Origin of the sequence: Rheinheimera sp. MM224, assembly GCF_947090785.1 — a bacterium.
Classification (GTDB): Bacteria; Pseudomonadota; Gammaproteobacteria; order Enterobacterales; family Alteromonadaceae; genus Pararheinheimera.
Genome location: NZ_OX352320.1, coordinates 4327255 through 4557940 on the forward strand (window position 1 = coordinate 4327255; position 230686 = coordinate 4557940).

The following is a 230686-nucleotide window of genomic DNA, read 5'->3' on the forward strand; positions in this document are numbered from 1 at the left end:
GTGCCTTTACGGGTATTACCTACCCGTAATGAAGAAGATGAAGCCGAAAAAGTGGTGGCCGAAATCATTTCGCACCGCTTTATTAACCGCACTCAGTATAAAGAGTATGCGCTGCTGTATCGCGGCAACCATCAGGCACGGGTATTTGAAAAAGCGTTGATCACCAACAGAATTCCCTACAAAGTGTCAGGTGGCACTTCGTTTTTTTCCCGTGCTGAAATTAAAGACATCATGGCGTATTTACGGTTACTGGTGAATCAGGACGATGACAATGCGTTTTTGCGTATTATCAACACGCCAAAACGTGAAATAGGCGCTGCTACGCTGGAAAGAGTGGGCAGCTTGGCCAACGAAAAACATATCAGCTTATTTGCCGCCTGTTTTGAACCTGAACTGGCAGAACGTTTGCCGGCACGTGGTCTGCAGGCGGTACAGAACTTTGCCAACTGGATTAATCATGTCGCGGACAACGCACTACGAGCTGATCCGAAGGAAGCAGTAAAAGATCTGATCCGGCAAAGCCAGTACGAAGCCTGGTTATTTGAAAGCAGCGCCAGCCCAAAAGCGGCTGAAATGGCACTGAAGAATATCAATGAGCTGTATCGCTGGATCAGTGAAATGCTCGAAGGCAAAGACGATGAGGAGCCACTAAGTTTAAACGAAGTGGTCACTAAACTGACCTTGCGGGACATGATGGAGCGTCAGGAGCAGGAAGATGATGCCGATCAGGTGCAACTGCTGACTTTACACGCCTCTAAAGGTTTGGAATTTCCTTACGTCTTTATGGTCGGCATGGAAGAAGGTTTGTTGCCGCATCAAAGCAGCATAGATGAAGACAATGTAGAGGAAGAGCGCCGTTTGGCTTATGTAGGTATTACCAGAGCACAACGTGAGTTAATTTTTACTTATGCCCGCGAGCGTCGTCAGTATGGTGAAATCATCAAACCTGAACCAAGCCGGTTTTTATACGAATTGCCTGCTGATGATTTGGAATGGAGCAAAGCTGCACCAGTCAAAACTGAACAGCAACGACAGGAAACAGGCCTGGCGCATATTGACCGATTACGCCAGCTGTTGAAAAAGCCCTGATTGGGTTTCGCTCACCGGGCTGCTATCGGCAAAATAGCAGCATCCCAGCTGAGTCAGGTAAGTACGGCTTTCGTCATTTTCAGCCACAGCAGCGACCAGACGGTATTTGTGGGTTTGCGCCAGACTCAACAGTACTTGCAGCAGCTGTTTACGCTGATCACTGCGCTGTAAACTGCGGCTAAAGGCTGTGTCTAACACAACAAAATCAAATGGATACTGTACCAGTAAACCCAAAGCAGCCACTTCGGCAGCAAACTGATCCAACCACAATCGAATACCAAGCCGCTTTAACTGATGTAAATTTGCCAGTTGAGTGGTGGTTAAACGCAACAAATCCGCTTCGTTAAACCCAATACACAACTGATGTAAAGGCAAGACCGAATGGCGTAATACATTACAGAGCTTATCAAACAGTAAGGTATTATTCAGATGGCCGCTGCTTAATGTAATGCTGAATATTTCCGTGCCGGCATTTTTCTGACAAAGCTGCCTCACCAGTTCAAGTTCAATATCCGGCATTAAACCAGCCTGAGTCGCCTGACGACTTAACTCAGCTTTTTGTTCCGCATCACCCCGCTGCCAGTTCAATAGCACCTGATAACCCAGTACTTGTGCATCAGCTTGTAATAAAGGCCTGAAGGCAGGCGCAAACTGCTGTTGATCAACAGCTTGTTGCAACGCTTGTTCTTGCCCAAGCTCCTGCAGCATTTGCTGGCGCATGGAGTCATTAAAAATCACAAAGCGGTTACGGCCAAAAGACTTGGCCTGATACATAGCTGCATCAGCGTCACGTAATAATTCATCGGCGTTTTGATATTCAGGTTGATAACAGGCAATACCTAAACTGGCGCCTGAACATACCTGCTGGCCCTCAAGCATCATCGGCTGACGCAGAGATTCAATCAAACGCTCCGCTACTTCTTCAGCATCTAAGTCGCTTTGAATTTGCCCCAATAAAATGACAAACTCATCGCCACCTAAACGAGCCACTAAATCATGTTCACGCACTGTTTGTTGTAAACGTTGGCTGACTTCGATTAAAAACAAATCACCAATATGATGGCCTAAGGTGTCATTAATCAGTTTAAAACGGTCTAAATCGATAAATAACAAGGCAAAACGTGGGTTGGCCTCGCGATTCCGATAGGAAAAACGCTGGCGCAATTGCATTAAAAACATCTGACGATTTGCAAGGCCAGTTAAGGCATCATGATTGGCTTCGTGAAACAGTTTTTCTTCGGCTTTTTTCCGCTCTTCCACCTGTAAACGCAAAAACAAATTAGTTTGACGTAATTCGCGGGTACGCTCAAAAATACGTTTTTCCAGCTCTTCATGCTGCTGTTTTTGTTGCTCTGTCGACAGTTTGCGGGAGATAGCTACAGCTATATGCTGCGACACAAAACGTAATAGATTCAGCTCTTGTTCGCTGTAGCTGTAGGTGTTGTCATAACACTGCAGCGCAATCACACCCAGTACCTGTTCACCCACTAACAAAGGCGCACCTAACCAACTGGTAGACATCGCATGATGGCCAAGACTGGATTGCACCCTGTCTACCACTCCAGTTTTAATTAAATCCAGTAACTGTGTCTGGCTGATTAATTTAGCTTCGCCAGAGCGGATCACATACTCAGTTAAGCCACTTTGCAACGCGCGTTCTCTGGGCGTTGGCGTGTACTGATCCAGATAGAATGGAAAATGTAAGCGGTCAGCCGCTTCATTTAATAACGCAATGTAGCAGTTATCTGCTTTCATCAATTCAGACAAAATCTGGTGCACTTCATGATAAAAACTCATCATGTCAGTGCTTTTAGCTGTCATCTCAGAAATTTTATACAAAGCAGACTGCAGCTGTTCGGCATTAGTTCGCTCGCGGATTTCTTTTTCCAGCGACTGATTGGTATTGCGTAACTGCTGAGTACGCTCACGTACGGTTTGCTCCAGCAATTCACGACTTTTCACTCTGTCTATAGCTGTGACCGTATGAATGGCTATATTGCTAATCAGCGCTAAATCATGCTGATTGTAATGGCACTCCGGGTCATAACTTTGAATAGCCATCACCCCAATAATTTTTTCACCACGGCATAAAGGCACACCTAACCAATACTGACAGGCTGTGCCCTGAGCCGTAATATCGCCTGTTTCAACTAGTCGCCGGTAGCCATCCTGATCACACAGCAGCGCTTGTTTAGTGCGGGCCACATAACCCGTCAGACCGGAAGCAAAAGCGTCGGAAGGCGCATCTAATAAAACTTGTTGGTCTTTTTCGTCTGCGAAATATTCCAGCGAAAACTGCTGGTCCTGATCACAAAGCACCACATAAAAATTATCGGCTTTGAGCTGCTGGTTTAATAAACGGTGAATTGCAGGATAAAACTCGCGCATGTCTTTGATGCCAGAAGCTAATTCTGACAATTTGAGTAAAGCACCTTGAATGATATATGCCTGTTTATAGCCTGCGGCCAGCTTACGCAAACGGCGCAACTGACTAACCACAAGGTGATGGGCTCTATCCAGAGTTGTTATATCCTTCAACTTTCTCTCTTATTCTTATCTAAGGCAAGGCAACCATAACTGGCTGATGTTTAAGCACCTCTATTATGCACAAAGCTTAACCAGATGGAAGGCAAAATGAGCTGGCTGGTCAGATCTTCTTATAAGCAATTGAGCTATAAAGATAACAATTAGACCTAAAAAGCATTAGAAACAAAAAACGCTGCCACAGCAGCGTTTTTGCTAACAGAAGGTTTACACGCCTTCAGTCATAAACTTGATAGCGGCTTCAATTTCATCATCAGAACAATCGCCACAAGTACCACGAGGAGGCATAGAACGGATACCTTCAATAGCGTGTTTCTTCAATACATCCAGACCCTGCGCTAAACGAGGTTTCCAGGCTGCATCACCTTTTTTAGGCGCATCTAAAGCACCAGTACCGTGACATGCAAAACAAGCGCCCTGATACACTTGCTCGCCAGTGCGTGGACCTTTAGGACCAGTATCAGCTGCGGCCTGTGCACCAGCCAGATAGACCTGACCTACGGGTTCAAGACGTTTTTTAATTGCTTCGTTGTCTGCTTCCTGTGCAGCAACGTTGGCTATTGCAGCAGTTGTCATCAGCACTAAGGCAAAAGTGAGTTTTTTCATCTGGATAATCCTGTCAATAAGCCATACAAAAGTTAAGGTATTATAACGCCCGGATGCTTCATAGTGGAAGCCCCTGTATTTGTTGGCTTTTAACTTAGCCCATAATCCAGACTAAGTTGGGTAAAATTTGTAGTCCAAATAGCCTTATAACTGATCAATCTGAAAGACATTTTTTTCAGTTAAAAAAAATTGAAATCAGGACTGTGCAAAGAAAATCTTTGTGGTAGTCTGTTTCCCCGCTTTGATTGTCTTACGCTGTCGCCTTTTTTGACAGGAAACCAAAGTGAGATAATTTTCCACAAAATGGAATGATAAGAAAAACAACAAGGGAACCCATAGCATTACCCTTCTTTTTCTTTTAAATACAGCAACTTAACCACTTAGCACCGGACTCTTCACCGAGATTTTCTGGCTGTTCCCTATTGTATATCCACAAAGTTATCCACAGCTTTTTCGTATAAAAAAGTATCACTGCCACAGAGCAACAACGTAGCTACAGCTGGCTGAAACAGCCCTGTTGTGGCATGCTTAAGCAAAACATTTAGGGATCCTTATCATGGTTGTTATACCGGACAATCCTCTTATTCTGGTCGACGGTTCTTCTTATTTATTTCGTGCTTATCATTCGCCACCACACCTGACCAATTCCAAAGGGGAAGCGACCGGCGCTATTTATGGTGTGGTCAACATGCTGAAAAGTTTGTTACGCCAATACAAGCCCAGCCAGATGGTTGTGGTATTTGACGCCAAAGGCCCTACTTTCCGTAATGAAATGTACAGCGAATATAAAGCGCATCGTCCGCCAATGCCGGATGATTTACGTAGCCAGATAGCACCTTTACACCAAATCATTGAGGCTATGGGTTTACCGCTGATCTGTATCAGTGGCGTTGAAGCAGACGATGTCATCGGTACTTTGGCAGTGCAGGCCAGCCAACAAGGCCGTCATGTGTTGATATCCACAGGTGACAAAGATATGGCACAGTTGGTTGATCAACATGTCACCTTAATTAACACCATGACGGATACCATTCTGGACCCTGCGGGAGTTGCAGAAAAGTTTGGTGTAGGGCCAGAGCTGATTGTCGACTATTTAGCCTTGATGGGCGATAAAGCCGACAACATACCGGGTTTGCCAGGTGTAGGTGAAAAAACTGCCATGGCTTTGCTGCAAGGTATTGGTTCGATAGAGAAGCTATACCAGCAGTTGGATCAGATAGCAGCGTTGAACTTCCGTGGCAGCAAAACCATAGCAGCCAAAATGGAAGAATTTAAAGATCAGCTGACTTTGTCTTATCAACTCGCCACCATCAAAACCGATGTCGAATTGTCGCTTAAGCCAGACAGTCTGGATATCAAAACACCGGATCAGACTAAACTGGCCGAGCTGTTTGCAGCTTGTGAATTCAGACGCTGGTTAAGTGAAGTTTTAGCAGGCAAAGATACTGCAACAGCAGTAGCGACAGAAGCGGCAAAAACTAATGAGGAGCACACAGCGGAAATCCCTGCCAGCGGCATTGATACCAGCAGCTACCCATGCATTTTAACCGAAGCTGATTTTCTGCAGCTGTTAAAACGATTGCCAGAAGTGGAACTGGTGGCTTTTGATACCGAAACCACCAGTCTGGATTATATGCAGGCCGATGTGGTGGGTATTTCTCTGGCTTTAGCAGCCGGTGACGCTTGTTATATCCCACTGGCACATGACTATGTCGGCGCACCTGAACAGCTGAATCGTGACTGGGTGTTAGCTCAGTTGAAGGACTGGCTGGAAGATGAAAGCAAAGCCAAAGTAGGACAGAACCTGAAGTACGATCAAAGTGTACTGGCGCGCCATGGTATAACGCTGCGCGGTATTCGCTTTGACACCATGCTCGAGTCTTACATTGTAAATAGCGTTGCCTCCCGCCACGATATGGACTCCTTGTCACTGAAGTACCTTGGCCATAAAACCATAGGCTTTGAAGACATCGCAGGCAAAGGTGCTAAACAAATCACCTTTAACCAAATTGCGCTAGAACAAGCTTCGCCTTATGCAGCAGAAGATGCTGATGTGACTTTGCGGTTACACCAAACCTTATGGCCGATGCTTGCGCAACATTCAGGCTTGCAGAAAGTATTCCGTGATATCGAAATGCCATTGGTGCCAATTTTGTCCAAAATGGAACGCACTGGGGTAAAAATTGATGGCAAGCTGCTGGCGCAACAAAGTCTGGATTTAGCTAAACGTATAGGCGAGATAGAGCAGGAAGCTTATCAGATGGCGGGTAAAGAATTTAACCTGTCATCTCCTAAGCAGTTGCAGGAAATCTTATTTGAACAGATGGGTTTACCTGTACTGAAAAAAACACCCACAGGCACACCGTCCACAGCGGAAGAAGTATTAGCCGAGTTAGCGCTTGATTATGAGTTTCCAAAACTTATTACGGAACACCGGGGTTTAAGTAAGCTTAAATCTACCTACACCGACAAACTGCCTTTATCGGTTAATCCGGTAACAGGCCGGGTGCATACGTCCTATCACCAGGCGGTTGCCGCCACAGGCCGCTTAAGCTCCACTGAGCCTAACCTGCAAAATATTCCGATCCGCAGTGAAGAAGGTCGCCGTATTCGTCAGGCTTTTATTGCTGAAGCGGGTAAAACCATACTGGCAATCGACTATTCACAAATTGAACTACGCATCATGGCGCACTTATCACGTGACCCTGCTCTGCTCAAAGCTTTTGCTCAAGGCAAAGATATCCATAGAGCTACAGCAGCTGAAGTCTTTGGTGTAGAGCTGGACCAGGTCAGTTCAGAACAACGTCGCCGCGCTAAAGCGGTGAACTTCGGCCTTATTTATGGCATGTCCGCTTTTGGTTTGGCGCGCCAGTTAGGCATCAGTCGAGGGGAAGCACAGCAGTACGTTGATCTGTACTTCGAACGTTTCCCGGGCGTATTGGATTATATGGAGCGCACACGCACTCAGGCGCACGAGCAAGGTTATGTTGAAACTCTGTTTGGTCGTCGTTTGTACCTACCTGAAATTAATGCCAAAAACATGGCCCGGAAAAAAGGTGCTGAACGTGCGGCCATCAATGCTCCTATGCAGGGCACTGCAGCCGACATTATTAAAATGGCCATGATTAAAGTATCAGCCTGGCAGGACAAACAGCCTGAGGGTGTAGTTGCAATGATTATGCAGGTACACGATGAACTGGTGTTTGAATTGAAAACTGAAGAGCTGGAACGGGTAAGCCGGGAACTGGTCGAAATCATGCAATCAGCGGCGTCACTGGACGTGCCATTGCTGGCAGAAGCTGGCTTTGGTCCAAACTGGGATCAGGCCCATTAAAAAAATGGAAAAAGGCTGAACTTAGTAAAAAACCTTCAGTCTTACTAAGTGTGTAAATGCCCATTCCTGGTAGTTTGATTTTTCGCCCCAACTTGTTTGGGGCTTTTTTATCGAGAGCTTTCACTTTCGTCCCTCATCGCTTCGCTCCGATGCGAAACATCGATGAATCGGATCCCCCGCGATTTCGACCAGATCTGTATAATTTATAGACGAAAAATGTAATTCAAACTGGTAATTAAGCTACATTTTTTCAGATTAATGAACGTTTTACTAAATATTTGTAGTTTAATTACAGCTCTTCACTTGCATTTTTAATCAACACTTGTAGAATCAATTTCGTAGGGTACAGAGGTAAGATGTTCTATCTTTCAGCACTAATCAGCTTAATCGCTTATTTAGTGGCCAGAAAGAAAGGCTTATTTAGCCGCCCCACTGCTTGCAGTGGGGCGTTTTTTTTGTCTGTCGATCAGAAAATCTGAAATAAAACTAGATTTTTTAGAGCAAATACTTCAAACATTCATAATTCTATGTATAATAGCTGTGTCTTGTTAATCCAAGACACCCTGTTGATTTGAAATTATTGAATAGCTTCTCCCCGTTTGCTATGACCGGCCTCCTCAAAAAGGGCCGGTTTTCTTTTTTCTGACCAAGCAAAAATGTTCAACATTACCCAATTCCAGCTGACTAGCTAGGGTGCTGCTTATTGTGCGCGCTGATTTTTATGAAAAAAATGATTGAGGCCTAAGAGAGCCAGAAATAGTACGAATAAAAAAAGCAGAGACCATGCTCTGCTTTTCTCAATTTTAGATTTGGTAAAAACTTATTCTTGTTCTGCGCTGTACCATTGGTCCAGTTTTTGTTCTAACTCAGACAAACCCAATTTAGTCAGCGAGCTAAATACCTGAACTGTGACATCACCCATAAAAGCCATAGAAGCTTCGGTCACTTCCAACAGCACTTTTTTACGTGGTCCAGGACTTAATTTATCGGCTTTGGTCAGCAGCAATAAGACCTGCAAATCACTTTGCACTGCCCAATGGATTAAATCCTGATCCAAATCTTTTAGCGGATGACGAATATCCATTAAAATCACTATGCCTTTTAAGCTTTCGCGTTTCATCAGATATTCACTCAGGGCTTTTTGCCATTTTTCTTTGACGGCTAAAGGCACTTTGGCAAATCCATAGCCAGGTAAATCGATCAGGCGCTGATTCTCAGCTAAAGCAAAAGTATTAATTAACTGAGTACGACCTGGTGTTTTACTGGTACGGGCTAAACCATTTTGCCGCGTCAGCGTATTTAATGCACTGGACTTGCCGGCGTTAGAACGACCAGCAAAGGCAACTTCGATACCTGTATCTGCGGGCAGAGCCTTAATATCAGGGGCACTGGTCAGAAAAGTTGCTTTCTGATAATTGATGATCGCTTTGTACACTGTCAGCTCCGGCTGTAAATTTGGCTATAGTGTAACGGATCCTGAAGATCCACAGAAGCTTTACTGTGATTTATGGGATTCTATCTGTGCAAGATTCGTGTAAAATAGACATAAAATATAGGGTTATTCAACTTGGTTGCCAGATTACTGGCGGTTCAACGCGGACAGAGACGGAAAAAAAATGAAAAAATTCGCACTTCCACTCACGCTCTTTTTAGGGTTAATCAGTTCAGTTTATGCAGCCGATGGGGATGCAGAAGCTGGTAAAGCTAAATCCGTGACTTGTGCTGCCTGCCATGGCATGGACGGGAATAGCCCAACAGATTTATATCCGAAAATTGCTGGTCAACATGCTGGTTATATTTTTAAGCAATTAAAAGAGTTTCAATTAGGTAGCAAAACCGGTGGTAAAGAAGGCCGTAACAATGCTGTGATGGCAGGTATGGTTGCTGCTTTATCCGAACAGGATATGAAAGACCTGGCTGCTTATTACTCCAGCCAAACCATGAAAGAAGGCAGCACGCCGGAAGATGTGGTAGCTAAAGGTGAAAAGTTATTCCGTGGCGGAGATCTGGAGCGTGGAATAGCCGCTTGTATCGCTTGTCACGGCCCACGTGGTGTAGGTCACAGCCTGGCTGGTTTTCCTAAAATTTCATTCCAGCACGCGGCTTATATTAAAACTCAGCTGGAGTCTTTCCGTAATGGTTCACGCGCCAACGACATGAATGGCATGATGCGTGACGTTGCGAAGAAGCTGACGGATGAAGATATCGAGATACTGTCTAAGTACGTTGGCGGTTTACACTAACAGCTGTTTTTTACTCTGCATAAAACCAGGCGTCATGCCTGGTTTTTTTATCTGCGCTTGATGCTCCCCGACAATCAACCTACTGACTTAGATCCTATTTGTGAGATATATCTCACAGCATTGTAAGACATGACTCACACCATTAAAAAGTCACGAAACAACAACCTAACCAATTGATTTATAATCACATTACAAAAAAGTTCAATTTTTTTGTATTTTTTTTATACCGTTGTATTGCCATTCTGAAAAATCGGAGTAGATTTAAGTCCGTTACATTTAGTAACGTTAAAAAACACGGAAAGCAGGCACGGAAAGCAGCAGTGCATCGGTACGTTTTTTCAGCATCAAGATGATGACAATGTGTATTTTACACAGCGCAAGGAAGGACCATTAAGTATCAGGACGATCGCGAATAATTATTCTCATAGGGAATTTGCGTAAAAATATAGGGAATTTGTGCAGACAGGGTGTTGAACTCCCGTCAGGACGACTTAAAGCAGATTATGTGTCGCACTAGACACCTTATATAGAGGGCGGTAACATCTTACACCGCCCTTTTTATTTATCCTCACCATGAATTCAATTTGTCCTTTGTGCCAGCATTCACAAATCCAGCCTTTTTGCAGCGATAAAAGACGTGCATATTTTCAATGCCAGCAGTGTTTTTTAGTCTTTGCTGATCGCACTAGCTTGTTGACAGCCGAGCAGGAAAAAGCGCAATACGATTTGCATCAGAACCAATTGGATGACCCTGGCTACCGTCAGTTTTTATCCCGTCTGGCTTTGCCTCTGCTGAGCATCCTCACGCCTGAACAAAATACCGGATTAGATTTTGGCTGTGGTCCTGGGCCTTTATTGGCTCAAATGCTCAGTGAAGCGGGGAAACAGATGCAGGTTTGGGACCCTTTTTATGCGCCAGGACCAGAAGCTCTGCAGCAAAAGTATCATTTTGTCAGTTGCACTGAAGCCATAGAACATTTTATCAACCCTGCGAAAGAATGGGGTTTATGGTTAGAGTTACTGTTGCCGGAAGCTGTATTGGCCTTGATGACCAAACGTTACACAGACCAAAGTAGCTTCAGCAATTGGCATTATAAAAATGACCCCACCCATATCAGTTTTTTCCATCAGCGTACTTTTGAATACCTGGCACAACGTGATCAATTGGAGCTTGAATTCCCTGCCGACGATGTAGTGTTATTTAAAAAGCGAAATACCTAGGTTTTCTGGCATAAACTGGTTAAAATACGCGCCCTTTTTCGTAGGTAACAAATATGACCCGGATTAAAAAAACTCGCACCTCAGGCCCACTTGGTACCAGGCACAGACCGGCTGAAGAAGCTCGTCAGGATCGCACACGCGCGCCTGAAACCAAAAAGAAAGGTGCAGGCTTAAAATCCGGTAGTCGCCATTCTCCTTCAGCTGAAGACAAACAAAAGCAATCAGGCAAAGGCTCGAAAGACCCACGCCATGGCAGTAAAAAGCCTATTGCTTTAGTAGTGACAGAAGCAGAACAAAAGCTGATGGCTCAGCCAAAGCAGTTCAAGCCAGTGGTACAACTGAGCAAAGCCAAAGAGCCTGAAATGCCGCCAGAACAGGAATTAGCGCTGCTCGAAAACGATGAGAAGTTGCTGGAATTGCTGGATCTCGTCGATAAAGGCGAAATCCTGACAGGTAAAGACGCGAAGTACTTTAATGCCAAAACTGCACGTCATGCGGAGCTTGTTGCCCTGTTAGGTTTAGACCAGGATGACGAAGAGGAAGATCAGGATCCGTTAGCCAAATTAGAGCGTACTGATTGGCGTAAAGAGTTTTTAGGCGAATAGGGGATAAAGTTTGACCTTCAACTGGATACTGGCCACCTTAGCTGCTGTTTTGATTATCGCTGGCCTGAGTTTTTACCTCGGCCGATTGTTGTGGTTAATTCAACAACAAAAGTTAAAGCAGCAACAGGTCGTTGACGCCAAAAACGCCGACCTGACGCAAAGCATAGTATTAATTGCCAAAGCCATGCGTGAAGAGCAATGTGAGTTGTCTGAGGGTGCATTAAGGATTTGGGTATTGCTGGACCATCTGCAGATCCCCAATAAACCTAATGCAGTACAGACCTACCCTGGCTTGTTTAAAATGTATGACGTAGTCAAAGATATGCCGACTCATCAGGCACGTAAAGAGCGTGATAAGAAAGAGATCCGCCATCTGGATCACTTGCGCGAACAAGCAGAAATTGATTTAAAAACCGAAATCATTGCCGACGTACATAAGCTACTGGAGTTTTTCCAGAACCCAAAATAGAAATAGAAAAGGCAGCTTGCGCTGCCTTTCTTATTTTGGGGCTATTGTTATTGTTTGTACACAACCCCGGCTTTCATCACAAAACTGACTTTCCCCATCAGTTGAATATCCTGCAGCGGATCACCTGGTACTGCTACTAAATCGGCAATCTTGCCTGTTGTCACAGAACCCAACTCCTGGTCCACTTTTAACAAGCGAGCGGAAGTAATAGTGGCAGACTGGATAGCTTCCAATGCCGGCATACCAGCTTCGGTCATAAAAACAAATTCACGCCAGTTATCGCCATGGGCTCCTACACCAGAGTCTGTGCCAAAGGCTATTTTGACGCCCTCTTTGTAAGCGTTGGCAAAAGTTTGCTGAATTTTAGGGCCTATAGCCAAGGCCTTAGGACGAACCAGCTCTGGGAAAAAACCCGGCATAGCTGCTTTTTCTGCAGCCCACTTGCCCGCGCTGATAGTTGGCACATAATAAGTACCATGTTTTTTCATTAGCTTCATTGTGGCTTTATCCATTAAAGTGCCGTGTTCTATCGAATCCACGCCCGCTTCAATAGCTCTGTCCATGCCCTCTTTACCATGAGCATGTACAGCCACTGTCATGCCATAATCTTTGGCTGTATCTACAATAGCTTTTAGCTCTTCGCTGTTAAATTGCGGATTTGAGCCACTTTTAGCCACACTCAGTACGCCACCAGTGGCGGTGATTTTAATCAGGTCCGCACCTTCTTTATAACGTTGCCGCACGGCTTTACGTGCTTCTTCGGGGCCATTGATTACACCATCTTTTGGTCCAGGGTCAGCCATTAACGCATAAGCAACGCCGTTAGTTGGGTCGGCATGACCGCCTGTAGTGGCAATAGATTTACCAGCCGTATAAATACGAGGGCCTTTGACATAACCAGCTGTTATGGCTTTACGCAACGCTGTGCTGGTGTGATGGATATCCCCCAGTTCCCGCACTGTGGTAAAACCTGCCATCAGGGTTTTCTCTGCAAAAGTAGCTCCACGTAAAGCCACATCGGCTTCATTCAGGAAAAAGTCTTCAGTGTAAGTACCTGGGCTCATCTGAGTGGAGAAATGGGTATGCATATCCATCAGGCCTGGCATCAGCGTATGATTTTTTAAATCTATAACCTGATCACCATTAGCCGGAGTTTTATAACCAGACTCCACGGCGATAATTTTGTCTTGTTCAACAACCACTGTGTATTCACTTAATACTTTGTCGCTATCAGCAGTAATCAATTTTCCGGCATGAATTAAGGTCGCGCTCTGGGCTGTTCCGGCTAGCAGTACAGCGCTGGTGATAAGGCTTAGTTGCAGTTTCATTCTATCTCCTGTTGGATGAACACAGCTTTTTCCAGCTGATTGGTATCGACTATGAAACAGGAACCGCAAAGCGGCAAGGGCAGAAAAAAATGAATGCGATACAGAGCCTTAGATCCGGGACCAATGGTTAGTCCAGCGTACCAAGCTCAAAATGTACTCCGGCGGAAGAAATTTGCAGCCTGTTTTTGCCATCCACTTGAACAGGAAAAGCTAAATCAACCAGCTGATAATAAACCGCTCTGCTGAATTTAGCTGTTAAGCCACGCCATAGCTGCAGATAAGGTAACAACTGACCATCAGGTTGAGCCTGTAAAAACAGCGGATATTCAGTATCAATTAATACCTGTTCACTTAAATTAGTGGTCGCAATAAGAACAGGTCCAGCATCACTTCGTTGTTGTTCTATAGCCACAATGACAAAAGCGGCATCTTCAACCTGAATGCGGACTTTTTCAACTGGAGTCAGTAGAAAATACTCCTGTTGCTGTCGGGTCAGTACTGAAGCAAAAAGTTGAACCAACTGTGGTCGCTGGATTTTTGAATCCAGATAATACCAATCACCATGTCGATCGATACGAATGGGGATATCACCGCAAAAGGCTGGATCCCAAAGTTCAACGGGGGCTAAATGAGGCTGCTGTAAAGACAGCTGCAGTTGTTTTAAATCCATGATGGCGCAACTAATAAGCGGGAGACTTGCAGAGCATAACAACAGAATGCTGTGAGGGGAAATTGAGTGACTAACGAAGCTCGAAGCCAAAGTTGGGTTTAGGTTTAAGTTTAAGGGGAAATTGGGGTGACTAACGAAGCTCGAAGCCAGAGTGGGTTTTTTATAGAGGAATTGGGGTGACTGATGGGGCTCGAACCCACGACAACCGGAATCACAATCCGGGACTCTACCAACTGAGCTACAGTCACCACAAGCGGCGCGGATTCTAGCGAAATTCTGCGCTGAAGCAAAGTTATTTTTTACAAAACTAAGCCAGAAGCCGCATTTGGCTTGGGTCAGGGCACTGGTTATGCTAGGGTATGGCCGTCAGATTAGCTGACATTCATCAGACCAGTGGCTCGAAAATGGAGATAGATATGCAACAATTCCTGGATTTTTTGGAAAAAAATCAGCAATTGATTTTAAGTTATAGCGTCAAAGTACTGGTCGCTTTAGTTATTTTATACCTGGGTCGCTGGTTATCGAAAAGCCTGACCCGTATGCTGGAAAAAGCCTTAATCCACCGTAAGGTCGACAGGGCCGTGGTGTCTTTTTTAAGTGGCATCATTCAGGCCGCTATTATGGTGGCGACTATTCTGATTGCCTTGTCACAAGTGGGTATTCAGACCGCGTCTTTTATCGCTATTTTAGGTGCAGCAGGTTTAGCTATAGCCTTAGCCTTGCAAGGTTCTTTATCCAATTTTGCATCCGGCGTGCTGATTATTTTATTCCGTCCTTTCCGTGCAGGTGACTTTGTAGACGCAGCAGGGGTTTCTGGTGTTGTAGAAAAAATTGAAATCTTCCAGACGGTGATGAAAAGCCCTGATAACAAACGCATTATTGTGCCGAACTCGCAAATTACCGGCTCTGCCATCATTAATTATTCTGCCGAAAAAACCCGCAGAGTGGATTTAACAGTAGGGATCAGTTACGAATCTGATCTGAAAAAAGCCAAACAATTGTTGGAACAAATACTCAAAGCTGACAGTCGTATCCTGGCAGAACCCACCCCTGTCATAGCTGTTGGCGCTTTAGCCGACAGTTCAGTCAATATTTTAATACGTCCATGGGTAAATGCGGCCGACTACTGGCCTGTGTACTGGGACACTCTGGAAAAAATCAAACTGACCTTTGATGAGAACCAGATTGTGATCCCCTTTCCACAAATGGACCTGCACTTCAAAAAGGAAAAGTAAGGTATGAAAAAAACTCTCTGCTCCCTGTCAGCTCTGGGCAGTCTGTTGGTTTTAAGCGGCCTTTTGACAGTACAGGCCGAAGAAAGTACGTCTAATGAGACCAAACCGGGCTGGAGCACATCCGCTGAATTAGGCGCTATTACCACCTCAGGCAACACTAAAGGTACGTCTATTACCGGTAAAATAGACTCAAAACAAGAGCTGGAACAGTGGTCAAACGACTACACATTCAGTGCTTTTTTTAAGCGCGACGAAACCGAAGCAGACGATGGCCAAACCATAGTAGAAACCTCAGCCGAAAAATATGCCGCCTCGGCCAAAGGCGGTTATAAATTGAATAAAGACACAGCCCGGTTGTTTGTCTTTGGCTCTCATGTCGATGACCGTTTTGGTGCTTACACCGAATACACCACTATCGCTGTAGGTTACGGCGATGAGCTGTTTAAAACCGATACCATGTCGCTGGAAGGTGAAATAGGTCCGGGTTATTACAGAGGCAAAACGGATTTAGAAGAAACCGAAAATGGCATGATCATACGTAGTGCTGCGACTTATCGCTGGCAGATCAGTGAGTCAGCCCGCTTTAAACAAACCGTCAGTCTGGAATACGGTGAAGACAATAAACGTTCTATCGCCGAATCGTCTTTAACCGCCAAGATTAATGGCCGGATGCAAATGAAAGCTGCATTCTTAGTGCAGAACGACTCGAAAGTACCGGTAGGTAAAAAGAAAACCGATACACAAACGTCCTTAACTTTTGTCTATTCGTTTTAATAATCTTTTTTCATGTCAAGTCGGGGCAGGGGTTACTCTGCTCTTTACTTTGGCTTCAGGTCCGAAGGGTATAGCTAGTAACTTAAACTGCTATAACCCAACCCCTGCTGCTTTTGCAGTTTAATTTGCACTGGAATACGTTCTTTTAACGCTTCCACATGGCTGATAATGCCGATCATCTTGCCGCTGGCATTCAGTTGATCCAAGGCAGCCAATGCTGTTTCCAAAGTGTCCGGGTCTAAGGTGCCAAAGCCTTCATCCAGAAATAAGGATTCAATGCGGGTTTTGTGGCTGACTAAATCCGACAGGGCTAAAGCCAAAGCCAGACTGACTAAAAAACTCTCCCCGCCTGACAAAGTTTTTGTATCCCTTGTGGTATCAGCCTGCCAGCTGTCCAGTACCTGTAGTTCCAGTTCAGCATCGGCTTTACGTGCCAACTCATAACGGCTGTGCAGTTTATCCAACTGCTGATTGGCCAGTCCCACCAGCTGTAATAAAGTTAAGCCCTGCGCAAAACGACGGAATTTAGCACCATCGGCTGAGCCTATTAAGCTGTTGAATTTATGCCATTGCTGCACTAGCTGTTGCTGTTGCTCAATCTGACTGTATAACTCTTGCTGTTGCTGTTGATGTTGCTGATCGCTTTGCAATTGCTGCCGGCATTGACCGGCCTGCTCCAGCGCACCAAATAACTGCTGCTCAAGCTCCGTGCTTTGCAACTGTAATTGCTCCAGACTTTGCTCTGTCAGTTGCTGTTTTTCCAAGGCCTCAATCTGCTGTTGGGCTTGCTCCAACTGGCTTTGACAACGAATTTTTTCGCTCGCAAGCTTGTCTTTTAACTCTGTCAATTGCTGCACTTGTTGTTCGGTCAGTAACATAGCTAAAAAGCTGGTTTCGCTACCAAACTGCTGCTGTTCCAGCTGTTTTTGCCACTCTTGCTGCACTGCGGTTAATTTCAATTGCAACTGCTGTAACTGCGCATCGCTTTGTTGCTGCTGTCCGGTTTTTTGCTGCAGTTCATTGCTTAAGACCGTGAGCTGTTGCAACACATGCTCTAGTTCTTGCTCTGGCGCCGCACTCTGACTGGCCGATAGGTGCGCTAAACCTGCCTGTTGTAGCTTATCTAACCAGCTTTGGTACTGCACATCGGCCTGGTGCTGCTGCATCAGCGCTTTATCCAACTGCTGGCTCTGTCGTTGCAACTCCTGTTGCCACTGCTGCCATTGCTGTGCCTGCTGCGCCCAAAGCTGCCAAGCCTGCTGCTGCTCTGCCGCTGTGGGTAAAACAAAACCAAAAGGCTGAAGCTCTTGTTGCCACTGCTGTTCCAATTGCTGCAAGTGCAACTGATTTTGTTGCAGAGCGTCGCCTAGCTGCTGCTGTTGCTGTTGTTGCACAGACAGTTGCTGTTGCAGCAGTTGCTGCTGATGGGCCAGTTCATGCTGCTGTTGTTGCCAGAGCTGGCGCTGTAGCAGTTGCTGCTCCAGGTGTAGTTGTTGCTCCAGCTCCAATTGAGTCTGCTGCTGAAATTGCTGCAATAAAGCTTTTTTTAAGCTGGCCTGTTGCAGTTGTTGCTGCTCCGCTGTTGGCAGATTTTGCAGTAACTCAGTCCATTGTTCGTTTTGCTGCTTTATGTCTGCAGCCAACTGCTCTAACTGATAGTGCTGCGCCTTTTGCTGCTCTTCCAGTTGTAGTTGTTTCTCACGCAAGGCTTTGCCCTGCTCTTCAACCTTCTTCAGTTCTGCCGTTAAAGCCGCTAATTCTGTTTCAGTCTGGCTTAAATCCAATGCCTGATAACTAGTGATAGCAGGATGTGTGGTGCTGCCACAAAGCGGACATTCGTCGCCTGGTTGCAGTTTAGCTCTGTGGCTGCTGAGCTCTGCAATCAGCCGCTCCTGCAACACCAGCTTTTGTTTATCCGACACTCTGTCGCTATACAACCTAAACTGCTCACGCAGACCAGCCACCTGATACTGCAGCTGCTGGCTGTCATTTTGTTTTTGTTGCAGTTCCAGCTGTTCTTTTTGCTGTTGCTGCTGTTTTTGTTGTAAACCCGCGGCAACCCTCAGTAATAACGGGTACGTCTGCAACTGAGTTTTGTAATGCAGTACTTGCTGTTGCAATTGTGGCAGTTCAATGGAGAAAGCTGGAGTGGTCTGTTGCAATTGAAGATCCAGTCGCTGTAATTCAGCGCTTACCTGCTGCAACTGCTGCTGTAAAGCTGGAGTCTGATTATTCGCAACTTGCGCCTGCAGATTTTTTTGCTGCTCTAAGCCCTGCTGACGTTGCTGCAATAAAGGTTTCCAACCTGCGACTGCTGCCGCGAGGTTTGCACCATGAGGTTGTTGTGCCAGTTGGGCTGTTAAGGTCTGACCCTGTTGTTGCAGCTGCTGAACTTGTTGCTGCACCTGCTGTTGTATTTGCAGAGCTAAGCCTTGACCTTGCTGCAATTGCAGCTGCTGCTGATTTTTTAAATCATGCAACTGGCGGGACTGCAGTTGTTGCTGTTCTTGTGTTTCTGTCACAGCCGAGCGTTGCTGCTGCAGCTCTTTGTACAAAGGTAACACCACTGCGGCTTTTTGATAACTTTGCAATTTGACCAACGCACTTTGTTGCATGGCCTGTTCTTGCTCAAATTGCTGCTGCTTCAGCTTTGCTTGTTGCAGTTGCACCGCTGCCTGCTGTTGCTGCTGACGCCAGGCTAATAAAGGCGCTTGTTGCTGCTGTTTTATTTTCAGTTGCTGCTGTTGTTGTTCTAACTCCGCTAGTTGCTGTTGCAACAACTGTCGTTGCTCTAAGTCCAGCAACACCACACCTGAGGCTTTGGCCTGCAATAATTCCAATGCCGTTTTATGCTGGCGGTTTTGTTCAAATACCTGCATCGAAATCTGACCGTAAATCTCAGTGCCGGTCAGCTCTTCCAATAGTTCAGCCCGTTCATTGGCCGGAGCATTTAAAAAGGCGGCAAAACCACCCTGAGCCAACAGCATCGACTTGGTAAAGCGGCCAAAATCCAGGCCGGTAATTTGTTCGGTCAGTTTCAGCTTTTCATTGCTTTTATCTGTCAGTATTTCGCCATCGGCTTTGGCCAGTTCTACTTTGGCGGCCTGCAAGTTGCCATCCGCTGCACCACGGGAACGACGCTGACTCCAGAAGGCGCGGTAACGTTGGTCGCGCACCTGAAACTCTACTTCAGCCAGACATTCGCTGGTATGACGGGTCATCAGCTCGTTGCTGCTTTGCGACAAGAGTTTTAAGCGCGGCGTCTGGTGATACAAAGCCAGACAAATAGCATCGAGAATAGTGCTTTTACCTGCGCCAGTCGGGCCTGTTATAGCAAACAGATTACTTTGATCAAAAGGTGGCTGAGTGAAATCAATTTTCCACTCGCCTTTCAGTGAATTTAAGTTTTGCAGCCGTACCGATAAAATCTTCATGGCAACACCTGCCGCTCTGGCTGCTGATCCGTTTGCTCTAACTGTGCCACTACCTGTTGCAGCATCAGCTGAAACTCTGCTTTTTCGCTGTCTGTTAACTCTTCTGCCGCCAGTCTGCGCTCCAGTACCAGATCCGGTGTCATTTCATGCAAAGACTCTTGTTGTTCCGCTGTTAAGGAACCCACTGCAACTTGTCTGGCACGACGTAGTTTCAACAGATCCACAGGGAGGCCATCCAATTGCTGTTGCACCTGGCTTTGTAAATCACTCAGATAGCCATCACTGCCGGTCAACACCAGCTCCAGCCAGAGTTTTTGTTCTGGTTTAAGCTCTGCCAGAGGTTGCTGCAATAAGGAATGAAGTTCAGGTAAGGTGCATTTCAGGCTGAGCAGCGGCTGAAAACAAGGGATAGGCAACAACTCAATCGCACCTTCAGCAGTGGTGAAATCCAGCAACACCATGGATTTTTGCTGTTTTGCTTCATCAAAACTTAATGGGATAGGTGAGCCGCTGTAACGAATATGTTTTTTGCCAGCCACCAATTGCGGTTGATGAATATGGCCCAGGGCTATGTAATCAAATTCTGGAAAAGCGCTGGCAGGAAAAGCCTCCAACGAACCAATATAAATCTCCCGCACCGACTCACTGCTACTGGCACCTACTGTGGTTAAATGCCCTGTAGCTAACAAAGGCAGTTCCTGTCCAAGTTGTGCTTTGAGCGCTTGAGCTTTGGCAAAACACTGCTGATAACAGTCTGCTATGGCTTGTTGTAACTGCTGTTGTTTATCACTGGCCTGCTGGCCACTCTGGCTTTGTAATACATCGCGGGAACGTAAAAAAGGTAGGGCAGCCAAAATGGCGCCGGGCTCACCTTGCTTATTCTTCAGCACGATAAGATGAGATTCTGCAGCGCCCAACCAGCCTGGTACCACTTGGGTATGTAAACAGGCCAGTAACTCTTTGCCTTCCTGCAGCACAGCCACCGAATCGTGATTGCCACCCAGCATCACCAACTGACAGCCTGTCGATTGCAAATCAACAATCAATTGATGATACAGCTCGCGGGCATAACTGGCAGGAGTGGCGGTATCAAAAATATCTCCGGCCACTATCAAGACATCGACCTGATGCAATTCAATTTGTTGCTTCAGCCAGCCAAACAAAGCCCTGTGCTCGTCTGCTCTGCTTTTGCCAATAAAATGCTGGCCTAAATGCCAGTCGGAGCTATGAAGAATACGCATAAAAACTTAGAGACGCCGCGGTATGCCGGAATAAACTCAGCATACCACAGGCACTTATATTACTCAGCCAGCATCAAATAACAGCACTGCATCCAACACTGTTTCGCTGACTTCGCGGTAAAACTCCTGATCGATGTTTTCCACTGTATCCGTTGGCTGGTGGTAATCGGCGTGATCCGGCACACCAAAATAGACAAAAGGCACAGCTCTTTTGTGGAACTCTCTGTGATCTGAACTGAAGGTCCAGTCCTGATGCGTACCAACCCGCCATGCGGGTCTGTCATAACCTAATAATAAGCGCACTGAACTTTGTTGCTGCAGTTGCTGCAATGGCTTTTCCAGCTGTGGGTAATGATAAGAACCCACAGCAATTAACTGCTTATTGGTGTCGTGACTCAGCATATCCATATTGATGTTCAGCTTGATTTGCTCTGGTTTTAGCAGCTCTTGCTCAAACAACATACGGGCGCCCCACATGCCGGTTTCTTCGTTGTCCAAAGCGGCAAACAGCAGAGTATGGCGAGGTGGATGTTGTTTAAAATAACGCGCCATTGCCAGTAAAGCCGCGACACCTGAGGCATTATCGTCAGCACCAAAATAAATTTTGCCTTGATGTAAACCCAAATGATCGTAATGGGCTGTCAGCACCAGCAAGGGTAAGCTGGGATCAGAGCCTTCAATCCGGCCCAGCACATTAGCAGCGCCCTTCATCAGTTGGGCTTTGCCTGTAGTCGGTTGATACGACTGCAAATAGCCTTCTGTGCCAGCAGCAACCAAACCTATTTGAGTGAACTCTGCCTCCAGCCATTGCTGAGTTTTTGCTCCGCCAGCTTGCCCTGTGCCACGACCCGACAACTCGTTGGATGCTAAATAACTTAAATCAGCCATTTGTTGTACAAAGTCCAGCCGCTGCGGCATCTGAGCCACCACAGGTTGAGGCTGAGCCAACAGGCGTTTTTGCTCCATGTGGTTTAGTTGCTCTAACAGATAAGGATGGAAAGCATAACCAAGGCCTGCAACCACAAATAACAGCCAAAGCCAGAGCGGAATACGAAATAACTTCATAACAATCCTGAACGTCAAAAAATCAATGCAGCAGACTAGCGCAAACTGAATCAGCTCACCAGTCAAAGGCTTTGAAAGATCTGATATTTACTGTCGCTCCAGACTGAGCTTGAGTGGTAAAATGGCTTTCTTTTTACCTTAATTACGAGAATCTTATGCCACAAAGCCGTAATGCTTCGTTTTGGTGGGCCATTGCCAGTGTATTGGTTGCTATGGTGGTGATCCAATCCGGTGCATCTTTAGCTAAAACCTTGTTTCCTGTGATTGGGCCAGAAGGCACTACTGCATTGCGGGTTGGTTTTGCGGCTTTGATCTTGTCTTTAGTCTTTCAGCCATGGAAAAACTGGCCAGCTAAACAAGATCAAAAAGCGCTTTGGCTTTATGGCGTCAGTCTGGGTGGCATGAACCTAATGTTTTATCTGGCGATTGAACGAATCCCTTTGGGTATAGCAGTGGCGCTGGAATTCACGGGGCCTTTAGCTGTGGCGCTGTTATCGTCCAAACGTAAACTGGATTTACTTTGGGTCGCTTTGGCTATGGCGGGTATAGCCCTGTTGTTGCCATGGCAAACCGAAGCCAGCGCTTTAGATCCCTTGGGTGTGGCTTTAGCTTTAGGGGCTGGCGCTTGTTGGGCTGGTTATATTATCTTTGGCCAAAAGACCGGCGGCGCCTTGCATGGCGGAACAGCTGTGGCTTTAGGTATGGCGGTGGCTGCTTTGTTTTTGTTTCCTATAGGTTTAGTTTCCGCCGGTACCACGCTTTTTAGCTGGAGCGTATTGCCTTTTGCTTTTGCAGTCGCGTTGTTATCCAGTGCTATTCCGTACAGCCTGGAGATGGTGGCGTTAAAACGTTTGCCGGCTCAGAGTTTCAGCATATTAATGAGCTTAGAACCCGCTATCGCTGCTTTGGCTGGCTTAATTATTCTGGCCGAACAATTAAGTCTTTTACAGTGGCTGGCTATTTTTTCAGTGATAGCAGCATCCCTGGGCAGCAGCCTGACTGCAGGGAAAAAACCTGTAACAGAACTGGTTTCATAAAAAATAGCTTCATAAAATAGCATTGTGATTCCAACAGATCCTGTTCTATGCTGAATTTCAGATGTAGTGCAGGATATGATGTAGATGCAAAAATCGCTGTTTATTCTTTTGTTTGGATTAATGCTGGCTTTTCCTTGTGCGGCAGTGCAAAAATTTATTTGGCTAACGGACAGCAGCATCCATCAAAACCCCAAACAATACCGTCAGGCTCTGGATGTGAATGGCTTAACGTTAAAGCTATTGATGCAAGGAGTTACTGCTTTTCAGGCAGACCCAGTCCAGACTACAACAGATAGGGCTATGGCGATGCTAAAAACAGAAGCATCAGCCTGCGCTGGCAATAGAATAAAAAACACTGAACGTTTAACCTTCAGCTACGCTACAGCTATTCCTCACACTGTATTTCCGGGATTAAGGCTGTACAGTAAAACATCTTCTAAAACAACGCAGTATTTGCAACAACAACTGAATGGTCAGCAAAAAATCAGTCTACAAAAGTTGCTTAAAGGTGACAATGAACTGCATTTTGCTGTGGGTGGTGGCCGCTCTTATGGTGACCAACTGGATACCTTGTTTAAACAACCCCAATGGCAACATAAGTTTTGGCAACGCCGCTCTATCGATATGTCTGCAGGCCTGATTGATATGCTGGTACAAGACAGAGTCGACTTACTGATCGAATACCCTAACGTCATGCAACACTATCTGGCGCAATACAGTCAGAGCACTGAGCTGACAAGTTTTAGCATAGAAGAGGCTGAACCTTATATGCTGGGCTACATCCTTTGCGCTAAAACACAGGAAGGCCAGCAGCTTACACAATTTTTTCAGCAGCGCCTGAAGCAGGTCTCGCAACAAAGAAGTTATCTGGATGCGCATTTAGGTTGGGTTGATACTGCGGACAGAGTTCAACTAACCCAACTCTATAATCAGGTATTTGGCACCTCGTTCTGACCTTTGTGGAGTGGTATGCGTTTACTGGCCTTTTTGTTACTGATCTCTGGCTTTGCATCGGCCAATGGCGCTATACAGCTTCATGGCATTGAAGAATTCCCTAAAGCAGAGCAACAAAAGCTCAAGCTCTGGTTGGAGCAAAGCTTTAATGCTGCTAATCAGGTGCTGGGCCCTTATCCATTGCTAACTCAAGTCTATTTATCGCAACGCACAGCATCAGAACCTGTGCCCTGGGCTTACACCCAACGTATGGACAAGCAGCAGGTATTTTTTCAGGTCGACAGCAGTTTTGATTTGACTGAATTTCAGCACGACTGGACCGCCGCCCACGAATTTAGTCATCTGGCGTTGCCCTTATTGGACAGAGAAGACTTATGGTTTGCCGAAGGTTTTGCCAGTTATATGCAATATCAGGTGTTGCAACAACAGCAACAATTAACGGGAAGTCCGGTGTCATGGTATCAGCAAAAATTACAGCAGGTCGCACCTTTACTGCAGGCTTCAGAGCTAGCGTTGGTGGCACAGTTAAAACTCTGGCTACAACAAAGACGTTATAAAGCAGCCTATTGGGGCAGCACATTGTTTTTTATTGAGGCCAACCAGAGGCTGCAACAACAAAACACCAGCCTGCCCGAGCTGATACAGCGTTACCAGCGGCAGAATCGCCTACAAGATGAAAACCTGCAGCAATTAATAAGCTCGTTGGATGCACTTCTGAATAGCCCGGTATTCGGCCCTTTACTGCAGAAATACCAGCAACAACCTGCTAAGCAGTTATGGCGCCAACATCCGGCTTATTTTGATCAGATCAAAAGCACTGCAAGCTAAAAACCAGTGCGTTTGACATAGCTCAGCTTTTTTTCATTTTTTCGCTCTTTATTGTGTTTTTCCCCCTTTCAGGCATTGTGAAAGCCCGTGATCCTCAGTTAATTTAGAGACTTGAGTTTTACATTACTATTTATGCAGGTTTTATCGATATGCAGCCAGTTGAGGAACATAGACCAGAATTAACTTTGGCAGCAGATTTAACAGAACAACAAAAATTGCAAACACGCCAGCAGTGTTTTTATGGCTGTGTGTTCTGCGGCAGTCCGGTATTTCGCTACTATGTTCAACCCGCAACTCAGCCTGATGATCAGCCCGATAGCCTATCTGCTGTGCTGATTTGCCCCTTGCATGCCAAACAATTGCGCAGCGCTTTACTCAGCCGCAACACCTTAGTGGAACGTATCAGTCAGCCTTTTAACCAACAACGTATCAATAAACCTGGTTTTAGCTTTGATCCGAACCGCAGAGTACAAGTGTCTGTTGGCATGAATACTGTGTATGCCGATTTTGCCCCAGGCGATAGTGAGCAGCACTGTATATGGGTCAATGGGCAGGAATTTTTTACGCTGCACTCTGAATCTGGCTGGTTATGTTTTTCCTTTATGATGTCCGATGCAACAGGGCAAACGCTTATCAAAGTAGAGAAAGGCGAGCTGCAACAAAGCCCTGAACAGTGGGAATACAGCTATGAAGTTAATACCCTGAAAATCAGAGACCAGCAACGCCGCTTGCAGTTTACCGCTCAGCTCTGTAATGACAGAGTCTTGCTGACCAAAGGGCATTTTGTTGATCAGTTTGGTGACGGTTTTGTCGTCGAAGGCAACAGGGTCATTGCGATGCTGGATGGCCAGAAAGGTGGCCAGTATATGCATCGTATTGAACCCGGCCGTTACAAAGGCGGTTGGGCTTTGTTTAATAAAATTCGCCATCCCGATTTAGTCATGCCAGGAAATTTTGCTTTTGTTTGTGCGGCAAAACGTAAGTATCAAGGTTCAGAACGCTGAGGTGCTTTGGCGTACATGTTGTCTGATGTAAATATACCGACACAAAAACGCCCGGAAACAGCGATGCCTGAACAAGCCAAAATGACAAACTTAGCTTACACTGGCAAAAGATCCTCTGAGGAATAAGGCGTTTAGCGCCAGCCTTATAGCGTAGTCAAATGGAGAGATGTGATGCAGCAGACGATTAAATTAGCCCTGCCCCTTTTAGTTACTCTGGTCACCCTGGTGTCATGTGGTGGTGGCGGAGGCAGTAGTACAGGGAACACAGGTGGCTCAGGCGGAACAGGAGGCGGAACTCCAACAGCACCAGTCTGGACAGCAGGCCAGTTCAGCAACGAATCTCAATTCAAAAACTTTTGCGTAGCGCCCCGTTCAGGCGCAGATCCATACAATGGTGGCGTATATCCGGATAAAGCCGGAACGGCTATGCATGAGAAAATGTGGTTAAGGTCATGGAACAACAGAACTTATCTTTGGTATAGCGAAGTTGCCGATCTGGATCCGACCAGTTACAGCATTTCCGCTTATTTTAATCTGCTAAAAACAACAGCGGTCACTGATTCAGGCGCTGCTAAAGATCAATTTCATTTCACTGAAAATACGGCTGAATACCAACAACAATCTCAATCCGGTGTCAGTTCTGGTTACGGCATAAAATGGTCTGTTGTATCAACCAGCGCACCACGCTCTTTCACAGTGGCTTATACCGAACCCAATTCACCTGCGGCCTTAGCAGGAGTCAAAAGAGGTGACTTTTTACTTGAAGTTGATGGTATAGATTTTGTGAATGACGGCAGCAGCGCCGGAGTCAATACGTTAAATGCGGGCCTGTTCCCTGCCAATGCCGGAGAAACACATAGTTTTAAATTCCGTACTGTTGAAAATACCGACGTCAGCTATCAGCTCAGATCGGCGGATGTAGCTTCCAGCCCTGTGCAGAATGCGAAAGTGATTAACACAGACTCGGGTCCGGTAGGTTATGTTCAGTTTAATAGTTATATAGTGCCAGCTCAGCAGCAACTGATTGATGCAGTTGAATTGTTCCGGGATGCAGCCATCTCAGAACTGGTGGTGGATTTACGTTACAACGGTGGTGGTTTATTAGCCTTAGCAGGACAACTAGGTTATATGGTGGCAGGCCCGGATATTATTCAAGGCCGGTATTTTGAGCGCTTACAATTTAATGATAAATACCCCAATACCAACCCCATTACCGGTGACAGTTTAAGCCCAACGCCTTTTTATAGCCGTGAAATCAACTACGAAACAGGGACTTTAACTAACACTACTTTACCCAGTTTAAATTTAAGCCGGATCTATGTGTTAACTACAGACAATACCTGCTCCGCCAGCGAAGCTTTTATGAATGGTTTGCGGGGAATAGATGTAGAAGTGATCCAGATAGGCGGCAAAACCTGTGGTAAACCTTATGGTTTTTATCCGCAAGATAACTGTGGCACCACCTACTTCAGCATTCAGTTCAGTGGTATTAACTTCAAAGGGTTTGGCGACTACGCTGATGGTTTTAATCCAACCAACAGCCCTGTTTTTGCTGCAGATGTAAAAGGCTGTCCGGTTTCGGATGATTTCACTAAAGCCTTGGGTGATCCGGCAGAAGATATGTTAGAGGCTGCTTTGTATTATGTGGATAATAACAGCTGCCTGACTTTACCAGGATCAGGAGTGGATAAAGCTTTGGGGGCGAGGTCCGGCATTGCTGCTGGTGTATCAGGCTCCATTACAACAGACGGCTTAGCAGTTAAAGATCCGTCTGATAGGACATTAACCAACAGTATTCGTCAACCCATCAGGGACCAACAATAGTGAGTAACAGGTTGTTTTTAAAATATGCCACTTTAGGCAGCATATTGCTGATTGTCAGTGCTTGTCAGCAGGTTCAGGCGGTCGCAGAACCTGCTGTGCTGACACAAACGTCACCAGAAGTGAAGCTGGAGCTACAGCAACAAATCCAAAAAGCCGTAGGCGGACCTTTGGTGAAACTGGCTGACAATGTCTATTTGTTTGAAAGCCAGATCTGGGTCGAATCCGTAGTGCTAAAAGATGACAAAGGCCGTCCTTTAGATGGCCGTCATATGGACTTAGCCAACCTGTTTATCCTGCAAATTGAGCAGGGGCAATGTCAGTTAAAACACAATAAATCAGGACAGGTTTTTGCGCTGACCAAAGCAAAATGTATGGCTGAAAAACAACGTTTTCCAGAGAAATAGCTGTGAGACTCCGGTCATACCAGACCGGAGTCAGCTGATTCTTGCATCACCAGAGACAAAGCCGGCACTGCATAAAAAGCGGATAACTCCCGTACTGTGCGGTAACTCACTTTTTTACCTGTTTCCGCTCTTTTAATAGTCGCCAGCGATACTCGTAACGAACGTTGCTGGCAGGCATTAAACAAATCTTCCTGACTCAGAAAACGTTGTTGCCGGAGTGATTTAAGTAACTCAACTTTTAATACCAGAGCTTCTTGCATAAGGCGTTCACTCCATGAATTGGAAAAGAGAATGGCAACAACAAAACCAGTCTTGAGTCTAGATGGTTTTGTTTTCAAAAAAGAGACAAAATTATGAACCCGGTACTATTTTTAGTCCAGTTCAAAATTTACAAATGATTAACCAGAGACCAACGTGATACTAAATTGATACCGGCATTTCATTGCGGAAACCAGGTGCATACCCAAAATAACTACAGAAAAAGTATAGTTAATAGAGTGAACATAAAAAACAGGCCTGAAATTCAGGCCTGTGCAAAAGGATAAAAACTTAGTTAGAGATACTGATAAACGGATCCCAAGTAAAGTAACCAATAATAGCGCCGGTGCTGTTATTAACCAGTTTAAAACTCAGGGTGTATTGAATTTTCTGACCTGGTTCAATCACAGTGCCCTGTGTGGCGTAGGCATTGTTGTGGAACAGCTGCAAAGTGCCATTGACCGGATCTGAACCACTCGGCAGATACACACTGGTATGCATATTAAAGTAACTCAAAGCCGTAATGCTGGCGGATGGGTTAAAACTACCGTTGTACAAAAACGCTGTGTAATCTGTGTCACCATCAAAAGTACTGACGGTCCAGCGCACTGTATCTCCTGAGTTGGCTTTAACATCCAGTTCAGAACCACCCTGATTACTGGCGATATAGCTGTTTTGAGTAATCATTGAGACAAACACATCAGAACCGCCCCATGCGCCCAAATTAGTTGGGCTGCTGACAGAACCAGGTTGCATAGAACCATCACCCAAACGTTCAGCCAGTTCAGCGGCGTTAACTGCGACCAGAATATTGATAAGAGCCATGATTATTCCTTTTTCATAGTGAAATAAATAATAAAGTGAGTTGCTGTTGGTCCCCTAAATTTCGGCCTCAATGGCTGATATTTTTGGGTACAAAGAGCTTACTCACTCTATAAAAAAGGTCAGTCTCAGAGCCGCATCAGTTTGGTATCAGTGGCTGGTGCCAGTGCTTATTAAAAGCGGTATACTCGGCCATTATTTGCTTCAAAAGAAAATAGCTTATGTGGCCTGTCTCTTGTTTTAAAACTTATGATATTCGTGGCACTGTGCCAGAACAGCTTAATGAAGAATTAGCCTGGCGCATCGGCAGAGCCTTATGCCAGGTGTTATCAGCTAAAACTGTAGTCATAGGTCATGATATCCGGCTGTCCAGCCCGGCGTTAAGCGCAGCCTTGGCCAAAGGTTTAACTGAAGGTGGTGCCAACGTCATTGATATAGGCCTTTGCGGCACTGAACAAGTGTATTTTTCAGTCTTTAATCTCAATGCAGATGCTGGTATTTGTATCACTGCCAGCCATAATCCAGCCAATTACAATGGTATGAAACTGGTGGGTAAAGATGCAGAGCCCCTCAATGCGCAAGACGAACTGCAGCAGATTAAACACTTGGTGGCCAGTGCTGACTTTGCCAACTCAGGCAGTTCACACGGAACTCACCAGTATCAGCAAACATTGCCCGCTTATCTTCAGCACCTGTTGACTTACATTCAGGTCAGCCGGCTAAAACCATTAAAAGTAGTGATGAATGCAGGCCACGGTGGTGCAGGTCTGGTAGTCAATGCTTTGGCACCGCTGTTACCATTACAGATTATCCCGTTGCAGTTTGAACCTGATGGCACTTTTCCAACCGGAGTACCAAATCCTTTATTAGTGGAAAATCGTGCTGTGACCAGCCAGGCTGTGCTTGAGCATCAAGCCGATTTTGGTGTGGCATGGGATGGTGACTTTGACCGCTGTTTTTTCTTTGACGAACAGGGTCAGTTTATCGACGGTTATTATGTTGTCAGTTTATTAGCTCAGGCATTACTCAATGCTAATCCGCAACAAAAAATAGTGCATGACCCACGTTTATATTGGGCGACGCAGCAAAGTGTCGCTCAAAGTGGTGGCACAGCAATACTGAGTCAAACCGGTCATGTTTATATGAAAGAAAAAATGCGCGCTGAAAATGCACTCTATGGCGGAGAGATCAGTGCGCACCACTATTTCCGCGATTTCGCCTACTGCGACAACGGCACTATTCCCTGGTTGCTGGTTGCGCAGCTGCTCTCGCAACAATCAGTACCGCTCTCGTCCATGGTCAAACAACTACAACAGCAATTTCCGTGCAGTGATGAAATCAATTTTAAAGTTAAAGATGCGAGTGCTGTAATGCAGCATATTCAGCAGCATTATCAGGCAGAATTGCTGACGATAAACCTGCTGGATGGTCTGGATTTGATTTTTAAAGACTGGCGTTTGAGTTTACGCAGTTCCAACACTGAACCCCTGCTGCGCCTGAATATTGAAACCAGAGCTGACCGTGCTTTGCTTCAGCAAAAAATCAGTGAAGTATCGGCTCTGATCACAACATTTGACCAAAAATAGGGGGGAACTCCCCCCTCGCTTTAACTTGCTGCAGGTTGTTCCAGCAGCTTTTTGAGGTTATCCAGACCTTGTTGCAGATCTTTACCTATCAGCCCTTCCATATCCATTACCAGCAATAACAGGTTCATCGGATAAGGCATGTCGCCCTGAAAACCCCAGGTGACTTTGGTTCCGGTGGCAGCGCTTTGTTCAAGCAGCAGATAAGCCGGCGATACCGAAGCAAAAGGCTTTAGAAAACGCAGCTCATAATCAATACGTTCACCGGGTTTGATAGCTTTGATTTCCTGTTCGCCTGAACCCACATCATCTTTTTCGCTGTGCCATGCCGACACAAAACCTACAGTGCCATCTTCACCTTGGTAGGTTTTTTTCACATTCGGATCCAAAGCCATCCAGACGCTGAAGTTATCCTGATTTTTTAACAGCACCAGATAACTGAACACCTGATCTTTGGGTTTATTGATACTGACGCTGCGTTCCACCTGATAAGACGAAGGCAACACCAAAGCGGCCAGCAACAACACAGCCACTGCCAGTAAAAAACCAATCAGTATTATTTTTATAAGCTTCATCGGGACTCTCTTCTGGTTGTAAACGCAAAAATCTGCGTTACATCCAGTGTAGCCCGAAAATTTTGATTTAGAAAAGAGTGACTTAAGCTATGCTATTTTTCAGGCTGGCTTTCTTAGCCTCAATTGAAACAGCTGCATCGCAATTTCATCGGCCTGCTGCTGCTCAGCTTTTTGCTGCTTTTGCTGAGCTGTAAATTCACGGTTATGGATCACAGCTTCTATGCCTTTGCTGTACGCCACTTGTTTCTGACACACCAGTTGTTGCTGTTGCAGCTCAGACAAAGCTGCCCCCACTTTCTCCTGTTGCTGTTGTTGCATGTCCTGCAGCACAGTTTTCATCGACGCCAGATTTTGTAAACCCAAAGCCGATTTCATCTGATAGCTACGTTCCATACCAGAAATATGTTCGGTCAGTAGCTGCAAACGCCGTTCTTCATTGGCCGCCTGCTGATTCAATTGCTGCTGGCGTTGTCCCATTTGTTTTAAATTGGCTTGCTGTTGTTCCAGATATTTTTTCAACATAGGCTTAACTCAACAATTTAGTTAAATCGGCTTGGGATTGCTGAAAATCAGAGCTTTGTTGTAAGCCCTGACATAAAAAATGTTCGATGGCCGGATAGAGGTGCACCGCTCTGTCGAGCTCCTGATCTTTGCCCATCTGGTAAGCACCTAAAGGGATTAATTCCTGCACCTGCAAATACCGTGAATACAGTCGTTTCAGGGCATAAGCATGTTTTAGCTGCTGATCTGGCACTATTTGTGGCATTACCCTGCTGATCGAAGCACCTATATCAATAGCCGGATAATGACCCCGTTCGGCCAAAGTCCGGCTTAATACCACGTGGCCATCCAAAATAGCGCGCGCAGCGTCCGCTATTGGGTCCTGCTGGTCATCGCCCTCAGCCAACACGGTATAAATGGCGGTCATACTGCCTTTGCTATCGGCACTGTTGCCTGCTTTTTCAACCAGTTGCGTCAGCTTGCTAAAGACCGAAGGCGGATAACCTTTAGTCGCCGGAGGTTCACCGACAGACAAAGCAATTTCGCGCTGCGCCTGGGCATAACGGGTCAATGAATCCACCAGCAGCAACACGTTAAAACCTAAATCACGATAGTAAGCGGCCAGTCTGTGACTCAGTTCTGCCGCTTTTAACCGCAGCAAAGGCGACTGGTCGGCCGGGGCTGCAATGACTATGGCCTTTTTTAAGCCTTCAGGGCCCAGACTGTGTTCGATAAAATCTTTCACTTCCCAGCCGCGTTCGCCAATTAAACCAACGATCACTACATCAGCCTGGGTATAGCGGGTCATCATGCCCAGTAGCTTACTTTTACCCACGCCTGAGCCTGCAAATAACCCCATACGTTGACCCTGACCTACAGTAAACAGCGAGTTAATAGCACGGATGCCCACATCCAGAGGAGCGCTAACACCTTTCTTTTGTAATGGGTTCACCGCAGGCAAAGCCGCACTGATACGATCACCGGTTTTAATTGGCGCTTTGCCATCGAGCGGGCACATTAAACCGTCCAGTACCCGGCCTAGTAACTCAGTAGAAACTAATAATTGATTGGCGGTTGCGACAGTTCGGACACGAGCACCGGCTCTTAACCCATCCACTGCAGTTAGTGGCATTAAAAACGCCTGATCGGTATCAAAACCTACCACTTCAGCGTCAAACCAATGGCCATCCTCACTTTCAATCTGACAACGCTGACCTAAAGTAAAACTGTGACCAGCGGCAGATAAAATCATGCCGTTGACGCGCAACAAACGGCCGTAACTATGTACCCAGTCCGGTGGCTGGATTTGTGCTCTGGCCAGACTCAGGCTATCACTAAATGACTTACGCATCTTCGCCCAACAACTGCCGACGCACAGGCAACATGGCTTGCTCTAAACGTTGCTGAAAATCCAGCTGATGCAATTGCTGACGACCATTAAACTGCACCCGGCCTGAGGGCAAGGCGGCATCAAACTGCAATGGAATTTGCTGAATATGGCGGATGCCATTAAAAAGCGGAGCGTCGGCCTGGGACAACTGAATAGACACCAGAGGATCTGTAGCGCCCAGTTGCGGCAACAACTGGTCAATAGCCAGCTGTAACAACGAAGGTTGCAATACCAGCTCAGTCTGAAGCACAGTACTGGCCAGCTGCTGCACCAGCAATAACAGCTCCTGCCCTAATTGCTGCTCTTTATGCTGCAACTGCTGGTTAAATTGTTCGGTTAAAAAATCCAAAGCACGTTGCTGTTTTTGCGCCAGTTCATTTTGCTGCTTTTCTAGCTCTTTTTGCCAGAACTGCTCTAATTGCTGCTGACCTTCGGCAACACCACGTTGATAAGCCTCTTGTTCAGTCGCGGCAACACCGGCCTGAAAACCTTGTTGATAAAACTGCTCACTCAATTGCTGCACTGTGGCATTACCATCTTTGCGCTGCAAAGCGGGAAAGCGAAATTGTTGGTCCTGCTGCAACACGGCGCTCATATCAACCTACCGTCTCTTCAGGATAGAGGCGATACTCCAGTCGTCCTGCCGCCATCATTTGTTTGACTATGGTCATAATCTCAGCTCGGGCAGCTTCCACTTTGCGCACTGGCTGAGGTTTCATCGTCTCAATTTGTTGACGGTAAACCTGCGCCAAACGTTTTGGCAACACAGCCAGGATACTTTCGGTCAGTGCCACATCGGCGCCTTTGAGTGCAGTGACCCAAAGTTCGTCCGGAATATCCGTTAGCAGTTGATTCAATACATCTTCGCTTTGGCGGCTTAAGCTGTAGAAGTCATACATCTTGTCTTCAATGGCATCGGCCATAGTGATGTCGTGCTTTTTCAGCAGCTCCATCACTTCAGATTTATTGCCACTGTATCTGTTCATAATGTCAGCTACTTGCTGCACGCCGTTAATACGGGCGCCCACTTGTTCGCCGACATACTCAATACAACGTTCCAGCGTGTAACGTAAATCTTCAATCACGTGCTCGCTGACTTCCCGCATATTGGCGATACGGAACAAAATATCGTCGTGTTTTTGCGCCGGAAATAAACTCAGAATAGTGCTGGCTTGCTCCGCAGGTAAAAAAGCCAGAATAAGCGCCTGCATCTGGATATGTTCCTGCTCCATAAAACGCACCAGCAGCTCAGCGGGCACCCATTCCAGACGACGTACATCATCGGCTAAAGCGCCACCGTAAATATCATCCAGCATGCCACGGGCCAATTTACGGCCAACGGCTTTATCCAAAGCCCGCTCCAGATAAACACGCGAAGCGCCGCTGACACCACTTTCTGTGCGGTACTGATCAAAAAAGTCAGTCAAAATAGTGGCCACATCGTCCTGAGTCACATTGGCAATTTTGGCCATACGTTCCGACAAAGCCCGCACTTCATTACGGCCTAACTTCTTGATAATACAGGCTGCGTTTTCTTCACCCATACTCAGCAGCAGGATAGCGGCTCTGTCCAGATCAGAAATCTGTTTGCTTTGCTCAGCTCTTAACGGATTCAATGCTGACTCCTCGTTCTATCCAGTATTTAATGACTGCGGTCACCCGGTCAGACTCACGGTTGGCCAGCAATTGCAGGTGGTTGATTTGCTGCGCAAATTCAGAGCCCACTTCGGGTAAATGAATATTGTGTTGTGGCCCGCTGGATAGTGAATTGGTTAATGCAGGGTCTGCCTGAGCATCCAAGACTGCTGGCCCTGTCGCCAGATCCGCATTTTGCATCTGAGTCGGATTCTGAGCACCAGTCATGCCCTGAAACCCAGCAGCATTGTGTTGTTCTTTGTTTTTACGGCTGACCAAATGATTGACCAGAGGGCGAACACCAAAAATCACCAATGCCAAACCAATAATGGCGCCGATCAGGTAACGTAAATACTCTTTCATTTCCGGCATTTGCCACCAGGCCATGCCTTCCATTTGAGTTGCTGCGTCGCCAGGCACAAAACCAAAACTGGTGATATTAAACTGATCACCCCGTTCGGCCTGATGGCCTGTCGCAGTTTTAATCATTTCACCTAACTGAGCTAAACGCTCTGGAGTCCAGGGTGTTGCACCTGCAGCGGCTTCATTCACCAGCACAGACACACTTTGACTGCGCACCCGGCCTATTTCATAGCGGGTATGGGTAATGGCTTTGCCTGTATCGAATTCACGGCGCATTTCATTACGTTGTGAGGTACGTTCATTGTTGTCAGGTTGTGCTGCCGCTGCACCTGGCTGTGCAGGCACAGGCGGTTGATTGGCTAAAGAGCCAGGAATACCCATAGCCAGTTGATCCAACATCGAGTCCGTTTTGCTGTTTTCACTTTTCAGCACGCCTTCTTTATCCAGCGCTTCACGGGTTTCTTCCACCACGTTAAAGTCGACATCAGCAGAAACCTGAATACGGTAATTGCCGTCTCCTAAAATAGGCAGCAACATAATAGAGGCCCGCTCTTCGACAGAACGTTCCACTTTTTCAATAAAGGCGAGTTTTTTGTCGGTTTCTTTACCAACCGGAGTTTCATCAAACAGATCGCCGCTGACTAACTTACCGCGCTGATCCACGACAGAAATATTGCGGCTATCCAGGCCAGGAATACTGCCAGCAACCAGGCTGACAATAGCTTCTACTTGTTCAGGTTTCAGGTTATAACCAGGAGCTAAATCTACCATCACAGAAGCTGCAGATTTTTCTTCCTGCCGGCCAACAAACAAATTACGTTTAGGAATAGCTAAATGCACTCTGGCATTACGCACTCCATCCATAGTAATGATGGTTCGGGCCAGTTCACCTTCTAAAGCGTGCTGGTATTGCATCGACTCCATAAACTGACTGGTGCCCATGGTGACTTTGTCCTGCATAGCAGACAAACCTTCAGGCATTGCAGCCTTAATACCACGAGCCGCCAGCGTAATACGGGCATCGGCTAAACGTTCCTGCGGCACCATAATATTGCCGCTGTCGGTATCGATACGAAATGGAAATTGCTCTTTATCCAGAATTTCCACTATACCGGCTTTGTCGTAATGCTCCTGATTGCCATACAAAGGCACAAAGTTTTTTGCCGAAGTCCAGAGGATCACCACTATAGTGGCCGCTACTAAAGTCGCCAGCAAAGCAATGGACGCCAGGCTCTTATCGCCATTAGGTAACCAGTTCATTTTGCTGGATAAGTTAATCACTCTTTCCCGCAGTCTGTTGTCTGAAGCCGCCACAGGCAGAGCTTTTGCCAATTCAGTTTTCATTAAAAGCCCGCCTTACAGAGACATACGCATGATGTCATCAACACCATTCATCACTTTGTTGCGGATTTGCAGCAACATCGAAAAACTCAAATCTGCTTTTTGGCTGGCGACCATAGCGCCCACCACATCATCGCTGCGACCTGCGTCTACGGCGGCCATCATGTCTGACGACAGATTTTGCTGAGCATTGATAGAGCGCAAAGCAGAGGCAAAATCGCCCGACATCGAACTGTCGTTGTTGGCTGGCATCACTTGCTCATTGCTGGCAATTTGTTGCAACTGGCTAAACTGGCTGAGTAACACATCTTGAGTATTTAACGGAGAAATCATAGCTAATCCTTCCTGCTGCTTAAGCTATTGCATCAATATCGACACCATGCTCACGCATAGCGGCCAGTTTGTAACGTAAGGCTCTGGTGCTTACGCCCAAAGCCTCTGCAGCCCGGGTTCTGTGACCATTAAATTGGTTCAGCACACCCAGGATGTAATCAAATTCGGCATTCTTTTTGTTGAGTTTCAGATGGTTAATGCTGGCTGATTCAGGGGCAGTCACTGCTGGCAGAGGTAAATTCAGATCAATCGCCTGCACTTCAATGCCTCGGGCCATCACCAAAGCACGCTGCACCACGTTTTCTAGTTCCCGCACATTGCCGGGCCAGCTGTACTGGCAAAGCGCCGCTTTAGCTTCTTTGCTCAGTACATATTTGCCATCGGCATACTTCTGCACAAAAAACTCAGCCAGCGGAATTATGTCGTCTTTGCGTTCCCTCAGAGCAGGCCAGCTCAGTGGCAATACATCCAGGCGATAAAATAAGTCCTGACGGAACAAGCCCTGATCAACCAACTGACGTAAATCTTTGTTACTGGCTGCAATCACACGCACATCCAGTTTAATTTTGCTGTTGCTGCCTAAACGCTCCAGCTCGCGTTCCTGCAATACCCGCAGTAATTTGGCCTGCAGCGGAAGTGGCAGCTCTGAAATTTCATCCAGCAGTAAAGTGCCACCATTGGCCGATTCAAACTTACCAATTTGCTGGCTGACCGCACCGGTAAAAGCGCCTTTGTTGTAACCAAACAACATGGCTTCGAGCATATTGTCTGGAATCGCAGCACAGTTCACCGCCACATAGGTCTGGTCACGGCGTGCTGATACATTGTGAATGTAACGGGCTAAACGCTCTTTACCTGTGCCTGACTCACCATGTAACAGCACTGTGGCATCGGTTTGCGCTGCGCGATTAGCCAGTTGCAATACCTGACGACTACCCAACGACACAGCCACTAAGTCTTTTAAACCACGGCTGATCGAAGAGGCATTGCGGATGGTGTTTTGCAGTTGCTGCTGGTTAAAAGGCTTCAGCAGATAATCAATAGCGCCATAATTCAGACTTTCAGCGGCCACTGCGTGTTGATCTTTTTCGACCAGCACTATGATTTGACAGGAAGGGTGCTGTTTTTTCAGCAGAACCATCAAATCTCTTGTGCGCATCTCGGTCAGTTCAGCAGCCATCACCACTATGTCCGGTTGGTGCAAAGAGCAAGAGTTCAGCACGGCATTCAGATTGGCGGCGTGGTTTAACTGAAAACCTTCAGCTTTGACACAAAGCATCAGGTCCTGTCCTGGCTGGCATTGTTCAATCCAAAGTAAATGTTTCATGTTCATGGTTTCACTCTTGTCTTTCAGCTTTGAGTACGGATCAAACGGACCAGTACTCTCCTGTTGTGCGATTGTGTTTTGCTGCCAGCAGCCGGATATCTGTTGCCATGAGCACGGATTTCCAGTTTGTTTTTGCTAACGCCAAATTCAATTAAATGTGACGCGACTTCATCAGCGCGTTCTTCGGACATTACTCTGTTGGCGATGCTGGTACCCATGTCGTCGGTATATCCGTCTATCAATACTTTTTTTACCGCTTTATCTTGCTTGATATAAAGCGCCAGAGTTTTCAGGAAAGCAGCATCATCGGCTGAAGGCTGGCGTTCATTCACCGGATAAAACAACTGGAATTCGCGGGCCTGGGCCCAGGACAAAGGCAATAAAGCGTCAATACAGCTTTGGAATTGTGCGAGGGCTGAAGCGGATTTGATATTAGGAACTGTCAGGGTGATTTCCTGATCGGGCATATCCAGCATCAGTTGTAGCCAATAGCCTTGCTGTAATTGCTGCATTACAACGGGCACCTGCTCAATAAAGCGGGCTACTTTGGCATTAATAAAAGTGGGGGAAAATTGCACAGCAGGGGCGACTTGCTCTGGCTGCCAGCCAGCAGTGACGACATGGCCTTGCACATCCTGTAATTCCAGATGAGCCGCATGCATGGTCAGTTGCATTTCAATAGCACGGGCTGGCTCTTTGCTAAAAGCCAGAGTACCCATAGCGCCCAAATCCTGCGCCATCCGGCACTGAAACTGATCACCACTGATACGCCACTGTGATTGATCCATAGCAGGCATGTACTGCGGGGCAGTAGCTACAGCCGATGTTAGCCAAAGACCTAACAAAGAAATAATCACAGGTTCATCCTTTTAAACCGCATAACCGCAATCGACAAAAACGCCAACCACAAACAGTATTAAAAGGCAAAAAAAGCAGACAGGTATACAGCCAAATCCTGGACGGATCTGTGTTGTATCCACCTGAACAGGCGAAACCAAGGTCTGACCAAAACTGATCAACCTTCAGGTTCACCTTTTGGGTGACCGCTTGCTAATGCAACCCCGCTATCATAGATCCTTGCGGATCCTTAGACCGGAGGCTTTGCGTCCTGACCTTTAAGCCAGTTTGCCTTTTAATTTCTAAGCTTGTTAGAAAAATGAGGTTCAGAACAAAAATGAACTCTCACTTAATACTCTACAATAAACAAAAAAAACTGGCTGCAAGCTTTATTTTTATGATCTTCAATCGTTTAGTCAAAAAATATACACTGACTTGCTGCAGATGTTCATTTCAAAATGAACTAAAAAAACATTTACAGTTCAATAACATAGATATGTTAACCATAGTACATGACCTTTTGGTGACAAAATCAGACCTTAGTCTGAATTCAGGCTGAATTGCGTTCAGCAACTGATTTTCAGCGACGAACGGATCAACACCAGATCCTTTTTTGTGGTTATTTGGTCGCCTTTTAACCCAAAGTTCCTAATACATTGACCCGAATTTGCTCTGGAATTTCGTTATAAGACAACACAACCAGAGATCCCTGAGTAAAGGTACGGGCATAACGCGCTAATAATGGCCTTAGTTGTGGTAAAACTACCAATACCGGCTGATAGCCCTGTCGCTGCATTTGTTCTTTCACCTGAGGCATAGCACGCTGGAACTGACTCAATAAATTCGGTGCAACAGGAAAACTATCCAAAGCTACTTTACCGGCCTGCATCGCCTGATTTAATGCACTTTGTAAAGTTTGCTCCAGCTTTTCATCCAGGCTATAAGCCGCTAATTCTTCGCGCTCTCCCAGCACTTGTTTCACCAATACCCGTTGCAAAGCACAGCGCACATCGCTGGTCAGTAAGATTGGATCTTTGGTCACCTCGGCACTGTCGACCAAGGCTGTGGCTATAGTCACCACATCCCCTAAACTGACCTGCTCTTTCAGTAACAAGCGATAGACTTTTAACTGCAGATTAGGGGTCAGTGCTTTTTCCAAACTCTCAGCCAGAGTCGGCGCTACAACAGACAGGCGTTTATTAAATTGCTTAATATCTTCAAACAAAAACAAATCGGCCAGATTTTCTTTAATCACTTTGCCGACATGAGTGGCGATAACTGTGGCTGCGTCCACCACTGAATACCCTAAGTTTAAAGCTTTGGCTTTTTGCTCTGGTTCAATCCAGACCGCTTCTAAGCCATAAGCAGGATCGACTGTCAGCTCACCATCCATCTGACCGTAAATATCACCAGTGTTCAGTGCCAGCAGCTTTTGTGGCTGCAATTTACCCGACACCAGCGGCACTCCGGCCAGCTTGATGCGGTACTCCTGCGGATTCTGCTTTAAGCTGTCACGTACCCGCACTTCAGGCAGTAAAAATCCGGACTGTTCAGACAAGGTTTTGCGCACCCCTCTTAAGGTTTGTAGCAAAGTTTCGCCTTGCTCTTTATCGGCCAGATACACCAGACGGAAGCCCAGTTCCACCGAAATACGGTCGATAAAAGGCAAATCATCCCAGACTAAAGCAGCGGGTTCCTGACTAATTTTTTCAGTCAGCGCTTCCACTTCGGTATAGCTGCGACCATCAGCTTTTTGCTGCAAACGCCAGGCGGCAAAATACAAAGGAGCGGCGAAAATTAGGAAGGCGGCGGTTGGCATACCAGGCACTAAACCCAGTACTGTCATAATCAAGGCGGCAGTTAGCAGAACCCGGGGAGAAGCCAGCAACTGACGGCCCACTTCGTCCGACATTTCACCTTCGTCATTCATCCGGGTAACAATAATAGCAGCGGCAACAGACATCAGTAGTGAAGGTACCTGAGCCACTAAACCATCACCTATGGTCAATAAGGCAAAACGCTGGAAAGACTCACCTAAACCCAGACCATGCATAAAGACACCTATGGCCACACCACCCAACAGGTTAATCACTAGTATGACTAAACCCGCTATCGCATCACCACGGACAAACTTAGAAGCACCATCCATAGAACCATAAAAGTCGGCTTCTTTGGCTATGGTTTGACGGCGTTCTTTGGCTTGCTCTGGCGCTATTAAACCGGCATTTAAATCAGCGTCTATCGCCATTTGTTTACCCGGCATTGCATCGAGGGTAAAACGGGCTGCGACTTCAGAAATACGTTCACCACCTTTGGTGATTACAACAAAGTTGATGATCATCAAAATGATAAAGACCACCATACCTACTACATAGTTACCGCCTATCACCACTTCACCAAAAGACTGGATCACATTACCAGCCACATGAGTGCCCTCATGGCCGTGCAATAACACCACCCGGGTAGACGCCACGTTCAGCGTCAGACGCATTAAGGTCGCCACCAGCAAAACGGTCGGAAATACAGAGAAATCCAGCGGTTTTTGGCTGGACACAGCCACCAGCAGTACGATGATCGACAACACTATATTAAAAGTGAATAACGCATCCAGCAGCCAGGCCGGTAAAGGCAACACCACCATGGCCAGAATGGCCAGCAATAACACAGGAATTGCGGTGTAAGGTTGAGTTAAAGAACGCCAGTTCACAATGTACTTCCTCGCTCATTGGCCTGTTTCTGCAGGCTGGACGGAATAAAAATATCGGGAATAGGAGCAGGTTTTTGACCCCGCCCCTGTTTATAAGCTTTCAGTTGCATTACATAAGTCAGTACATAAGCCACAGCTGTGTAGAGGCCTTTAGGTACTTCCTGATCAACACGGGTAGAGAAATAAATAGCCCGGGCCAACGGAGGTAATTCAATCACTTCCAGCTGATGAGTCGCTGCCAGTTCACGAATACGCAGCGCCATCTGATCGACCCCTTTGGCCACCACATAAGGGGCTTTGGCTTTTTGCTCTGAGTACTTCAACGCCACAGCGTAATGAGTCGGGTTGGTAATAATCACATCGGCCGTTGGTACTCTGTCTTCAATACGTCTGTTGGCAATCTGGTACTGGATCTGCCGGATGCGGCCTTTAATTTCCGGATTACCATCTGTTGATTTGCGTTCGTCTTTCACTTCCTGCTTGGTCATTTTCAGCTTGCTGGCTACTTTAAATTGCTGAAAAGGCACGTCGATAGCAGCCACTATTAACAGCACCAGCGCCAGCATCATCAGGCTGAAGGACAATACTTCCAGCCCGTCTTTAGCCGCTGTAGCTAAATCCATCCGCTGTAAAAATAATAAACGGGTCGCCAGATGACTCATCAGGCCCCATAAGCAAAAACCCAATAACAACACTTTTAAAATTGACTTGGCCAGCTCGACCAGACTGTCACTGCCAAACATCCGGCCTAAACCGGCAATAGGATCCATATTGCTGAATTTGGGCCCCAGTAATTTACCGGAAAAAACAGCACCGCCGGGCAGCATGCCCGCTACCCAACTGGCAATAAACAAAGTCAATAAAAATGGCATACTGGCGCCAAGCATCGCCAACAATGCATCAGCCAAAGCCCCCGTCATTAAATCACCTTGTTTTAACGAGTCTTTATCCAGTTGCCAGCTGCTTTGCACTAACTGATAAAACAGCTGCATAAACATGTCGGCAAACCACAATAAAGACGCACTGCCGAGCAACAGCAATAACGCAGTATTGAGCTCTTTTGAGCGGGCAACCTGACCTTCTTCGCGCGACTTTCTAAGCCGCTGCTCTGTGGGTTGTTCGGTTTTGTTTTGACCGGTATTTTCTGACATAACGGCTTAGCCCCTCAGCTCATCACCAGTTGCATCACGCCCAGCACATGCTCAGCGACAACAGAAAAGTGATTGCCCATCTGGCTTAAGGTGAGAAATACACAGACAAACCCCAACAGCAGCGTCATTGGAAAGCCTAAAGAAAACACGTTCATACTTGGAGCGGAGCGGCTGGCGATACCAAAAGTTAAGTTCACCAGCAGCATGGCAATAATGGCAGGCAAGGCCACTAACAAAGCAGCACCAAACATCCAGCCAAATAAATTCACCAGCAGCATGAGATCCAGCTGATACAAACTGGCGCCTACTGGCCACAAACTAAAACTGTCGACCATAATTTGCAGGCTGATCAGATGGCCGTTTAAGGCAAAAAATAGCAAGGCTGTCATGACCCAAAATAACTGACTCAACACCGACACAGCATCACCGCTGGCAGGGTCATTCATCATGGCCGCAGATAAACCCATCTGCATTGAAATCATCAAACCCACTAAGGCCAATATTTCAAATAACATCCGTACTGCACCGGCCATAATGACAGCAAAAATCACCTGCTCCAGTGTCACTACTGCACCTTCCAGTGAAAACGGATCTATGGCTTTCACCTCTATAGAAGGTGCCAGCAAAAAGCTTAAAAACAGCGCCAGAATAATGCGGGCTCTTGGCACCACAGCCGGGTTATCAAACACAGGTAAAGCCCAGAAAAATGCGGCTAACCTGACAAAAGGCCACCATAAGGTGCCAAACCACACCATCAGCTGATCTGTTGTCAGGCTTAATAACGAGCTCATTCAGCTGTTCATCCCAACATAGCCGGGATCATCTGGCTTAAATTGGCAAACCAGTCGAGTAACTTCTGGATCAGCCAATGTCCGGCGAACACCACCATCAACAGCGTCAGCAACATACGGGGCAAAAAGGTCAGAGTTTGCTCCTGAATAGAGGTTGCCGCCTGAAACACAGCCACCAAAATACCCAGCACCAGACCAGGTACTATCAGCACCAGTAAAATTTCGATAATAGTAAAAATGGCGTCGCTAATCAGCTGTGTCGCCATACCCGGATTCATGGAGCGGCTCCGAAGGTTGCAGCCAGGGTACCGGCGACCATAGACCAGCCATCAGCCAACACAAAAATCATCAACTTAAAGGGCAAGCTGATAATCAGCGGAGACAACATCATCATACCCATAGACATCAGCACGCTGGCGACCACCAGATCGATGATTAAAAACGGAATAAACAACATAAAGCCAATTTGAAAAGCTGTGGTCAGCTCGCTCAGCACAAAAGCCGGTAACAACACATCAAAGGTTAAATCTGCCGCTGATTTGGTGATAGGCTCGTTGGCAATTTTTAATACCTGATGCAGTTCGTTTTCGCGGATTTGCGCCAGCATAAATTGCCGTACCGGCTGTTCAGCCCGTGCTATTGCCTGTTCCAGTGTCATGCTTTGCGCCTGATAAGGCTTAAAGGCATTCTGGTAAATATCCTGCCAGACAGGTTTCATAATCAGCAGGCTGAGCATCAATGCTATGCCTATCAGTATCCGGTTGGGTGGGCTTTGGGCCAAACCCAGCGCCTGACGCAAAATCGCCAGCACTATAATAATGCGGGTAAAAGAGGTCATCATCAGCACTATGCCGGGGATCAGACTCAATATCGTCATTAACAGCAAAATTTGCAGTTTGACGCTGTAATCCTGCCCTGTTGCACTGTCGGTAACAGACAACAACGTCAGATCCTGAGCTGATAACCCCAGTGGCAACAGCAGTGCGGCGAGAACCAGTAAGACCTTAGGCATGACGGGTTGGGCTATTTTGAGTGGACACAAACTTCAGGCCGTATTTACCATTCACCATCACCACTTCGGCTTTCGCAAATAATACGCCGTTCACTTTTACATCCAAAGGTTCGCCAATAGGCTTATCCAATGGCAATACATCACCGGCTTCAGCGCCACTTAGCTCACCTAATGTGACTTCTGTGCTGGACACTTCTAAAGTCACAGTCAGAGGTACATCACGGAACATATCCATACCCATAGCGCCAAGCGGTTTATCGGTTTTGTCTTCACCAAATAACTCGCCCATATCCAACATAGTGATGTCATCCATCATGCTGTCTGTATTGCTTTGCACTTCGCTCATCATCATTTCTCCTGTTTTTGAGTCACTTGGAACATTAAAACCTGGCCCTCTTCGGCCACAGTGCCGTGAAACAGCACCTGTTTACCCAATTGAAATCGCATAGAACTAAAGAGCTCAATGGCCAATAGTTCTCCCTGTAACCAGTCTTGCAACTGCTTGACCGTGACTTGCTTACGCGCCATTTCGACAGTGCAGCGCACCGGAACCTGCTGCCAGTCCAAAGACAAAGGGCCACCCAGAGGATCAACTGCGCTGAATAGTTCATCGCTTTCCTGCAATAACAGCTCAATCGGCAGCCATAAGAACCAGCTAACGGCTTCTTTCTCCAGAATCAAACGCACTTTCAGCGGCAAATAACTAAAAGCATCCAACTGCAGCTTTTGCTTATACAAATGCGCTGTCAGCGGTAAATGCTGGTTAAACAGCAGTTGCATCAGGGCCTGTGCCTGCTTTTGTAATAAACGACAACAAATGCGGTTTTCAGAGCTGCTGAATTCCACTTTTTCCTGAATTTGTGTTTTGTCGGTCAGTTGTCCACCCAGACATAAATCGGCCATGTTATGCACGGCCTGATGGTCAATCGACATATAACAAAGCCGGTCTTTATCCAGAGGTAATGCAGCGTCCAGCAATAAAATACCTGGCTCTGACAACCAGTTATCCAAACCCACACCACTGCATAAATTGAGGTCCAGATCAAAAACCACATCGGTTAGCATCCGACCCAATTCGGCCTGCAAAGCTTTACTCAAATCAGCCAGACGGCTTTTGCACCTTTGGCTGGCCGCTTCAAAACTACGTTGCTGTCGGGTTAAGGCATAGGGCGTCGCGGCCATTGCCAAATCCCCGCTTAACAACTTCTGTTGTGTATCTGTAAGAATCATCCGCTACCCTAAATTCTGCTGCTGGTTGACTTCAACCAGTCGAAAGTTATCCTGCTTCAATACAAAAGCCCGTCGTCTGAGTTTGCGTAATAACTTCAGCCGCACTGAATTGTCTTTGCCTTGCCACTCCAGACCTAAAAACTCCAGCTTGTCGTTAATGGTTTTGCGATAACAGACTTTGGCTTTGACTCTGGTCTGTTTGTCATACAACACCCAAAACTGATCCGGCACATTGTCTTTCAGTGGAGCCAGCACTCCGGCGCCGCCCATGCTCATGTCTTTCACTACGGCGCTGCCAATGTCGCTGCCAAACCAGCCCAGACCTTTTAATTTCACGGCTATGCCCTTGGTCTGGGTTTGCAGAGACTGCTGTGGGTCATAAAAATACCAACGATAATAATTGCGGCCTGGTTGTTGGCGTAAATACGGCATATCAATCCTGATAACTGCTGCGTAACACAGGCTGATTCTGACGTGCAGCATCAGAGGCCTTATTCAGCTCGTTTTGTTTGTTGTCGCTGGAGAACATGTCTTTTAACTGCTGCTCAGCTTTGCTCGTTAGGATCAGAATCTCGATACGGCGGTTTTCACTGGCACCTGGCTGGGCTCTGTTAAGCAACATAGTTTCTGCAAAAGCACTGACCTGAGCCACACGCTGCACTGGCATACCACCAGCTGCTAATACCTGCCGCGCTTGTAAGGCCCTGTCACCGGATAATTCCCAGTTACTGTATTGGCTGCTATTAAAGGCGGTACCATCGGTATGACCCGAAATTAATAGCCTGTTGTGGATACGCGAAAACACCGGCGCCAGCTTTAATAACAAGTCTTCAAAATACGGCGTCATTTCCACCTGACCACGCTGAAACATCTGGCGGTTTTCACTGTCGCGGATAATAACGCGCAAGCCTGCCGGCATAGCTTCAATCACCAGATTGGCTTCGGCTTGATTTACCTCTGCAAAATTCTGAAAGGCCTGAGCCAACAAGCTTAGATCCGGTGGCGAGTCGTATTGGCCACTGATCAGTGAATTGAGTTTTTCGCCCACCCCAGCTGAAGGTTCTTTTTTACCTTCAGGTATTTGTAAATGTGCCGACATACCAGCGACAAAACTTTGCTGAGGTTCATGCACAGAAACAGCCATCTCGATAGGCGAAGGTGTGCCGCCTAAATCCACCGGATATGGGCTGTTCATCGCATCAAAAGGATGGCTATTGCCGCCTAAAATCGACTGAGTGCGCATATAAGACGCCACTTTCGTGCGCTCTTTGACTGTAGAGACTTCTAAAATCCACAACACCATAAAAAACGCCATCATCGCCAGCGTAAAGTCAGCAAAAGCGACTTTCCAGGCGCCGTTGCTTTTACGACTTGCTTTGGCGCGGCTGACGCGCCTGATGATTACAGGAACTGAATCGTTCATCAGGCCGCCTTGTTATTGATCCAGTCTTCCATTTCTGTGAAAGACGGTTTCAAATCTTCAGTGATAAGCTTTCTGCCAGAATCTGTGGCAACCACAGCCACATGACCTTTGGCATGAGCTACCAGCACAGCACGCACACATTCAAAAACGCCTATTTGTTTTTTAACGTAGGCTTCCATCGCCGAACTTAAAGGTTCAAACAGGCAATAACAGGCAAAAATACCGATAAAAGTACCGACCAGAGCGGCGGCCACGTGGTAACCAATTTCACTTAAAGGGCCGTCCAGATGCTGCATGGTGATAATAATGCCGCCCACTGCGGCCAAAATACCAAAACCAGGCATGGCTTCGGCTATACCGTGCAAAGCAGTAGAGGGTTTCAGCTTTTGCTGCTCTATCGTCTGAATTTCCTGCTCCAGCAGAGCGTCTAAATCATAAGCGCTGATTTTGCCCATACTGAGTAAACGTACGTTATCGCAAACAAAGACCAGCAATTCAGGGTTTTCCAGCACTGCAGGGTAAGAAATAAAAATAGAGCTGGTTTGCGGGTTTTCGACATGATCTTCCAGTTCCCGAAAACCTTTGCTACGAATGGTCTCCAGCAACTGGTACATCAGCATCAGCAATTCTTTGTACAGCTGACTTTGATCCTGCTGTTTTACAAACTGCGCCTTGATCTGGCCCAGCATTTCTTTCAGCACGTAACTGCTGTTACCTATGATCAACGCGCCAACACCAGCACCTAAAATAATAACAAACTCAGCAGGTTGCCACAGCATAGCGACATTACCACCAGCCATCATAAAGCCACCTACTACAGCAGCCAGCACAACCAGAAAACCTATTAGTCTTTGCATTGTATTTGTTCCGTCCTTTTACCACTGAGCCAGTTTTTTATTCAGTAAATCAATAGCATGCTTATGTAACTGGCAGACTCTGGATTCAGTCAGCTCCAGCACCAGCGCAATTTCCTTCATATTCAGCTCATGGCTGTAATACAGATGCAGCAGCAATCTGCAGCGCTCCGGCAACGACGCCATGACTTTTTTTAACGATAGTTTCAGCTCAAGACCCGACAGACTGGTTTCACCTAACTGTTCGTGTTGTTGCTGCTCTAATAACTGATCCAGACTTTCCATCGACTCGGCCTGAGTCAGGTACATCAACTCAGATAACTGAGCTGCATCAATATTCAGATGTTTACCTAATTCATCATGGCTCGGCACCCTGCCTAAAGTTTTGGTTAACTCCCGGCCTGCATCCCTAAACTGGTGTGCTTGCTGACGCAGTTGGCGCGGCCGCCAATCGGCACGGCGAAACTCATCGAGCATGGCGCCACGAATACGTTTAAAGGCGTAGGCCTCAAAAAACTCGTCCGGCGCTCTGCCATAACGTCGCAAAGCCGACAACAACCCAAGCAAACCTATTTGTTGTAAATCGTCTGAATCCACCACTGAACCCAATAACGAGCGCAGATGGCCGGCAGCTCTTTTCACCAGAAAGCTGTAGTGGCTCAGCAGGCTGTTTTCATTGCTGACAGCCGCAGAGGATGAATGCGATGTTTCAGTATCTGACCAGAGATTTTCTGCCAGCATGGTGATACCTACTGAATAAAAATGTTAGTGATCAGCACGTTATCCAGCTGATCTTCGAACTTGTTGTCTGCAAGAGTCTGGTTAAAACGGCCAAGCAACAGCTTTTGCACTTCTTCAATTTGTTGCATCGCCAGCTTCACTTCCAGGTGACTGCTTTTGGCAAAATGCTCCACCATAGCGTTGCGTAATAAAGGCGTCGCTTCTTTTAATGCGGCGACTGTGTCTGGTTTATGAGTCACTAACGTCAGCTCAAGCACCAAATACCGCGAATTTGGGTCACTGTTAACGCTCATCACGAACTTTTCCATCGGGAAAAATAGCGGTTTTACACTGATTTCCTGCACAGCAGTTTTGTTCTGATCCGCTTGCCACCAATAAAAGCCCGCGGTGCCCAAAGCCCCAACCAATAAAACTCCAAGTAACACCACCATCTTATTCATTGGCTCTTTTTCCTTTTGTCCGTTTTATACCAGTTGATTTACTAAATTCAGTCTGTTGCTTTGGCTTGATTCAGTTGCTGTCATTTCAGCTTCTGAATGGAAATTTGAATCGGTCTGCTGTGCATGTTGTTGCCCAAATTTTTGCTGCTGTTGCTGCGATGAACTCTCTGAACCCATGCGCAGTTCAATCTGCACATCTGCACCTAGTTTTTGCTGCAAACTGGCTCTTAGTTGCTCAAGCCCCTGTCCCATAGCCTCACGCAACTGCGCATTGCTGCTGTGCATCTGTACCGTCAGGCGGTCACCATCCAACTGCACTGACAACTCAATGCTGCCCAAAGAAGGTGGGTCGAGCCGGATCATGGCCTTGTTAACGTTTAAACCCAGCTGCAGATCCACTTTGTCAGACAGCATCTGCACCAAACGCTGCCCCCAATGCTGGCTTTGCGCCGGTAATGGGTCGGCTTGCCAGACAGGCAAAGCAGACACTGCCGCGCCAGGAGCTGAAGCGACAGCACCAGTTGGGGCTAGCATCTCCGTCATTGCCGTGGCCTGATACAAAGCAGAGGTTTTATTGTGGTTTGTATTCAACAGGCTGTTTTGGCTGAGATTAAATACCCCGGCACTGACTGCTGTATGTTGGGTGTTCTGTTGTGATGGCTTCAGTGCAGACCAAAGATCCTGTGATTCGGTCAGAGCCTGTGGTAATGCGGCCTGAACTGCAGCATCAGAGGCCGCCTGTTGCGACACTATCAAAGGTACAGAAAGAGCCGAAGACTGCTGTGGTTGGAGAAGTCCGGCCGCTGGTAAAGGGCTCTGGCCGGAAACAGCACCAGCAGATGAAGATAAAGCCGATAAAGAAAGCGGAAGCCATTCTGCTGATGATTCTGTTTGTGCACTTATCAACTCGTCACTGTGCAAAGGCAAGGCTGGCAGCTTGGTAAACACAGACTCAGATCCAACCAATAAAGAGAGCGAGGCCATAGTTTGTACTGAGCTTTCGTTCAGGCTTTGGTTCAGACTTTGGCTCAGGCTTTGCACTTGCCCCTGATCAATCAGCTCTGCTGCCATACCATCAGATAACTGCTGCATGTCGTTATCCAACTGACTCAGTGCGGTTTCCATACCTGCCAACAAAGCTGCTAAATCCTCTGAATAAGACTGCTGCTGACCTTCAGAATAATCCGTCAGCGCAGACTGGCCTCCGATGCCGCCCTGAGGCAATACAACCGGAGTTAACAAAGCAAATACCGGCATTGTCATCAGCTTTTCATCTCCATCAGTGCTTCAGTCGTCAGTTGGTAAGCCACCACAGCAGTTTTATTGTCCTGAAAACGTTGCATCTTTTGCTCTAACATCTGCTGCTGACGTTTAGCCAGTTGCAGCAGAGCCTGATAACGTTGTTTAACCAGCTGTAATTCAACTTTTAACTCGTGATGTTCCGCACCTTGTTTGATCTGTTGCACCAAAGTGCTGATTTGACGATCGCAGTCCTGTACCTGCAGCCACTTACCCGCAACCATAGCTTGTTGCATCTGCAACAACAGTTGTTGGATCTGCATCAGGGCAGGGTTGGACTTCGCTACATACACAGACATCAGGTTCACCAATTTACGAATCACCAACTGATTCAGCAAAAAGCACGCCACAAAATATCTATATGATTTATAAGGAATTAATAAGAATTCAATCAAGAGGGAGGAAGTAAAACTTCCGCAGGGCGGAACCGGATTAAAAAATAGTTCCTCTTTAAAAACAAAATTGGGGTCAGAATAAAATTAATTGTCTGGCAACTAATTTTACTCTGACCCCAATGTGATTAAGCCTTATTCAGTAAACCTTGCCAGCCTTCTTGCAGATTGGTCATGACTTCCCGTACATGCTCAAGCTCAGCGACATTGTTTTTCATACTGGCGCGCAAAATACTGTGGCCACAGTGCTGATATAAATTGTGCATATTGGCTGCCACTTCGCCGCCTTTATCCTGATCCAATGAGGCATCCAGACCACCGAGGATTTTTAATAACTTCTCTACACCAGCGGCTTTTTTATCAAATCTTTTGGCCTGAATATGACCTTCAACCCGGGCCAGCTCATCCAAAAAGCCATCAAATAACATCAGTACCAGACTATGTATATCAGCCCCTGAGGCTTTTACATTAACGCTGGTATTCTGGTAGGCCTGATAGCCCTGAGCAAAATCTAACATAAGCTAACCTCTTAAAACTGCGACATTGAGCTTTCCAGCTGCGCCATAGTCACCTGCATTTGAGTGAACTGAGACAAATAGCGTTTGTACACCTGATCCATGGAATAATCATGCCGCTTTTGTTTTTCAGTCACCATATCCAGACTGGCTTGTAAAGTTTGTTGTTTATCTTTCATCAGGCCTGATCGCTTAGTAAAAGGCTCTAACGAGGCTTGTAAACCGCTGAATAACCCTGAATTACCTACCAACATATCTTCAACTTTGGTTGGGCTCTCCGACAAGGCTTTTTCCAGCTTTTTACTATCGACTGATAAAACGCCATTCCGGTCAAACTCAATGCCAACGCTACTTAAAGTGCTGCCTTCATAAAGTTTTTGAAAAGACTGACGCATCTGGCTGCTGATGCTACGCGCCATAGTGTCTGAGTTTAAACTGGAGTCTGAACTGATTTGTTTGACCAGAGCATTGTAACCGTCGACAAACTTTTTCAGTTTTTCTTCCACGGCTTTTGGATCTTGTTCCACTTTAATTTGTACCGGCTGATCGGTGCCCAACTGAGCTTTTTTCAGATCAATAGTGACGCCTGCTATCACATCTTCCAGTTTATTGCTGGCCGAAGTCACAGTAATAGCATTTTGAGCGCCCACTTTTACTATCGCATCCTGTGCTGCTTTTAGCTGGGTAGCACCAGCAACGGCAGCACCGATATCAGCGCCGGAGGTATCAGCACCAGGCACAAAATTCATGCTGATGGCATTGGCCGCACCTGATTCTTTGCTGGTCAATACCAGATAAGACTGAGCGCCACTGCGCACTACAGTGGCTTGCACACCGCTGTTGTCTTCTGATTTGTTAATCGCATTTGCAAGGTCAGTTAAGCCGGAGCCGGGATTTAAGCTGGATAAATCGACGGAAAAAGACTCGCCTGCCACTGTCAATTGAAACTGGCCGTTAGCTGGTAACGTATCAGTGCTGTTAAAGGCCATCGACATCTGATGACTTTGGGCTATCTGCTGCACAAAAATTTCATAATCGCCTGCAACAGCATCACCGCCCACTGACACACCTAACACTGAATCCAGATTAGTTGTGGCCGTGTTGGATAATAATTCTTTGTCTTTGGTAAAGCTTTTTAGCAGGTCCTGCATACTGCTCAGCGATGTTTCCAGCTTTTTGTAAGAAGAAAGCAAAGTGGAGAACCGGTTCTGCTGCGCTTTTAACACGTTATCTTTGCCAGAGCGCTCAATTTGAGTGTACTGCTGAGCCAGATAGGCGGGATCTATACTGGAGAATGCCATAACGCTTTCCTGCTAAATTCAATTCGGGAAAAACCCCACTAAGCCGAAACTGAGTGGGGCGCGGTTAGAGCTATCCTTAGCTCCGGGCTCGATTAACGTAACAGCTGGCTTACCATCTGAGTGGTACTGTTGGCTGTGCTCAGTACAGAAATACCTGAGTTCAGTAACAGTTGCTGTTTAGTCATGTTAGAAGTTTCTTTTGCGAAATCAGCATCCATCAGCTGGTCACGGGCAGTGCCAGTGTTTTCAGTCATGTTAGACAAGTTGTTGATGGTGTGATCCAGACGGTTCATGCTGGCACCCAGCTTAGAACGGGCAGCACCAACGTTAGTCAGTAAACCATCTAATGTAGTGATAGCAGCAGAAGAAGTTGCCTGGTCAGTTAAAGCGCCTGGAGTACCAACAGCAGTAGTTAAAGCAGTCAGTTCTGCAGTAATGTCTACAGCTAAAGTTTCTGCAGTTGATGCGCCGATCTGGAACGTAACAGCAGCAGAGAACTTGCCACCAGCACCTAACAGGTTAGTACCTGAACCGAAAGAGGTGTTGCCCAGAATGTTAGTTAATTCAGCAGCCAGAGCAGTGTATTCACCACCTAATGCAGTGTATTCAGTTGCAGAGTTAGTACCGTTGGCGCCCTGAGTCGCCAATTCTTTCATACGAAAGACAATGTTGGTCATCTCATCAAAAGCGCCTTCAGCTGTTTGCAGCATAGAGTTGGCGTTGTTGGCGTTGCTAATGGCAGTTTCCTGCCCCACTAACTGTGCACTCAGACGGCTGGCAATTTGTAAACCAGCAGCATCGTCTTTTGCTGAGTTGATACGGAAACCTGTACCTAAACGTTCTAAAGCTACAGACAAACCATCGTTAGTACGGTTTAACTGGTTACGGATTGTGGTTGCAGCTGCGTTTGATTGAATTGATAAAGCCATTTGAGTTTGCTCCTATGCATGTTGCTCAAAACTATAAAGCGACGCCTCAAAGCAGGAACTGAAATTTTTTTAAAATAATTTTCAAACGGCTCAGAAAAAAACGGCGCTGAACCGTCACCAGTGCAGCGCCAAACTACAGGAAAGACTCTTGATATCAATCAGATAATGCGAATTCAACTAAACTACGGGTCACATTACCTTGCGCCATAATGGCAGATAAAGACGAAGCTGCACCTTGCTGCATTTGTACTTTCAGCTCCTGACTCACAGCAGAAACCTGCTGCTCACTTTGCTGACTGTCTGCCATACGCAATGCGTTCAATTTGGCCACCAGCACCTGACGTTCAGACTGCACTTGCCGTATCATTTGCTGCAGCTTTTGCTGCACCTGATTCAGTTCTGCCTGATAGGCCTGCTGATTTTCCATCTGCTGCGCTTGTTGTGCCAGTACACTCAGCTGCCCTTCAGGCTTTTGTAACCGCAACTGCACCGGATTGCCGGCAGCTATACGGATACCTTCGCCGTGCATTTGCCAGGGTTGACTCAATACATGACTCTGACCTGCTGCGGCGCTAAAAACCAGTGCAGCACCTTGCTGTTTTACATCAATCTGATGTTTGGCGAACTCTTGTTGCATCATCGTAAGAGCCGCATCGGCCGACTGCCCTGCCGGGAAACTCAATTGAATTTTTTTCCCATCGGACAAGCCAATAGTCACTAACTCAGGTTGCTTACGTGGGCTTAATAAATCAATTTTACTGTTCAGTTGCCATTGGCTTGGACCAGCGGGCTGACTGCTTAACTGTAAAGCTGGGGTCAGAGCAGTATTTTTATGCTTTAACTGGGTTTCCAGCTGCTGCAATTGCTGGCTGATTTGCTGTTTCTGCCCAGCAGATTGCGGCAGCTCCAGTTGCTTTTTAAGTTGCTCAAGCTGCTGATACAACTGGCGGATTTGTTGTTCGGCCTGCTGATTTTTTGCTAACTGGCGTGACACATCAGCGCTGACACTCCAGCGGCTTAGGGTCTCCAGCTGTTGTTGCAAGGATCCATTGCGACTGGTACCAGCTTTTGTCGGTTCTGATTCGACAGCCTGACTTTTAGCAGCTTTGCTCGCTGAATTCAGCGATGCAGTGCTACTGGTCAGTTGTTTCAGGCTATCGATTAGCATGGTTCAAATTCCAACTTAAATTTTATTAAACAAGCTCAGCTGTGACACTGAACTGTACACTTTTAAGGTAGATTCATAAGACGCCAACGCATTGTTCATCTCAATATAAGCGGAAGGGTAATGCACAGCTGTTAAGTCATCCCGCAGGTTTTCAGTAAACAAAGCGATGTCGGTATTGGTAAATTCCAGCGACTCGAGTGAACTGACAATGCCACCTATTTTAGTGATAGCAGCTGTGGTATCGCCCAGTACAGTGCTCAGCTTGTCCAGCATAGCCCGCGACTCATTTCCAGCGCCACCAGTAGGAGGAGTCTGCATCAAAGCCACATAATCCTGTAAATCATTCAGGAAAGTCGCACCTGGTGCTAAATCGCTGCCGACTATGTTGGCATCAACCAGGGTATTGGATGACACCGCAACTTTACGCACCAAGGCATCGCCCTGATAAATGTATTGGCCAGTGGCATCTTTCACAAAAGGCTGCTGATCAATTTCACTACCCGCAAAAAGATAGTTGCCATCGCCGTCTTTGGCATTTAATAAATCTGCGATACCCGGCATTAAAACCGCCAGTTCGTTGGCCATGGCTTTAAGCTCGTCTTCACCATAAGACGCATCTGCTGCGGCTGTGACTAAAGACTGAACGGACAACAGTAAGTTATTAATGCTGCTTAACTGAGTTTCCTGCTGACTTAAGGTATAAGTCACCAGTTCCATATTTTTACCGTATTGCTCCAGCGAGGTCAGCTCAGAATCCAGCCGTAACACCAATACGCTGCCCAGCGGGTCGTCCGAAGGTTTGGTGATACGCTGATTGGTTGCCATCTGCACCGACAGCTGGCTGTATTTCTGACTGCTGGTCTGAATGTTCCGTATCGCTGTGTCATGGTACTGGCTGCTGCTTATACGCATTTTATTATCCTCAGAACATCATCATCAGGGTGTCAAACATTTGCCCGGCTGTACTAATAACCTTGGCATTGGCGTCATACAACTGCTGGTAATACAGTAAATTGGCCGCTTCTTCATCACGATTAACACCACTGATACTTTCACGAGAGGCCACTGCTTTATCATTCAGTACTTGTGAGGTTTTGACACTGGCCTGCACCTGTTTACTCTGAATAGCCAGCTTACCGATCAGGCCGTCATAACCTGTAGCTACACCTTTCATCGAGTCGATGACATTCACCAGATTGCTGTTATCACCTTTACCACCAGCCGGGATCCAGCCCCCCATGCCATCATCAACCCGGCCACGGAAAGCAAGCTCGTCCTGCGTCAAATCCGGATTCAGCAAAATAGAACCTAATGGATCAGCCGGATTAAAAGTGAATAACGGCTGACCCACGTTGCCATTTAAATCAAAACCTTCTGCCAGCGCATCATTGACCCGAGTGGCAATATTGGTGACTAAGTTATTTAATTCAGTGCGGGCCGGGTCCAGTACTTCAGATTTAACCCGCAACAAGCCACCCAAACTACCCCCGGCCGACCCTGAAATCGAAAACTGCTGAGTATTAAAAGTTGAGGTCACTTCAGTGCCAGCCACAGACAAAACAGCTGCCTTGCCAGACATCACCAGCGGTGCACCATTTAATGCGGAAATAGTCATGCTGCCATTATCTTCCTGCATGACTTCAACCTGCATATAAGCAGATAATCTGTTAATCGCCTGTTCGCGTGTATCCAACAAAGTGGACGCATCCCGACCCAAAGCCACTTCTTTGCTGATACTCTGATTTAAATCCGCCAATTCCTGCAGCACTGAATTGACGTTTTCAGTCACAGCGTCCAGTTCGAATTCAAGTTTACGCACCTGACCTGTTAAAGCACCGTCCAGTTGCTGCAGATCCTGCACCATCGCATTAGCAGAAGAAATCACCTGCTGACGATAAGCCGGTGATTCAGGTGCAGATAAAGCGGCGTTAAAAGCTGCGTTCAAATCAGCCACAGCATCATTCAGGTTTAATGAATCAGTACCTAATACTTCTTCCAGATAACCCAGATAATCCTGATAACTTTCGTAATAATTTAAGTCGGACTGAGTCCGCCAGATATCAGCATTCAGAAAGTTATCCACCACTCGTTCAAACTTGGTGACTTTCACTCCGTTCAGCTGACCATCATTGGTTTGCAGTACCACAGTCTGGCGGCTATAACCTTTTACCGCAGCGTTTGATACGTTCTGGCTGACGGCATGTAATCCGGCATTGGCGGCGTTAAGTCCTGAGACTCCATTCGATAACATACTCATTCAGTAGGCTCACTCTGACGTACTGGTACCTGGAGCGGTTGAGTTAAAGCCGCGGCACCATAATCCTGATACATAGACTCAGCGACAGCTTTGGCCTCTGGCTTAAATTTATTTTCAGAATTTTCCGTTGCAGGCGAAAATTGCTGCACTATGTGCTCAGCCAAACCGGTTTTGCTGTTGCTGGCCATAGACTGAGCCATCTGACTGTCGTACATATCACGGAACATCACTTGCTGATCGCTGCTGAACATGCCTTCATCGCCGGTCAGCGCATCGCTGGCAGAACGCATATTTTTCAGCACCATTTGCAAAAATAAGGTCTCAAACTGTTCTGCTACCTGCTGCAAAGACTCGCTCTCCGACTGGTTTTTACTGATCTGTTGGCTAAATTGGGGGTCAAAGGCCAGGTTCTGGCTCATCGCATCTATTTTCATCATCAGATCACCACCACATCTGCATCCAGAGCACCGGCTTTATCCAGCGCTAATAAAATAGACATCAGCTCTGTGGGAGTTGCTCCAAGGCTGTTCACTGCCTGAACTATAGTGTCGAGCGAGGTGCCTTCAGGCCACACCATCATATTGGCGTTTTGTTGAGTGACATCAACACTGCTATTTTGCAACGGCAGGGTTTCGCCCTGACTAAATGGCAAAGGCTGACTTGCCCCTTCCTGCTCACTGATGGTGATAGTTAAACTGCCATGACTGACTGCCGCACGTTTCACCCGTACTTCGTCGCTAATCACCACAGTACCTGTTCTGCTATTGAACACCACACGTGGCCGCTGCGAACCTTCTTCTACTGTTAAGTCCTGCAACATCGCCATAAAAGTGGTGCGGTTGTCGGCATCCCGTGGGGCGCTGATCACTAATTTTGACCAGTTTTCTGCCCGCGCTACTTTAGGACCAAACATCTCGTTAACTGCAGTCACCACGTTGCGGGCTGTTTTGTAATTTGGTTTTTTCAGGTTCAGCACTAAGTCGCCGTCCTGCTGCAGGTTTTCGATACTGCGCTCAATAATAGCACCGCCAGGAATAATGCCGGCTGTAGGAACGTTGACTGTCACCGAAGAGCCGTTTAAGCCTTCAGCTTTAATGCCACCCACTACTAAGTTACCTTGCGCCAGCGCATAAACTTTGCCATCCACACCCCGTAAAGGCGTTAACATCAAACTGCCGCCATGCAAACTCTTGGCATCGCCCAAAGACATAATAGTCACATCTATGGCCTGGCCCGGGCTAGCCATAGGTGGCAAGGTGGCCTGCACTGCCACAGCAGCGACGTTTTTAGATTTAGGTAAAGAAGCTTCATCCAGCTGCACACCAAATTGCTTCAACATATTGTTCAGCGACTGAGCCGCAAATTTGATCTGGGCTTTGTCACCAGAGCCGGGTAAACCTACCACTAGACCGTAACCGACCAGTTGGTTGTCCCGCACGCCCTGAATATCAACAATATCCAATAATGGGCGTGTGGCTGCCTGAGTCTGTTGACTCAGCAGCACCAAAATTACAGGGAGGATCAAACAAAACAAACGCATAAAGTCACCCGTTAAAATAAATTCAGGTAAGAAGAAAACAGCTTGGTGATCCAGCCAGGTTCAGCCGCATCGGCCATACTGCCTTTACCGGCATAGGTAATACGCGCATCAGCAATACGCTGTGAAGAAATACGGTTGGTGACGTCAATATCATCTGGCCTGACTATGCCTTGCAGACGAATATACTCATCACCCTGATTCAGTTTGATCCACTTCTCGCCACGAATGGTTAAAGAGCCGTTTGGTAATACTTCGGTGACCCGTACAGTGATAGCGCCACGCAAAAAATTCTGCTGACTGGCACTGCTTTCGCCTTCGTAATTCTGACCATTACGCAGTTGCATGGCTAAATCCGATACGTTGGCATTACCAAGTAAAGGCACACCCATATTAATATCAGTGCTGCGATCAATAGCGCTATCGGCACTTTTACTGGACTGAGTCCGCTCGTTCAGCTCCACCGTCAGAATGTCACCTACTCTGTAGGCTCTTTTGTCTTCAAATAAAGTGAACATATAAGAGTCAGCATACAAGCTGCCTTCACTGGCAGGTTCTGCCTGCTGGCTGACCATAGGATTTGCAGCGCCACGTTCCCAATCGGCATCATCCGCCAGAGGACTGTCAGGTTTAGAGCTGCAGGCCGTCAGGCTGAACAACACAAACACCAGGAGAAAACGTAGCATAGTCAATTCCTTACATGCTTTGGCTGATGAAGTTCAGCATATCGTCAGCCGCAGTCACCACTTTGGCGTTCATTTCATAAGCCCGCTGTACTGCAATCATATTGACCATTTCATCTACGACGCTGACGTTAGAACCTTCCAGCGTGTATTGCTGCAACTTACCCAGAGCTTCTTCACCTGGTATACCTTCAACCGCTTCACCTGAAGCGGCAGTGGCGCGATACAAATTACCGCCCAGCACTTCCAGGCCTGCCGGATTAACAAAGTTGGCCGTTAAAATCTGCCCCAGATCCACTAACTCGTCCTGACCCGCAACTTTTGCCGTGATAGTGCCGTCTGTACCTATAGTGACCTTGGTCGCATCAGGTGGGATCACTATGTTTTGCGCTAGTGGCAAACCATTACCATTGGTAATTAAACCATCTGAGTTCAGATGAAACTGGCCGTTGCGGGAATACAGCAATTCGCCATCTGTGTTTTCAATCTGAAAAAAGCCCTGACCATCAATGGCTACATCCATTTGGTTGCCTGTAGTCTCAGCACTGCCATCGGTAAAGATTTTCTGAGTGCCATTGACGCGCACACCAGTACCCACCTGAATACCGGACGGCACCTGGTTCAATTCATCTGCTTGAGTACCTGGCTGGCGTTGCACCTGATAAAACAGGTCTTCGAACACTACCCGGTCTTTTTTAAAACCGACTGTATTGACGTTGGCCAGATTGTTGGAAATGGTGGTCATGCGCATATCCTGCGCTGCTAAACCTGTTTTACTGACCCATAAAGCTGAATTCATGATAATTGTCCTGTTAACCGCTAATCAGTTTGTTGCCGGATACGGCCAGCTCATCTGCTGTTTTCATCATTTTGATATTCAGCTCAAACTGACGGCTGATATTCATGGTATTGACCATCTCTTCGACGGCATTGACGTTGGAACCTTCCAGTACGCCCGAACGCAAGCTGATGTTTTCCGCCTGATCCAAAGGTTCCCCATCGAGAGCGCGGAATAAGCCATCAGCACCTTTCACCATCACTGTGTTGTCGGAGTCCACCAGCTTGATGCGTTCTTGTTGTTCAATCACACCACCGCCTACAGGCAACAGGTTTAAGGTACCGTCAGCGCTGATATCAATGTCGCCAAACTCTGGCAATTGAATAGCGGCAGCGCCACCCATCACAGCAAAACCATTAACAGTCAGCTCACCATTGGCGCCCACCTGCAACTCACCAGAGCGGGTATAAGCTTCATCACCATTGGCGTCCTGCACTGCAATAAAACCTTTATCGCTGACCGCTACATCCAGATCGCGGCCGGTCTCCATCATGGCGCCAGCTTGCAGATCGGTAGCTACAGGCATTAACTGCGCCTGAAAACGGGTGCGGTAACCTTCGCCTGTGATTTGCAGCGATTTGGCTTGCTCCATGTCGGCTTTAAAACCAACGGTATTGACGTTCGCCAGGTTGTTCGCCGTGATACGAAGGGCGGTTTGAGCAAGCTCAGCTCCAGATACTGCGGTGTGGATCAAACGTTCCATAAGCTAATCCTTAAAAGTCAGTTCTTACACAGCGTTAAACAGCACTTGCATCATTTCATCTGCAGTACTGATAGTTTTGGCGTTGGCTTGATAACTTTGCTGGAACGACATCAAATCAACCAGCTGCTTGCTGATATCGACGTTTGAGCCCATATAAGAGCCTGCTAAAATGGCACCAAAACTGCCTTCAGATGGCACACCTATTAAGGCCTCGCCAGATTTTTGGCTGGCATACCAGGTGGTGTTATTGGCGGTTTCCAAACCTTGTGGATTGGCAAAGTTAGCCAAAGCAATCTGGCCTTGTAGTTTCACTTCACCGTTAGAGAAAGTAGCGTAAACGCCACCATCTTCAGCCACAGCGACACCACTGAATTCACCTGAGGTATAACCGTCTGCTTTGTTTTCATACAAACCAAAAGCAGAACCAAACTGGGTACTTTTTACCAGGTCCAGTTTGATATTCATCGCCTCTGCGCCGTTGCCTGGTGTGAATGCAAAGTTCAGTTCACGTTTACTAGCAGGATCGGTCACGTTGTTATCTAAAGGAGGAGTCGATCCGTCCAAAGGCATTAACTGTCCTTTGCCATCAAAGGTCATCCGGGCGACATAGGCTGTATCCAGATTACCTTCGCTGTCTTTGGCTACAATTTCATTGGTACCGGCAGCAAGACCAAAAGCCGTAGCGTCCAATGGTTTCCCATCCATGTAGTAGGTCACATCCCACTGATTTGCACCGGCATGGTTAAAATACTGGGTTAAGGTATGACTGTTGCCTAAAGAGTCAAAAACTTCGCTGGACTGAGAGTAGCTAAAAGCAGTGCCATCTTTAGGGTCAAAAGGGACTATGGCTGTTGCTGGTGGAACAATCACTTGCGTAGGCAATGGGATTACATCACTGCCGGAATTCAGATTGAGTGAGAAGTTAATATTGGTCGAAGCTTTAGCCGGAATATTAGCCGCTTCAATTTTCAGGTCAGTTAACAAACCTGGGACTAAATTACCTTGTTCATCAATGCCATAACCCTGCAATTTATCGCCATTGTTGGTGACAATGCTGCGGTCACTGCCATCCATTTTAAACTGACCGGCCTGGGTGTACGCCAGACGACCATTTTCAGAGATGATAAAAAAGCCTTTGCCAGTGATGGCTAAATCCAGGCTTTGGCCCGTACCCACCAGATTGCCTGCTTTTTCAAAGTTTTCGCTGGTTGCAGACACATTGACACCACTGCGCTGGCCACCACTGTATAAAGCAGAAAACTCTGTGCTGGTAGTTTTGTAGCCTGCAGTACCTGCGTTGGCGATATTATTTGATGTCACTTCCAGTGCTTTTTGGGTCGAACTTAAGCCACTCAGGCCAATACTAAACATCGACATTATGCGGTTCCTTAACTCTGAGTTGTTTTAGACAACTGGTTGATATCAAAAAGGTAATGATTACCTAAGCCGTTGACCTGCAGGATGATGTCATCCGGTCCTGTGCCTACAGACACCCGTTCTACTTCATTGGTCAGGTAGGTAGGCACTTGTTGTTTGGTGGTATTGAGCTGCACTTCAGCCTGTATGCTGTAAGCACCGGCTTTCTGTTCAGGAAAAGCAAAACGCACTGTGCCTATCGCAGGGTTTTCCAGAGTAATTTCATCCGCCAAAGTGCCTTTACTGTCATATAAACGCACTACAACTCTGTCGACTTTGGCACCGAGGTTAAGAGCGCCTTCGACCTTATCTGCCTGCTCAAGCGACACTGTGTCGGCTTTTACATCCACTTTCTGACCGACCAGGCTGGTTGCTTCCATCGCCTGCATGCTTTGCATGTATTTGATTTGCTGGCCGGACTGAATATTGAGGTTCTCTAAACTTTCCACGCTGCTAAATTCTGCCAACTGGCTGACATACTCTGTGCCATCCATAGGATTCAGCGGATTCTGGTTGCTGATTTGTGCCACCAGCAGTTCCAGAAACATGCTGGATAAACCAGCTGCATCGGTTTTGCCATTGCTGGCAATTTGATCCGTTGATGTGGTGTTACGTACAGGTGAATTGTTATCCACAGCTGACATGGTCAACTCCTTATTGGCCCAGCTTCAGCAAACTTTGCTGCATGCTGGAGACGCGGTTCATCACTTCCACAGAGGTCTGGAAAGCACGGGAAGCAGACATCATGTCAGCCATTTCAGCTACAGGATTCACGTTGGAATAAAACACCATGCCATCTGCATTGGCGATAGGGTTATTGGGTTCAAAACGCTGTTCAACTGTGCGGTCTGATTTCACCACACCCAGGGTTTGTACCTGAGCGGACATGGATTTGTTATCAAAGTCCTGAGTGTATAAAGCAGAAAACACCGGCTTGGTGGCGCGATAGGCTTCAGCCTCACTAGAGGCTGCAGTGTCTGCATTGGCTAAATTAGAAGCTACTGTGTCCAGCCGCATCACCTGAGCCCGCATCGCGCTGCCGCCTATGTCATAAATAGCGGAAAAAGACATGCTTATTCTCCCTTAATGGCTTTGTGCAAGCCGTTAATTTTCATATTCAGAAAGGTCAGGCTGGTTTGAAAATCCATACTGTTGGCAGCGAAATTGGCCTGCTCTACGCTGAGCTCAGCTGTATTGCCATCGGCTGACGGCTGAAAAGGCATACGGTATTTCAGCTCTTCACGCACATCAGATGCATTCATGCTGGCGCCATAAGAGCTGGTTAAATCCGACTCAATATTTTGCAGAATGCTTTGATAATCCAGATCCCTTGCTTTAAAACCCGGCGTGTCGACATTGGCCAGATTGCCTGAGATAATCTCGGCTCTGTCGAGGCGAAGTTGCAGTGAAAACGGATGTACACCTAAAGCTTTGTTAAAAAATTCCATCTGAGTGCTCTGTGAATGCAGCAGTAGTGGTGATGGAGGTACAAGCTTTATGCCATCATTAAAAGGCCATACAATTTAATGACTTACACTAAAATCATCGCAAATCTGGCCCCCAGAGCGGAAGCCTTGCTTCCGCTACGGAAGTGGTTAATTTTCCTCCTGTTGTGTTTTCCGCTGGCCGCTTTTGCCAATGCGCAGCTGGAACAGCAGATCCGGTCTCATATCAGTGCCGAAGTACAAAATTTTGCCCGCCAGCTTGGTGCGCAAGGCCAGATCAAGCAGGAATTGGAGTTAATTTTACCCAGTGGATTAGACAAACAAGGTCGCTGTAGCAAACTGGACATCAGTCGCAGTAATAGCCAAAAAGCCCCCTGGGGGCGGGTCAGTTACAGTTTAAATTGCAAAGACAAAACCAGCTGGCAAAGCAGGGCAACCGCAAAAGTCCGGGTCTGGCTGCCGGTTGTGGTGGCGAATCAGGCTATTCAAAAAGACGAACTCTTAACTGAAGCTATGTTGGGTACCCGCCTGACTGAATTGACCCAGTCCAAACTCAGTATCGAATTAAAACCTGAAGCTTTAGTCGGCATGCAAACCAAACGCCGGATCCAGGCCGGGCAAGTGATTAGTCGCCATTTGCTGGAACACAAACTGCTGGTGGAAAAAGGCAGCCATGTGCTTATTCGGGTGCAAACACAAGGTTTTGAAGCCAGTACCAAAGGAATAGCTTTAGAGGATGGCCAGTTAGGCCAGCGTATTAAAGTGCAGAATATAAGCTCTGGCACTGTGTTGGAAGCCGATGTAGTGGCTGAAGCGACGGTACAAAGTATTTTTAAATCACATTAAAGTTTCTTTACTAAGCTGTCGCTTAACAAAGATAGCAGCAGAATTTCGGATCATTATCCGGGTAACCAGGTATCTATCATGGTAAAAATTGACCATTACAGTCAGGTTCAGCCGCTGATTAAAACTGATCAGCACAACCAGACCAGCCAAAGCAAAACCAGTGTCACGGCGACAGCGGCTCCTGAAGCCCAGGCCGCGATCAGCAGCACCACCCAAGCTGTGCAACAGGCTTTTGAGCAGTTGCAGCAACAAAGCGAAGTGGATTTGGACAAAGTGGCCAAAATTAAACTGGCATTGTCCGAAGGTTCATTGCAACTGGACGATGATGTATTAGTGCAATCTATGCTGGATTTTCATAAAAAATGAATCAGACCGCTCTGAAGCACATTATTGCCGGCCTGCAACATGATGCTGATCTGCTGCAACAGCTCAGCCCTATGCTGCAAAAACAGTATGTGTTAATGAGCATGCGCCAGAGCAGCGAACTGGAGCAGTTAAATCAAAAAGCCGCCATGCTGCTTGAGCAATTACAGCGCAATGCAACAGAGCGCTATCAGGCCATGAGCGTATTGCAGTTACAGCCAACGGAACAAGGCTTCGAACGTTTGTTGTCCTCCTTGCCGGAAAAAATCCGCGAGGCCAGCAAGCAATTACTGAACAAAGTGCAGCGGCACACCGAACTGTGCCAGCAGCTGAATCAGAAAAACGGCGAACTCTTGGCTCATCAACGCCAGTTGATGCAAAACCTGCTGGGAATGGAAAACAAAACCAGCTATCCGGATATGCCACTGGGCTAAGCCTGCATCAGGAAACATGGAGTAAGCTGACAGTGTTGATTGTTAACAATGCCAACTTACCCCATTGTCATTTCAGGATCCGAACTCAAATTCCAGCGTGCCGCCAGCGGTCAGTTGCTGATGGCTGATCACTGGCTTCGTCAGCTCTTGACCATTCAGATACAGCTTGTGCACATGACCGGCTCTATCGCCTCTGGTCAGAATTTTAAATACCTTTCCTGCGCCTACAGCAATATTCGCTTGTTCGAACAAAGGTGTACCAATCACATAGTCACCACCAACAGGATTAAGCGGATAGAAACCCAAAGCGCTGAACACAAACCAGGCCGACATCTGACCTAAATCGTCATTACCAGCCAAACCATCAGGTTTGGCCTGATACATAGTGTCGCGGATCTGCCTTATCCTTTGTTCGCCTTTATAACGGTCTTTAGTAAAGGCATACAAATAAGCCACATGGTGTACAGGTTCATTGCCGTGTGCGTATTGGCCTATCAGGCCTGAGATATCAGGAGATACATCACCCTGCATTTCAGAGCTGGTACTGAACAACTCATCCAGTTTGGCCAAAAACGCCTGTTCAGAGCCATACAATCCAATCAATCCCTTCACATCATGTGGCACAAAAAAGTTGTACTGCCAGGCATTGGCCTCGGTGTAATCTGTAGTGCGGTGCGCCACATAAGTGGGGTTAAAAGGGCTGACCCACTGTCCTTCTTTGGTTTTACCACGCATAAAGCCGGTTTCTGCATCAAACAACTGGCGATAACTCTGGGCTCTTTGGCTGAATAACTGATAGTCGTCTTCTTTCTGCATAGCCTTGGCTAACTGCGCTATAGCCCAGTCGTCATAAGCGTACTCCAGGGTCTTGGATACAGCTTCCACATCCAAATCCGACGGTACATAGCCATACTGGCGATAAAAATCTATACCAAACTTATTCTGCATGGCAGAAGCTTTGGCTGCTGCCAGCAGATGTTCAGGTTTCGCCGTGGTCAGGCCTTTTAAGTAGGCATCCACCAGTACAGGCACAGCGTGATAACCTATCATCACATCGGTTTCGTTGGACATCAGATCCCAGGTTGGCAGTAAGCCCGTTTCATCATAAAACCCAAGCAAGGATTTCACCATATGGTCCACTTTGTCCGGATTGGAAATAGTGAGTAACGGATGCAAAGCACGGAAAGTATCCCAGAGTGAAAACAAGGTATAACGCTGGTAATCAGCGCCCTGATGCACAGCACCGTCAGCACCAAAAAAGGCACCGCTGACATCGCTGAACTGCTGAGGAGCTATAAAGGCATGGTACAAGGCGGTATAAAACTTGGTTTTATTGGTTTGATCCGGGTCTGTGACCTGAAACTTAGTAAGCTGCACAGCCCATGCCTGCTCTGCGGCCGCTTTTACAGCAGCAAAATCCTGTGTTGCCACTTCAACTGCCAGATTCGCTTTGGCGCCGTCTATGCTGACATAAGATAAAGCGACCTTAGCCTGAAGGGCTTGCTGCTGTGGCTTGCCAAAATTCAGCACTATTTGTGCTTTCTCCGTCTGTATGCCTGAGCCTTTGACCGGCTGCTGATCCTGATACAACTGATGGCTGAAAGGCTGGTTAAAACGGGCAACAAAATACAGGGGCTGATGTTTAGCCCAGCCTGTCGACAAACGGTAGCCTGACACCGTATAAGCATCTTCCACCTTCAACATGCTCACTATGGCTTTGTCATAGTTCTGGGCATACCCCAAATCCAACAATAGCTTGGCATCTTGCTCGCCACTGAAACTGTATTGATGTACACCGACACGACTGCTGGCTGTCAGCTCTGCTTTGACCTGCTCTTGCGGCAAAGACACGGCATAATAGCCCGGACTTGCTTGCTCATCTTTGTGTTGATACAAACTGAAAATACGGCCTTTGTCATCACGTTTTCGCGTCAGATAATCACCACGAAACGGCATCACCAGCACATCCAACATATCTCCGACCCCTGTACCGGATAAATGGGTATGGCTGAAGCCCAGCAAGGTATTGTCGGAATAATGATAACCAGAGGTCCAGTCCCAGCCTTTAGACGGATTATCCGGGCTCAGCTGCACCATACCAAAAGGCACCAAAGCGCCAGGAAAAGTATGGCCATGACCGCCAGTGCCAATAAAAGGATCCACATACTGCAGCACTGCGGTGGACTGCTGCGCAGGCAGAGCTTTTGTGCTTTGTGCTGCAGTTTCAGTTTCTGCGGCGCAGCCACAGAGAGAGGCCACTACACAAAGCAGCCCCGAATAAAGTAATGTTTTCATGGAATAGCCCGTTTTTGAAGTCTTTAGTCTTTGAGTTTATCCAGCCAGTTTTTCTTCAGGATCCAGGACGTCAATACAGCCAGCATGCTGGCCAGAGCCAGGTAGTACCACTGCTGGATCACCAGATAAATTGGCATTGCCACTAAAGCGATCTGCCAGGTCATGCCCACCAGAATATTAAAAGCGTCACGCCATGGATGGGTATCAGGGTCAAAATTCGGGTCCTGAGCTTTGACTTTGTCATACACAGGTCCCCAGAAACCCCAGGGCCGCACCTGCCGATAGAAGCTGCACAACACTTCATCCGGTTCAGCCGGTGTCAGCAGAGTTCCGGCAATAGAGCCCACTAAACTCAGTAGCAACAATAGAGGAAAGGCATACAAAGGATGAGTATCAGGCAGCAGCAGAGGTAAAAACAACGCCGCCACTAAACCCGCCATCATGCCCCAGAAATAACCATAGGCATTAAAACGCCACCAATGCCATTTCAGTAAGTTAGCCGCGGCATAACCGCCAAAAAGGGCACCAAAAATCCACTGCATAATGTCATTGATACTGCCCAGCATAAAGCCAAGACCTATGCCCACCACCACCAGTATTAAGGACACCCAATAACTTAAGCGAACATAAGTCTGAGTCGGTGCATCAGGCCGGAAATAACGTTTGTAGATATCGTTGACTATGTAGACAGGGGCCGCATTCAACGACGCCGCCAGTGTCGACATAAAGGCCGCCAGCAAACCGGCAATCAATAATCCGGCCAGGCCTACAGGCACAAAATTCTGAATGGCGTAAGGCAAAATCTGTTCAAAATCAAAAGCTGCGCCCTGAGCCTGAATTTCCGGCCCCATAAACACCAGCGCCAGCACAGTCAGACCTGCCACCATCATATAACGTGGGAAAAACATCACTAGCGAGACAAAACCACTCATTTTGGCCGCCTCTTTAGGGGTGCGGGCCGCCAGAATGCGCTGCATATCGTAATTGGGCACCGGGCCTGCCAGACTAAACAGCACTCCTTTAAACAGCATCATCATAATCATCAGGCCAAACAGCTCCAGATTATCGTCCTGCACTTTGTGTTGTACGCTGTCAATCAAGCCGGTCCAGTTCAGATCCAGTTGCCAGCCAAACCAGATAGTGTCCCAACCTTGTGGGGTAGCAGCTTTAATTTGTTCCGGGCTGACCAGCGTAATAGCAATAACGCCGACAGCCAAAGCCGCTATGGTCATAATGACAAACTGCATCACCTCAGTGAACACCACTGAATACATACCACCTTTGATCACATACAAAGTGGTGACGGCAAAAATAATCAATGCATAAGTATCGGGCGACAACTGCCAGGGGAAAAAGATAGCGGCGAACTTGCCTATGCCTTTAAAACCATAAGCAATAAAACCAATAGCGCTGACAATAGCAAAGGCCACGACGATCAACTGACAAAGCTCAACCCCCCGGCCTGTGCCAAAGCGGGTTTCCAGCCACTGAGCTCCTGTCATTACATTAGAACGGCGTAACCAGAGTGACAGATAAATCATCAGAAAAACCTGATTAAAAATCGGCCAGACCCAAGGCAACCAGACACTTTTTAAACCATACACAAAACACATGGCAACCAGCCACATGGTGCCTGCTATATCAAACATACCTGAAGCATTGGACACCCCCAGCGCCCACCAGGGGATTTTTTTACCTGCCAGAAAATAGGCGTTCATATCTGTGCTGGCCATTTTTGCGATGTACATACCCAGGCCTAAAGTTCCGGCCATGTACAAGGCAATAATCAGCAGGTCAATCCAGCTTAAGCTCATCCGTCTTACTCCGTATAACTGTCGTACAGGCTACGACAACGCAGGGTCTGGGCGACAGATCTGACGTCAGACTGGCTTAAACCCGGCATAACCAGTTGGATTTGTTTTGGCTGCCCTGCCAGCAAATCAAAGAAATTATCGGAAAAATTACCCTTTGCGCCGTCCACTTCAATACAACACTGACGGATCAGGGCAGTGCTGCAAAGGTGGAGCGATAACAATCCATCCTGAACCTGCATCCTGATGTCCAGCTTGGGTGCAACCAGCTTTTGCTGTTTGGCTGGTACAAAATAATACAGGTTATCTGTCAGTAAACCCTGCTCTTTGTTAGTTAATCTGACCTGTAACACCAGCTCTTCGGCGTTTTTGTTGGCCAGCAATAAGGCTTTATCCAGCTCAAGCAGCACCACTGAAGCGTTGACTGGTGTCTGCACCAACTGGTTTTGCTGCCAGACTAAATGACCATTGAAGGTCCAGAGCTCCAGCTGCAGTTCAGCATCCAGACTCTGTAGACGATCACTGATTAAGCGCACTGTGATCTGATCGGCGCCTTCATCCAGCACCAGTAAATCAGGCCTGAAACTACGTTTGGCTTGATAGTGCAGAGCTTTCCAGCGACCGTAATAATCGATACCCGACCAGGATGCTGCCGGCCAGGTGTCGTTCAGTTGCCAGTACAACGTGCCCATACAAAACGGCATTGCAGCACGATGCGCTTCAAAGGCCTGCTTTAGCCCTTCAGCCTGCTGCACCTGACTTAAATACAACAAGGCAGAAAAGTCTTTTGGATCCTGATATTCCTGCTGCATGTAACTGCGGATCAGCGCGTTGCCTCTGGGGTGCTTCTGATGCACTTTCAGCACTTCTGAGCTTAACTGCCAGTCTTCTGGCAAGGTAAAACGTGCCATAGAAGCATCAATAGGGAAGGACTGAAAACCAAACTCACTCATAAAACGTGGAATACGGGTTTTGTATTCACTAAAAGGTTGTTCACCATGCCAGACGCCCCAAAAATGGTGATTACCCATATGGTCGGCATCTTCTTCCCAGAAGCCTATAGGCGAGGAGCGCAGGTAAAAACGCTCTGTATCCAGTTCTTGCACTGCTTGTGGCAGGCATTGATCAAATAAACGGATATAGTCTTGTTTCAGGCGCTGATACAACTCGTCGCTATAACCAAACTTTTCCGGCCACTGCCAGTGTTTGATCGCCATATCCACTTCATTGTTACCGCACCACAATGCCAGACAAGGGTGGTTACGTAAGCGTTTGATATTGTAGTGAGCCTCAGCACGTACGTTCTCCAGAAAAGCCGGATCGGCCGGATACAAAGTGCAGGCAAACATAAAGTCCTGCCAAATCAGGATGCCGTGTGCATCAGCCAGCTTATAAAACTCATCATCCTGATAAATACCACCGCCCCAGACCCGCAACATATTCATATTGGCCGCGGTCACAGCAGCAAAGTCGGCTTGATGGCGTTCAGGGGTCATCTGATGGATAAAACTGTCGCCCGGAATATAGTTAGCACCTTTCATAAACACAGGTACGCCGTTTACTTTCAGGAAAAATGACAATCCCATCTCATCCGGCTGGTTCACTACTTCTATGGTGCGCAGGCCTATACGCTCAGAACGGCTATCGGCCTTACGACCGTCAATCAATACTGTGAAACTGAAATCATACAAAAAGGCGTCGCCCAAACCATTGGGCCACCAGAGTTGTGGCTCTGCCAGAGAGAAATCCAGCCGCTGCAACTGTTCAGAACCGTCTAATTGCAGCTGCAATTGCAACTCCAGGGTCTGATTAAGCTCTGGTGCTTGCTGGCATTCCACCACTAGTGTGACTTTTTGGGCCGCCAGTACCTGCAGTTGCAGATCAAAACTAAAGCGGGCTTCCGCTGCATTGAGGCTATGCTGCACGTAATGGGCATCTGCAATACGGACAATATCGACGCGCTGTAAATAAATCGGACGCCAGACACCGCTGGTGACAAAACGTGGGCCCCAGTCCCAGCCAAAATGGCAAGGCGCCTTGCGGCAATACACACTGAGTTTTTCTTCGGATTTGTCGTTCTCAGCCGGATAAGTAAAACCAGCTGCTTTGTGTGCCGGTAAGGTTTCCTGAATAGGCGAGCGGAACTGCAGCTCCAGCAGGTTTTCACCGGCTTTCAGCAAGGAGTGGCAGCCTATACGTTGCCCCACAAACATATTCTGGCTGCTGCCGACTTTCTGGCCATTCAGATACAAATCGCAGAAGGTATCCAGGCCTTCGGCCACCAACTCAATACTCTGGCCGGCCTGTTGGCTTTCAGTTAACCAAAGTTCATCCAGCCAGAAAGATTTACGGTAATGCCAGTCCTGTTGTTCTATCCATTGCAGATGATTTTCGTTATCCCGGTAAAAGGGGTCCTCTATCAGACCATTGGCCAACAGGTCAGTGAAATTGCAGCCAGGCACTGTAGCCGCTTGCCAGTTGTTCGTACCCGCCTGAGAAAAAGTCCAGTCGCCATTCAGACTAAAAATAGCATCAAGAGAGTGAGTGTGATCTGTTGTCATAATGTCCATTACAAGGTTAAAACTGTTGCTGTTTATGCGATATGAGCGGTCATAAGGCGTGTTTACTGGCAAAGCCGGACCAGAGCCGCCACTTTTTCCGGGTCTACTTTGCCCTGGCTGAACACAGCTGAATAACTGTGTACAGACCAGAGCTGTCCCGCAGGTCTTAGTCTGTTGGTGACTGCGGCCAGGTTGTCTAAACTCACACCGCCCCCCACCACTAATTCAATTCGGCCAGCAGCCTGAATTTTCAGTTGCAGTAATAGGTCAAGCCCATGCATTACTCCTAAATCACTGCCCCATAAAGTACCGGCACTCAGCACTCTGTCGACACCCAGCTCAATCAGTTGATTCAATGCCTGACTCCGGTCATGAATGGCATCAAAAGCACGGTGAAAAGTCACCTGCAGCCCCAGCCGTTTAGCCTGGCTGATCAATAGTTCCAGAGCAGGTAAATCCAGACCACGTTGGTTCGTTAACAACCCCAGCACAACACCATCGGCCCCCGCATCAGCAGCCTGACTAATGGCCTGTTGCATAGCTGCAAGCTCCGCTTTTGTCTGGATTTGGTCGTCACTGCGAAAGCGCACCATCACCAATAAACCTGGCCTATCGGCAAAAGCGCGACGGGCTTTTTGTATAGCAACAAGGCCCGGAGTCATGCCTTGTTGCTGCATATCAGCACAAAGCTCAATACGGCTGGCTCCGCCTTGCCATGCTGCACCGACATTGGCTTCGAGCTGTTGCAGATCGTCGGCGTTAATACAAATTTCCAACTGCGTCATGGCAAAATCTCCAGTAAACCCAGACGGGCGTCCAGAGTTTCAGTAGCACCTTGTGTCAGTAAACCTATCTGGACTATCTGGCGACCTGCCAAAGCGGCTAAAGACTGACTCTGAATAGTCCAGTCGCTGGAGGACTGCAATGGCAGCAGAAAACGTTCACCCTCTGCCGTTTGTAAATACAACTCCAGCCCCTGACTTTGGCCCTGACTGATCAGGCGGATTTTGCTGTTTACACTCAGTACCACAGCACTGTGATACAAAGGCATCAGACTTAGTGTTGTGGCTTTTCCGCGCACAGCTAAAGAACTGCCGCCCTGATAAGGCTGGTCAAAATCGTAACTTAGTTGCAGTGTGTTACTGCCCTGTACAGCAAATTGCCAGGTGGGTAACACATCCTGCCGACTCATATCAGTCCAGGCACCGCCCGTTTTTTTGCCTTGCTGCATCATGACTTTGCCCTGACCCGTATTAAAACTGGTGCTAAAAGGCAAACTCAGCAGGCTGGATTTAGCCGGCAAATAAGCCCCTAATCCTTTCCAGCCGGCTTTGTCCACCAGCGCAAGGTTCAGATCATCACCGGCAAAAATCCGGCTTTCGGTGGCATAAAAAGACGACACGTCAGTGGGGTCAGTACGAAAACGGCTGAAGACTGGGGTGTGGGCTTCACCATCAAAGTTAAAATTCACATTAGGCGCAAATAAAGCAATAGAACTCTGTGCTTTATGGCCATCAAATAACCAGTCCAGCCATTGGTACGAGCTAAAAGCTCGCTGCGCATCCCGGCTTGGCCAGAGGTCAACGCCAGTGTAAACATCATAAGGGCTGCGACCCAGCTCCAGCGCTTTTTGCCGGGAAGACAGCACCATAGCTTTGTCCCACCAGTAATTGAGGAAAATCGCGTCTGATGAAGGTACTTGTGCTTGCAGGAACTGCTGATTTTTAGCATTCAGTTGGTTTTGCCAGCGTACTTCGCCTGAAGCGAGCATCGAATCGTACCAGTGAATTTCCATGCCTTGAGGGGCATTGGCGGTCAGATACTGCATAAAAGCCAATAAACGCTTGGCTAAATCGCGGCCACGCTGCAGGTCTTTTTTGCCTTTGACCAGTTGATTCTGCGCATCTTTGACTGCGGTTAAGTCCGTTTCCTGATTAATAAGCCAGCCATCAAAACCGTAGTAGTCTGCAATCTGGAGCAGCTTGTCCGCCAGAATAAAACGGCCTTGGTTATCTTGTTCCAGTAAGGCTTCCACTGTATCCGGATTACCGCCCCACTGGGCTATCCCCAAAAACACTGAGCCTATCACTTTAACGCCATTTTTATGGGCTGTATCAACCCAGGGTCTGGCTGGAATTTGCACTGTTAAATCGGCCGTACCAGCAAACCAGTTCAGCACATCAATCTGTGACCAGTGGGTGAAGTTGTATAAGTTAAACTGCGGCTGCATCTTGAGGTAGTTGGCAAAATTGTTCATGCCATCAGGCGCATACAAGACTTTAGCCTGAGAATCCAACTGCTGTTGGCCAGCCAGCGGTGCGCTAATGCGACGGGCCAGCGGCACCTTCGATACATTATCCGCTGACGCTGTCTCAGCCTGTGGCGACCAGTCCCTGGCCTGCTTAAGAGTTAAAGCAAAAGGCGGCTGATCGGGCTGAAGTTGCGCCTGAGCCTGTGCAGTGAGAGAAAAGCCAGATACACAGAAAAAAACAAACCAGAACCGTAACATCAGACTTTGGCTCCAAGCAGGCTTTTGCCATCAATCAGCGTGCTGCCCGCTTTGTTTTGTACGGCATAATTGAAACCAGGCTGAATACCATAAGCGCCATACTGGCCCTGTTTATTTAATGCCAGAAAGCCGACCTGAAACTGAGCATAATCGCCCAGCTTACGGGCAATTCGCAGCACGGCCTGTTTACAGGCTTCTTCAGGACTTGCGCCCTGACGCATCAGTTCAACTACCAAATGGCTGCCGACTGTTTTGATCATCAGCTCGCCCATGCCTGTGGCTGTGGCTGCGCCAATATCGTTATCCACATACAAACCAGCACCAATCAGCGGCGAATCACCGACCCGGCCATGCATTTTGTAAGCAGCACCACTGGTGGTACAGGCTCCGCTTAAATTGCCGGCAGCGTCCATCGCCAGCATGCCGATGGTGTCGTGATTTTCGATATTAATTTGCTGAATTTTTTGATCCTTTAACCAGGCTTTCCAGTCGGCTTCGGATTCAGCGGTCAGCAGATTTTCTTCTTTAAAACCCTGCTGCAATGCAAACTGTTTTGCGCCTTCGCCAACCAGCATCACATGAGGTGTTTTTTCCATCACCAGCCGGGCGACCGAAATCGGGTGTTTAATATTCTGCAGAAAGGCCACTGAACCACAGTTCATATGCTCGTCCATAATGCAGGCATCCAGTGTGACTATTCCGTCCCGATCCGGATAACCGCCATAACCTACAGTCCGTACTTTAGGGTCGGCTTCAGGCACCCGAACTCCGGTTTCAACCGCATCCAAAGCACGACCACCTTTGGCCAGTACTTGCCAGGCGGCTTCATTTGCAGCCAAACCATGTTCCCAGGTGGATACCACTATGGCTTCAGGTTGTTTTTTAACTGCCGCAAAAGCTGGTGTGGTTTTGCTCAAACCGACCAGTCCCGTCATACCTAAGAGTGCAGATAATTTCAGAAAATCACGTCTTGAGCGCATTAGTTTTCCTTAGCGACACACAGAGCCGCCTGATGAGACTGTCGGGCAAATAAAATGGCTCCCTGCTCCGGTGAAGATAAAGCAGGATTGATACATACCGATAATTGAGGATCCAGCCAGGGCTTAATACGTTCAGAAATACCCCCTATCATCGACACTCCAGATACTTGCGTGCTCAGAAGTTTGCGGATCACCTGATTAATAAAAGCAGCGCCATGCTGAATAAAAGACAGACACACTTTGTCGCCCAGATCCGCCAGCTCAAACACCAGCGGTGCAAGCTTTGCGTACTCTGTGGCAGAAGCATTCATATATTGTTCCGCCAGTGCTGTGGCCGTTTTATCTTTCAGCAGCACAGAAGTCAGTCGGGTGGGTAAGCCAACGCCATCTGCATCAAGTAATACAGCTTTAACAGCTTCAAGGCCAAACCATGAACCGCTGCATGTTGCATTAATAGGAAAGCCATAACCACCAATTTGGGTAAGTTGGCCCTGATGGGCAGATAAAGAGCTAAAACCAGTCCCCAGAATAATCACTGCCCCATCCAGCCCCTGATGGGCTCCTGTTGCTGCTACATGCAAATCTGTGGTCAGGTATAAAGCTTTGAACGGATGTTGCCACTGCTGCATCGCCTGCTGCATCAAGGGTAGATGTAAACCAGCCAGGCCTGCACCTACAATCAGTTGGTTTTTATCCGCAGGAGTCAGACCAGCCTGTAACAAAGCTTGGTCTGTTGCTGTGAGAATAGACTGAATAGCTTGTTCTGTGCCGTAGACAGGATTGGCTGGTCCGCCACGACCCTCGCCCAGTAAAAGGCCGGTATCGTCCTGTAACATCACGCGGCAATGGCTGCCACCACCGTCTATTCCAAGATACCAGGTTTTACTTGGGGTCTGTTCGACGGATGCCACTCTATCAGTCATGGTGTGCTTGTTCCTTTTGTGTTCAGGACAGCAGCCCCTGAATCACCTTATTTTTCAAAAAAGTGGCCAGTTTCACACTGGCCACTCATCGGACTTACAGCTCAGGTCCTATCAACTCAATTTCAGCAATCTGCATCAGGGTGTCATCCCCTTTGTTTTTGGTGATATTGATACGGTAGGTGGTAAAGGCAAAACCATTACCCATTTCAAACAGTTTACGTTCTGCTCTGTTATCCCAGGATTCACCAACCCAGCTGCCAATGCGGGTCCAGGTGGTACCGCCATCGTTCGAACCTTCAATATTAAAGTTCTCCGGATCACGGCTGTCTGCATCACCAGCACTGGTAATAGCTATACTGCTGACAATTTTTGCCGCTGGTAAATCCAGCTGGATCCAGGAAGGATTGGCTTCTGTAGGTGCGCCTTTCCATTCGTTATGATCCAGCCACTTGGTCGCGACATCATCATCAAAAGCTTTGTCTTCAGATTCAGCATCACCAATACGGTTACGGGCACTAATAGCTACACCAGCAGCAGAAGAGTGATCCACAGACTGATACTGCGGACCAATCAGCTCAATTTCGGCCACTTGCATCAGTGTGTCATCCCCTTTGTTTTTGGTGATATTCACTCTGTAATAACTGAACGCAAGTTGGTTACTGAAAGAGAACAGCTTACGTTCCAGTCGTTGTTCAAAACCTTCACCCACCCATGACGCCAGTTTGATCCAGCTCACACCATCATTGGAGGCTTCAATATTAAAGTTCTGTGGATCACGGCTGTCTGCATCATTAGCACTGATCATAGCTAGTTTATTAACTGTGGCAGGTGCTGGTAACTGAACCTGCACCCAGGAAGGATTTGCTTCTGTCGGAGCTCCTTTCCAGTCGTTGTGATCCAGCCATTTGGTGTCTTTTTTACCATCAAAAGCCATAGCGCCAGCTTCTGCATCACTAATGGCATCACGTTCAGTCACAATAATGCCAGCGGTCAGACCGTGGTTCAGATCAGGTAACTTAGGGCCCACCAGACCAATCTCAGCAATCTGCATCAGGGTGTCATCCCCTTTGTTTTTGGTGATATTCAGTCTGTAAGTATCAAAAGCCAAAGTATTTCCAACACTGAACTGACGACGTTGCAGACGGCTGTCAAAACTTTCGCCGACCCAACTGGCCAGGTTCTGCCAGGTGACACCACCATCTGAACTAGCTTGTAACTCGAAGTTTTCCGGGTCTCTGGCATCTGCATCATTAGCACTGGTCAGCACCAATGTGTCTACAGCTTTCGCCTCTGGCAATACCACTGTCACCCAAGACGGGTCTTCAACTGTTGGTGCGCCCTTCAACTCGTTATGATCCAGCCACTTAGTATTCACGTCGTTATCAAAGGCTTTAGCAGGAGCTTCTGCTTCACCAATAAAATTGCGGGCAGTGATGGTTGCCGAACCTACAGGGTCTGTATGATCAGCACCAGTGTAGATGGGCCCGACAAAAGACACTTCAGCAATTTGCATCAGCGTATCATCACCTTTGTTTTTAGTGATGTTCAGGCGGTAATAACTAAATTCCAGAGCATTGGAGAATCTGAATTCCTTGCGCTCAAAACGCTCATCAAAAGTTTCACCAATAAATTCAGCTAAGGTAACCCAAGTCACACCATCATTGGACGCCTGCAGATTAAAGTTTTCAGGGTCACGGGCCGGTGAATCGTTGGCACTGGTGATAAACAGACTACTAACGGCCTGCGGCGCAGCAAATTGCACTTGCAACCAGGACGGAGCCACTGCTGTCGGTGCACCTTTCCAGTCATTGTGATCCAGCCATTTAGTATCTGTTTTACCGTCAAACACCATAGCACCAGCTTCAGCATCGCTGATTGCATTGCGGGTAGTAATAATGGCAGAGGCTATATTTTCTTTGGTTGTTACTTCTTGAACAGGTGCAGAACTACCTTCTTCTTCGATAAAAGGCAAAGAAAGATCAACAACATCCTCCGCTGTCATCGACAACTGCGCCAGATAAGGCACAGCGCTGATTGAAGCCAGCATGCGTTCCCGCAGCGGTTGTAACACAGTCACGTCGCCTTCATTTGCGATGGCGATAGCTGCGACTACTTCATTCATCAAGCCGGCTAAGCTCTCGCCTTCAGTGATATTGGCAAAAGCGGCATTAAGCAAAGATAACTTGATGGTATCAGTGCTGACCAAAACGTCTGTGCATACTTCTTCCAACACGGGCTGACCCTGACCATCCAATACCGGATTGCCGTCAGCATCTACAGCTGGTACCTCTTCACAGTCTTCGCCAGTGACGAAGTTTTCATAAGCTTCAGCACTGATCAAAGTGCTTTGAAACACATTAGCTTTGGCACTGACGCCTAAAGCCTTCAACAGGGTCTGCGAATTATCAGCCAGCGCCATTTCATACAACTGACGAACCGACACATTACGACCGCCAGCTACATCTGCTGCCACCAAATCTGTGGCCATAGTAGTTAAAGCAGTGGCCTGAAAACTGGCATCAGCCACAGCATCAGATACATTGGCATAAGGCACAGCCACATAAGTCAGAGTGCTGAATTGAGTACCACTCAGCCCTGTACCTTTCAGGCTGCCGCCTAAAGCAACACCGGCACAAGAGGCCGCGTCACAGATCATGCTAGTCTGATCGTCGGCACTGACTACGACTTTAAACATACTGTTCAGGCCAAAGCCTTCTTTGCTTTGCACACTGAAACTGATGTTGCCACTGGCATCAGTCCGATCAGCAACTTGCATTGTTACAGGTGCGCCATTTAACTGAGATACGCTGACTGCAGCGTTACTCAAAGTACCTTTGACCGCCGAACCTTTTATATCTGCATAAGTGAAGTCCAAAACTACAGGAACATCATCAGGTTCTACTTCACCAGCACCACCGCCACAACCATATAAAGTGCCAAGCGCCAGTACTACGACAGCATATAACTTATTTTTATGAAATCTGTTCATTACTAATCCTCTACCCAAGGTTCCAGGCTCTTACAGCCATGTTGTCTCGTCGTTTAATCCATCAGAATCTGTAAGTTGCACCCAGATAGGCACGACGGCCACTGTAGGAGTTCTGGATAAAACGATTGTCCGTGTCATCGCCCAGATAGCGGTATACTTCCGACTCTGTCAGGTTGATGACGGATGCTGACACCACCAGACTTTCGGTCAGGTTATAACTGGCATTGAGGTCGACCTGATCATAAGCAGCGCTGTACACGTTCATTTCCCAGTCTGAGTTGTACTCACCCACTGTAGGACCACGTTTGTTGTAAGAAGCCCGGACGCTGAATAAATCGTCCTCGTAAAAGGCAGAGAAGTTCATCTGGTATTTGGAGCTGCCGATCAGAGGTGATTCACCTATTTTCTGACCGTCCAGTTCTACATTTGCCTGATTTGTATTGTTTCTGGTGTAGTTGGCAGAAAAACCAAAACCATTTTCATAGAAATGCTGAATGTAGACTTCAACACCGGACGAGGTAGCATCAGTACCATTGGCGGCAGTGCTGAAATCCCGAACATTCAGATTGTCACCACCAGCAGTCACCACTTTGTCACCGGCATTACTTAACACAAATTCCCGCACCGGCACATTACGGCTGGCATCGATAATCAGCGGCACCACAAAGTTATCAACATTCTTTTGGAACAGCGCGATACCTAAGCCTGAACCATTGCCATAGTAATACTCCAGTGAACTGTCAAACTGGGTCGATTCCAGAGGTTGTAACGATGGGTTACCACCTGAACCTGTCCAGCCTTCGCTATCATTGATTTCGTCAAAATCCGGGGCGCCGGAACGATCCGCAGCATATTCGCTTGAGGTATAAGTTAAAGTCTGGTACTGACCTAAATCATCATAACCAGGTCTGGCCATCACTTTAGCTGCTGCAAAACGCCATACCCAGTTTTCATTGATATCCCATGCCAGGTTCATACTGGGTAACAACTTGTTCTGAGTACTTTCTTTTTCTATATAAAAGAACTCTTCAGGCGCCCGTTGTGCCTGAGGCAGCTCTACACCATTGGCGTCTTTCCAGTCCAGTCGGTATACAATTTTATCCGAAGAGCCTGAAGTGGTAGTGGTGCTGACATAACGCACACCGACGTTACCACGCAGATCGGCATAACTGTAGTCAGCCTGTAAGTACGCAGCACTGATTTCTTCGCTGACGTTGTATACATAGTTAGGTTCTATACGAGTGTATTGAACGAAGTTTTGCTGCAAAATATCGTTGTATTTATACCAGTCCACTGCAGGAAACAGGTTGGTATTAATCGCATCAGACAGGTTGTCCAGTGATTCAGCCCGAATAACTGACGTCAACAAAGGAATACCGCCGTGGCGGGAATAGTCATCATCCAGAGAAATACCATCACCTGCTTCAGCGGCCGGGATATCAAAGTCTTTGGCTAAATAGAAAGTGTTGCGGGTATCACGATGGATTTCGCCATTGCGGTACTTAGCACCAAAATGCAGAGTGTTGAGGATTTCATAATCCAGATCATAGTCCACATCAATACTAGCGTAATCTTCTTCCTGAGTACCGGTAACAAAACTTGAATCTGTCGCACCTGGATCAGCCTGACCGCCTATGCCCGCCTTCATGTTATTGATCATGTTGGGGTCCATATAGGTTTTCATTCGATGGCCGGACAGATCATAGCCATAATACAAGGAAGACTCACCCGCATAATAAGCAGCACGGTATTTCTCGGAAGGTCCACCTTCGGCTTCGGTATGGCCAAAAGTCAGTTTGGCGTTGTAGTTGTCGCCTTCATAGTTGGCAAAAAAATCAAAGGTATCTGAGGTTGCTTCTTCACGTTTAAACTCACCGTTAATACGTGGAATATTAGAAACCAACTGCGGACCTGAAACACCAACTGAGTAGTCGATACCAGTGACAAACTGGCTGGCTGCATCTACCCGTACATCTGTCCAGAACTTGTCGTTATTGTTCCACTCCGGATACTCGAGCTGGTTTAATACTGAATCCTGACCTAATTTAAACTGGAAGTAATTCATGCCCACTTCAAGCCGGTCATTCAAACGCCACTGACTGGTAAACTGCACACCTTCACGGTTACGTTTTTCTTCCAAAACTTCCTGCACCATACTTTGGGCTGCATAACCTGAGGCTCCACCCTCTACAACCTGGTTATTTTCCCGTTCTGCGTACAAAAAGTTCTTATTCATGATGTTAACGCGGGAACTCTGAAATCTGTTGGTTCTGTCCTGGCGGGTATAACCAAACAGCATGCCAAAATCTTCGTCGTCATTTTTCCAGGAGTAAATGCCGCTGAACTGAGGCTCGTTTTTATCTGTAATATCTGAGTTACTGTATTCAACATTCAACACGCCGGAGTTTTTATCCATATCCAGCGGTTTACGGGTAAACATTAATACGGTACCACCTATACCACCTTCATCCAGTCGTGCTTCAGACGACTTATACACTTCCACTTTCTGGATCATGGTCGAAGGTAACAAAGCATAGGAGAAAGAGCGGGATGGTTCACCAGGTGAAGACGCAACAAAATTGCCGTTTAACTGGGTAAAGGTTAAATCTGATGATAAACCACGGATACTGACAGTAGCGCCTTCACCACCGCTGCGGGAAATAACCACACCAGGTACACGCTGCAAAGAATCTGCTACGTTTTTATCAGGAAATTTACCTATATCTTCTGCCGTAATAGCGTCCACTGTGGCTACAGATATACGTTTGATTGCAAGATTTTCTGCGGAGGAAGCCCGTATACCTCTGACTTCAATCACCTCTGTTGCTTTAGCTTCAGCTTCTTCCTGCTTATTCGGTGTTTCCTGAGCATAAGCCAGACCCATAGCACTGAGCATTGAAAGGTAAAGTACTGATTTGCTGAAACCACGCCGATAAACGTGATGTCCTGTTGTATTCCTTGTAGCCATTGGCCGCTCCCCGTTGTTTCTGCAATGTAATCGTATTCAAACGTCACTTGCTTTGATAATAATTTGTTTTATTTCTTATGCTTACAATCAAAACACAACAAGAAATCAGCGTCAGGCTGAAAACTGAAATGTAATCGATTACAGAGCAGGAAAAAATACTAGCCCCAGAATTCAGGGCTGTCAACATGGCATCGCAACGGAGTTGTAGTATCGTGGAATATTCAGACGGGATGGTTCAATAAAAACTAAGGTATCTATTTGTTTTTATTTAATTAAATATTTCATCGCACGGGTCTATTTTTCTGGCGAATCACTGTACCTTTGGCAGAACCAGCAGCAAAAATCAGTGCTGGCCTGGCTTAAATACAGGTCCTGTACTTTGTCGTTCTAACAGACTAAAAGGCAGAATTTCTCTGGTTCTGGTTAAAGGCTGACGGTTAATCTGCTGGATCAGCACTTCAACGGCCCGGCGCCCCATCTGATAAGCGGGTTGGTCCACAGTCGTCAGTGGCGGGTCCATATAAGCTGCAACCCTGATATTATCAAAGCCAGTCACAGAAATATCATCAGGCACTGTTAACCCATGCTTTTTGATGGCGTACAAAGCGCCAATGGCTATGTCGTCATTAAAGCAAATAATGGCGGTAGGCCGCTGCGAAAGGCTTAACAACTGCTGCACGCCTTCCACACCAGTTTCAATCTTATAGCTGCCGCCAACCAGCATGGCGTCATCAAAAACAATGCCTTCTTCTGCCAGCACACTTTTAATACCAGCCAGTCGGTCATGGTGGATTTGACTGCTGATTTGTCCGGCAATAATACCAAAACTGCGGTGGCCATAACTGATCAGATGATGAGTCACAGCGCGGGCTGCGGCGTAGTTATCCAGCTCAATCACCGGATACTTTTTATCACCTTCAATACGCTCACAGACACTGACTACGGGCAAATTTTCCACCAGATGAGCATCGGCCTGCGAAAAAGGAAAAGAGTGGTCCAGCTGGATCAGGCCATCGGCTCTGTTGGTCAATAACATGCTGGCATATTCGTGCTCACGACTGGCCGATCCCTGAGTATCACCTAATAGCACTGAATAGCCTTTTTCCTGCGCAGCTTGTTCTATGCCTTCAATGATCCGCATAAAGAAAGGGTTAACCAGGTTAGGGACCAGTACCACTATAGAATTGGATTTACCGGTTTTGACACTGGTGGCCATCCAGTTTGGGCGATAACCTGCTTGCTGTACCGCAACCATCACCTTTTCCCGGGTCAGAGGCGACACCAGCTCAGGATCTTTTAATGTCCTTGAAACTGTTGCTGTCGATACCCCGGCTAACTCACTTACCTTTTTAATATTGGTCATGAACTATAAAAATTCCGTTACTTTCCAGATCAACGGATTAAATCCCGTTTACAAGGTAATTTAGCAGTAAATCCTATGTTCCCACCACTGTATGACAATATCAAGGACGATGTAATCGGTATCAGTGATATTTATCAACAATTCCTCACTTATCTGGAAAAACAGCGCTAAATCCGGCCAAAAATCCGCTTATTTTTTGCTGGACTCACCATATGTAATCGATTACAGTCAGGCCACTTATTCACTAAACCTTGTGTCAGGCATAACCCCATCTGGTAGGCCGTGGCAATAAAAAGGGTATTTTCAGAGTTGAACCTATGATGACGCGTAAAGTCAGCCTTGCCGCCATTGTCAGCCTGCTTATGGTCGCCTGCACACCATCGCTACAACACACAACAACAGAACCCCAGCACCAGACTGACCTCAGTCTGGTATCGCAGGATTTGGTCAGTTATGTCAATCCGCTGATGGGCACAGACTCCAGCTTCAGTTTATCCAACGGCAATACCTATCCTGCTGTTGCTACGCCATGGGCCATGCATTTCTGGACGCCTATGACGGGTGCTATGGGCGATGGCTGGACCTACAAATACGATGATGAAAAAATTCGTGGTATTAAGCAAACCCACCAGCCAAGCCCCTGGTTAAACGACTATGGTGCTTTTTCGCTGATGGCGGTGACAGGTGAGCTGAAGTTTAAAGAAGAAGAGCGGGCTTCCTGGTTTTCGCATAAAGCTGAACAGGCCAGCCCTCATCATTATTCGGTGTATCTGGCCGACTATGACGTTACAGCCGAAGTCACCCCAACAGAGCGGGCTGCACAATTTCGTTTTACCTTTCCACAAACACAGCAGGCTTACATTATTCTGGATGCCTTTAATCAAGGTTCCATGGTGAAAATACTGCCAAAACAACGCAAAATTATTGGCTACGCCCGCAATAACCATGGTGGTGTGCCGGAAAATTTTCATAACTACTTTGTGATTGAATTTGATAAAGATTTTGAATTAACTCACACCTGGCATGACAGTTGGCAGCTCAACACCAATAGTCAGCAAAGTGAAGGTCAGCATGTAGGAGCTGTCATTGGTTTTAAAACCAAAAAAGGCGAGCAAGTGCATGCCCGCGTCGCCTCTTCTTTTATCAGCCCGGAACAAGCCCAGCTGAATCTGGACCGCGAACTGGCAAAAGACGACTTCAACAACACATTGGCCAAAGCCAAAGCCAGCTGGCAAAAAGAACTATCACGTATCAGAGTGGACGATCAGGACCTGGAGCAGGTGCGGACTTTTTACTCTACCTTGTATCGACTGATGCTGTTTCCGCGTAAGTTTTACGAGCTGGATCAAAACCAACAGGTGGTGCACTACAGTCCTTACAATGGCCAGGTATTGCCGGGTTATATGTTTACTGACAATGGCTTCTGGGACACCTTCCGCGCCGTATTCCCGTTTTTCACCCTAATGTATCCGGAGCTGGATGCGCAAATCATGCAGGGGCTGGTCAATACCTACAAAGAATCCGGCTGGTTACCTGAATGGGCCAGTCCTGGTCATCGTGACGTCATGATAGGCTCCAACTCGGCTATTAATATTGCCGATGCTTACCTCAAAGGTATCCGTGGTTTTGATATTGAAACCTTGTATCAGGCGGCACTGAAAAATGCTGAAGTGGAACAAGGCCGTCCGGTTAATTCAGTCGGCAGAGCAGGCCTTGAGTACTACAACACTTTGGGTTATGTACCTTATGACTCCGGTATTCATGAAAATGCGGCCCGCACTCTGGAGTATGCCTTTGCCGATTTTAATCTGTATAAGCTGGCGACTGCTTTAGGCAAAACAGAAGAGGCGAAGACCTTTTATCAGCGCTCTCTGAATTACCGGCATTTATTTGATCGCGAGTCTGGTTGGATGCGCGGTAAAAATAAAGATGGCAGTTTCCAGGCACCATTTAATCCACTGAAGTGGGGCGACGCTTTCACCGAAGGCAATGCTTTGCACTACAGTTGGTCTGTGTTTCATGACATAGCCGGCCTGAAACAACTAATGGGTGGCAATCAGGCTTTTCTCGATAAACTGGATCAGGTATTTGAGATGCCGCCGGTTTTTGATGACTCCTACTATGGTTTTACTATCCACGAAATCCGTGAGATGCAAATCGTTAATATGGGCAACTATGCTCATGGCAATCAGCCCATTCAGCATATGATTTATCTGTATAACTACGCCGGGCAACCGTGGAAAACCCAGCAGAAGATCAGAGAAGTACTGAATAAGCTGTATTCAGCAACTCCTGATGGCTACAGCGGTGATGAAGACAACGGCCAAACCTCAGCCTGGTATGTATTCAGCGCTATGGGGTTTTATCCTGTCACACCAGGTGCAGGTCAATATGTGATTGGCAGCCCTTTGTTTGACAAAGTGACGCTGACGTTACCCAACGGCAAAAACTTTGTGATCACAGCACAGCAGAATAACCCCGACTCCCCTTATATCCAGCAAGCCAGTTTAAATGGTCAGCCGCTGCAACAAAGCTGGCTGGATCACAAAACTATTCAGGCAGGTGGCCAGCTGAATTTCCTGATGGGATCTGAACCAGAAAAAAGCTGGGCCAGTGCAGAACATGCAGTGCCTTATTCCATGTCGTTGGAGCAATCCAGCCCTGAAACCCCTAAAGCAAAAACAAGAGATTAACCTATGGCTATCATCCACCACAGCAATCACAGTGCCAGTCCCGGAGTCAGCAGCAACTTTGCTTTTATTGCTATGACCACTCTGTTTTTTATCTGGGGTTTTATCACGGCGCTGAATGACATACTGATCCCTCATCTGAAGGCCGCTTTTGAGCTGAGTTACACTCAGGCCATGCTGGTTCAGCTGTGTTTTTTTGGCGCTTATTTTATTGTCTCACCTTTTGCCGGCAAGCTGATTGAACGTATAGGTTATGTGCGTGGCATCATTACCGGCTTATGCACTATGGCTTTAGGTTGCCTGCTGTTTTATCCGGCCGCCGAGGTATCGGTTTATGCAGTGTTCTTATGTGGCCTTTTTGTGCTGGCCTCCGGCATCACCATTTTACAGGTATCGGCCAACCCTTATGTAGCTGTGTTAGGTTCAGAAAAAACCGCTGCCAGCCGGTTAAGCCTGGCTCAGGCCATTAACTCTTTAGGCCATACACTGGCGCCTTTATTTGGTGCTGCGTTAATTTTTGGTGCGGCCACAGCCGACAGCGCCAGCGCAGTACAACTGCCTTATCTGATATTGGCAGGCGCTGTACTTTTGACTGCCTTTGGTTTTTTATTTCTGAAACTGCCACAAATGCAAACAGAACAAAATACAGAAACCTCTGCTGGCGGTAGTATCTGGCAACAAAAACACCTGGTGTTTGGTGCTGTGGCGATATTTTTGTATGTAGGCGCTGAAGTCTCTATCGGCAGTTTTCTGGTGAACTACTTTGCTGACAGCAGTATTGCCGGACTCAATGAACGTGAAGCCAGTCAAATGGTGTCCTATTACTGGGGCGGTGCCATGATAGGCCGTTTTGTCGGTGCTTTATTAACACGTTTTATTGCGCCCATTTATGTGCTGGCGACCAATGCAGTCATAGTGATCCTGTTATTAGTCCTGAGCATCAATAGCAGTGGCGAGCTGGCAATGTGGTCTGTGCTGGCTGTGGGATTTTTTAACTCTATTATGTTCCCTACTATTTTCACTTTAGCTATTCGTGGCCTTGGCCCTCTGACCAGCAGAGGTTCAGGTTTGTTATGTCAGGCCATAGTAGGAGGTGCTGTATTGCCTCTGCTGCAAGGCCTGGTCGCAGACCACAGTTCAGTGCAATGGAGCTTTGTGGTGCCTATGCTGGCGTATTTTTATATCTGCTGGTATGCGTTGTCAGGCTCTCGCCTCTCTGTCACCACAGCGCAGCCAGAGACCATTTCCCATCCTCAGACTGAGACTCGATCATGAGAAAAATTCTTTGTTTCGGCGAAGCCTTAATCGACTTTTTAAACACAGGCCATAATCCGCAAGGACCGCTGAATTTAGCAGTGTTTTGCCAGTATCCGGGCGGTGCTCCGGCCAATGCTGCTGTAGCTGTAGCGCGTTTAGGCGGCCGGGCTTATTTTGCCGGTCAGGTGGGTCAGGATATGTTTGGTAACTTTCTGCGCAACGCTTTAGTGGCTTATGGCGTTGATACCCGCTTTTTATTGCAACATCCAACGGCCAGCACAGCTTTGGCTTTTGTCGCTTTGGATGATAAAGGTGAGCGCAGTTTTTCTTTCCATCGCCATCAGACGGCTGATGTGATTTTGCGCTCCGACCAGGTCAGTGATCTATGGTTCAGCGGCGACACTATGCTGCATTTTTGCAGCAACACCCTGACCACAGCAGACATTGCCAGTTGCACTAATACTGTAGTCCGTAAAGCCAAAGCGGCAGGTAATCTGGTTAGTTTTGACGTCAACCTGCGGCACAATTTGTGGGCCAGCGGCCAGGCTGACAGAAACCTGGTGAACCAACTGGTCACTCAAGCTGATCTGGTGAAATTCTCCCGTGATGAGCTGGAGTATTTAGCCCAAGGGCAAACTGAAGCTTATATTCAGCATTGCCTGGCGCAGGGTTGCCAATTATTGCTGGTGACAGATGGCGCTAAAACCATAGAGTATTTTACCCAGACCAGCTCAGGACTGATCACGCCACCCAAAGTGCAGGCTGTGGATACCACGGCTGGCGGTGATGCCTTTATTGGTGGTTTTTTATATGGCTTAAGCAGGCACACTGATTTAGCGGGCTTTTTTAGTCAAACCAAAGTGCTGGAACAGACGCTACATTTTGCCGCCCACTGCGGTGCTTATGCAGTGACCCAGCCCGGCGCCTTTACCGCCTTACCCGACTTGGCGGCCGTTAAAGCTCAGTTAACATGGCATGGCCATAAACTGCACGACTTCCCTTCTTCACTCTTTATTGGGGCCTGATATGAACTATTATTCGCAAGATTTCCTGCTGGCGCACTGCCAGAGCATTCTGGATTTTTATACCGACAGAGTAGTGGACAGCACTGGCGGCTATCATCAAAACTTTCTCGACGATGGCAGCCTGTTTGATACCCACTTTAAGCAGCTGGTCAGCAGCACCCGTATTATTGTTAATTACGCCACAGCGGCTTTGGTATTTCAGCGCGATGACTATCTGCAGATAGCAAAACATGGCCTGAATTATCTGGAGCAGGTGCACTGGCAAGCTGACACCGAAACCTACGCCTGGACCTTAGAAAACCATCAACCGCTGGATATGACACAACAAGCTTATGGTTATGCTTTTGTGTTGCTGGCCTACGCAGCTGCCCGTAAAGCCGGTTTAATTCACAGCGACGAGCCGTTATTCCGGGTCTATCAGCTATTGGAAAAACGCTTCTGGCAAGCCGATGCGGGTCTGTATGCAGATGAACTCAGCCCTGCAGGAGTACTGAGCGACTACCGGGGTCAAAACTCCAATATGCATTTATGTGAAGCCATGCTGGCAGCCTTCGAAGCCACAGGCAATGACCGTTTCCTGCAACGCGCCAATCAGCTGGCGTATAACATAGCTGTACGTCAGGCTGATTTAACTCAGGGCCTGGTGTGGGAACACTACAGCACGTCGTTCCAGCCGGACTGGGACTACAACAAAGCCGATCCAAAAAACCTGTACCGCCCCTGGGGTTTCCAGCCTGGACACCAGACCGAGTGGACCAAGTTATTGCTGATATTAAACCGTCATCAGCCGCAAGCCTGGTTAACAGAGCGTGCCGCGTCCTTGTTTGACCGTGCTTACCAGCAGGCATGGGATGCTGAACATGGCGGTTTAATTTATGGCTTTAATCCGGAAGGCCAATGGTGTGACGACGACAAATACTTCTGGGTTCAGGCTGAAAGTTTTGCCGCTGCCGCTTTACTGCACACAAGCACAGGCCAGCAAAAATACTTGCAGCAGTACGAGTCTTTATGGAATTACAGCTGGGCTCATATGATTGATCATCAGTACGGCGCCTGGTTCAGAGTGCTCAGACGTGACAACAGCAAGTATTCCAATCAGAAAAGTGCGGCTGGCGCCAAATGTGATTACCACACTTTATGTGCCTGTTTTGAAGTGTTGCGTGATTTAGGTCATCCGGCGCTGAAATAATATTTTCTGCCCGATGCAAAGCCAGAGCGGTTTTCTGCTAAATCCGCTCTGGTTGACTTAGAACGAGAAGCTTATGAAAAAAATTGCCGCCTTTTTGGCCATCGCACTTTTAACGTCCTGCCATCAGATGCAGCCGTCCTCCTCTGCATCTGTTGTGCAGGCTTTTGATCCGCTGTTGTATGTCGACCCTTTTATTGGCACCGACGGCAAAGGTAAAACCTTTCCAGGCGCTACAGTGCCACATGGTATGGTACAACTCAGTCCGGATAATGGCAGAACAGGCTGGGACTGGATTGCCGGCTATTTTTATCCGGATAAGCTGATTGCTGGTTTTAGTCATACCCATTTATCCGGCACTGGTGCAGGAGATTTATACGACATCTCTTTTATGCCACTGACCAGGCCTTACAAAAAGGTAAAGACTGAAGGTGGCCCGGCCGATGGCACACTGGTCTCGCACTTCAGTCATAAGCAGGAACAAGCTTCTCCTGGTTATTACCAAGTGTATTTAACCGACTATGACATTAACGTCGAGCTGACGGCTGGCGAGCGCAGCGGCTTACAACGTTATAGCTATGCACCAGACACCAACACCGCCATAGTCCGGCTGGATTTAGGCTACAGCCGCAACTGGGATAAAACTACAGAAACCCATTTCAGGCTGATAGACCCCTACACTATTGCGGGCTACCGTAAATCCACAGGTTGGGCCAAAGACCAGAGAGTGTATTTTTACAGCCGCCTTTCTGTGCCTGTGGCGCAACATCAACTGCAGGTTGATGGCAAAACTCTTAATGCAACTGCAGCTTCAGGTCAGGATCTGGCAGTAGAACTGGAATTCTTATTCGCCGATACGCCTTTATCAGCCCCCAAAGAAGTGCGGATCCATACCGCCATTAGCTCAGTCAGTATCGACAATGCGAAAGCCAATCTGGCTGCAGAACCCCATCAACTCGACTTTGAGCAAGTGAAACTGAAGGCTCAACAAGCCTGGCGCACTGAACTGAGCAAAGTTAAAGTTCAGGCCTCCGAAGACAATAAAACCCAGTTTTATACTGCTATGTATCATGCCTCTTTAGCACCGCGACTGTACTCAGATGTGGATGGCCGCTACAAAGGACCTGATGGCCAAATCCATCAGGCAAGCCCTTATCCGCATTACGATTTCTTTTCCTTGTGGGATACCTTCAGAGCCTTACACCCGTGGAATACTTTGATCGATCAGAAACGCAGCACAGAAATGATGCAAAGTATGCTGGACCATTACAAGGTGGCAGGCCGTTTGCCGGTGTGGATTTTTCAGGGCAACGAAACCGATATGATGTTGGGTTACCATTCGGTGCCTGTGCTGGTGGATGCTTATCTGAAAGGTTTAACAGATATACCGGGTGAAGAATTACTGGCGGCAGCTTTGCAAAGCGCCAATCAGGATGAGTTTGGCCTGAAAAGTTATCGCAGCTTAGGTTATGTGCCTTATGCCGAACGTATCTGGAACGTGGCGCTGACACTGGAATATGCCTATGACGATTGGGCTATAGCCCAGTTGGCAAAAGCTTTAGGTAAACAGGATATTTATCAGCAGTTTATCCAAAGGTCGCAAAACTACCGCCACCATTACGACCGACAGAGCGGCTTTATGCGGGCTTTGGATCCACAAGGTGCTTTTCGTGTGCCTTTTGACGCTAACGCCTATCATCCGGAAGATTACTGCGAAGCCAATGCCTGGCAGTACAGCTTTTTTGTACCACACGATGTTGCGGGTATGGTACAGATGATGGGTGGTACAGCGGCAGTCAGCGCTAAACTGGATGCGATGTTCAGCACAGAACAAAGCCAATCTGAACTGCCGGAGTGGATTTCGGGCTACATAGGCCAGTATGTACATGGCAATGAACCCAGTCATCATGTGCCTTATTTATATCAGTATCTGGGCCAGGGCCATAAAACTCAAAAACTGGTGCGGCAGATTATGCAGACTCTGTACACCACAGCACCTGATGGTTTGGCTGGCAACGAAGATGCAGGCCAGATGTCAGCCTGGTATATGTTTAGTGCTTTAGGTTTTTATCCTGTGGATCCTGTGTCTGGTCAGTATGTGCTGGGCAGTCCTGAAGTCGACAGCGCCACTTTGTATCTGGAAAATGGTAAAGAGTTTCATATCAACACGCTGAACCAATCGCCTGAACATATTTATGTGCAATCCGTTCGCCTCAATGGCAAAACCTTGTCCGGTTATACCCTGAGCCATGCTGATATTCTGCAGGGTGGAGAACTGGAATTTGTCATGAGCGCAACGCCATATACAGGACCTCAAGAGCAAAAACTATGAAATCATTTCTGATCAGTCTTTTATTAAGTGTCAGTTGCAGTGCACTGGCAGACAACAGTCAGTATGTGAACCCTTTTATTGGCAGCTCCAACTTCGGCGCTACTCATCCGGGGGCTCAGTATCCAAATGCGCTGGCCTCTGTCTCGCCTTTTAATGTGGCTTTTGGTGACAAACTGAATCCAATCGAAAAAGATGCTGCCTGGAATTCCAGGGTTTATATCGACGAAAACCGTTTCCTGACTGGCTTTAGTCATTTAAATTTAAGTGGCGTCGGCTGCCCTGAAGCAGGCGTGTTATTGCTGATGCCCACTCATGGCAAGTTGCAACTGGACGCCCGCGACTACGGCAGCACTTATTCAGCTTCTGCCGCCAGCCCTGGTTATTACCGCACCAGTCTGGATAAATATAAAATTCAGGCCGAACTGACCAGTACCCTGCGTACAGGCTTAAGTCGTTTTACTTTCCCTAAAGGCGAATCTCATCTGCTGCTGAATTTAGGGCTTGGCCTGACTAATGAAACCGGCGCCAGCCTGAAAATCATCTCTAATCAGGAAGTCGAAGGCAGCCGAATGATTGGTACCTTTTGTTATCACCCTGAAGATGTGCGTCCTGTGTATTTTGTCGCCCGTTTTAGCAAAGCGGCTAAATCTTTTGGTGGTTGGAAAAAGATGCCTACCTACAAAAACGTCGAAGCAGAGTGGATGCAATACCACAACAGCATCAAACCTTATCCGGGTTATCAGCAAGAACTATCAGGCGACGATATAGGGGCCTGGTTTGATTTTGATACCAAAGAGCAGGAAGCTATTGAGGTCAAACTGGGCATTTCTTTTGTCAGTATAGAAAATGCCCGCCAGAACCTGAACGCTGAGCAACCCGGTTTTGCTTTTGAGCAAACCCGGCAAAAAGCCGTTGCGGCCTGGGATCAATTGCTTGATAAAGTGCAGATTGAAGCCAGCGGCCCTGATCAGGCCAACCAAAAAACCATGTTCTACACAGCGTTGTACCATAGCCTGATCCACCCGAATATTATTCAGGACGTCAACGGCGACTACCCCTTGATGGGTCAATCAGCCGCTGGAAAAAGTGGAGTGGGTAATACCGGCGGCAAAAACCGTTACAGCGTCTATTCCTTGTGGGATACCAACAGAAATCTGCACCCGCTGCTGAGCCTGCTGTATCCGGCTTTACAAAACGATATGCTGCAGTCGGCAGTGGCTATGGCTGCTGAATCTGGCTGGCTACCGAAATGGGAGCTGTATGGCATGGAAACTCAGGTGATGGTCGGTGACCCGGCCACCCCTATGATTGCCGACAGTTATTTACGTGGTATCCGCAATTTTGATATCGAAACCGCCTACAAAGCCATGGTGCGGGCGGCAGACCAAGCTGATAACAATCCACTGCGACCAGAAAATAAAGATTATTTAAAGCTGGGGTATGTGCCTGTAGATGACGAAGGCCCTTATGATGGCAGCGTATCCACTAGTCTGGAGTATTATCTGGCCGACTTTAATCTGGCTCAGCTGGCCGGCGCTTTAGGCAAAACTGCCGATCAGCAAAAGTATCTGGCCCGTTCCGGCAACTACCGCACCCTGTTTGACGCAAGCACAGGCATGCTCAGACCTAAAAAACGCAATGGCGAATGGCTGACACCTTATAACCCTGAACTAGGCCGTAACTTTGAACCAGCACCCGGTTATATTGAAGGTAACGCCTGGAACTACCGCTTTTATGTGCCACATGACACGCCGGGGTTAATCCAGCAACTGGGTGGCCAGGACAAGTTTTTACAGCAACTGGAGTTAACCTTCAGCTCAGGCAACTTTGATATGGCCAATGAGCCGGATATCACCTATCCCTTCCTCTATCATTTTGTTGAAAGCCAAAGCTGGCGCAGCAGTCAAAGGGTAAAACAGCTGATTGCACAGCATTACCACAATAGCCCAGGTGGTATACCTGGCAATGACGACACCGGCACTTTATCGGCCTGGCTGGTTTTTTCGATGCTGGGTATTTATCCGTTAAGCCCCGGTGTAATGGATTACGCCGTGTTTGAACCCAGCTTCGATAAAATCACTATTCAGCTGGACCCCACTTATTATCCGGGCAAAACACTGACCATCCATAAACAGCGCTCCAGAGCGGCTGCAGGCCAAAATCCTGTGCTGCAATTCAATGGCAAAGCTCTGACACGACCTTTTATTTCGCATCAGCAGTTGGTGCAAGGTGGCACTTTAGTGCTGCAATAAAACAGCTGACCCGCTCAAAAAGACCAGAGCCACTCCAACTCTGGTCTTTGATTATTTAGCGCACAGAACCTGTTGCCAATAAGTCAGAAGATGTTGAGTTCTGAGTGGTCTGCCGGGCTTTGCCCACCCCAAAACACCAACGCAATAGGCTAACACGGCGTATCAGTTCATAGCCCAGATAACAGCCTGCAACAGTCAACCCCAGCAACAACGGAAACTCTGCAACTGCTGGTATAGCCAGAGGTTTAAGCCAACTGGCAAACAGAATAATTAACGTCTGATGCAAAATATACCAGGGCAATACGGCGTCATTGCAGTACCTTAGCAGCGGGCTATTTGCTTTTGCCAGATAAGCTCCGGCGTAACCCAACATCGCCAGTAACCACACCCAATGATTGATCACCAATACAGTACCAAACAGTGTGTTGTGCAGAGTTTCACTCTTTGTCGGGCCTGAGTAATAGTCAAAAACATCCTGGCGCTCAGCAATAATCAGGCTGTAACACAACAGAGCTAAACCCAGCCACAGCCTTCTATTCAACACCAGTTGTTGCCACCATAAATCCTGTCGCGCCAGTAAAAAACCAGCAATAAATACCAGAAAATATTTGGCATGGTTATACCAGTCATCAACCAAGGCATGAGTACTGGGAAAATCAGCCCGTAAAGTCCACCAGGCCCAAAACATCAAACCGAACACCAGCGCCAACGCATAACGACCCGGCAACTGCTGCAACAAAGAGGATTGCGAAACAAGGTTCAGCAGCGGGTAAAACAACAGCACCAGCAGGCTGTAACACCATAAATACGGGATAAACCAGGCATGGTTCCAGGTCAGTAAACCTATAGGGCTATGATGATCGGGCAATAAGTCGGTGACAGGATTGACATACTGCCACCAGAACTGCAAATAACCCGGTTGGATCAGTTGTTGACTTAAGGCCTCGTAATAGACTTGCGGCACTACGACGACAAACATAGTGAATAACAAAGGGATCAATAACCTTTTGGAACGTAGCCCTAACAGTTTCAATCGACTGATACGCGGCAACACCAGACTCAGCGCCATACCTGCCAGTAAAAATAATAAAGACATACGCCATGGGTTGGTCAAAATCATCAAATCCTGCAGGCCGGTAAAGGTCTGCTCACTTTTAATATGCCAGCCCCAGTCGGTAACATAATACATACCAATGTGGTACAAAATCAGCAATGCAAAAGCAATACTGCGTAACCAGTCGAGTTCATATCGACGCGCGGTTAGTGTTCGTGTCATGCTAAGTCTCCTGTGTGATTTGGCTTAGTCTGTCTGCTGTAAATCCTGGTGCACAGAGCTGAATAGGTTGGTGGTGGAATTGAGGGATAAGAGGTGGCTGGTGGGGACGAACGCTGTGGCTAAAAACTGGTTTGAACTATTTGACCAACACAAGGTGCTATATAGCTATCTGCTCTTTGCTTTGTATTTGCTGATCAACAACAGCATTAACGCCAGTTCGGTATGGATGGAGCACCACAGAGACCCTTTTTCTACTTTGCAATGGTGGGAACCTTTAGTCTGGGAATACAGCAGCGCCATAGGTACTTTGATCCTGACGCCGTTTTTAGTCTGGTTTTTTCACAAAGTGCCACCCCGGTTTAATGCGGTACGCTGGCAGTTATCACTGCATTTTGTCGCCAGTTTGTTGTTTTGTATTGGTCATATCAGCCTGATGGTGGCACTACGTAAACTGGTGTATGGCCTGCTGGGCAGAGGTTATGATTTTGGCCCTTTAGCCCGTGAGTTTTTCTATGAATACCGCAAAGATGTCTGGGGTTATCTGTTTTTGTTTGCCCTGTTTCATATCGCGCAGTTTATCTATCGCCGCTTAAAAGGCGACGCCATGCTGATTGGTGCAGAACAAAACGAAGACACAACAGCCGTCAGCCACAATACCAGCTCACCCGAACATTTTCTGGTGCGTAAACTGGATAAAGAATTTCTGGTGAAAGTGGACGACATCGACTGGCTGGAATCATCCGGTAACTATGTCAATTTACACAGCAAAGGCCGGATTTACCCACTGCGCGCTACCCTTGCTAACACAGTAGAGCTGCTGCAACACAAGGGTTTCAGTCGTATTCACCGCAGTTTAGCCATCAATCATCATGCCATTCACAGTATTAGTTACGACCCCAGTGGTGATGGTGAAATTTTACTCAACAGCGGCGAGCGGCTGAATTTATCCCGGCGTTTTAAAGACGAATTCAGGGCTCGTTTTCAGGGCAAGTTGTAGTAGTTCGTCTGAAAATTTGCTACAAATTGTGTTGTTCTCAAAACAGCTAAGGAAGGTTATGAATTCACTTAAGATAAAAAGCAAAGCCCTGGTATTGATGCTCGGCACTTGTGCGCTATTGCTACAGGGCTGCAGCAGTCCAACGGCCAGCACGTCGCTGGCAAAAGCCACTCCTGTCGGTCAAATCACTGTGGTGCATGCGTTGCCGAAAGCTATTCCGTCTGAAGGCAGCAGTTTTGCAGGCTCACAGTATATTTTTGTCCAGGCGGAAAGTGCGGCGCTGATGTTGAACCCTATTCCTTTTGTCGGCGAACTGGCTGTGGATGCGTACAACAAGTCCACCACCTCACACTACAAAGATGAGTTTATTGGCGTAGACCCTTATCAGATCACTGCAGATCTCAGCAAAAGCAGGCCTCTGTTCAGTGGTGCAGGTAGCGGCAACGGCAAAGCGGCTTCACTATATCCTTATGTGGTGATCCAGGAAGGGGCTGATGATGTTTATCGTATGTCCTTGATATTCCAACTGGAAGAGCCAGGCTGGACAGGCCGTTATTTATACCATTTGCCGACCAAAATCCCGGTGAAGGATATTAAAAAACCATCGCAGGCTGAGCTTGATAAATTCAGAGCTGAACTGACAGCAGGTGCACAAGTTTTGCTTGGATTAATTGAGCGTGATAAAGCAGACCAACTGGAATCCAGCGGCAAAAAGGTCGATGTAGGCAGTTATTACATAGTAGGCAGCAGACTGATAGGTTTAATTTCACCAGACATTATGGTGTTCCCAAACGAAGATCTGGTGGAAGAAACAGCAGACCATGTGATTTTACGTTGCTCAGGTAAACCCACAGACGATGCCCATGCCGGTGGCTTGTTATTTGGTGTGCACTATTTTGCCAAAGATCAGCTACATAGTTACAAAGTGCATTAACGCCATACTGACAGGCTGGGCATTCGCCTGGCCTGTCAGATAAAACTTAACACCAGACTGATAATGACACCTGTCACCAGCAACTGCAGCAAACAATAACCCATGATATCTTTGGCTTTAAGGCCAGCTATCGCCAGAACAGGCAAAGCCCAAAAGGGTTGGATCAGATTAGTCCAGGCATCGCCCCAGGCCACAGCCATGGCAATACGATTCACTTCAGCCCCTAACTCCAAAGCTGCTGGCAACATCACTGGAGCTTGCACCGCCCACTGACCACCACCGGATGGAATAAAAATATTTACTAAACCGGCACTGATAAAAGTCCAGAACGCCAGACTTTCTGCCGTGGCAAAGCTAACAAACCACTGCGATAAAGACTGAGCTAAACCCGACTGCATCATCACCGCCATAATACCGGCATAAAACGGAAACTGAATAATAATGCCAGCTCCACCCTGAATAGCCTGCTGCAGGCTATGCAATAAACGCCTTGGAGTGCCATGCAGCAAAATCGCCAGAAATAAAAACAGGAAGTTCACTATATTCAGATTCAACCCACCAGCTTTGGCAAAGTACTGCAGCAAATAAGCCCCGGCGGCCAAGGCAATGAAAGCTGTAATGACAAAGCTGTTTTCCAGCTTATCGGCAGGGCGCTCTGTGGTTAAATCAGGTTGGGTTTCAGGTGCTAACTTAGCTGGGTCTATATAGACCGAATCTTCAGCTTTAGGCCGCATCAGGTAATTCAGCAAGGGCACAGCAATAAATAAAGCCGCCACCAGCACCAGATTAAATAACGAAAAAATAGTGTCGGATGTTGGAATAATGCCAATCTGAGCTTCCGCAAAATGGCCGGGCGTAGCAATAGTTAAAGGCACTGAACCCGACAGGCCTCCATGCCAAATGACAAAACCTGAATAAGCACTTGCGATCAGTAAGGGGTAATCGACTTGTATCCGCCTCGCCAAAGCTTTAGCAAACAAAGCGCCAACTACTAAACCAAAACCCCAGTTCAGCCAACTCGCAGCTAAAGACACCAGCGTCACCAGCACTATGGCCTGACCTGCAGTGGAAGCTAGCATAGCCAGCCTGTCCAGCAACTTGCTGACTAGCGGAGTACTGGCCAGCATAAAACCTGTCACCAGCACCAACAGCATTTGCATCGAAAAACTCAGTAAACCCCAAAAGCCGTCGCCCCATTGCTGCGCTACAGCCAAAGGACTTTGTTGTTCAAAGACTATGGCTGCGACAAACACCAGCAAACTGAGCAACAACACAAAAATATAAGGGTCAGGCAGGTAACGTTCCACCATTTTAACCAGCGGTTTAGCAACGGCATTCAGCATCTTTTATCCATCATTTTTCTCTGCTTCTGCTGTTACCATAAAGCACTGCGTTTATTCGGGCAATCGGTGTTGTTTATATAAGCCAGTCAGAATGTCATTTGTGATGCAGCCTTTCATATACAACAGCTCTTGTGTTCTGTGCAGCTTATAACTTTGTACTCATTTTTCCGAAGATTGTGGCCATCGACGCTGGATCTATAGTCTGCATATCAATAAGTTTCAGTGACTTCACCATTTTAAGTGTCGTGGTTTTGTATTTAATAAAGTGAGGGGTCTTCAAATGCAATTCGTAAGCCTGACGGCTGGCATAAATTTCCAAAACCCTGATCTGATTTGGCTGTTCTTTTTGAAACATGGGGAAAATAGCAAGCACGCCCGGTTCTAACCTTACTGAAGCTTCGGCTTCTTCCTGCAGGATCTGATTATAGTCCTGCAGATAATCCGGCTCTATTTCAATTTCCGATATTCGCACAATCATCCCTGAGTCAGAAGCCGCAAAGGCATTAGTTGTAAAAACGAACATGGAGACTATACAAAGCATAGTACTAAACGTGGTTTTTAAAAAAAGGCGCATAACTCTAGTCCTCTGTTTCAGAGCTTGTCTGATTTCTGTAGTTGAATATAAGTTGCTTCACATCTTAAGCCTGCAACAAGGATACAACTTGCCTGATCCTGCCTATGTCCTGCCCAATCCTTTTAGGGCATTGCCAGCCGAAGCAATGTACATACACTATGTTTAGTACAATTAGCACACTACGCAACTCAGCGCATCGACTTAGGAAGCAGAACCCATATGACAACAGCAACAGCAGCGGAAGGTAATGAATTCAGCTTGATCCGTGACCATTTGCTGAATGTTTTACGTGAGAAATTAGCCCAAAGCTCACCTTATTCGTCAGCACTGGATGGTCTGCGTTTTTTTCGCTATGAACAGCCCACAATAAAAAGCAGCTACACTCAGGAGCCCAGTATTTGCATTATTCTGCAAGGTGCCAAGCGGGTGTTTTTAGGTCAGGAAGGATACACCTATGACAGCACACACTTTTTAATGAGCGCAGTCGACTTACCTTTTGTCGCCAGTATTGTAGAAGCTACGCCAGAGCAGCCTTATCTGGGCCTTGCATTCAGATTTGACCGGAATTTATTAACTGAATTAGTGCTGGAATTGCAGTTGTCTCCGCGAAAGATGACCGCCAGCAAATCAGCGCCTGGTCTGGGTGTCGCAGAGCTTACTTTGCCTATTCTTTCGGCCATGCGCCGCCTGATCGATTTAGACAACGAGCCTCAAAGTATTCCCACCTTAGGCAACACCTATCAGCGGGAGCTGCTGTACCGGGTTCTGCAAAGCCCATTGGGATACAAATTATGTCAAACAGCACTGACAGATAGCAAAAGCTCACAGGTATCAAAGGCTATAGGCTGGTTAAAAGAAAACTATGCAGCCCCGCTGCGTATTGAGCAGTTGGCCCAATTGGTCGGCATGGGTAGTTCAACCTTACACCATCATTTTAAAACTATGACGGCCATGAGCCCACTGAGTTTTCAGAAATGGTTGCGGCTACACGAAGCACGCCGTCTGATGCTGAGCCAGAACATAGACGTTGCTACCGCCTGTTACACAGTGGGTTATGAGAGTCCTTCACAATTCAGCCGCGAATATTCCAGACAGTTTGGCGCAGCTCCTTCCAAAGATATCCGCAAACTTAAAGCCACTTTTTAACTATTACTGCTCTGCATCCTGACCGCCAGATTTCTGCTCGCTCCTGTCGTTTGGTTAAGGCCTTGTTTACCCAGCCACCACCCTCACCAGATCACCGGTCCGAATCGCATCTGGTGGTGTGCTGATCACCTGATCATCAAGATTCAATCCTGAGACAATTTCAACCTGTGAGCCCTGATCCCGGCCTATAGTGACAGTTTTTAACCTGACAGTATTTGTGGCATCTACAGTTGCTACAGCCGGAGACTGGTCACGGTATAAAATAGCGCTGCCGGGTATATGCACACGACTGCTGTTGTTGCTGCTGAGTGTAAAACTGACCTGCGCGTAAGCACCAGGTAACAAAGCACCATCTTTATTATCAGCCTGTAATTCCACCAGCACTGAACCTGAGACTGGATCGACTGCACCAGCGCTGCGGCTAACCACAGCTTCAAAAGGCCTGTTGTCGTATTCCGGCAACAGCAAAGCAGCTTGCTGGCCAGCAACCATCTGCGGCGAGTCATGTTGTGGCACCCGAACAAAAACCCGCATTTGTGTCGTGTCGGCAATAGTAAATAACGGGGTTGAACTGGCAACACCAGCCACCACAAGTTCGCCTAATTGTGCTGAACGGCTGGTGACCACACCGGCAAAAGGTGCGGTCAAACGGGTAAAACCTTTTAATGCTTCAAGCCGGCGTACATTGGCTAAAGCAGCACTGCTAAAAGCAGTTCGGGCTTGCGCATCGCGTACCCGCTGCTCTGCAGTTTCAGCTGAAATAGCGCCGCTATTGAGTTTCAGCAGTTTGGTCGCTCGTTCTGCCATGCTCTGGGCATTATTTTGCTCCGCCAGTGCTGTACTGTAATCTGCCTTGGCCTGAGCTAACTGATGATCCAGCTCCGGCGCTTCCAACACAGCCAACAACTGACCTTTAGCCACCTTATCGCCTATATCCACCAGCCACTGCTGAATATATCCATTGGTCTGGGCGTAAATAGCAGCACTGTTTAATGGTTCCAGATTACCGGGTAAGACTAGGCTGACAGAAGTATCAGCAGCGGATGGATGCACCACAGAAACTGTTGGAATAGCAGATTGTCCGGCTACGGCCCGCAGCTCTTCAGTGGCACTTTGACGCTGCATAATGCCTGCAGCAGCCAAACCAGCTCCGGTTAAACCCAGTAGCAAGCTGACCAGCACAATGGTGCGTTTTGTCGAACGAGCAGTAGCTTTGCTGCCGCCGGTATTTTGAGTGCTGTGAGTGTTTTGATTAAGCATGGGACAGATTTAACTCCGGATCAAAAGCAGGTTCAGTGGGCTTATCTGGGTGCGCCAGACTAAAAACAACAGGAACAAATAATAAGGTGGCTATGGTGGCAAAAACTAAACCACCGATCACAGCCCGGCCTAAAGGCGCATTTTGCTCGGCACCATCACCCAGGCCAAGCGCCATAGGGATCATGCCGATAATCATGGCCAGGGCTGTCATCATCACAGGGCGGAAACGGGTATAACCAGCCTCCAGCGCGGCTTGTATCGCATTGCCAGTTTCGGCCAGGCGTTCACGGGCAAAACTCACAACCAGAATAGAGTTGGCCGTCGCCATGCCCATACACATAATGGCACCAGTCAGCGCAGGCACAGACAAAGGTGTACCTGTAACAAACAAGATCCAGACAATACCGGCCAAGGCGGCAGGCAAGGCAGAAATAATCACCACCGGGTCTTTCCAGCTTTGGAAGTTGACCACAATCAGCAGGTAAATCAGCACTATGGCGCCCAATAAACCATAACCTAAACCGGAAAAGGCCGTATTCATGGTCTGGTACTGGCCCCGCAACGTCACATTCACACCTACTGCTTTATCTGCTGCAAGTTCAGCAATCGCAGCCTGAATATCTGCAGCTACTGCGCCTAAATCCCGTCCTGAGGTGGCAGCAAAAATATTGATCATCGGTTGAATATTGTATTGCGACAATACTGGCAAAGTGGTGCTGCGGCTAATTTTGGCCACGCCACCTAAATGGTGCAGCTGCGAGGCTCCAGCACCGGATACCGGCACGTTTTCCAGCTCACTGATACTGGACATTAAATACTCTGGTACTTGTGTCACCACAGGATAAGACACGCCTGTAGTCGGGTGAATAAAAAACACCGGAGCTGACTGCGAACTACCTGCAAGAGAACCACCTAAACTGGCCGTAACATCCAAAGCCGTCAGGCCATATTGGCTGATGCGGGAGCGGTCTATATCAATATTCAGTTGAGGTGTCGCATCAGGTTGTTGAATACGGGCATCCACTAAACCAGGTATCGTATTGATGCGGCGTAATAACAACTGAGCATAATCGCGGTTCGCCTGCAGATTCCGGCCTGTAATTTGAATATCAATAGGCGAAGGTGCGCCAAAGTTCAGGATCTGACTGGTGATATCCGCTGGTAAAAACGAAAAACTGGTACCGGGAAACAGTTTAGGCAGTTCAGCCCTAAGCTTTTGCATATGCTGCTGTGTCGGACTATGACCAGGCTTTAAGCTAATCATCATATCGCCGTCCTGCGAGCCGATAGTTCCCGAGTTGTTATAAACCACGTTCACCATACTGGCTGGCAAACCCACGTTATTAATAATGGAATCCAGCTCGGAGGAGGGAATTAAATCACGTACTGCCCGGCCTATCAGCTCAAAACGAGCCGCAGTTTCTTCAATTTTTACGCCTTGTGGCACCCGCACATGCATCAGCATGCGGCCGGAATCGACATCAGGAAAAAAGTTCCGGCCTAAAAAAGGCAACAACACAAAAGACAGCAGCACCAAAGCCATAAAACTGGCTACAAAAGTTTTTCTGCTGCTCATTAAGGCCGCGAGGTTATTACTGTAGCCATTACGCAGCTTTTCAAAACCAGTTTCAAAACCCTGTTGCAGTTTTTTCAGCGGACCCAAAAAACCAGATTTAGCGGCCTGATTACTGTTGTGCTGATGAGGTTTTAATAAATACATCGACATCGTCAGCACTACGGTTAAAGACAACAGAAACGAAGCCACCATCGCAAAGACCACAGCCAGCGCCATAGGCACAAATAAGAAACCTGAAATACCTGGCAGGAAAAACATCGGCACAAAAACTATACAAATACAGAGCAAGGCAACAAAAGACGGCATCACAATTTGCGAGGCCCCCAACATAATAGCTGGTCTTACTGCTTTGCCTTCTTCCAGATGACGGTTGATGTTTTCAATAATAACTGTCGAACCATCCACCAGAATACCTATAGCGATAGCCAGGCCACCCAGGGTCATCGCATTCAGGGTTTGGCCAAAAGCATTCAGCACAGCTATAGCTGCCAGAATAGATAACGGAATGGACATAGCAATAATTAACGTAGAGCGCCATGAGCCTAAAAACAGCAATACCAGTAACGAAATCAAAGCGGCCACTAACACAGCTTCATGGATCACATTTTCAATAGCAGCACGAACAAACACCGACTGATCACCCACAGGCAATACCTTCAGGCTGTCCGGTAAACCAGCAGTAATACGGGGCAAAGCTTGTTTGACACTTTCAACAATATCCAACGTAGACACGGCACCATTTTTCAGTACTGTTAACAGCACTGAGCGGCTGTCTTCCACATGCACTACGTTTTGCTGTGGGCTGCTGCCATCCCGCACTGTGGCCACATCGCGAATATAAACAGTGCCGCCATTCACAACTTTCACCGGAATAGCACTGAAATCCTCCAGACTCTCAGCTGAATTATTTAACTTGACGTTGTACTGACCAGAACCAATTTTCATAGTTCCGGCCGGATTAACCTGATTTTGCGCCGCTATAGCAGCGGTCACATCACGCGCAGCCAGACCATAAGACTGCAAAGCCACAGGGTTTAAATCAATCTGAATTTGCCGCTGTTTACCACCGGAAGGCAGAGGCATGGCGACACCTGGCAAAGTAATTAACTGAGTACGGATTTGCGACATACCCAAATCATTCAGTTGCTGCTCCGTTAAGCCCTCACCCGACATCGCCAGCTGTAAAATTGGCACTGTAGAGGCGTCATAGTTAACGATAAAAGGCGGGTTAGCGCCAGGTGGCATTTGCCGTAACATGGTTTGTGAAATAGCCGTCACTTGAGCATTTGCAGTACGGATATCTACATTCGGCTGAAAAAAGATCTTGATAATGCCCATGCCCGGTAAGGCTTGGGCTTCAATATGTTCAATGTCACTGACAGTGGTGGTTAAAGCACGCTGATACGGAGTGACAATACGGTTAGATACCTCTTCAGGAGCCAAACCTGTGTATTGCCAGGCCACTGCAATCACTGGGATCCGTATCGACGGGAAAATATCTACAGGCATACGCAACGCCGCCAGAATGCCAAAACCTGCAATCAGGATCGCCAGTACAATAAAAGTCAGTGGCTTTTGCAGCGCAATTTTAATCAGACCATTCAAAAGTCGAGCTCCAGATACAGGCCAGTCAGGGTGAAGCTGGCAGTAAAACAGAATTAGCCCTGTCAGAGACAAAAAGCAGGATAAGCAGCGGCAAAGCTGCGCCGGATTGTGCTAAACAATCCAGCGTTGCTGCTAACCCTGTCGCTACGGAATAAAGTCACTACTTTAAGATAAAGCCTGCTGCTGATTCCGGTTTGCCTGATACTGGCGTATCTCTGCCCAAAACTATGATTTTGCCTTTTCAGTCAGTTTTCGACTGTTGTTTATTCCTCAAATCGTTATTCCAACTGCCAGTAAAGCGGCGAGCCATAGACCTCAATAAAATAATCAATCAGCACACGCACATTAAGCGGTGGATGACGCACATGAGGGTAAATAGCAGCTATACACTGTGGCTCGGTTTTAATGGCAGCGTCATAGTCGGGCAATAACCTCACCAACCTGCCTTGTTTCAGGCTGTCGCCAATCAGCCAGTCGGGAAACAACACCAGCCCCATACCTGTCAGCGCTGCTGTATATAAGCTGTCGGCATTGTTGGAGGTTAAAATTGCGTTTACTGGCGAATGCACCCAACTGGCTTGTTTTTCTTTGGCTTGTGCCTCCCTAAAGAGCCATCGATTTGGTCCTGAAGATCCGCGATACACCAAGGCCTGATGCTGAGGAAGATCGGCTGGTGTTTTTGGCTCGCCGTGTTTGTTTATATAGTCAGGAGAAGCCGCCAGATAATAAGTTTGCTTTCCGATAACCCGTGCATGAAAAGAAGAGTCAGTCAAAGCACCAATACGGAAAATCAGGTCGGCCGCTTCACGGTGAGGGTCAATAAAATCGTCTGTTAAACTAAGCTCTATCTGTAACCTGGGGTATCTGTTGTTTAATTCTGCTAACCAGGGCGCTATATGTTTTTGGCCAAAAAATACCGGCGCATTGACCCGAATCACACCGGCTGGCTGCAGTGTTTTGTCTTGTAACTCTTTTTGCGCTGCACTTAACTGCTCAGCCATGGTGCGCGCATAGTCCACAAAAGTCCGCCCCGCTTCTGTTGGGATCACAGCCCTGGTATTGCGATAAAACAATTGTTGACCCAGTGCGTCTTCTAATTGCTGCACAGAACGCGACACCATAGAAGCAGATACTCCTTCCCGTCGCGCCACTATTGAAAAACTCTGTGCATCAAACACGCTGATAAAAAACAGCAGATTTCTGATACTAATTGCATTTAAGTCATTCATTCGTGCAAATCCTGCAAAGGTGATTTCTGGATTATAGCGTTTTTCGCAATCACTCACTGCTATATGCTGCGCCGCTTAAATCAGCCCTGGAGCAGCGGAGAATAGTTATGCAGATGGTGTTATTGCTACTGGTGGTAGCAGGTGGAATGGGATTGTCGGTGGAAGCGGGTTTACTTGGGCCATTGGGGCTTGAAGTGGGTAAGTTATGGGCCACCTTCAGTATTTTTGCTGTGGGTGCTGCCATCACTTTTCTGCTGATGCTGTTTTTTAGCCCACGTAACAGCCCATCTTTTTTCAGCCAGCCGTCATGGCAATTACTCGGCGGCATATTAGGGCCTGTTTATGTGGTTATTCTGACGCTTGCTGCGCCCATTATTGGTATAGCTATGACCATGGTCGGCATTTTGGCCGGTCAGGTATTTAAAAGCCTGATCATTGATCACTATGGCTGGTTTGGTGTGCCGCACCGCAGAATGGATACCAAACGTCTGACCGCTTTGGCTTTTATTGTGATTGCATTGATATTAATGGCCAACAGTTAAGGAAAAACCATGACGATTTTAATGATTATTCTGGCTGTGCTTGCCGGTGCAGTATTAAGTATTCAGGCCGCTATTAATGGCCGTTTGGGCGCTCAGGTGGGTGTATTTCGTTGTGCTTTTCTGACTTTTGCGTTAGGGGCTTTAATCACAGCTTTATTAATTTTCTTCTTTGAACCTAAATACAGTGTCACTTTGCTGGATGTGCCTAAATGGCAATTGCTCGGGGCGCTATTGGGTGTGCCTTACATAGTGATTATGGTGCTGGCGGTGCAACGTATAGGCACAGCTATAGCCACGGTTGCAGTGATTTTTGGCCAGTTAACTATGAGTATGTTAATTGATCATTTTGGCTGGCTGGGCAACAACGCCATGCCACTTTCAGAGCAGCGGCTAGGCGCTATTTTATGTCTGGGTATAGCGCTGTATTTTATCTATAGCAGCGGGAAAAACACCGAAGCTAAGCAAAACGACAAACTAGCGTCCGAATAAACCAGCCAGTGAAACCAATAACAACATCAGCAGCTACTTAGTTTGTAATCAACTGCTGATGAAAACGCTGCGGGTCCTGAATATGTGGCGAATGGCCTAAACCCGCAAAAGTGATTAAATAGACGTTTGGTCTAGCCTTGATGATCACAGGGTCAGGGCTACTCGGGTGCATGAATATAGACAAGCCATCCACTGACTTGTCTACTCCCTCTTATAAAAACGCGATCTGATCAGACTATGCCCGGCACACCACCATCAGTCCCATCCTTTGAACCTTGTACATTGTGATACATACAGGGACTTTTCAGACACTCTGCAGATACTTAGGTTAGGTATTATTTGCTCGTTGTCTTTGACAGTAGTCAAGGCAACTAATAATCAACCTTATACAGAAACTACAGAGAGAACATTTTATGAGTACTGTTAAATCACTGAATAACCGCGCTCTTCTTATCGGCGTTGCTCTTACCGGACTGACTTTAGGTCAGCAGGCGTTTGCTGTTGAAGCACTGCCTCAGGGTTATCAACTTAGTACTTTTCATGCCGGAGTTGAAGGTAAATGTGGCGAAGGTAAATGTGGCGGCACAGAACCTAAAACTGCAGAGGGTAAATGTGGCGAAGGCCAGTGTGGTGATGCGAAGTTCAATGCCGTCGATACAGATGATGATGCAAGAGTTTCTCTGGCAGAATTTCTTGTTGTCGCACCGAAAAATAAGGCTGTTTTTGACAAAAAAGATACGAATAAAGACGGCTATATCGACGAGCGCGAATCCTACTTAAGCGTCAAAGCAGCCTATAACGAAAACGGTAAAGCATTGCCTACCGGGTTATTTTCGACAGAATATTAAGTAACTTTTACAGCCCCAACATCAGGTTGGGGCTGATTGAAAAACTAAAGGTGAAATTGCCGCAGCTTCACTATTTAATAGGTTGAAGCTGTGTTTTATTTTTACTTCGTCTGGTCAGAGCTTCAATAGCTGTTATCCATTGAAGTTTCGCTCTAAGCTATGTGCAGTTTTAGTTAGCCGACCGTTCATCAAACTGGCTGGCTAATGAACCCAGGATAAGCTAACACTCAATATCACGAGTTCAGGTTATTTCGGTATTTCATATAAAATAAGTGTATCTCCTACACTAAGGGCAGTCATGGAACAGGTTGAGCATATTCTGGTTGTTGACGACGACAGAGAAATCCGTGAATTGGTGGGCAACTACCTGACAAAAAATGGCATGAGGGTCAGTTTGGCCGCAGATGGCCGGCAAATGCGGGCTTTTCTTGAAGCCAATACGGTCGATTTGATTGTGCTCGATATTATGATGCCGGGTGACGATGGCCTGCGCCTATGCCGTGAATTGCGAGTCAGCAAACACAAAGCAATTCCCATAGTGCTGCTCACTGCCCGCAGTGACGAAACCGACCGCATCATAGGGTTGGAAATGGGCGCTGACGATTACCTGACTAAACCTTTTTCTGCCCGTGAGTTGCTGGCGCGTATTAACGCAGTACTGCGACGCACCCGCATGTTACCACCGAATCTGCAGATCACTGAAAGCAGCCGTTTAATCGGCTTTGGTGACTGGCGACTGGATACCAGCGCCCGGCATTTGCTGGATGATACAGGCACAGTGGTTTCTTTAAGTGGCGCTGAATACAGATTGCTTCGGGTCTTTCTGGACCATCCACAACGGGTGCTGAGCCGTGAACAACTTCTGAACCTGACTCAAGGCCGTGAAGCTGATATTTTCGACCGTTCGATAGATTTGCTGGTCAGTCGTTTGCGCCAGCGCCTGCGTGATGATGCCCGCGAAGCGGCTTGTATAAAAACAGTGCGCAACGAAGGTTATGTGTTTACTTTGCCGCTGCAACTGCTTGAGCCAGGCTCTTGATCATGAAGCTGCGTTTGCCTCAAAGTCTGGCCGCCCGTCTGGCCTTAATCTTATTAGTTGGCCTGGTACTGGCTTATGGTTTGTCATTCAGCTCGCAGTTTTACGAGCGCTACCAGACTGGCCGTAACGTGATGCTGAATAATTTATCCACAGATGTCAGTACTGCTGTGGCGCTGCTGGACAGGTTACCTGCTGAAGAAAGAGCGGGCTGGTTACCGTTAGTGGAAAGGCGCAACTATCGTTATCTGCTGGACCAGCCCATCCTTGGCGAACCTATGGATATGAAGCAGCCCCCAATGGCAGCTCTGACTATTGCGCAGACCGTCGCCAAACGATTCGAACCTGTATTTCAGACCATGCCAGGGAAAAGACCCCATTTCCAGGTGCATATGACCTTGAGTGACGGCAAATCACTAACGCTCGATGTAACACCTGGCGCTATACCTGTTGCTCAATGGTTGCCACTAGTGCTTATTCTGCAGTTGCTGGTGTTGCTGGGTTGTACCTGGCTGGCTGTGCATATGGCCATTCGGCCTTTAACCCGTCTGGCGCAGGCTGTAGATCAGCTGGATCCGGATGCGCCCAGCCCGGATCTGGATGAGAAGGGCCCCAGCGAAGTGGTGTACGCAGCCCGTGCTTTTAATACGTTGCAAAGCCGTATTGCTACTTTTCTGAAAGAGCGGATGCAACTGCTGGCCGCTATTTCTCACGATTTGCAAACCCCTATCACCCGGATGAAACTGCGGGTGGAGCAAATGGATGGCTCGCTGGAAAAAGACAAGTTATGGAGTGATCTAAGTGAAATGCAGCATCTGGTGCGGGAAGGTGTGGCCTATGCCCGCAGCATGGACAGTGCTGCAGAGCCAGAATGCCGTATAGACCTGGATGCCTTTCTCGATAGTTTAGTTTGTGATTATCAGGACAGCGGTCAGGCCGTCAGTCTTAATGGCAGTACAGCAGCAGTGATCAATACCAGACCTCATGCATTGCGCCGTATCCTGACTAATCTGACAGATAACGCGCTGAAATTTGGCGGCAGTGCCGAATTTAAAGTGCAAACCACAAAGTCCGGCATCCAGCTGCAGGTACTGGATAACGGGCCTGGTATACCTGAAGCCGAACTGGAACAAGTGCTGCAACCTTTTTATCGTGTCGAAAGTTCACGTAACAGAGAGACAGGTGGCACAGGACTGGGGCTGGCTATAGCACAACAACTCAGTCAGGCACTGGGCGGGCGCCTGAGCTTAAATAACCGCGCTGAAGGTGGCTTATGTGTCACTGTTGAATTACCTCGCTGATGTAACAAGCCCGGATACACAGAGATACAAAAGGCCTAATCGCCGACATATTGGGGATACAGCAAACACAGAGAATGGACAGCGAAGCAGCGACTGCATTCCGCATGGCGCGCTTAATCTGAAGGATCCTGTCCATGACTTATACCAACTCCGGGTCCGGCCTGCGTGGCTGGACTTTATTTGCGCTGCTGTCTTTAGCTGTGTTGTTGTTTGCAACCAGTACCATGCTGTGGCACACCGAATTAGTGGATGCATTACGCAGCGCTATTCGTGTGACAGCACGCACCTCCTTTACGTTATTCCTGTTGACCTTTTTAGCCTCTTCGCTCGCTATTCTGGTGCCAAATCAGGGCACCAAAGCACTCCTTCGGGAAAGACGCTTTCTAGGCTTGTCCTTTGCCTTTTCACATCTGGTGCACGGCATTCTGATCCTGATTTACGCCAATATGTTTCCTGAAACCTTCTGGAATGGCCGCACTGCAGCCGCCAATATTCCTGGTTCTATCGGTTATCTGTTTATTTTGTTGCTGACGGTCACCTCCTTCCCTGTGATGGTCCGACTGCTGGGTAGCAGCCTTTGGAAACTTCTGCACTCGACCGGCACCTGGGTCATAGCCGCTATTTTCTGTCTGTCGTTTTATAAACGTATTCCGATGCATCCATGGTATCTGATTGGTTTTAGCATCATGGTGTCGGCCATTGTGTTAAAACTCACAGCAAAAGTAGCAGTCAGTGCCCGCAAAAAGTCGAAAGCCGGAGTGGTTTGATGAATCACTCCTTGCTCAAAATGGCGTCGACTCAGTTAAATACATTAGGTCTATGGCTGGCCGATATCCCACTGCGGCTGTTTCTGGCCTGGGAGTTTTTTGATGCAGGTATCGAGAAATGGAATGGCGAAAACTGGTTTGCTCAAATCCAGTCGAATTTTCCGATGCCGTTTAATCTGTTACCGGTCAACCTGAACTGGCAGTTGTCGATGTGGGCAGAGTTAATTGCCCCAGTTTTGATACTGCTTGGTTTTGGTACCCGTCTGGCCAGCCTCGTGCTTATCGTACTGACGATAGTGGCGACCGCTGCGGTGCACTGGCCAGCAGAATGGTCCACCTTGTCAGAGCTGGCGATGGGCTATTCCATCAGCAATAAAGGCTATGGCAACTACAAGTTACCGTTGATTTATATGGTGGGGTTATTTTTCCTGCTGCTTAAAGGCTCAGGCCAGTTAAGCATGGATGCGTTGCTGCGTAAGCGCAGTTGATATAATACTGTTGTATTGATAGGACCAGGGCTGAATAAACTTCAGCCCTTTTTTATTGCCTCTATTTCAGCCCAAATAAAAGGCCCCGCTATGGGGCCTTGGCATAACAGTATCTGTATAAAAAGGACGAGAGCGCTCTAGCCAGAAATTACACCCTGCAAAAACAATTGCTCAAGCAGTGCCTGACCTGAAGGTAAAACGGCATCCAGTGTCACACCCATACTCTCTGCCAACGCAGCAAGGTGCTGTCGCCCCGTCCACTGCTGTTGCTGCACAGATGCCAGCACAGCATAAGCCAGAGGGGCCAGGCGAGAGAAATACACTTTATGGTCGTCTTTGCGCTGCGCCAGCAATAAGGTTGGCTCTGACAAGGGGTTCTTCGGCAGATGACCAGGTCCTATATCACAGACCGGCCACTGATAAGCTAAAGGCCAGGCCAACTCAGAGAGGACAAGCACAGTATCCAGCACGCCAGCCGATGGATGAACAACAGGTGGTTGTGCATTACTGAGCAACAATACACTCTCAACGCGCTCGTAGTGTGCAAGCTCACTTAGCCACTGTGGTAACTTCAGACCGTCACTTGCACCTTGCTCCAGATAGAGTACAAATTCAGAGGCAAGTTCGGTGAATAACGGCGTTTGGCAGCGGTAATGGGCATAAAAATCCTGCACTAATCGATGCCAGTCGGCAGAACCCAGACTGGCACACAACACCGGAAAACCTGAAGCCAACATCGATTCGATATTGCCATAAAACAAGCGGCGGTAAATCGCCAGACGCCGCGGTTCCATTCCTTCTGGCGGAGCAGAACCGGCAGGATCTCGCACATAGTGCGCCAGACAAAGCAATTGCTGCTCTAAAGTCTTATCCATGGCGGACTCCCTGCTGTTGCAACTGGCGTATCTGTGACACTTCCCCCAATAACTCCGACAAAGGCGGAAAGTTAAAGTCCCGCTCCAGCAGCGATGGCACAGCGCCAAAACGCTGATAAGCCTGCCGCAGTAAACTCCAGACATCGTTTTTTACAGGCGCGCCATGAGTGTCTATCTTCAAATCAGCCGCTTCGTCATAGTGACCCGCCACATGCATATAAACCACCCGATCAGCCGGAAGAGCCGCCAGATAGGCCGCAGCGTCATAGTTATGATTGATGGAATTCACGTATAAATTGTTAACATCCAACAGCAAATCACAATCGGCTTCGCTCATCACTGCTTTTAAGAAATCAATTTCAGCCAAGGCCTGAAAAGGCGCGCCATAATAAGAGATATTCTCCACCGCAATACGTCGCCCAAGCACCTCCTGCACCTGACGGATACGCGCCGCCACATGCAACACCGCTTCGTCCGTAAAAGGCAGAGGCAATAAATCGTATAAGTGGCCTTCATCGGAGCAATAGCTCAGATGCTCACTGAACAGAGGCACCTGATAACGGTCGAGAAAAGCACGGGTGCGTTGCAACAGCTGCATATCCAGTGGCGCAGGGCCTCCTAACGACAAGGACAAGCCATGACAGCTCAGTGGAAAACGCTCCGCAAGGCTCATCAGTTGCAGGCCATAAGCACCACCGACATCTATCCAATTCTCCGGCGCACATTCAAGAAAATCAACCGCATGGGTATCCATGGTCAGTAATTCAGGCAACAAGCCCCGGCGTAAACCCAGGCCAGCACCTTGTATAGCAGGAACTCTAGTCATTTGTTCTCTCCTCAAATAAAAAAGCCCCCGACAGCACAAGCATGGCGGAGACAGTTCGCAGAACAACGGCTGAATTAGTTGGTCTGATTCAGGCTGGTAAACAAGCCTTTTGGCACCGCTTTGCCATTGCTCTCATACACAGTTTTCAGGTAGTTGTAGGCTTCCAGTTCAGAGATAAAGCCATCTTTATCGGTATCAATGGTATTGAAATCGCTGGCGCGGGTTGGCGCTACGGCGATGAATTCTTTACGAGAAACCAGAGCGTCACCATCGGTATCTGTACTTGCAAAAGAGGCATCACCACATTTACCTTCGCCACACTTCCCTTCAGTTGCTGCTACTTTCGTGTTGCTTTCTGCTGCACCACATTTACCTTCGCCACATTTACCTTCACCCACTTTAACCAAAGTCGTCAGTTGGTAACCTTGAGGTAAAGAGTCCATTGCAAAGGCAGCTGAGCTCAGATTTAAACCACCGACTAACGCAACGGCCATAAATCCTAAACGAGTTGTTTTTAACGATTGATTACGAGACATGTTGTTTCTCCAGATAGGTAACGCGGCATGTCCGCGTGCTGATGCCATGATGGCTTGTTGCCAAACAAACTCTATTTGTTCGGGTAGAGCTATTAAGCCCTACGCTTGTATCCGCAACGTATCGGGAGCAACTGAATTTGTATCACTCTGTATCTGTAAGGCTTGCTGCTACAAAACATTACACCTGAGCCTGATCAAGACATATCTACAGCATATTGACGTGAAAAACTACATCACATCGGGCTGTTGCAACCCGACATAGACCAACTATGTACAACGCCTTAATGGCAAAGCATCCACCACTGATAGGAAAGAATCATGATCACTACAATTGAAAAAGTTGTTTACACAGGTAAAACCCACACCACTGGCGGTCGCAATGGTGAATCTCATAGCTCTGATGGTCGTTTAGAGATCAAACTGTCAGCCCCAGGTTCATCAGGTCCAGGCACCAATCCGGAGCAACTGCTGGCTGCTGGCTGGTCGGCTTGTTTTATTGGCGCTATGGGTAAAGCTGCGGCTGAGTTAAAAGTAGCACTACCAAAAGATACAGCTGTAGATGCTGAAATTGATTTGGGCCTGACAGATGACGCCTATTTTTTACAGGCGCGTCTGAATGTCAGCTTGCCTGGTCTGGATCCACAAATTGCAAAACAGCTGACTGAAAAGGCACATCAAATCTGCCCTTACTCTAAAGCGACTCGTGGCAATATCGCTGTAACCATACAGCTGGTCTAAGCCAGAAAAAGGCCCGCATTTGATAAATGCGGGCAAAATCCTAAACCAATAGATACAGCAATCAGAAGCACCGCAGTCGCAGCAATCTGCTGAGCCAGACAAAAAATCTGACGCTAAAACCAATCCTCCATTCCTTATTTCAAATTGCTAACAACAGCGCACTATCCTTGTATGGTCAGTTGTATCAGTTGACTGATCAGTCTCTAATGCCAAGTCATTTCATACCAGCCCAGCTATTATTGATACATCGTCAAGAAAGCAGATGTTTTCAGCCAAATTAGTTACATGATGTATCATTTGAATCAACTGTATCTATATTTATTGGGTTAATAATTAAACGTAAAGTGCCCTTGTTGACCGGCTGACGGTGCCAACATTCCAACAACGAGGAGCAAGATATGAGCAACAGTAAAAAGACAGTTATAGTTACAGGTGCATCCAGTGGTATTGGTTTTGCCATAGCGCAAGCCTACTTGCTACGGGGTGACAATGTAGTAGGTAATGCCCGCACAGTAGAACGCCTGCAGCAAGCGGCCGCAAAACTGGATAATGCAGAAAACTTTTTAGGCGTAGCAGGTGATATTGCAAAACCGGAAACAGCAGAAGCACTGTTCACTCAGGCTATTGCGCGTTTTGGTCGTGTAGATGTGTTAGTCAACAATGCGGGCGTCTTTATCGCCAAGCCAGTAACTGAGTATACGGAAGCTGATTTGGCCTCATTAGTGGCCACTAACCTGCAGGGTTTTTTCTTTCCTGCACAACAAGCTGCGGCCCATATGAAAACTCAGGGCGGCGGACATATTGTTAGTATCACCGCTAATATCGGCTTGCAACCGACGGCTAAGCTACCAGCTACATTACCTGTACTCATTAAAGGTGGTATCAACGCCGCAACCCGCCACATGGCGGTGGAGTTAGCATCTGATAATATCCGTGTCAATGCGGTTGCCCCAGGCATTATTGAAACGCCACTACATACCAGTTTTGCGGATTCTGAAGCGTTTTTGAATCAGCTTTCGCCTAGCGGCCGCGTCGGTTCAGTACAAGATGTTGTCGCAGCCGTACTCTATCTGACCGAGTCAAGTTATGTTAGCGGCACCATTATGGCCGTTGATGGCGGCGCTGCTGCCGGTGTTTGGTAAGTCACTGTATCAGGAGCAAAACTATGCCGTACGTTAATATTCGAGTTACCGAAGAAGGTGTGACTGCAGCCCAAAAACTGCAGCTGATAGAAGGTGTTACAGATTTACTCAGCGACGTATTGGGTAAAGACCCTACCACAACTTTTGTCATTATCGATGAGGTAAAAACCGACAATTGGGGCCTGAACCGAGAAAATATCACTAGCCGTCGCCAGCGCGAAGCTGCGAAAAAGGTTAAATAAATTCCGGCGATCTGACAACGCCTTAATGGCAAAGCATCCACCACTGATAGGAAAGAATCATGATCACTACAATTGAAAAAGTTGTTTACACAGGTAAAACCCACACCACTGGCGGTCGCAATGGTGAATCTCATAGTTCTGATGGTCGTTTAGAGATCAAACTGTCAGCCCCAGGTTCATCAGGTCCAGGCACCAATCCGGAGCAACTGCTGGCTGCTGGCTGGTCGGCTTGTTTTATTGGCGCTATGGGTAAAGCTGCGGCTGAGTTAAAAGTAGCACTACCAAAAGATACAGCTGTAGATGCTGAAATTGATTTGGGCCTGACAGATGACGCCTATTTTTTACAGGCGCGTCTGAATGTCAGCTTGCCTGGTCTGGATCCACAAATTGCAAAACAGCTGACTGAAAAGGCACATCAAATCTGCCCTTACTCTAAAGCGACTCGTGGCAATATCGCTGTAACTATTCAGTTAATTTAAATCTGAACAAGGCCCGCTTTCACTGCGGGCCTTTGCTATATCCTTTTAAACTGCGCCCTGTCTTACTTTTATCTCTTTAATTAAAAATCATCTCTTTGATTAGTCTTTGTCTGCCAGGCAGCAGACTATGCTTTAGCAAATCCCTAATTTAGCTGATGCTTTTAGCTGTTAAACGCCTTGTTCAGTTCTTCGCCAGTTAAAAATGTAAAAAAAAGCAAGAGGGTAACGCATTTTGGCAACTTCAAGGTTCTGGCAGTATCACTACAATGAATTTTGGGGAGTTGGCAATACGGCGTGGAAGTGGGAGTGGAGAAAGCCGGTAAGTTCAGCACCTTAAAAAAAACAAGCAGCATGACGGCATTCAGCGGGTGCATCGCACTTCGCTGGTTATCTGTTTGATTCAGGTGACTAATACAAATCAAGAGGGTATGGATAGAATGAAAAATAATAAGATATTTACCAGAACAGCAGTAGCAAGGGCTGTCACCCTGCTACTCAGTGGCACAGCAGTATTGCCACTTTATGCGCAGGAAACACAACAAGCACAAGAAACTAAAGCCGCAGAAGCACCAGTTGAAATTATCGCAGTTTATGGTGTGCGTTCCAGCTTGCAACAAGCAGCTGAAATTAAACGTAATTCGATGGGGGTGGTAGACGCCATCTCTGCTGAAGATATAGGTAAGTTCCCTGATACTAACCTGGCAGAGTCTCTGCAACGTATTTCAGGTGTGTCCATTAGCCGTACTAACGGTGAAGGTACTGAAGTCACAGTACGGGGTTTTGGTGGTGACAATAACATGGTCACACTAAACGGCCGTACCATGCCTGCTGCTAACACTTATGCGGCAGGTTCAGGTGCAGATGGTTCAAGCCGTGGTGGTAGTGCCCGCGCTTTTGACTTCTCGAATCTGGCTTCTGAAAGTATCAGCGGCGTCGAAGTTTATAAAACCAGTAAAGCCAACGTGGCCACTGGTGGTATAGGCGCTACTTTAAATATCAAAACAAACCGTCCGCTGGAAAACTCTGAAGATATAGCCAGCATAGGTGTCAAAGCTGCACATGACACCACCAACAGAGCTGGTGATGATGTGACCCCTGAAATTTCAGGTATTTTCAGTCATGCCAGTGAGGACGATAAATTTGGTGTCAGTGTGTCCGCCAGCCATCAGCAACGTGACTCAGGTTACACTGGCGCTACAGTCAATGACTGGCAAGTGGGCTACTGGGACGACCTAGCTGATGCAGATCGGTTATGGAACAATGCTGCTACTGTTGTCAATAACGCCCCAGACCAGGGTCAGTTGTACGCCCGCCCTAACGATATTCGTTATGCCTTTTCAGACTCACAACGTGAACGCGACAACGCTCAGCTGACGTTACAATTTAAACCAACAGAAAAATTTACAGCAACAGGTGATTACACCTACGCTGAAAACAATATTGTTGAACACAGAGGTGAAGTCACGAACTGGGTTCAAACCGGTAACAACACCAAGCAAGTTGATTTTGATAATAACTTAGTAAAAACGCCTACTTACATTAAAGAAGAGTATGCAAGCACTGTAGATGAAGGCTACGAGCAGCAATGGCGTGAACAAACCAATACGCTGAAGTCTTTGGGCCTGAATTTAGCCTATGACGTGAACGACGATTTGACACTGGTATTCGATGCTCACGACTCCAAGATGCATAGTCGCGGCACAGGCCCACGCAATTCAGGTGAATTAGCTGTAGGTTTAGGTGCTCCTATAGTGGAGTCCCGTGAATGGTTCTGGGGTGCAGATTTACCAACTTATCTGAACGTTTACAATGATTCAGCTCCTGGTAAAGGTGCCAATGGCAACGGTATGGTGGATGCAGGTGACGTAGGTTCCTCTATAGCTCGTATCCGTAACGCTGGCCAGGAAAGTGATATTCAGCAATTTAAACTGGATGCCATTTACCTGGTGGACAACGGTCGTTTCGATTTTGGTGTCGAAATACGCAATATGGAATCCCGTACCATTCAAACCGCTGGTAATAACATTGCCTTGGGTAACTGGAACGTCGGTAACCCTGGCGAGTTTGGTGATTTAATCCAACCATTTGATTTGCCTGGCGAGTTCGATGACTTCACAGCTTTACCTGGCGGTTATGGTTTTATTGCTGATCCACGCGCTTTATATACCGCAGCTTTAGATCTGTATCCTGGCATTCCTACTGCCTCTGAAACCTCCTTGTCTTCTGACAATATAGTCAAAGAAGACACCATGGCGGCTTACTTCCAGATCTCTTTGGGTGGTGAAATCGGCAAAATGCCATTTGATGTATTAACTGGCTTACGTTACGAAGAAACTGAATCTGAATCCAGCTCGCTGGTCAGCAGAAACTATTTCCGCTGGGAAGATAATAACGACATCGTGTCTTATGTGGACAGTACTGTGCCTGCACAACCATTTAATGCCGAAAACAAGTACGACTATCTGTTACCAAGCTTAGACTTTACGCTACACCTGAGTGACGACTTAATCAGCCGTTTCTCCTTTAGTAAAACTATTGCCCGTGCAGGTTTAGGTAGCTTAGGTGTATCGGCTTCTAACTTTGGTGGTGGCGGTGGTTCTACACTTTTAGGTGCTCAGCCAACAGCCAACGCATCAAACCCTGCTCTGCTTCCGCTGGAATCATCCAACTACGATTTGTCGTTAGAATGGTACTACGACAATGGCAGCTATATGTCGGCTGGTTTATTCCAGAAAGACGTAGTGAACTTTATCGGTAGCCGTCAGGTCGACCAGCCATTACTGGGTATTCTTGATGTCACAGGTGGCCCTCGTGCCATAGCTGCTGCACAAGCAGTACAGGATGCAGGTTTCCCGCTGGATGATACTTATCTGTATGCGATGATGGTATTTACTGAATACCGTAACCATCCGGATATGATTGCCGAATTTGGCGCTAACCCTCAATTTACCGGTACTCCGGAGCAAATTGACTTCCTGGCGAGCAACCCAGGGTTTGACTTATTGGCCAATCCTGACGATCCGGAAATGGTATTCCGTACCAGTACACCGGATAACAACAGAGCAGCCAAAATTCATGGTGCCGAGTTTGCTATTCAGCATTTCTTTGGTGAAACAGGTTTTGGTGTGCAGGCGAACTACACCATAGTTCGGGGTGACGTTGGCTTTGATGTCAACGCCGACCCGGGTGTGTCTCAGTTTGCGTTACTGGGTCTGAGTGATACAGCTAACTTAATCGGTATTTATGAAAAAGAAGGCTGGACAGCACGGGTAGCATGGAACTGGCGTGATGAATATCTGGCAGAGGTTAACAAAGGGGGGTCAAACAACCCACGCTTTGAAGAAGCTTATTGGCAACTTGATATGAACCTCGGCTACGATGTAAACGATCAATTGACGGTATTTATCGAAGCGCTGAACCTGACAGGTGAAGACAGCCGCTCACATGCCCGTAATGAATCCATGCTGTGGTATCTGACAGACCTGGATGCACGTTATCAGGTAGGTATGCGTTACCAGTTCTAGTAGGGGCGGGGCTTGTCCCCGCCCGTCTGGACGATAACACGGTTTGGAACGGGCTTACCCACGCCCGTTTAAACGACAAAGATAAACAGGGAAAAGTTGCATCTGCAGCTTTTCCCTGCTCTGCTGTACATGCTACCTAAGAAGTCACAGGGACAATAATATGACCAGGCATGTGTTACTGAATAATATCGACCATCAAGATACCCGCGTTATCCACTACTTTGGGCCGGAGTTTGGCGACAATCTGCATAGCGCTCTGGTATTCCCCACTGAATTTATTGAATTACAAAAAGAATATCCGATCCTGCTGCGAAAAGACGACCCGCAAGGCTCCTATCAGGCTGTCGCTTTATTAGGTTTTGCCGCGGCAGAAAATTTGTATCTGAATGACCAGCATGCAACAGGTTGGGATGCCCGTTATATTCCGGCCAGTATTGAAAAAGGCCCTTTTCTGATTGGCTTCCAGCGCTCTATCGGCATGCAGGACGAAATGCCACACGCTGTGGTGCATATTGATATGGATCATCCCAAAGTAAACACAGAACAAGGCCAACAATTGTTTTTGTCGCAGGGCGGCAACAGCCCGTATCTGGAACATATCTCAGCACGTTTAGAAACTATCCATCAAGGCACAACTTTAGCGCCGGTGTTTTACAAAGCGCTGGAGCAACTCGAGCTGGTAGAGCCTGTCACCATTGAATTTGCTTTGCACAACAGTGAAAAAATCCGCCTGTTGGGTAACTATTGCATTAACGAACAACGGCTGGCGACTTTACCTGCAGAAGCACTTGCCAAGCTGCAGCACTCCGGCTTTTTAGCGCTGATTTACGCTATGGTGTTTTCGATGGGTAATATCCGTCATTTAATTGAGCGCAAAAATACTAGTTTGCGCCAGCAAAATAGCTTGTGACCGAGGAGTGCTTGTGACACAAAACTCCATTCTGGCTATTAGCCGCACAACCAGAGAAATCCAGTGCCCAAACGGTGTGATCCCGGCTGAAGTTCTGTCGGGCGCTGAACCTGTGATCCTCAAAGGTCTGGTGAGTCACTGGCCTTTAGTGCAACTGGGCCAACAAGGTTCTGCTGCAGTGGTGGATTATCTCTGCAGTCATTACAACGGCAAAGCCACTCAGGTTTTTTATGGCGACCCGACTCTGAATGGCCGTTATTTTTACGACGAAAGCTGCAAAAAACTCAATTATGAAACCCGGCTGGGCCAGGTTGATCAGGTGCTGCAGCAAATTTTACAGTGGCAAGAGCTGGAGCAACCGCCTTCTGTTTACATTGCCTCCAATTTGCTGAGCACTCATTTTCCAACCTTGCGGCAACACAATGACATTCAGCTGCCCAAACCGGTATTAGCTTATGAGACCGAACCAGACAGAGTCAGTATCTGGCTTGGCAACAAATCTCTGGCCGCTTGCCACTACGATTCCTCAGAAAATCTGGCCTGCTGTGTGCTCGGTAAAAGACGCTTTAGCTTGTTTCCGCCGGATCAGATCAGCCATTTATATCCTGGGCCTTTAGAGCCAACACCAGGTGGTCAGGTCATTAGCATGGTGGATTTCGACAAGCCGGATTTAGAGCGTTTTCCTGATTTTCCAAAAGCTATAGCTGCAGGACAAATTGCAGAACTTGAGCCAGGAGATGCGCTGTATCTGCCGAGCATGTGGTGGCATCAGGTGGAAGGGTTAATGTCATTTAATATTCTGATCAACTACTGGTGGAGCACAGCGCCACGCTATACAGGCTCAGGTATGAATTTGTTGTATCACGCCCTGCTATGTCTGCGTGACAAACCCGAACATGAACGCAAAGCCTGGCAAGCCGTGCTGAATCATTACATTTTTGACGATCCGAAAAAAGCAGGACAACACTTACCAGAACAAGCCCGTGGTGTGCTGGGGGAGCTAGACGAGATGCAGGCCAGGCAGCTGCGCGCCATGCTGCTAAACAGATTAAATCGCTAAAAAAATTATAAAAAATCACAGGGGATAGAGAATGCAACAAGTAAAAAAAGTAGTGATTGCAGGTGGTGGCACAGCAGGCTGGGTTGCAGCTGCGGCTTTGTCCAAACGCCTGAAAGGCCTGATTGATGTAGTGCTGATTGAGTCAGAAGAAATTGGCACTGTAGGTGTAGGCGAATCCACAGTACCGCCGGTGCAGCTTTTCCATAACTTACTTGGCATAGACGAACAAGACTTTATGAAAGCCACGGACGCTACTTTTAAACTGGCCATCTCCTTTGAAAACTGGGGCCAGACCGGCGATCAGTATTTCCACCCTTTTGGTGTCACAGGCAAAGGCAGTTTTCTGACGGACTTTCAGCACTATTATTTGCACGGCTTAAGCCAAGGCGTCGATGCGCCTTTTGGTGACTACTGCTACGAATTACAGGCTGCTAAATTACATAAGTTTGGTAAAACCGAAAAGTCAGTGATCAACTATGCCTACCATCTGGATGCCGGCCGTTATGCCCGTTTTCTCCGCAAGTTCAGCGAAGATTTAGGTGCTGTGCGTATTGAAGGCAAAATTGCTCAGGTGCAGCAGCATGTCAACGGCGATATCCGTTCCTTAGTGCTGGAATCAGGTCAGGAAATAACAGGGGATTTGTTTATCGACTGCACTGGCTTTAGAGCATTGCTTATCGAACAAACCTTAAAAACTGGTTATGAGCGCTGGGATCATTGGTTGCCCTGCAATAAAGCCGTAGTAGTACAAACAGAACCTGGCCCAACCATGCATCCTTACACCAGAGCTATAGCTCATGACAGCGGCTGGCAGTGGAAAATTCCATTGCAGCACAGAGTAGGCAATGGTCTGGTGTATGCCAGCGATTATTTATCGGACGAAAAGGCGAAGCAACGCTTGCTGGATGGGCTGGAAGCTCCGGCCTTATTTGAACCTCGGGTACTGAGTTATCAAACAGGACGGCGCAAAAAGCTCTGGAATAAAAACTGTGTGGCTATCGGCTTATCCAGTGGCTTTATCGAACCACTGGAGTCGACCAGTATTTTCCTCTTTATGAGCGGCATCATCCGTTTATTACGGCTATTCCCCTTTAACGGTGTTACTCCGGCTTTAACCGAAGAATACAACCAACAGTCCATTACTGAAGTGGAAAAAATCCGCGACTTTATTATTCTGCATTACCACCAGACTGAAAGAACTGACAGCCCATTCTGGGACTATTGCCGCACCATGACCATTCCGGACACGCTCGCGCACCGGATGGAATTGTTCAAAGAAAGTGCTCATGCTTTCCAGACCGGCGATGAAATGTTCCGGCTGGAATCCTGGAGCCATGTGATGTTGGGGCAACGGCTGCAGCCACAAAGTTATCATCAGTTGGTGGCAGGTTTAGGTCAGGGCGAATTAAGCCGTCATCTGCAAAGTATCCGCGAGACCATTAACGCTGCAGTAGACAGATTGCCATCGCACCGTGATTTCTTGCGTCAGTATTGCCCATCTGATCTGAGCTGACAAAACCAATGCAGATCACCAGGCTGAGTGTTGGCAATGAACAATCCCCACTGTTGGTGGTGGATAACTTTATCCCTCAGCCTGAAACACTGGTCGACTATGCAGCTAGCCAGCAGTTTCTGGCTAATTCGCCTTATTATCCCGGCGTGCGTTCCGCAGCACCAGCAGCCTACCGGCAATTTATGCTACACAGCCTGCAAGCCACTTTGATTGACTACTTTGAACTGCCAGCGACAAAGCTTGGTTTTTCAGTCTGTCATTTTTCAATGGTGACTACGCCGCCAGAGCAATTAAAACTGCTGCAGCGTATCCCCCATTTTGATACGACGGAAAAACATGCGCTGGCGGCTGTGCATTATTTATTTCAGGGTGATCAGGGCGGCACAGCCTTTTACCAGCATCGGAAAACAGGTTTTGAATGCATAGATGAAAGCCGCACGCTGGAGTATTACCGCTCACTGGAAAGCGAAAATAACGGCCCTTATTTGCCTAAAACAACCGATGGTTATATTCAGGGTGATACGCCCTTGTTCGAACAAATCAATGAGCAACAAGGGGTGTTTAACAGGCTTATTGTGTATCGCCGTCATTTGCTACACAGCGGCGTGATCACCAAAGACACCCACTTATCAGCCGACCCACGATTAGGAAGGCTGACCATCAGTAGTTTTATTGACCCGTTGTAACTTGTAGGGGCCGTGGCTTGTCCCGGCCCTTTCCATCCGTACCGCGGTATCATTAGACGGGCGGGTACAAGACCCGTCCCTACGGATTCATTTCATTATTTTTGCTTCAAAAGGTCCTGCGGGTAGACCTTCGCTATTAAAAAGTACCGCCTCTGGATTATCAGCCCAGGCATAACGCACTTTGACCGGAGCGTTGATATCAGGGTGTGACAACAGCAATTGCTGATCTTTGAGCTGAACTTGTGCCCAACGATACTGACCATCTGCGCCAGCTATAGCAAAGCTGTTGCCTGTGCCTTTCAGCACTAAGCTTTTACCGCTGTGATTAAAGCTGAGTTTGAGCTGCGAGCCTTCAGCCATCACAGACTCCAATTCAGGCCCCTGATACCCGACCTTTTCACCCAAAGCCACGGCACGGGCTGCTAATGCCAGCCGCTGGCCTAAGGTCTTTTTATCGACCGGGTGAATATCATTCCATTCGCCTTTATCGATGGCCACTACCATAGCTGTATTGGCTTCAGATAAGCTTTGACGCTGTGCTTCGCGTAAACCTGCCCAGGAACTTTCTACAGGCGCAGGAGTTTTCTCCAGGTAATTAGCCAGTTGTACAAATAAAAACGGGAACTGATTTTGCTGACCTGTGCCTTGTGCCCACTTAGCCCGCCAATCGCGGATCATGGTAGTAAAACGTGGTTGATAGTCCGCATAAGCACCCACATTAGATTCGCCCTGATACCAAATCACACCTTTAATAGGCAAAGAGGTTAAAGGGGCCAATAAACCATTGTATAAACCTAGCGGTTTCCAGCGGATAAAAGTATCGCCCGGCAAATTCTGAGCCGCAGCTGCGGTTTGCATTTTCCATTGGCCAGTCAAAGGCAACGGATTAGCATCTGTACCTATCCAATAAGGCTTATCCGGTATCAGACCGGTTTTACCATTAGTGGCAGTCACCCGTACTGCAATCAGGTTAGTGCCGGCTTTCAGCGCTCCGGCAGGCAACTCATAACGGCGTGGCGGATACATATAAGTGGTATTGCCCACTTGTTTGCCATTGATATAAACCTCGTCGGCATCCACTATCGAGCCCAAACGTAAAATGTTGGCCTCTTTTGCTTGTGCTGCTGTCAGCTCTATTGTTTTACGTAGCCACCAGACACCGGTAAAAGGCTCTGGTCTGAAGCCGGGCACGCTAAAGTTTTGCCAGTTGCTGTCATCTAAAGTTTCGCTGTACCAGGGCGTTTTACTGGTTAAACCCGGGTCACGGCGTTGTAAATCACCATACCATTGATCGTTTTTGCTTTTATCAGCCGCTGTGATGGACCGAATTAACTGGTCATCACGAAATTTAATGCCTTCTGCCAAAGCTTCAGGAAAAGGACGCAGCGCTTCTTCACTCATCCAGGCTTCGACAGGCGAGCCGCCCAGAGCATTATTTAAAATACCGATCGGCACGCCGTTATGCTGAAACAGGTCCCGACCAAAATAAAAGGCCAAAGCAGAGAAGTTATCTATGCTTTGTGGGCTGGCAGAAACCCATTCACCGCCGCTGAAATCCTGCTGTGGTGTTTTAAAATTGTATTCTTGCGGCACCTTAAACTGGCGGATAAGCGGGTAGTTGGCGCTGGTTAAATCTTCTGGATACGCCTCAGCCACCCTGATCATTTCCAGTTCCATATTGGACTGGCCAGACGCCACCCAAACATCACCAAAATAAATATCTTTCAGCTCAATTAGGTTTCGGCCTTTAAAACTTAATTGATGTGGCCCACCGGCCTGCTGCGCTGGTAATTGCAGTATCCAGCGACCCTCTTTTGTTTTGACCTGCCCTACTAACTGACCATTAAAACGCACTTCAACGGTTTCATCCGCGGCAGCCCAGCCCCACAGTGGAATGGCCGTATCACGCTGCAATACCATGCCTTCGCCAATCAACTTAGGCAGACGAATATCAGCGTGGGCCAAAGGGCTTAGCAGTAAAGCGGCGGTTAGTAAGAGTCTTAACATAAAGCCTATCCCGTTAAACACATAGATTTCGTCGGACATAGGGTCAGAGCCAAGGCTCTGACCCTGATTTTAGTTACCGCATTGGCCCTGGCCTTCATTTTCTGCCAGACGAACTTTAGCCAATTGCAGCTTTAAGCCTGCAGTTGCTTCCAGCACCAAAGGCTGGCTGATTTTGGTCAGATCAAAAGCGCTGTTGGCTTCAGTGAAACAGCGAAGTGGTATCTTCACACTGTTCCAGCCTTTGCCCGCCATACCGGCAAAATAACCACTGAAATCCAGAGTAGATTTACAGTTATCACCACACTGCATCGCCAAACTGACTTTACCAGCAGTCATAGCAACCACCTGATATTCCAGCTCCAGCGTCATATCGCCATTGGCCTGACGACTTAGATCCAGCGCCACACCCTGAGCATGGTTTAAAGCCACAGCTGCGTCTTTGTGGAAAGTCAGTAACACTGAGTCTTCCTGTTGTAATCTGTCTGTAGCTGCTGCTTCCAAAGCCCCACCAGCAGATTTTTGCAGCGGTTCAGTCACTACTGTCACCTGACCCTTATCCAGCAATTGCAACTGCCATGGGTTGACCGCTTTACCCGCATGCAGATAACGACTGAAGTTCAGCACCTGATCGGCGCTGATGCCAGACTCTTCGCTGAGCTTCGCCAGTTCCGTTTTGTCGCTGTACGTCAGGCCATAACCATAAGCAAACTGTGGTTGATAATTTTTGTCACCCAGATTCAGCAACTCGCCCGTCGCTTTGGCTGGCCAGGAGAAGGACAACTTTCCCTGAAAATCATGACGGATTTCACCTTCCGGCGAACGGATCAGCAGATCAGCCACTGCGCCACCTTCACTGCCAGGTAAAAAGGCGGCGACAAAAGCATCGGATTGATTCAGCTCAGGATTGACCCACAAAGGCCGGCCTGACAAAAACACCGAAACCGTTGGAATACCCAGCGCTTTTAATTCAGTCAGAATTTGCAAAGCACGACCATCATCAAAAGCCAGATGACTGCGATCGCCAACAAATTCGGCATAAGGTTCTTCACCAAAGACCACAACGGCGACATCAGGTTTGTCAGTAAAGCGGCCATTTTCGCTCAGCTCTACTTTGCCACCACCAGTTTCTACCGCCTGTTTAATACCGGCATAAATGGATTCACCATTCGGGAAATCGGTATTTTTATTGCCAGAGCCTTGCCAGCTTAAGGTCCAGCCGCCACTTTGTTTGCCAATGTGGTCGGCACCATCGCCAGCTACTAACACCTTGCTACTGGTTTTGAGTGGCAGCAGTTGTTGGTTGTTTTTCAGCAATACCAATGACTTACGAGCCGCCTGACGTGCAATGGCTTTATGTTCAGTGCTGCCCAGTAATTCATAACGCCCAGCCAAAGGCCGCTCTGAAGGTTTCACCTGCTCAAACAAACCCATTTCGGCTTTGATCCGCAGCACCCGGGCAACGGCTTCATCCAGTCGTTCTGTAGAAATACGGCCGTCTTTCACCTGAGCCAACGTATTTTGATACAACTTTTCCCAGCTGTCCGGTGCCATAAACATATCCAGGCCACCCAACAATGAATTAGCGCAATCTGTTGGCGTACAACCTTTGACCTGACCATGACCATTCCAGTCGCCGACCACAAAACCGTCAAAGCCCATGCGGTTAACCAGCACGTCGTTCAGCATAGGACGGTAGCCGTGCATCTTTTCGCCAAACCAGCTGTTGTAAGACGCCATCACCACCCGGGCACCCGCTGCTATAGCTGTGTAATAAGGCGCGCCGTGGATATCACGCAATTGTGCTTCGGTATGCTGGTTGTCACCCTGATCTTTACCATCCACAGTGCCGCCATCGCCTAAAAAGTGTTTCACCGTCGCCAGCATATGCTGGCCTTTTAAGAAGTCTGCAGTGCCAGGAACGCCCTGAATACCTTGCAGAATATGAGGCGCATAAGAAGCCACCAGTTGTGGGTCTTCACCATAAGATTCATAAGTGCGACCCCAGCGGTCGTCCCTTACTACGGCAATAGTAGGAGCAAAGGTCCAGTCCAGACCTGTCACCTGCATTTCAGCTGCAGTGACGCGGCCAATTTCACGCATTAGCTCTGGTTCACGCATAGCGCCCAAACCTATGTTATGCGGAAAAATAGTCGCGCCTTTGACATTACTGTGACCATGCACAGCGTCTGTACCCCACATCACAGGGATATAAGGCCGGCCATCACTGGTATCTGTACTGGCTTGCCAAAACGCATCGGCCAGTTCCAGCCAGGCTGCGGCGCCCGCTCTGTTATCGCGGCCAGGAGCTGAGTTACCGCCATTCAGTACAGACCCCAGATAATAATCCCGCACTTGTTTTGGCGTGACTGAGGCAATATCGGCCTGAATAATCTGCCCTACTTTTTGTTCAGGACTCATTTGTGCCAGCAAAGCTTTGATTTTGTCTTCTATCGCTTGAGTGCGCGCTATAGGCGGCTGTTGCAAAGGCCAGTTGGTTGGTGTGATCACAGGTGTTTCAGCTGTACTTGGGCTGGCCGCTTGCTCCGGAACAGGTTCAGGCACCTGAACTGCGGGTTGACCACAACCAGTTAACACCAGACCACCAGCCAGAACTAACAACCCCTTACTCAGCTCTTTACGCTTACTTTTCTTTGCCACCGCTTTTGCCATTGCCTTCGCCATTCAAACGCCCTCCAAACCTTTTACTCGAAGTCAGCCCAAGGGCCGTTATTCTGGGATGATCCGTGCCAGGCTTAAATAAGCCTTATTGGCACCGACCTCTGTGATGTCACCTTTGATAATAAAACTGCCATTCAGACGGATATCTGCTGAAGAGCTGCCAAGCATCAGTTTGATTTCACCGGGTTCAACCACCCAGTTCATCTGCTGATCAAAAAATGCGAACAGGTTCACCGGCAAGTTAAATTCAACCTTTGCCTGTTGGCCTGCTTTGAGTGGTACACGTAAAAAGCCTTTTAACTGTTTTACAGGACGGGTTACGCTGGCCGCAGGGTCCTGAATATACAGCTGCACAACTTCGGTGGCATCAAATTGACCGCTATTGCGAATCGTCATACTGACAGTCACTTCGCCATTGGCTTTAGCTTTGCTTTCATCAATCTTCAGATCGCTGTAATCAAAGCTGCTGTAACTCAGGCCATGACCAAAAGCGTATAAAGGGCTGATATCGTCGAACAGATAACCCCGTTTGGCGGAAATTTTATGGTTGTAATAACTCGGAATATGGCCAGCACTACGAGGAAAAGTCAGAGGTAATTTGCCGGAAGGGCTTACATCGCCAAACAACACATTAGCTAAAGCTGAGCCGGTTTCCTGCCCCAGATACCAGGCTTCGATAATAGCCGGCATAGACAATGCCAGTTCGCCTAAAGCCAAAGGCCGGCCATTGGTGAGCACCAGCACCAGCGGTTTACCTGTCGCCAAAATAGCTTTAGCTAACTCCAGCTGATTACCGACTAAATCTAAACTGCTGCGATCACCTAAATGCGTGTCAGCCCAGGCTTCACGCGACAAGCCTTCGTTTTCGCCCAACACTAACACCACAGCATCAGAATTTTTCGCCAGAGTCACAGCTTGCTCTAACAAACCTTTGCGATCATTCTCGTCGGTTAAAGCTATATCGTCATAATTCCAGCGTTGCATCGAATAAGTGCCGGCGGCTTTACTGCGCTGTGCTATATCACTGGTGACAAAAGCAGCCTGTTTAGCTGGTGTTTGGGTTAAGGCCTTAGTGAGTTTGGTGCCTGCAGCAAATTCCACTTTGGCTTTACCTTGCAGCTTGTGCCGTAAACCATCGACAATACTGACAGTCTGGCGCGGAATGCTACTGTAACCACCTAACAAGACTTCATCAGCATGAGGACCAATTACCGCCAGTTGTTTGATCTTGTCAGCTTTTAGCGGCAAAGTACCGTCGTTTTTCAACAGTACCATCGACTTTTCAGCCACCTGACGGGCAAAAGCACGATCTGAATCAGCGCCCACAATCCCATTGGCTTTTGTTGCATCCACATAAGGTTGTTCAAACAAACCTAACCTGAATTTCAGCGCCAATACCCGCCGTACTGCTTTGTCGATTGCGGCTTCATCCAGCTGGCCTGATTTCACTAAGGCGGTTAAATGTGGAAAGGTTTTGGGATCCGGAGTTTCCATATCCACACCAGCTAACAACGCTGCTTTGCCTGCTGCCGCTTCGCTGCCGTATAAACCATGCCTGCTGCTGAGCTCTTCAATGGCAAAATAGTCACTAACAATAACGCCGTTAAAGCCCCATTGCTGGCGCACTATATCTTCGAGCAAGGGCTTATTAACGTGAGATGGAATACCGTCAATTTCGTTGTAAGATGCCATAATACTGCTGGCATGCGCCAACTTTACCGCAGCTTCAAAAGGCGGTAAAAAAACTTCATGTAATTCACGTTCACCAATAAAAGCCGGCGCTATATTCACCCCTGCAGCTGGCTGACCATGTCCTGTCAGATGTTTTAAGGTGGCGACAACTTTATCTGCGGCAAAAGGGCCTGCTTTCCCTGTTTTACCCTGAAAACCTTGCACTGCGGCCACACCCATGGCCGACATCAGGTAAGGATCTTCACCCATGGTTTCTTCTATCCGGCCCCAGCGTGGGTCACGGGCTATATCCAGCACAGGAGTTAAAGCCCAATGTGAACCAGTAGCGCGCATTTCACGAGCGGTCAGCGCATAGACATCATGCATATCTTGTGGTGACCAGCTGCTGGCAAGGGCTATCGCCTGCGGAAAACTGGTGGCGTCAAAAGCGGCATAACCATGCAAAGCTTCTTCATGCATCATGGCCGGAATACCCAAACGAGTGTTTTCCTTTAACCAGCGCTGCAGCGCATTGTTAAATTCTGCCGTTTGCTGCGGGGTTTTAAACTCGCTGGGGCGGCCTATATGACCAATACCCAGTGGTATCAATTCTTTGGCCTTTTCCGGTAAAAACTGCAGTTCTTTATCTTCCAGAGTGCGACGTTTTTGCCAGACGGTTTGCAGCTGAGCGACTTTTTCTTCCAGCGTCATCCGGGACAATAAATCATCCACCCGCTGCTCTGTTGGCAAACTGGCATTTTGATAGGGCTGCTGAGCTGAAGCCGCAAAAGCGACTCCTAAACCCAGCACCGCAGAGAGAAGTTGTTTGCCCACTAGAGCCTCCTGTGAAATACCTGATTAATCCCTGTAGGGCTTTAACGTCTCGATCTTGCCGTCTGCGTCATACTGAATTTCCGCCATTTTTACTGAACGTAAATGAGTGACGCCTTCGGACAAAATAGAGTCGTGGTAAAACAGATACCACTTACCTTCAAATTCACAGATGGAATGGTGAGTGGTCCAGCCGACCACTGGCTCCAGAATCCGGCCCTGATAGGTAAAAGGTCCGTACGGGTTATCGCCTGTGGCATAACATAAAAAGTGCGTATCGCCTGTGGAGTAAGAGAAGTAGTATTTGCCCTGGTATTTATGCAACCAGGAGGCTTCAAAAAAGCGTCTGTCTGTATCGCCCGCCAATAGCAGCTGACCTTGTTCATCCAAAATCAGCACTTCACGCGGCGCTTCAGCAAATTCCAGCATATCGTCGCGTAATTTCGCTACTTTTGGCCCTAAAGCTGGCTCAGCGGCTGTGGGTTCTGCGTTGTCAGCGCTGTACTCATTGTTTCGGTAGTTTTGTAACTGACCACCCCAAATACCGCCAAAATACATATAAAAACTGCCGTCATCGTCTTCAAACACGGCAGGGTCTATTGAATAACTGCCTTCAATAGCTTTTGGCTGAGCCTTAAAAGGCCCTACAGGCGAGTCGGCCACAGCCACACCAATCTGGAAAATGCCGTCTGGCTTTTTGGCTGGAAAATAAAAGTAGTAGCGGCCATCTTTTCTGGCCGCATCCGGTGCCCACATCTGACGTTCTGCCCATGGCACATCTTTGATATGCAAAGCTACACCATGATCTACAGCAGGGCTGTCGGGGCTATCCAGCGACAATACATGGTAATCCTGCATACCAAAGTGATCACCATTGTCGTTAAAGGGGATACCAGCCTCGATATCGTGTGACGGATAAATATAAATGCGACCATCAAACACATGGGCCGAAGGGTCGGCTGTATAAATGTGCTCCACCAAAGGCTGAGAAATAGCTTTGGCTTTCAGCACTTTTAAATCGTCTGACATAACTGTTACTCCGCTTGTGCTAAACCAGCAGCAGCGCGACGTTCGTTCAGCTCCTGCTCTATCTGGCTTTCTTTGTGTTTGTTAATTTCATAGAGGCAAACGCAGGCCACACCCATCAGGAAAGGTATTGACGCAAACAGGCTGACCGATAATTTAATGCCGTTAATAGTGTCTGGTGCCTGAGCCGCCAGCTGAGCATCGTAGCCAAAGTGAGCCAGAATACCGGCCACCAAAGCACCACCTATGCTCAGGCCCAGTTTCAGGCCAAAAATCATCGCAGAGAAAATAATAGCGGTAGCGCGACGATGGTTTTTCCATTCGGAATAATCTGCCACATCAGCAATCATGGCCCACAGTAACGGAATAGTGATGCCGTAGAAAAAGCCATGCAAAAGCTGAGAGGAAAACACCAGACCTATGGCATCAGCAGGGAACAGGTAAAACGCCATCACAAATAAAGTGGAGATAAAAAGCGCTACAGCAAACACATCCCTTTTACCAAAACGATCGGCCAGAGGTTTAGAAAAACCTATGCCGATAATCATGCAGATAATGCCACCGGCATTAAATAAGCTGAAACCTGAAGTAGCAGCATCTTTAGGCCAAAGGAATTCGCTCAGCCCCATGCCGGTCAACATAGAATTTAAACCAACAATAAAAGCGTTAAAGCCAATATCTTCCAGAAATACAGCAACTTCTTGTTCATTCAGATAGTTTTCGAAGTAAAAAATATACATGCCACCTTTCAGCGCCAGGGTAATAAACACCAGCACGGTCAGCACCAGCATAATAACCCAGGGCCGGTTTTTCAGCAGGTCACCAATGTCCTGACGAATAGTTGAACTTTGCGCGCTGCAGGTCAAAACCCGCTCTTTGGTGGTGATAAAAGTAATAAGGAAAAACACAATACCGACACAAGCAAACAGCGTCATGGTGTTTTCAAAACCTACAGCTTTATCACCATCGCCCAGAATCAGTACCAGCGGTAACAACAAGGCCTGAATAATAAATTGCGCCACCATCACGGCAACAAAACGGTAAGCCGACAAACTGTTACGGTCAGCCATATTGCCGGTCAGCACACCACTTAAGGCTGAATACGGCAGGTTATTGGCTGAATACACCAGCACCAGCACCACATAAGTAATAAAAGCGTAAGCAATTTTACCTTCAGGACTGAAATCAGGTGTGCTGAAAGCTAACAACGCAATGATGCCAAAAGGAATAGAGGTCCAGAGGATCCAGGGTCTGAACTTGCCCCAACGGGTTTGAGTCCGGTCGGCGATAATGCCCATAATGGGGTTAAAACAGGCGCCAATTAAGCCGCCGGTAAAAATAATAGTAGCCGCGGCGCCCGGTGGGATCTGGTAAACATCTGTGTAGAAAAAAGCCAAAAAGGTCATCAGGGTTTGGAAAATCAAATTGGCCGCCAAATCCCCGAGGCTATAACCGATTTTTTCGGTGACCGATAATTTTTGTACTTCTGTTTGCATATCAATTCGCCTGTTGCTGTTTTACGCCCGCTGCAAGCCGGCTGTTTTTATGATTTTTTCTGACCTTAACATACATTGAGAGTTACTAAAGTGGACTAACGGAATGTACTGAAAGAATTATGATTTTTAACAAGCTGGCTGTATTTCCGTCAAACAGAACTTATGCTCAGGCTATGCGCTAAGTCTTTGCGCGAACCGACAGGAGTTATTATTTTGCAGCACAGCAACGAGCCAGCAGTTTCAGAGGACAACAAGGTCTTTATTTTGTTTATTAGCTTAGTCGCCACCATAGGCGGCTTTTTATTTGGGTTTGACAGCGGTGTGATCAACGGCACTGTCGATGGCCTGCAACAAGCCTTTAATTCACAGAGTGTCGGTACTGGTTTTAATGTCGCCAGTATGCTGCTGGGCTGCGCTGTAGGTGCATTTTTTGCCGGGCGATTGGCCGATATCAGTGGCCGCAAAACCATCTTACTCATCTCAGCCGTATTTTTTATTGTCAGCGCCTGGGGTTCAGGCGTTGCCGAAGGATCCTTTGAGTTTGTTATTTACCGCATTTTAGGTGGCTTAGCTGTAGGTGCTGCCTCTGTGATTACTCCAGCTTATATTTGTGAAGTAGCTCCGGCCCGTTACCGTGGCATGCTAACCACTTTGCAGCAAATCGCCATCATCTTTGGTCTTTTTATGGCTTTTGTCAGCAACTACTTACTAGCCGAATATGCAGGCGCTTCCACTGCGGCACTTTGGTTTGATTTCGCCGCCTGGCGCTGGATGTTCTGGATGGAACTTTTCCCGGCCATATTGTTTTTATTCATGCTGTTTTTTATTCCTGAAAGCCCACGTTTTCTGGTGTTAAAAGGCAGCAATGAAGCCGCAGCTGCAGTACTGACCCGCTTGTATGGCAGCGATGCCGCGACCCGCAAACTCGCCGAAATTCAGCAATCTTTATCTGCAGATCATCAACCCAGACTGACTGATTTATTAAGCAGCCAAACAGGCAAAGTGCGCAAAATTGTTTGGGTAGGTATTGGCCTCGCCAGCTTCCAGCAATTGGTCGGCATTAACGTGGTGTTTTATTACGGTGCTGTGCTCTGGCAAGCGGTTGGGTTTTCTGAATCTGACGCTTTACTGATTAACGTCATTAGCGGTGGTTTAAGTATTGCGGCTTGTGTCATTACCTTGCTGATTATCGACAAAGTGGGCCGTAAACCTCTGCTGCAATGGGGTTCAATTGGTATGGCCGTGACTCTGGGTTTGATGGTGCTTTGTTTTGCCAATGCAGGTCAGGACGAAAACGGCAATCTGTTGTTAGGTGACTGGGGACAGGTGGCTTTAATCAGCGCTAACGCTTATGTGTTCTTTTTTAATATGTCCTGGGGCCCTGTGATGTGGGTGATGTTAGGCGAAATGTTCCCGAATCAAATTCGTGGTTTAGGCCTTGCGGTCAGCGGTTTAGCACAGTGGAGCTGTAACTTCCTGATCACTATGACATTCCCTTTGCTGCTGGCCGGTATTGGCCTGGCCGGAACTTATGGTCTTTATACCCTGGGCGCTGCTTTTTCTATCCTCTTTGTGATCAAGATGGTGCATGAGACCAAGGGGACAGAATTAGAAGATATGCAGGGCTAAAAACCCTTCTTAATTGAAGCTGCAACGTTGTTGACCGCGCTCCTCGCCCCAGTCACATAGGTAACTATGCTCCTGGGGTCTCGCTCGCTTGTCGCCTAGTTGCAACTCCAATTACTTTGGGTTGAATTTTCAGGAGTGAATACATTTATGAACGTCTTTCATTTGACCAATAAAGCGGGTGACCAGTTGTCCATACTGGAGCGTGGTGCGGCTATGCAGCGCTGGACTACGGCTGTGGGTAATAGCAAACGTGAACTGATCTTAAGTTACGCCGAGCCGGATGCTTATGCGCAAGACCCCTTTTACCTCGGTGCTTTAGTTGGACCTTATGCCAACCGTATTGGTAAAGGCCGCTTGCTGATTGGTCAGCAGTTTTATCAACTGGAACAAAATGAAGGACAAAATCAGCTGCACGGTGGCGCTGCAGGTTTACACCAAATGAACTGGAAAGTGCTGGAACAGCAGGAATCCAGGCTGGTTTTGGGCTGCGAAATGGCTGATGGTCAGGGTGGCTATCCAGGCCCAGTGTCTTTTCGTGTGACTTATCAATTATCTGAACAAAGTGCTTTGGATGTAGAACTAGAAGCCAGCAGCAACGTCACTACGCTAGTGGGACCAACTTTACATCCGTATTTTAACCTGGCGCCTGATCAGGCTCCGATTGATCAACATAAACTCTGCCTGCATGCGGCACATTACACCCTGACCGATGAGCAGAATATTCCAACAGGTGAGTTGCCTAAAGTGCAGGGTAGCCCGCTGGATTTCAGCACGGCGAAAACGCTGACCGGTATCCGGATGGATTATAACTTTGTGGTCAATGGCGATCTGCATCAGGCGGCGGCAGAACTGATAAGCCCGGATGGCTTAGTTCGCCTGAGTGTGTATTCCGACTATCCGGGCCTACAGGTGTATACCGGTGAACATTTAGCCGGCCCCTTTAAATCACGTCAGGGTATTTGCCTTGAGCCGCAGTTTTTCCCTGACTCACCCAACCAAAAAGGTTTTCCATTTCATTTTACCCGCCCAGGCCAACCTTTTAAGGCGCATATCCGCTATCAGTTAGACAAGGCGGGATAACAGCAGCGGTTCTACTTATTTTTAATTACTTTTGGAGTCATCACATGCGATCTATCTCCTTTTGTATCTTGTTAAGCAGCCTGCTGATAGGCAGTGCTTATGCACAAGATCAAAGCTCCCCTTTAAAACAGGCGTACAGCAAACACTTCAGTATTGGCACTGCATTAAGTGCAACACAAATACAAGGCAAAGAGCTCGGAACACTGGAGCTGGTCAAGCAGCAGTTTAATGCGGTGACCGCCGAAAACGTGATGAAATGGGAAATTATTGAACCTGTAGAAGGCCAGTTTAACTTTGCTGCCGCCGACGCCATGATTGAATACGCCGAAGCCAACAATATCAACGTAATAGGTCATGTATTGTTATGGCACGAACAAACACCAGCCTGGGTGTTTCAGGACGCTAAAGGTCAACCGGCCTCAAAAGAGTTGGTGTTATCCCGACTGAAAAACCATATTAACGCCGTAATGGGCCGCTACAAAGGCCGTATTCAGGGCTGGGATGCGGTCAACGAAGCCTTAAATGAAGACGGCACTCTGCGCCAATCCAACTGGTATAAAGCCTTGGGTCAAGACTATATAGCCACAGTCTTTGAACTGGCGCATCAGGCCGACCCTAAAGCCCAGCTTTATTACAACGACTTCAATTTATTTAAACCTGAAAAACGTGCCGGAGTGTTAAAGCTGGTTGCAGCTTTAAAAGCGAAAAAAGCACCTATCTACGGTATTGGTGAACAAGGCCATTACAGCCTGGATTACCCAACACTGCAGGAAGTGGAAGACTCTATTGTGGCTTTTAAAAACACAGGCCTGAAGGTGATGATTACCGAATTAGATATCTCGGTATTACCATTTCCTGATCCAGATAATGTAGGCGCTGATATCTCACTCAATATGAAGTTAAAACAAGAATTTAACCCTTACGCCGATGGCTTACCAAAAGCAGTCAGCGATCAACTGACACAAAAATACCTGCAATTCTTTGAGCTGTTTTTACGCCACAGCGACAGCATCGAACGGGTCACTTTATGGGGCGTCAACGACAACCAGACCTGGCGCAACAACTGGCCAATGAAAGGCAGAACAGACTACCCTTTATTATTTGACCGGAAAAATCAGCCAAAAGAAGTGGTACCGCAGTTGATTAAACTGGCGGAAAAGGCTGGTAAATAACCTTATTCAATAGTCAAAAGGCTGGGATTTTCCCAGCTTTTTTTGCATTTGAAACTCCATTTATTGCAAATTGAGCCCGTCATTAATTCCGCGAAAAATGCCACTATAACTAGCGTACCGGCTGTATAGATTATGTCGGCCACAATTTTAGTGATTTCAGAAAAACCTGTTGAAATAGAGGTACATCAGCGTTAGTTTGGTATCAGTAAAAATCATAAAAAAAGGCAGAAAAATGCTCGATTTGCGGGCATACGGCCTTTTAAAACGGATTGTTAAAATTCACTCATGAAATGTAGTAGCTGCAATAAATTTATCAAAGAATCATCTGTTATTGATAGCGTTGAATATTTTGTATGTCCTGATTGCGGCAACTGTGTTGATTTAGACTTGAAGCCTCAAAAACTAAGTTTGCATATTCTCCATCGGAAGGGCTGTGACAACACTCATGAAAGCTATTCTTCAGGTTTCATTGTCGATGAATCGCCTTTGTTAGATATTTTATCTAACAATCAGGGTGAGCATGCTGACTATTTAGGCTGTTTTGCTCGTGGCTGGGACAAGCTTAATGAGCATAGTAAAAGACAACTTTTGCTTTTAGAAGCGCCCAAAATGGTTAGTGGAAGAAGGTTGATCTATGTATGTCCAGAATGTGCAGATGTTGGATGTGGTGCGTACGGCTGTATAATCAGGAAGGAAGATAATGTCTATATTTGGGAAAGCTTTGCCTACGAGAACGGCTACGAAGAACCCCAAGTATTAGTCGGCGTTGGTCCATTTCGGTTTGAGATTTCAGAATATGAGCAGGTTATTGACCGTGCTTATAAGCTCTAACAAGTCAATAAACTACAGAGCACTGGTGTCAGGTCTTGGGGCAAAGGGCAAGACCTGACACCAGATTTTGCCTAGGCCGGAGGTTGTTTATGAAGTATATGTTGTTCTTTTTAATGTCTTTTAATGTCTGTTCTTGTAGTTTTGATGATCTAGTAATGAGTAACATTGGAAATAAAGTGGATTTCACTGACCAAAATGTATCTTTTTTCGGTCAAGGAGCAACATTGGCGCTTGTTTCCTATTCCTACGAAAAACAATATTCGTTAGCTGCTTCGCAAGGTGAAAAGGAGGTAAGAGACTTTACAGTTTATAAAAATGCACTTTGTCATATTCTTGGTGGCAAGTGCTCAGAAGTTACAATAGATAATCAACAAATTTTGAGTACATCCAGTGACGGATTAACAACACTTAGTAAGCCTGTTTTTATCAATGGCATTTTGGTAGGAGATATAACCTATGTGAGCTCCTCCGCTGAAATTACTGATGGAGTGCAATGTGGTAATTCAGAACTTGAGTATGTGAAAGAATCAATAAAACTATTTAATAATGCGGGCCAGATTGAAGTCGTGAAAAAATATTTGATCAGTGTGGGTAAGTTGAATTAGCTATCGCCAACGAATCCAAACCAATGGGGTCAGATTTCGCAAGGTACCCCAGTACAATTCCGCTTGCTTTCATGTCGATTACAGAAAAATAAAAAACAACTACTCGTACCCACCGAATGCGAACTGCTGTGATGAAGTAATGCTAAGGAAGAAAATAGGGCGCAGTAGCTTTCCCGCGCCCGGATAAAATACCCGGCTAGCCGGGCAACGACAGGGTTCGGGAGGCCTATCTGAACAACACTAAATTCACCTGGTTTTCCAGTAATTCCTGACGGCCGCTGACGGCTTTCGGGCTTAACTGTTCGCGTTCAACCATAGCAGCCAGAGTTTGCAGTGAATGCTCGCTGCTCTGGATGGCTTTACCTAAAGAGCCATTCCAGCCGGCATAACGCTCTGCGACTGCCTTACCTAAGAAGTCTTTTTCAACCAGAACTGCTGCACGTTTCAGTGCCATAGCCAGGTGATCCATACCACCAATATGACCATGGAACATATCGGCGCGGTCCATGCTCTGACGGCGTAATTTGGCGTCAAAGTTGAAACCACCAGTGGTGAAACCACCAGCTTTGAGAATTTCGTACATCACCAGGCTCAGCTCTTCTACGCTGTTCGGGAATTGGTCGGTATCCCAGCCGTTTTGTGCATCACCGCGGTTCGCATCGATGCTGCCAAAAATGCCAAGCGAAATAGCAGTAGCCACTTCATGATGGAACGAATGACCAGCCAAGGTAGCGTGGTTAGCTTCGATATTGACGGCGAATTCTTTTTCCAGACCAAATTGCTTCAGGAAACCATACACTGTTGCCGAATCGTAATCGTACTGGTGCTTGGTGGGTTCCTGTGGCTTAGGTTCGATCAGTAAAGTGCCTTTAAAACCGATTTTATGTTTGTGCTCAACCACCATTTGCATAAAGCGGCCCAGTTGCTCACGCTCCTGACGCAGGTCGGTATTCAGCAGGGTTTCGTAACCTTCACGACCGCCCCACAATACGTAGTTTTCACCACCTAAACGCTGAGTTGCGTTCATCGCATGGAAAACCTGCGTAGCGCCGTAGCTGAAAATTTCCGGATTTGGATTGGTAGCAGCACCTGCAGCATAACGTGGGTTACTGAATAAATTCGCTGTGCCCCATAACAGTTTCACGCCGGTTTCAGCTTGCTTTTGCTCAAGCACATCCACCATAGCTGCGAAGTTGTTGATGTATTCTTTAATGCTGTTGCCTTCAGGCGATACATCGATGTCATGGAAGCAATAATAAGGAATGCTCAGCTTGCTGAAGAATTCAAAAGCTACATCGGCTTTAGCTTTGGCTTGCGCCATAGCGTCACCGGCTTCTAACCATGGACGGCCAAAAGTGCCTTGACCAAATACATCCTGACCATTCCAGCAGAAGTTGTGCCAGTAACAGGCAGCCATACGCAAATGCTCTGCCATGGTTTTGCCCAGCACTACTTCACTGGCATTGTAATGTTTAAACGCTAAAGGGTTAGTGCTGTCGGCACCTTCATACGCAATTTTATTAATCTGATCGAAATACTGAGCCATTTTGCTCTCCTGTGTTACATCAATTCCAATGCTGCTAATGGTGGGCATTGCTGGCTAAGTTCACAATTATGTTTTTTCAAAGCCACCTTGTGCTTTTGCTTTATTGCCGTTGTTTTTGCTGTATCGCTTTCATGTCTGAACGGGCAGGGATAAACCCCGCCCCTACAATTTATTTTTTAAAGGCATCGGCGTTCTGTTGAGACGGGCGGGGCAAGCCCTCAATAACATCGTCTTGTAATTTGAGACGGGCGGGGATAAACCACCGCCCCTACCATTAAAAATGCTCAGCCAACGACTGATACAAGGCTTTAAATTTGCTGTAGCGTTTGGCCAAAGCGGCGTGACGTTTGGCGTCTGGTTGATGCTGACTGACCACTGGAGGTGGCGGGCATAGCACATCCAGTGCTGTATCAGGCTCCATGGCTAATCTGGCCAAACGAGCAGCACCTAAGGCAGGCCCTACTTCACCACCTTCTCTGAAGGTGAGTGGTTGGTTCATCACATCAGCCAGCAACTGCCGCCAGTACGGACTGCGGGCACCACCACCAATCAGATTAATTTCTGTAGGCATCAGGCCGCTGGCATGCAGAGCTTCTGCGCCCTGAAACAACGCAAAACTGACGCCTTCAAGCACCGAATAGGTCAGGGCTTTTTGGTCAGTGTTGTAGTCCAGACCAAACCAGACACCTTTAGCATTGGGATTGTTATGAGGAGTGCGCTCACCTGACAGGTAAGGTAAAAACAGCGGCATATCTTCAATAGCGCCAAGCCCCTGCTCCAAATCGGCCAGCAAAGTAGCAACAGGGGTTTTCACTAAATGTTCGGCATACCATTGCAAACAACTGGCAGCACTTAATGTCACAGACATCAAATGCCAGGTATTCGGCAAGGCGTGGCAAAAACTATGTACTGCGGATTCAGGGTTCGCCAGAAAGCCATCACTGACAGCAAAATACACACCCGAAGTACCAAGAGATAACATGGCCTGACCCGGACGTACTATACCAGCACCCACAGCACCGGCGGCATTGTCACCACCACCAGCGATCAGAGGCACAGCGGCTAAACCCCAGCGTTTCGCCAGGTCAGGTAACAAGGTGCCTGTGATCTGATTGCCTTCGTAAAGTTTTGGCATCTGATCACGGCTTAAACCACAAGCGCACAACAGCTCGTCGTTCCAGTCACGTTTAGCCACATCCAGCCATAAAGTACCGGCTGAATCCGACATATCGGAAGCAAAGTCGCCACTTAAGCAAAAACGTAAATAATCTTTTGGCAGCAGTACTTTGGCGACCTTAGCAAAAGCTTGTGGCTCCTGCTGACGTAACCAAAGTAATTTAGGTGCGGTAAAACCAGGCATCGCCAGATTGCCTGTGATCTGTGGCAAATCGGCCACTTTCAATTGCAGCTGCTGGCATTGCTCAAAAGAGCGACCATCGTTCCATAAAATAGCTGGGCGAATAATCTGGTTCTGATCGTCCAGCAAAGTAGCGCCATGCATCTGGCCCGCTAAACCTATGGCTTTAACCGAAGCTAAAGATTGACGCTGGCTAAGCTGATCCATACAAGACTGCAGCCCAAGCCACCAGTGCTCTGGGTTTTGCTCTGACCATAAAGGCTGGGGCCGGCTGACTAACAACTCAGCACTGGCGCTATCTATTACTTTGCCGTTCTCGCCAAGCAAAATCACTTTGATGCCCGAAGTGCCTAAATCTATGCCTATGTACATAATCTGAAATCTGTTCTGACTTTTGGTGAGCTAATACTTGGCGAGGGATTGCTTACCAGCAATTACGAAAATTCATAATTAGCTGCTGAATTATGATTTATCGTTTGCCAAAAAAGCCTGACTGGCTAATATTTAACCCGCTTAAATACAAAAAATAAAAAAGATAACGATATATACCCAAAGTAATTGGAGTTGCAGTCAGGCGACAAGCGCAGTCAGCAGCTTCAGGTACTAAGGGTAAACCGACAGGACGGGGATATGTTTAAAGCTAAACACAGCATTACACTTTTGTTTAATGCTAATAAGGTTTTCGACAGGCAAGTGATCGAAGGCATAGGTCATTACCTGCAATCATCAAAAGTCGACTGGGACGTGTATCTGGAGGAAGATTTCCTCTGTCGTCTCGAACACATTCATGAATGGGGTGGCGACGGTATTATCGCCGACTTCGATGATATGAATATTCAACGCGCTTTGGCCGGAACCACCAAACCTATAGTTGGAGTGGGTGGCTCTTACAGTAAAGCGGCAGATTACCCTGAAGTTCCTTATGTCGCCACCGACAACTATGCGCTGGTGCAAGCCGCTTATGAGCACCTGAAACGCAAAGGGTTAGACCGTTTTGCCTTTTACAGTGTGCCAACCGACGAGCAGCATCGCTGGGCCAGCGAGCGCGAAAGTGCGGTGAAAAAATTAACAGCTCAGGATGGTTACGACTGTCAGATTTATCAGGGGCACTGCACCAGACCTGAAACCTGGCAATATGCGATGAACCGCCTGACCGACTGGATCCAAAGCTTACCTAAACCTATTGGCATTATCGCCGTCACAGATTCCCGCGCCCGCCATCTGCTGCAAGCTTGCGAACATTTGGGTGTGGTAGTACCGGATAATATTTCTATCATTGGCATAGATGACGACGATATAGCCCGTTTCCTTAATAGAATCAGCTTAAGCTCAGTAACTCAGGGTTGTTTTGAAATGGGTTATAAAGCCGCCAAGCTGCTGCATACCCAACTGAATAATATCGAAGTAGGTCAAAAACGTATTCTGGTACCGCCTGTGGGCGTGGCTTCACGCCAATCAACAGACTTTAAAGCCTTGCGTGACCCTTATGTCATTCAGGCGATGCACTATATCCGCCGTCATGCGACTCGTGGTGCAAAAGTAGAACAAGTGACTGATTTTGTCGGTATTTCACGTTCTAACCTGGAACAGCGTTTCAGAGCAGAACGTGGCCATTCGATCCATACCGAACTGCATAACCAAAAACTGGTAAAAGCCTGCAAAATGTTGGTTGATACTCAGGTTAACCCTATCGCCATCGCCAATATCTGCGGTTATCCGTCGCTGCAATATATGTATGCGGTGTTTAAACGCCATTTTGGCCAGACACCAAAAGAATACCGTGAAGCACGGGGTGAAATGCTGAATAACGTGGCGGTGAATGACTAAATAACAAACAAATTTGTAGGGGCGGGTCTTGTACCCGCCCGTCGTGACGATACCCCGATGGACGGGCCGGGACAAGCCGCGGCCCCTACAACCCGTCCTTCTAAATGCCAATCCGATACCAGGTATCGGTTAACCCGCGCCCTTATCGTTTTTAAAGCCTTACCACCGAAAAAACGCACAAAGCTGACGTATTTTCATAAAGCCGAAGCCTTTGATGGTCATGGTATTTTTCTGTTCAGACCTGACGCAACTAGTCAAAGGAACAGATAAAAATGAAGACAACCTACGCTTCTGCGCTGATGGGCTTGAGCCTGTTGTTCAGCGGATGTCAGCCGGAAAAACCAACGGATGACGTCAGCACCATAGCGACTTTTCACTGGTTTGATTATCAGGGCCAAGACGCTGTTTTTGCCGAACCTTTAGCCAAAGGAAGCTACCAAAACCCTGTCGCAGCAGGCTTTTTCCCTGATCCCAGTATTACCCGCCGTGGTGATGACTATTACATGGTGTTGTCTTCGTTTTCCTATACACCGGGCTTACCGATTTTACACAGCACTGATCTGGTGAACTGGCAATTAGTCGGCCATGCACTAAGCCGCGCCTCGCAGGTCGACATGTCAGGCATGCAAGTCTCCCGTGGTATTTTTGCCCCTACTATCCGCTATCACGACGGTACTTTTTACATCATCACCACTGTAGTGGATAAAGGCGGTAACTTTATTCTGACCGCAACAGACCCTGCCGGGCCATGGTCGGATCCGATCTGGTTGCCGGAAGTGGAAGGCATAGACCCGGATCTATTTTTTGATGACGACGGTAAGGTCTATATCAGCCATAACGGCGAAGCACCTGGAGAAGCCTTGTATGAAGGCCACAGAGCCATTTGGATGTGGCAATACGATCCGGTGAAAAAAGCCGTGTTGCCGGATTCAAAAAAACTGCTGGTGAATGGTGGCGTCGATTTAAGCACTAAGCCGATTTGGATTGAAGCTCCGCATATTTACAAGCATAACGGCTGGTATTATCTGGTCTGTGCTGAAGGCGGCACTGCTGATCAACATTCGGCCGTGGTATTCAGAACCCGCAGTTTGAATGAGCCTTTTGTGCCTTACAACGATAACCCTATTCTGACGCAACGTGATTTACCAGCCGACAGAGTTAACCCTATTACCACAGCTGGTCATGCCGATTTAGTGCAGTTACCTGATGGCCAGTGGTGGGCGGTATTTCTAGCCACCCGCACCTACGACCAGACTTACTTTAATACAGGCCGCGAAACCTTTTTGCTGCCCGTCAGTTGGAAAGACGAATGGCCCACTATTCTGCCTCAGGGGCAAGAAATACCTTATCGTCATACTGCACCAACCGGCTTAATCAGTAGCACTGGCGCTTTAACACAAACTGGCAACTTTAGCTGGCGTGATGAATTTGATAGCCAAAGCTTAAAGCCGGACTGGAACCTGTTGCGTGAATTTGATCAAAGCTGGCTCACTTTGGATGGACAAAACCTGCTGCTGAATGCCAAAGCTGTCGGCATGGATTCCTTATCACAACCTGCTTTTATAGGTCGTCGCCAGCAACATGCCAGCTTTGAAACCAGCACCAGCCTGCTGGTGCCAAAAGGCAAGATTTCAGCTGGTTTGGTGGTATTTCAGAACGAGCAATATCATTACTATCTGGGGGTAAAAACTGCAGCTGGTAAAACTACTGTATTTCTTGAGCAAGCCAAAGGCGGTAAACCCAGCTTGGTTAGCAGCAAGGACTTACCTGCCAATACAGAACAATTGAAGCTAAGAATCCAAGGCAAAGCGGGAGAAATCAGCTTTTATTACGCTGATCAAAATGGCGAATGGCAACAATTGGGTGAAGTGCAGGATGCCAAAATCTTAAGCACTCAGGTCGCTGGTGGTTTTGTTGGCACCACTTTAGGTGTGCATGCACGACAGGAAAAAGAGGCCACCCCATGAACAGCCAGGCCATGAAAACCGCTTTTACTTTCAGTTTAGTCTTAGCCCTTTTCAGCACGTCAGTTGTTGCTTTGCCAGCTGATTATCTGGCGCAACAACCAGCCAAAGGCGACTTTGCTTTGGTTAGCAAAAGCACGCAGGCAACAATTCAGCTGGATGAAAAGGACCATAAAGGCTTAAAACGTGCCGTACAAAGCCTGCAACAGGATATTCAAAAAGTCAGCGGCAAAAGTTTAAGTATCAGTGAAACAGCGGAAAACAAGCAGCTGCTGATTATCGGCAGCCTGGGCAACAATACACTTCTCGATCAACTGATAGCCGCAGGAAAGCTGGATGTAAGCGCCATTCAGGGTCGCTGGGAAGCCTATTTAATTCAGGTGATTGAACAGCCTTTGCCGGGCGTCGAGCAAGCATTGGTAATAGCTGGCAGCGATAAAAGAGGCGCTATTTTTGGCGTTTATGATCTGGCCGAAACCATAGGGGTATCGCCCTGGAGCTGGTGGGCCGATGTGCCGGTGAAAAAGCAAGAACAGCTTTATATCAAAGCGGGCACCCGCCTGACTGATGCGCCCAAAGTAAAATACCGTGGCATCTTTTTAAATGACGAACATCCGGCTTTAACCAATTGGACCAGCGAAAAATTTGGCGGCTACAACAGCCAGTTTTATCAGCATGTATTTGAGCTTTTACTGCGGCTGAAGTCGAATTTCCTCTGGCCTGCGATGTGGAATAACGCCTTTGCCGATGACGATCCACAAAACGCTATTTTGGCCGATGAAATGGGCATAGTGATGAGCAACAGCCACCACGAGCCTATGATGCGCGCCGACAAAGAATGGAACAGATACGGTAAAGGACCATGGGAATACTCCAGCAACCGCGACACTATTTATAAGTTCTGGCAAGAAGGCGCGAAGCGGCATAAAAACCTGGAAAGCATTTTTACTCTTGGCATGCGTGGTCAGGAAGATGAGCCGATGAGCGAAGGTGAAAACATCGGCTTACTGGAGCAAGTAGTAGCCGATCAACGCCAGATATTAACAGAAACCTTTAAAGACAAACCGATCACCGACGTGCCACAAGTCTGGGCTTTGTACAAAGAAGTACAAGGCTTTTATGAGCGTGGTATGAGAGTGCCGGACGATGTGACCTTACTTTGGGCTGATGATAACTACGGCAATATCCGCCGCCTGCCCACAGCCGAAGAGCGTGGCCGTGCCGGTGGCGCTGGTGTCTATTATCACTTTGATTATGTCGGCAGCCCCCGCTCTTACCGCTGGATTAATACAGTGCCTATGGCAAAAATCTGGGAACAGATGAATTTAGCCTGGCAATTTCAGGCTGATCGTATCTGGATAGTCAATGTTGGGGATTTAAAACCGATGGAATTTCCCATCGACTTTTTCCTGCGTATGGCCTGGAACCCACCTGCTTTTAAAGCCGATAACTTAGAGCAATTTGCCGTCAGCTGGGCCACGCAACAATTCAGTGCACAACATGCGGCAACTATAGCTGAACTGATCCAGGGTTACACCACACACAACGGCCGTCGTAAACCTGAAGCTGTGGAACCCCATACCTACAGCATTTTCCATTATCAGGAAGCAGAGCGCGTCAGCCAGGAGCTTGCTGCTTTAGTGAAAAAATCGGATGAGCTGTACCGTCAATTACCGACTGAACAAAGAGATGCTTATATCCAGTTGGTATCGCATCCACTGAAAGCCAGTCAGGCTGTGTATGAATTAAACCGTGCAGTGGCGATGAATAAATTGCATGGCGAACAAGGCCGGGTGACTACCACTTATTGGGCAGAGCAGGTGCGCTTCTGGTTTAAACAGGATGCAGAGCTAACGAATCTTTACCACAGCCTGAGCGATGGCCGCTGGAACCATATGATGTCGCAACCTCACATTGGTTTTACCTACTGGCGTAACCCACCTGCGAACTTAATGCCTGTGGTGTCAGTCGCAGAACCTATGCCCGTGGCAGATATGGGCGTAGCGCCTGAAGGTTCGGCTTTTTCATGGCCTATCAGCGAATACAAAGGTCAGCCCTTAGCACTGGACCCTTTTTACCCTCATGGTCAAACAGAGCGCAGCATTGAAGTATTTAACAAAGGCAGTTTGCCCTTTGAGTTCAATGCTAAAGCATCAGCCGACTGGATCCAGCTCAGCCAAACGAAAGGCCAGATTGAAGTTGCACAAACGATTCAGGTCAACATCGACTGGAGCAAAGTGAAAACCGGGCTGAATGTCGGCGAAGTGCATGTGCAGGGCACTGGCTGGGGCGGCGCCAAAATTAAAGTGTCGGCCGTGAAACCTAAAACAGAGCCGACTTCAGGTTTTGTTGAAGCAGACGGTTATATAGCGCTGGACGCCGCCAGTGCAAAGGTACAAGGCAATAACAACCAAAGCTGGTGGCAACTGATCCCGGGCCATGGCCGTGGTGAAGCCTCAATGGCAGCTATGACAGAACTGGATTATCAAATCAAAGATATTCGCAAAGCCCCTTATCTGGAATACCCGCTGTATTTCCATTCCACGGGTGAATTCACTTTGCATAGCGTGATAGCCCCCACTTTGGATCTGGTGCCTGGCCGTGGTTTGCGTTTTGCTGTGGCGCTGAATAATGACAAGCCCGAACTTGTAGACAGTCTGGCAAATAAAAACCCTGCTGTGTGGGATAACGCAGTGTTGGATGGGGTGCGGGTGATCAAAACTGCTATCAAAGTGAATAAGCCTGGCGAACATAAACTACGAATTTATCTGGTCGACCCGGCCTTAGTGCTGCAAAAACTGATGATTGATACAGGCGGCCTGAAGCCCAGTTATTTAGGGCCAGAGCAAAGCGTATATAAAAAATGAATACACAAAACTTAAACGGATACAGATGATATGAATCAGCTAGAACAACTCAGCAAAATAACGGTCGTAGTGGCAGATAGCGGCGATATTGCCGCTATACAACAGCTTCAACCTACCGAAGCGACCACTAACCCATCGCTTATATTGCAGGCCAGCCAGCAGGCGGATTATCAGCATTTATTGCACAGCGCACTCAAAGGCAATGAGCAGGATATTGCTGCAGCCTGTGAGCAAGTGACAGTGAATTTTGGCTGTGAAATTTTGCGCCATATACCAGGTCGGGTCTCAACTGAAATTGACGCCCGCTTGTCTTTTGATACCGAAGCCAGTGTGGCCAAAGCCTTGAGTATTATTGGTCGTTACCGCGCAGCAGGCGTGGACTCCAACAGAGTGCTGATTAAACTGGCAGCCACCTGGCAAGGTATTCAGGCCGCAGCACGGCTGGAGAAGTTAGGTATTCATTGCAACCTGACGTTGATCTTTAGTCTGGCTCAGGCCAAAGCCTGTGCCGATGCTGGTGTGACCTTAATTTCACCTTTTGTTGGCCGTATTCTGGACTGGTACAAACAAAATCAGCCAGAGCTGGATTTTTCCGGTGATAAAGACCCCGGCGTCATATCAGTCAAAACTATTTATAACTATTACAAAAACCATGGCATTCCGACAGTGGTGATGGGTGCGAGCTTTCGTAATGTCGATCAAATCCGCCAACTGGCGGGTTGTGATTTGCTAACGATAGCCCCTAATTTGTTACTGCAACTCAAAGACTCTTTTGACCCTTTACCAGCAGCTTTGCAGCCAGTGAGCACCCAAAGCCCCGCCACACCCAAAGCCCTGAGTCAGGCTGAATTTTTATGGCAACTGAATGAAGACGCCATGGCTACTGAAAAGCTGGCCGAAGGTATTCGCAAATTTGCAGTGGATCAGCGCAAGCTGGAGCAACTGTTACAAAACCTGAACCAACAGTCTTAGGATATTGCCATGCATTCTCATCATCAAACTGATCACAAAACCCGCGCTAATGCCATCCGCGCTTTAGCTATGGATGCAGTACAAAAAGCCAATTCAGGCCACCCCGGCGCCCCCATGGGCATGGCCGATATTGCCGAAGTACTCTGGCTACAATTTTTAAAGCATAACCCGGCTAATCCGTCATTCAGCAACAGAGACCGTTTTGTGCTGAGTAACGGCCATGCTTCTATGTTGTTGTATTCATTGCTGCATTTAACAGGTTATGAATTATCTATTGAGGATATAAAGTCTTTCCGTCAGCTGCATTCCAAAACTCCGGGTCACCCTGAATTGGGTTACACCGCAGGCGTCGAAACCACCACTGGTCCTTTGGGTGCTGGTATTGCCAATGCGGTAGGGATGGCAATAGCCGAAAAAACTCTGGCGGCGCAATTTAACCGGCCTGATTACCCAGTCGTCGATCACTTTACTTATTGTTTCCTCGGTGATGGCTGCCTGATGGAAGGTTTATCCCATGAAGCCAGTTCGCTGGCTGGTACCTTAGGCCTTGGAAAACTGATTGCCTTTTGGGATGACAATGGTATTTCTATTGATGGCCATGTCGAAGGCTGGTTTACCGACGACACGCCGGCACGTTTTCACTCTTATGGCTGGCAAGTGATCCGGGTGGATGGCCATAACCCAGCTCAAATTGCCGATGCCATCACACAAGCTCAGGCAGAAACTGACAGACCCACGCTGATTTGCTGTAAAACTATTATTGGCTATGGCAGCCCGAATAAATCAGGCTCTCATGACAGTCACGGCTCGCCTTTGGGCGATGGCGAAATAGCCAAAACCCGTGAATTTCTGCAATGGGATCATATTCCTTTTGAAATTCCGGCCGACATTTATGCCGCCTGGGACTGCAAAACCAAAGGCGCAGCGCTTGAACAGCAATGGACAGAGTTATTTGCCGCCTACAAAAACGAGTACCCTGAACTGGCCGCTGAATACCAACGTCGTGTGATAGACAGGGTGTTACCGGCTAATTTTGAAGCGGCCACTCAAAGTTTTATCGAGAATTGCCAAAACCAACAGCAGGATATTGCCAGTCGCAAAGCATCACAGCTTTGTATCGCTCATTTTGCGGCACTGCTGCCTGAAGTTTTAGGTGGCTCGGCCGATTTGGCAGGTTCTAACCTGACCTTATGGTCGGGCAGCAAAGGCCTGACCAAAGACGATAGCTCCGGCAACTATATTTATTACGGCGTACGCGAATTTGGCATGGTCGCCATAATGAACGGCATTACAGCCCATGGTGGTTTCCGCTGTTATGGCGCGACTTTCCTGATGTTTATGGAATACGCCCGCAATGCGGTACGGATGTCGGCCTTAATGAAGCTGCCGAATATTTATGTTTTTACTCATGATTCTATAGGTCAGGGCGAAGACGGCCCGACGCACCAGCCAATAGAGCAACTGACGAACTTACGGACGACGCCTAATCTGGTGACTTGGCGGCCTGCCGATTTAACTGAAACCGCTGTGGCCTGGAAAACAGCTTTAACGACCACAACCTCACCTTCAGCTTTGGTATTTAGCCGACAAAATCTGCGTCAGTTCCAGCGTAATTCGGAGCAAATCAGGTTAATCAGCAAAGGCGGTTATATTTTAAAAGACTGTGGCACTGCACCAGACATAGTGCTGATAGCCACAGGCTCTGAACTGCAACTGGCGTGCGATACAGCTGACAAACTCAATGCAGCAGGTAAAAAAGTGAATGTGGTGTCTATGCCAAGCACTACTTTATTTGACCAGCAATCTGAGTTTTACCGTGATTCGGTGTTACCGGACCAGGCGAAAATTGTTGCGATAGAAGCGGCTCACCCTGATTTTTGGTACAAATATGTCGGTAAAAAAGGCCTGATTATTGGTATCAGTAGCTTTGGTGAATCCGCACCTGGCCCTGCCTTGCTGGATTATTTTGGCTTTAATGCAGAGGTAATAGCAGCTAAGATTCTGGCCTAGACCCCGGAAATCAAAATAAAGACTTCAACCTTATCTAGCCTGTTGGGGCAACAAGGTTGAAGTCTGACTCCCTGAAAAAGGATTTTGTTATGCGCCTGGCTTTTTCTGTGCTTTGTTTTGTCTCTGCTGCCAGTTGCTACGCAGCAGAACCAGCAGCTTTGCTTAAAGTGAATCAAAGTGGCTACCTGAACCAAGGCCAAAAGCTGGCGGTGATCCCCGGAAAAAGCCAACACACTTTTCAACTAGTCGCCTTACCATCGGGCCAGATTGTCTTTAAGGGCCAAAGCTCGGCAGCTCAACACTGGGCTCCGGCGGATGAAAAAGTCAGTATTGCTGATTTCACTCCAGTACAAAACAATGGCCGCTACCGGCTTGAAGTCGCTGGATTTACCGCTGTTGAACTACAAATCGCAGCTCAACCTTATACCCAATTGCATGATGCAGCTATCAAAGCCTATTACTTTAATCGCGCCTCACAGCAACTGGACTCTGCTTACGCAGGAGTATGGGCCCGCCCTGCCGGACACCCGGATGTTCAGGTGAAAATACATAGCTCCGCAGCCTCGGCCAGCAGACCCACAGGCACTGTAGTTCAGTCACCCAAAGGCTGGTACGACGCTGGTGATTACAATAAATACATAGTGAATTCCGGCATCAGTACTTTTACTTTATTGGATGCCTGGACAGACTTCAAAGACTTTTACCGCCAGCGGCAGTGGAATATCCCGGAATCCGGCAACAGCATGCCGGACTTACTGGATGAAGTGGTATGGAATCTGGACTGGATGAGCAGTATGCAAGATCCGGCGGACGGCGGTGTTTATCATAAACTAACCAATCTGAATTTTGACGGCACTGTTATGCCGCATCAGGCAGTCGCACCACGTTATCTGGTGCAAAAAACCACGGCAGCAGCTTTAAACTTTGCTGCTGTGATGGCCAAAGCCAGCAGAGTAATGGCCGAATTTGACAAAGAACAGCCAGGTAAAGCGGCTTTGTTCAGGCAACAAGCTATTCAGGCTTGGCAATGGGCAAGCAAAAATCCGGCTATTTATTATCAACAACCTGCAGATGTCAGCACAGGCGCTTATGGCGATAAAAATCTGGCGGATGAATTTGCCTGGGCTGCAGCTGAGCTTTATTTGCTCACGGGTGAACAGCCTTACCTGCAGCAGTTTTTTCAGTTAGCTCAGCCAGTACAAACCGCCTCCTGGGCTGACGTCGCCGCTTTGGGTTATTTCTCTTTGGCAAAAGAAGCAAATCGGCGGACGCCAGAGCAGCGCCAGTTGGTGTTCAGCGCTATTACGGCAATGGCCGATCAGTTTGTAACTCAACATCAGGCTTCAGCTTATAAAGTGGCTATGGTGCCGGAAGATTTTGTCTGGGGCAGTAATGCGGTGGCGATGAATAAAGCCATCTTGTTGTACAAAGCCAATCAAATTACGGCAAAAGCCGACTACGTCGAGGCTATGCAAGGTTTGCTGGATTATGTGCTTGGTCGTAACCCACTGGATTTATCTTATGTCACAGGTTTTGGCGTAAAAAGCCCACAACATATCCATCACCGCCCTTCTGAAGCTGACGGTATAAAAGCACCGGTGCCGGGTTGGTTAGCTGGTGGTGCACAACCTGGACAGCAGGATAAATGTAAGTACAACAGCACATTACCAGCCAAATCTTATGCCGATGACTGGTGCAGCTATGCCAGCAACGAAGTCACTATCAACTGGAATGCGCCGCTGGTGTATATGCTGGCCGCTTTTTCTCAGCCAGTTCCAAAGCCTTGATAAAACAAAGCAGCCTGAGGATTCAGGCTGCTTTGAACACTTTCGAGCCAAATGCTCGAGGCTCTACTCATTGGGATCGGGCTTTTGTATCATCAATCTAGCAAGCAGGAACCGGGCTTTGTTGGCTGCGTTGCTGACGACTACGCATAAACCACAACACCATAATAAGTCCAAGCAGAGCAGTACCGGCTCCAGCCAAAGGCACATAACCTAAGCCAAAACCTGTTTTGATAATGGCGGCACCCAATACGGCCCCCAAAGCATTACCCAGATTAAAAGCTCCTATATTCATAGCTGCGGCTAAATTTGGCGCTTCTTTGGCTTCTTGCACCACCAGGGACTGCAATGGTGGCACCAGTGCAAAACTGGCAATTCCCCATAAAAAAATCAAAGGCGCAACCAGCAACTGTGATGACAGCACCATGGAGAGCACGGCTAACAACAGAGTCACAGCCACTAAAGAACTGATCAGGGTTAAGTTCAGCGAACGGTCGGCAAAACGGCCACCCAAATAATTACCTACAGCCAAACCTACACCGTACAACACCAGCATAGAGGTGACAAAAGCGGTTGAGGCATGGGTTTCATCCTGCAATATAGGCACAATATAGGTAAAGACGGTGAACATCGAACTTGAGCTAACCACTGTTAACAACAAGGCCGCTAACACCGAGCCTTTGCTCAACACTCTAAGCTCATTCCGTACATTGGCTTTGCCTTCGTTCGCCAGTGGCGGCAATGACAAGCGCAGCGCCAGCATAGTCACTAACCCTATGACGGCCATAGCAAAAAAGGCAGGACGCCAGCCAATCACTTCTCCAATATAAGCAGCCAAAGGCACTCCGCCTATAGTCGCTATGGTCAAGCCGGAGAACATAGCAGCTACGGCACCAGAGCGTTTTTCTAGCGGCACAATACTCATAGCGACAACTGAGCCAACCCCAAAAAAAGCACCATGATTAAATGACGTGACAATACGTCCAAATAACAACAGGTTGTAGCTATCCGCCATAGCGGAAATCAGATTGCCCAGAGTAAAAATGCCCATAGACAACAACAGCAGGTTACGACGGCTCATATTGGCAAAAACTAAGGTCATTAAAGGTGCGCCAATCAGCACACCAAAGGCATAGGCACTGATTAACATGCCAGCTGTTGGAATAGAAACAGCTAGGTCATTGGCAATCACAGGTAACATCCCCATCGGGGAAAACTCGGTAACACCTATACCAAAAGCCCCCAGTGCAAGGGCCAGTAAAGGAATATTGATTTTCATACAAAGTCTCGCTAATTTGTGATGCGAAGGAATATAAACAATCACAACACCCAGAAAAAGTAGCGCAGGATACATTCAGTTTTGCTTCGGAGTCACAAATGAGCGCTGAAAAGACAGGAAAGACAGATCGAACAGCTGAAATGGAGACCTTTTTGTCCGTTGCCTGCACAGGAAGTTTAAGTGCAGCAGCCCGTGAATTAGATCTCACCCCATCCGCAGTCAGTCGTATTATGACCCGTCTTGAAAAACGTCTGGGAGTCAGGCTTATTGTCCGCAGCACCCGCAAACTGCGTTTAACCAGTGAAGGGGAGTCTTATGCACTGGCAGCCCGGCGAATTTTAAAAGATTTAGAGGACACCGAAAGCAGTATTGCCAGCAGGGGCAGCCCAAGCGGCACTATTAAAGTGACTACAGCAACGGCGCATAGCCGCCTAACCATAGTGCCGTTACTAAAAGAGTTTTTACAACGCTACCCGGATATCCGCATTGAAATAGATGTATCAGACCAAATCCGCGATGTTCATGCTGGCCATGTCGATGTTGCGATCCGTTTTGGACAATTGCCGGATAGCGGCCTGCATGCCCGCCGTTTGGGTGAAACAGGCCGGGTTGTGCTTGCCTCCCCTGAATACCTGGCGAAAGCAGGAGTACCTCAAACACCAGCTGATTTAACAAATCACAATTGCCTGGATTTCAGTTTTAGACGACTGGAACCGGGCTGGCCATTTCGTGAAGATGAACAGGACTATATGCTCGCAGTCAGCGGCAATGTGATAGCAAACAATGGCGAAACTCTGGTAGAACTGGCCCTGCAGGGCATAGGCATTACCCGTGTAGGCCGTTTTCATGTGCAACAGGCGCTGGCAACAGGTCAGCTTGTAGCTTTGCTTGAGGAGTACAATCCGCAGGACCGCGAAGCCATTCATGCAGTTTTTATTGGTGGTCATACTATGCCAGCCAGAATACGGGTATTTGTTGATTATCTGGTGGAGAAGATGACAGGCAATACTAAGGCTCAGGATTAACACCATCAAGGCGGGCCTTAAGCCCGCCGATGTTATGTCGATCAATCTTAAGGCTTGATGCTGCGGTCCAAAAACTCCAGCATAGCTGCTGCTATTTGGTTGCCATGTGTTTCGATAGCGAAGTGGCCACTATTCAGAAACTGCACTTCAGCTTTTGGATTATCACGCTGGAATGCTTTAGCGCCCGCAGGAAGAAAGAATGGATCTTTTTCGCCCCAAATAGCTAATAAAGGCGGCTGTTTGCTGCGGAAAAACTGATGCAACTCTTTGTATTGTTTCACGTTGCTACCGTAGTCCAGCAGTAAATCCATCTGCACTTCAACACCAATGCGCTCAATTGCAGCATGAGCTAACTGATAAGTTTCAGGCGCTATCACTGAGGTATCTTCAACCCCTTCAGTGTATTGCCACTTCAGCATGTCTGCGGTGTTGAACTTACGTAAAGCTTCACGATTTTCGGCAGTTGGGTTCGCCCAGGCTTTGCGCATATCAGCCCAACCTTCACTCAGTCCTTCTTCATAGCCATTGCCATTTTGGCTCACAATGGCCGTGATCTTCTCCGGATTCTTTACCGCCAGACGCCAGCCGACCGGAGCGCCATAATCAAACACATACATAGCATAACGTTCGAGCTTTTTAGCCACTGTGAACGCATCAATAACTGATGCCAAATTGTCGAAGCTGTAATTAAATTTAACGCCGGGTTTGACCGTGGTTTGGCCAAAACCAGGTAAGTCAGGCGCTATCACATGATATTTTTCTGCCAGTTTTGGCATTAAATCTCTGAACATATAAGACGAAGCACCAAAGCCATGTAACAACAGCACAGTAGGAGCTTGTGGCGAACCTGCCTCGCGGTAAAACACATTCACACCCTGCACATCCAGGCTTTGATAACGCACTTGCGTTTTATCTTCTGCAGCTGTGGCAGAAAGAGAAGCAGCTAAGGTTGCAGCTGCGAGCAGTATTTTTTTCGTATTCATGGTTACTCCGTGAAGTTAAGGTTGGCAATATCACTTAGTAACCCATATAATCAATATTAATTGGTTACTTGAAGCAAGTTTGGCTGAAGATTAGTAACCTGTCAAACTTATTTTTAGAGGTTACTCATGGTTATTTCTGCAATTCTGCACGGCGAGGCTCAGAGTGGCGCTCCGATGCTTGGGGATCATTTGGCAATGGACTTGCTGAATACAGAAGCACGTGACAATGATCAGGCTATTGAATTCTGGAACAATGATGCAGAAGTACTGCAATGGCTGGCCCGTTACGGCATAGCTCCGGCAGCAGAAAACAGCTCATTTGCTCCGGCTGAATTACTAGTGCAAGCCAAAGCACTGCGCACGCTGGCACGTAAACTGATCACAGGGTTTAAAGAGGGTAAATCGCAGGACATCAGTGAGTTAAACCAGTATTTGCACACTTTCGATACTACGCCTTCTCTGGCAATGAATGCAGAGGGCAAGCTAACGTTAAGCCGTATCTCTCGCAGCACCAGTATTGGATCTTTATTAGGCCCTGTCGCAGAGGCTGTTGCTGAACTATTGGTTGAAGGTAACTTCGATTTGGTCAAACAATGCGAGCACCCGGACTGTATTTTGTGGTTCTACGATAGAACCAAAGCCCATAAACGCCGTTGGTGCAGCATGGCTTTATGTGGCAACAGGCATAAAGCGGCGCAGTTTAGGAAAAGAAGTAGTAGTTAAGGTTATTCACAGAGAAACAGGCATAAAAAAGCCCCTGATTTCAGAGGCTTAATTTTATAGCGAACAAACCCTGTTCATCAGAACGGAATATCGTCATCAAAGTCGATTGGTGGTTCCATTGGGCCACGTTGTTGTGGTGCTGCCTGATTAAAACCGCCTTGTGGCTGGTTAAAATTGCCCTGAGGCTGGAAGCCACCCTGAGCTGGACGTTGCTGGTAACCACCTTGTGCCGGTGCTGCAGCAGCTGGAGCTTGCGGAGCGTAACCGCCCTGAGCAGCAGGAGCCGCTTGTGGCATACGTTGTTGTGGTGCAGCTGCAGGTTGTTGATAGCCACCCTGGTTACCCATAGGAGCACCGCCACCCATAGCCGGAGCCTGACCCATGCCAGCGCCTTGACCTTCACCACGGCCGTCTAACATTTGCAGCTCATTGGCAATGATTTCAGTGGTGTAACGTTCAACACCTTGCTGATCCTGCCACTTACGGGTACGTAAACGACCTTCGATATAGACCTTGCTGCCTTTACGCAGATATTCACCGGCAATTTCAGCTAAACGCTGATAAATCACTACACGGTGCCATTCGGTATTTTCTTTCTTTTCATTGGTGGTTTTGTCCGTCCAGCTCTCGCTGGTAGCAATAGTCAGGTTAGCGACTGCGCCACCTGTAGGCATATAACGGACTTCCGGATCGGTACCTAAGTTACCAATCAGGATTACTTTATTAATTCCACGAGCCATGCGACTTCTCCTTAACTTTTTTGGCTGCTCTCAACCAAAGACTGTGCCTCTGCCAAATCAAAATGTTGCTGGCCGACTTTTAAATACAAACGTTGTTCCGCAACCACCACTGTGACTTCCAACACACCTTTGAGTTGGGTCAGGCGCTCTGCCAATTGGGCTGCGGCGGCTTCATCGGCCACTTTGACAGGCAATGACAGCCGTTGCGATCGCGCTGGCACTGTCATGCTGCTGGCATAAGCCAACCATAGTAAACCAATCAGGGCAGCCACGGCAAACAAGGATTCACCGCTGCTGAAACTAGCCACAGCACCGCCTAAAATACCGCCAGCGAAGGCGCCAAAAAACTGCGCACTGGCATAAGTACCCATAGCAGTACCTTTTAATCCAGCAGGGGCAATACGCGACAACAAAGCAGGCATGCTGGCTTCTAAGTAGTTAAAGCCAACAAAAAACAACAACAGCGCCAGGGCGATCGACCACAACTGCTGATTGATTAAAATTAACACAAAACTAACAATAAGCAGGCTTATTGCCAGTAATAAATAACCTTTTTCCTGCTGCTTGCGGCTGGCGAGGATCATCAGTGGCACCATCAAAATAAAAGCACCAACTAAAACAGGCAGATACAACTGCCAGTGTTGTTCTGATACAAAATCTTGCTGCAGCAACAAAGTCGGCAACACCACAAAAATAGCCGTCAGTAGTAAGTGCAGTACCAGCACACCAAAGTTCAGTCTTAATAATTCGGGATGACGAAACAGCGCCGTGATTTGGCCTTTGGTGGCTAGAGTTTCAGAAGCTGGTGCTTTACTGACAGCCACCGGTACCACTTTCCAAACCAACAACAAGCCAGTAACAGCCATTAACGCTGTGCACCAGAAAATACCACTTAAACCACTGGCTGCGGCTATGGCTGGGCCTGCCACCATAGCTATGGTGAAAGACAAACCTATGGTCATGCCGATCACAGCCATGACTTTGGGTCGTTGTTCTTCGCGGGTAAGGTCGGACGCCAACGCCATCACAGCACCGGAAATTGCGCCCATGCCTTGCAACACCCGGCCAAAAGTCACCATATAAACTGAGTCAGCCAAAGCTGCGACCACAGAACCCAGCACAAAAAAGCTAAGCCCCAATAGCATGACCGGCTTTCTACCCCACTTATCGGACAGCCAGCCCATAGGAATTTGTAACAGTGCCTGAGTTAAACCATAAGCACCTATGGCTAAGCCTATCCACAAAGGCGAAAAGCCGATCAGGTCTTTACCAAAAATGGCAAACACAGGGATCAGCATAAATAAACCAAGCATCCGGAAAGCAAATACCAGTGCCAAAGACCAGGCGGCACGTTTTTCCAGTGGATTCAGATGGGACATCCGCGACTCTTCTCCGGGTTAAAGCGGGCGGCGATTGTAGCACAGCTCGCCTCACCTGCCACAGCCGAACTAAAAGGAATCTGTCGCAAATTCTATGCGATCACGGCCTCTTGCTTTGGCCTGATACAAAGCATGATCAGCACGGCGTAGCTGACAGTCAAAATCGAAGTCAGCGTTAAATACCGCTATGCCTAAACTGATGGTCAAGTGTTGCGGTTGTGCGGATTGTGGCAATTGCATGCTTCGCACAGCCAGCAATAAACGTTCTGCAGCTAACTGCGCAGAATCTCTGTCGGTTTGAGGGAGAAATACAATAAACTCTTCGCCGCCATAACGCGCCAGTACATCACTTTGCCGAAGTTCCTTTTGCAGCACTTCAGCCACAGCAATTAATACTTCATCACCACCGTCATGGCCTATCTTGTCGTTAATTTGTTTAAAGTGGTCTAAATCAATCATAAAAAGTGCTGCACTGTGGCGCTGACGCTGCAAATAAGCCAGGCAACCCTGAATAGCATTCACTAATCCACGGCGGTTCAGTAAGCCGGTTAACGGGTCATGTAAAGCCTCGTCTTTAAACTTTTGTTGGGTTTCCTCCATATAACCTGTCAAAGCAAAAATACAGTAACCCGCTGATACTGCAGGCCAAAAAGACTGCGAAATAAGTAAGCCCGACAATAACCAGTCTGGTGCTATCAGCAACATCAAAGAGCGAAGTAAACAAATCAGCAGCCAGGCCGCAAAAACTGCAGCCATCATAAAATCAGACAAAGTAAGGTTTGGCTTTAAATAGCGGAAACACCAAAAGCTGGGGCCTATCAGCAATAAGGTAAATAAGGTCATCAGATGTAAGCTAACCCCTTGCTGTTGATGGTAAGAAAAATAACTGTAAGAACAAGCCAGCGCTAAACCTACAGGCGCAATCCACCACCAAGGCACAGTCCTGCCCGCTCGCTTAAAACAAAAGGCCGTCAGCAAACTCATATTCAGCGCAGACAAACTTAAAGACAGCACTAAGCTCAGGCCCACAGCAGGCCAAAAGTAGAATAACCAGCTCAGTAATTCAGCGCAGATAGCGCCCTGCAGCAGAGGTAAAGCTTTGCTGTTTTGATCATTCGCGCGCAAACGAAAGCTCGCCAGTAAAAATACCAGCAACACCTGGATCATGGCGAAGCAATAGAGTTGCTCTGAGGTCATAGTACGTCTGAAACTAAGAAGACACTTTCAACTTAGCTTCAACTGATTCAATCCGCAAATCTGGCTCAAAAACAGCGAAAATCCGGCCTGCTACTTTGTTGTTTTTCTAAGCGGCTGGCTTGCTATAAAGCATGTATTTATATACAGTATCGCCAATTGAATTATTGCTTTACTGATCCGGTTAAAGCTTTGCCGCATAAAGCTTCAACCAAAGTCAAACTGACTGCCTCATAGCAATTTTTGCGATAATTCGTTTTCCCCAAGCCGACTCAACAGGCAAGAGACCCAAACGTATGGATAAAATAGATATTCGGGGTGCCCGCACCCACAACCTGAAAAATATTTCACTGGAAATTCCACGTGACAAACTGGTGGTGATCACTGGTTTATCCGGTTCAGGTAAATCCTCTTTGGCCTTTGATACGCTGTACGCTGAAGGTCAGCGCCGTTATGTTGAGTCTTTGTCAGCCTACGCCCGGCAGTTTTTAAGCCTGATGGAAAAACCCGATGTTGATCATATCGAAGGTTTATCACCAGCTATTTCTATTGAGCAAAAGTCTACCTCGCATAACCCACGTTCCACTGTGGGCACTATCACTGAAATTTACGACTACCTGCGTTTATTGTTTGCCCGTGTTGGTGAACCCCGTTGTCCTACTCACGATTTACCCTTAACTGCCCAGACGGTCAGCGAAATGGTCGATAAAGTAGTGGCCTTTCCTGAGGGCACCAAGCTGATGGTATTAGCGCCTGTGGTGCAGGAGCGTAAAGGTGAGCACGTAAAAACGCTGGAAACCTTGGCGGCTCAGGGTTATATCCGCGCCCGTATCAATGGCGAAATTTGTGATTTGTCGGATCCACCAAAGCTGGACTTACACAAAAAACACACCATTGAAGTGGTGATTGACCGGATTAAAGTGCGCGACGATATTAAACAGCGTTTGGCCGAAAGTTTTGAAACCGCGCTTGAGCTGTCTGGTGGTATCGCCAAAGTAGCGTCGATGGACGATGAAAAAGCGCCAGAGCTAATCTTCTCTGCCAACTTTGCCTGCCCGACGTGCGGTTATTCAATGGCCGAGTTGGAACCGCGTTTATTTTCCTTTAACAATCCGGCCGGTGCCTGCCAAAGCTGTGATGGCTTAGGTGTAAAACAGTATTTTGATGCCAATAAGGTTATTGTCAGCGACGAGCTGAGTTTATCCGGCGGTGCTATCCGTGGTTGGGATAAACGTAACTTCTATTATTTCCAGATGCTGAAATCCTTAGCCGACCATTATGGCTTTGAGCTGGAAGTGCCTTTTGCCAGCCTGACCAAACAGCATCAACAAGTGATTTTAAACGGCACAGGCAAAACCGATATTGAGTTTAAATACCTGAACGACCGTGGCGATATCATCAAACGTAAACATCCGTTTGAAGGCATTTTGCCGAATATGGAGCGGCGTTATCACGAAACCGAATCCAATGCGGTACGTGAAGAACTGGCCAAGTATTTAGCTTCGCAGTCTTGCCCAACTTGTAACGGCTCACGTTTACGTGAAGAAGCGCGCCATGTGTTTATTGGCAAAACTACCTTGCCTGAAGTGGTCGAGCTGTCGATAGGTGACTGTTTAGAGTTTTTCCGTCAACTGACCTTAATGGGCCAGAAAGCTCAGATCGCCGAAAAAATTCTGAAGGAAATTCAGGACCGGCTGATGTTTTTAGTCAACGTCGGCCTGAATTACCTGAACCTGTCCCGCAGTGCCGAAACCTTATCAGGTGGCGAAGCCCAGCGTATTCGTTTAGCCAGTCAGATTGGTGCAGGTTTAGTGGGCGTGATGTATGTGCTGGACGAACCCTCTATTGGTTTACACCAGCGCGACAACGACAGATTATTAGGCACCCTGACGCATTTACGCGACTTGGGTAACACCGTCATAGTGGTAGAACATGACGAAGACGCAGTGCGCGCCGCCGACCATATTATCGACATTGGCCCTGGTGCCGGTGTGCATGGTGGTTATATTGTGGCGCAAGGCAGCCTGGAAGATATCAAAAACACCCCAGAGTCGTTAACAGGCCAGTATTTATCCGGCGTGCGTAAAATTGCGGTGCCAGACAAACGCCATGAAGGCAAAAAAGGCAAAGAATTGCGGGTGTTAGGCGCAACAGGCAACAACCTGAAAAACGTCGATTTGGAAATTCCTTTTGGCGTCATGACCTGTATCACAGGGGTATCGGGTTCTGGTAAATCTACCTTAATTAACGACACTTTATTCCGTGTAGCTCACCGTGTATTGAACAAAGGCGAAGGCGACGAACCTGCAGCCCACAAAGCCATTCAGGGCATGGAACATTTTGATAAATGTGTCGACATCGACCAAAGCCCGATAGGCCGTACGCCACGTTCTAACCCGGCAACCTACACAGGTATTTTCACTGCAGTACGGGATTTATTCGCTGGTACTCAGGAATCCCGTTCTCGTGGTTATCAGGTAGGACGTTTTAGTTTTAACGTCAAAGGCGGCCGTTGTGAAGCCTGTCAGGGCGACGGTATGATCAAGGTTGAAATGCACTTCCTGCCAGATGTGTACGTGCCATGCGACGTCTGTAAAGGCAAACGCTACAATCGCGAAACGCTGGAAGTGAAATACAAAGGTAAGAACATTCACGAAGTGCTGGAAATGACAGTGGAAGACGCTCACGAGTTTTTCGAAAGCATTCCGGCTATAGCCCGCAAACTGAAAACCCTGATGGACGTAGGTTTAACCTATATTCGCCTCGGCCAGTCGGCGACAACCTTGTCGGGCGGCGAAGCCCAACGGGTGAAACTGGCGCGCGAACTCAGTAAACGCGACACAGGCAAAACTCTGTATATCCTTGATGAGCCGACCACAGGTCTGCACTTCTTTGATATCCAGCAACTGCTAAACGTACTACATAAACTGCGCGACGCTGGTAACACCATAGTCGTGATTGAACACAACCTCGACGTGATCAAAACCGCAGACTGGGTGGTCGATTTAGGCCCTGAAGGCGGCAGCGGCGGCGGTGAAATTCTGATCGCAGGCACACCAGAACAAGTGGCAGCTTATGAGAAATCTTACACAGGGCATTATTTAAAGCCGCTGTTGGGGATGTAAATTCATGCACTTTGTAAGGGCGCGATGGATCTGCGCCTTTTAACCTGCCAGAGTAAGTCTATTCGCAAGACACAAGCTTAGCTGTTCGAAACAGCCAGCTCTATCTGGGTTAAATGCTGTTCTATATGCAGTTGATGTGCGGCCATAAAGTCTTTGTGGTTGAGATTGCCGTAGGCGAAATGGGGTTGCAGTGTGCTGCTGCGCTGGAATAACTGCAGCGCGTTGATCAGTTGATCGAGAGCTGTATCCACCGGCAAGTTCGCATCCAGCTCCAGCATGCCCGGAATGGCTTGATCCAACGGATGGTGCATGGCGCCTGCGGTTTTAAATACCTTCAGCGCCAGTGGTCCTACTGTATGGGTAAACCAGGCCGCTTTATGTTCAGGATAACCTGTGACCGAACCTATGACACTTTGCGCAAGATGCTGAAATACCATAGTGGGGCTCCAGCTGCCGCTGCTATGTAGCTGTTGGCCTTTAAAGGAGTTCAGCTTTGCCAGTAACAGATCGGGGTCTGGCGTAAAACGGCGGCTGGCCAGTTCTACGCCCGCTACGGCAACCAGCGGCACTACGGCAAGGCTGACTAAAAAATGTCGTCTGTTCATGGGTACTCCTGCTGTCAAGCCGTCACTATGCCTTTGATCAACTGAACAGTAAATTCAATCTTCTCATTACTCAGCTGACGGTAATCAAAATAAGGCGTGACCAGTACTTTGTTACTTGGATCTATCGCAAACTCTTCATTCAGCCAATGCAACTGGCAGCCTAAACCTTGTTGGATCAGTTGCTTAGCATGGGTGCGGCCAGCAATTAAATGAATAGTGTTATCGCCAGGCTTTAGCAGCGGCATATCAAATAACAGCGCTGTATCTGAAGATTTTTGTAGCAAAAACTGGTCGCGATACTGCTGCCAGCTGGCGGCCTGAGTCGGGAAGCTAAATAGCTTTGGATCCAGAGCGCATAGCAACTTGGCGTAGACATTAAACAACTTGCGCCAACCATTACCGCAGTGGTGATAAATCAGGTCTATATCGCCCGCTTGCATCGCTTCGCAGTCAAACAACTGCTGGTACTGGGGCATTTTAGGTCGGTTTTCTACATAGACCCTAAAGCTGGCGTTTTGATCCCCTAGTCCAATCACGTTTTGCTGTCTCATCCGATAAAAACTGCCGTTATGGTAACGGATTTTATGATTTCGTCCTTACTCCTTTTTACGCTATTTGAACTCTTTGCTAGCGACAAGAAAGCAAAACTTACGAATTTTTTACCCAGCCTCCCTGCTTCTTTACAGTCTTTTTGCGCAGAGTTTTTTTATCATAAGGCTGTGTTGATAACCCGGACTTCTGTCATGTTTAGTCAGTTAAAACCTATCGCCATTTGCCAGCACGACGCCACTCAGGGCCCTGCTTATTTGCAGTCTTATCTGGATTTATGCCAGTTGCCTTATCAGATTTTTGCCATCAACAATGGCGAAGCTCCGCCTCTAAGCAGCAAAGATTACAGCGCTGTAGTGCTGCTGGGTTCAAACGCCAGCGTCAACGACCCTTACCTCTGGATTAAGCAGGAAGAAGTGTTAGTGCAGGACGCTTTGGCGCGTCACCGGCCAATGTTAGGTCATTGTTTTGGCGGGCAATTGCTGGCCAAAGTATTAGGTGCTCAGGTTAGACCCAACGCTGTGCCACAAATAGGCTGGGATCCGGTAAGGGTAACGGCTTTTCCCGAAGCCAGGGAATGGCTAGGCGATCAACCTGAGCTGAACCTGTTTCACTGGCATTTTGAAACCTTCCAAATTCCAAGAGGTGCAAAGCGTTTGTTATATGGCCGTTATTGCCTTAACAAGGCCTTTGCTTACGGCCCTCATCTGGGCTTGCAATCGCATTTAGAAGTCACAGCCGAAAGCGTGAAAGCCTGGTGTAAACAGGACAAACAATCCTTGCTGAATTTTCAGCATCTGAATTCAGTGCAAAGTGAAGAAGATATTTTGCAAAACCTGCCTGCTAAAGTAGCGGCGCTGCATAAAGCTGCCAACTTCACTTATCACAAATGGCTGCAACAACTACCAGGGTACAGGCCTTGCCTGAATAGTGCTGAACATCTGGCTTGTTAAAGCTGATGCTATGCTGGCAAAACACTGTCAGGCCAACTCTGTGTGGCCTGCAGTGCTCCCTTCTCGCGTTCTAACTGAAGATCCAGCCCGGTTTGCTGACATGTACTATGCCAAGCACCAAACCATAACCACTGCTTTGGCGACCTTTGGCGAATAAAGCAGTCAGTTCTGTGGGCTGATCGTCGTCTTGCAGCGGGTTACGAATAAGCAATTGCTCTGAGTTGGCGCTGATATAAATGGTAGCGGCAACGCAAGGCCAGCCTTTTTTACGAGTGTGGATTTCATCTTTTGTTACTCCATGTTCAGGGTTCGCCTGCAGAGTGACAAAACAAAAGTGAAAAGGGCGTGAAAGACTGCAAATCTTTCTGCAAGCCATACTGAATTTTTCATCAACACTGGCATTCACCAGAAACGGGACTAGCATTGATTTGGTCTTCAATATCAATAGCGACTATCAAAAAACAGATAAAGGAACCACAGCATGAATCGTTATTCTTTAATTGTTTTCAGTACTTTATTACTACTCAGCGGTTGTAGCCAGATAGCGGCAAATTATCGGGTTGACCCTGTATTAAAACCTGTCGGCTCCGTCAAACCTTACATCAAGTTTAACGCTGATACAGGTGAAGCTTATGCCGAAATCAATACCGAAAGTTTCCAGGAGATTTTATCTGCAGCAAACACCAAAGAAAAAAAAGAAGCGCTGGCTTTTGAACTGATCAGCTTGTCTGATGAAAGTTGCGAGCGGCACAAATCGCTGATTATTTCTAATGCCAATACCTGGAATATCAGTACAGGCACGGTCACCAATGTGTTGGCTGGACTGGGAACTGTAGTGGGCGGCGAAAGTGCCAAAGCGGCATTATCAGCAGGAGCAGCTTTATCAAATTCAAGCCGGTCTTTAGTCAACGAACAAATTTATGCCAACGCGTTGGCCACCACCATACTGCGCTCTATTGAGCTGAAAAGAAGTGAAGTCAAAAAACAGATTTATAACGGTCTGGCAGCTAGCCAGCAAAGCAGCTACAGCGCATACCAAATGCTATACGACATAGATTATTACCACCAGCAATGCTCTTTTATGGTCGGTATGGTAGAAATAACCAAAGCACTGGAAAACCGTAAACCTACTCAGTCTGACATTAAAGAGCAGATAAAATTTGTTGAGCAACAGTTAAAAAGTCCCAACAGCAATACTGAAGTGCTGAAAGGCGAGCTGGAAAAACTTCAGCTTGAGTATAAAAATGCCACTCAGTAACCCGCTGATAGGCGTGCCGAAAAAGGCCGGATCAACTCCGGCCTTATCCCGAACTCAAGTGAGTTAACCGGCTTTTTTCTCCAGCTCCAGCTTACGTTGTTCGGCTTGCTGTAGCAGTTGATCCAGAGTAGCGCGGTTATAGACTTTGCCCTGATACAACAGAGTTTCAATACTGCGGCTGGCTTTGATATCCAGCAGTGGGTTTTGATTCAGCAACACTAAATCTGCTTTTTTCCCAACAGCTATGCTGCCGTAGTCTTTGTCCTGATGCATAAAACGCGCACCATTGATGGTGGCCGTTTGTAAAATTTGTGCCGGAGTTAAACCTGCCTGCTGAAACAGTTCCAGTTCGTCGTGTAATGCCTGAGCCGGATACACATAAGTGTTCAGCGCCGCCGAGTCGCTGCCGGCCAGCAAGGTCACTCCGGCTTGCAGCAGATAAGGTAGCTGGCTGGCGATCAACTGCTCTTTGTCTTTACGCTGTTGTTGCTGCTCTGGCGTTTCGTTGGCCATACGGTCGATACGCCATTGATAGTTAGAGGTAAAATCTTTGGTCAGATACTTTAAAAATTCATCGTGACTATGGTCAGTGTCATGTAAATGCGCCAACTGCCGTCCGCCAATTAAAGTAGGGGTCACAGCAACATTCAGCTGTTTTAACATGCGGTATCCCAACAGCGCCTGCTGCTGATTAAAACCAGTTTTGTAATGTTCTGCCGCCTGTTGATTCGTCATAGTTCCGGCACGTACCTGAGCCGCCACAGCAGCTTCGTCAGCAAAACCCAGCCGCAGCAGGTAAGATGCATGTTCAAGGCTAGATAAACCTGCTTGTGCTAGTTGCGCAATACTGGTGCCATAAGGTACATGGCTGGACACTAACAGACCGCGTTTTTTTGCTTCTTTAATAGTCGCCAGATATAAATCCGGTTGCAGGGTATTTTCAGTGATCTTGATAAAATCGACCTGCATCTGCTGCAACTTATCCATACCAGCGAGCATATCGGCTTCGCTGCCTATTTCTAAGTCGCCATCCCACAACGAATTGATGCCTTCAAACTTCTGGCCTGCGGTAAAGATTTTAGGCCCAAGCAGCTTTTGCTGATTAACCTGCTCACGCCAGTTCAGCACTACAGGAGCCAGATTGCTGGCGGCCTCACGCACGCCGGTAATGCCATAAGCCAGATAAACAGGTAATAACAGCGCGTTATCTTCCACCAAATCACGGCCTTCAAAATGCACATGCATATCCCACAAACCCGGAATTAAATAGCGGCCACCACCATCCAGTTGCTGCGCTTGTGGGTAATCACTTAACTGAGCTTCAGGCAAAATCGCCTGAATACGGTCTTGTTTGATCACCAGCAGTTGATCTTGCACCAACTGACCTGTGGTTACATCCACCAACTGAACATTATGTAAAACCAGCAGAGGCTCATTCACTTTAGGGGTGCAACTGAATAAAACCACCGCAGCAGTGGCAATCAACGAAAGGCGAATTAATTTCATCACAAACTCACAACAAATAATGATGACTTTATAGTGCCGCAATACTGCGGCTTAAGGCCAGATCGTCAAACGCGGCAATAACTACGCTGGTCTTATTACTGTCTAGTGTCCACTTGTGCTGGATCAAAGACCAATCAGATAAAAGGCGTAGCATGAGGGACAGAGCACAGACAGCACAACTGTAACCAAGCAAGATAAAGCTGTACTGTCTGCACCGGAGCATGTTTTACCGGCACAGCGAACTAAAACCAACGGGGAAAAACTATGCCAGATAAACACGATTTACATTCTGAATTTCCGGAATTCAAAGAACAAATTCATCAGTTAAAACAGCACAATAACCACTTTGCAGTGCTGTTTAGCCGCTACCATGAAATTGACCACGAAATACACCGCATTGAGCAAGGCGCGGAGGTATGCAGTGACGATTATCTGGAGCAGCAAAAAGTACAACGTTTGCATTTAAAAGATGATTTATTCACTATGCTCAAGGCTGCAGAAGTCACGGCCTGAACGACTTGGGGTCAGGCACAGTGCCTGACCCCACTCAAAAATTAAGGCTGGAACTCCACAGCACCAATATCTGGTGCCGCGATTCCATCCCCATTGCCATCGACAGGACGGATAGCTCCGTTTACGTCTGTGGTTAAGCCTACATCAACAGCGGCGTCTATGACTGGTGAGCCAGCTACGGGCAAACCATTTTGATTTAACCCAGGATTAGCAGATATCTTTCCCGACTCCAGCGGTACACCTGCCACTCCCTCATAGTTGGCGTAATTATCCCAGTACAGGTTATTTTTAAGTTGGGCAGATATCTCAGAAGAATAGTCTGAAGACCAATTCAATCTCACGGCATAAAGTGACGCAGAGAAGATATTATTGTTGATCTGTACTTCAGCCACGCTATCGAAACTGTATTGTTCAACAGACACACCGTACCCAACACCAGAGATTGTGTTGTGATTAAATGCCAATTTAATAGAACCACTGGCTGAAAACACAGCCCCACCACAAATCTCGCCTGAACCAGGCTCACGCTTCAGCGGTCCCAAAAACAGATTATTCTCTACAACTACCTCTACCGGATTTACATCTTTATTCAGTATCTGTATTGAACTACAGCCTTTAATACTACTTGTAGAGTAATTAAAATCAGGAACAATAAAATTACCTGTAGCTGTATTCTTACGGATTACTAAATCGTGTTCGCTGTAAATTGAAGCGCCTGGACGATGCCACTCCGTTTTACCAAACACGTTGTTTTCGACAATGCTACCGTCTTGCTCAGTAAGAATGAAGTGGCTGATTGTAAAACCTGAAACTGAGCTGCCATAGGCAAGCTTTATGGTACTTGCAGGCAAGCCAAGTTTAAATTTAGATGCAAACAAAAAGGTCGTGTCCGCACCAAAGGCAGACTTGAGCACAGTTTTTTTGGCCGTTAAATCTATGGAACCAATGTAAATGCCGGCAGGTACTTCAACGATTGCGCCATCTGCTGAGGCGTCAACCGCGAGCTGAATAGTTGAAGCCGACTGCCCCACAACTATCGGCATTTTAAAAGATTTGAGTGCGCCCATAGATGGATGAGATACCGATAGAGTCAGTTCGTCATTCCCAAGCAACTCTCCCTTTAAAGTCATGCGGAAATGTAACGAATCCACCTGCAAATTCCACATTGTCCGAAGATCACAATTCACCCAGGATTGAGAGCCTTTGTCATAACAGGTCATGCTTTCAATACTGACCTGTGGCGGCACCGTCATTACCACTGACGAGCCCTCAAGATTGTCACCTTTGTTTATTAAAGTGAACTCATAGTTAGCAACATCACTCACGAGACCAAGGAAATGAGTGATCGGCTCATTTTGGGTAATATGAGCATATATACCGTAATCCGGCTGAGCTTTTGATCTGGATATCTGGAACGATTGCTGGTTATCATTAGGATTAGGATCATGGGCAAAACTGGTTATATTTGCAGTTATGCTCACTGACAGGCCCCCAGTTCCTTTGGCCGGATCCAACAGGCCATATGAAACGTTGGTAATACTTCTTGCATTAAGCTTATCAAAACGACATACCAGCTGTTTATTTTGCTGAGTTAATAAACAACCCATTGTTTGCCTGAATTCTGCATCCCCCCTCAAGTTCAATGTCAGCACGACATCGGTAGCGTCAACATTTGACGAAAGATTACTTAACTCAATAGGCACATGGAAGTCATCACCAAAGCCAAACTCACGATCTGAAACTCCCAACTGCAAATCGGCAATAGCCGGCTTCACAAGCGAATCATTCGGATTACCTAAATACCTGAACTCGTCAATATTTGTAAATCCGTCAGCATCCCTGTCTTGTAAGGCGTCAGCAGGGTCTGTCGGAGATAAACCAACCTTCAACTCCCAAGTATCTTGTATACCATCCCCATCATTGTCCTCAAAAGAGGTAAGCAACTCAGCAGAAAAATATTCATTTAAATACCGATAATTTACTTCAAATTCCTGATCGCCGTCGGCATCAATGTCAAAACGATAAAAGGTATCTGTAGAGCTGCCATTTTGGTAACTGTTAACTGACCAAATTGCACTGGCATTATTTGCTCCTGTTAGTTGCAAACGCCCCTTTTCTGGACCAATGATCATTGTGTTGAGTATAAAAACTTCAGAGGATAAAAACGACATTCCACCATAACGGGAATCCATTACTTCGCCAGCCAAATAAATACCATTTGCGCTGCAATACACTTGTGCATTACCTACACGGTTGAATTTAAAATTATTAAAAAAGATCTGATGCGATGCAGGACCATTTAACAACAGATTGTATGTGGTAGTGGTATCAGTGCAGACGTCTCCTGTTGAAGTCTGTCGCATCACCCCCCTTAAAGTATAAGTACCGAAATCTGCGGCGAGCTGAACATCCTGAAAAATAAACTGAGCTTCGGTGACCTCTCCCATACTATTTGTGGATAGAATCCTCGCAGTAACTGGGCCCGTGACAATAGTTCCTTCACTTTGGCATGACGCAAAAGTGAACTTCAGTTCATTTTCTTTTGACGTCTTTTCAATATTGACTGAACCACCTTCAGGACATGAGTCATTCAAGAAACCAGAATTGTCGGAATCATCATAGTCAGGCAAAAGCTCAGGAGCTACAAAAAACAGATAGTCATTGAAGGTTGCCAAAGTAGTCAGATTAACATCTGCCTTATTTTTGTTCCCATTATACGAAGAAGATATATTGATATATTGCGCCAAAGGATCCGCAGAATTCCCACCTCCTGAACCCCCACCATTTCCACCGCCTGAACCACCCTCAACCGAATCACCACCACCGCCACCGCCACATCCCGACAGCAGTAAAGCACCTAACACTGCATAAAATAACTTCATCAAACGACTCCACATCCCTGTACGAGATCCAAACAATTACCTAACCTGTGTCCGCAATTTATCATTTCGCATCTGAACACGGAATCTGTTCCTAAAGTTTATTTTTCACCTTCATGTTCAGAAAACTAGTAATTGTTTCAGAAAAAAACATCAAGCTTTGAAGCACTTAAGGAAACAGTGTTATTACTTTGAGGCAGGCTGTGTTTTGCCATAAAAGCTTTACCATAGCGCTAACTCGAAGCAGTGGATCACGGCGATGCAGCAGTGGTGGTTATTTTTTAGTATTGCGTTGGTCACAACCTTTTCGCCTGGCCCTGCCGTATTGTTTGCCGTCAGTAATGCCTTGGGCATGGGCGCACGCACTGCCGTCTTTGGCTCTTTGGGAAATGTGCTCGGCCTAAGCTTATTGTCTTTGCTGGCTTTTGTTGGCTTAGGTGTGGTGCTTGCTACTTCTCCGTTGGCCTTTTTAACGCTGAAGATAGCCGGGGCCGGTTATCTGGTCTATTTGGCATTGCAGCAATGGCAGCAGAGCCGGCACATCAAAAACCTACAGGCTGGTGCACCGCAAAAACGCCGGCAAATATTCCGTCAGGGTTTTGTGGTGGCCATCACCAACCCCAAAGCTATTTTGTTTTTCTCCGCTTTATTTCCGCAGTTTATTCAACCCGATCAGGCAGCATGGCCGCAGTTTAGCCTGCTGACCGCTACTTTTATTCTCTGTTCTTTGATTTCGCATGGCAGTTATTTACTGCTGGCGCATAAGCTTCAACCTTACCTGCAACAAGCTAAACCAGCACGCTGGCTGAACCGGATCAGCGCTTTGTTATTGCTGCTAATTGGCGTCAGTTTGTTATGGACTGAAAGCGGCCGCTGGTAAAAGCCACGTTATGTTTTTTCACAAAGCGACTTCATCTTTTTCCTCTGTGCAAGGTTAATCGTTGTATTGTCCTACAATAGGATGTATAAAAAACCCGCACTACCGACAGCACATCAAACTCCCCACCTAGCCAAAGTAATTGGAATTGCAGGGAGGCGACAAGCTAGCACTATCCAGGGAGCACACCTATGCAACCAGGGTGAGTAACGCAATAAACAAAGCTGCGGTTTCAAGTACGAAGGGTAGAAATCAACAGGAGAAGTCGATGAGAATAATAAAACCACTATTGCTGGCCCTTGGTTTTGGCTTGAGCGCCAGCGCTCTTTCCGCCACACAAATTCAGCTTGATAGCAGTGCCAAAGGTGCTGTGATCAATAAAAATATCTACGGTCAGTTTGCCGAACATTTGGGCCGTGGCATTTATGAAGGCCTTTGGGTTGGCCCGGATTCTAAAATTGCCAATACCAAAGGCTTTCGTAACGACGTTTTAGCCGCACTAAAAGACTTACATGTACCTTTGATCCGTTGGCCAGGCGGTTGTTTTGCCGACGAATACCATTGGCGTGATGGCGTAGGCCCTAAAGATAAAAGACCAGTCAAATTAAACACCAACTGGGGCGGCGTCGAAGAAGATAACGCTGTCGGCACCCATGAGTTTTTTGATCTGGTGGAATTGCTGGGCGCCGAAGCTTACGTCAATGGCAACCTCGGCACAGGCACGCCACAGGAAATGGCTGAATGGCTGGAATATATGACGGCCGAAGGCAAATCAACGCTAGCCGAATTGCGTCGCAAAAATGGCCGCAATAAGCCATTTAAAGTGCATTATTTTGGTGTAGGCAATGAAGCCTGGGGTTGTGGCGGTAACATGTCGGTGGAGTACTACACCAACTTGTATAAGCATTACACCACCTTCCTGAAAACTCCGGCCAACAATACCCCCAAATGGATAGCCAGCGGCAGCCACAGTGAAGACACCTCCTGGGCTGACTATATGACAGCCAATATCAAACAAAAAATGGATGCAGTCAGTTTCCACTACTACACCCTGCCAACAGGCAAATGGGATGTAAAAGGCGCGGCGCTGCAATTCCCGGAAAGCGAGTGGATCAGCACCATGCAGCGCACACTGGCAATGGACGGTTTTATCACCAATAACAAAAAGGTGATGGATAAACATGATCCTGAGAAAAAAGTCGGCTTTTACGTCGATGAATGGGGCACCTGGTTCGACGTGGAAAAAGGCGAGAACCCGGGCTTTTTGTATCAGCAAAACAGCTTAAGAGACGCCATAGTGGCGGCACTAAACTTCAATATTTTCCATAAGCATGCCGACCGGGTGCATATGACCAATATTGCGCAGATGGTGAACGTATTACAGGCCATGATACTGACGGATAAGGAAAAAATGATCCTGACTCCTACTTATCACGCCTTTAAAATGTATGTGCCATTTCAGGACGCCACAGCCTTACCGCTGAAGCTGAGTAATGTACCGGATTACAAACTGGGTGAGGTGTCAGTACCAGCAATTAGCGCAACAGCAGCCAAAGCTAAAGATGGTTCTGTCTATCTCGCGCTGGTGAATGCCAATCCAAATAAAGCGGAAACAGCAGATATCAATCTGGATGGTATTAAGATTAACAGCGTATCAGGCCAGTTACTGACTGCGCACGCTATGGATACTCACAATACTTTCGCTAAACCAGAAGCCATCAAGCCAACAGCCTTCAGTGCCAAAGGTAAAAACGGCAAACTAAGCCTGGAACTGCCTGCGAAGTCTATAGTGGTGGTAAAAGTGCAATAAGCTGACGGGTCACTCACAGCTATCAAAAGGGCAATTCAATTTGCCCTTTTTTATAGGCCAGAGCTAACGCAGAAAAGAAAAACCTTCCGGATACTGATGCCAGCCATCAAAATCACCTTTAGTTAAAGGCACTTTCTGAGCCCGGGCTATGGCGTACACCATGCCGTAGTGAAAGTAGAAATTCGGCAAAGCATAGAGATACAAAAACTGCTCCCCTGTTAGTTCCAGCTCTGCAAAACCAGCCGTAGTTTCAATACGTTTTTGCTGCCAACCGACAAAATCCTCAGCGTGAAGTGACTGTAAGAACTCTATGGTTAAATGGATTTGCTGCTCTAAATCAGCCCAACTTGGTTTGGGCTTGCCAAAAATTGGTTTTTCCTTATCAGCCAATGGACTACAAGCACGCAACGAAAAACAAATAGCGGTTTGCGCCTGCTGCCATAACGGAAATTGTTCAGGTGTTAAAGCGGCATCCAACAAAGCAGCATCGTGCTGCTGAATTTTCTGCAGCGACAAAGCCAACTGGCGCAAAGGATGAATAAAAAGCACATTGGGTAACATAGAGTTGTCCTTTCTCAATGCTAAAAATCCTGGAATAAATTGCGGAGCAAACAACCTTTAGGGTTATCCGCCAACACCCGCAGCATAACGCCAAAATCAGTTTAATACAGCCATCTAATATTGATGAGATCGACATGACACAAATACGTGTCGAAAAAATACGTTTTTTTAAACATGTTTTCCTGATATGTCGATGCTATCGACCTATTTCGGCTTGGGCAGGAACAGAATTTGAAGATTAATTGTAGGGGTGACCTTTATGGTCACCCGCTGCGGTGTGTGATGTCAGGCAAATTCCAACTGATAAGGCAACACCTGTAATTGTGCTTGTTGCTCACGCACCAGCCACAGATCGTAGGCGTTTTGTAACCGAAGCCAATGCTCAGCCGAAGGTTTGCTAAATGCCAGTTCCAGACGCAGTGCCATTTCCGGTGTAATAGCGCCTCTGGCATTCAGTACTTTGGATAAGGTTTTACGGCTGATATTTAAATGCGCCGAAACATCAGTCACAGTTAAAGCCAAAGGCTCAATAATCAGCTCTTTCAGAATCTCACCAGGGTGAGCCGGGTTATGCATACTCATTAGTGATAATCCTCGTAGTTAACAATTTCAGCATCCCGGCCAACAAATCTGAATGTGACGCGCCAATTTCCATTCACGGTGACAGACCAAATACCTTTCCGGTCACCCGAAAGTTCATGCAGCCGAAGGCCAGGCAGATCCATATCATCTATGGCTTCCGCCTGATCAAGGTTTGACAGGATAAGTCTCAGGCGATTCTGATGCTTGGCCTTTATGCCAGCCGTACTGCCTGTTTTATAGAAGCGCTCAAGACCTTTATGTTTAAAGTTCTTAATCATGTCAAAATTGTAACCCATGAGGTTACATTGTCAAGATCGTGCAGCTGATCCCAAACAACTATCTCGCCACCGCGACAAATGTCGCAGATTTTGCTTGACCTTGCTGTGACATTTGTCGCACTCTAAAAGCATAGTGAAATCACAGACTCCATTTTATGCACCAACCTACGGCCCCTGAGCTGGAAATTCTGAAATTATTGTGGTTAAAACAACCTCTGACTGCGCGTGAATTGCATGATGAGCTGGAGTCTGTATTGGGCTGGGGTTATTCTTCTACCCGCAAAACTCTGGAGCGTATGGGCGAAAAAGGTTTTGTCGCTTGTGAAACTTTGGGCAATAAAAATAGCTATAAAGCGCTACTGGATAAAATGCCAACGCTGGCAGCTTTTGCGCAGGATTTTGCCCGCAGGGTATTTGAGCTGAATGGTCCTTTGCCCGTGGCCATGTTTGCCAACAGCAAGCTGGTGAATGCCGATGAAATGGCTGATTTGGAAAAACTGCTGGCTGATTTAGCGCAGCAGCAAAAGGCTCCAATCAACAATGGGGAGGCTTAAGATGGCTGAACAATTGTTGTTGTCCTTGCTGCTTTGTAGCCTTTGGTCTGGTTTACTTTGGTTTTCCAGTCAGTTTTTGCTAAAGAAATTCAGCGCTTTGCAGCATTGGCCCGCTTTGTATTGGTGTTTACTGGCTTTAAGTTTTTTACCTTTATTGCCTATGCCGGAGCTGTATCAGCACTGGACTGTACCTTCGGTATTACTGCTGGATACGGTCAGCTCGGTGCAAGCTTTAACGGCTCAGCCACTACACCCGTCTTTACTAGAACCTCCGATTGAGACCGCCTTTTACTGGCGTATGGCCTTGAGTTTGATTGCCATTATCAGCCTGTTATCGCTTTGGCGTTTAGTTAAACAATGGCAGCAGGTGCAGCGGCTGATCCAGCTGTCCGAACCTTTAGACAAGACTTTGCTGCTCAACAAAACACAACTGGAATGCTTACCCAGTCAATTTGAAATTCGCCAAACCCAGGCCGCTATTTCGCCTTTTGTTGCCGGCTGGAACCGCATGGTATTGGTGTTGCCCGCTTATATAGAAGATATGTCAGAGCAGCAGCGCCAGTTATTGCTCGATCACGAACTGGTGCATTTACAACGACGCGACCCACAACAGCTGTTACTACTGAGGGTTCTGGTGGCTTTATGCTGGTTTAACCCGGTATTACGACGGATTGAACAGGCCTTTATTCGCAGTATGGAATTGGCGGTAGACAAAGCTGTACTTCAAAAGCAGCCAGAGCAAGCGCTGTTGTACGGCCAAACCTTGCTTTGCAGCTTAAAGCAAAGTCAGGCAGAGCAGATGCCAGCGCTGATGCCGGGTTTTATTCAAAGCAATGCCAGCCAAAGTTTTTATCAGCAACGTTTGCAGCAGTTATTTCAGCCAGCTCCTGTGTTGTCCTTCTGGCAAAAATGGCGCGCTACAGCGGTTTTATGTAGCACTGCTTTGCTGCTGAATGTGGGCTGTGCTCAGCTTAGCTTCAGCTCGCCGCCACAAGAATGGGTATTACCGGTTGGCAAAGTGCCTATCAACTCTTTTTATGGTGAAAAACACCCGTTTCGCAAAAACCGCCCACACCAGGGGCTGGATTTTGGTGCCAAACGTGGCGCTACTGTAAAAGCGGCGCAAAAAGGCAAAGTGCTGATAGCGGATGCCAAAAGCTTACATGACAGATATGGCAAAGCTGTGTTGATTGACCATGGCCATGGTTATCAAACGCTGTATGCACATCTGGATGATTTTTATATAAAACCAGGCCAGACAGTAGAACCGGGCCAGCCTATAGGCAAAGTGGGATCGACAGGCCGGGTGACAGGGCCACATTTACATTTTGAATTGCTGGTCGAAGGCAAACAGCAAGATCCAACTCCTTATTTAAAGTTGTAGCAGTTAAGGCAACCTGATGAAATTATTTATAAAAACCACCTTATGCAGCCTCTTGCTCTGCGCTTTTTCAACCTCAGCACAGTTTCAGCAAACCGAACTGCTGCAAGGGCTGGATTTGCAGTTTAGGGTGCAGCTAAACAAAGCCAAAGTGCCAGGCGGTGCTTATGCGGTAGTGCGTGGTAACCAGATTATTGCCACTGGCAGTTATGGTGTGCGTGCTATGGGCAAGCCAGAAAAAATTGATGCCGATACCGTATTCCGGCTGGCCTCAGTATCAAAAACTTTTACCGGTGGCATCAGCGTATTAGCCGCTCAGCAAGGCAAAGTGAATTTAGACTTGCCGTTGATTAACTATGTACCTGAATTTAAATTAAAAACATCTGCTGCCACCCGGCAAATTAAGGTGGATCAGGTACTCAGCCAAAGCACGGGTTTAATGCCGCATGCTTATGAAAACCTGTTGGAAGCTAAACAAACTCCAGAACAAATTTTGCCAAAGTTTCAAGAGCTGGCGCCAGGCTGTAAACCTGGTACTTGTTACAGCTATCAGAATATTGTGTTTGCTTTACTGGATCAGGTTTTAAGCCGTGGCACCGGAAAAGCTTATGAAGAGTTACTGCCTGAACGTATTTTTAAACCTCTGCAAATGAGCACAGCCTCTGTGGGTTATGCACCATTTTTAGCCACTGAAAACAAAGCCATGCCACATAAAAGAGGCGGTAAAGGCTGGCGTCCGGTCAAAATAGACCCGAATTTTTATTGGGTCAATCCAGCCGCAGGAGTCAATGCCAGCGTCAATGATATGGCCAAATACCTGATAGCCATGCTGGGTCATAAGCCTGGTGTATTCAGCGCTGAAGCTTTGGCGCAGTTGCAACAACCTATGGTGAGGTTACGAGGCAAACCTCGCTGGCCGGTTTGGCAACAATTCAAGCAGGTATCCAGCTGGTATGGCCGTGGCTGGCGGGTGATCCAATACGATGAAAACAAACTGTTTTATCACGGTGGTGTAGTGGACGGTTTCCGGCCTTATATCGCTTATTCACCAGAGCAGGACATAGGTTTAGTACTGCTGACCAATGCCGAAGCTGATATCACAGGCGATTTAGCCAAATGGTTCTGGCAACAGGTGTTAAGTTCATAATTCATAAGGATTCGATATGAGATGGTTTATCGTTTTGTGTGCCTTGTTCAGCCTGAACTTATCGGCAGAAGAACAATTCCCGGCCTGGGAATTACCTAATACTCAGGTGCATCAGTTACCAGCGCAAAGCAATGGCCGCCATTACGAAGTTTGGGTTGAACTGCCACCTTCCTATGGCAAAACAGAGAAGAAATTTCCGGTACTTTTTGTGTCTGATGCCAATTACGCTTTTCCGCTGATCCGTAGTATCCGCAACCGTTTGGGCGCTGGAGGTCAGAATATTGAAGACTTTATCATTGTAGGTTTGTCCTACGCCCAGGGAGATAACCCAACAGATAGCCGCAGCCTGGATTACACCCCAACTAATGTCTTAAAGCGGGCAAAGAAACCGGGTGAAAATTTCAGTGCTAAAGCTTATGGCGGCGCGGCTTTATACGCCCAGTATCTGCAACAACAAGTGATCCCTTTTGTATTAAATAACTATCAGGTAGACCCCAAACGTAAGCTTTTTGTTGGTCATTCGTATGGTGGCCTATTAGGTGCACAAATCCTGCTGACCCAGCCCGATACTTTTGATACCTATATTCTAAGCAGCCCATCCTTGTGGTTTGACGATAAAACAATGTTCAAGCTGGAGCAGCAGTACGCGGCCACACACAAAGATTTAACAGCCAGGGTGCAGCTCTATGCCGCTGAATTTGAACAGATAAAACCAGGGCCACGTTATGCCAACAGAGTGAGCATAGTGGATGACATGCTATTGTTTGAGAAAACCCTGAAAAGCCGTAATTACTCAGGCTTACAGATCCAAAGCCAGATTATTGCCGACGAAGATCACCTCTCTGTGTTTCCGTCTATGATAAGCCGGGCTCTGGTTACACTCTTACCAGGCTATGGCCCTTATACGCCGGGCTAAACATTGCTAAAACAAGGTGTAACTGCTGTAATGCTTTTATCTTGATTCAGATGGGTCTGTTATGGAAATTCTGGATTTATCCGCTTTAGTTTTGGCTTGCAAGTCCTTGTCTGAAGCAGTGCAGGACAGCAAAAATCAGAGTTTTATCGCCAGCTTATCTGACAGTCAGAAGCGTCTGGTGGTGGCTGGTGTGATCCAAAACTTTGAGTTCTGTTATGAGCTTTGCGTCAAAATGATTAAACGTCAGTTGGAACAAGATGCGGCGGCATTAAGCGATATAGACCAATACTCTTTTCGGGATTTAATTCGTACCGCTATGGAAAAAGGTTTGCTGGACGACCCAGAGCTTTGGTTTGAGTTCAGGCGGCAACGCAATATTACGTCTCACACTTATGATCAGGACAAAGCTTCTGTTGTGTATCAGGCCGCTTTGAGTTTTGAAACGCAGGCTTTATCTGTGCTAAAGCGGTTGCAGCAACGTAATGCTTAATCTGTCGGATGCTCAGCTGTCTCTATTGCAGCATCTGCTTAGCAGCCATGTACCTGGTGTTAGGGTTTGGGCTTTTGGTTCCAGAGTCAAAGGTACGGCTAAAGCATGGTCTGATTTAGATTTGGTTTTGGTCACTAAACAAGCTTTGCCACCAAACCAGGTCTTTAAGCTACAGGATGCACTAGAAGAGTCTGATTTACCTATTAAGGTGGATCTGGTGGACTGGCATGATATTTCGGCTGAGTTTCAACAACTGATCCTTAAAAATTATCAGGTTATCCAACAAGGTGAATGATGAAATTACGAAAAAAGCTGTTTTTGAGCACAACTCTGGCCCTGCTTACTTTTACCGCAGCAGCCACTAGTTTTGGTGGTGTTGTCGATAAAACTAAGCTGGTAGAGGTCGCTGATATTCTGGCTAAACCACAAAGTTATCTGCAGCAACAAGTGACAGTCAAAGGCACAGTGGAAGCTGTCTGTCAGAAAAAAGGCTGCTGGATGCAATTCGCTGCTGATGCTAACCAACCCACTTTTCGCATTAAGGTAAAAGACGGCGATATGGTGTTTCCGGTCAGCGCCAAAGGTAAAACGGCTTATGCCAGTGGTAAGCTGGATCCGATAGAAATGGATTTAGAATCCACCCGTGAATATCTGGCGCATAAAGCCGAAGAACAAGGCCAAGCCTTTGATCCGGCCAGCGTGACTGAAGCCATCACTTTGTATCAGTTGGTGCCTGTTGCCGTTGAAATTGCCGATTAAACATCAATTCTGATCACAGCAATGACCATTCAGCCCACTCCGGAACAGCTGGCTTTTCAACAAAATAGCCAGCTGTCTGCTTTGGGTTTTAGTCAGCGTCAGCCTTGTTTACAACTACAACAATGGGTTCAGCTATATTGGGCTGTGCAAGTGCCAGAGCAGGCCGATACCACTCAAGCTCATGCTTTATACCCGGATGGCGGCAGCAATCTGACCTTCGACTTTATCCCCAACCAGCTGCCTGCTGTCTATTTTCAGTACACTCAACAGCTAAGCCAACGCTGTTTTTCTGCAGGCCAGCATCAGCTCAGCGTGCGTTTTCATGCTAGCGGAGCTTTTCAGTTATTGGGCATTAGCCCTACCGAGCTGGCAACAGAGCAACTGGATTTACGACTATCCAACCTGGTCGGATTGGACTGGCTGTTAGAGCAATTAGCCAGCAGCAGCGATTTGCCTGTTCAAATGACAGCTGTTGAATGTTGGTTATTGCACCTTGCTGAGCGGATGATTACCAACACCAGCCTGGTGCAAAAAAGCCTGCAACTGTTACAACAACCCGCTGCTGATCTGCAACATCTATATCATCAGCTGCCAAAAAGCCGCCGACAGTTTGAACGGCTGTTTAAGCTGGAAACAGGTTTATCGCCTGCGCAATTACAACTGCTGTTTAAAGTAAAACTGGCGAGATTTTTAATCAGCAAGAACCCGCTGAGTGATTTAGCCAGTGTGGCACAACAAGCGGGTTTTTATGATCAGGCTCATATGCATCAGCATTTTGTCCGCACCACAGGCCAAACCCCGGGTCAGTATAAAAAACGCAAGATGTCGCAATTGTCCAATTCTGCCGGATAAGCTCTTTGTACACTGGACGCCTCAACCAATGGAGGTGTTTATGTCAGAACGTATCAGCCGTACTCAAGTCTATAAAGCTCAACCAGCCATAGTGCAGCATTTGGTTGGCCTGGCCAAAGCAGCCGAAGATTCTGGTCTTGATAAAAGCCTGATCCACTTAATGAAAATTCGTGCTTCCCAACTCAATGGCTGCGCCTTTTGCCAGCATATGCATGCCAATGAAGCGAGAAAAGACGGTGAACAACAACATAGACTGGATGTGTTGCCGTCATGGCAGGAAGTGAAATCAGCGTTTACAGCCCGTGAACAAGCTGCTTTGATCTGGACTGAAGCTTTAACTTTAGTGGCAGGTAAAGGTGTGTCTGATCAGGATTACGCTACTGTTGCAGCAGAATACTCAGAGCAGGAAATTTTGAACCTGACTGCGCTCATCGTCACCATCAACAGCTGGAACCGTATCGCAGTGGCCTTTCATTTTCAGCCTGAGTTTTAAGTTTTCGTTGGATAGACGGGCGGGGATAAACCCCGCCCGCAGTTTTATTTAATCAAATCATACTGTTTAGCCGCAGTATCAGTTTGCAAGCCAAAATGTCCGGTTGCATAAGTATAAGTGCCGTCCTGCCCCCAGATACTACTGCTATGCACGCCATAGACTAAGCAGGAGCCCGAAGAGCAGACAACCTGGTCGATATTACTTTTGATGGAATACACTCTGCTGCCAAAACGCACACCATATAAATCATCCAGAAAAGGGCTTCCGACCGACAAGCCATAAGCACCACAAGTGCTGGTGATCACATTCCACGGATAAACCCCACAACTTAATAAACCACGGAAGGCTCCGGCGACACCAACAAAAGCATCCACCTGATTATGCACAGCCAGTTTAGTAATTTGTTGCGCCGCCAGAGTAGCGCCCATCGAATGCCCTATCACATCAATTTTGCCGGTGCAGGAAGTGGCCAGCGCATTTTGAATAGCGATCCGCACTGGTGTTTCTTCAGAGCCATTGTGATCATTACAAGCGGCACAACTACTGCTGCCCCAGCTGGGCCTGTAGATATCAGCTGGCGTATAACCTTTGGTGAGCAACAGGTTATAGGTATTGTTCCAACTGGACGGCGCCGCCGTATTGCCATGCACCAGCACTACAGCATCCAGACAAGCCGCCTGTAATAGTGGGCTAAACAGCAGCAGGCAGGACACTAACTTCAGAACTAAACCACGGATGTACTTTGTTATTGTTTTCATAGATTTTCCTCGGTTAATAAGCGGATTAACCATAGAAGAATGTACAAAAATTCAACATAACACTTTGGTGCAGTATGGGGGTTTGGAGCTCTGGCAGGGATAAACTTTTATTGCGATTTGACTTAACCCGATGCACGGACGGGGATAAAGCCTGGATTTGGCCTAAACGAATAGACGGGCGGGGATAAACCCCGCCCCTACGGGTCGTCTGCCCGAATTACAAATCTATATCAGCCGACATCCACCACACGGCGCTGCATTTGTACTAGCGTGATCAGATAACAAATCACAGTGACCAGAGCCGCGGCAGCTATAGAATTCAGTGGCAACCATAAAAACGCGGCAAAAAGACCAAAAGCCCGCATTAATAAATGCTGCAAACCCAAACTGTGTTGAATAACCCAGCCATATAAAGGCCAGTGGATAGCCAAACCTAAGGCCAGGCTATAAGGCACCAGTTTAGGCTGGACGAACAGCAGAATAAGATGCAAAACCCAGAGTGAGTTGGCCATAATCACGCCAGTTAACATCAACTTGCCCAAGCCATGGCCTTTCATAAAAAAGTCTTCGTTGCGCCATTTGGCAAATAACAAAGCAAGCGGGAAAATACAGCCTGAGCCAAACAACATTACCAGCAAGGCGGTGTTATAAGGCAAAACAAAACTCAGCCCCAGCACCACAGACCAAAACACTGTGCCTGCCAGTGGCATAGACATAGATCGGTTTGTTCTTTGTTCAAAACTTTGCCGCAATTGACTTAAAGTTAACTCCATCACACACTCCTTTGTTTAAAATTATGTAAACAAATTAGTGTGTAACTTTAAAGCTGTCAAATTTTAAATTGTTGATTTAAAAGGAAAAAATCAGACTTCAGGGCGACGCCACAACCAAATGGCAACACAACAAAGAAAAGCAGGTAACACAAGTTTAAGCCAGAAGGGCGCGGTGGATAACAGCAACATAACCACCGACAAGGACATCATCACAGTCGCCAGATATTTGGCTTTACGTGGTAAAGCGCCATGTTCACGCCAGCCTTTAAGCGGTGGACCAAAGCTGGGGTGCTCTAATAACCAGATTTCTAAACGTGGCCAGCCTTTACCTGCAGACCAGGCAGACACCAGCAAAAAAGGTATTGTAGGTAAACCTGGCAACACCACGCCTATTAAACCCAGCAGCAAACTAATGCAGGCCAATAAACGCCAGAATGAAACTGTCAGTAGCTTTAACATAACAAGGTCACCGCACTATCACTCTAGCGGATCCAGCCTTTGCTGATGGTTCGGAAATTATCTGTACCAGCTTTATCCAGCCACTCAAAAGCCAGCATTTCTTTACTGATAATTTGTGCACCAGCCTGCTGTAAACGCAATAAAGCCAACTGACGGTTTTGTTCAGTACGCGAGCCTACAGCTTCTTCAACTATAAACACCTGATAATCAGCAGCTAACGCATCCATAGCGCTTTGCAGCACACAAACATGAGTTTCAGTGCCAATAATCACCAGTTGGGTTTTGCCGCTTAGTTTTAAACGCTCAGCAATCAGAGGTTCACGCAAAGCACTGAAATGGATTTTTTCCATCACGCAGTCTTCAGGTACCAACTCAGCCAAAGCAGGCAAAGTGACACCTAAGCCCTGTGGATACTGTTCGGTGGCAAGGATAGGCACACCAAGCTGCACCGCGATTTGTAATACCCAGGCTGCGGCTTGTTCAACTTCTTTGCCTTGATCGATCACCGGAGCCAGTTTTTCCTGCATATCAATCAGCAACACTAAGCTGTCTGCTTGTTTCACCAACATATCCTGCTCCCCCACCTGAAGTATCAGGCGTTGTTAATCCGGTTCATTGGCGGCCTGTTGCCGTTCTTTGCGTTCCTGCATTTCAGCAAAAGCAGCGTTGATTTCATCCAGCACAGCGCCAACATCAGCGGCCTGTTCTGCTTCAGCGAACTCGCCTGTCAGTTCTGTATTTGGATTTAAATTACCGGCTTCAAATAAGGCCCAGATTTCTTTGGCATATTTAGTGGCAGCAAGTTCAGGTGCAAACTGAGCGTAATATTGGGTGATATTATTGACATCCCGTTCCAGCATCCACTGCGCGTTGTTATTCGCAGCAGCGTCTACGGCTTGCGGTAAGTCGATAATGACAGGGCCTTGTGGGTCCTGCAGTACGTTAAATTCGGATAAGTCGCCGTGCACTAAACCCACAGATAACATGCGCAGAATATCCTGCATCATGGTTTTATGGTCGCGCCGGGCTTGTTCTGCTGTCAGCTGAATATCATTTAAACGAGGGGCAACATCACCTTCGGCGTCTAAAATCAATTCCATCAGCAAAATGCCGTCAAAACAGCCATAAGGCACAGGCACCCGTACACCAGCATCGGCCAGTTTGTATAAAGCGTCCACTTCAGCGTTTTGCCAGCTTTCTTCTGCTTGCTCACGACCAAAACTCGAACCTTTTTCCATAGCCCGGGCTCGTCTGGAACTGCGTACTTTACGACCTTCCTGATACTGCACTGCTTTTTTAAAGCTGCGCTGACTGGCATCTTTATAAACTTTGGCGCAGCGAATATCGTCCCCGCAACGTACCACGTATACGGAGGCTTCTTTGCCACTCATCAGTGGCCTGAGTACTTCATCCACCAGACCTTCGTCGATCAGGGGTTGAATGCGTTTTGGAGTTTTCATTGCGCACTTATACCTTGTTTAACGCAGGGGTAAAAGAGTAAATCCGGATTTTTATTGAGGCAAAGAAAGAGCCGCTGATTAAGGCGGCTTCCTGCGAGACACAATATACCCGTCGTACTTAGTACTTGATACTACAGCCGTATGGTTTAGTCACTGCCGGACTAGCCGGATTACCAGCTAATACAGCGGTTAAAGCATCAGAAAAATAGGGAGTGGCTTTGGCGATGTCATCCACTTTAGCAGACGCAATGCTGTCGATACCGCCCATATATTGCAATACCCCTTTTTTATCAATTACATACATATGAGGGGTAGTTTTGGCGTCATAAGCTTTGCCTGTAACACCTGTCTCATCAAAGAGTACAGCGTCCGGCATTGCATTGCGGCTGCTGGTCAGTTCATCAGCTTTAGCTCCTGTGACATGACCCTGCTTGCCTGGCGCTGACGAAATTACGGTCAGCCAGACCACATCGTCTGTACCAAATTGTTTTTGTAAACTTTGCATATTACCGCTGTAATGTTTCACCACAAAAGGACAATCGTGATTGGTCCATTCCAGCACTACGGTTTTACCGGAAAAATCGGCTAACGAATGGCTTTTGCCTTTGCTGTCAGTCAGATTAAAGGCTGGTGCAGCCTGACCTACCTGGGGGGCGGCAAACAAAGAGCCGGCAAAAAATAATGCAGATAAACTTAAAGCAAGCTTGAGTTTCATGGTTTAACTCCTGTGGCTATTGACTGGTAATTAAGGGTTGTTTACTGCTCAATTGCTCCAACGCCTGACGTAATGAATCCGGCGTTAAAATTTGTGGCAACACTTCAGGCGGCTGTCCAGGCCAATACAACACATACAAAGGCACACCGTCGCGCTGAAACTGCCGTAAATACGCACTGATGGCTGGATCTTTGTTAGTCCAATCACCCTTGAGATATTTAAGCCCATATAAAACCATAGCGGCTTTGCTGCTGTCTGTGTCCAGGGCCACACGCTCATTGACTAAACAGGTAATACACCAGTCGGCTGTCATATTGACCAGTACAGGCTGACCTTCCTGCACCAGTTGTTTTAAGCGTTGCTCCGACCAGACCTCAGCATGATCAGTTTGTGTAACCTGTTGCGTAGCAGGCTGCGGATACCATAACAATGCAAAGGCACCCAGCAGCAGTATCAATGCGAGCAGACTACTTATTTTTCCTGCCTGCTGCAGTTGTTGTTGCCCCCATAACCAACAGGCAGCCCCAACCAATACCAGCCCCACTAAAGCCAGAGCTAAGGCATCTAACCCTTGCTGGCGACCATAAACCCACAACAGCCAGACCGCACTTAAATACAATGGATAAGCCAGCCATTGCTTCAGCTTTTCCATCCAAAGGCCGGGTTTAGGTAATAAAGCAGCAAAACCCGGCCACCAGGCTAATAACAGGAAAGGTAATGCCATACCCAATCCCAAAGCCGCAAAAATAGCCAAAGCCGCTAAAGCAGGCTGAGTTGCGGCATAACCTAAAGCTGTGCCCATAAATGGCGCCGTACATGGGCTGGCCACTACTACAGCCAACACACCGGTAAAAAACGAGCCTTTATGACCTTGCTGTTGGGTCAGTTGTTGGCCTGAATTCATCCAGCCTAAACCCAACTGCACTACACCGGACAAACTTAAACCCAATACAAAGAGCACATATGCCAGTACGCCAACTACCAGCGGATTTTGCAGCTGGAAACCCCAGCCAGCCGCTTGGCCTGCGGCTCTGAACAACAGCAACAAAGCAGCTAACAACACAAAACTAAGCACCACTCCAGCGCTATACCATAAAGCTTCAGCTTTGATTTGTTGGGTCGAATTCTGGTTATTGACCAAATTCAGCGCTTTTAAAGACAACACAGGAAATACGCAGGGCATTAAATTCAGGATCAAGCCACCCAAAGCGGCCAGCACCAGCATCCCCAACCAATCCAGCAGGCTGAAACTTGCCAAAGTAACTTCAGAGATCTGTGGAGCACTTTCATGTTGCAATTGCAGTAATACAGGGCCTGCGGCCGTATTCAGTACCAAATCAAACTGGGATGGAGTCTGGCTAAAGTAGGTGTTTTGCTGCTGACGTAATAATAATTCGCCATCCACCCAATCAATTTGCTGAGGTGCGGCGTGATCGACCAGCTCAGGCGCAGAGACAAAAAAGGCAGATACTTTTAAATCTTCCGGCATCTGCACAGCAGCAGAAAATTTCTGGTTTTGCACATCATAACGGCCTTTTAACTGCAGCAGTTTTGGCTGTTTTTGTGTGGCTTGTTCAAAAAGCGCCAAGTAGTCGTTGGCCTGCATTGCGGTCTGAGTCACAGGCAAGTTCAGCTCAAAACTGGCATCGGCCGGAATACAAATCTCTTTACAGACCAGCCAGTCCACTTTGGCTTTGATCTGTAGTTGAGAGCCTTTGAAATCAGCAGGAATACGCAGTTCCGACACCAAAATAGTCGGACCTTCAAAGCCATAATTCACCAGCGGAGGCACTGAGATGGCCATTGGAGCGGGCCACTGAATAGCGCCTGCCTCTACGCCATCGGGTAAATCCCATTCTATGCTGGTGGCTAAGCCTGAATCACCGGGGTTTTGCCAGTAGGTATGCCAATGGTCATCCGGAATAAAATGCAGCGCCAGCTTCAGGCTTTGGCCTGGCCGCACGTCCTGATGATCACTGACTAGTTCAGCTTTTAAATGACTGGCCTTGACCCAGCCGCTGGTTTGCGCCTGAACTGGCCCAATGGCCAGAGCCATTAAAACTATCCATAAGAAAAGAAAACGCTGAAACAGAATCATCAGAAAATTTTTGCCCTCAAATTATCTATCACTTTAGTGTACGGCAATACCGGAACAGCGATCAGCAGCCAACCGCAGCTGGTTGGGTTTCTGCCTTGTTCGTTCAGCTGTTGCAGGACAAAAACAATACCCAGACATCAGACAAGATAGTACTGGCCAGATCTTGATTTTATCTGACTCAGGCTTTAGCGTGGCTTAACACCAAAGCTCTGAAATCATAAGGATATGCGCCGGATGTCGTTGCAGTTTAATAAATTCGATCAATGGCTTATGTCCGTTAGAGCACCAACAGACAGTTCATCCGTACAGCGGTTTTGTTGGGAGTTTTTATTTTTTGGTATCAAGCAGGCCCGGGCCTGTTTATTTGTTGGCTTGTTTTTTCTCTCTGTTTTGCTGGTCCCGCGGGAAGGGGTAGCGGGCGTCAGTCGTTATGATGTGCTGTTGCTGCTGGCACTGCTGATCCAAATCTGGATGGTCTGGGCCAAACTGGAAACCTGGGATGAAGCCAAAGCCATCAGCTTGTTTCATCTGGTTGGTTTTGCTTTGGAAGTCTTTAAAACCTCCGGCGCTATTCAGTCCTGGAGTTACCCTGATCCGGCGTTTTCTAAAGTATTAGGTGTGCCCCTTTTTGCCGGTTTTATGTATGCGGCGGTCGGCAGTTACATTATTCAAATCTGGCGTTTAATGGAGCTACGGGTGCGGCATCATCCACCTTATTGGATGGCCGCTCTGATTGCTTCACTGATTTACCTGAATTTTTTCAGCCATCATTACATTGGTGATTACCGCTGGTATCTGGCCGCTATTACTTTAGGTTTGTATGCAAGAACTGTCGTTTATTACCATCCACTGGAAAAAGAGCGGCAGATGCCCTTATTGCTTGGTTTTGTTTTAGTAGGCTTTTTTATTTGGCTTGCGGAAAACATCAGCACTTTTATGGGCTTATGGAGTTACCCAAATCAGCTGGGTGCCTGGTCTGTGGTGCATGTCGGCAAATGGAGCTCCTGGTCTTTGTTGGTGATTATGACCTTCACCATAGTGGCGCAGCTTAAGTACGTGAAAGCACGTATTCATGTGCCTGAGTAAAATTAGGGGAATTCAGGGAATATTTCCCTGTCACTCAGCGTCTGAACAAGGCTATCAACCACTAACCTGACCCGCTCCGACACAGGCCCACGTTGTGGTCTGTAGACGGATAATGGCCAGGCTTTTGGCTCCAGTTCAGGCAATAAACGCACCAAAGCACCACTGCGGATATGCTGGATAGCGCTATAGGATGCCAATTGCGATACACCCAGTCCGGCAAGGGTTGCTTCAACTTCGGCCTCCGCATCATCAACGATAAAGCTGCTACGCTTTGGCGACCATAAAGCACCGTCTCTGAAATACCAATGCCATGGTCTTCCCGTTGCTCTGTCCATCAACTGAGTGACCGGCATCAACGCCAATTGTTCCAGATCAGCAGGCTTACCATAAGTTGCCAGCAAAGATGGGCTGGCCGTTAGATACAAGCCAACCTGAGCCACAGTGCGGGCGATAAAGCTATTATCCCGTACCGAACCAATCCTTACTCCAACATCGATCTGCTCATCCACTACATCCGCAATTTGGTCGGAAAAACGCAGATCCAGCTGTAATGCCTGATGACGTTGCGCCAAGGTAGTAAATACCGGCATCAGCACTGGCCGCAAAACTTTGGGAGCCGCAACACGGACCAAACCTGCAATACTCTGCTGCTGAGTTGGCTGATGTTTCTGAAACAAGCCATCTAACTGGGCCAGGCTGGCCTGTGCCTGTAGCAAAAAATTTTCCGCAAAACCTGTGAGTTTGATATGACGGGTACTGCGATGAAACAACACCTCACCTGTACTTTGCTCCAATTGCTGCACAGCTCTGGTGACCGCCTGCGGGGAAATATGCAGCCGGACAGCAGCAGCCTTAAAACTATCGCTTTGCGCAGCGGTGCAAAAAATTCGCAGTAATTCAACTTTGTTTAGCATTAATTATTCCAAAATAAGGAATTATAAAATCAAAATATTTCCATTTTTTGGATTTGTCTATCACTTCATACTGACCAGGTCGAAATTAACTATCTGCAACCCGACTGAGGACAAAACCATGAGTCAGAATATTTCAGGAAAAACAGTAGTGATCACAGGCGCAAGTAGCGGTTTGGGTGAAGCCACGGCTTACCACCTGGCCAGTCTGGGTGCCAAAGTGGTATTAGGTGCACGCCGTGAAGACAAACTGCAACAGATAGCAGCCACGATCGAAGCCAAAGGTGGGCAAGCAGCTTATCTGGTGACGGATGTCACTAAAGCCAGCGAAGTGCAGGCTCTGGTGCAACTGGGTGTCAGTCGTTTTGGCAAGGTAGATGTCATGATCAATAATGCAGGTTTGATGTCTATTGCCCCTATCAGTGAATTAAAAACAGATGAATGGGATCGGATGATCGACATCAATATCAAAGGTGTGTTGTATGGCATAGCCGCAGCTTTACCTGTATTTGAGCAGCAACAATCCGGTCATTTTATTAATATCTCGTCCGTAGCAGGCATTAAAGTGTTCAGCCCTGGTGGCACAGTGTACAGCGGCACTAAGTTTGCGGTTCGGGCAATCAGCGAAGGCTTGCGCCATGAAGTAGGTGGAGCTATCCGTACTACCACTATCCTGCCTGGAGCCGTAGATTCTGAACTGAAGCACGGCAGTAGCCATCAGCAAAGCGCTGAATTTGTCGGTAACTTCTATCAGATGGCGATTCCGGCAGATTCAGTGGCAAGAGCTGTGGCTTATGCCATAGAACAACCTAAAGACGTAGATATTAACGAAATAGTTCTACGTCCGGCTGTGCAGGATTTCTAAGCCAACACAGCCAGATACAACTACCAGTCAATCTGGGTTTTATTGCGGAAAAATGCACCGGTCGGGCCATCGTCACCTAAGGTGGCGAGCCAGACTGGTGTTTCAGCCCCTTGCTCCGGACTTAAATCAGCGGCTTCTCCACCCATACGGGTACGCACCCAACCAGGGCAAGCAGCGTTTACTTTCACTTCTGGCATAAATTCACGGGCACAGCTTACAGTGACTGCGTTCAGCGCGGCTTTACTAATGGCATAACAAGCCGGACCTTCCAGCCCTTCAGCAAAGCTGCCCCAACTGGATGAAACATTGACAATACGGCCATAACCCCGCTGTTTCATCAAGTGACCAAACACCTTACAAAGCATAAAAGGCGCTACTGTATTAACCGACAAACTCTGGAGTAAATCTTCGGCATGGGTATGCTGTACTTCAGTGGAATGCAGCATGGCGGCATTATTAATTAATACATCAACAGGACCATACTGACGCTCAATCTGCAGAGCTTTTTGCTCCAGCAGTAAAGGGTCGGTTAAATCCAGTCGAAGTGCTATACCAGAGCCCAACAAAGCAACGGCTTCCTCGGCATCTTTTTGATGACGGGCGGCCAGCAGCAACTGAAAACCACCTTGCTGTACCAGGGTTTTAGCTATTGCAAATCCGATGCCGCGATTTGCACCTGTGATCAATACTGTTTTTTGTCGCTCTGCCATATAACCTCTCCCTGATATGTTCATTCAGCTTAGTTTTTAGTCTTTTCAGATGAAATAGTGATGACTAGGATGCAAATTTACCTAAACTAAGCCACAGGACTGATCGAATACTTTAGTCAATCGAGGAAAACTCCTGATGTCTAACATCAGCTTACTGCAAAAAACTGCATTGTCGTTCCTGTTTTGGTTGTTTTGCAGTGCTATTGCGACGACTGCAATGGCATGTGAGTTTGAAGTGGAACTGGAACGCTCCTGCGCTGAAGAACTGGAAGAGGACTTATTACCCAAAGTCCCCTTTCAGGTCCAGCGCAACAGCAATTTTTTGCATCTGCAAACCAAAGCAGGTGCTTTAGCTTTTCCTATTTTTAAAGAAAAAACCGACGAGGACACTCAACCTTATTTAGTTTCCTATTTAGAAGCAGCCCAACTGGCTGTCGTCTGGGTATTTGAATACAGGGGCCGCAGCGTTTATCTGATCAATACTCAAACTGGCTTACAAACCCAAATCAACGGCTTTCCGCTGTTATCGCCGGACAACAAACGTTTACTGGTCTATTCCGAAGCCCGTTCAGATAAAGAAAATGCCAATCTGGTGGTGATTTACCGTATTCGTAATCACAAGCTTTATGCTGAAATGGTGCTTAGCGGCGACGACAACAGAATACAACCCTGGAATCCATTGGATGTACGTTGGGTCAGCCCGGATAAAGTGGAATTTATCCGGTTGCATTACCACAATGGTGAGGAAGATCAAAAGCTTCAGAGCCTGCAACTACAACAAGGCAAATGGCAACTGCGTTAAAAACTCTCTTTTTGCTCAAACAACTTGCACCTGCTTTATAAAATCTGGCTATAGTTTTACAGGTCTGCAGTCTGGCCGGAGCCAGAGACATCCACACCAACAGAGTGTTTATTTGTTTTGCAGACGGAGAATTTTAATGAGCAAGGTACCCCCTTTAACCAATGCCACAGGCGCCCCGGTTCCGGACAATACCAATACCATGACTGCCGGCCCACGCGGCCCGGCTTTATTGCAGGATATCTGGCTTTTAGAGAAGCTGGCCCATTTTGACCGCGAAGTAATTCCAGAGCGGCGTATGCATGCCAAAGGCGCTGGTGCTTACGGCACCTTCACAGTCACTCACGACATCAGCCGTTACACCAGAGCGAAGATATTTTCTCAAATAGGTAAAAAGACTGACCTGTTTTTGCGTTTTTCCACTGTCGCAGGTGAACGTGGTGCGGCTGATGCTGAGCGGGATATTCGTGGTTTTGCTGTGAAGTTTTATACCGAAGAAGGCAACTGGGATATTGTCGGCAACAATACGCCGGTATTTTTCTTTCGTGATCCTATGCGTTTCCCTGACCTAAACCACGCAGTAAAACGAGACCCGCGCACAGGCTTACGCAGTGCCGAAAACAACTGGGACTTCTGGACTTTATTACCTGAAGCCTTGCACCAGGTGACTATAGTGATGAGCGACAGAGGTATTCCGGCCACCTACCGTCATATGCATGGTTTTGGCAGCCATACCTTTAGTTTTATTAACGCCGCCAATGAAAGATATTGGGTGAAATTCCATTTTCACACTCACCAGGGTATTAAAAACCTGAGTGCTGAAGAATCTGAGCTGGTGATAGGTAAAGACAGAGAAAGCCATTTACGCGATTTGTACGACTGCATAGAAGCAGGTGATTATCCGCGCTGGACCTTAAAAGTGCAGATCATGACTGAGCAGCAAGCCGCTACTCATAAACATAATCCTTTTGATTTAACCAAAGTCTGGCCACATAAAGACTATCCGCTGCATGAAGTTGGCGTGATGGAGCTGAATAAAAACCCGGAAAACCACTTTGCTGAAGTAGAGCAAGCGGCGTTTTCACCGGCCAATGTAGTACCAGGCGTTAGTTTTTCACCGGACAGGATGTTACAGGCGCGGTTATTTTCTTATGGAGACGCCCAGCGTTATCGCTTAGGTGTGAACTTTAACCATATACCGGTTAATGCCCCACGCTGCCCTTTCCATAGCTACCACAGAGACGGCCAGATGCGTACAGATGGTAATTTAGGTGGCACTATCAGCTATCAGCCCAATTCAAAAGGAGTATGGGATAACAGGCCTGAATATGCCGAACCCGCTTTGGCGATGACAGGCGCGGCAGATCGTTACGATCATTATGTTGATGACGATCATTACGAACAACCTGGCAATTTATTCCGGTTGATGACGCCGGAAAAACAACAGTTCCTGTTTGCCAATACAGCAGCCAATCTGGCTGGTGTATCCAAAGATATTCAGGACAGGCATATTGCCAACTGCACTAAAGCTGATCCGGCTTATGGCGCTGGCGTAGCTAAAGCCTTGGGCCGATAACAACATCAGTAATATCAAGCCCGGCTTAACAGGAGCCGGGTTTTTTAATGTAAATACTGACGGCTGGCAGGTAAACGCGATAACTGCCACTGCCTGTATCTTTTGCACACCGCCTGATATTCAGCCCTGAGCTTGGCCGATTCCTGCAATACCGCAATACTGGCCGGATGATCACCATCCAAACGCTGCAGCATTTGTTCAAACCAGTTTAAGCCATGCCGCAACGTAGTCTGGCAACGGCGCCAGCGTTGCTGCTGCGCATAAGTTTCAGCCAGATTCTGAATAGAAATAGATAAACAAAAGGTCGGTAACGACGCTTCTTCACGGCTCAATTCTGGTGGACAACAAACAAAAGCGCAGTGATACCAAATAGGCCAGACATCCGATATAGCCTGACGGTAAAAGCTGGCTGCCGCCGTTAAATGCCGTTCCGTAAAAGCCCTGTTGCCTTGAGCGATGATCTGTTGCCATTGTTCCATACGACACCCCCAATTGAGAATTGATGTCATCTAGACCATTTCAATTGCGAATAGTTCGCAACAATGTCGGCAGGAACTGTAAAAATAAAAAACCGGCCTGTTTCCACAACGCCGGTCTTTTTCTAGCTGGAATGATAAAAGGTTGGTTAGTCTTTTTTCGCTAACAGATAAGCCACTACCGCGTCTAAATCCTGCTGGAAATTCTGCTGGCTTAAACCAGAAAACTTCACCTGGTATTTACCGTTCACAATTAAAGTAGGTACACCTCTGAGCACTTTAGCTTCAGAATAATGATCCTGACTCTTTTTCATCGCTGCAACTTCATCATTCACAGCCTGACTGACCATACCTGAGTCAAACAACATGGCAGGAACATCATTTACCACCAACAGGTTGCGAATATCCTGTTCGCTGCTAAAGCTGGCGCGTTGATTATGCAGATAGTCAAAGATTACATCAGCAATACGATCACCCTGACCTGCATTTTTTGCCACAACATAAGCCTTGGCTAAAGACTGTTGTAATTCAGGTGGAGCCACAGGCAAAAAGTCGACATGGTGTTTAGTCAAGCTGACACCTTTAGGCAGTTTCTTATCCAGTGCCTGAGCAAAAGGTTCAAAAGCTTTGCAGTGTGGGCAATAAAAGGAAAAGAACTCTAAAACTTCAGGTTTAGTCGTCGCTTTTTCTGCGACTACATCGTAATGCACACCTTCCTGAAACTGCACAGGGGCAGCTGCAGAAGCAAAAGCTATTACAGGAGCAAAAATTAAAGCAGCCAGTAATTTTTTAAACATAAGGAACGCCTTCTAATTAAGATTGAGTCAGTAAAAAATTCACTAACTGCTTAAATTCTTCATCCTGATTTTCACGGCTCAGGCCCTGATTCAGAATTTTGTATTTACCGTTCACAATAAAGGTTGGTACACCTGTTAATACACGGCGGCCTGATAAAGCATCCTGTTCTTTTTTCATTTGTTTAGCACCGCCAGCTACAGTAAAGCTTTTGATGGCTTTATCGTAGGTGTCTGCGTCAACGCCCTGAGCCACAACTACTGCTTTGATATCGTCATCATTGGCGAAGCTTTTACGGTCAACATGCACATGGTTAAAAAATGAGCTGGCCACCTGATCACCTTTACCCAGATTTTTTGCCACCAGATAAGCTTTGGCTAAAGTCACCTGAATTTCCGGAGATGCGTGCTGTAAAAAGTCGACATGCACCTTTTTCAGCTCAACACCAGCTGGCAACTGTTTCGCCAAAGCTTGTACTTTAGGCTCGTATGCAAAACAGGCAGGACAATAAAAAGAGAAAAATTCCTTCACTTCAGGTTTGGTTGTCGCCTGCTCAGAAACTACTTCGTAGTGTTTACCTTCTTCAAACTGAGCGGCAAAAACTGCCACAGGTAATAACAATGCACCTACTAACAACGCTGTTAACTTTTTCATTATTCGAATGTTCCTTGGAATAAAACTGCCACTACTCTAACAAAATCTTACCACTGAGGCATCAGAGAAAGTGGGCTCTGGTCACAGAATTTCAGCTGTTCATCCAGTGCCCGCAATTGTTGCTGCCAGTATTGGTCTGTGCTGAACCATGGAAAGTTCTTTGGAAAAGCCGGATCGCTCCACCTTTTTGCTATCCAGGCCATATAAGACAAGATACGCATAGCACGCAAGGGTTCTATCAGACGCAGCTCTTTATGGTCAAAATCGCAGTACTGTTCATACTCTTCCAACAATAACGACAGCTGGTAAGTTTGCTCCACTCTGTCGCCGTTCAGCAATAACCACAAGTCCTGCACTGCAGGGCCATTGCGGCTGTCGTCAAAGTCCAGCAACAAAGGTCTGTCGTCGTGCCACAGCAAATTGCCTATATGGCAGTCGCCATGCACCCGCCGGATTTTTTCCGGCTTATACAAAGGACCGACCTTGTCGCACAATTGTTGCATCATGGCCTGATAATCTTTTTCCAATGATGGCGGAATAAGGCCCGACTGCAGCAAGCTTTGCTGGCTGTCGAGCAAAAAAGTCTGGTGGTTGATGGTCGGTCTGTGGATAAAAGGCCGCGCTGCGCCCACCTGATGCACCATGCCTAAAAAACGCCCCAGTTGCAGCATTTGATTATCGTTGTCAGGCTCTAAAGTGCGGCCACCCCGGCTTGGGAAAACGGATAAATAAAAGCCGCCATAAGACAACACTTGCTGGCCATCCCGCTCAACAGCTTCAGCCACCGGCACTTCAATTTCAGCCAGTTCACGCACAAACTGATGCTCTTCGTTCAGTTGTTCTAAGCTCCAGCGCTCGGGCCGGTAAAACTTCACCACCCAACTTTTACGATCATCATCTCTAAACTGACAGACTCTGTTTTCAAAGCTGTTTAGTTGTAATAAACCAGAGCTGACATCAAAGCCATAATGAAACAACGCATCCAGCATTAAATCCGGACTTAAAGTAGAGAAATCAAAAGTGCTCATGGAATTCCGTTTGGTAATGACAGCTAATTAGCCTAAAAAAATAGGGAGCCGAAGCTCCCTAGTCTAACGCTTTTAAAAACTTAGCGTGATGAAAAGAACTTACTGCCTTGAGTTAAGCGGATATCCGGCTCGTCGCTGTCTTGCAGCACAAACTCAATTTCCAGCACGGATTTCTTCGCATCAACAGGGTCTAGCGACAAGCTGATTGGCAGGTTGGCTGTTTCACCCCCTTTGATGGTCAGTTCTTTCTCACCTAACCACTGTGCTTGATCCAAACCTTCTACCGACAATTGATAGGTTTGCTCCAACTGCGACTTGTTGATGACTTTTAAGGTGTAGGTGTTTTCAATTAACCCTTCGTCGGTTTCACGGAACAAAGAGCCACGGTCGCGAACTATGTCCATCACCACGGGTTTCCGCACCACTAAGGTCCAGGCAAAGGCCGCACATACAGCGACTAACACCATAAAGTAGCCGACTAACTTGCCACGCACTACTTTGGTAGTTTTGCCTTCCAGACTATGTTCTGTGGTGTAGCTGATTAAGCCTTTGGCGTAGCCCATTTTATCCATGGTATCGTCACAAGCATCTATACAGGCACCACAGTTAATGCACTCATACTGCAGACCGTTACGAATGTCGATGCCAGTAGGGCAGACATGCACACACAAGTTACAGTCGATACAATCGCCTAAACCTTTGGCTTTGTATTCAGTGTCTTTACGGGCGCGTGGACCACGGTTTTCGCCACGTTTGGCATCGTAAGTCACGGTAAAGGTATCTTTATCAAACATGGCCGACTGGAAACGAGCGTAAGGGCAAATGTGAGTACACATAATTTCGCGCATCCAGCCTGCATTGCCGTATGTACAGAAGGCAAAAAACCAGACTGAAACCGCAGCCCAGAAGCTGGCTTCCAGTGTAAAGAATTGGATAAACAACTGATCAACAGGGGTAAAGTAGCCAACAAAAATCAGCGCCGTGAGCACAGAAAACGCCAGCCAGCTAAAATGAGTCGCGCCTTTTTTCAGCACTTTACTGAAGGTCCAGGGGTCCTGATCCAACTTCATACGCTGATTACGGGTGCCCTGAAATTTCTCTTCAAACCACATAAAAATAAAGGTCCAGACGGTTTGGGGGCATAAATAACCACACCAGACCCGACCATAAAATGTGGTAACAAAAAACAACGCAAAAGCGCCAATGACAAAAATCCAGGCCAGAATAGTGAAATCCTGCGGCCATAAGGTCATACCGAAGATATAAAATTTCTGCTCAACAATATCGAGCAAAATGGCCTGCTGACCATTAAATTGCAGCCAGGGCAACAGCATAAATGCAGCCATAAACACAAAGCCAATGTTGCGCCTTAAGGTTTGATGCAAGCCCTTCACCGCACGAATATAGATGCGATCTCTTGGGTTGTATTTGGCTTTTTTGTCCGGATCAGGTCTATGTACCTCAACCGGAATATTTTTAATATCTATCTTGTTATCCACGCCCATACCTCGTGCTGCTATCTGGTATTCAGTGTAGCAGGCTGTTTATTGCAGCTTGTTGATACAGGACAAAGCGGGCATTGTTCTGACGAACCCTTAAGCACTTTACTTGTCTGCTAACCAGTAGAGTGCCCTTGGTTGCCGCGCCTCATCCTAACTGCTTTATGTGATGACCAGTTTGACTACTGCAATAATTGAACCAAAGGCCTATAGTATATAACACTATGATCCATATTAAGTTTTAATATTACGTTCAGTTTCAGACTGTCAACCTTGTTGACAGTGGTAAGAACTTTGGTAGCCAAATTGACAGTGTCATAGCGCTATCGCTGTGTTATAACCAATAGAGATATAGATGGGGTAACAGGTTATGCGCAATTTTTTGCTGTTATGTTTGCTGATTGTCAGCACCCTTACATTTTATGACCATCCCCGACTATTGCCCTATTCAGAACCCGTACTGGACTGGCTGGCTGAACATATTTCGTTGCCGGGCGCTCAGTCGGATTCAGTCGTCACCCGCAAAATTCAGAAAGCTTTTTACGCCATAGGTCAGGATTACGGCACAGGCCAACAAGAGGCTTTAGCTAAAGCAGCACAGGACATCAATACCCTGCTGCAATTTCGCCGCGACTACTGCCAAAACGGAGATTTTCATCCAGCTTTATTTGGTGACGCCATGCAAAGAGCCTGTGATGTATTGAAGCAGTATCCGAAGCTGGAAGAATTTAAAAGTTAAGTCTGTCAAAAAGGGCCCGCAGGCCCTTCTTATCAAATTCAAAAATGAATTGGCATGTGAAAGCCTACTGCAGATCCACTTTAATTTTTGCAATCACATCCAATGCTTTTTGCTTGGCGTGATCGACGTTGTCGCCTAAAGCCAAAGCCACACCCATACGACGTTCGCCTTGTACTTCGGGTTTACCAAACAGCCGCAGATCGGTGTCGGGTTGCATTAAAGCCTGAGCTAAGTTGCCATACCCAATTTGCTCCGAGTTGCCCGGAACCAGCAATACAGCTGAAGCGGCCGGGCCGTATTGGCGAATGAGCGGAATAGGCAAACCTAAAATAGCGCGGGCATGCAGCGCAAATTCAGAGTAGTTTTGCGAAATTAAGGTCACCATGCCGGTGTCGTGTGGCCGTGGAGATACTTCGCTAAACCAGACTTCGTCGCCCTTTACAAAAAGCTCGACGCCAAATAAGCCAAAACCACCTAAAGCTTCGGTCACTTTAGCAGCGTAATGTTGGGCTTTTTCTAAAGCAACAGCCGACATGGCCTGAGGTTGCCATGATTCACGGTAATCACCTTTTTCCTGACGATGGCCAACAGGTTCGCAGTACTGAGTGCCAGAAATAGAGCGCACTGTTAACAAAGTGATTTCATAATCGAAGTCGATAAAACCTTCCACTATGACCCGGCCTTTACCGGCACGACCACCTTCTTGCGCATAAGCCCAGGCGCTTTCTAAATCGGCGTCGGATTTCAGTACAGACTGGCCCTTGCCGGAGGACGACATAATAGGTTTGACCACACAAGGGTAACCAATATGCGCCACTGCGGCTAAGTAGCTGCTTTTGTCATCGGCAAAACGGAAAGGCGAAGTAGGAAGTTGTAACTCTTCAGCCGCTAAACGGCGGATACCTTCGCGGTTCATGGTTAAGTTGGCCGCCTTAGCGCTTGGGATCACAGTAAAACCTTGTTGCTCCAGCTCAACCAAAGTACTGGTGGCTATGGCTTCCAGCTCAGGCACGATCAGCGCAGGTTTTTCTTTGATCACAATTTGGCGCAATGTGGCACCATCCAGCATAGAAATGACATAACGACGGTCTGCAACCTGCATAGCGGGCGCATTGGCGTAACGGTCGACTGCTATCACTTCGCAGCCTAAACGTTTGAGTTCAATACATACTTCTTTACCGAGTTCACCGCTGCCTAATAACAGCACTTTGGTGGCGTTGGCTGCGCCTGGAGTTCCTATCTGGCTCATGTTCTGCAATTCCTCCCCCTGATCTGATGGCAAAGAGCATACCAAAAATCAGTTGCCAACACTTAATGATTTCAACCAGATCAGACTCACTGAGGTATAGTAAAAGGAAGTAGAAACAGAGAAATGTTATGTCTGAGCAACTATGCCCTTTATGTCAGCAAGCCAATTTATGCAAAGCCGGCACTGCTGAACAAAACCAGTGTTGGTGTATGCAGCAGAAGTTTCCTGCTGAACTGCTGTCGCAAGCGCCGGACCAAAGTAGCTGCATTTGTAGTGCTTGTTTAGAGCGTTTTATAAAACCGGCAGAGCCAGTACAGCAGTATAAGCCCCTGTAATAAAACTCGGGATTATTTAGTGTTTTGCCATTTACCTGAACGTTTCATCGTGCCCCAGCTGCTTTTACTGTTACGCGCCCAAAGCCATAAACCTTTTAAACGCCACCAGGAGTTCAGTTGGCGATAACCAAAGTTTTCCAGCACCGCCATTAAAAATAACCGCATTATGCTGCGCCCCCCCGGATACACCGGATACGACATTTCTTCCAGCACCAGCGCTACTACAGAAATCAGTATGCCAAAACCTATAGTCACTACTAAAAAAGCCAATAAAGCGGCTGGGTCTAACCAACCAGCAAGCCAGGTAAACAACATAAAGAAATAACCCAGCACTTCCAGCGCAGGTCCTAAGGCTTCAAATAACAAGGCAAAAGGAAAAGCCAGCCAACCGACTGCGCCGGATTTAGGGTGAAATAACAACGACATATTAGCACCTAAGCTTTCCAGCAAACCACGCTGCCAGCGCACCCTTTGCTGTGCCAAAGTGGCCAAATCTTCCGGCGCTTCAGTCCAGCACACAGGGTCAGGAATAAAATAGATCCTGTATTTCCGGTTGTTCAGCCGCATATGTTTATGCATCCGCACCACCAGCTCCATATCTTCGCCTATGGTTTTATGCCGGTAGCCTCCCACTTCAATCACCAGATCTTTTTTAAACAAACCAAAAGCACCACTGATGATCAGTAGAGCATTCAAAGACGACCAGCCCAGACGACCAAATAAGAAACCACGCAGATATTCGACTATTTGCAATTGGGGCAATAGTTTGTTGGGTAAAGCCGCTTTTAATAACAAACCATCTTTTACCTGACAGCCATTGGCGATGCGTACAGTGCCGCCAGCAGCAATAGCGTCAGGGTCTTCCAGAAAAGGCCGGATAATGCGCAGTAAGCTGTCACGCTGCAAAATGGAGTCGGCGTCGACACCACAAAACAGCGGAAAACGCGACAAATTCACCCCGGCATTTAACGCATCGGCCTTACCGCCATTGGCTTTATCTATCACTTTTAAATTTGGGTAGCGGCTGGACTGATAAATGCCACGAATTTGCTGGCAAGGTAAACGTAATGGGCAAGTGGCTGATGACAAAGTTAAAGAAAAACTGTCTTTGAGCACCTGTAAAGTATCGTCTTTTGAGCCATCGTTGATGACGATCACTTCGTATTCAGGGTAGGTCAGTTGCAATAAGGACAAGACCGAACTGGCTATAGTTTCCTGCTCGTTGTAGGCAGGCACCAGCACAGAAATAGGGGTTAAAAAGCTGGCATAACTGGCTGGCAGCAGTTCAGTGCGTGCCGACTGAATATGACTGCGCATCACCAACAAAGCTACTAAATTCAGGATCAGGTAGCCTGCAGATAAACAGACAAAATAGCCGACCAACAGCCATTGTAAAGGTACCAGCCAGGGGGCAAGATCTAACTGCTGTATCCACTGATGCGTCAGATCTATCACCTGCTGTAACCAGCCATTCTCCATCAGGTTCTCCCTTGTTGCTGGCGCTGTTGTTCTTCCTTCACCTGCGACAAAATAGCAATAGCAAAAGGGTCCGTCAGTTGCTGGTGCCACAACTGTAGCTGTTCATTCTCAATACCGGGCAAGGCCATCAGGCTTTGGGCTGCACGATAACGTACCCACCAATTGGAGTCTGATAACATCTGCAGCAATAAAGACGCATCTGAACTGTCGCCTAGTCTGGCTAAAGCTTTGGCTAACTGCACCCGGACTTCCCACTGTGGATTACTCACCTGCTGACGTAATAATGGCAACAAGTCGGGGGACACTGCACTGGCAAAAGCTGTAGTCAGCAGTTCCATTTCATTTGGGTATTGCACTAAGGCGTGCAGGATCAGTGGCTGACTGTCGATGGGTGATAGAATATGCATTAGTTTGATCAGGCGCCTCAGCTCTTTAGCCGTAGCTTTTTCGGCGCACTCTGTAATGGACCTCACAACCAGATCGTGACGCAGGCGTACCAACAGACCAGCCAGTCGACTGACAGACCAATCATCCCGATGAATTTGACACAAAATCACTGGTAGTCCCAGCTTTGGATCTATGGCCAATAAAGCTCTGGCTGCCACCAATGAGAAAATAGTCCGTTTGTCCAATACATGAGGGATCAGATCAGCAAAAGCAGACTTCTCCTGCACTATGCCCAACGCCATAATAGCTGTGAGTTTTTTATCTGTGCTGTAACCGTGCAGCCATTGTTTCATCACCGGAATTAAATTCAGACGTTGCGCCAGTTCAGCCAGCCGGTTAGATGCACTTCCACGCACTGTTTGCTCAAGTTGCAACCATAGCTGCACCACAAAGCCAAAACGTTCAGCATCCAGCTCCGGCAAAGGCCCGGCATTATCTTCCGGCGAATAAATCCAGGAAAACAAGATAGGAGTCCATTGCTCAGTGGCTTGTTGACGGCTTTTATCACGCTGTCGTCTTTCATAATGCATAAAAAGGGTCAGTAACAGCAGCAACAGTGTCATCAGCAATAACACGGCGCTGCTGTACCACACCAATTGCACTATCACATCAGAGTCTGTATCGGACACCTAAACCCACCTCGGTTTTTTCATATAACACATCCTGTTCAGACCAACTCAGGTTGTACAACATGCTCCAGTCGTCGGCAAAAGAGAATTGGCCAAACAAACCGATACGGGTAACATCCATCACCAGAACACGATTTGGTAAACGTTCCAGCTCTTTACCTTTCACAAATAAGGCAGTGAGCGAATCCGTATCGTTAAAGTAATAACTGGTCTGCAGTACATGAGTATTAGCGGAGCCCGTATCTTCAGGTCTGGAGTGGTACAAAGTATAGGCATAACGCCATGAACCGCTGTAATGTTCGTTCATCAGGCTGTAGCTGCGACTGTCCTGCTGATCATCATTGGAAATCGCAATTCCAGGCGTCACGACCCAGCCTTTGGTCCACTGCCAGGCTAATTGATTGCCAACAGATAATTCAGGACGCACTCTGTTTTGTGGGCTATAAGCGGCTTGGCCCAACCAGGTCAGATTATCGCTGATTTTATAGTAAGCATCCGTCAGCCATTCCTGATCTTTTAAGTCAAAACGCTTACTGCGCTGCCAGCGTGCGCCCCAACCGTAATCTGCAGTCGCATGACGTAAACCAGCATAATAAAATGAGCCATCGGCAAAACTATCCGACAATTGTTCATAACCCGCTCCGGTTTCCAGTTGATAACTACCGGCAGCTATACAAACCGCAGGTAATAAAGCCGCAAGCATCAAGACAGAGTTTTTGCTCATCCCTGTTTTCCTATAAGACGACGTAAACGAGCGCTCAGTTCAGGCGGTTGAAATGGTTTGATCAAGTAATCATCAGCACCTTTTTTCAGCGCAAGCGCTATGTCTTCTTCACCCATTTTGGACGTCAGAATTAATACGGGTACCTTAGCCATTGTGGATTGATTGCGGATCAACTCCAGCAAAAACAAACCGTCAAAAAACGGCAGCATTAAATCCAGCACCACAGCATTAAAATCGCGACCGGACAACACCAACTCCTGCGCCTGCTGACCATCTTTCAGCCATTCCACCTGATAGCCATCACGTTGTAAAATAAAAACTAATAACTTGCCAATTAGTTCATCATCCTCAACCAGCAACACCGTTTTAGCACTCATCAATACCACTCCACAGATCCGGCTGTCCTCGCTACTTTCTTAAGCTAATTCGCCTGCTTGTTCAAGCTATAGAAAAAAAAGACATCTGTAGACCGCAAATAAAACGTTTGCACTATATTTTGTATACAAATTAATTTAATGTATCCAAAAATATCATTCAGGTGACATCCAATGTGGCGCGACTTTAGCTTATCAGCCATCGCTGCTGGTTTTGTGGCTGTATTAGTGGGCTTTGCCAGCTCAGTGGCTATTGTATTTCAGGCCGCCGCCGCTGCGGGCGCCGATCAGGCTATGATGGCATCCTGGATTTTAGCCTTGGGTCTTGGCATGGGCCTGACCTGTATTGGCTTGTCTTTGTATTTTAAAGCACCAGTACTAACGGCCTGGTCCACGCCGGGCGCTGCACTTTTAGTCAGTAGTTTGCAGGGACTCAGTTTGGCCGAAGCTGTTGGTGTGTTTATCTTCGCTGCCGCTTTAAGTTTGTTGCTTGGCCTGACTGGCTGGTTTGAAAAACTCAGCAATAAAATTCCGCTACAAATTGCCTCTGCCATGCTGGCCGGTATTTTATTTAACTTTGGTTTGTCGATTTTCACCTCCTTGCAGCAGGATTTATGGCTGGTTGGACTGATGTGTGTGACTTACCTGGTCAGTAAACAGTATCTGCCTCGCTACGCTATTCCATTGGTATTAGTGGTGGCCGTGCTTTATGCCAGTTTGCAAGGTCAACTCAGCCTTGCGCAAGTGCATTTTGACTGGCCAGCTCCAGTCTGGATTTGGCCGGAGTGGTCCATCAGCGCTTTAATAGGTGTAGGTTTGCCACTTTTTATTGTCACTTTAACCTCACAAAACATCCCGGGTTTAGCGGTGATTAAAAGCAGCGGTTACAGCCTGCCGGTGTCGCCACTGATTAACGCTAGCGCTTTTACCACTCTGGTGCTGGCGCCGCTTGGGGCCTTTTCTATCAATCTAGCTGCTATCACCGCTGCTATTTGCGCCAGCCCTGAAGCCCATGCCGACCCCGCCAAAAGATACAGCGCAGGTGTAGCTGCAGGTATTTTTTACTTATTGACCGGCTTGGCTGGCGCTGCAGTTGTTGCTTTATTTGCCGCCTTTCCAACCACTTTGGTCACTGCTTTGGCAGGTTTAGCTTTGCTTGGCACTATAGGCACTAATTTAGCCCTGACCACCCAGGCGGGGCCGCATAGAGAAGCGGCCATAGTTACTTTGCTGGTGACTGTCTCTGGCGTGAATTTTTTTGGTATTGCTTCTGCCTTTTGGGGTTTAGTGGCTGGATTAGTGTGCATGCTAGCGTTAAAACTGCCACAGAAAAAGGCAGTTTAATATGACCAAAGCCAGTTTGTATCAACAGTTAAAGCAGGATATTCGCCAGGGCCTTTGGCCAGCGGGTGCGGTGCTGAATCAGCAAAAGTTATCGGAGTATTATCAGGTTAGCCGCATTCCAGTGCGGGATGCATTACAGCAACTCAAAGCTGAAGCGTTATTGGTGATGGCAGGTAAAGCCAGTTTAATGGTGCCACCTTTAACAGCAACAGAAGCCGAAGAGTTGTATCAAATCCGTTTGCAGTTGGAGCCTATGGCGCTACGCCGTGCTTTTCCCCAGCTCAGTTTTAGTCTGCTTGGCCAGGCTGAAGATTTATTGCATCGAATTGAGCAGGATCAGAATTTATCTGCAGCAGACAGTGGCGCACTCAATTGGCAGTTTCACCTGATATTATATCAGGCAAGCAATTGCCCACATTTGCTGCGTTTACTGCACAGCCTGCACCAGCAGGTGGAGCGTTATTTAGGTTTTCAGGAAATCAGTCTGAATTACGCAGAGACCAGCCATCAGGAACATTGGCAATTGCTGGAGTTACTGCGCTCACAACAATTAGATGCTGCCGTAGCTTTACTACAGCAGCATATTCAACAGGCAGGTGAGTTATTGGTGGCTCACCTGCGTCTCTTAACCAAATAGTTGTTACCCAAAGTAATTGATGTTGCAGCGAGGCGACAAGAGCGTGAGACCCCCAGGAGCATAGTTTACCTATGTGCAATTGGGTTGAGGCGAGAACTCGCCAATCATGCCAACAACCATATGCCACAAACAACTGGGGCGAGAGCATGCAGTCAACAAAGCTGCAGCTTCAAGTACGAAGGGCTTATACCTTGCGACGACGCCAGAAGGCTAAACCTGCCAGAACCATCAATAAAGTTGGTGCTGAAGAGCCGCTGCTTGAACCTTCGTCTTTACCTGCCAGAGTATTTGGCACCGGATTCAGGTTTGCTGCTGTAGTAGGGCTGTCGTTAATCACGGTAATACGTTCAATGGTCACTATATTGGCTGCTGTAACAGGAACCTTATTCGCCAGATCTGCAGCTGTGTAATTGCGTACCGGTGCTTCTATAAAAGCGCCGCCCAGCACATACAGGCTATTCATGCTGTCAACAATAGACATACCTGTGCCCGTTACTACACCGAAGACGGTAAAACCATCGTTTTGTCTGTCCAGATTGCTGGAGTTGTCTTTGATGTTCACAAACCACTGATTAGTTCCACTGTGCGGAAGATTTGGTCTTTTTGCCATAGCCACAGTACCACGCACATTCGACCACTTTGGTTCGTTTTCTACCGGAGCTCGTTGCGGAATATCAATAAAAGGAGCTGTGTTATTGCCGGTGTAACGCTTACCGCTCTGAATAATGAAGTCTTTAACTAACCGCTGAAATGCAGAATTGTTATAAGAGCCATCTTTGACGTAAGTCAGGAAATTCGCCACAGTTTTTGGTGTAGTTTGGTCAAACAGGTTGATTTCAAAATCACCCATATTGGTTTCTACCAAAACAATAGTAGCGGCAGCGTTATGGCTGACAGCTAAAGCGGCGGCAAAAGTGGTCGCAAGTACAGATTTTTTCAACATGGTATGGCTCTCTGATTATAAAGTGCTCCGACTTTAATCCAAGAGCCCAAGCTCAATCCAGTTCCATTACAATTGGTAACGAACTAAACAACTTTGTTAACCCTTTTAGTTGCGGCCCCCTTAGCAGCAAAGCGTCTTTTTTTCTGATAAGCAGGCTTTTGTTGAGGGGCTGTTTTGGCGATTTCAGCGGACACCTGCGCATGTTGTACCAGACTGATAATTTCGGGCTGCAACTGCGCCATAAACTGAGGATAGTCTTGTTGTTGATGGCAAATCTGTTCCAGCTGAGCTTCCCATAAAGCGGTTAAATCAGGTGCTGTGATACGTGGCGGTAAACTTTGGATAAAAACCCGCCCCAACTGACTGGCCCGAACTTGTTTGCCCTGGCGTTGTAAATAACCCCGCTTGAAGAGCAACTCCAGAATACCGGCCCGGGTGGCTTCAGTACCCAAACCAGCAGTTTCTTTTAAAATACGTTTTAATTGTGGGTCTGTGACAAAACGGCTGATCCCCGTCATGGCTGCCAATAAAGTGGCATCGGTGAAATAAGCCGGTGGCTGGGTTTGTTTCGATAATAACTCAGACTGACCGGACTGCAACTGTTGGCCTTTGGTTAAAGGCGGCAAACTTTGTTGCTCATCAGCATCCTCGTCCTGATCTTCTTTCTGGCTGGCCTTATAAAAAGCCTTCCAGCCCTGAGACTGCACCAGCCTGGCCTGAGCTTTAAATAAACCTCCAGCAATTTTAATCAGCGCCTGCTGCTCCAGGTAACAAAATGGCGGGAAAAACTGCCACAAAAACTGCCGCGCTATCAGCCAATACAATTTAGCTTCAAAGCCATTCAGGCTGGCTGATTTCAGCGCTTTATCGGTAGGAATAATAGCGTGGTGAGCGGTAATTTTGCTGTCATCCCAGGCTTTACTGCGCAGGCACATACTGGTGTGCTGTTGCATCTCTGCAAGCTCTGGACTGTTCGCCACTATAGCCCGGCAGACAGCAGCAGACTGGCTAAATTGCTGCTCTGGTAAATGCCGGCAATCCGAACGCGGGTAAGTAATAAGTTGGTGACGTTCATACAATTGCTGACAGGTATCCAACACTTGTTGCGCTGTCATGCCGTAGAGTTTTGCCGCTTCAATCTGCAAAGCCGACAAACTAAAAGGCAAAGGCACGTACTGCTTTTTCGGTAACTGCTGCACTTGTTCTACCACAGCGGCTTGATGGCTGGTTTTGCGCTGAACCAGTTCTGCCAGTTCGCGATTGAGCACCCGGCCCTCTTCATCCTGATAAGGAGCACAAGCTTCGCTGGGTTGCCAGATAGCACTAAAAGGCCAGTCGGCTCCTGTTAAATGCGCCTTCACCTGGTAAAAATCACGGCTAACAAAGTTTTCGATTTGCAAATCACGTTGTACCACTAAGCCCAGCACCGGAGTTTGCACCCGGCCTACTGATAACACGCCCTGATAACCTTGCTTTTGACCATGTAAGGTATAAGCCCTGGTTAAGTTAATACCATACAACCAGTCGGCTCTGCTGCGGGCTAATGCACTTTGCGACAAAGGTGCAAACTCAGAATTCATTTTTAACTGCTGCAACGCCAGGCGCACAGCGGCTGGGGTTAAATCGTTTAACAGCAGTCTTTTAGTTTGTTTAAGTTTAGTTTGACTGACTTTGCTGTGTTGCAGCACTTCGTCGACCAGCAACTGACCTTCCCGATCCGGATCGCCGGCATGTACCAGTTCTGTCGCCTCTTTAATCAGTTGAGTCAGAATTTTCAATTGGGCTTTGCTTTGTGTTTTGGCCACCAGTTTCCACTGCTCTGGCAGTATAGGTAAATGCTCCAACCTCCAGCTTTTAAATACCGGATCATAAGCTTCTGGTTCGGCCTGTTCCAACAAATGCCCAAGGCACCAACTGACTTTGTCGCCATTACTAAGTTGCAGATAACCCTGTTGTTTTTGATGTGCTCCAAAGGCGTCGGCAATAGCGCGGGCCATACTGGGCTTTTCGGCAATATACAATCTCATCGGAAAATCACTGTATGAAAAAACAGTTGATTTAACCGCAGTTTTCCTAAAAAAGCAAAGGCTGGAGCATTTGTTTTCTGTCAGGCACGGAGTAAGCTAAGGTTTTGCCGGGAAAAACCGGAACCTGCTTTGGTGAACTGTCAGCATTGATTAAAATTTCAGCTCCAAGTTTAACTCTGTTGCGGATCCTTCTGCTGGCTCTTGCCTATTTTGTGTTCGGCCAGCTAGCTATCTTGCTGGCGATAGCGCCAGGTATGGCAACATCAGTATTTCCGTCTTTGGGTCTGGCTATTGCCGCCGCCTTGTTATGGGGTTACCCCATGTTGGTTGGAGCCTTTTTAGGCTCATTGGCATTTAAACTGGTTCAGCCTGACTGGCCAGAAGATTTAACCTGGCCTGATAAAATTATCTTTAGCATCAGCATGGCCACTATTACCAGCTTGACTGTCGCTTTTGCATACTGGTCCATTCGTCGTTTCGCCAACTTTCATAGCGCTCTGACCTTTGAAAAAAGCATTCTCTGGTTGTTTTTCCTGGCTGGCCCTTTGGCCTGCTTAATTAGCTCTACCTTCTCCACTTTGGTGTTATATCGCTATGGCATAGTCACGACTCACACTGCTGGGCTGAACTGGTTTACCTGGTGGGTTGGCGACATGATTGGGGTGATGATTGCGATACCGCTCGTGTTTATGGTATTCGCCAAACCCCGACCTTTGTGGCGTACACGTTGGCTGACCGTAGGTTTACCTTTGTTGGTCTGCACAGCCTTGGTTGTGGCTTTATTTGTACTGGCACGTTTTCAGTACAATCAAAGTTTGCAGCAAAGATTCTTTGATCAGTCAGAGCAAATCAGTGCCACCTTCCAGTTCAGAGTCAGTAAAGTGCTGCAGCAAATGCATATGCTGGAGCGGCTGTTTGCTACTCAGCCTGAGGTGACAGAAGTGATGTTCCAGCAGTTCTTGCAGGACTACCCCTGGCAGGAAGCTGGCGTATTATTTTTTGATTGGATAGAGCAAGTACCACATCAACAAAGGGCTTCAGTAGAGGCACAACTTCATACCAGCTTTAAAGAATATGCCAACCCAGGGGTCAGGCTTGCAGCACAACGCCCACATTACAGTGTGATTCGGTATATGGCCTCGGCCTCTGGCGATAAGTCTTTGGCCGGGCTGGATATAGCTGCAGATCCAACACGAAAAGAGGCCATGGATTATGCAATAGATTCAGGCAGTATCAGCATTACAGCCCCTGTACGGCTGGTCAGCGGAAATGCGGCCTTGATGTTTTTTATTCCCGTGTACCACAAGGGTATTATTCCAGAGAGTGTCGAAGATAAACGCAAACAAATCCGTGGTTTTATTTGTGGCATTTTTGAAACAGAGCAATTAGTACAGACCAGTTTAAGCCAATACGATACATCAGAATTCCATCTGCAAATCAGGGATTTAGGCACAGGATTATCTTATTACGGCTCAGTACCGGATTTACCGGCTCAGGCGCGTTATCTGACCTGGACCCGGCATTGGTCACATGCCGGACGCTCATTAGAGCTGCAACTGGTTCCCAGTAAATCCATGCTCAATCTGAATTCAGGCCAACAAAGCTGGTATGTTTTAACGGGTGGCTTGGTGCTGTGTAGCTTATTAGGTATTTTCTTGCTGGTACTGACAGGGCGCTCAGCACGCATTGAGCATTTAATCACTCAGCGCACCAAAGAGCTGAGCTCGATTCTGGATAACGCTATTGAATCTATTGTGATAGTGGATCAACAAGGGTTGATCGAGCGGATCAACAAAGAAACCACCTTACTGTTTGGTTATGCGATGCCGGCGCTTTTACGTCAGCCAGTCAGTAAGTTATTGGCGTGTTTGCCTGAACATAAAAATCATCAATTGTTGCAACCCTTAACTATAGAGCAGCTGAATTTATGGGTGGGTCATACCGTTGAAGTCACGGGGCTGGGTGAAGATGGCCAACAAATTCCACTGGAAATGGGCTTAAGCCGGGTCGATACCGCAGATAAACATTTGTACACCCTGATGCTGCATGACTTACGTGAACGTAAAAAAATAGACCGAATGAAAAGTGAGTTTATCTCAACCGTCAGCCATGAACTGCGTACCCCCCTAACATCGATTAACGGCTCCTTAGGCTTATTGGCTGGTGGTGTAGTTGGTGAATTACCCTCTGCAGCGCAACAGCTGGTGCAAATTGCCAAAACCAATACAGATCGACTGGTAAGGCTGGTAAACGATATTCTGGATATTGAAAAACTGGAGTTTGGTCAGCTGAAATTACAACCGTCAGAAGTAGAAATTTCAGCTTTATTACAGGAGGCCAAACTGCAAAATCAGGCCTATGCCGATAAGTATTTAGTGCGGCTGGATTTAATTACATCACCAGATGCCATGCCAGTTTATCTGTATCAGGACAAATTTCGCTTGCTGCAAATTCTGTCGAATTTAATCTCCAATGCCATTAAATTTTCGCCCAGTCACTCTGTGGTGAAATTGAGTTATCAGGTAAAAGAAGGTCAGTTGGTGATACAGGTCAAAGATCAGGGGGCCGGTATAGCAGAATCTTTCCGTAGCAAAATTTTCCAAAAATTTGCTCAGGCCGATAGTTCAGACAGCCGCAGTAATCAGGGGTCTGGCCTGGGTTTAAATATCAGCAAAACTCTGGTTGAAATGATGCAGGGCACTATCAACTTCGAATCAGAAATGGGCAAAGGCACCTGCTTTAGCCTGACTTTTCCGTATTACCAACAACTAAGTCGTCACGAAAAAACACCGCTGCAGGATTAATAAGCTTGTATATACTCAAAACCGCTGTGCCACTTAATCACATAACAAAAAGGTAAATCCATGAAACCTATCTATAAACTCAGTCTGACCGCTGTGTTGGTCAGCTCTGCCTTACTACTGACCGCTTGTGGCGAAAAAGCCGCAGATCCGGCAGAAACCAAAGCTGTTGCCACCCAGGCTACAGCTGAAGAAGCCAAAGCTTTTGTCAAAGCGGCCGGAGATGAATTCAGCACTTTATTGCTTGAAGTCAATCGTGCCGACTGGATAGCATCGAACTTTATCACCGAAGATACCGAAGCTTTATCTGCTGCTGCAGGCCAGAAGCTGACAGAAATGGTGGTGCGTTTAGCGAATCAGGCTGCACGTTTTAATGACACAGAAGTGGATTACGACACCCGCCGTCAACTGGACAAATTAAAGCAGGCACTGACTTTAGCAGCGCCGCAGGACAAAGCCAAAACTGAAGAGTTATCCGGCATTGTCGCCAAATTAAATGCCATGTATGGCAAGGGTAAGTACTGTAAAACACCGGATAATTGCCTGGATTTAGGTCAGATGTCCAGCACTATGGCAAGCTCACGCAGCTATGACGAACAACTGGAAATGTGGACTGGCTGGCACAATACAGCTGCACCTATGAAGCCTATTTATGTACGACAGGTGGAACTGGCGAACGAAGGTGCCAAAGAGCTGGGTTATGCCGACACAGGAGCTATGTGGCGTTCAAAATACGATATGGACCCCAATGCCTTTGCGCTTGAGCTGGATAAACAATGGGGCGCAGTCAAACCTTTATACGACGCTTTGCATTGCCATGTACGGGCTAAGTTATCGGAAAAATACGGTGCCGACAAAGTGCCACTGAACAAACCTATCCCTGCACATTTGCTGGGCAATATGTGGGCGCAAAGTTGGGGCAATATTTATGATTTAGTAGCACCAGCAGATGCCGATCCGGGCTATGACGTCACCAAGCTGCTGGCTGACAAAGGCTATGACGAGCTAAAAATGGTCAAAGGGGCTGAAGGCTTTTTCACCTCATTAGGTTTTGCGCCTTTACCTGAAACCTTCTGGACCCGTTCTTTATTTGTTCAGCCTAAAGACAGGGATGTGGTGTGCCATGCATCAGCCTGGGATTTAGACGCCAAAGACGATTTACGTATCAAAATGTGTATTCAGCGCACTGGCGAAGAGTTTTCAGTGATCCACCACGAACTGGGGCATAACTTCTACCAACGTGCATATAAAAACCAGCCGGTGTTTTATCAGGAAAGTGCTAATGATGGTTTCCATGAAGCCATTGGCGACACCATAGCCTTGTCAGTCACGCCAAAATATTTGCAACAAATTGGCTTACTGGAGCAAATTCCGGACGAGTCGAAAGATATTGGTTTATTACTGAAACTGGCCTTGGATAAAGTGGCTTTCCTGCCTTTTGGTTTGTTAGTTGACCAGTGGCGCTGGCAGGTATTTTCCGGCCAGGTAAAACCAGAGCAATACAACGAAGCCTGGTGGAAATTACGTGAACAATATCAGGGTGTGGCAGCGCCAATCGCCCGCACAGAAGCAGATTTTGACGCTGGAGCTAAATACCATGTGCCGGGCAATACACCTTATACCCGTTATTTCCTCGCTCATATTCTGCAATTCCAGTTTCACAAAGCTTTATGTGAAAAAGCTGGTGACACAGGCGCTATTCACCGCTGTTCAATCTACAACAGCAAAGAAGCAGGTGCTGCATTAAACGAAATGCTGGAAATGGGTTCAAGCCGCCCATGGCAGGAAGCTTTAGCCAAATTAACAGGCAAACCAGAAATGGATTCCAGCGCCATTCTGGCCTATTTTGCACCGTTAAAAACCTGGCTGGATGAGCAAAACAAAGACAGGCAGTGCGGCTGGTAACAGCCTTTTAAAATCCTGCTGAGACAAGTTACAAAACCTGTGTAGTTTTACAAAAGGAGCATCAGCCCGCGCTATTGTTCCTTTTTTCTCTTATAATTTCAGACAATTTCACTTACTATTTCCGCGCAACTTTTCTACGCCACATTGTAATCCAAATGTAATTTCACCCTCAATTTTTGCTGTTCACACTTCCGTCTTAATTCACTTTTCCCTTATGCAAGCCATACGGAATCAGGCTTGGGTTATTTCCCGGAAAAACATAAACCCAAAACAGAAAATTACAAATAAGAACAAAGACAAAACAACAGTTAACACATTGATTTTGATCACATTTTATTAATTTGACACCTTGTATTTTCTTGTATTTAGATGGGGTCAACTTGTATACACAAGTTAAATAAAATCCCAAAAAAGGGATGATGTACACCTATAAAAAAGAGCCGTTCAGGCCAATCCATGGCCAGTTCTGACTCACTAAAAATAGCCGGACTGTTTGCGCTGTTCCGGTAATCCAGATCTATGTTAGGGAACTTTTATGCGACAAATCACACCTTTTTTATTGGGTGTTGCATTCAGCGCTGTCAGCTTTGGCAGCGTGGCAGCACCACCGGAAAATTTCGACCTGAATGCCATCACCAAAAGTATTTATAAAAAACATCAAACTACGCCTTACCAACTTGCTGCAACTGAAAACAACCCACTCCCGGTTTTCAGAGGCTACCCTTCCCAATTTGATAGCCAATTAGGCAGCAGCACCTTTTTGTGGGTGAAAACGCCGGTTAATGCCAATCAGAGCCAGCAGAAACTATCGGCAGAGCAGCTCGCCAGACAAGTGATCCAGCAACAAGCTCTGTTAGGCGTCAGCAAAGAAAGTGCAGCACAAGCCAGACTGGTTGAATTACACGACACAGGCAAAGGCCCACTGATTGCCCGTTTTCAACAGCAATATAACGGCCTTGATGTCTATGGCCGTAGCCTGAATGTGCTGATGGACAGGCAGCTGAATACTTCGGCTATTTCCGGCTATTTTGCAAAAACCCCGACCCAACAAGCCAAAGCAAGCAGCAGCTTTGCTTTATCAGCGACAGAAGCTGTTGCCAAAGCTTTTGCTGATATGACAGGACAAAAGCTGAGTCAGAAACTGAAGCAACAATCCGTCACAGATCAGATCCAGCGTTTTCAGACTTCAGGCCAACCACAAGGCTGGGCCTTAGTCGGTGAACCCAGCGCTAAGCCGCTGTACTACAGCCTGAACGATAACCAGAACAGCCTGCTCGCTGCCTATTATGTTGAAGTGCTGGCCGCCAATGACGCGGAGCAACGTGGTTTTGGTTATGTGATCGATGCAAGTACAGGCCGGGTGCTGGTGCGTAAAAACCAGATTTCCGATCTGGAAGCCACCTACAGGGTTTGGGCCGACAGTACTGGCACTAAAGCCCCTTATGACAGCCCTTTAGGTAATGAGTTATTGCCAAGCACCTCACGGGATCCGTCACAAGCTCCGGCCCGGACTCCAGCCGACACTCAACTGGTCACGCTGAAACACGGCCCTATCAGCACTCAGGATCCATGGCTGGCTGAAGGCGCTACAGAAACTGTGGGCAATAACGTTGATGCCTACCTCGATCTGGCTGGTATAGACGGTTATGACCCGGTACTGGGTGACAAAAGAGCGCCTATGACTGCAGCAGGTGTTTTTGATCACCATATAGTGGCCGATGGCAATCCAACCACAGAATCTGCCCGTTTAGGTGCCGTCGTCAATCTGTTTTATATCAATAACTGGATGCACGACGACTGGTACGACAATGGCTTTAACGAAGCCTCCCGTAATGCTCAGCGCACTAACTATGGCAGAGGCGGTTTAGAGAACGATCCTATTTTTGCTGAAGGTCAGGATGGTGGCGGTCGTAATAATGCCAATATGTACACCCCGTCTGATGGCACCAGACCACGGATGCAAATGTACCTGTGGGATGGTCCGGTACAAGGTGAAGTTAAGGTAATTAACCCGGCAGAACTGGGGCCTTATGCCTTTGGAACAGCAGTCTATGGCCCGGAAACTTTTGCAGTGGAAGGCGACTTAATTGCAGTGGATGACGGCACTGACAATAGTCTGGACGGTTGTGAAGCTCCTTTTGCCAACGCCGCTGATGTAGCCGGAAAACTGGTACTGATTCAACGGGGCAATTGTAATTTTGTCACCAAAACAGCCAATGCTCAAAGCTCAGGCGCTATAGGTGTAGTGATCGCCAACAATGTGGCGGGCGAGCGGCCGTTATCTCTGGCTGGCGCAGATGACAGTATTGAAATTGGCACTTTGTCTATCACTAAAGAAGCGGGTGACGAACTTCAAGCCGCGCTGACCCAAGGCCAGGTTCGCCTGAGTCTGAAGCGGGATGCCTCTACCGATTACGACGGTACTGTGGATATCGGCATAGTGGCGCACGAGTTTTTCCATTATGTCAGTAACCGTCTGGTGCATAACAGCCAGGGTCTGGTCAATTTACAAGGCGCCGCTATGGGCGAAGGCTGGAGTGACCTGGCCGCGCTGCTCATGTCAGTTCGCCCTGAAGATAAACTGGTGGCAGGCAATGACAAGTATCAGGGTCCTTATGGTATAGGTCAGTATGTATCCCACAACACCTATTTTGGTATACGCCGCGCACCTTACTCTACAGATTTCTCCGTTTACCCTATGACTTTTAAGCACATGGGCAATGGCGAGTCTCTGCCAGAGACCGCACCACTGGCTTTTGGTCAGGACGGCGCAAACAATGCTGAAGTACATGCGACAGGTGAAATCTGGACCAATATCCTGTGGGAGTTTTATGCATCTTTGCTGAATGACCCACGCTACAGCTTTGAACAAGCCCGCGAGCGGATGCAGGATTACCTGATCGCCAGCTTAAAAATGACACCGGACGCCCCTACTTATCTGGAAGCCCGCGACGCTATTCTGGCGGTTACAGCGGCCACAGACGAAAAAGACTGGCAACTAGCGGCTAAAGCTTTTGCCAAACGAGGCATGGGTGTTGGTGCCAAAGGACCTGACCGCTGGACTGAAACCAATGAAGGTATTGAAGAAAGTTATATAGCTCAGGCTGCTGGTTTTGATGTGGTTTCGATCAACACTGATTACGGCTATGACAATGGTGTCGAAGGCTATTGCAGCAAAGACGGTATATTGGATGAGGCCGAAACTGCTTCAATCACTTTTACCATCCAAACCTACGGCACGGACAATCTGACTCAGCCTTTGCAGGCCCAATTGAGTTCAGACGCCGACATCAGTTTTGCCAATGAAGGAAAACTGGTAATACCTACTCAATTAGGTCCACAGCAACAACGCACTATTACGACCAGCTTCCGACTGAATACGGCAAGTACAGGCCAGCCGGTAACCATCAACCTGAGTTTCACAGACCCAACTGATGCCAACCATACCGTGATACCGGCTGGGACTATCAAACTGGACAGTTATGTCAATTTCGATCTGGCCCCCGAGCGACAAGTGGATGATCTGGAAACTCCTGCAGCCAGCCAGAATGACTGGCAAAGGGTATTAAACCCGCTGATCCCGGATTGGCAGGTGCAAAACCCGGATGGAAGCAACCACTACTGGCATGGTCCTGATTTGCCTTATGGCGCAAAAGTCAGCCTGACCACACCAGAACTGCAATTGGTTCCGGGCGAAGAATTGGCACTTAGTTTTGACCATTGGTTTAGCTTCGAATATGCAGGACAAGCAGACGGAGTGGAATACGGTTATGACGGCGGCGTGCTGCAGGTCAGTCTGGATGGCGGCTCCTTTACCAATGTCGACCTGTTGGGCGGTAGCTTCATCGAAGGCGGTTACAACGGTGTAATGCTGGATATTTACGGTGGTATGCCCGCGTTTATCGGTAAAACTAATGAAGAAGGCCAGATGCAAAAAACTGTGCTGAGCATGGGTTCTGGCCTGACGGCTGCCACAGCGCGCTTCCGTTTCTTGTCAGTGTCTGATGGTGTAGTGGGCGATATCGGCTGGATGGTGGATAACATCAGTATCAGCGGTATCAGTAATCAGCCATTCAGCAAAGTGGTCAGCAATGCCGCTGGCTGCGATGCCAGACCAACTTATGTCAAGGCTGGTGCTGATTTTAGCGCCAAAGAAAGAGCGCAAGTGAAACTGGACAGTCAGGTGCTAGACAGAGACGGCACAGATCAACTGCAAAAACAATGGATCCAGACCGCTGGCCCACTGGTCACGCTAAGCAGCACCACCAGTCTGACACCTGAATTTACCGCACCTTCAGTCGACAGCACCACAGTGCTGCAATTTAAATTGCAGGTCAGTGATGGAGTCTTGACTGTGGATGACAGTGTGCAGGTCAGCATTGAACCCGTCGCTGAAACTCCGCCTCCACCGCCACCTGCTGCTGATGTGAAAAAAAGCAGTGGTTCAGGTAGCCCATTCAGTCTGGCGGCTGCATTAGTACTGCTGGCATTGCGCCGCAGCAGAATAGTTTTAGCCTCTTTGTTAAAAACTCCAAAAGGAGTCAAATAATGATTCGATTTACCCCAGCCCGCAGCACCATTTTTGCATTAAGTGCATTGGCGTCCGCTATGGCATCACAAGTTCTGGCGTCTGATGCTCCGGTATTACTGCAACGCCCTGAACTACGTAAAGAACAACTGGCACCTGTTGGCGTTATTGTGAAGTTTAAAACCAATCATCAGGTCACAGCTTTTCACTCTGGTACCACCCAAAAACAACACAGCAGAGAGGTCCCTCAAGTCTCTGCTGAAATGCAGGCCCTGTTGGATGCAGCCGGAGCCATTATCACTGCCAGCTACCCTCTGTCAGGTTTAGTGGTCGTTAAATCAGAACGCCCTGTCAGTCAGGTTATTGATGCACTGCAGCGTTCCGGTGAAGTTGTGTACGCCGTGCCTGATTATCAGCGTCAAATGCAAAGCACTTTCCCCAACGACGAGTTCTTTTCCTGGCAATGGGGCCTGCATGATGTTGCCCAGTATCAGCCGTTGGTACGACTCTTTGGTTTGGGTGACCGCGATATTAACGCCCCTGAAGCCTGGGATATCCGGACAGATGCATCCAATGTACTGGTGGCCGTACTGGATAGCGGTATTGATTACAGTAACGAGCGAGATCTGAGCGACAACATGTGGCGTAATCCGGGAGAAATTCCGGATAACTGGGAAGATGATGACAATAACGGTTATGTCGATGATATCTACGGTATAGCTCCGATAGATTTCTCCAGTGACCCGGCGGACACCAGCAGTCACGGTACTTTAGTGGCGGGTATTATAGGAGCCAAAGGTAACAACACCAACTACGGTGCTGGTGTGGCATGGAATACGCAACTTATGGCCCTGAAAGTGGTTGGCGGGCGCTTTAACACCACTTCAGATTCCGCCATTATTGAAGCCATTGAATACCTGGTTCAGACCAAAACCCGCCTTGCACTGCCCAGAGTGATTCTGAATATCAGTATTGGTGGTTTTGAATACAGCGAAGCCGTACATCAGGCCCTGGCTTCAGCCTCAGAAGCCGGTATTCTGATTGTTGCAGCGGCAGGGAACAATGATCTGGATAACGGCCATGTGACTTTTTACCCGGCAACAGACAGCAGTGACAATCTGATTTCAGTAGGTGCTGCAGCTACCAGCTATCTGGGCAAAGAACAGTTCAGCAACTACGGCTGCTCTGCAGTGGATCTGATGGCGCCTGGCGAGTGGATCCTCGGTCCTATTGTGGGTAGCGGAGTGGCTATAGATAGAGGAACTTCGTACTCTGCAGCTTTAACTTCTGGTGTAGCTGCTCTGGTATGGGCAGAACATCCGGACTGGGACTGGAGTCAGGTAAAAAGTACACTGATGAACAGCAGCCTGCCATCAGCCGATATGCAAGGCTTATCCATCTCTGAAGGCATACTCAGAGCAGATAAAGCGCTGAGCTATCAGGGAACTACGCCTTCGGTCTGGCACGTCACACCATCACTGATCCGCCCGGGTTCTGAGCTGGCTATTCAAGGCCGTACTTTTGGTGTTATCAAAGGTGAGGTCATAGCCTTAGTGAACGGGCAAGAAGTACCCCTGGTGGTGTCTGAATGGGCCGATCAGCAAATCAAAGTGCAATTGCCTGAACAATTCCCTTATGGCTTAGCGTCCGTCAAGGTCAAAGCCAGCAACAGCCAGTGGTCGGGTCAAAGCTGCATGCATGTTTCTGATTCAGTTGAACAAGCCGGCTCTTTAGCCACGCCCCGAGCTGAAGCTGTCACAGTGCAACTGGATGACAAAGCCTGGATTATCGGCGGCAGGACGCCTTTTGGCGCAACAGCCACAGTGGAACAGTTTGATCTGAAAACAGCCCAATCAACCAGTGATACCAGCTGGATGATGCCCATCCCAACCAGAGCAGCTTCTGCTGCCGCACTGAACGGGAAAATTTATGTCGTAGGTGGTATGGACGATAAAAAAGCACCACTGGCTGATCTGCAGGTGTTTGATCCAAAAGCTGGTAGTTGGAGCAAAGCCAAAGCCATGCCTGAAGCTTTGGCGTACAGCAGTGCTGTGGTGCTGAACGACAAGTTGTATGTGTTTGGTGGTTTAAAACAAACCCAGTTTGATCCTGAAGCTGGTGATTACACCCAAACAGCCTACCGTTATGACCCTACGACAAACATTTGGTCCAGTCTCGCTCCTATGCCACAAGCCTTCTGGGGCGGCGCAGCCACCTTAGCACCAAACGGAGAAAGCATAATTGTATCAGGTGGTTATGGTGCTGCAGGACTGTTAAAACAGGTGCAGCTGTATAACCCACGAGCCAATAGCTGGAGTGAGTTACCCTCAATGCTCAAAGGCAGAGCCCGCCATAGCATGATCACCTATAACGATGTGGTTTATGCACTTAATGGTGCCGGCGAAAAACTGCTGGGCAATAAAGACGGAGAATACTTGCTGGATGGCGGCTGGCGCCAGGCCACCGAAGCATCTATAGGACTGGCAGGCGTGTCTGCTATTGCCTACCAGGATAAAGGCTATATTTTTGGTGGAGAAACTTTTGTGAGTTATGGTGGTTTATACGAATATATACCTTCCCAACAGATTTTAAGTTTTGATCTGGCGGACAGACCTGTACAACAACCCACACCTCTGCCAGTACCACAACCAGAGGCCAATAACAGCCATAGTGGTTCAGCAGGTTTGTTCAGCTTGTCTTTATTAACACTAGCTATGGTTCGTCGACGTAAAACCAGTCTGGCTGCAGCTTTAGGTTTAATGGCGTCAGCTATGCCTGTATTGGCGGAACCTGCAAACACTACGCAACCTTCCCCTCTGGCGCGTCACAGCAGCGCAGAGCAGAGCGGCGCTTTGATTGTTAAGTTTAAACAAAACCAGCATGCAGCCTTAAGTAAGGCGACTTCAGCCACACTATCAACCGAAAGCCGCTCCACACTGAGTAGTATTAAAGCTAAAGTCAGTCAAAGTTATGCTCACTCGGGTATGGTGCGGATCACCACCTCAGTGCCACAGGCGCAAGCCATCGAAGAGTTAATACGTAGTGGTCAGGTAGAATTTGTTGTGCCTGACTATCAACGCAAACCGTTCAGCACAGCCTCTAACGATACTAACCTCACAGCTCAATGGGGCCTGGACAATACAGGACAGGTCATCAATGGTGATTATGGTTTGATTGACCAGGATATCAATGCGCCAGAAGGCTGGTCTGTCGCCACCAACGCCAACAATGTCATAGTGGCGGTGTTGGATGATGGTATCGACTTAGGCCATGAGGATTTAGCCGATAATATCTGGACTAACCCGACTGAAATACCGGGCAATGATCTGGATGACGATAAAAACGGCTACGTAGATGATGTCTACGGTATAGATACCTTTGCCGGACACGGACTGGAATATTACGACGACAACACCGGATATCATGGCACCTCGGTTGCTGGTGTGATTGCCGCCAAAGGCAATAACGGTAAAGGTATAGCGGGCGTAAGCTGGTCCACTCAGCTGATGAATCTGCGCGCTATGGACAGTATCTTTTTAGGCAGGGATTCCAATTATGTCGAAGCCATTGAGTACCTGATTGAGACCAAGCAACGGCTGCAACTGCCCAGAGTAATACTGAATGCCAGCTGGGGCGGACATCAATACAGTCCGGCTTTACTGGCGGCTTTTCAGGCAGCTGAGCAAGCGGGCATCCTCATAGTGGCTGCAGCTGGTAATTATAGCCAGGACAATGATAAAAGCCCTATGTACCCGGCATCCTTCCAGTTAGACAGTATGGTTTCTGCAACGGGTTTAGCATCAGATGCTGAAGGTGTGAGTTTTGGCAGTAGCTTTGGTTGCTCCTCAGTGGATATTGCTGCACCTTCTGAGGCCATATTAACCACCACTGCCCGTAACTTATTGTCTGAGTTTAAAGGCTATGGCTATTCGTATGGCACCTCTGTATCGGCAGCCTTTATCTCAGGTGCAGCGGCTTTGGTGTGGGAAAACAATCCTTATGCCACGGCTTTGGATGTAAAAGCTGCTTTGTTAGCTGGCAGCCAGAAACAGTCTGGGCTTGAGCAAAAATCTGTGTCTGAAGCCATGTTAAAGCTGGATTTGGCCTTAGCAGTACCTCAAGGTCAATCCGCTTTATGGCATGCATCTCCTACAGCTGCAGGACCTGGACAAGAGGTAGCAGTCCGTGGTCATAAGCTGGGATCCACCGCAGGCAAACTTGTATTACAACAAGGTGATAAAGCAACTGAGCTGGTGGTAAAAAGTTGGTCTGACACTGAAATTGTTGCCACTGTGCCTGCAACTGTCGACTACGGCAGCGGTCATTTAGTAGCTAAACCTGCTGCAGGCCCGGTCAGTAATACCGCTTGTTTTGCTGTAGCGCAACGGCCAGTGCAAATTGCAGAAATGGCAGTGCCGCGCGCTGATACAGCCTATGCCCAAATTGGCGATGATCTATGGGTGTTAGGTGGAACTACTTACTACGGCCCTACAGCTCAGGTGGAAAAATTTAACCTGAGCAGTAAAAAATCAGTGACGGATTCAGCCTGGATGGCACCTGAAGCTCTGACTTATGCTGAGGCTGTAGTGCTGGGTAAAAAAATCTATATGCTGGGTGGTTTTGATCAGGATCACCAGATATCCGATAAGGTCTACAGCTTTGATACTGACACTAAAACCTGGCAACTGGTGACTCAGCTGCCGTCGGGATTGATGCTGGCATCAGCTGCTGTGGTGCAGGGGAAAATTTACGTGATAGGAGGTAATCAGCGGGTGTTTCCACCAGAGCTGATGGAAGATATTTCCTCCGCTGTGCATATTTACGACCCTGTTGCAGATCTGTGGTCTGAAGGCCCTGCTTTACCTGTGCCTGTAGCCAATGCGGGTATCAGCGTGGATGAAACAGCAGGTACTATCACAGTGCTGGGCGGTTATGTGATGACCTATGACTATGACTCTTTCCCTGCCAGCGCAACTGTGCAGCAGTTGAATACAAAAACAGCGGAATGGTCAGAGTTACCTGCGATGTTAAACCCACGCCATGGTATGGGTGTGCTCAAACATAAAGGTGAAATCTACAGCCTGTTTGGTGTAGGTGATCCGGAACTGGGCAACTGGGCTAACGGCGAACGCCTGGTGAATGGCAGCTGGCAGCTGTTTTTCTCTGGCTCGCGGCATTTGTCTATGCCAGCCGTTGCCAGCAACAGCCATTCGGGTTTTGTCTTAGGTGGTTATGACAATGTCTATACTGCCAATTCACAAATCTGGCAGTTTGCTTTACCAGGAGCTGTGGCCGAAACGCCACCTGTCAGCACTCCACCAAAACCACAGCAGCCACAACCTGTGGCGACAACAGGCAGTAGTGGCAGTCTGGCCTCTTCCTACCTGCTGTTTCTGGTGTTGCTGGCTGGTTTCAGAGGATGGACAGGCCGTAAATCGTAACTAATAACAGCCGCCTGAGTTCTGCCCAGGCGGCTATTTATCTTTCTCCACATTTATTTCTGCTAAAAATAGTTTCATCCCCTGTCGATTTTGTCTTGCCTGAACCGACTAATCAACGAAGTATAAGAAATAGCTTATCAGTCATCACCAACAGGAGGGCTTTATGGCCAAAATGCTTTTTGTGAATTTACCCTGCAGCAACTTAGCTGCTGCAATCGAATTTTATCAGGCGCTGGGCTTTAGCCAGAATATGCAGTTCAGCGACGACACAGCAGCTTGTATGGTCTGGAGTGAGCATATTTTTGTCATGTTATTAACTCACGCCAAATGGCAGAGTTTTACTCAAAGACCGATCCCAGACTCAGGCAGCAGCGAGGTGATGCTGGCTTTAAGTTGTGATAACAAAGAAGCAGTGGATCAGGTGTGTAATGCAGCAGCTAAAGCTGGCGGTACCGCCGACATCAATGCAAAACAGGATTTAGGCTTTATGTATGGCCGCTCTGTGCTGGATTTAGATGGTCATATCTGGGAGTTTTTCTGGATGGACCCGGCAGCAGTGGCTGGTTGATTCAAATCATAAGGCGATAACCTATACCAGCTTCAGTTTTCAGATACTTAGGCTCGGTGGGGTCGTCGCCTATTTTTTGTCGTAAGTGACTGATCACAATACGTAAATAATGGGTGTCCTGACCATGGGTTGGGCCCCATATTTGTTCCAGCAGCTGTTTTTGTGTGATCACACATTGTCGATGCTGAGCCAAGGTAGCCAGCACCGCATATTCTTTTGGGGTTAGTTCCACTTCCTGCGTCTTGCAGGTCACCAGACGGCGGGCGAGGTCTATATGCAGATAACCATCGTCCAGCACAGCCGGGGTTTTATCCGGCAAACGGTCGCGTAATTGCGCCCGCACCCGCGCCAGCAACTCTTCAACACTAAAAGGTTTAGTCACATAATCCTGAGCACCTATATCCAGCGCTTTGATTTTGTCGGAGTCACCATTACGCACAGACAAAACAATAACAGGAACCTTGGAAAAGCTGCGCAGTTCGCTTAATAAATCCAGGCCATCACCATCGGGCAAACCTAAATCCAGCACCAATAAATCCGGCTGCTGGCGAACTAAAGCTGCCAGACCAGATTCGACTGAATCAGCTTCAGTCACGTCATAACCGACACTTTTTAACGCAATCCGCAACATTTTGCGGATTTGCATTTCGTCATCAACAACCAGAATTCGGGCGGACAATAGGTTTAGTCTCCTGCTTGGATTTCGGGCAAAGGCAATTCGACAATAAAACGTGAACCAGTGCCAACACGGGCTGAGGTGGCTTTGACCGAACCTCCGTGCGCACCAATCATGCCACGACAAATCGCCAGCCCCATGCCAGTATTGTGCCTTTTACTGTCGCCGTCGGCCACCACATAAAACATATCAAAGACTTTTTCCCGCAGCGCTTCCGGAATACCTGGGCCACTGTCCTCAATTTCAATGCGGCAGATTTTGCCTTGCTGACTGACCCAAACCCGCACTGGCTCGCCATCAGGGCTATATTTAGCGGCATTTTCCAGAATATTAAACAGCCCTTGTTCCAGCAAAGCGGCATGGGCATAAAGTAAAGGTAAATCCGGCGCAGCTTCGTATTCCACGTCCACTTGCGGGAAAAAGCGCTTTAAGCGTTGTTTGGCACTGCCAATAATATCGGCCACCGATACCCAATCCCGTTCCAGCTTTAAGGTGCCATGACCTAAACGCGTCATATCCAGCAGGTTTTGGATATATCGGTCCAGCCGCTGGCTTTCCAGCATGATGGTGCTTAACAGCTCATTCCGATCTTCTTTGGATAACTGCTGGTCCAGCACCTGTAAACTCTCAGCAGAACCCATCATGGCGGCTAGCGGTGAACGTAAGTCGTGCGACACAGAAGACAATAAAGCCGAACGCAATTGCTCCATTTCGGCTTTAAGTTTTGAGCTCTCCAGTTCCGTATTCAGGCTAATGCGCTGCCAGACACTGACGGCCTGCTGACTTAACGTCGCTATTAAATCCCTGTCGTCCGGCCTTAATACCTGCACAGTAGCGGGAAACTGCAGCACTATAACGGCGATAGTTTTACCTTGCACAACCAATGGCAAAGCTGTCCACTGGCTGGCATTGAGGGTATCGCTAAAACGACCTGCCATTTGCTGATGCCGTCTGGACCAATCAATCATCGCCTGATCCAAGGCCAGCAAAGGCTGATGTAGTGCAGGCAGTATTTGTTGTTCTTGTTGATCAAGGGTAACCAGATGTACAGGGCAGCGCAGCGCTTGGGTCAGCTGGGCTGCCAAAATAGTCCAGAGTTCATCGGTTTGATGGATCACTGTCAGCTGCTGAGCAAAATCCCGTTGTAATTCTGAGTATCTGTTGGCTTCTTTCAGTAGCAATAATTGCTGCCGGATACGCGAAGCGGCCGGGCCACAAGTCATACCTATCACCAGCATAAAAATCAGCGTGGCGACATCATCATTTTTATTCACATTAAAGGTGAAATAAGGTTCGGTCAGGAAAAAGTTAAAACTGAAAAACGACAACAAAGCGGTAAAAATAGCGGGGCGGGCGCCGTATTTCAGACCACAAAGCACCACAGCCAACACAAAAATCAGCACCAGATTGCCACTTTGCAGCCATTGGTCCAAAGCTAATGCCAAAGCACTGGCTGCTGCGGTAAAAAGTGCACCAAAAGCATAACCGGCTTTCTGGCCAAAGGTGCCCGAAGCTGGTGTTGCAGCTCTGGTTTGTTGGGTCGATTCGCCAGAGCGATACACCGACACTTCCAGTGGTAAACCGCTATTAATCAGTTGTTGATACAACGGCTTACGCCAGGGCTGCATTACACGTTTTGTACCAGCCCCGACCAGCACAGCGTTAATACGATGCTCTGTGATATAAGGCAAAATGGTCTGCAAAGTAGAAGGGCCACGCAAAATATCGGTCTGAGCGCCAAGTTCACGCGCCAGGGCAAAAGCCGACTGCAATCGTTGTTGCGTCGACTGATACTGCATCTGCCCGGTGTCGACCCAGACCACAACCCAAGGCATCTGGCGTTTTTCGGCAACACGGCGGCCAATGCGGATCAGGTATTCGTGATCACGGCGGTTGGAGATCAGCACCAGCAATTTATCCTGAATCAGATAATCACTGCCACGGGCTTTGGCGTCCTGCTCGGTTTTTAACTGGGCATCCACATGGCTCATCACCAGCTTCATCGCCATTTCACGCAGCGCTGTTAAGGTTTCCAACTGGAAAAACTGTTTCACCGCCAAAGCGGCATAGTCCGCTACATAGACCTTGCCTTGCTGTAAACGCTCTAGCAGGTGATTGGGCGCTAAATCGACAAAAACTAACTGTTGTGCGCTGTCGATAAACTGATCCGGTACTGTTTCTTTTACGCGTATACCACTGATTTGCAGCACTAAATCGTTCAGACTGGCGATATGCTGCACATTAATAGTGGTGTACACATCTATGCCTGCGGCCAATAACTCAGCGATATCCTGATAACGCCTTTTATGCCGGCTGCCCGGAATATTACTGTGCGCCAGCTCGTCCACCAGCAACAGGGCTGGCTTGGCGGCTAAAGCAGCATCTAAATCAAATTCGGTTAACTGTTGGCCCTGATAATCCAACTGACGCCGTGGTAACAGCTCAAAGCCTTGCAACAAAGCTTCTGTGTCGGCGCGGCCATGAGTTTCCACCAGCCCCACCATCACTGCTGTGCCTTGTTGCATGCGCTCGCGGGCAGCATTGAGCATGGCGCAGGTTTTACCTACACCAGGCGCAGCACCTAAAAAGATCTTAAGCTGGCCACCCTGCTGCTGTTGCAGGTTTTTTAACAACGCATCAGCTTGTTGTCTGCGGGAGTCTGTTACCACGGATTCTTTCCTTAAAAATTCTTACCGACGCTAACCAGTACTCTATTGTCACAAAGTTCGCTGCATGCCGCACTGCTGACAGACGTTCCGGCATAACCCACAGACCAATTCAGACCTAGCTGGGTGGTGTTTAGTTTGACGCCCCAATCTGTGTAGCCAGAACCATCTTCGCTTGCTGAAGCTAAAAAGTTTTTAAATTCCAATGCATTAGCAAACTTATTGTAGCCCAGATGCCATTGTAGCTGCAGCTGCTCTGTTAACTGCTGATTCCAGTCAGCGCTTAAATACCAGAATTTACCCACACCAGCGCCAAAATAATCGTCTGTCAGTGCCAGCCCAAAAGTCCAGTCCTGATAAATCAGCTTGCCGTAACCTTCGATAAAGTTAAATTGATCGGTGCTGTTATCGCCCTTAGGGTAACGGTATTGCATCAGACCCAGATCCACTGTCCAGTCCTGGGCTACAGCAAAGCTGCGGCCAGCAGAAATATCCAGCTCCATGCTGCCTTGACCAAATTTAATATTGGAACCCCAGGCACTAGCATACCAACCCGAGTCGGTGGCCAACGTCAGGCTACCCTGCAACGCAGGACCTTCGTCGGTTTGTGAAATACCGCGGTATAAATAATCTGAAATCAACAGCACAGAGCCCGTACTATTGACTGTTTCAGCCGCAACAGGCTGACTTAATAACAACACAACAGAACTCAGAGCAGAAACAAAAATACGCATATAGATTCCTGAAATAAGACGGGAGAAAAACTGCATAGTGCATAGCACTATGCAGTGGTTTGGTGTCCCGTTAAGCACCAAACCTGAAAAGGATTAACGAGCTGGAAATTGCTGATCTAAAGCCAGATTTAACAGCAACACATTGACGCGTGGCTGGCCAAAAATGCCCCACTGTGGCGCTTCTGTTTGTTGTTCCACTAATTTACTCAGCATCTCTGCAGGGATGCTGCGTGCAGCGGCCACCCGCTTTAACTGCAAAGCTGCAGCTTCAGGCGATATATGTGGGTCGACACCAGAGCCAGAGCTTGCCAGCAAGTCAACCGGCAGTTCAGTGGCAGAGAGCTGATAACGCTCTGTCAATACAGCGCTCTCTGCCGCGACCCTGTCACGTAAAGCTGGATTGGAAGGAGCTAAGTTACTACCACCAGTCGACATAGGGTCGGTATTGACACTGCTTGGACGGCCATGGAAATACATATCGCCACTAAAAGGCTGGGCTATTAAGGCGGAGCCAACGGCTTTGCCGTCGACCAGCACTAAAGAGCCTGTAGCTTGCTGTGGAAATAACAGACCAGCCACAC

General features: G+C 47.5%; 196 protein-coding genes, 1 tRNA gene and 1 riboswitch (2 of these 198 running past the window's edge). Of the genes, 84 read left to right on the forward strand and 113 right to left on the reverse strand.

Annotated elements, in window-relative coordinates; translation table 11 throughout:
- Nucleotides 1-1089 carry the 3' portion of a DNA helicase Rep gene (rep, locus tag OM978_RS20115; RefSeq protein WP_413691245.1) on the forward strand. The gene continues 930 nt to the left of window position 1, outside the view, so only the last 1089 of its 2019 coding nucleotides appear in the window; its start codon lies off the left edge, out of view; the stop codon is at nucleotides 1087-1089.
- Here the strand turns inward: rep and OM978_RS20120 are convergent.
- Entirely contained in the window at nucleotides 1063-3627 is a 2565-nt protein-coding gene (locus tag OM978_RS20120; protein ID WP_264344210.1) for a diguanylate cyclase domain-containing protein, read from the reverse strand. The two genes, rep and OM978_RS20120, sit on opposite strands and share 27 nt — an antisense overlap.
- Nucleotides 3628-3840: 213 nt before the next feature.
- Complete coding sequence (locus tag OM978_RS20125) at nucleotides 3841-4239, reverse strand: c-type cytochrome (protein WP_127026197.1); 399 nt, start codon at nucleotides 4237-4239, stop codon at nucleotides 3841-3843.
- Between the two features lie 556 nt (nucleotides 4240-4795).
- Here OM978_RS20125 and polA point away from each other — a divergent pair.
- Nucleotides 4796-7573, forward strand: a complete 2778-nt coding sequence (gene polA, locus OM978_RS20130; RefSeq protein ID WP_264344211.1) for a DNA polymerase I — start codon at nucleotides 4796-4798, stop codon at nucleotides 7571-7573.
- Nucleotides 7574-8393: 820 nt separating this feature from the next.
- On the opposite strand, the gene yihA is transcribed toward polA, so the two are convergent.
- Nucleotides 8394-9008, reverse strand: a complete 615-nt coding sequence (gene yihA / locus OM978_RS20135) for a ribosome biogenesis GTP-binding protein YihA/YsxC (RefSeq protein WP_233009083.1) — start codon at nucleotides 9006-9008, stop codon at nucleotides 8394-8396.
- A 181-nt stretch (nucleotides 9009-9189) separates the two neighbouring features.
- On the opposite strand from yihA, the gene OM978_RS20140 reads away from it, so the two are divergent.
- The 4 genes from OM978_RS20140 to OM978_RS20155 all read left to right on the forward strand — a co-directional run bounded on the left by OM978_RS20140 (nucleotide 9190) and on the right by OM978_RS20155 (nucleotide 12111).
- Complete coding sequence (locus OM978_RS20140) at nucleotides 9190-9816, forward strand: c-type cytochrome (RefSeq protein WP_264344212.1); 627 nt, start codon at nucleotides 9190-9192, stop codon at nucleotides 9814-9816.
- Between the two features lie 690 nt (nucleotides 9817-10506).
- Entirely contained in the window at nucleotides 10507-11037 is a 531-nt protein-coding gene (locus OM978_RS20145) for a class I SAM-dependent methyltransferase (protein ID WP_264344213.1), read from the forward strand.
- A gap of 53 nt (nucleotides 11038-11090) precedes the next feature.
- Entirely contained in the window at nucleotides 11091-11642 is a 552-nt protein-coding gene (gene yihI, locus OM978_RS20150) for a Der GTPase-activating protein YihI (protein WP_264344214.1), read from the forward strand.
- Between the two features lie 10 nt (nucleotides 11643-11652).
- Complete coding sequence (locus tag OM978_RS20155) at nucleotides 11653-12111, forward strand: DUF2489 domain-containing protein (RefSeq protein WP_264344215.1); 459 nt, start codon at nucleotides 11653-11655, stop codon at nucleotides 12109-12111.
- A gap of 47 nt (nucleotides 12112-12158) precedes the next feature.
- Here the strand turns inward: OM978_RS20155 and OM978_RS20160 are convergent, their stop codons facing one another.
- The 3 genes from OM978_RS20160 to OM978_RS20170 all read right to left on the reverse strand — a co-directional run bounded on the left by OM978_RS20160 (nucleotide 12159) and on the right by OM978_RS20170 (nucleotide 14357).
- Nucleotides 12159-13439: a metal-dependent hydrolase family protein gene (locus OM978_RS20160; RefSeq protein WP_264344216.1), complete on the reverse strand. Its 1281-nt coding sequence runs from the start codon at nucleotides 13437-13439 to the stop codon at nucleotides 12159-12161.
- 127 nt (nucleotides 13440-13566) lie between these two features.
- Nucleotides 13567-14109, reverse strand: coding sequence for a DUF1285 domain-containing protein (locus tag OM978_RS20165; RefSeq protein WP_264344217.1), 543 nt, complete (start codon nucleotides 14107-14109; stop codon nucleotides 13567-13569).
- A gap of 172 nt (nucleotides 14110-14281) precedes the next feature.
- Nucleotides 14282-14357: transfer RNA gene (locus tag OM978_RS20170), tRNA-His, on the reverse strand.
- A gap of 168 nt (nucleotides 14358-14525) precedes the next feature.
- Between OM978_RS20170 and OM978_RS20175 the strand changes: the two genes are divergently transcribed.
- On the forward strand, nucleotides 14526-15344 hold the full coding sequence (locus OM978_RS20175; RefSeq protein WP_264344218.1) for a mechanosensitive ion channel domain-containing protein: 819 nt from the start codon (nucleotides 14526-14528) through the stop codon (nucleotides 15342-15344).
- Nucleotides 15345-15347: 3 nt separating this feature from the next.
- Nucleotides 15348-16118: a YdiY family protein gene (locus tag OM978_RS20180; protein ID WP_264344219.1), complete on the forward strand. Its 771-nt coding sequence runs from the start codon at nucleotides 15348-15350 to the stop codon at nucleotides 16116-16118.
- A gap of 74 nt (nucleotides 16119-16192) precedes the next feature.
- Here OM978_RS20180 and OM978_RS20185 read toward each other — a convergent pair whose 3' ends face one another.
- From OM978_RS20185 to OM978_RS20195, 3 genes are all read right to left on the reverse strand, one after another.
- Nucleotides 16193-19552: an AAA family ATPase gene (locus tag OM978_RS20185; RefSeq protein ID WP_264344220.1), complete on the reverse strand. Its 3360-nt coding sequence runs from the start codon at nucleotides 19550-19552 to the stop codon at nucleotides 16193-16195.
- Nucleotides 19549-20793 carry an exonuclease subunit SbcD gene (gene sbcD, locus OM978_RS20190; protein WP_264344221.1) on the reverse strand — a complete coding sequence of 415 codons (1245 nt, stop codon included), beginning with the start codon at nucleotides 20791-20793 and terminating at the stop codon, nucleotides 19549-19551. The genes OM978_RS20185 and sbcD overlap by 4 nt, the downstream gene beginning before the upstream one ends.
- Nucleotides 20794-20856: 63 nt before the next feature.
- Nucleotides 20857-21858 (reverse strand): M20/M25/M40 family metallo-hydrolase, encoded by a 1002-nt coding sequence (locus OM978_RS20195; RefSeq protein WP_264344222.1) that lies wholly within the window; start codon nucleotides 21856-21858, stop codon nucleotides 20857-20859.
- A 155-nt stretch (nucleotides 21859-22013) separates the two neighbouring features.
- On the opposite strand from OM978_RS20195, the gene rhtA reads away from it, so the two are divergent.
- The 6 genes from rhtA (at nucleotide 22014) to OM978_RS20225 (ending at nucleotide 27909) form a co-directional block, all read left to right on the forward strand.
- On the forward strand, nucleotides 22014-22895 hold the full coding sequence (gene rhtA, locus OM978_RS20200; protein WP_233009068.1) for a threonine/homoserine exporter RhtA: 882 nt from the start codon (nucleotides 22014-22016) through the stop codon (nucleotides 22893-22895).
- A gap of 84 nt (nucleotides 22896-22979) precedes the next feature.
- Entirely contained in the window at nucleotides 22980-23849 is an 870-nt protein-coding gene (locus OM978_RS20205) for a hypothetical protein (protein WP_264344223.1), read from the forward strand.
- A 15-nt stretch (nucleotides 23850-23864) separates the two neighbouring features.
- Nucleotides 23865-24677 (forward strand): hypothetical protein, encoded by an 813-nt coding sequence (locus tag OM978_RS20210; RefSeq protein WP_264344224.1) that lies wholly within the window; start codon nucleotides 23865-23867, stop codon nucleotides 24675-24677.
- A 149-nt stretch (nucleotides 24678-24826) separates the two neighbouring features.
- On the forward strand, nucleotides 24827-25681 hold the full coding sequence (locus OM978_RS20215) for a hypothetical protein (RefSeq protein WP_264344225.1): 855 nt from the start codon (nucleotides 24827-24829) through the stop codon (nucleotides 25679-25681).
- A gap of 171 nt (nucleotides 25682-25852) precedes the next feature.
- A complete protein-coding gene (locus OM978_RS20220) occupies nucleotides 25853-27505 on the forward strand; it encodes a S41 family peptidase (protein ID WP_264344226.1) in 1653 nt (550 codons plus the stop codon).
- A complete protein-coding gene (locus OM978_RS20225; RefSeq protein ID WP_264344227.1) occupies nucleotides 27505-27909 on the forward strand; it encodes a hypothetical protein in 405 nt (134 codons plus the stop codon). The genes OM978_RS20220 and OM978_RS20225 overlap by 1 nt, the downstream gene beginning before the upstream one ends.
- Before the next feature lie 14 nt (nucleotides 27910-27923).
- Here OM978_RS20225 and OM978_RS20230 read toward each other — a convergent pair whose 3' ends face one another.
- Together OM978_RS20230 and OM978_RS20235 are read right to left on the reverse strand one after the other, a co-directional pair.
- Nucleotides 27924-28169 (reverse strand): helix-turn-helix domain-containing protein, encoded by a 246-nt coding sequence (locus OM978_RS20230; protein ID WP_233009062.1) that lies wholly within the window; start codon nucleotides 28167-28169, stop codon nucleotides 27924-27926.
- A 289-nt stretch (nucleotides 28170-28458) separates the two neighbouring features.
- The gene (locus OM978_RS20235) at nucleotides 28459-28992 is read right to left on the reverse strand and encodes an inclusion body family protein (RefSeq protein WP_264344228.1); all 534 of its coding nucleotides are present in this window, start codon (nucleotides 28990-28992) and stop codon (nucleotides 28459-28461) included.
- 218 nt (nucleotides 28993-29210) lie between these two features.
- Here OM978_RS20235 and OM978_RS20240 point away from each other — a divergent pair, with 218 nt between their 5' ends.
- A complete protein-coding gene (locus OM978_RS20240; protein WP_264344229.1) occupies nucleotides 29211-30575 on the forward strand; it encodes a phosphomannomutase in 1365 nt (454 codons plus the stop codon).
- Nucleotides 30576-30595: 20 nt separating this feature from the next.
- Here the strand turns inward: OM978_RS20240 and OM978_RS20245 are convergent, their stop codons facing one another.
- The 38 genes from OM978_RS20245 to flgB form a co-directional block, all read right to left on the reverse strand.
- Complete coding sequence (locus OM978_RS20245) at nucleotides 30596-31147, reverse strand: SRPBCC family protein (protein WP_264344230.1); 552 nt, start codon at nucleotides 31145-31147, stop codon at nucleotides 30596-30598.
- 99 nt (nucleotides 31148-31246) lie between these two features.
- The gene (locus OM978_RS20250; RefSeq protein ID WP_264344231.1) at nucleotides 31247-31669 is read right to left on the reverse strand and encodes a hypothetical protein; all 423 of its coding nucleotides are present in this window, start codon (nucleotides 31667-31669) and stop codon (nucleotides 31247-31249) included.
- 4 nt (nucleotides 31670-31673) lie between these two features.
- The gene (locus tag OM978_RS20255; RefSeq protein WP_264344232.1) at nucleotides 31674-32999 is read right to left on the reverse strand and encodes a FliI/YscN family ATPase; all 1326 of its coding nucleotides are present in this window, start codon (nucleotides 32997-32999) and stop codon (nucleotides 31674-31676) included.
- A complete protein-coding gene (locus OM978_RS20260; protein WP_233009057.1) occupies nucleotides 32992-33633 on the reverse strand; it encodes a FliH/SctL family protein in 642 nt (213 codons plus the stop codon). The genes OM978_RS20255 and OM978_RS20260 overlap by 8 nt, the downstream gene beginning before the upstream one ends.
- Before the next feature lies 1 nt (nucleotide 33634).
- Complete coding sequence (locus tag OM978_RS20265; protein ID WP_264344233.1) at nucleotides 33635-34654, reverse strand: FliG C-terminal domain-containing protein; 1020 nt, start codon at nucleotides 34652-34654, stop codon at nucleotides 33635-33637.
- Nucleotides 34635-36380, reverse strand: a complete 1746-nt coding sequence (fliF, locus tag OM978_RS20270; RefSeq protein ID WP_264344234.1) for a flagellar basal-body MS-ring/collar protein FliF — start codon at nucleotides 36378-36380, stop codon at nucleotides 34635-34637. Before fliF ends, OM978_RS20265 begins: the two co-directional genes overlap by 20 nt.
- Nucleotides 36381-36392: 12 nt before the next feature.
- Entirely contained in the window at nucleotides 36393-36710 is a 318-nt protein-coding gene (locus tag OM978_RS20275; RefSeq protein WP_264344235.1) for a flagellar hook-basal body complex protein FliE, read from the reverse strand.
- Nucleotides 36711-36729: 19 nt separating this feature from the next.
- Nucleotides 36730-38043 carry a sigma-54-dependent transcriptional regulator gene (locus OM978_RS20280; RefSeq protein ID WP_319633887.1) on the reverse strand — a complete coding sequence of 438 codons (1314 nt, stop codon included), beginning with the start codon at nucleotides 38041-38043 and terminating at the stop codon, nucleotides 36730-36732.
- 17 nt (nucleotides 38044-38060) lie between these two features.
- Complete coding sequence (locus OM978_RS20285; protein WP_264344236.1) at nucleotides 38061-38894, reverse strand: OmpA family protein; 834 nt, start codon at nucleotides 38892-38894, stop codon at nucleotides 38061-38063.
- A 194-nt stretch (nucleotides 38895-39088) separates the two neighbouring features.
- A riboswitch (cyclic di-GMP riboswitch) is annotated at nucleotides 39089-39177 on the reverse strand.
- A gap of 331 nt (nucleotides 39178-39508) precedes the next feature.
- Nucleotides 39509-41581, reverse strand: coding sequence for a flagellar biosynthesis protein FlhA (locus tag OM978_RS20290; RefSeq protein WP_264344237.1), 2073 nt, complete (start codon nucleotides 41579-41581; stop codon nucleotides 39509-39511).
- Nucleotides 41578-42732 carry a flagellar biosynthesis protein FlhB gene (gene flhB / locus OM978_RS20295; protein ID WP_264344238.1) on the reverse strand — a complete coding sequence of 385 codons (1155 nt, stop codon included), beginning with the start codon at nucleotides 42730-42732 and terminating at the stop codon, nucleotides 41578-41580. Before flhB ends, OM978_RS20290 begins: the two co-directional genes overlap by 4 nt.
- Nucleotides 42733-42746: 14 nt before the next feature.
- Nucleotides 42747-43523 (reverse strand): flagellar biosynthetic protein FliR, encoded by a 777-nt coding sequence (fliR, locus tag OM978_RS20300; RefSeq protein ID WP_264344239.1) that lies wholly within the window; start codon nucleotides 43521-43523, stop codon nucleotides 42747-42749.
- Between the two features lie 8 nt (nucleotides 43524-43531).
- Nucleotides 43532-43801 carry a flagellar biosynthetic protein FliQ gene (locus tag OM978_RS20305; protein ID WP_233009049.1) on the reverse strand — a complete coding sequence of 90 codons (270 nt, stop codon included), beginning with the start codon at nucleotides 43799-43801 and terminating at the stop codon, nucleotides 43532-43534.
- Nucleotides 43798-44535 (reverse strand): flagellar type III secretion system pore protein FliP, encoded by a 738-nt coding sequence (fliP, locus tag OM978_RS20310; RefSeq protein WP_264344240.1) that lies wholly within the window; start codon nucleotides 44533-44535, stop codon nucleotides 43798-43800. The genes OM978_RS20305 and fliP overlap by 4 nt, the downstream gene beginning before the upstream one ends.
- Complete coding sequence (locus OM978_RS20315; RefSeq protein ID WP_233009047.1) at nucleotides 44528-44884, reverse strand: FliM/FliN family flagellar motor switch protein; 357 nt, start codon at nucleotides 44882-44884, stop codon at nucleotides 44528-44530. The genes fliP and OM978_RS20315 overlap by 8 nt, the downstream gene beginning before the upstream one ends.
- Entirely contained in the window at nucleotides 44884-45717 is an 834-nt protein-coding gene (locus tag OM978_RS20320) for a FliM/FliN family flagellar motor switch protein (RefSeq protein ID WP_264344241.1), read from the reverse strand. The genes OM978_RS20315 and OM978_RS20320 overlap by 1 nt, the downstream gene beginning before the upstream one ends.
- Before the next feature lie 51 nt (nucleotides 45718-45768).
- On the reverse strand, nucleotides 45769-46197 hold the full coding sequence (locus tag OM978_RS20325) for a PilZ domain-containing protein (RefSeq protein WP_264344242.1): 429 nt from the start codon (nucleotides 46195-46197) through the stop codon (nucleotides 45769-45771).
- A gap of 1 nt (nucleotide 46198) precedes the next feature.
- Nucleotides 46199-47188: a flagellar motor protein MotB gene (locus tag OM978_RS20330; protein WP_264344243.1), complete on the reverse strand. Its 990-nt coding sequence runs from the start codon at nucleotides 47186-47188 to the stop codon at nucleotides 46199-46201.
- Nucleotides 47188-48045 carry a flagellar motor stator protein MotA gene (motA, locus tag OM978_RS20335; protein WP_264344244.1) on the reverse strand — a complete coding sequence of 286 codons (858 nt, stop codon included), beginning with the start codon at nucleotides 48043-48045 and terminating at the stop codon, nucleotides 47188-47190. The genes OM978_RS20330 and motA overlap by 1 nt, the downstream gene beginning before the upstream one ends.
- Nucleotides 48046-48063: 18 nt before the next feature.
- Entirely contained in the window at nucleotides 48064-48783 is a 720-nt protein-coding gene (locus OM978_RS20340; protein WP_264344245.1) for a FliA/WhiG family RNA polymerase sigma factor, read from the reverse strand.
- 8 nt (nucleotides 48784-48791) lie between these two features.
- Nucleotides 48792-49223, reverse strand: a complete 432-nt coding sequence (fliL, locus tag OM978_RS20345; RefSeq protein ID WP_264344246.1) for a flagellar basal body-associated protein FliL — start codon at nucleotides 49221-49223, stop codon at nucleotides 48792-48794.
- 24 nt (nucleotides 49224-49247) lie between these two features.
- Nucleotides 49248-50486, reverse strand: a complete 1239-nt coding sequence (locus tag OM978_RS20350) for a flagellar hook-length control protein FliK (RefSeq protein WP_264344247.1) — start codon at nucleotides 50484-50486, stop codon at nucleotides 49248-49250.
- Nucleotides 50486-50860 carry a hypothetical protein gene (locus tag OM978_RS20355; protein ID WP_264344248.1) on the reverse strand — a complete coding sequence of 125 codons (375 nt, stop codon included), beginning with the start codon at nucleotides 50858-50860 and terminating at the stop codon, nucleotides 50486-50488. The genes OM978_RS20350 and OM978_RS20355 overlap by 1 nt, the downstream gene beginning before the upstream one ends.
- Nucleotides 50861-51042: 182 nt before the next feature.
- On the reverse strand, nucleotides 51043-51432 hold the full coding sequence (fliS, locus tag OM978_RS20360) for a flagellar export chaperone FliS (RefSeq protein WP_264344249.1): 390 nt from the start codon (nucleotides 51430-51432) through the stop codon (nucleotides 51043-51045).
- Nucleotides 51433-51443: 11 nt separating this feature from the next.
- Entirely contained in the window at nucleotides 51444-52730 is a 1287-nt protein-coding gene (fliD, locus tag OM978_RS20365) for a flagellar filament capping protein FliD (protein WP_264344250.1), read from the reverse strand.
- A gap of 92 nt (nucleotides 52731-52822) precedes the next feature.
- Nucleotides 52823-53659 (reverse strand): flagellin, encoded by an 837-nt coding sequence (locus tag OM978_RS20370; protein ID WP_233009036.1) that lies wholly within the window; start codon nucleotides 53657-53659, stop codon nucleotides 52823-52825.
- A 154-nt stretch (nucleotides 53660-53813) separates the two neighbouring features.
- Complete coding sequence (locus OM978_RS20375) at nucleotides 53814-54827, reverse strand: hypothetical protein (RefSeq protein WP_264344251.1); 1014 nt, start codon at nucleotides 54825-54827, stop codon at nucleotides 53814-53816.
- A 15-nt stretch (nucleotides 54828-54842) separates the two neighbouring features.
- A complete protein-coding gene (gene flgL / locus OM978_RS20380) occupies nucleotides 54843-55739 on the reverse strand; it encodes a flagellar hook-associated protein FlgL (protein WP_264344252.1) in 897 nt (298 codons plus the stop codon).
- Between the two features lie 10 nt (nucleotides 55740-55749).
- Entirely contained in the window at nucleotides 55750-57084 is a 1335-nt protein-coding gene (gene flgK, locus OM978_RS20385; protein WP_264344253.1) for a flagellar hook-associated protein FlgK, read from the reverse strand.
- Nucleotides 57081-57521, reverse strand: a complete 441-nt coding sequence (locus OM978_RS20390; RefSeq protein WP_264344254.1) for a rod-binding protein — start codon at nucleotides 57519-57521, stop codon at nucleotides 57081-57083. Before OM978_RS20390 ends, flgK begins: the two co-directional genes overlap by 4 nt.
- Entirely contained in the window at nucleotides 57521-58624 is a 1104-nt protein-coding gene (locus OM978_RS20395; RefSeq protein WP_264344255.1) for a flagellar basal body P-ring protein FlgI, read from the reverse strand. The genes OM978_RS20390 and OM978_RS20395 overlap by 1 nt, the downstream gene beginning before the upstream one ends.
- 11 nt (nucleotides 58625-58635) lie before the next feature.
- The gene (gene flgH, locus OM978_RS20400; RefSeq protein WP_264344256.1) at nucleotides 58636-59307 is read right to left on the reverse strand and encodes a flagellar basal body L-ring protein FlgH; all 672 of its coding nucleotides are present in this window, start codon (nucleotides 59305-59307) and stop codon (nucleotides 58636-58638) included.
- A gap of 10 nt (nucleotides 59308-59317) precedes the next feature.
- The gene (flgG, locus tag OM978_RS20405; protein WP_264344257.1) at nucleotides 59318-60103 is read right to left on the reverse strand and encodes a flagellar basal-body rod protein FlgG; all 786 of its coding nucleotides are present in this window, start codon (nucleotides 60101-60103) and stop codon (nucleotides 59318-59320) included.
- A 13-nt stretch (nucleotides 60104-60116) separates the two neighbouring features.
- Complete coding sequence (locus tag OM978_RS20410; RefSeq protein WP_264344258.1) at nucleotides 60117-60845, reverse strand: flagellar basal body rod protein FlgF; 729 nt, start codon at nucleotides 60843-60845, stop codon at nucleotides 60117-60119.
- A gap of 24 nt (nucleotides 60846-60869) precedes the next feature.
- Nucleotides 60870-62222, reverse strand: coding sequence for a flagellar hook protein FlgE (locus OM978_RS20415; RefSeq protein WP_319633888.1), 1353 nt, complete (start codon nucleotides 62220-62222; stop codon nucleotides 60870-60872).
- 11 nt (nucleotides 62223-62233) lie between these two features.
- Entirely contained in the window at nucleotides 62234-62905 is a 672-nt protein-coding gene (locus OM978_RS20420) for a flagellar hook assembly protein FlgD (protein ID WP_264344259.1), read from the reverse strand.
- 10 nt (nucleotides 62906-62915) lie between these two features.
- Nucleotides 62916-63332 carry a flagellar basal body rod protein FlgC gene (gene flgC / locus OM978_RS20425; protein ID WP_264344260.1) on the reverse strand — a complete coding sequence of 139 codons (417 nt, stop codon included), beginning with the start codon at nucleotides 63330-63332 and terminating at the stop codon, nucleotides 62916-62918.
- Nucleotides 63333-63334: 2 nt separating this feature from the next.
- Nucleotides 63335-63709, reverse strand: coding sequence for a flagellar basal body rod protein FlgB (gene flgB / locus OM978_RS20430; protein WP_264344261.1), 375 nt, complete (start codon nucleotides 63707-63709; stop codon nucleotides 63335-63337).
- A gap of 78 nt (nucleotides 63710-63787) precedes the next feature.
- Here flgB and flgA point away from each other — a divergent pair, with 78 nt between their 5' ends.
- The 3 genes from flgA to OM978_RS20445 all read left to right on the forward strand — a co-directional run bounded on the left by flgA (nucleotide 63788) and on the right by OM978_RS20445 (nucleotide 65349).
- The gene (gene flgA, locus OM978_RS20435; protein WP_264344262.1) at nucleotides 63788-64552 is read left to right on the forward strand and encodes a flagellar basal body P-ring formation chaperone FlgA; all 765 of its coding nucleotides are present in this window, start codon (nucleotides 63788-63790) and stop codon (nucleotides 64550-64552) included.
- Nucleotides 64553-64630: 78 nt separating this feature from the next.
- Nucleotides 64631-64918, forward strand: coding sequence for a flagellar biosynthesis anti-sigma factor FlgM (flgM, locus tag OM978_RS20440; RefSeq protein WP_264344263.1), 288 nt, complete (start codon nucleotides 64631-64633; stop codon nucleotides 64916-64918).
- Nucleotides 64915-65349: a flagellar protein FlgN gene (locus tag OM978_RS20445; protein WP_264344264.1), complete on the forward strand. Its 435-nt coding sequence runs from the start codon at nucleotides 64915-64917 to the stop codon at nucleotides 65347-65349. Before flgM ends, OM978_RS20445 begins: the two co-directional genes overlap by 4 nt.
- 72 nt (nucleotides 65350-65421) lie before the next feature.
- Here the strand turns inward: OM978_RS20445 and OM978_RS20450 are convergent, their stop codons facing one another.
- From OM978_RS20450 to OM978_RS20495, 10 genes are all read right to left on the reverse strand, one after another.
- Complete coding sequence (locus tag OM978_RS20450; protein ID WP_264344265.1) at nucleotides 65422-67644, reverse strand: GH92 family glycosyl hydrolase; 2223 nt, start codon at nucleotides 67642-67644, stop codon at nucleotides 65422-65424.
- A gap of 23 nt (nucleotides 67645-67667) precedes the next feature.
- A complete protein-coding gene (locus OM978_RS20455; protein ID WP_264344266.1) occupies nucleotides 67668-69458 on the reverse strand; it encodes a sodium:solute symporter family protein in 1791 nt (596 codons plus the stop codon).
- A gap of 5 nt (nucleotides 69459-69463) precedes the next feature.
- Nucleotides 69464-72016 carry a beta-mannosidase gene (locus tag OM978_RS20460; protein ID WP_264344267.1) on the reverse strand — a complete coding sequence of 851 codons (2553 nt, stop codon included), beginning with the start codon at nucleotides 72014-72016 and terminating at the stop codon, nucleotides 69464-69466.
- Nucleotides 72017-72078: 62 nt separating this feature from the next.
- Complete coding sequence (locus OM978_RS20465; RefSeq protein ID WP_264344268.1) at nucleotides 72079-72801, reverse strand: copper homeostasis protein CutC; 723 nt, start codon at nucleotides 72799-72801, stop codon at nucleotides 72079-72081.
- Nucleotides 72798-74525 carry an endo-beta-N-acetylglucosaminidase gene (locus OM978_RS20470; RefSeq protein ID WP_264344269.1) on the reverse strand — a complete coding sequence of 576 codons (1728 nt, stop codon included), beginning with the start codon at nucleotides 74523-74525 and terminating at the stop codon, nucleotides 72798-72800. Before OM978_RS20470 ends, OM978_RS20465 begins: the two co-directional genes overlap by 4 nt.
- Nucleotides 74525-75505 carry a N(4)-(beta-N-acetylglucosaminyl)-L-asparaginase gene (locus OM978_RS20475; RefSeq protein WP_264344270.1) on the reverse strand — a complete coding sequence of 327 codons (981 nt, stop codon included), beginning with the start codon at nucleotides 75503-75505 and terminating at the stop codon, nucleotides 74525-74527. Before OM978_RS20475 ends, OM978_RS20470 begins: the two co-directional genes overlap by 1 nt.
- The gene (locus OM978_RS20480; protein WP_264344271.1) at nucleotides 75505-76428 is read right to left on the reverse strand and encodes a BadF/BadG/BcrA/BcrD ATPase family protein; all 924 of its coding nucleotides are present in this window, start codon (nucleotides 76426-76428) and stop codon (nucleotides 75505-75507) included. The genes OM978_RS20475 and OM978_RS20480 overlap by 1 nt, the downstream gene beginning before the upstream one ends.
- Nucleotides 76429-76522: 94 nt before the next feature.
- A complete protein-coding gene (locus tag OM978_RS20485; RefSeq protein WP_264344272.1) occupies nucleotides 76523-79417 on the reverse strand; it encodes a discoidin domain-containing protein in 2895 nt (964 codons plus the stop codon).
- A gap of 61 nt (nucleotides 79418-79478) precedes the next feature.
- On the reverse strand, nucleotides 79479-82385 hold the full coding sequence (locus OM978_RS20490; protein WP_264344273.1) for a TonB-dependent receptor: 2907 nt from the start codon (nucleotides 82383-82385) through the stop codon (nucleotides 79479-79481).
- A 343-nt stretch (nucleotides 82386-82728) separates the two neighbouring features.
- Nucleotides 82729-83748, reverse strand: a complete 1020-nt coding sequence (locus OM978_RS20495) for a LacI family DNA-binding transcriptional regulator (protein ID WP_264344274.1) — start codon at nucleotides 83746-83748, stop codon at nucleotides 82729-82731.
- A 317-nt stretch (nucleotides 83749-84065) separates the two neighbouring features.
- On the opposite strand from OM978_RS20495, the gene OM978_RS20500 reads away from it, so the two are divergent.
- The 6 genes from OM978_RS20500 to OM978_RS20525 all read left to right on the forward strand — a co-directional run bounded on the left by OM978_RS20500 (nucleotide 84066) and on the right by OM978_RS20525 (nucleotide 94490).
- Complete coding sequence (locus OM978_RS20500; RefSeq protein ID WP_264344275.1) at nucleotides 84066-86441, forward strand: GH92 family glycosyl hydrolase; 2376 nt, start codon at nucleotides 84066-84068, stop codon at nucleotides 86439-86441.
- A 3-nt stretch (nucleotides 86442-86444) separates the two neighbouring features.
- Complete coding sequence (locus OM978_RS20505; protein WP_264344276.1) at nucleotides 86445-87713, forward strand: sugar MFS transporter; 1269 nt, start codon at nucleotides 86445-86447, stop codon at nucleotides 87711-87713.
- Entirely contained in the window at nucleotides 87710-88720 is a 1011-nt protein-coding gene (locus OM978_RS20510) for a carbohydrate kinase family protein (RefSeq protein WP_264344277.1), read from the forward strand. The genes OM978_RS20505 and OM978_RS20510 overlap by 4 nt, the downstream gene beginning before the upstream one ends.
- A gap of 1 nt (nucleotide 88721) precedes the next feature.
- Entirely contained in the window at nucleotides 88722-89909 is a 1188-nt protein-coding gene (locus OM978_RS20515; RefSeq protein ID WP_264344278.1) for an AGE family epimerase/isomerase, read from the forward strand.
- A 73-nt stretch (nucleotides 89910-89982) separates the two neighbouring features.
- Entirely contained in the window at nucleotides 89983-92238 is a 2256-nt protein-coding gene (locus OM978_RS20520) for a GH92 family glycosyl hydrolase (RefSeq protein WP_264344279.1), read from the forward strand.
- Nucleotides 92235-94490 carry a GH92 family glycosyl hydrolase gene (locus OM978_RS20525; RefSeq protein WP_264344280.1) on the forward strand — a complete coding sequence of 752 codons (2256 nt, stop codon included), beginning with the start codon at nucleotides 92235-92237 and terminating at the stop codon, nucleotides 94488-94490. Before OM978_RS20520 ends, OM978_RS20525 begins: the two co-directional genes overlap by 4 nt.
- 55 nt (nucleotides 94491-94545) lie before the next feature.
- Here OM978_RS20525 and OM978_RS20530 read toward each other — a convergent pair whose 3' ends face one another.
- Complete coding sequence (locus OM978_RS20530; RefSeq protein WP_264344281.1) at nucleotides 94546-95766, reverse strand: acyltransferase family protein; 1221 nt, start codon at nucleotides 95764-95766, stop codon at nucleotides 94546-94548.
- Between the two features lie 115 nt (nucleotides 95767-95881).
- On the opposite strand from OM978_RS20530, the gene OM978_RS20535 reads away from it, so the two are divergent.
- Complete coding sequence (locus OM978_RS20535; RefSeq protein WP_264344282.1) at nucleotides 95882-96763, forward strand: LytR/AlgR family response regulator transcription factor; 882 nt, start codon at nucleotides 95882-95884, stop codon at nucleotides 96761-96763.
- A 58-nt stretch (nucleotides 96764-96821) separates the two neighbouring features.
- Nucleotides 96822-97697, forward strand: a complete 876-nt coding sequence (locus tag OM978_RS20540) for a hypothetical protein (RefSeq protein ID WP_264344283.1) — start codon at nucleotides 96822-96824, stop codon at nucleotides 97695-97697.
- Between the two features lie 35 nt (nucleotides 97698-97732).
- On the opposite strand, the gene OM978_RS20545 is transcribed toward OM978_RS20540, so the two are convergent.
- Together OM978_RS20545 and OM978_RS20550 are read right to left on the reverse strand one after the other, a co-directional pair.
- Nucleotides 97733-99040 carry a short-chain fatty acid transporter gene (locus OM978_RS20545; RefSeq protein WP_264344284.1) on the reverse strand — a complete coding sequence of 436 codons (1308 nt, stop codon included), beginning with the start codon at nucleotides 99038-99040 and terminating at the stop codon, nucleotides 97733-97735.
- Nucleotides 99041-99185: 145 nt separating this feature from the next.
- A complete protein-coding gene (locus OM978_RS20550) occupies nucleotides 99186-99614 on the reverse strand; it encodes a putative quinol monooxygenase (RefSeq protein WP_264344285.1) in 429 nt (142 codons plus the stop codon).
- A gap of 219 nt (nucleotides 99615-99833) precedes the next feature.
- On the opposite strand from OM978_RS20550, the gene OM978_RS20555 reads away from it, so the two are divergent.
- Nucleotides 99834-100760, forward strand: coding sequence for an AraC family transcriptional regulator (locus OM978_RS20555; protein ID WP_264344286.1), 927 nt, complete (start codon nucleotides 99834-99836; stop codon nucleotides 100758-100760).
- 66 nt (nucleotides 100761-100826) lie between these two features.
- Here OM978_RS20555 and OM978_RS20560 read toward each other — a convergent pair whose 3' ends face one another.
- The 3 genes from OM978_RS20560 to OM978_RS20570 all read right to left on the reverse strand — a co-directional run bounded on the left by OM978_RS20560 (nucleotide 100827) and on the right by OM978_RS20570 (nucleotide 106430).
- The gene (locus tag OM978_RS20560) at nucleotides 100827-102020 is read right to left on the reverse strand and encodes an efflux RND transporter periplasmic adaptor subunit (RefSeq protein ID WP_264344287.1); all 1194 of its coding nucleotides are present in this window, start codon (nucleotides 102018-102020) and stop codon (nucleotides 100827-100829) included.
- On the reverse strand, nucleotides 102013-105201 hold the full coding sequence (locus OM978_RS20565) for an efflux RND transporter permease subunit (protein WP_264344288.1): 3189 nt from the start codon (nucleotides 105199-105201) through the stop codon (nucleotides 102013-102015). The genes OM978_RS20560 and OM978_RS20565 overlap by 8 nt, the downstream gene beginning before the upstream one ends.
- 278 nt (nucleotides 105202-105479) lie before the next feature.
- Complete coding sequence (locus OM978_RS20570) at nucleotides 105480-106430, reverse strand: LysR family transcriptional regulator (RefSeq protein ID WP_264344289.1); 951 nt, start codon at nucleotides 106428-106430, stop codon at nucleotides 105480-105482.
- A 107-nt stretch (nucleotides 106431-106537) separates the two neighbouring features.
- Between OM978_RS20570 and OM978_RS20575 the strand changes: the two genes are divergently transcribed.
- The 7 genes from OM978_RS20575 to OM978_RS20605 all read left to right on the forward strand — a co-directional run bounded on the left by OM978_RS20575 (nucleotide 106538) and on the right by OM978_RS20605 (nucleotide 111901).
- A complete protein-coding gene (locus OM978_RS20575; protein WP_264344290.1) occupies nucleotides 106538-106972 on the forward strand; it encodes a DMT family transporter in 435 nt (144 codons plus the stop codon).
- A gap of 9 nt (nucleotides 106973-106981) precedes the next feature.
- A complete protein-coding gene (locus OM978_RS20580; protein WP_264344291.1) occupies nucleotides 106982-107461 on the forward strand; it encodes a DMT family transporter in 480 nt (159 codons plus the stop codon).
- A gap of 413 nt (nucleotides 107462-107874) precedes the next feature.
- A complete protein-coding gene (locus OM978_RS20585; RefSeq protein ID WP_264344292.1) occupies nucleotides 107875-108309 on the forward strand; it encodes a hypothetical protein in 435 nt (144 codons plus the stop codon).
- 298 nt (nucleotides 108310-108607) lie between these two features.
- Nucleotides 108608-109348 (forward strand): response regulator, encoded by a 741-nt coding sequence (locus OM978_RS20590; RefSeq protein ID WP_264344293.1) that lies wholly within the window; start codon nucleotides 108608-108610, stop codon nucleotides 109346-109348.
- Between the two features lie 2 nt (nucleotides 109349-109350).
- Nucleotides 109351-110646 (forward strand): ATP-binding protein, encoded by a 1296-nt coding sequence (locus OM978_RS20595; protein ID WP_264344294.1) that lies wholly within the window; start codon nucleotides 109351-109353, stop codon nucleotides 110644-110646.
- 134 nt (nucleotides 110647-110780) lie between these two features.
- Nucleotides 110781-111413: a hypothetical protein gene (locus tag OM978_RS20600; protein WP_264344295.1), complete on the forward strand. Its 633-nt coding sequence runs from the start codon at nucleotides 110781-110783 to the stop codon at nucleotides 111411-111413.
- On the forward strand, nucleotides 111413-111901 hold the full coding sequence (locus OM978_RS20605; protein ID WP_264344296.1) for a DoxX family protein: 489 nt from the start codon (nucleotides 111413-111415) through the stop codon (nucleotides 111899-111901). The genes OM978_RS20600 and OM978_RS20605 overlap by 1 nt, the downstream gene beginning before the upstream one ends.
- Nucleotides 111902-112038: 137 nt before the next feature.
- On the opposite strand, the gene OM978_RS20610 is transcribed toward OM978_RS20605, so the two are convergent.
- The 3 genes from OM978_RS20610 to OM978_RS20620 form a co-directional block, all read right to left on the reverse strand.
- Entirely contained in the window at nucleotides 112039-112776 is a 738-nt protein-coding gene (locus OM978_RS20610; RefSeq protein WP_264344297.1) for a DUF2063 domain-containing protein, read from the reverse strand.
- On the reverse strand, nucleotides 112769-113602 hold the full coding sequence (locus OM978_RS20615) for a DUF692 domain-containing protein (RefSeq protein ID WP_264344298.1): 834 nt from the start codon (nucleotides 113600-113602) through the stop codon (nucleotides 112769-112771). The genes OM978_RS20610 and OM978_RS20615 overlap by 8 nt, the downstream gene beginning before the upstream one ends.
- 74 nt (nucleotides 113603-113676) lie before the next feature.
- Complete coding sequence (locus tag OM978_RS20620) at nucleotides 113677-114138, reverse strand: hypothetical protein (protein ID WP_264344299.1); 462 nt, start codon at nucleotides 114136-114138, stop codon at nucleotides 113677-113679.
- Between the two features lie 318 nt (nucleotides 114139-114456).
- Here OM978_RS20620 and OM978_RS20625 point away from each other — a divergent pair, with 318 nt between their 5' ends.
- The 9 genes from OM978_RS20625 (at nucleotide 114457) to OM978_RS20665 (ending at nucleotide 124432) form a co-directional block, all read left to right on the forward strand.
- A complete protein-coding gene (locus OM978_RS20625; RefSeq protein ID WP_264344300.1) occupies nucleotides 114457-114876 on the forward strand; it encodes an organic hydroperoxide resistance protein in 420 nt (139 codons plus the stop codon).
- A 398-nt stretch (nucleotides 114877-115274) separates the two neighbouring features.
- Nucleotides 115275-116018 (forward strand): SDR family NAD(P)-dependent oxidoreductase, encoded by a 744-nt coding sequence (locus OM978_RS20630; RefSeq protein ID WP_264344301.1) that lies wholly within the window; start codon nucleotides 115275-115277, stop codon nucleotides 116016-116018.
- Between the two features lie 23 nt (nucleotides 116019-116041).
- Entirely contained in the window at nucleotides 116042-116260 is a 219-nt protein-coding gene (locus OM978_RS20635) for a 4-oxalocrotonate tautomerase family protein (protein WP_264344302.1), read from the forward strand.
- 59 nt (nucleotides 116261-116319) lie between these two features.
- Nucleotides 116320-116739 (forward strand): organic hydroperoxide resistance protein, encoded by a 420-nt coding sequence (locus OM978_RS20640; RefSeq protein WP_264344303.1) that lies wholly within the window; start codon nucleotides 116320-116322, stop codon nucleotides 116737-116739.
- A 437-nt stretch (nucleotides 116740-117176) separates the two neighbouring features.
- Nucleotides 117177-120263, forward strand: a complete 3087-nt coding sequence (locus OM978_RS20645) for a TonB-dependent receptor (RefSeq protein ID WP_264344304.1) — start codon at nucleotides 117177-117179, stop codon at nucleotides 120261-120263.
- A 160-nt stretch (nucleotides 120264-120423) separates the two neighbouring features.
- Nucleotides 120424-121173, forward strand: a complete 750-nt coding sequence (locus tag OM978_RS20650; protein ID WP_264344305.1) for a SapC family protein — start codon at nucleotides 120424-120426, stop codon at nucleotides 121171-121173.
- A gap of 13 nt (nucleotides 121174-121186) precedes the next feature.
- Nucleotides 121187-122233 (forward strand): cupin-like domain-containing protein, encoded by a 1047-nt coding sequence (locus OM978_RS20655; protein ID WP_264344306.1) that lies wholly within the window; start codon nucleotides 121187-121189, stop codon nucleotides 122231-122233.
- A 31-nt stretch (nucleotides 122234-122264) separates the two neighbouring features.
- Entirely contained in the window at nucleotides 122265-123746 is a 1482-nt protein-coding gene (locus OM978_RS20660; RefSeq protein WP_264344307.1) for a tryptophan halogenase family protein, read from the forward strand.
- Nucleotides 123747-123754: 8 nt separating this feature from the next.
- Nucleotides 123755-124432, forward strand: a complete 678-nt coding sequence (locus tag OM978_RS20665) for a DUF6445 family protein (RefSeq protein ID WP_264344308.1) — start codon at nucleotides 123755-123757, stop codon at nucleotides 124430-124432.
- A gap of 87 nt (nucleotides 124433-124519) precedes the next feature.
- Here OM978_RS20665 and OM978_RS20670 read toward each other — a convergent pair whose 3' ends face one another.
- From OM978_RS20670 to OM978_RS20690, 5 genes are all read right to left on the reverse strand, one after another.
- Nucleotides 124520-126439, reverse strand: a complete 1920-nt coding sequence (locus OM978_RS20670; RefSeq protein ID WP_264344309.1) for a sialate O-acetylesterase — start codon at nucleotides 126437-126439, stop codon at nucleotides 124520-124522.
- A gap of 69 nt (nucleotides 126440-126508) precedes the next feature.
- A complete protein-coding gene (locus OM978_RS20675) occupies nucleotides 126509-129109 on the reverse strand; it encodes a glycoside hydrolase family 3 protein (RefSeq protein WP_264344310.1) in 2601 nt (866 codons plus the stop codon).
- A 57-nt stretch (nucleotides 129110-129166) separates the two neighbouring features.
- Complete coding sequence (locus OM978_RS20680; RefSeq protein ID WP_264344311.1) at nucleotides 129167-131623, reverse strand: glycoside hydrolase family 3 N-terminal domain-containing protein; 2457 nt, start codon at nucleotides 131621-131623, stop codon at nucleotides 129167-129169.
- Between the two features lie 24 nt (nucleotides 131624-131647).
- Nucleotides 131648-132649 carry a glycoside hydrolase family 43 protein gene (locus tag OM978_RS20685; RefSeq protein WP_264344312.1) on the reverse strand — a complete coding sequence of 334 codons (1002 nt, stop codon included), beginning with the start codon at nucleotides 132647-132649 and terminating at the stop codon, nucleotides 131648-131650.
- Nucleotides 132650-132654: 5 nt separating this feature from the next.
- Nucleotides 132655-134142 (reverse strand): MFS transporter, encoded by a 1488-nt coding sequence (locus OM978_RS20690; RefSeq protein ID WP_264344313.1) that lies wholly within the window; start codon nucleotides 134140-134142, stop codon nucleotides 132655-132657.
- 213 nt (nucleotides 134143-134355) lie between these two features.
- Between OM978_RS20690 and OM978_RS20695 the strand changes: the two genes are divergently transcribed.
- The 5 genes from OM978_RS20695 (at nucleotide 134356) to OM978_RS20715 (ending at nucleotide 139459) form a co-directional block, all read left to right on the forward strand.
- Nucleotides 134356-135771 carry a sugar porter family MFS transporter gene (locus OM978_RS20695; RefSeq protein ID WP_264344314.1) on the forward strand — a complete coding sequence of 472 codons (1416 nt, stop codon included), beginning with the start codon at nucleotides 134356-134358 and terminating at the stop codon, nucleotides 135769-135771.
- Between the two features lie 147 nt (nucleotides 135772-135918).
- Complete coding sequence (locus tag OM978_RS20700) at nucleotides 135919-136851, forward strand: aldose epimerase family protein (RefSeq protein WP_264344315.1); 933 nt, start codon at nucleotides 135919-135921, stop codon at nucleotides 136849-136851.
- A 44-nt stretch (nucleotides 136852-136895) separates the two neighbouring features.
- Nucleotides 136896-138023: an endo-1,4-beta-xylanase gene (locus OM978_RS20705; protein WP_264344316.1), complete on the forward strand. Its 1128-nt coding sequence runs from the start codon at nucleotides 136896-136898 to the stop codon at nucleotides 138021-138023.
- 285 nt (nucleotides 138024-138308) lie between these two features.
- Nucleotides 138309-138854, forward strand: coding sequence for a hypothetical protein (locus OM978_RS20710; protein WP_264344317.1), 546 nt, complete (start codon nucleotides 138309-138311; stop codon nucleotides 138852-138854).
- An 89-nt stretch (nucleotides 138855-138943) separates the two neighbouring features.
- Nucleotides 138944-139459 carry a hypothetical protein gene (locus OM978_RS20715; RefSeq protein WP_264344318.1) on the forward strand — a complete coding sequence of 172 codons (516 nt, stop codon included), beginning with the start codon at nucleotides 138944-138946 and terminating at the stop codon, nucleotides 139457-139459.
- Between the two features lie 226 nt (nucleotides 139460-139685).
- On the opposite strand, the gene xylA is transcribed toward OM978_RS20715, so the two are convergent.
- Nucleotides 139686-141005, reverse strand: a complete 1320-nt coding sequence (gene xylA, locus OM978_RS20720; protein WP_233010816.1) for a xylose isomerase — start codon at nucleotides 141003-141005, stop codon at nucleotides 139686-139688.
- Between the two features lie 274 nt (nucleotides 141006-141279).
- Nucleotides 141280-142734 carry a xylulokinase gene (xylB, locus tag OM978_RS20725; protein WP_264344319.1) on the reverse strand — a complete coding sequence of 485 codons (1455 nt, stop codon included), beginning with the start codon at nucleotides 142732-142734 and terminating at the stop codon, nucleotides 141280-141282.
- 258 nt (nucleotides 142735-142992) lie between these two features.
- Here xylB and OM978_RS20730 point away from each other — a divergent pair, with 258 nt between their 5' ends.
- The 6 genes from OM978_RS20730 to OM978_RS20755 all read left to right on the forward strand — a co-directional run bounded on the left by OM978_RS20730 (nucleotide 142993) and on the right by OM978_RS20755 (nucleotide 153789).
- The gene (locus OM978_RS20730) at nucleotides 142993-144189 is read left to right on the forward strand and encodes a XylR family transcriptional regulator (protein ID WP_264344320.1); all 1197 of its coding nucleotides are present in this window, start codon (nucleotides 142993-142995) and stop codon (nucleotides 144187-144189) included.
- A gap of 272 nt (nucleotides 144190-144461) precedes the next feature.
- Entirely contained in the window at nucleotides 144462-146156 is a 1695-nt protein-coding gene (locus OM978_RS20735) for a glycoside hydrolase family 43 protein (RefSeq protein WP_264344321.1), read from the forward strand.
- The gene (locus OM978_RS20740) at nucleotides 146153-149020 is read left to right on the forward strand and encodes a glycosyl hydrolase 115 family protein (RefSeq protein WP_264344322.1); all 2868 of its coding nucleotides are present in this window, start codon (nucleotides 146153-146155) and stop codon (nucleotides 149018-149020) included. Before OM978_RS20735 ends, OM978_RS20740 begins: the two co-directional genes overlap by 4 nt.
- Nucleotides 149021-149050: 30 nt before the next feature.
- Entirely contained in the window at nucleotides 149051-149992 is a 942-nt protein-coding gene (tal, locus tag OM978_RS20745; RefSeq protein ID WP_264344323.1) for a transaldolase, read from the forward strand.
- A gap of 9 nt (nucleotides 149993-150001) precedes the next feature.
- On the forward strand, nucleotides 150002-152002 hold the full coding sequence (gene tkt / locus OM978_RS20750; RefSeq protein WP_264344324.1) for a transketolase: 2001 nt from the start codon (nucleotides 150002-150004) through the stop codon (nucleotides 152000-152002).
- Between the two features lie 89 nt (nucleotides 152003-152091).
- On the forward strand, nucleotides 152092-153789 hold the full coding sequence (locus tag OM978_RS20755) for a glycoside hydrolase family 9 protein (RefSeq protein WP_264344325.1): 1698 nt from the start codon (nucleotides 152092-152094) through the stop codon (nucleotides 153787-153789).
- Between the two features lie 97 nt (nucleotides 153790-153886).
- On the opposite strand, the gene OM978_RS20760 is transcribed toward OM978_RS20755, so the two are convergent.
- Nucleotides 153887-155065: an MFS transporter gene (locus OM978_RS20760; RefSeq protein WP_264344326.1), complete on the reverse strand. Its 1179-nt coding sequence runs from the start codon at nucleotides 155063-155065 to the stop codon at nucleotides 153887-153889.
- Between the two features lie 98 nt (nucleotides 155066-155163).
- Here OM978_RS20760 and OM978_RS20765 point away from each other — a divergent pair, with 98 nt between their 5' ends.
- Nucleotides 155164-156090, forward strand: a complete 927-nt coding sequence (locus tag OM978_RS20765) for a LysR family transcriptional regulator (protein ID WP_264344327.1) — start codon at nucleotides 155164-155166, stop codon at nucleotides 156088-156090.
- A gap of 47 nt (nucleotides 156091-156137) precedes the next feature.
- On the opposite strand, the gene OM978_RS20770 is transcribed toward OM978_RS20765, so the two are convergent.
- Nucleotides 156138-157073 carry an alpha/beta fold hydrolase gene (locus OM978_RS20770; protein ID WP_264344328.1) on the reverse strand — a complete coding sequence of 312 codons (936 nt, stop codon included), beginning with the start codon at nucleotides 157071-157073 and terminating at the stop codon, nucleotides 156138-156140.
- 126 nt (nucleotides 157074-157199) lie between these two features.
- Here OM978_RS20770 and OM978_RS20775 point away from each other — a divergent pair, with 126 nt between their 5' ends.
- Complete coding sequence (locus OM978_RS20775; protein ID WP_264344329.1) at nucleotides 157200-157796, forward strand: CGNR zinc finger domain-containing protein; 597 nt, start codon at nucleotides 157200-157202, stop codon at nucleotides 157794-157796.
- A 77-nt stretch (nucleotides 157797-157873) separates the two neighbouring features.
- Here OM978_RS20775 and ssb read toward each other — a convergent pair whose 3' ends face one another.
- The 3 genes from ssb to OM978_RS20790 form a co-directional block, all read right to left on the reverse strand.
- Nucleotides 157874-158536, reverse strand: coding sequence for a single-stranded DNA-binding protein (ssb, locus tag OM978_RS20780; protein WP_233010844.1), 663 nt, complete (start codon nucleotides 158534-158536; stop codon nucleotides 157874-157876).
- 11 nt (nucleotides 158537-158547) lie between these two features.
- The gene (locus OM978_RS20785) at nucleotides 158548-159915 is read right to left on the reverse strand and encodes an MFS transporter (protein WP_264344330.1); all 1368 of its coding nucleotides are present in this window, start codon (nucleotides 159913-159915) and stop codon (nucleotides 158548-158550) included.
- 69 nt (nucleotides 159916-159984) lie between these two features.
- Complete coding sequence (locus tag OM978_RS20790) at nucleotides 159985-161112, reverse strand: GGDEF domain-containing protein (RefSeq protein WP_264344331.1); 1128 nt, start codon at nucleotides 161110-161112, stop codon at nucleotides 159985-159987.
- Nucleotides 161113-161405: 293 nt separating this feature from the next.
- Between OM978_RS20790 and uvrA the strand changes: the two genes are divergently transcribed.
- A complete protein-coding gene (uvrA, locus tag OM978_RS20795; RefSeq protein ID WP_264344332.1) occupies nucleotides 161406-164234 on the forward strand; it encodes an excinuclease ABC subunit UvrA in 2829 nt (942 codons plus the stop codon).
- Nucleotides 164235-164311: 77 nt separating this feature from the next.
- On the opposite strand, the gene OM978_RS20800 is transcribed toward uvrA, so the two are convergent.
- Together OM978_RS20800 and OM978_RS20805 are read right to left on the reverse strand one after the other, a co-directional pair.
- The gene (locus tag OM978_RS20800; RefSeq protein WP_264344333.1) at nucleotides 164312-164839 is read right to left on the reverse strand and encodes a DUF1569 domain-containing protein; all 528 of its coding nucleotides are present in this window, start codon (nucleotides 164837-164839) and stop codon (nucleotides 164312-164314) included.
- 14 nt (nucleotides 164840-164853) lie between these two features.
- Entirely contained in the window at nucleotides 164854-165390 is a 537-nt protein-coding gene (locus OM978_RS20805) for a DUF6942 family protein (RefSeq protein ID WP_264344334.1), read from the reverse strand.
- Nucleotides 165391-165582: 192 nt separating this feature from the next.
- On the opposite strand from OM978_RS20805, the gene OM978_RS20810 reads away from it, so the two are divergent.
- Nucleotides 165583-166341, forward strand: a complete 759-nt coding sequence (locus tag OM978_RS20810) for a type 1 glutamine amidotransferase (protein WP_264344335.1) — start codon at nucleotides 165583-165585, stop codon at nucleotides 166339-166341.
- Nucleotides 166342-166411: 70 nt separating this feature from the next.
- Here OM978_RS20810 and OM978_RS20815 read toward each other — a convergent pair whose 3' ends face one another.
- On the reverse strand, nucleotides 166412-166765 hold the full coding sequence (locus OM978_RS20815) for a hypothetical protein (RefSeq protein ID WP_264344336.1): 354 nt from the start codon (nucleotides 166763-166765) through the stop codon (nucleotides 166412-166414).
- 57 nt (nucleotides 166766-166822) lie between these two features.
- On the opposite strand from OM978_RS20815, the gene OM978_RS20820 reads away from it, so the two are divergent.
- A complete protein-coding gene (locus OM978_RS20820) occupies nucleotides 166823-167599 on the forward strand; it encodes a hypothetical protein (RefSeq protein WP_264344337.1) in 777 nt (258 codons plus the stop codon).
- Between the two features lie 63 nt (nucleotides 167600-167662).
- Here OM978_RS20820 and OM978_RS20825 read toward each other — a convergent pair whose 3' ends face one another.
- On the reverse strand, nucleotides 167663-169105 hold the full coding sequence (locus OM978_RS20825; RefSeq protein WP_264344338.1) for an amidohydrolase family protein: 1443 nt from the start codon (nucleotides 169103-169105) through the stop codon (nucleotides 167663-167665).
- 264 nt (nucleotides 169106-169369) lie between these two features.
- Here OM978_RS20825 and OM978_RS20830 point away from each other — a divergent pair, with 264 nt between their 5' ends.
- A complete protein-coding gene (locus OM978_RS20830) occupies nucleotides 169370-169618 on the forward strand; it encodes a YdcH family protein (protein ID WP_264344339.1) in 249 nt (82 codons plus the stop codon).
- A gap of 41 nt (nucleotides 169619-169659) precedes the next feature.
- On the opposite strand, the gene OM978_RS20835 is transcribed toward OM978_RS20830, so the two are convergent.
- Nucleotides 169660-172500, reverse strand: coding sequence for a choice-of-anchor Q domain-containing protein (locus OM978_RS20835; RefSeq protein ID WP_264344340.1), 2841 nt, complete (start codon nucleotides 172498-172500; stop codon nucleotides 169660-169662).
- A gap of 256 nt (nucleotides 172501-172756) precedes the next feature.
- Here OM978_RS20835 and OM978_RS20840 point away from each other — a divergent pair, with 256 nt between their 5' ends.
- Nucleotides 172757-173377, forward strand: coding sequence for a LysE family translocator (locus OM978_RS20840; RefSeq protein WP_264344341.1), 621 nt, complete (start codon nucleotides 172757-172759; stop codon nucleotides 173375-173377).
- A gap of 265 nt (nucleotides 173378-173642) precedes the next feature.
- Nucleotides 173643-175184: an alpha-N-arabinofuranosidase gene (locus tag OM978_RS20845; protein WP_264344342.1), complete on the forward strand. Its 1542-nt coding sequence runs from the start codon at nucleotides 173643-173645 to the stop codon at nucleotides 175182-175184.
- 63 nt (nucleotides 175185-175247) lie between these two features.
- On the opposite strand, the gene OM978_RS20850 is transcribed toward OM978_RS20845, so the two are convergent.
- The 3 genes from OM978_RS20850 to OM978_RS20860 form a co-directional block, all read right to left on the reverse strand.
- Complete coding sequence (locus tag OM978_RS20850) at nucleotides 175248-175745, reverse strand: DUF1993 domain-containing protein (RefSeq protein WP_264344343.1); 498 nt, start codon at nucleotides 175743-175745, stop codon at nucleotides 175248-175250.
- A 285-nt stretch (nucleotides 175746-176030) separates the two neighbouring features.
- Entirely contained in the window at nucleotides 176031-176327 is a 297-nt protein-coding gene (locus OM978_RS20855) for a HigA family addiction module antitoxin (protein WP_264344344.1), read from the reverse strand.
- Nucleotides 176327-176605: a type II toxin-antitoxin system RelE/ParE family toxin gene (locus OM978_RS20860; protein WP_264346981.1), complete on the reverse strand. Its 279-nt coding sequence runs from the start codon at nucleotides 176603-176605 to the stop codon at nucleotides 176327-176329. The genes OM978_RS20855 and OM978_RS20860 overlap by 1 nt, the downstream gene beginning before the upstream one ends.
- 155 nt (nucleotides 176606-176760) lie before the next feature.
- Between OM978_RS20860 and OM978_RS20865 the strand changes: the two genes are divergently transcribed.
- From OM978_RS20865 to OM978_RS20905, 9 genes are all read left to right on the forward strand, one after another.
- Complete coding sequence (locus tag OM978_RS20865) at nucleotides 176761-177159, forward strand: BlaI/MecI/CopY family transcriptional regulator (RefSeq protein WP_233010886.1); 399 nt, start codon at nucleotides 176761-176763, stop codon at nucleotides 177157-177159.
- 1 nt (nucleotide 177160) lies between these two features.
- A complete protein-coding gene (locus OM978_RS20870; protein ID WP_264344345.1) occupies nucleotides 177161-178543 on the forward strand; it encodes a M23/M56 family metallopeptidase in 1383 nt (460 codons plus the stop codon).
- Nucleotides 178544-178559: 16 nt separating this feature from the next.
- Complete coding sequence (locus OM978_RS20875) at nucleotides 178560-179687, forward strand: serine hydrolase domain-containing protein (protein WP_264344346.1); 1128 nt, start codon at nucleotides 178560-178562, stop codon at nucleotides 179685-179687.
- A 16-nt stretch (nucleotides 179688-179703) separates the two neighbouring features.
- Complete coding sequence (locus OM978_RS20880) at nucleotides 179704-180603, forward strand: alpha/beta hydrolase (RefSeq protein ID WP_264344347.1); 900 nt, start codon at nucleotides 179704-179706, stop codon at nucleotides 180601-180603.
- A 61-nt stretch (nucleotides 180604-180664) separates the two neighbouring features.
- Nucleotides 180665-181093: a nucleotidyltransferase substrate binding protein gene (locus OM978_RS20885; RefSeq protein WP_264344348.1), complete on the forward strand. Its 429-nt coding sequence runs from the start codon at nucleotides 180665-180667 to the stop codon at nucleotides 181091-181093.
- Nucleotides 181086-181388 carry a nucleotidyltransferase family protein gene (locus tag OM978_RS20890; protein WP_264344349.1) on the forward strand — a complete coding sequence of 101 codons (303 nt, stop codon included), beginning with the start codon at nucleotides 181086-181088 and terminating at the stop codon, nucleotides 181386-181388. Before OM978_RS20885 ends, OM978_RS20890 begins: the two co-directional genes overlap by 8 nt.
- Nucleotides 181385-181852 (forward strand): DUF4920 domain-containing protein, encoded by a 468-nt coding sequence (locus tag OM978_RS20895; RefSeq protein WP_264344350.1) that lies wholly within the window; start codon nucleotides 181385-181387, stop codon nucleotides 181850-181852. Before OM978_RS20890 ends, OM978_RS20895 begins: the two co-directional genes overlap by 4 nt.
- A gap of 21 nt (nucleotides 181853-181873) precedes the next feature.
- Entirely contained in the window at nucleotides 181874-182704 is an 831-nt protein-coding gene (locus tag OM978_RS20900) for a helix-turn-helix domain-containing protein (RefSeq protein WP_264344351.1), read from the forward strand.
- A 40-nt stretch (nucleotides 182705-182744) separates the two neighbouring features.
- Nucleotides 182745-183197, forward strand: a complete 453-nt coding sequence (locus OM978_RS20905) for a carboxymuconolactone decarboxylase family protein (protein ID WP_264344352.1) — start codon at nucleotides 182745-182747, stop codon at nucleotides 183195-183197.
- Nucleotides 183198-183241: 44 nt separating this feature from the next.
- Here the strand turns inward: OM978_RS20905 and OM978_RS20910 are convergent, their stop codons facing one another.
- The 7 genes from OM978_RS20910 to OM978_RS20940 form a co-directional block, all read right to left on the reverse strand.
- Complete coding sequence (locus OM978_RS20910) at nucleotides 183242-183955, reverse strand: lipase family protein (protein ID WP_264344353.1); 714 nt, start codon at nucleotides 183953-183955, stop codon at nucleotides 183242-183244.
- A 230-nt stretch (nucleotides 183956-184185) separates the two neighbouring features.
- Entirely contained in the window at nucleotides 184186-184728 is a 543-nt protein-coding gene (locus OM978_RS20915; protein ID WP_264344354.1) for a DUF7010 family protein, read from the reverse strand.
- Nucleotides 184729-184818: 90 nt separating this feature from the next.
- On the reverse strand, nucleotides 184819-185187 hold the full coding sequence (locus OM978_RS20920; RefSeq protein WP_264344355.1) for a YbaN family protein: 369 nt from the start codon (nucleotides 185185-185187) through the stop codon (nucleotides 184819-184821).
- Between the two features lie 23 nt (nucleotides 185188-185210).
- Nucleotides 185211-185756, reverse strand: coding sequence for an isochorismatase family protein (locus OM978_RS20925; RefSeq protein ID WP_264344356.1), 546 nt, complete (start codon nucleotides 185754-185756; stop codon nucleotides 185211-185213).
- A 33-nt stretch (nucleotides 185757-185789) separates the two neighbouring features.
- Complete coding sequence (locus OM978_RS20930; RefSeq protein WP_233010909.1) at nucleotides 185790-186647, reverse strand: PA4780 family RIO1-like protein kinase; 858 nt, start codon at nucleotides 186645-186647, stop codon at nucleotides 185790-185792.
- A gap of 118 nt (nucleotides 186648-186765) precedes the next feature.
- On the reverse strand, nucleotides 186766-187362 hold the full coding sequence (locus OM978_RS20935; RefSeq protein ID WP_264344357.1) for a thioredoxin family protein: 597 nt from the start codon (nucleotides 187360-187362) through the stop codon (nucleotides 186766-186768).
- A 16-nt stretch (nucleotides 187363-187378) separates the two neighbouring features.
- Nucleotides 187379-189418, reverse strand: coding sequence for a protein-disulfide reductase DsbD family protein (locus OM978_RS20940; protein ID WP_264344358.1), 2040 nt, complete (start codon nucleotides 189416-189418; stop codon nucleotides 187379-187381).
- Nucleotides 189419-189694: 276 nt separating this feature from the next.
- Between OM978_RS20940 and OM978_RS20945 the strand changes: the two genes are divergently transcribed.
- A complete protein-coding gene (locus OM978_RS20945) occupies nucleotides 189695-190546 on the forward strand; it encodes a DUF817 domain-containing protein (protein WP_264344359.1) in 852 nt (283 codons plus the stop codon).
- 2 nt (nucleotides 190547-190548) lie between these two features.
- On the opposite strand, the gene OM978_RS20950 is transcribed toward OM978_RS20945, so the two are convergent.
- Entirely contained in the window at nucleotides 190549-191460 is a 912-nt protein-coding gene (locus tag OM978_RS20950; protein WP_264344360.1) for a LysR family transcriptional regulator, read from the reverse strand.
- Nucleotides 191461-191578: 118 nt separating this feature from the next.
- Here OM978_RS20950 and OM978_RS20955 point away from each other — a divergent pair, with 118 nt between their 5' ends.
- Nucleotides 191579-192322 carry an SDR family oxidoreductase gene (locus OM978_RS20955; protein WP_264344361.1) on the forward strand — a complete coding sequence of 248 codons (744 nt, stop codon included), beginning with the start codon at nucleotides 191579-191581 and terminating at the stop codon, nucleotides 192320-192322.
- Nucleotides 192323-192342: 20 nt separating this feature from the next.
- Here the strand turns inward: OM978_RS20955 and OM978_RS20960 are convergent, their stop codons facing one another.
- Nucleotides 192343-193032: an SDR family NAD(P)-dependent oxidoreductase gene (locus OM978_RS20960; protein WP_264344362.1), complete on the reverse strand. Its 690-nt coding sequence runs from the start codon at nucleotides 193030-193032 to the stop codon at nucleotides 192343-192345.
- A gap of 136 nt (nucleotides 193033-193168) precedes the next feature.
- On the opposite strand from OM978_RS20960, the gene OM978_RS20965 reads away from it, so the two are divergent.
- Together OM978_RS20965 and OM978_RS20970 are read left to right on the forward strand one after the other, a co-directional pair.
- On the forward strand, nucleotides 193169-193834 hold the full coding sequence (locus tag OM978_RS20965) for a hypothetical protein (RefSeq protein WP_264344363.1): 666 nt from the start codon (nucleotides 193169-193171) through the stop codon (nucleotides 193832-193834).
- A gap of 136 nt (nucleotides 193835-193970) precedes the next feature.
- Nucleotides 193971-195407 carry a catalase gene (locus OM978_RS20970; protein WP_264344364.1) on the forward strand — a complete coding sequence of 479 codons (1437 nt, stop codon included), beginning with the start codon at nucleotides 193971-193973 and terminating at the stop codon, nucleotides 195405-195407.
- 44 nt (nucleotides 195408-195451) lie between these two features.
- Here OM978_RS20970 and OM978_RS20975 read toward each other — a convergent pair whose 3' ends face one another.
- The 5 genes from OM978_RS20975 to ccoG form a co-directional block, all read right to left on the reverse strand.
- Entirely contained in the window at nucleotides 195452-195886 is a 435-nt protein-coding gene (locus tag OM978_RS20975; protein WP_264344365.1) for a hypothetical protein, read from the reverse strand.
- A 146-nt stretch (nucleotides 195887-196032) separates the two neighbouring features.
- A complete protein-coding gene (locus OM978_RS20980) occupies nucleotides 196033-196680 on the reverse strand; it encodes a thiol:disulfide interchange protein DsbA/DsbL (RefSeq protein WP_264344366.1) in 648 nt (215 codons plus the stop codon).
- 16 nt (nucleotides 196681-196696) lie between these two features.
- Nucleotides 196697-197332 carry a thiol:disulfide interchange protein DsbA/DsbL gene (locus OM978_RS20985; RefSeq protein WP_264344367.1) on the reverse strand — a complete coding sequence of 212 codons (636 nt, stop codon included), beginning with the start codon at nucleotides 197330-197332 and terminating at the stop codon, nucleotides 196697-196699.
- A gap of 47 nt (nucleotides 197333-197379) precedes the next feature.
- Nucleotides 197380-198360, reverse strand: coding sequence for a serine/threonine protein kinase (locus tag OM978_RS20990; protein ID WP_264344368.1), 981 nt, complete (start codon nucleotides 198358-198360; stop codon nucleotides 197380-197382).
- A gap of 80 nt (nucleotides 198361-198440) precedes the next feature.
- Nucleotides 198441-199859, reverse strand: coding sequence for a cytochrome c oxidase accessory protein CcoG (gene ccoG / locus OM978_RS20995; protein WP_264344369.1), 1419 nt, complete (start codon nucleotides 199857-199859; stop codon nucleotides 198441-198443).
- A 370-nt stretch (nucleotides 199860-200229) separates the two neighbouring features.
- Between ccoG and OM978_RS21000 the strand changes: the two genes are divergently transcribed.
- Nucleotides 200230-200598, forward strand: coding sequence for a hypothetical protein (locus OM978_RS21000; RefSeq protein WP_264344370.1), 369 nt, complete (start codon nucleotides 200230-200232; stop codon nucleotides 200596-200598).
- 64 nt (nucleotides 200599-200662) lie between these two features.
- On the opposite strand, the gene purT is transcribed toward OM978_RS21000, so the two are convergent.
- On the reverse strand, nucleotides 200663-201847 hold the full coding sequence (gene purT / locus OM978_RS21005; protein ID WP_264344371.1) for a formate-dependent phosphoribosylglycinamide formyltransferase: 1185 nt from the start codon (nucleotides 201845-201847) through the stop codon (nucleotides 200663-200665).
- A gap of 128 nt (nucleotides 201848-201975) precedes the next feature.
- Here purT and OM978_RS21010 point away from each other — a divergent pair, with 128 nt between their 5' ends.
- Entirely contained in the window at nucleotides 201976-202182 is a 207-nt protein-coding gene (locus OM978_RS21010; protein ID WP_264344372.1) for a cysteine-rich CWC family protein, read from the forward strand.
- A 12-nt stretch (nucleotides 202183-202194) separates the two neighbouring features.
- Here OM978_RS21010 and OM978_RS21015 read toward each other — a convergent pair whose 3' ends face one another.
- Genes OM978_RS21015 through OM978_RS21030 form a run of 4 tightly spaced genes read right to left on the reverse strand, consistent with a single transcriptional unit; the run spans nucleotide 202195 to nucleotide 205838 of the window.
- Entirely contained in the window at nucleotides 202195-203661 is a 1467-nt protein-coding gene (locus tag OM978_RS21015; RefSeq protein WP_264344373.1) for a glycosyltransferase family 2 protein, read from the reverse strand.
- Entirely contained in the window at nucleotides 203661-204737 is a 1077-nt protein-coding gene (locus tag OM978_RS21020; protein ID WP_264344374.1) for a HEAT repeat domain-containing protein, read from the reverse strand. The genes OM978_RS21015 and OM978_RS21020 overlap by 1 nt, the downstream gene beginning before the upstream one ends.
- Complete coding sequence (locus OM978_RS21025) at nucleotides 204718-205461, reverse strand: YaiO family outer membrane beta-barrel protein (RefSeq protein ID WP_264344375.1); 744 nt, start codon at nucleotides 205459-205461, stop codon at nucleotides 204718-204720. The genes OM978_RS21020 and OM978_RS21025 overlap by 20 nt, the downstream gene beginning before the upstream one ends.
- On the reverse strand, nucleotides 205458-205838 hold the full coding sequence (locus tag OM978_RS21030) for a response regulator transcription factor (RefSeq protein WP_264344376.1): 381 nt from the start codon (nucleotides 205836-205838) through the stop codon (nucleotides 205458-205460). Before OM978_RS21030 ends, OM978_RS21025 begins: the two co-directional genes overlap by 4 nt.
- Before the next feature lie 171 nt (nucleotides 205839-206009).
- On the opposite strand from OM978_RS21030, the gene OM978_RS21035 reads away from it, so the two are divergent.
- Both OM978_RS21035 and OM978_RS21040 read left to right on the forward strand, forming a co-directional pair.
- Nucleotides 206010-207179 (forward strand): benzoate/H(+) symporter BenE family transporter, encoded by a 1170-nt coding sequence (locus OM978_RS21035; protein WP_264344377.1) that lies wholly within the window; start codon nucleotides 206010-206012, stop codon nucleotides 207177-207179.
- A gap of 1 nt (nucleotide 207180) precedes the next feature.
- Nucleotides 207181-207816: a GntR family transcriptional regulator gene (locus tag OM978_RS21040; RefSeq protein WP_264344378.1), complete on the forward strand. Its 636-nt coding sequence runs from the start codon at nucleotides 207181-207183 to the stop codon at nucleotides 207814-207816.
- A gap of 184 nt (nucleotides 207817-208000) precedes the next feature.
- Here the strand turns inward: OM978_RS21040 and OM978_RS21045 are convergent, their stop codons facing one another.
- Both OM978_RS21045 and OM978_RS21050 read right to left on the reverse strand, forming a co-directional pair.
- Nucleotides 208001-208759 (reverse strand): peptidylprolyl isomerase, encoded by a 759-nt coding sequence (locus OM978_RS21045; protein ID WP_264344379.1) that lies wholly within the window; start codon nucleotides 208757-208759, stop codon nucleotides 208001-208003.
- Between the two features lie 83 nt (nucleotides 208760-208842).
- The gene (locus tag OM978_RS21050; RefSeq protein WP_264344380.1) at nucleotides 208843-210786 is read right to left on the reverse strand and encodes a DNA topoisomerase III; all 1944 of its coding nucleotides are present in this window, start codon (nucleotides 210784-210786) and stop codon (nucleotides 208843-208845) included.
- Nucleotides 210787-210998: 212 nt separating this feature from the next.
- Between OM978_RS21050 and OM978_RS21055 the strand changes: the two genes are divergently transcribed.
- The 5 genes from OM978_RS21055 to OM978_RS21075 all read left to right on the forward strand — a co-directional run bounded on the left by OM978_RS21055 (nucleotide 210999) and on the right by OM978_RS21075 (nucleotide 226029).
- On the forward strand, nucleotides 210999-213590 hold the full coding sequence (locus OM978_RS21055) for a CHASE domain-containing protein (protein ID WP_413691247.1): 2592 nt from the start codon (nucleotides 210999-211001) through the stop codon (nucleotides 213588-213590).
- Nucleotides 213591-213650: 60 nt separating this feature from the next.
- On the forward strand, nucleotides 213651-215492 hold the full coding sequence (locus OM978_RS21060) for a M2 family metallopeptidase (RefSeq protein ID WP_264344382.1): 1842 nt from the start codon (nucleotides 213651-213653) through the stop codon (nucleotides 215490-215492).
- A gap of 535 nt (nucleotides 215493-216027) precedes the next feature.
- A complete protein-coding gene (locus tag OM978_RS21065; protein ID WP_264344383.1) occupies nucleotides 216028-220041 on the forward strand; it encodes a M36 family metallopeptidase in 4014 nt (1337 codons plus the stop codon).
- Nucleotides 220041-225461, forward strand: a complete 5421-nt coding sequence (locus OM978_RS21070) for a S8 family serine peptidase (protein WP_264344384.1) — start codon at nucleotides 220041-220043, stop codon at nucleotides 225459-225461. The genes OM978_RS21065 and OM978_RS21070 overlap by 1 nt, the downstream gene beginning before the upstream one ends.
- A gap of 163 nt (nucleotides 225462-225624) precedes the next feature.
- The gene (locus tag OM978_RS21075) at nucleotides 225625-226029 is read left to right on the forward strand and encodes a VOC family protein (RefSeq protein WP_264344385.1); all 405 of its coding nucleotides are present in this window, start codon (nucleotides 225625-225627) and stop codon (nucleotides 226027-226029) included.
- A gap of 1 nt (nucleotide 226030) precedes the next feature.
- On the opposite strand, the gene OM978_RS21080 is transcribed toward OM978_RS21075, so the two are convergent.
- The 4 genes from OM978_RS21080 to kdpC form a co-directional block, all read right to left on the reverse strand.
- Complete coding sequence (locus tag OM978_RS21080) at nucleotides 226031-226708, reverse strand: response regulator (protein ID WP_233010117.1); 678 nt, start codon at nucleotides 226706-226708, stop codon at nucleotides 226031-226033.
- 5 nt (nucleotides 226709-226713) lie between these two features.
- The gene (locus OM978_RS21085) at nucleotides 226714-229374 is read right to left on the reverse strand and encodes a sensor histidine kinase (RefSeq protein ID WP_264344386.1); all 2661 of its coding nucleotides are present in this window, start codon (nucleotides 229372-229374) and stop codon (nucleotides 226714-226716) included.
- An 11-nt stretch (nucleotides 229375-229385) separates the two neighbouring features.
- Nucleotides 229386-230105: a TorF family putative porin gene (locus OM978_RS21090; protein WP_264344387.1), complete on the reverse strand. Its 720-nt coding sequence runs from the start codon at nucleotides 230103-230105 to the stop codon at nucleotides 229386-229388.
- 93 nt (nucleotides 230106-230198) lie between these two features.
- Nucleotides 230199-230686 carry the 3' portion of a potassium-transporting ATPase subunit KdpC gene (kdpC, locus tag OM978_RS21095; protein ID WP_264344388.1) on the reverse strand. The gene runs 166 nt beyond the window's last position, so only the last 488 of its 654 coding nucleotides appear in the window; its start codon lies beyond the right edge, outside the window; the stop codon is at nucleotides 230199-230201.

Excerpts from the sequence above, each read along its gene's own strand:
- OM978_RS21015 (WP_264344373.1), bottom strand. The coding sequence starts at position 203,661 with ATGGAGAATGGCTGGTTACAGCAGGTGATAGATCTGACGCATCAGTGG.
- OM978_RS20985 (WP_264344367.1), bottom strand. The coding sequence starts at position 197,332 with ATGAAAAAGTTAACAGCGTTGTTAGTAGGTGCATTGTTATTACCTGTG.
- OM978_RS20305 (WP_233009049.1), bottom strand. The coding sequence starts at position 43,801 with ATGAATCCGGGTATGGCGACACAGCTGATTAGCGACGCCATTTTTACT.
- OM978_RS21050 (WP_264344380.1), bottom strand. The coding sequence starts at position 210,786 with ATGAGATTGTATATTGCCGAAAAGCCCAGTATGGCCCGCGCTATTGCC.
- OM978_RS20340 (WP_264344245.1), bottom strand. The coding sequence starts at position 48,783 with ATGCTGGCAGAAAATCTCTGGTCAGATACTGAAACATCGCATTCATCC.
- OM978_RS20220 (WP_264344226.1), top strand. The coding sequence starts at position 25,853 with ATGCAGCAGACGATTAAATTAGCCCTGCCCCTTTTAGTTACTCTGGTC.
- OM978_RS20850 (WP_264344343.1), bottom strand. The coding sequence starts at position 175,745 with ATGTTACCCAATGTGCTTTTTATTCATCCTTTGCGCCAGTTGGCTTTG.
- OM978_RS20955 (WP_264344361.1), top strand. The coding sequence starts at position 191,579 with ATGAGTCAGAATATTTCAGGAAAAACAGTAGTGATCACAGGCGCAAGT.
- OM978_RS20230 (WP_233009062.1), bottom strand. The coding sequence starts at position 28,169 with ATGCAAGAAGCTCTGGTATTAAAAGTTGAGTTACTTAAATCACTCCGG.
- OM978_RS20770 (WP_264344328.1), bottom strand. The coding sequence starts at position 157,073 with ATGAATACGAAAAAAATACTGCTCGCAGCTGCAACCTTAGCTGCTTCT.
- OM978_RS20715 (WP_264344318.1), top strand. The coding sequence starts at position 138,944 with ATGAAGTATATGTTGTTCTTTTTAATGTCTTTTAATGTCTGTTCTTGT.
- OM978_RS20205 (WP_264344223.1), top strand. The coding sequence starts at position 22,980 with ATGCAAAAATCGCTGTTTATTCTTTTGTTTGGATTAATGCTGGCTTTT.
- OM978_RS20185 (WP_264344220.1), bottom strand. The coding sequence starts at position 19,552 with ATGAAGATTTTATCGGTACGGCTGCAAAACTTAAATTCACTGAAAGGC.
- fliR (WP_264344239.1), bottom strand. The coding sequence starts at position 43,523 with ATGAGCTCGTTATTAAGCCTGACAACAGATCAGCTGATGGTGTGGTTT.
- OM978_RS20125 (WP_127026197.1), bottom strand. The coding sequence starts at position 4,239 with ATGAAAAAACTCACTTTTGCCTTAGTGCTGATGACAACTGCTGCAATA.
- OM978_RS20490 (WP_264344273.1), bottom strand. The coding sequence starts at position 82,385 with ATGGCTACAAGGAATACAACAGGACATCACGTTTATCGGCGTGGTTTC.
- OM978_RS20940 (WP_264344358.1), bottom strand. The coding sequence starts at position 189,418 with ATGGCTCTGGCCATTGGGCCAGTTCAGGCGCAAACCAGCGGCTGGGTC.
- OM978_RS20920 (WP_264344355.1), bottom strand. The coding sequence starts at position 185,187 with ATGTTAAAGCTACTGACAGTTTCATTCTGGCGTTTATTGGCCTGCATT.
- OM978_RS20600 (WP_264344295.1), top strand. The coding sequence starts at position 110,781 with ATGACTTATACCAACTCCGGGTCCGGCCTGCGTGGCTGGACTTTATTT.
- OM978_RS20590 (WP_264344293.1), top strand. The coding sequence starts at position 108,608 with ATGGAACAGGTTGAGCATATTCTGGTTGTTGACGACGACAGAGAAATC.
- OM978_RS20415 (WP_319633888.1), bottom strand. The coding sequence starts at position 62,222 with ATGTCGATGTTTAGTATTGGCCTGAGTGGCTTAAGTTCGACCCAAAAA.
- OM978_RS20845 (WP_264344342.1), top strand. The coding sequence starts at position 173,643 with ATGAGAATAATAAAACCACTATTGCTGGCCCTTGGTTTTGGCTTGAGC.
- OM978_RS20710 (WP_264344317.1), top strand. The coding sequence starts at position 138,309 with ATGAAATGTAGTAGCTGCAATAAATTTATCAAAGAATCATCTGTTATT.
- OM978_RS21070 (WP_264344384.1), top strand. The coding sequence starts at position 220,041 with ATGATTCGATTTACCCCAGCCCGCAGCACCATTTTTGCATTAAGTGCA.
- OM978_RS20280 (WP_319633887.1), bottom strand. The coding sequence starts at position 38,043 with ATGAACATGAAACATTTACTTTGGATTGAACAATGCCAGCCAGGACAG.
- OM978_RS20320 (WP_264344241.1), bottom strand. The coding sequence starts at position 45,717 with ATGGCCGCGACGCCCTATGCCTTAACCCGACAGCAACGTAGTTTTGAA.
- uvrA (WP_264344332.1), top strand. The coding sequence starts at position 161,406 with ATGGATAAAATAGATATTCGGGGTGCCCGCACCCACAACCTGAAAAAT.
- OM978_RS20160 (WP_264344216.1), bottom strand. The coding sequence starts at position 13,439 with ATGAAACTGCAACTAAGCCTTATCACCAGCGCTGTACTGCTAGCCGGA.
- OM978_RS20665 (WP_264344308.1), top strand. The coding sequence starts at position 123,755 with ATGCAGATCACCAGGCTGAGTGTTGGCAATGAACAATCCCCACTGTTG.
- OM978_RS20620 (WP_264344299.1), bottom strand. The coding sequence starts at position 114,138 with ATGTCTCGTAATCAATCGTTAAAAACAACTCGTTTAGGATTTATGGCC.
- OM978_RS20350 (WP_264344247.1), bottom strand. The coding sequence starts at position 50,486 with ATGACAATGCCGGTATTTGCTTTGTTAACTCCGGTTGTATTGCCTCAG.
- yihI (WP_264344214.1), top strand. The coding sequence starts at position 11,091 with ATGACCCGGATTAAAAAAACTCGCACCTCAGGCCCACTTGGTACCAGG.
- OM978_RS20550 (WP_264344285.1), bottom strand. The coding sequence starts at position 99,614 with ATGCGCCTTTTTTTAAAAACCACGTTTAGTACTATGCTTTGTATAGTC.
- OM978_RS20930 (WP_233010909.1), bottom strand. The coding sequence starts at position 186,647 with ATGAAAACTCCAAAACGCATTCAACCCCTGATCGACGAAGGTCTGGTG.
- OM978_RS20175 (WP_264344218.1), top strand. The coding sequence starts at position 14,526 with ATGCAACAATTCCTGGATTTTTTGGAAAAAAATCAGCAATTGATTTTA.
- OM978_RS20555 (WP_264344286.1), top strand. The coding sequence starts at position 99,834 with ATGACAACAGCAACAGCAGCGGAAGGTAATGAATTCAGCTTGATCCGT.
- OM978_RS20690 (WP_264344313.1), bottom strand. The coding sequence starts at position 134,142 with ATGCAAACAGAAGTACAAAAATTATCGGTCACCGAAAAAATCGGTTAT.
- OM978_RS20975 (WP_264344365.1), bottom strand. The coding sequence starts at position 195,886 with ATGGAACAATGGCAACAGATCATCGCTCAAGGCAACAGGGCTTTTACG.
- fliS (WP_264344249.1), bottom strand. The coding sequence starts at position 51,432 with ATGTTAGATTTTGCTCAGGGCTATCAGGCCTACCAGAATACCAGCGTT.
- OM978_RS20660 (WP_264344307.1), top strand. The coding sequence starts at position 122,265 with ATGCAACAAGTAAAAAAAGTAGTGATTGCAGGTGGTGGCACAGCAGGC.
- OM978_RS20625 (WP_264344300.1), top strand. The coding sequence starts at position 114,457 with ATGATCACTACAATTGAAAAAGTTGTTTACACAGGTAAAACCCACACC.
- xylB (WP_264344319.1), bottom strand. The coding sequence starts at position 142,734 with ATGTACATAGGCATAGATTTAGGCACTTCGGGCATCAAAGTGATTTTG.
- polA (WP_264344211.1), top strand. The coding sequence starts at position 4,796 with ATGGTTGTTATACCGGACAATCCTCTTATTCTGGTCGACGGTTCTTCT.
- OM978_RS20510 (WP_264344277.1), top strand. The coding sequence starts at position 87,710 with ATGAGAAAAATTCTTTGTTTCGGCGAAGCCTTAATCGACTTTTTAAAC.
- OM978_RS20860 (WP_264346981.1), bottom strand. The coding sequence starts at position 176,605 with ATGATTAAGAACTTTAAACATAAAGGTCTTGAGCGCTTCTATAAAACA.
- flgB (WP_264344261.1), bottom strand. The coding sequence starts at position 63,709 with ATGGAATTTTTTAACAAAGCTTTAGGTGTACATCCGTTTTCACTGCAA.
- OM978_RS20810 (WP_264344335.1), top strand. The coding sequence starts at position 165,583 with ATGTTTAGTCAGTTAAAACCTATCGCCATTTGCCAGCACGACGCCACT.
- sbcD (WP_264344221.1), bottom strand. The coding sequence starts at position 20,793 with ATGCGTATTCTTCATAGCTCCGACTGGCATTTAGGCCAGCATTTTATT.
- OM978_RS20470 (WP_264344269.1), bottom strand. The coding sequence starts at position 74,525 with ATGTTACGGTTCTGGTTTGTTTTTTTCTGTGTATCTGGCTTTTCTCTC.
- OM978_RS20460 (WP_264344267.1), bottom strand. The coding sequence starts at position 72,016 with ATGACAACAGATCACACTCACTCTCTTGATGCTATTTTTAGTCTGAAT.
- OM978_RS20260 (WP_233009057.1), bottom strand. The coding sequence starts at position 33,633 with ATGAGCGCCGTGTTGCAGCAGGACCAACAATTTCGCTTTCCCGCTTTG.
- OM978_RS20730 (WP_264344320.1), top strand. The coding sequence starts at position 142,993 with ATGTTTAAAGCTAAACACAGCATTACACTTTTGTTTAATGCTAATAAG.
- OM978_RS20945 (WP_264344359.1), top strand. The coding sequence starts at position 189,695 with ATGTCGTTGCAGTTTAATAAATTCGATCAATGGCTTATGTCCGTTAGA.
- OM978_RS20910 (WP_264344353.1), bottom strand. The coding sequence starts at position 183,955 with ATGAAAACAATAACAAAGTACATCCGTGGTTTAGTTCTGAAGTTAGTG.
- OM978_RS20760 (WP_264344326.1), bottom strand. The coding sequence starts at position 155,065 with ATGAAAATCAATATTCCTTTACTGGCCCTTGCACTGGGGGCTTTTGGT.
- motA (WP_264344244.1), bottom strand. The coding sequence starts at position 48,045 with ATGCAAAGACTAATAGGTTTTCTGGTTGTGCTGGCTGCTGTAGTAGGT.
- OM978_RS20870 (WP_264344345.1), top strand. The coding sequence starts at position 177,161 with ATGGCTGAACAATTGTTGTTGTCCTTGCTGCTTTGTAGCCTTTGGTCT.
- OM978_RS20650 (WP_264344305.1), top strand. The coding sequence starts at position 120,424 with ATGACCAGGCATGTGTTACTGAATAATATCGACCATCAAGATACCCGC.
- OM978_RS20805 (WP_264344334.1), bottom strand. The coding sequence starts at position 165,390 with ATGAGACAGCAAAACGTGATTGGACTAGGGGATCAAAACGCCAGCTTT.
- OM978_RS20700 (WP_264344315.1), top strand. The coding sequence starts at position 135,919 with ATGAACGTCTTTCATTTGACCAATAAAGCGGGTGACCAGTTGTCCATA.
- OM978_RS21010 (WP_264344372.1), top strand. The coding sequence starts at position 201,976 with ATGTCTGAGCAACTATGCCCTTTATGTCAGCAAGCCAATTTATGCAAA.
- OM978_RS21040 (WP_264344378.1), top strand. The coding sequence starts at position 207,181 with ATGACCAAAGCCAGTTTGTATCAACAGTTAAAGCAGGATATTCGCCAG.
- OM978_RS20785 (WP_264344330.1), bottom strand. The coding sequence starts at position 159,915 with ATGTCCCATCTGAATCCACTGGAAAAACGTGCCGCCTGGTCTTTGGCA.
- OM978_RS20935 (WP_264344357.1), bottom strand. The coding sequence starts at position 187,362 with ATGAAACTCAAGCTTGCTTTAAGTTTATCTGCATTATTTTTTGCCGGC.
- OM978_RS20800 (WP_264344333.1), bottom strand. The coding sequence starts at position 164,839 with ATGAACAGACGACATTTTTTAGTCAGCCTTGCCGTAGTGCCGCTGGTT.
- tal (WP_264344323.1), top strand. The coding sequence starts at position 149,051 with ATGAATCAGCTAGAACAACTCAGCAAAATAACGGTCGTAGTGGCAGAT.
- OM978_RS20830 (WP_264344339.1), top strand. The coding sequence starts at position 169,370 with ATGCCAGATAAACACGATTTACATTCTGAATTTCCGGAATTCAAAGAA.
- OM978_RS20890 (WP_264344349.1), top strand. The coding sequence starts at position 181,086 with ATGCTTAATCTGTCGGATGCTCAGCTGTCTCTATTGCAGCATCTGCTT.
- OM978_RS20950 (WP_264344360.1), bottom strand. The coding sequence starts at position 191,460 with ATGCTAAACAAAGTTGAATTACTGCGAATTTTTTGCACCGCTGCGCAA.
- ssb (WP_233010844.1), bottom strand. The coding sequence starts at position 158,536 with ATGGCTCGTGGAATTAATAAAGTAATCCTGATTGGTAACTTAGGTACC.
- OM978_RS21060 (WP_264344382.1), top strand. The coding sequence starts at position 213,651 with ATGAAACCTATCTATAAACTCAGTCTGACCGCTGTGTTGGTCAGCTCT.
- OM978_RS20740 (WP_264344322.1), top strand. The coding sequence starts at position 146,153 with ATGAACAGCCAGGCCATGAAAACCGCTTTTACTTTCAGTTTAGTCTTA.
- OM978_RS20420 (WP_264344259.1), bottom strand. The coding sequence starts at position 62,905 with ATGTCAGCTGTGGATAACAATTCACCTGTACGTAACACCACATCAACG.
- OM978_RS20980 (WP_264344366.1), bottom strand. The coding sequence starts at position 196,680 with ATGTTTAAAAAATTACTGGCTGCTTTAATTTTTGCTCCTGTAATAGCT.
- OM978_RS20670 (WP_264344309.1), bottom strand. The coding sequence starts at position 126,439 with ATGTTAAGACTCTTACTAACCGCCGCTTTACTGCTAAGCCCTTTGGCC.
- OM978_RS21090 (WP_264344387.1), bottom strand. The coding sequence starts at position 230,105 with ATGCGTATTTTTGTTTCTGCTCTGAGTTCTGTTGTGTTGTTATTAAGT.
- OM978_RS20395 (WP_264344255.1), bottom strand. The coding sequence starts at position 58,624 with ATGCGTTTGTTTTGTTTGATCCTCCCTGTAATTTTGGTGCTGCTGAGT.
- OM978_RS20475 (WP_264344270.1), bottom strand. The coding sequence starts at position 75,505 with ATGCGCTCAAGACGTGATTTTCTGAAATTATCTGCACTCTTAGGTATG.
- OM978_RS20645 (WP_264344304.1), top strand. The coding sequence starts at position 117,177 with ATGAAAAATAATAAGATATTTACCAGAACAGCAGTAGCAAGGGCTGTC.
- OM978_RS20495 (WP_264344274.1), bottom strand. The coding sequence starts at position 83,748 with ATGACCAATATTAAAAAGGTAAGTGAGTTAGCCGGGGTATCGACAGCA.
- OM978_RS20580 (WP_264344291.1), top strand. The coding sequence starts at position 106,982 with ATGACGATTTTAATGATTATTCTGGCTGTGCTTGCCGGTGCAGTATTA.
- OM978_RS20900 (WP_264344351.1), top strand. The coding sequence starts at position 181,874 with ATGACCATTCAGCCCACTCCGGAACAGCTGGCTTTTCAACAAAATAGC.
- OM978_RS20545 (WP_264344284.1), bottom strand. The coding sequence starts at position 99,040 with ATGCTGAATGCCGTTGCTAAACCGCTGGTTAAAATGGTGGAACGTTAC.
- OM978_RS20880 (WP_264344347.1), top strand. The coding sequence starts at position 179,704 with ATGAGATGGTTTATCGTTTTGTGTGCCTTGTTCAGCCTGAACTTATCG.
- OM978_RS20585 (WP_264344292.1), top strand. The coding sequence starts at position 107,875 with ATGAGTACTGTTAAATCACTGAATAACCGCGCTCTTCTTATCGGCGTT.
- OM978_RS20615 (WP_264344298.1), bottom strand. The coding sequence starts at position 113,602 with ATGACTAGAGTTCCTGCTATACAAGGTGCTGGCCTGGGTTTACGCCGG.
- OM978_RS20505 (WP_264344276.1), top strand. The coding sequence starts at position 86,445 with ATGGCTATCATCCACCACAGCAATCACAGTGCCAGTCCCGGAGTCAGC.
- OM978_RS20675 (WP_264344310.1), bottom strand. The coding sequence starts at position 129,109 with ATGGCAAAAGCGGTGGCAAAGAAAAGTAAGCGTAAAGAGCTGAGTAAG.
- OM978_RS20525 (WP_264344280.1), top strand. The coding sequence starts at position 92,235 with ATGAAATCATTTCTGATCAGTCTTTTATTAAGTGTCAGTTGCAGTGCA.
- OM978_RS20250 (WP_264344231.1), bottom strand. The coding sequence starts at position 31,669 with ATGTTGAAAAAATATCTGGAACAACAGCAAGCCAATTTAAAACAAATG.
- OM978_RS20255 (WP_264344232.1), bottom strand. The coding sequence starts at position 32,999 with ATGCGTAAGTCATTTAGTGATAGCCTGAGTCTGGCCAGAGCACAAATC.
- OM978_RS20990 (WP_264344368.1), bottom strand. The coding sequence starts at position 198,360 with ATGAGCACTTTTGATTTCTCTACTTTAAGTCCGGATTTAATGCTGGAT.
- OM978_RS20915 (WP_264344354.1), bottom strand. The coding sequence starts at position 184,728 with ATGGAGTTAACTTTAAGTCAATTGCGGCAAAGTTTTGAACAAAGAACA.
- OM978_RS21030 (WP_264344376.1), bottom strand. The coding sequence starts at position 205,838 with ATGAGTGCTAAAACGGTGTTGCTGGTTGAGGATGATGAACTAATTGGC.
- flgM (WP_264344263.1), top strand. The coding sequence starts at position 64,631 with ATGGTAAAAATTGACCATTACAGTCAGGTTCAGCCGCTGATTAAAACT.
- OM978_RS20375 (WP_264344251.1), bottom strand. The coding sequence starts at position 54,827 with ATGCTAATCGATAGCCTGAAACAACTGACCAGTAGCACTGCATCGCTG.
- OM978_RS20520 (WP_264344279.1), top strand. The coding sequence starts at position 89,983 with ATGAAAAAAATTGCCGCCTTTTTGGCCATCGCACTTTTAACGTCCTGC.
- OM978_RS20445 (WP_264344264.1), top strand. The coding sequence starts at position 64,915 with ATGAATCAGACCGCTCTGAAGCACATTATTGCCGGCCTGCAACATGAT.
- OM978_RS20825 (WP_264344338.1), bottom strand. The coding sequence starts at position 169,105 with ATGAAATTAATTCGCCTTTCGTTGATTGCCACTGCTGCGGTGGTTTTA.
- flhB (WP_264344238.1), bottom strand. The coding sequence starts at position 42,732 with ATGTCAGAAAATACCGGTCAAAACAAAACCGAACAACCCACAGAGCAG.
- OM978_RS20245 (WP_264344230.1), bottom strand. The coding sequence starts at position 31,147 with ATGAAGCTTATAAAAATAATACTGATTGGTTTTTTACTGGCAGTGGCT.
- OM978_RS20165 (WP_264344217.1), bottom strand. The coding sequence starts at position 14,109 with ATGGATTTAAAACAACTGCAGCTGTCTTTACAGCAGCCTCATTTAGCC.
- OM978_RS20455 (WP_264344266.1), bottom strand. The coding sequence starts at position 69,458 with ATGAGCTTAAGCTGGATTGACCTGCTGATTATTGCCTTGTACATGGCC.
- OM978_RS20605 (WP_264344296.1), top strand. The coding sequence starts at position 111,413 with ATGAATCACTCCTTGCTCAAAATGGCGTCGACTCAGTTAAATACATTA.
- flgC (WP_264344260.1), bottom strand. The coding sequence starts at position 63,332 with ATGTCTTTTTCCGCTATTTATGACATAGGCGGCAGCGCGATGCGGGCT.
- OM978_RS21035 (WP_264344377.1), top strand. The coding sequence starts at position 206,010 with ATGTGGCGCGACTTTAGCTTATCAGCCATCGCTGCTGGTTTTGTGGCT.
- flgA (WP_264344262.1), top strand. The coding sequence starts at position 63,788 with ATGACTTACACTAAAATCATCGCAAATCTGGCCCCCAGAGCGGAAGCC.
- flgG (WP_264344257.1), bottom strand. The coding sequence starts at position 60,103 with ATGAATTCAGCTTTATGGGTCAGTAAAACAGGTTTAGCAGCGCAGGAT.
- purT (WP_264344371.1), bottom strand. The coding sequence starts at position 201,847 with ATGAGCCAGATAGGAACTCCAGGCGCAGCCAACGCCACCAAAGTGCTG.
- OM978_RS20370 (WP_233009036.1), bottom strand. The coding sequence starts at position 53,659 with ATGGCTTTATCAATTCAATCAAACGCAGCTGCAACCACAATCCGTAAC.
- OM978_RS20855 (WP_264344344.1), bottom strand. The coding sequence starts at position 176,327 with ATGAGTATGCATAACCCGGCTCACCCTGGTGAGATTCTGAAAGAGCTG.
- OM978_RS20140 (WP_264344212.1), top strand. The coding sequence starts at position 9,190 with ATGAAAAAATTCGCACTTCCACTCACGCTCTTTTTAGGGTTAATCAGT.
- OM978_RS20515 (WP_264344278.1), top strand. The coding sequence starts at position 88,722 with ATGAACTATTATTCGCAAGATTTCCTGCTGGCGCACTGCCAGAGCATT.
- OM978_RS20410 (WP_264344258.1), bottom strand. The coding sequence starts at position 60,845 with ATGGAACGTTTGATCCACACCGCAGTATCTGGAGCTGAGCTTGCTCAA.
- tkt (WP_264344324.1), top strand. The coding sequence starts at position 150,002 with ATGCATTCTCATCATCAAACTGATCACAAAACCCGCGCTAATGCCATC.
- OM978_RS20875 (WP_264344346.1), top strand. The coding sequence starts at position 178,560 with ATGAAATTATTTATAAAAACCACCTTATGCAGCCTCTTGCTCTGCGCT.
- OM978_RS20835 (WP_264344340.1), bottom strand. The coding sequence starts at position 172,500 with ATGAAGTTATTTTATGCAGTGTTAGGTGCTTTACTGCTGTCGGGATGT.
- OM978_RS20960 (WP_264344362.1), bottom strand. The coding sequence starts at position 193,032 with ATGGCAGAGCGACAAAAAACAGTATTGATCACAGGTGCAAATCGCGGC.
- OM978_RS20925 (WP_264344356.1), bottom strand. The coding sequence starts at position 185,756 with ATGTTGGTGAAACAAGCAGACAGCTTAGTGTTGCTGATTGATATGCAG.
- OM978_RS20215 (WP_264344225.1), top strand. The coding sequence starts at position 24,827 with ATGCAGCCAGTTGAGGAACATAGACCAGAATTAACTTTGGCAGCAGAT.
- OM978_RS20630 (WP_264344301.1), top strand. The coding sequence starts at position 115,275 with ATGAGCAACAGTAAAAAGACAGTTATAGTTACAGGTGCATCCAGTGGT.
- flgK (WP_264344253.1), bottom strand. The coding sequence starts at position 57,084 with ATGAGTATGTTATCGAATGGAGTCTCAGGACTTAACGCCGCCAATGCC.
- OM978_RS20610 (WP_264344297.1), bottom strand. The coding sequence starts at position 112,776 with ATGGATAAGACTTTAGAGCAGCAATTGCTTTGTCTGGCGCACTATGTG.
- OM978_RS20705 (WP_264344316.1), top strand. The coding sequence starts at position 136,896 with ATGCGATCTATCTCCTTTTGTATCTTGTTAAGCAGCCTGCTGATAGGC.
- flgL (WP_264344252.1), bottom strand. The coding sequence starts at position 55,739 with ATGCGTATAAGCAGCAGCCAGTACCATGACACAGCGATACGGAACATT.
- OM978_RS20595 (WP_264344294.1), top strand. The coding sequence starts at position 109,351 with ATGAAGCTGCGTTTGCCTCAAAGTCTGGCCGCCCGTCTGGCCTTAATC.
- OM978_RS20275 (WP_264344235.1), bottom strand. The coding sequence starts at position 36,710 with ATGATTTCTCCGTTAAATACTCAAGATGTGTTACTCAGCCAGTTTAGC.
- xylA (WP_233010816.1), bottom strand. The coding sequence starts at position 141,005 with ATGGCTCAGTATTTCGATCAGATTAATAAAATTGCGTATGAAGGTGCC.
- OM978_RS20905 (WP_264344352.1), top strand. The coding sequence starts at position 182,745 with ATGTCAGAACGTATCAGCCGTACTCAAGTCTATAAAGCTCAACCAGCC.
- OM978_RS20180 (WP_264344219.1), top strand. The coding sequence starts at position 15,348 with ATGAAAAAAACTCTCTGCTCCCTGTCAGCTCTGGGCAGTCTGTTGGTT.
- OM978_RS20325 (WP_264344242.1), bottom strand. The coding sequence starts at position 46,197 with ATGCCGTATTTACGCCAACAACCAGGCCGCAATTATTATCGTTGGTAT.
- OM978_RS20315 (WP_233009047.1), bottom strand. The coding sequence starts at position 44,884 with ATGATGAGCGAAGTGCAAAGCAATACAGACAGCATGATGGATGACATC.
- fliD (WP_264344250.1), bottom strand. The coding sequence starts at position 52,730 with ATGGCATTCTCCAGTATAGATCCCGCCTATCTGGCTCAGCAGTACACT.
- OM978_RS20500 (WP_264344275.1), top strand. The coding sequence starts at position 84,066 with ATGATGACGCGTAAAGTCAGCCTTGCCGCCATTGTCAGCCTGCTTATG.
- OM978_RS20755 (WP_264344325.1), top strand. The coding sequence starts at position 152,092 with ATGCGCCTGGCTTTTTCTGTGCTTTGTTTTGTCTCTGCTGCCAGTTGC.
- OM978_RS21000 (WP_264344370.1), top strand. The coding sequence starts at position 200,230 with ATGCGCAATTTTTTGCTGTTATGTTTGCTGATTGTCAGCACCCTTACA.
- OM978_RS20640 (WP_264344303.1), top strand. The coding sequence starts at position 116,320 with ATGATCACTACAATTGAAAAAGTTGTTTACACAGGTAAAACCCACACC.
- rhtA (WP_233009068.1), top strand. The coding sequence starts at position 22,014 with ATGCCACAAAGCCGTAATGCTTCGTTTTGGTGGGCCATTGCCAGTGTA.
- OM978_RS20865 (WP_233010886.1), top strand. The coding sequence starts at position 176,761 with ATGCACCAACCTACGGCCCCTGAGCTGGAAATTCTGAAATTATTGTGG.
- OM978_RS20530 (WP_264344281.1), bottom strand. The coding sequence starts at position 95,766 with ATGACACGAACACTAACCGCGCGTCGATATGAACTCGACTGGTTACGC.
- OM978_RS20815 (WP_264344336.1), bottom strand. The coding sequence starts at position 166,765 with ATGCTAGTCCCGTTTCTGGTGAATGCCAGTGTTGATGAAAAATTCAGT.
- OM978_RS20540 (WP_264344283.1), top strand. The coding sequence starts at position 96,822 with ATGAATTCACTTAAGATAAAAAGCAAAGCCCTGGTATTGATGCTCGGC.
- OM978_RS21065 (WP_264344383.1), top strand. The coding sequence starts at position 216,028 with ATGCGACAAATCACACCTTTTTTATTGGGTGTTGCATTCAGCGCTGTC.
- OM978_RS20965 (WP_264344363.1), top strand. The coding sequence starts at position 193,169 with ATGTCTAACATCAGCTTACTGCAAAAAACTGCATTGTCGTTCCTGTTT.
- OM978_RS20885 (WP_264344348.1), top strand. The coding sequence starts at position 180,665 with ATGGAAATTCTGGATTTATCCGCTTTAGTTTTGGCTTGCAAGTCCTTG.
- OM978_RS20450 (WP_264344265.1), bottom strand. The coding sequence starts at position 67,644 with ATGAAAACATTACTTTATTCGGGGCTGCTTTGTGTAGTGGCCTCTCTC.
- OM978_RS20820 (WP_264344337.1), top strand. The coding sequence starts at position 166,823 with ATGAATCGTTATTCTTTAATTGTTTTCAGTACTTTATTACTACTCAGC.
- fliL (WP_264344246.1), bottom strand. The coding sequence starts at position 49,223 with ATGAATAAGATGGTGGTGTTACTTGGAGTTTTATTGGTTGGGGCTTTG.
- OM978_RS20195 (WP_264344222.1), bottom strand. The coding sequence starts at position 21,858 with ATGAAGTTATTTCGTATTCCGCTCTGGCTTTGGCTGTTATTTGTGGTT.
- OM978_RS20485 (WP_264344272.1), bottom strand. The coding sequence starts at position 79,417 with ATGAACAGATTTCATAAAAATAAGTTATATGCTGTCGTAGTACTGGCG.
- OM978_RS20480 (WP_264344271.1), bottom strand. The coding sequence starts at position 76,428 with ATGACTGATAGAGTGGCATCCGTCGAACAGACCCCAAGTAAAACCTGG.
- OM978_RS21025 (WP_264344375.1), bottom strand. The coding sequence starts at position 205,461 with ATGAGCAAAAACTCTGTCTTGATGCTTGCGGCTTTATTACCTGCGGTT.
- OM978_RS20790 (WP_264344331.1), bottom strand. The coding sequence starts at position 161,112 with ATGACCTCAGAGCAACTCTATTGCTTCGCCATGATCCAGGTGTTGCTG.
- OM978_RS20210 (WP_264344224.1), top strand. The coding sequence starts at position 23,865 with ATGCGTTTACTGGCCTTTTTGTTACTGATCTCTGGCTTTGCATCGGCC.
- fliF (WP_264344234.1), bottom strand. The coding sequence starts at position 36,380 with ATGAAAACTGAATTGGCAAAAGCTCTGCCTGTGGCGGCTTCAGACAAC.
- OM978_RS20465 (WP_264344268.1), bottom strand. The coding sequence starts at position 72,801 with ATGACGCAGTTGGAAATTTGTATTAACGCCGACGATCTGCAACAGCTC.
- OM978_RS20570 (WP_264344289.1), bottom strand. The coding sequence starts at position 106,430 with ATGAATGACTTAAATGCAATTAGTATCAGAAATCTGCTGTTTTTTATC.
- OM978_RS20895 (WP_264344350.1), top strand. The coding sequence starts at position 181,385 with ATGATGAAATTACGAAAAAAGCTGTTTTTGAGCACAACTCTGGCCCTG.
- OM978_RS20635 (WP_264344302.1), top strand. The coding sequence starts at position 116,042 with ATGCCGTACGTTAATATTCGAGTTACCGAAGAAGGTGTGACTGCAGCC.
- OM978_RS20575 (WP_264344290.1), top strand. The coding sequence starts at position 106,538 with ATGCAGATGGTGTTATTGCTACTGGTGGTAGCAGGTGGAATGGGATTG.
- OM978_RS20735 (WP_264344321.1), top strand. The coding sequence starts at position 144,462 with ATGAAGACAACCTACGCTTCTGCGCTGATGGGCTTGAGCCTGTTGTTC.
- OM978_RS20970 (WP_264344364.1), top strand. The coding sequence starts at position 193,971 with ATGAGCAAGGTACCCCCTTTAACCAATGCCACAGGCGCCCCGGTTCCG.
- OM978_RS20840 (WP_264344341.1), top strand. The coding sequence starts at position 172,757 with ATGCAGCAGTGGTGGTTATTTTTTAGTATTGCGTTGGTCACAACCTTT.
- OM978_RS20775 (WP_264344329.1), top strand. The coding sequence starts at position 157,200 with ATGGTTATTTCTGCAATTCTGCACGGCGAGGCTCAGAGTGGCGCTCCG.
- flgH (WP_264344256.1), bottom strand. The coding sequence starts at position 59,307 with ATGCTACGTTTTCTCCTGGTGTTTGTGTTGTTCAGCCTGACGGCCTGC.
- OM978_RS20235 (WP_264344228.1), bottom strand. The coding sequence starts at position 28,992 with ATGGCTCTTATCAATATTCTGGTCGCAGTTAACGCCGCTGAACTGGCT.
- OM978_RS20240 (WP_264344229.1), top strand. The coding sequence starts at position 29,211 with ATGTGGCCTGTCTCTTGTTTTAAAACTTATGATATTCGTGGCACTGTG.
- OM978_RS21075 (WP_264344385.1), top strand. The coding sequence starts at position 225,625 with ATGGCCAAAATGCTTTTTGTGAATTTACCCTGCAGCAACTTAGCTGCT.
- OM978_RS21045 (WP_264344379.1), bottom strand. The coding sequence starts at position 208,759 with ATGTTGAAAAAATCTGTACTTGCGACCACTTTTGCCGCCGCTTTAGCT.
- OM978_RS20560 (WP_264344287.1), bottom strand. The coding sequence starts at position 102,020 with ATGCTTAATCAAAACACTCACAGCACTCAAAATACCGGCGGCAGCAAA.
- fliP (WP_264344240.1), bottom strand. The coding sequence starts at position 44,535 with ATGCCTAAGGTCTTACTGGTTCTCGCCGCACTGCTGTTGCCACTGGGG.
- OM978_RS20765 (WP_264344327.1), top strand. The coding sequence starts at position 155,164 with ATGAGCGCTGAAAAGACAGGAAAGACAGATCGAACAGCTGAAATGGAG.
- OM978_RS20330 (WP_264344243.1), bottom strand. The coding sequence starts at position 47,188 with ATGAACGATTCAGTTCCTGTAATCATCAGGCGCGTCAGCCGCGCCAAA.
- OM978_RS20685 (WP_264344312.1), bottom strand. The coding sequence starts at position 132,649 with ATGTCAGACGATTTAAAAGTGCTGAAAGCCAAAGCTATTTCTCAGCCT.
- OM978_RS20390 (WP_264344254.1), bottom strand. The coding sequence starts at position 57,521 with ATGATGAAAATAGATGCGATGAGCCAGAACCTGGCCTTTGACCCCCAA.